Consider the following 230686-nt stretch of genomic DNA (forward strand, 5'->3'; position numbering starts at 1 on the left):
CGGTGTCCGGACGAGTGAAAGATGAATTCGGGTTATGCTAGTACAAACAATTTACAATTCCTATGCTGTCTGCTCAGAATTTGACATCATAAGGATATTAATTACTTAGTCTGCGAAAAAAAGCGCCCGGGCGCTGTTATTTTAATCGCTTAAATTTGCGAAAAGTCACAACCTGTACCGAAAGCGTTCAACTTTCAGCTTATGCGGCATCCTGATCCTATTCGACTGGTATCATGGCCGTGAAATCCCTATAATTGCCGCGTTTGACGCTCCGGCGTCTCCTTCCTTTACATCCAGGTTAATCAGGTCGCTAAATTTATGACTGATAAGTCACATCAGTGCGTCATTATCGGCATCGCCGGCGCATCGGCTTCGGGTAAAAGTCTTATTGCCAGTACGCTTTATCGCGAATTACGCGAGCAGGTTGGTGATGAGCATATCGGTGTTATTCCAGAAGACAGCTACTACAAAGATCAAAGTCATTTGTCGATGGAAGAGCGCGTCAAAACTAACTATGACCATCCGAGTTCTATGGACCATAGTTTGCTGTTTCAGCATCTGCAAATGCTCAAAAGTGGTCAGGACATTGAATTGCCGGTTTACAGCTATGTTGAGCATACCCGCATGCCAGAAACCATCCATATTCAGCCCAAGAAAGTGATCATTCTTGAAGGTATTCTGCTGCTGACGGATGCGCGTCTACGTGATGAGATGAATTTCTCTATTTTTGTTGATACGCCGCTCGATATTTGCCTGATGCGCCGTATTAAGCGTGACGTTAACGAACGTGGACGCTCAATGGACTCGGTGATGGCGCAATACCAGAAAACGGTCCGCCCGATGTTCCTGCAATTTATCGAACCGTCCAAGCAGTACGCCGATATCATTGTTCCGCGTGGGGGTAAAAACCGCATCGCCATTGATATTCTGAAAGCCAAAATCAGCCAGTTTTTTGAATAATACATGATAGGCTGTACCCTTAAGTTAATTTGCTTAGCCCCTGCATTGTCTGGGGCGTAATGCACGAAAGGAGAAAGTGCCATGCGTCTGTGTGACCGCGATATTGAAGCCTGGTTGGATCAGGGCCGTCTGTCGATTCAACCGCGACCCCCTGTCGAGCGCATTAATGGTGCCACGGTGGATGTTCGTCTGGGCAACAAATTTCGCACATTCCGTGGGCACACCGCTGCGTTTATCGACCTGAGTGGTCCGAAAGACGAAGTCAGCGCAGCCCTTGAGCGCGTAATGAGCGATGAAATTGTGCTTCCCGAAGGAGAGGCTTTTTTCCTTCACCCCGGTGAACTGGCGCTGGCGGTGACTTTTGAGTCCGTTACGTTGCCCTCCGATCTGGTTGGTTGGCTTGATGGACGCTCTTCACTGGCGCGTCTGGGGCTGATGGTTCACGTCACCGCACACCGTATTGATCCGGGCTGGTCGGGCCGTATCGTGCTGGAGTTCTATAATTCCGGTAAGCTTCCGCTGGCGCTGCGTCCGGGCATGCTGATTGGCGCGCTGAGTTTCGAACCCCTGTCAGGACCCGCTGAACGTCCTTACAATCGCCGCCAGGACGCAAAATACCGCGATCAGCAAGGCGCTGTTGCCAGTCGTATCGACAAAGACTGAGTGATTCACAACCGCTGAGGCTGCCATGAGAAGAGTATTAACAACGCTGATGATTCTGCTGGTCGTGCTGGTTGCAGGCCTTTCAGCGTTGGTCATAATGGTCAACCCTAACGATTTTCGCGCCTATATGGTGCGTCAGGTGGAGGCGCGCAGCGGGTATCAGTTGCAGCTTGATGGTCCACTGCGTTGGCATGTCTGGCCGCAACTGAGCATTCTCTCCGGCCGTATCACCCTGACGGCACCGGGTGCTGAGCAACCGGTGGTTAAAGCGGACAACATGCGTCTTGACGTGGGTCTGTTACCTCTGCTTTCGCATCAGCTACAGGTCAAACAGGTGATGCTAAAAGGGGCGGTTATTCAGATTACGCCTCTAACACGCGTGCATCAGTGCAAAAAGGTGCGCCGGTCGCACCGAAAGAAAATACGTTGCCGCAAATCGCGGAAGATCGTGGATGGTCCTGGGATATTGCCCGCCTGCAGGTCGCCGATAGCGTGCTGGTTTTACAGCATGAAGGCGATGAGCAAGTGACTGTGCGCGATATTCGTCTGCAGATGGACCAGGATGCTCAACACCAGGCGACGCTCGATTTTTCGGGGCGGGTTAATCGCGATCAGCGGGATCTGAGCCTCGCTCTGAAAGCGAAAGTCGATGCCAGTGATTATCCGCGTAATCTCAATGCCGCCATCAGCGATCTGAAATGGCAACTTCAGGGAGGGGATGTCCCGCCTCAGGGAATCAGTGGCGAGGGCAATCTTACTGCCCAATGGCAGAGTGACCGTCAGCGTGTGACGTTGAGCAATATGCAATTGACGGCCAACGACAGCGCTTTCAGTGGTAAGGGTAGCGTAACGCTGACCGGTAAGCCTGAGTGGGCACTGGATTTGCAGTTTGATGCGCTGAATCTTGATAACCTCCTGGTCCTTGAAGATAACCCGGCGACCAATGAAGGGAGTACTCAGCAGGGGCAGAACCTGCAACCGCGTCTCCCGCGTCCGGTGATTGCCAGCAGTACCGTACAGCCGGAATACACCAGCCTGCGTGATTTTTCTGCCAACGTCTCTCTGACGGCCAAAAGTATTCAGTGGCGCGGTATGCGCTTTGATAATGTGAACGGTCAGTTTACCAATGATGCTGGCCTGCTCAGTATTACCACTCTGCAAGGGAAGATGGGTGAGGGTGATATCTCATTACCTGGCTACGCTGGATGTGCGTACAGACCAGTCGCAAGCTCAGTTCCAGCCGCGTCTGGATAACGTTGAAATTGGCACTATTCTCAAGTCCTTTGATTATCCGATTTCTTTGACGGGCAAGCTGTCGCTGGCTGGGGATTTCTCCGGTAATCGCATTGATGCCGATGATTTTCGCCGTAACTGGCAGGGTGATGCCCATGTCGAGATCAAAGACAGCCGTATGGAAGGGCTTAACTTCCAGCAGCTGATTCAGCAGGCAGTTGCCCGCAGCAGCGATGTCGAAGTGCAGGAAAACTACGATAACGCCACCCGGCTGGACAGCTTCCATACCGAACTGACGCTGAAAGACGGCATGATGACGATGGCCGATATGCAAGGGACGTCGCCGCTTCTGAGCCTCTCCGGCGAAGGCAAATTGGATTTGGTGAAAGAGCAGTGTGATACACGCTTCATGGTCCGTGTTCTTGATGGCTGGAAGGGTGACAGCAAGCTGGTGGAGTATCTGAAAGGAACGGCTATCCCCTTGACGGTCTACGGCGACTGGCAGTCACTAAATTACAGCCTCCAGGTTGACCAGGTCCTGCGCAAACATCTGCAGGACGAAGCGAAGCGCCGACTCAATGAGTGGGCGGATCGCAACAAAGACAGTCAGAACGGCAAAGATGTGAAAAAGCTGATCAATAAGCTTTGAGAATAGAATACGACGCCGGGGTTTCCCCGGCGTCTCTCAGACTTCGTAATCGAGGTCAGTCATCCTGATGCAGGGCAATAATCTGCACTTTCTGTACACGATGGCTCTCGACTTCCAGCGTTTTAAGCAAGTAATTCCCCACCTGCACCTCCTCTCCCTGGTTTTGGGATGCGCTGCATATACTCCATCAATAACCCGGCGATGGTGTGATACTCGCGTTTCTCATCCAGAGGCAGCGGCACAAATTGCACCAGGTCTTCCAGCGGCATATGGCCGTTTGCCGTCCAGCTACCGTCGCTGTTTTTCTGAATATCATGACGGGCGTCGATCTCTTCGACTTCGTTGGGCAAATTACCCGCGATGGTTTCCATCACGTCACTTAAGGTCACAATGCCCTCGACCGAACCAAATTCGTCGACCACAAATGCAAAGTGGGTTCGTGCGCTGCGGAACTGCTCCAGGGCCTGCAACAACGGCAAGCCTTCCGGGAAGACCAGCGGCTGGCGAATCAGTACTTTTAAATCCAACGGTTCACCGCGAAGCGACTGGGCCAGAAGGTCGATAATGTGCACCACGCCTAGCAAATCTTCTTCTTCATCCCGGCTTGTCACAACCATACGGGTATGCTGATTTTTCTCCAGCAAAGCGCGAATTTCCGCTTCCGGTGCGTTGAGGTCGATATGCTCAATATCGTGACGGGAGGTCATGATACTGCTGACCGTTCGCTGGTTAAGATTGAGTACCCGGCCAATCATCCTCCGCTCCTGCGGATTAAAGATTTGGCTGTCATCATGATCAGCGAGCATGGCGGCTGCATTGGCGTCCAGTTCGGCATCCTCTTTGCGTCCGCTCAGCAAGCGCATCACGGTTTCTGTGGTGCGCTGGCGCAGGGTCTGATTTGCCGACAGGAAACGACGACGGTTAAAGTTTGCCAGCTGGTTCAGGGCTTCAATCATCACCGAGAAGCCGATGGCAGCATACAAATAGCCTTTCGGAATGTGGAAGCCAAAGCCATCCGCAATAAGGCTAAAGCCGATCATCAGCAGGAAGCTCAAACAAAGAATAACAATGGTCGGGTGGTTGTTCACAAAGCGGGTGAGGGCCTTGCTGGCGAGCAGCATCAGTGAGATAGCGACGATGACGGCTGCCATCATGACTGCGAGGTGATCGACCATGCCGACTGCGGTGATGACCGAATCCAGCGAGAAAACCGCATCCAGCACCACAATTTGAGCAACCACGCTCCAGAATTTTGCCCCGCGCCTTTGGGTGGGGTTGTCGCTGTCTTTCCCCTCCAGCCGCTCATTGAGTTCAACGGTGGCTTTAAAGAGTAAGAAGAGGCCGCCGACGAGCATAATTAAGTCACGGGCGCTGAAGCTCAGGTCACGGAATGAGAAGAGCGGTTTGGTCAGTGTTACCAGCCATGAAATTGACGCGAGCAGAAGCAGTCGCATCAACATTGCCAGGACGAGTCCCGTCACGCGGGCGCGGTCACGTTGCGCTGGGGGTAATTTCTCCGCAAGTATCGCGATAAAGACCAGGTTATCAATTCCGAGCACCAGCTCGATCACAATCAGCGTGACGAGTCCTGCCCAAATTGAAGGATCGGCAATCCATTCCATCGTTTGCTTAACACCTTATGTAATATGACAATTGTCATAGAGAGATCATGGATAAAGCTGACCTGAATTGCAATGGTAGCCTACGATTTATCTTATAAATTTTCGGTGCAACATAATATATTTAATTTCATTTCCCCTTAATAAAAGTGAGATTATTATTTTTGGATATATTTATTAAAATTCGGATATTTCGCATGCGTAAGTGTAAGTAAGGAATTTGTCAACATCGAGAAATTCCTAAAATTCACGAATATTTGCTCTTAATATTAATCTTAAAAAGCTGTTTACGATCAGGATGTTACCTTGCCTGTAATTCGCTTAGCTGCAACAATTCCTCCAGCTAGTTTTAAATATACCCGTGAAGTTATTTTAAATGCATTTTATCAGCGTTAATTCTTATACCTGCCGAATCTTCCGTAATCAGGGAAATGCGTGAACAGACTGATGTGCGAGAGGTGTGAATCAATAACTTACTGTTTAATCAGTGGATTGGTAGCTGAAAGCCAAGGGCGGTAGCATGCCTGAAAGCGTGTCGAAACGTCTGGATTATTCTGTCAATAGCATGTGGTTGAATAAGCGGATTTTAGGACTGATACCAGTTAATTTAAGTTTCGATTAACTGCATTCTGTTTCCGTAGAGACTCAAACGCTTATTTAAATACACAGGATAATTACTCTGCAAAAGTGATAATTAATCAATGATGAAATCCAAAACGAAATTGATACCATTATTGGTGTCTATGACCTTGATGAGTGGCTGCACCGTACTTCCCGGTAGCAATATGTCTACGATGGGAAAGGATGTGATCAAACAGCAGGACGCTGATTTTGATTTAGACCGCATGGTGAATGTTTATCCACTAACCCCGCGTCTGATTGAACAATTACGTCCGCGACCCAACGTTGCCCAACCAAATATGTCGTTAGACCAGGAAATATCCAACTATGAATACCGAGTTGGACCTGGCGATGTGTTGAGTGTCACTGTCTGGGACCACCCGGAACTGACAACGCCTGCGGGCCAATACCGTAGTTCCAGCGATACGGGTAACTGGGTTCAACCGGATGGCACGATGTTCTACCCCTATATTGGCCGCGTGCGTGTAGTCGGGAAAACACTGGCAGAAATCCGCAGTGATGTTACCAGCCGCTTAGCGACGTACATCGCTGACCCGCAGGTGGACGTTAACATCGCTGCCTTCCGTTCACAAAAAGCCTATGTGTCAGGTCAGGTGGCGAAATCTGGCCAGCAGGCGATCACCAACGTGCCGCTTACCGTGCTCGATGCGGTCAATGCGGCAGGTGGTCTGACCGACACCGCCGACTGGCGCAACGTGGTTCTGACCCATAACGGCAAAGAAGAACGTATTTCACTGCAAGCCCTGATGCAGAATGGCGACCTGAGCCAGAACCGTTTGCTCTATCCGGGCGATATTCTCTTCGTGCCGCGTAATGACGATCTGAAAGTGTTCGTGATGGGCGAAGTGAAGAAACAGAGCACACTTAAAATGGACTTCAGTGGTATGACGCTGACTGAAGCGCTGGGCCAGGCAGAGGGTATCGATCTGACCACGTCCAACGCCAGCGGCATCTTCGTGATTCGTCCGCTGAAAGGTGAGGGCGGTTCGAAAGGCAAAATTGCCAACATCTACCAGCTTGATATGTCCGATGCGACCTCACTGGTCATGGCAACGGAATTCCGTCTCCAGCCGTATGACGTAGTGTATGTCACTACTGCGCCGGTTGCTCGCTGGAATCGTCTCATCAATCAGTTGCTGCCAACCATCAGTGGCGTTCGCTACATGACGGACACGGCACGCGACATTCATACCTGGTGATGCGCGATGTTTAACAAAATTCTGGTGGTGTGTGTGGGGAATATTTGCCGTTCCCCCACGGCAGAGCGGCTGCTGCAAAAATATCAGCCTGCATTAACGGTGGCGTCCGCAGGGTTGGGGGCGCTGGTGGGGAAAAGTGCTGATGCTCAGGCCGCGCGCGTGGCAGAGCAAAATGCCCTCTCACTTGAGGGCCACATCGCCCGGCAAATTTCCGGGAAGATGTGTCGGGACTACGACCTGATTCTGGTCATGGAGAAGCGGCATATCGCCGCACTGTGCGAAATCGCGCCGGAGATGCGTGGCAAAGTGATGCTCTTTGGTCACTGGGATGGAGAACGGGAGATTCCTGACCCTTACCGCAAAAGCCGCGATGCCTTCGAGGCCGTTTACACCTTAATTGATCAGTCTGCCCGTCAGTGGGCGCAGGCGCTTAACGCTCAGCAGGGATAACAATGACCGAGAAAACACACCATTCTGCCGCCCCGGTGGCGGGTAGTGACGAAATCGACATTGGCCGTTTGATCGGTACGGTCGTCGAAGCCCGCTGGTGGGTGCTGGGGATTACCTCCCTTTTTGCCGTGGCGGCCATTATCTATTGCCTGTTTGCCACACCCATTTACAGCGCGGATGCACTGGTACAAATCGAGCAGGATACCGGGAATTCACTGGTACAAAACCTCAACAGCGCGCTTTCCAATAAGCCGCCAGCGTCCGAAGCAGAAATTCAGCTGATTCAGTCCCGTATGGTGCTGGGTAAAACGGTTGACGATCTGGATCTCGACATTGCGGTAACCAAAAATACCTTCCCGGTGTTTGGTTCGGGTTGGGATCGCCTGATGGGACGGCAAAATGAGACCGTAAAAGTCACCCAATTTGTGGTGCCGAAAGGCATGGTGGAGCAAACCTTCACCCTGACGGTGCTCAGCCCAAAACAGTATCAGCTCACCAGTGACGGCGGCTTTAGCGCCAAAGGGGAAGTCGGTCAGACGCTCTCCAAAGACGGCCTGAGTATGATGGTTAGCGGCATTGCGGCGGGAACGGACAGCGAATTTACCGTCACCAAGTTCTCCACACTTGGCATGATCAACAATCTGCAAAACAACCTGAGCGTGACGGAAAACGGTAAAGATACCGGCGTACTGAGCCTGAGCTATACCGGTGAAGACCGTGAACAAATCCGCGCGATCCTCAACAGCATCACGACAAACTACCTTGAGCAGAATATTCAGCGTAAATCGGAAGAGGCGGCGAAAAGCCTCGCCTTCCTCGATAAGCAACTGCCGGAAGTACGCGGCAAGCTGGATATCGCTGAGAACAAACTCAATACCTACCGTCAGGAAAAAGACTCTGTCGACTTACCGCAGGAAGCGAAAGCGGTGCTGGATTCGATGGTTAACATCGACGCGCAGCTCAACGAACTGACCTTTAAAGAAGCGGAAATCTCCAAGCTCTATACCAAAGTCCACCCGGCGTACCGCACCTTGCTGGAAAAACGTCAGGCGCTGGAAGATGAAAAAACCAAGCTCAACAACCGCGTGACGGCGATGCCAAAAACGCAGCAGGAGATTGTCCGACTGACGCGTGACGTGGAATCGGGCCAACAGGTTTATATGCAACTGCTTAACAAACAGCAGGAACTGCGTATTACCGAGGCCAGTACCGTGGGTGATGTGCGCATTGTCGACCCGGCAATTACCCAGCCTGGCGTGCTGAAACCGAAGAAAGCGCTGATTGTTCTGGGCAGCATTATTCTTGGGCTGATCCTCTCCGTGGTGGTGGTTCTGCTCCGCTCACTGTTTAACCGCGGTATCGAAAGCCCGCAGGTGCTGGAAGAACAGGGGATCAGCGTCTACGCCAGCATCCCGCTTTCAGAATGGCAAAAAGCGCGTGACAGCGTCAAAACCGTCAAGGGTGTCAAGCGTTACAAGCAGAGCCAGCTACTGGCGGTGGGTAACCCGGCGGATCTGGCCATTGAAGCGGTACGTAGTCTGCGTACCAGCCTTCACTTCGCGATGATGCAGGCCAACAACAACGTCCTGATGATGACCGGGGTCAGCCCTTCAATTGGTAAAACTTTCGTCTGTGCCAACCTCGCAGCGGTGATCAGTCAGGCCAATAAACGCGTGCTGATGATCGACTGTGATATGCGTAAAGGCTACACCCACGAACTGCTCGGGACCGATAACGTCAACGGCCTGTCGGAAATACTGGTTGGCAAAGGCGCTATCGAAAATTGTGCGAAACACACCTCCATTCCGAATTTCGATTTGGTTCCTCGTGGTCAGGTGCCGCCCAACCCCTCTGAACTGCTGATGAGTGAACGCTTTGCGCAACTGTTGGCCTGGGCGAGCAAAAACTACGACCTGGTACTGATTGATACCCCGCCTATCCTGGCCGTTACTGATGCGGCCATTGTGGGTCGCCATGCTGGCACGACCTTGATGGTCGCCCGTTATGCGGTGAACACGGTGAAAGAGGTGCAGACCAGCCTGAGCCGCTTCGAACAAAACGGCATTCAGGTCAAAGGCGTCATCCTCAACTCTATCTTCCGCCGTGCGACCGGTTATCAGGATTACGGTTACTACGAGTACGAATACAAATCGGATAGTAAATAACGTTTTCCCCTCACCCTAACCCTCTCCCAGTGGGAGAAGGGCCGGGGTGAGGGGGAAATAGACCAATCGGGGAAAAAAATGACCACAGAACGTCCATTAATCTCGATTTATATGCCGACGTGGAACCGTCAGCAGCTGGCTATTCGCGCCATCAAATCGGTGCTGCGCCAGGATTATAGCCACTGGGAAATGGTTATCGTCGATGACTGCTCAACCACCTTCGAGCAGCTGCAGCAGTTTGTGAACGATCTCGGGGACCCGCGCGTACGTTACACCCGCAACCCGTTTAATTCCGGTGCCTGTGCCGTTCGCAATCAGGCCATTATGCAATCGACCGGTCAGTTCATTACCGGTATCGACGACGATGACGAGTGGACACCCGATCGTCTGTCGGTCTTCCTTGAGCATCGTGACCAACTGAAAACGCGGGCGTTTCTCTACGCCAATGACTATGTTTGCCAGGGCGAGGTGTATTCGCAGCCTGCCAGCCTGCCGCTGTACCCGAAATCACCGTTTTCCCGCAAATTATTCTACAAGCGCAACATCGTGGGTAATCAGGTGTTCAGCTGGTCATGGCGCTTTAAAGAGAGCTTGTTTGATACTCAACTGAAAGCAGCTCAGGACTATGACATCTTCCTGCGCATGGTCGAGCAGTACGGGGAACCCTGGAAAATCGAGAAAGCGACGCAGATCCTGCACATCAATCACGGTGAAATGCAGATCACCTCGTCGCCAAAAAAATTCTCCGGTTATTTCCATTTCTACCGTAAGCACAAAGCAAAATTCGACCGGGCCAGCAAGAAGTACCAACTGTTTACGCTCTATCAAATCCGCAATAAGCGGATGAACTGGCGCACCTTACTCACCCTCTTTTCCGTGCGTAACGGCAAACGTCTGGCCGATGGCCTGCGGGGGAAATAATGCGTCTGGAAGATTTTCGCGCCAATCAATGGAGCCTGCGCCCGTGCTGTATGGTCGCGGCTTACCGCATCGCCCATTTCTGCTCGGTGTGGCGTAAAAAAAATGTCCTCAACAACCTGTGGGCGGCCCCCGTGCTGCTGGCCTATCGTTTTATCACGGAATGCCTGTTCGGCTACGAAATCCAGGCAGCGGCGACCATCGGGCGGCGCTTTACCATTCATCATGGCTACGCGGTGGTGATTAACAAGCATGTGGTTGCAGGGGACGATTTCACCATCCGCCATAGTGTCACCATCGGTAACCGTGGTGCCCAAAGCCTGGCCTGTCCGGTGATTGGCAATAACGTCGAACTGGGGGCTAACGTGGTACTGCTGGGCGATATCGTCATCGGTAACAACGTGGTCATCGGGGCAGGCAGCGTGGTGCTGGACAGTGTGCCGGATAACGCGCTGGTGGTGGGTGAAAAAGCACGCGTGAAGGTGAGAACATGAACATTTTACAATTTAACGTTCGCCTCGCTGAAGGCGGTGCCGCTGGCGTGGCGCTGGATTTACACCAACGTGCGTTACAGCAGGGTATGCACTCTCGCTTTGTGTATGGCTATGGCAAAGGCGGCAAAAAAAGCGTGAGCCATGATGCTTATCCGGATGTGATTAAACAGACGCCACGCCTGACCTCTATTGCCAATCTGGCGCTGTTCCGTCTGTTCAATCGCGATGTCTTTGGCAATCTGAATAATCTCTACCGTACCGTGAGCCGCACGCCTGGCCCGGTGGTGCTCCATTTTCACGTTATGCACAGCTACTGGCTGAACCTTGCGGACGTTGTGGCTTTTTGCCAGAAACTAAAGGCCCATAAGCCGGACGTGACCTTCATCTGGACGCTGCACGATCACTGGAGCGTAACCGGACGTTGTGCGTTTACCGACGGCTGTGAAGGCTGGAAAAAAGGCTGCCAGAAATGCCCAACACTGGCGAATTACCCGCCGGTAAAAGTCGACAGGGCGCATCAACTGGTGGATGAAAAACGCCATCTGTTTAACGAAATGATGGCATTGGGTTGCCAGTTTATCTCCCCGAGCCAGCACGTTGCAGATGCCTTTAACAGCCTTTATGGGGCAGGGCGCTGCCGTATTATCAATAACGGCATTGATGTGGCGACCGAGGCTATCCTGGCTGATTTGTCTTTGGTAATGGTAACGCAGGGGCGTCCGAAAATCGCCGTGGTGGCTCATGACCTGCGTTACGACGGAAAAACTAACCAGAAGTTGGTTCGCGACGTGATGGCGTTAGGTGAAAAGGTTGAACTGCACACCTTTGGCAAGTTTTCACCCTTTGAAGGTTCAAACGTGGTTAACCACGGTTTTATGACCGATAAGCGCAAATTAATGAGTGAGCTCAACCAAATGGATGCGCTGCTTTTCACCTCAAGAGTGGATAACTACCCGCTGATCTTATGCGAAGCGTTGTCGATTGGCGTGCCGGTCATTGCAACCCACAGTGACGCAGCGCGTGAAGTGCTGGATAAATCCGGTGGTAAAACCTTCAGTGAAGAAGAGGTTCTCCCGCTGGTGCAGCGCTCAAAAGCGGAGATTGCGGAGGCTGTTTTTGCCACTTCACTGGAGGCGTTCAGCGCCCGCAGCCGCGTGGCCTATAGTGGGAAACAGATGCTGGAGGAATATGTCTCGTTCTATCAGAGTCTGTAGCTATCTCCTGCTGCCGCTGATTTACCTGCTGGTGAACGTCAAAATTCTCCAGCTTGGCGAAAGCTTCCCGATAACCATTGTGACCTTTTTACCGCTGCTGCTGCTCTTGTACGTTGACAAGATCAACCTGAAAAAGTTGATGATTGCACTGGGGGCTGGGGCAGGGCTGACGATTTTCAACTACCTCTTTGGCCAGTCATTGAATGCCGGTAAGTACGTCACCTCCACCATGCTGTTTGTGTATATCGTTATTATTATTGGCATGGTCTGGAGTATTCGCTTTAAGACTATCTCTCCGCATAACTACCGCAAGATACTGCGCTTTTTCTGGCTGGTGGTGGGGGTGATCGTGATGCTGGCCGCGGCAGAAATGGCGCAAATTATCCTCAGCGGCGGCAGTAGCCTGATGGAGATAATTTCGAAATATCTGATTTACAGCAACAGTTACGTGCTGAATTTTATCAAATTTGGCGGTAAGCGAACCACGGCACTTTATTTCGAACCGGCCTTCTTCGCTCTGGCGTTAATCTCAATTTGGCTCAGCATCAAACAGTTTGGTATCAAAACGCCAAAGACAGATGCTATGATTTTGGCAGGGATAGTTCTTTCCGGATCGTTTTCAGGGGTAATGACCTTTATCTTGTTTTATTTGCTGGAGTGGGCTTTCCAGTATCTGAACAAAGACGCGATCCGTAAGAAATTACCTCTGGCTATTATTTCATTGGCCGTATTTGTAGTCGGGGTTGTGTTCGCCTTTCCTTATATTGCGGAACGTCTCGGTGATTTAGGAACGGAAGGCTCATCCTCATATTATCGCATCATCGGTCCGCTTGTTATGGTGGGATATTCTCTAACCAATGTTGACGGCGTCGTAAGATTCGGCTCACTTTACGAATATGTTGCATCATTCGGAATCTTTAACGGTGCAGACGTCGGTAAAACCATAGACAATGGACTGTATCTGTTAATTATTTATTTTTCGTGGTTCGCTGTAATATTAACCGCGTTGTATCTGGTGAAAGTCGCAAGGATGACGGTGAACGCATTTGGTGATAATCAGAATTATCGTGTTCAGCTTTATCTCTTTACTCCTATATCGTTGTTTTTTACGGGGTCGATTTTTAGTCCGGAATACGCTTTCTTAATTGTTTGTCCGTTTATTCTACGCAAGGCGTTGAATATAACGAATTCCTGATGAGGTGTGTCACATGCTGCTAAGTATTATTACCGTTGCATTTCGAAATTACGAAGGCATTGTGAAAACCTGGGCCTCGCTGGCGCATTTGGCTCAGGCACAGGGCATCACCTTTGAGTGGATTGTTGTTGACGGTGGTTCTCAGGATGGCACGGCTGAATTCCTGGAAAACCTCAATGGACAGTACCACTTACGTTACGTCAGTGAGAAAGATAAAGGCATCTATGATGCCATGAACAAAGGGATTGATATGGCAAACGGTCGTTTTGCCCTGTTCCTGAACTCCGGTGATATTCTGCATGAAGACAGTGTTAACGTTATTCAGCAGCTGGCGAAAAAACGTGACAATGCGATGTACATTGCCGATGCGTTATTAGATTTTGGCGACGGTAACAAAATCCGCCGTGGCGCGAAGCATGGCTGGTATATTTACCACAGCCTGCCGGCTAGCCATCAGGCTATATTCTTCCCGATGAATGGTCTGAAAACTTACCCCTACGATTTACAATATAAAGTCTCCTCTGATTACGCACTGGCGGCCAGAATGTTCAAAGGCGGTTTCCCGTTTAAACGTCTGACTGGATTAATCTCCGAGTTCTCTATGGGCGGCGTGTCAACCTCGAATAATCTGGAATTATGTCAGGATGCACGAGATGTCCAACGGAAAATATTACGCGTGCCAGGTTTTTGGGCGCAGCTGTCATATCTTTTACGTTTGAGAACCACCGGCAAAGCGAAAGCCTTATATAACAAAGCTTAGTTAAAAAAGAACATAGCGCACTGATATAAGGAAAACCAATGCAAGAGTTACAAGGATTCTCGGTGCCGAAAGGCTTTCGGGGCGGGAATGCTATTAAGGTTCAGCTGTGGTGGGCTGTACAGGCGACATTATTTGCCTGGTCACCACAAGTTATGTATCGCTGGCGTGCATTTTTGCTCCGTTTATTTGGCGCAAAAATCGGAAAAAACGTAGTCATTCGACCGTCAGTCAAAATTACTTATCCGTGGAAATTAACCCTTGGCGATTACAGCTGGGTGGGTGATGACGCGGTGTTATACACCCTGGGCGATATTTCGATTGGTGCAAATTCGGTGATATCGCAGAAGTGTTATTTGTGTACCGGTAGTCACGATTATATGAGCGCGCATTTTGATATTTATGCGCAGCCGATTGTGATTGGCGACAAATGCTGGCTGGCGACGGATGTATTTGTCGCTCCCGGCGTACGCATCGGCGACGGAACGGTGGTCGGTGCGCGTAGTAGTGTTTTTAAGACGCTTGCGGCAAATATGGTTTGCCGTGGCAATCCCGCAGTGGTGATACGCGAACGCGTAGAAACTGAATAATTTCTGATAAGTACAGAGGAATATAATATGTCTAAAGTCGCTCTCATCACCGGCGTAACCGGGCAAGATGGCTCTTATCTGGCGGAACTGCTTCTGGAAAAGGGTTACGAGGTTCACGGCATTAAACGTCGCGCTTCTTCGTTCAACACCGAGCGTGTGGATCATATTTATCAGGATCCGCACACCAGCAACCCGAAATTCCACCTGCACTACGGTGACCTGACTGACTCCTCCAACCTGACGCGCATCCTGCAGGAAGTGCAGCCGGATGAGGTCTACAACCTGGGGGCGATGAGCCACGTTGCGGTTTCGTTTGAATCTCCGGAATACACCGCCGACGTTGACGGCATGGGTACACTGCGTCTGCTGGAAGCCATTCGTTTCCTCGGCCTTGAGAAGAAAACCCGTTTCTACCAGGCGTCCACCTCTGAGTTGTACGGTCTGGTGCAGGAAACCCCGCAGAAAGAGACCACGCCGTTCTACCCGCGCTCTCCGTATGCTGTAGCGAAACTCTACGCCTACTGGATCACCGTCAACTACCGTGAATCCTACGGCATGTACGCCTGTAACGGCATTCTCTTCAACCACGAATCCCCGCGTCGTGGCGAAACTTTCGTGACCCGCAAAATTACCCGCGCGATTGCCAACATTGCCCAGGGGCTGGAGTCCTGCCTGTACCTCGGCAACATGGATTCGCTGCGTGACTGGGGTCATGCCAAAGACTACGTGAAAATGCAGTGGATGATGCTGCAACAGGAAAAACCAGAAGACTTCGTGATTGCCACCGGCGTGCAGTACTCCGTTCGTCAGTTCGTGGAAATGGCCGCAGCACAGCTGGGTATCAAACTGCGCTTTGAAGGCAAAGGCGTGGAAGAGAAGGGCATCGTGGTCTCGGTGACCGGTCATGACGCGCCGGGCGTGAAACCGGGTGATGTGATGGTGGCTGTTGATCCGCGTTACTTCCGCCCTGCGGAAGTGGAAACCCTGCTGGGTGACCCGACTAAAGCACACGAAAAACTGGGCTGGAAACCGGAAACCACCCTGCAGGAAATGGTCTCCGAGATGGTGGCGCACGATCTGGAAGCAGCGAAAAAACACTCGTTGCTACGTGCCCACGGTTACGAGGTTGCCATCGCGCTGGAGTCCTGAGCATGACCAAAAAACGTATCTTTGTCGCGGGTCACCGCGGCATGGTCGGGTCGGCGATTGTTCGCCAGCTTGAGCAGCGTGAAGATGTGGAGCTGGTGCTTCGCAGTCGCGACGCGCTCGATCTTCTTGACCCTGCCGCTGTTAACGCCTTCTTTGCTGCTGAACACATTGACCAGGTTTACCTGGCGGCAGCCAAAGTGGGCGGTATTGTCGCCAACAACACGTTCCCGGCAGATTTCATCTACGAGAACATGATGATTGAGAGCAACATCATTCACGCGGCGCATACGCATGACGTGAATAAGCTGTTGTTCCTCGGTTCATCCTGTATCTACCCGAAACTGGCGCAGCAGCCGATTGCGGAAAGTGAGCTGCTGCAGGGGACACTGGAAGCGACTAACGAGCCGTATGCGATTGCTAAAATTGCGGGCATCAAACTGTGCGAGTCCTATAACCGCCAGCATGGCCGCGACTATCGCTCGGTAATGCCGACGAACCTGTACGGGCCGAATGACAACTTCCACCCGAGCAATTCCCATGTGATCCCGGCACTGCTGCGCCGCTTCCATGAAGCCGCCATCAGTAATGCGCCGGATGTGGTGGTATGGGGCAGCGGCACGCCAATGCGTGAGTTCCTCCACGTGGATGACATGGCAGCCGCCAGCATTCATGTGATGGAGCTGGACGCAAGCGTGTGGCAGGAAAATACCCAGCCGATGCTGTCGCACATTAACGTCGGTACCGGTGTCGATTGCACCATCCGCGAACTGGCACAGACCCTGGCGCAGGTGGTGGGCTACAAAGGTCGCGTGGTGTTCGATGCCACTAAACCTGACGGTACGCCACGTAAATTGCTGGATGTGAAACGTCTGCATGCGCTGGGTTGGTATCACGAGATTTCACTGGAGCAGGGGCTGGCAAGCACCTACCAGTGGTTCCTTGAAAACCAACAGCGGTTCCGGGGGTAAGCATGTTTTTACGTCCGGAAGATTTTGCCACGGTGGTGCGTTCAACCCCGCTCATCTCCATCGATCTCATCGTGGAGAATGCCAGCGGAGAGTATCTGCTCGGAAAGCGTACCAATCGTCCTGCTCAGGGTTACTGGTTCGTGCCGGGTGGTCGGGTGCAAAAAGATGAGCCGCTGGCTGTCGCTTTTGAACGCCTGACGCTCGCTGAACTGGGTGTGCGTCTGCCGATGTCGGCCGGTGAGTTTTACGGTGTCTGGCAACACTTCTACGACGACAACTTTTCCGGTAGCGACTTCAGCACGCATTACATCGTGCTGGGGTTCCGTCTGCGCCTGGAAAGCGACACGCTGGTGTTGCCGCCGGATCAACATGATGACTACCGTTGGTTGACGCCGGACGTATTAATTGCCGACCCGCTGGTGCACGACAACAGCCGCGCTTACTTTCAGGAAGCGCGTGGAGTGCCTGGACTATGAAAATCCTCGTCTACGGGATCAATTATTCGCCTGAACTGACCGGTATCGGCAAGTACACAGGCGAAATGGTGGAGTGGATGGCGCAACAGGGCCATGAGGTCCGGGTGATTACGGCGCCGCCGTATTACCCGGAATGGAACGTGTCAAAACCTTATTCGCGTTGGCGTTACCGCCGTGAAACAGGGGCGGCAACGGTGTGGCGCTGCCCGTTATATGTGCCGTCGCAGCCTTCAACGATTAAACGCCTGATCCATCTGACCAGTTTTGCCATCAGCAGCTTTTTCCCGCTGATGGCCCAGCGTAGCTGGAAGCCGGATCGCATCATCGGTGTGGTACCGACGCTGTTTTGCACGCCGGGTATGCGTCTGCTGGCGAAACTCACCGGCGCACGTACCTTGCTGCATATTCAGGATTATGAAGTCGACGCCATGCTCGGTTTAGGCATGGCCGGGAAGGGGAAAGGCGGTACGGTGGCGAAGCTTGCCAGTGCGTTTGAGCGCAGCAACCTGCTCAACGTTGATAACGTCTCGACCATCTCCCGCTCAATGATGAACAAAGCGCGGGAAAAAGGGGTGAACGCCGACCGCGTGATCTTCTTCCCTAACTGGTCTGAAGTCGCCCGTTTTCGCGATGTTGATGGCGAAAGTGTGGCGCAGTTAAAGCGTCAGCTTGGCCTGCCGGATGATAAAAAAATCATTCTCTACTCCGGCAACATTGGTGAGAAGCAGGGGCTGGAAAACGTGATTGCGGCTGCCACATCGCTTCGTGAACAGCCGTGGCTGTTCGTGATTGTCGGGCAGGGCGGTGGCAAAGCGCGACTCGAAAAGCAGGTGCAGGAAAACGGGCTGGATAACGTCAAATTTTACCCGTTGCAGCCGTACGATGCGCTGCCTGCGTTATTAAAGATGGCCGATTGTCATCTGGTGATTCAAAAGCGTGGCGCAGCCGATGCAGTACTGCCGTCCAAACTGACCAATATTCTGGCGGTGGGCGGTAATGCGGTGATCACCGCAGAGGCAAGCACCGAACTCGGTGAACTTTGCCAGACCTTCCCCGGTATTGCAGTGTGTGTTGAGCCCGAATCCGTTGCGGCATTAACGATCGGGATAGAACAGGCGTTGTTGATGCCGCATACCAACACGGTGGCACGTGAATATGCCGAAAACGCGCTCGAGAAAGAGAGCGTACTTACCCAGTTTATGACAGATATTTCCCATCGTGATCCGGTGGCCGGCAAGGCGCAGTCTGCGTCTTCGCAAAGCGAAAATCTGAACTACGAAGGAAATGGGGATAAATCATGAGTCAAACACAATTGTACCCGGTCGTGATGGCCGGAGGCTCTGGTAGCCGTCTGTGGCCGTTGTCCCGCGTGCTTTACCCGAAACAGTTCCTGTGCCTGAAAGGCGAACTGACCATGCTGCAAACCACGGTCTGTCGGCTGGATGGTGTGGAGTGCGAAAGCCCGGTGGTTATCTGTAATGAACAGCACCGATTTATCGTCGCTGAGCAGTTACGCCAGCTCAACAAGCTGACGGAAAACATCATTCTTGAACCGGCAGGACGGAACACCGCTCCGGCGATTGCCCTGGCGGCGATGGCGGTGAAACGCCATAACCCGAAGGCCGATCCGCTAATGCTGGTGCTGGCGGCTGACCACGTGATTGCCGATGAAGAGGCGTTTCGTACCTCCGTGCGACAGGCCATTCCCTGGGCCGAAAAAGGCAAACTGGTTACCTTTGGGATCGTGCCGGATATGCCTGAAACCGGTTATGGCTACATCCGTCGCGGAGACGTGGCGCAGGGGCAGGAAGACGCAGTGGCCTTTGATGTGGCGCAGTTCGTCGAAAAACCAAATCTGGAGACCGCGCAGGCATATGTCGCCAGCGGGGAATACTACTGGAACAGCGGCATGTTCCTGTTCCGTGCCGGGCGCTATCTGGAGGAACTGAAAAAGTATCGTCCGGATATCTACAGCGCCTGTGAACAGGCGATGAACGTCACTGACCCGGATCTTGACTTCATTCGTGTGGCGGAAGAACCGTTCCTCGCCTGCCCGGATGAGTCCATCGATTACGCCGTCATGGAAAAAACGGCTGATGCGGTGGTGGTCCCAATGGATGCGGGCTGGAGCGATGTCGGCTCCTGGTCATCACTTTGGGAAATCAGTGCACATACCCCAGAGGGAAACGTGCATCACGGCGACGTTATCAGTCATGAAACGGAAAACAGCTTCGTCTACGCGGAGTCCGGTCTGGTCACCACCGTCGGCGTGAAAGATTTAGTGGTGGTTCAGACCAAGGATGCGGTGCTGATTGCCGACCGTAACCACGTCCAGGACGTGAAAAAAGTGGTTGAGCAGATCAAAGCGGAAGGCCGCCATGAGCACCACATTCACCGCGAAGTGTATCGCCCCTGGGGCAAGTATGACTCCATCGATGCGGGTGACCGTTATCAGGTGAAACGCATCACCGTGAAACCGGGGGAGGGGCTGTCGGTGCAGATGCACCATCACCGCGCCGAACACTGGGTTGTGGTGGCAGGTACCGCGAAGGTGACCATCGATGAAGACGTGAAGCTGCTGGGTGAAAACGAATCTATCTACATCCCACTCGGCGCTCGTCACTGCCTGGAAAATCCAGGAAAAATACCGCTGGATCTGATTGAAGTGCGCTCCGGTTCGTACCTCGAAGAGGACGATATTGTGCGCTTCGAAGACAGATACGGACGCATTTAGCTCTATCCTGGCTGCCGGATAACGCAGGGCGTAACCGGCAGACGAAAGAGCAGAAATAACACTCAACAAAATTTCTCCGCAGCGGAGAGGGCGAACTGTTGCCTGAAAACGAGGTAATGATGGAAAAATTAACCTGTTTTAAAGCTTACGATATTCGCGGCAAGCTGGGTTCAGAACTCAATGAAGATATTGCCTGGCGCATTGGTCGTGCCTATGGCGAATATTTAAAGCCGAAAACTATCGTGCTGGGTGGCGACGTCCGTTTGACCAGCGAAACCTTAAAACTGGCGCTGGCAAAAGGGTTGCAGGATGCAGGCGTTGATGTGCTGGATATCGGACTTTCCGGCACCGAAGAGATTTACTTTGCCACCTTCCACCTTGGTGTGGATGGCGGTATTGAAGTCACCGCCAGCCATAACCCGATGGATTACAACGGCATGAAGCTGGTGCGCAAAGGCGCACGTCCTATCAGTGGCGACACCGGACTGCGTGACGTTCAGCGTCTGGCCGAAGCGAATGACTTCCCGCCAGTGGATGAAGATAACCGCGGCAGCTACGAGAAAATCGATCTGCGCGACGCCTACATTGACCATCTGCTCAATTATGTCGACCTGTCTAACTTCACACCGCTGCGTCTGGTCATTAACTCCGGTAACGGCGCGGCAGGCCCGGTGATTGACGCCCTGGAAGCGCGCTTTATCGAGCGCAATATCCCGGTCACCTTTATAAAAGTCCACAACACGCCGGACGGCAATTTCCCTAACGGTATTCCTAACCCGTTGCTACCTGAGTGCCGCGACGATACCCGTAATGCGGTGATTGAACACCGCGCGGATATGGGGATCGCTTTCGACGGTGACTTTGACCGCTGCTTCTTCTTTGACGGGGGTGGCCAGTTCATCGAGGGTTACTACATTGTCGGCCTGCTGGCACAGGCGTTCCTCGAGAAGAACCCGGGCGGCAAAATCATTCATGACCCGCGTTTGTCCTGGAATACTGTCGATGTGGTCAAGGCCGCCGGTGGTGAGCCGGTGATGTCGAAAACCGGTCATGCCTTTATTAAAGAGCGCATGCGTCAGGAAGATGCCATTTACGGCGGCGAGATGAGTGCGCACCACTACTTCCGTGACTTCGCCTACTGCGACAGCGGCATGATCCCGTGGCTGCTGGTGGCAGAACTGCTCAGCCTGCAGGGTAAAACCCTCGCCGAGATGGTGCAGGACCGCATGCTGGCCTTCCCGGCGAGCGGTGAAATCAACAGCACTCTTGTGAAACCCGCTGAAGCGATTTCCCGGGTGGAGCAACACTTCCATGCCACTGCGCTGAGCGTCGACCACACGGATGGCATCAGCATGACCTTCCCGGACTGGCGCTTCAATTTGCGCTCCTCTAACACCGAGCCGGTGGTGCGCCTCAACGTCGAATCACGTGGCAATGTGGCGCTCATGGAGGCACGAACACAGGACATTCTGGCGCTGTTGAATCAGTAATCCATGTTTCTCCCCTTAACCCGGCTCTCTCCCAACGTGGTGGCGAGGGCGGGGCAAGGGGCAGAACTAATGAACAGGTAAAACGATGACAAATCTAATAAAGCGCGACCGGGCCAGAACGAATGCATCGTTAATCTCCATCGTGCAGCGATTTTCAGACATCACCATTATGTTCGGTGGGTTATATGTGGTCTGCAGGCTGAATACGTTGCCCTTCTTTTATCAGCATCTGCTGATGGCCCTTATCACCCTGGTGGTGTTTCAGATGATCGGCGGCATGACCGATTTTTATCGTTCATGGCGTGGCGTTCGTTTTATGACCGAGCTGGTTTTACTGCTGCAAAACTGGACGTTGAGTTTTGTGTTCAGCGCCGGTCTGGTGGCTTTTCGCAGCGAACTCAACAATACCTTTGCCCTCTATTTCGCGTGGTACATGTTAAGCAGTTCCGGGCTGATTATCTGCCGTGGCGTGATCCGCTTTGCCGCAGGCTGGCTACGTAATCATGGCTATAACACGCGGCGGGTTGCAGTGGTGGGGGATCTTCCTGCCGGGCAAGCCCTGTTAGACAGTTTTCGCAATGAGCCGTGGCTGGGGTATGAAGTCGTCGGTGTTTACCATGACCCGAAACCCGGTGGCGTCAGCAGTGACTGGATGGGTAATTTCGAACAACTGGTGGATGATGCCCGCGCCGGAAAAATGCACAACATCTATATCGCCATGTCGATGAACGATGCGGCCTGCATTAAAAAACTGGTGCGCGATCTCGCCGATACCACCTGCTCAGTGATCCTGATTCCGGATGTTTTCACCTTCAACATTCTCCATTCGCGTATTGAGGAGGTGAACGGTGTGCCGGTGGTACCGCTGTATGACACACCACTCTCCGGTATTAACCGTGTGCTTAAGCGTCTCGAAGATATCGTGCTGGCTTCGCTCATTCTGATGCTCATCTCCCCGGTACTGGTGGGGATCTCTCTGGCAGTGAAATCCACCTCTTCAGGTCCGGTGATTTTCCGCCAGAAACGTTACGGCATGGACGGGAAGCCCATCATGGTGTGGAAGTTCCGCTCCATGAAGGTGATGGAAAACGACAAGGTGGTCACTCAGGCCACGCAGAACGACCCGCGCGTGACCAAAGTAGGGAGCTTCTTGCGCCGCACGTCCCTCGATGAGCTGCCGCAGTTTATCAATGTGCTGACCGGGGGGATGTCGATTGTTGGTCCTCGCCCGCATGCGGTTGCGCACAATGAACAATACCGCCAGTTGATCGAAGGCTACATGCTGCGCCACAAGGTGAAACCGGGCATTACCGGCTGGGCACAAATCAACGGCTGGCGCGGCGAGACCGATACGCTGGAAAAAATGGAAAAACGCATTGAATTCGATCTGGAGTACATCCGCGAGTGGAGCCTCTGGTTCGATATCAAAATTGTTTTTCTGACCATTTTTAAAGGCTTTGTTAATAAAGCGGCGTATTAGGGAGTTTGCCTTGAGCCTGAGAGAAAAAACCATCAGTGGGGCGAAATGGTCGGCGATGGCCACGCTGATCATCATCGGCCTGGGCCTGATACAGATGACGGTGCTGGCGCGAATCATTGATAACCATCAGTTCGGGCTGTTGACCGTTTCTCTGGTGATCATTGCGCTGGCGGATACCTTGTCGGATTTTGGCATTGCCAACTCTATCATCCAGCGCAAGGAGATCAGTCACCTGGAACTGACCACCCTTTACTGGCTAAACGTGGGGCTGGGACTGGTGGTATGCGTCGCCATTTTTACGTTAAGCGACCTGATTGCGGATGTGCTGAATAACCCGGATCTGGCTCCGCTCATCAAGACGCTGTCGCTGGCGTTCGTGGTTATTCCACATGGACAGCAGTTCCGTGCGCTGATGCAAAAGGAGCTTGAGTTCAGCAAAATCGGCAGCATTGAGACGCTGTCGGTGCTGGCGGGCTTCTCCTTTACCGTCATCAGCGCTTTTTATTGGCCGCTGGCAATGACCGCGATTCTGGGGTATCTCGTCAACAGTGCAGTCCGTACGCTGCTGTTTGGCTGGTTTGGCCGTAAGATTTACCGCCCGGGGCTGCACTTTTCTCTGCGCTCGGTCAGTTCCAATCTGAAGTTTGGGGCCTGGCTGACGGCAGACAGCATCATCAATTACGTCAATACCAATCTCTCGACGCTGGTGCTGGCGCGTATTCTTGGCGCGAGTGTTGCCGGGGGTTATAACCTGGCTTATAACGTGGCCGTTGTTCCCCCGATGAAACTCAACCCCATAATCACCCGCGTGCTGTTCCCTGCATTTGCCAAAATCCAGGACGACACGGAGAAGCTGCGTCTTAACTTCTACAAGCTGCTTTCCGTGGTCGGTATTATTAATTTCCCGATCCTGCTGGGCCTGCTGGTGGTCTCCAACAATTTCGTACCGCTGGTGTTTGGCGAGAAATGGAACAGCATCATTCCCATTCTGCAACTGCTGTGTATTGTCGGGCTGCTGCGAGCGGTGGGTAACCCTATCGGCTCACTGCTGATGGCGAAGGCGCGGGTGGATATCAGCTTCAAATTCAACGTGTTTAAAACCTTTCTGTTTATTCCAGCGATCATCATTGGCGGGCATCTGGCCGGGGCGATTGGCGTGACGCTCGGCTTCTTGCTGGTTCAGATTATCAACACCATTCTGAGCTATTTCGTGATGATCAAACCGGTACTCGGTTCAAGCTATCGTCAGTACATCTTAAGCCTGTGGCTGCCGTTCTATCTCTCTTTACCCACCCTTGTGGTGAGCTATGGCCTTAGCCTCGTGCTGGCGGGGAAAATGGCGGTGGCAACATTGCTCGTGCTTCAGGTGGGGGCCGGCGTGTTGGCCTTTGCGCTGATGATTGTGCTGTCGCGCAATGCGCTGGTGGTGGAGATGAAGCGCCAGTTTTGCCGCAATGAAAAAATGAAAACGCTACTGCGTGCAGGTTAATTTTCACCCTCTCCCGCGGGAGAGGGCCGGGGTGAGGGCATCAGGCCGCACCTGTTGAACAAAGAACCCCTTAAGAGGTCAGTATGAAACTATTAATCCTTGGTAATCACACCTGCGGTAACCGTGGCGACAGCGCCATTCTGCGTGGGCTGCTGGACGCGATTGCCCGCATTGAACCCCAGGCCGAAGTGGACGTCATGAGCCGCTACCCGGTCAGTTCTTCCTGGCTCCTTAACCGCCCGGTGATGGGCGATCCTCTCTACAGCCAGATGAAAGCACATAATACTGCCGCCGGGCTGGTGGGACGGGTGAAGAAAATCCTTCGCCGTCGCTATCAGCATCAGGTGCTGCTTTCCCGCGTCACTGACAGTGGCAAACTGCGTAACATCGCTATCGCCCAGGGCTTTACCGACTTTGTCCGTCTGCTGTCGAATTACGATGCCATCGTGCAGGTCGGTGGCTCCTTTTTTGTCGATCTCTATGGCGCGCCGCAGTTTGAGCATGCGCTCTGCACATTTATGGCGAAAAAACCGCTGTATATGATTGGGCACAGCGTCGGGCCGTTCCAGGATCCGCAGTTCAATCAACTGGCGAACTATGCTTTTGGCCACTGCGAAGCGCTGATCCTGCGTGAGAGCGTCAGCCTTGATTTGATGAAACAGAGTGATATCACCACGGCGAAAGTGGAGCAGGGCGTGGATACCGCCTGGCTGGTTGAGGACGACGAAAACTTCGTCCCCAGCTACGCGGTGCGTCACTGGCTGGAAGTGGCGGGCAAGCAGAAAACCGTCGCCATCACCCTGCGTGAACTGGCCCCGTTCGACAAACGTCTGGGCACAACACAGCAGGCGTATGAACAGGCCTTTGCTGACGTGGTGAATCGGGTGATTGACGCGGGCTGGCAGGTCATTGCCCTCTCTACCTGTACCGGCATCGATAGTTACAACAAAGATGACCGTATGGTTGCGCTGAATCTGCGCAAACATATCAGCGACTCGTCGCGCTACCACGTGGTTATGGACGAGCTGAACGATCTCGAAATGGGTAAAATCCTGGCTGCCTGCGACTTGACGGTCGGGACGCGTCTGCACTCCGCCATTATCTCCATGAACTTTGGTACCCCAGCCATTGCCATCAACTATGAACACAAATCGGCAGGGATCATGAAGCAACTTGGCATGCCGGAAATGGCGGTAGACATTCGCCACCTGCTGGATGGATCCCTGGCGTCGATGGCTGCAGATACTCTGGGTCAGCTTCCTGCACTTAACCAGCGACTGGCTACGGCTGTCGCTGAGGAACGAGAAAAAGGCGCGCTGATGGTGAAATCGGTGCTGGACAGAATTCGGGAGGTGAAATGAAAGTCAGTTTCTTCCTGTTGAAGTTTCCGCTTGCCTCAGAGACGTTCGTACTGAACCAGATAGTGGCCTTTATTAATATGGGCTACGAGGTGGAAATCGTTGCCCTGCACAAAGGGGATTTGAGCAACACGCACACAGCCTGGACGGAATACCGACTGGCGGAGAAAACCCATTGGTTACTCGATGAGCCCGAAGGGAAGCTGGCGAAGCTGCGTTACCGTGGGCAGGCTATTTTACGTGGAGCAGGGCGTTCAAGTACCTGGAAAGCACTCAATATGTCGCGTTACGGTGACGAGGCGCGCAACCTGATTCTGGCGGCTATCTGCGGACTGACGCCGCGGGTATTCAGCGCGGATGTGTTTATCGCCCACTTTGGCCCGGCGGGTGTGACGGCCGCCAAACTGCGTGAATTAGGGATGTTGCAGGGCAAGATTGCCACCGTGTTTCATGGCATTGATGTTTCGCACCGGGATGTGCTCAACCATTACACCCCGGAATACCAGCAGCTCTTTCGCCGTGGTGACCTGATGCTGCCCATCAGTGAGCTGTGGGCCTCGCGTTTGCTTGCTATGGGCTGCCCGGCGGAAAAAATTGCCATCTCCCGCATGGGGGTGGATATCAACCGCTTCACCCTGCGTCCGGTAAAAACGCCGGGTACGCCGCTACAGATTGTCTCTGTCGCTCGACTGACGGAGAAAAAAGGGCTGCACGTTGCCATTGAAGCCTGCCGGTTGCTTAAGGCGCAGGGGGTTTCTTTCACGTACCGGATCCTGGGGATAGGTCCCTGGGAAAGACGGTTACGCACGCTTATCGAACAGTTTGAGCTTGAGGACGTGATCAAGATGCCGGGCTTTAAGCCCAGCCACGAGGTCAAGGCGATTCTGGACGATGCCGATGTCTTTCTGCTGCCTTCGGTCACCGGTACTGACGGTGATATGGAGGGGATTCCGGTAGCGCTAATGGAAGCAATGGCCGTGGGGATCCCGGTGGTTTCCACCGTACATAGCGGTATTCCTGAACTGGTGGACGCGGACAAATCCGGCTGGCTGGTGCCTGAGAACGATGCTGTGGCGCTGGCGGAACGGTTGGCTGCCTTTTCTGGCATGCTGAGCCAGGATCTCACCCCCGTGATTACGCTTGCCCGCGAGAAAGTCGAAACTGACTTCAATCAGCAACGTATCAATAAGCACCTTGCCACACTGCTCCAGGCACTATGATTTAGAGGGTTTTATGACTGAACAAAATGCGAAAGCTGCTCTCACACGACGAAAATTTCTCGCCGCTGGTACCGCGTTCGCAGCACTTCCTTTGCTGCATTCTCCGCTGGTACGTGCGGCGACAAACGGCAATTCAGTCGACATTCGTCGTTACCAGACCACTGACTGGCCTGCTGCGCTAAAGCAGGGATTTAGCGAAGCAGAGACGGTCGAGATTCCGGCCGGTCTGGTGTGCGAAAACATGAATACTGGTGTGTTTATTCCGCCGGGTAAAACCCTGCTGGTGCGTGGGGCGATCAAAAGCAATGGCCGGGGGCGGTTAGTTCTTCAGGACGGCAGTAAAGTGATCGGTGAGAAGGGCGGTAGCCTCTATAACCTGACGCTGGACGTCCGTGGCTCTGACTGCGTCATTCAGGGTGTCAGCATGAGTGGCTACGGACCCGTCACACAAATCTACATTGGCGGAAAAGAGCCAAAGGTGATGCGCAATCTGCTGATTGATAACATCACCGTCACCAAAGCTAACTACGCCATTCTGCGCCAGGGTTTTCATAATCAGGTTGCGGGTGCTCGGATTACCAACAGCAAGTTCAGCTACCTGCAGGGCGATGCCATTGAATGGAATGTGGCGATTAATGACCATGACATCCTGATTTCGGATCACGTTATCGACCATATTGACTGTACCAACGGCAAAATAAACTGGGGTATCGGTATTGGCCTGGCTGGAAGCACTTACGATAATGCTTACCCGGAAGACCAGGCGGTGAAAAACTTTGTGGTGGCCAATATAACTGGAAGCCATTGTCGGCAACTTGTACATGTCGAGAACGGTAAACATTTTATTATTCGTAACATTAAGGCAAAAAATATTACCCCGGATTACAGCAAAAAAGCGGGAATTGATAACGCAACGGTCGCTATTTACGGCTGCGATAATTTCGTGATTGATGATGTGAGTATGGAGAACAGTGCCGGGATGTTAATCGGCTATGGGGTTATAAAAGGCGATTATTTATCCATTCCGCAAAACTTTAAGCTCAATGATATCCATCTCGATAACAGCAACAGTGAGTATAAATTGCGCGGAATCCAAATTTCTTCCGGCAATGCTACTTCATTTGTCGCCATAACGAACCTTAATCTTCAGCGCGCCAGTCTCGAGTTTCATAATAAACCTCAGCATCTTTTTATGCGCAATATCAATGTTATGCAGGTGGCAGCTATTGGTCCGGCATTAAAACTGAACTTCGATCTGCGTAAAGATGTCCGGGGTCGCTTCATGGCAAAACAAGATACGCTATTGTCACTGGCAAACATTAAAGCAGTGAATGAAAAAGGTGAAAACTCGGTCGATATTGATCGCATTGACCATGAAACGATCAACGCAGAAAATCTCAACTTCCGGTTGCCGGCAAAACGGTAAGACCTTGAGCCTTTGCGATGAATCCTGGTGACACAAGCGCCTGACTGGGATTACATCTACAGCAATTTTTCGGCAATCGGCGTAACATCTTTCGCTGTTGCTCGCCCTGGACAGACTGGCGAAAAAAAGTTGAAGGTATATAATTTATCAATCATTTACAGGTGGAAGAAATAATGATTAATTTGAAAGCAGTTATTCCGGTAGCCGGATTGGGGATGCATTTGCTTCCCGCCACCAAAGCCATCCCTAAAGAGATGCTACCGATTGTCGACAAGCCTATGATTCAGTATATCGTCGACGAAGTTGTTGCTGCAGGGATCAAAGAAATCGTCCTCGTTACGCACTCTTCCAAGAATGCAGTCGAAAACCATTTTGACACCTCTTATGAACTTGAAGCGTTGCTTGAGCAGCGTGTTAAGCGCCAGTTACTTGCTGAAGTGCAGTCTATCTGCCCGCCAGGCGTGACCATCATGAACGTCCGTCAGGCACAGCCGTTGGGGTTGGGCCACTCAATCCTCTGTGCTCGTCCGATTGTGGGCGATAACCCGTTTGTAGTCGTACTTCCTGATATCGTCCTGGATACTGCTTCTGCCGATCCGCTGCGTTATAACCTGGCCGCCATGGTAGCGCGGTTTAATGAAACGGGACGTAGTCAGGTGCTGGCAAAACGTATGGATGGCGACCTGTCTGAATACTCCGTTATCCAGACCAAAGAACCGCTGGATACGGAAGGTAAAGTCAGCCGTATCGTCGAGTTTATTGAGAAACCCGATCAACCACAGACGCTGGCTTCCGACCTGATGGCCGTAGGGCGCTATGTGTTGTCCGCTGATATCTGGGCTGAACTCGAGAAGACCGAGCCGGGTGCCTGGGGACGTATTCAGTTAACGGATGCGATTGCTGAACTGGCGAACAAACAGTCTGTTGATGCCATGTTGATGACCGGAGACAGCTTCGACTGTGGCAAGAAAATGGGCTACATGCAGGCATTTGTGAGCTATGGTTTGCGCAATTTGAAGGAAGGTCAGAAGTTTCGTGAAAGCGTTAAGAAACTACTGACACAATAAATTGTGATAAAAAAATCTCACAAAATAATTAACTTATAAAAAAGCAGTGGTGAGTGTTAATGAGGTGCTGGTTGCTTCAGAACATTCTCACTGCTTTTTTTTGTTTTTCGCTGTCAAATCAACCGTTAGTGACATCAAATGGTAAGACTTTTCTGATTCGGTGGTTTGAGATTTTTCTTGTTTCCAACATCGTTTAAGCAGAAAATAGTTTTTTTACATTTTGTGCCTGATAACGATAAACATTCGCAACATCAGACATATTTTTCGTTCTAAATTGTCGGTAGTTATACACAGTACACTGGTAGCTGATGAGCCAGGGGCGGTAGCATGTCTGATGCATGGTCAGATTTAGCCCCGGATTTGCTAACCCAGTGATGCAGATCAAAACTGGCAAAAGCAAAGTGGAATCTTCTCGTGAAAATTTTGGTCACTGGTGGGGCAGGTTTTATTGGATCTGCTGTCGTTCGTAATATCATTAATAACACACAGGACAGTGTGGTTAATGTCGATAAATTAACTTACGCAGGGAATCTTGAGTCACTGGCCGAAATTGAAAATAGCGCGCGCTATGTTTTCGAACAGGCCGATATCTGCGATGGTGACGCGATGGCGCGTATTTTTGCGACACATCAGCCAGATGCTGTAATGCATCTGGCTGCTGAAAGCCATGTCGATCGCTCTATTACTGGCCCTGCAGCTTTTATCGAGACCAACATTGTGGGTACCTATGTGTTGCTTGAAGCTGCGCGTAAATACTGGGCCCAGCTGGACGAGTCACGAAAAGGGGCGTTCCGTTTTCATCATATCTCTACCGATGAAGTGTACGGAGATTTACCTCATCCGGATGAAGTCCCTGCTGGTGAGCCTCTGCCTCTCTTTACCGAAACCACACCATACTCCCCAAGCAGCCCATACTCCTCTTCTAAAGCCTCGAGCGATCATTTAGTTCGCGCATGGCGTCGTACGTATGGTTTTCCAACGATAGTGACTAACTGTTCAAATAATTACGGTCCTTATCATTTCCCGGAAAAACTTATTCCTCTGATTATATTAAATGCACTGGCGGGTAAGCCATTGCCGGTTTATGGCAACGGCGAGCAAATTCGCGATTGGCTTTATGTCGAGGATCATGCCCGTGCTTTATATAAAGTCGTGACGGAAGGGGAGGTGGGCGAGACATACAATATTGGTGGCCATAATGAGCGTAAAAATATTGATGTCGTAAAAACCATCTGCGCAATACTGGATGAGGTTGTTGAGAATAAACCAGAGGATATCAGCCAGTTTGCTCAACTTATTACCTATGTAACCGATCGTCCTGGTCACGACCTGCGGTATGCCATTGATGCCGGCAAAATTAAAAACGATCTCGGCTGGGTGCCGCAGGAAACCTTTGAGTCAGGCATCCGGAAAACCGTCAACTGGTATTTGAGCAATCCAGTGTGGTGGCAGCGTGTGATGGATGGATCGTACGCAGGTGAACGCCTGGGTCTTGCAGATTAATTAAAGGATATCATGATGAAAGGCATCGTCTTAGCCGGTGGATCCGGTACCCGTCTTTACCCTATTACTCAGGGTGTGTCTAAACAGTTGCTGCCTGTTTACGACAAACCGATGATTTTTTATCCCATTTCAGTGCTGATGCTGGCCGGTATTCGTGACATTTTGGTTATCACGACACCGGAAGATATGCCGGCATTCAAACGTCTGCTGGGTGACGGCTCGCAATTTGGTATCCGCTTAAGCTATGAAGTGCAACCGTCTCCTGATGGCTTAGCACAGGCGTTCATCATTGGCGAAGAGTTTATTAACAATGAGCCATGTGCACTGGTATTAGGCGATAACATTTATTTCGGCCAAAGTTTCGGTAAGAAGCTTGATGCAGCAGCTCAATTAACCCAGGGCGCAATGGTCTTTGGTTACCAGGTTCAGGACCCGGAACGCTTTGGTGTGGTTGAATTTGATGAAAACTACAAGGCTCTCTCCATCGAAGAAAAACCACTAAAGCCAAAATCCAACTGGGCGGTAACCGGGCTTTATTTCTATGACAATAATGTTGTAGAAATGGCTAAACAAGTTAAGCCCTCTGCACGCGGGGAACTGGAAATCACCACCCTCAACCAGATGTATCTCGAACGCGGCGAATTGCAGGTTGAGCTATTAGGTCGTGGATTTGCCTGGCTCGATACTGGTACTCATGACAGTCTTGTAGAAGCATCGCAGTTTATTCATACCATTGAAAAGCGCCAGGGCATGAAAGTGGCGTGCCTGGAGGAGATTGCTTACCGTAAGGGATGGTTGAGTAAAGAGCAGGTATCAGAGCAGGCGAAAAAAATGTCAAAAAATGACTACGGCCGCTATTTAAGCCTGTTGGTTAACGAAAAACTTAGCTGAAAAAATCTTCTATGAAAATTTTGCTGATTGGAAAGAATGGCCAGGTCGGTTGGGAGCTGCAACGCTCCCTTGCTACATTAGGTGAGTTAACTGCGGTTGATTATTTCGATACTGAATTATGTGGTGATTTGACAAAACCTGACGGTATTGCAGAAACGATTCGCCGTGTTAAGCCTGATGTTGTTGTAAATGCAGCGGCACATACTGCAGTGGATAAAGCTGAGAGTGAAAGAGAGCTTGCCCAGTTATTGAATGCGGATAGCGTTGAAGTCATTGCGCGAGAGACCGCAAAATTAGGTGCGCTGCTGATTCATTATTCCACTGACTACGTTTTCAATGGTGAAGGTGAGCACTATCGCCTTGAAGATGAAGAGCCTGCGCCGTTGAATGTGTATGGAGAAACTAAATTAGCGGGGGAGCTGGCTATCAGCAAAAATAACCCACGCCATTTTATCTTCCGGACGAGTTGGGTTTTTGCGACACGTGGTGCCAATTTTGCCAAGACTATGCTCAGACTTGCAAAAGAAAAAGAAAGTCTGTCCATCATCAACGATCAGCACGGTGCTCCTACCGGGGCTGAATTACTCGCTGATTGTACTGCAATAGCGATTCGAACTGAGCGTGATAATAAGTCGTTGTATGGGACATACCATTTGGTTGCGAGTGGTGAAACGACCTGGCATGACTATGCTAAATATGTGTTTTCAATAGCTCAGCAGTTTGATGAGACTTTGGTGGTGAAAGAAGTTAAGGCTGTTGACACCTCTGCATATCTGACGCCTGCAAAACGGCCACACAATTCCCGTCTTGCAAATTCGAAATTTCAAAATGCTTTTTCCGTGACGTTACCTGACTGGAAAGTTGGTGTACAACGTGTTGTTGTTGAAATACTTGGAAAATAAGCTAGGTAAGCAATCAAATGAATGTAATCAAAACAGCCATTCCAGACGTTCTTATTTTTGAGCCGAAAGTCTTTGGTGACGATCGTGGGTTTTTCTTTGAAAGTTTCAACCATAAAAATTTTGAAGATATCGTCGGTCGCAAAGTTGAGTTTGTGCAGGATAATCATTCTCAGTCGAAAAAGAACATTTTAAGAGGATTACATTATCAGCTAGCACCGCATGCTCAAGGCAAGTTAGTCCGTTGTATTCAAGGTGAAGTATTTGATGTTGCTGTAGATCTTCGTAAATCGTCACCCACTTTTGGTGCATGGGTAGGTATTATGCTGAGTGCCGAGAATAAAAAGCAGCTATGGATACCGGAAGGATTCGCGCATGGGTTTCTGACTTTAAGCGAACAGGCTCAATTTGTGTATAAAACTACGGACTATTATGCACCGGAACAAGAGCGTTGCATTATCTGGAATGATTCGTCATTAAATATTGATTGGCCTGTTACTGAAGAAGTCAAATTATCGGACAAAGACAATAAAGCATTGGATTTTTCCAAGGCTGAATTTTTCTCATGATACAAAATGAGATTCTCCTGAGTTATGACAAGAATCATTTTTTATATTTTAGACTGAAAAGAATATATTATGTTATCAAAATTCGCAGAATTATTTAATGACGTAAAAAAAAACCGTCATCTTCTATATCATCTAACTAAGCGGGATATTACCAGCAAATTTAAAGGAGCCTATGCTGGTCTGATATGGTCCTTTATTAACCCTTTATTGTTGCTTGTTATTTATACATTCGTGTTCAGCGTGATAATGAAAGCAAAATGGGGCTTGAGCAATGAAGGGAATTTTGATTTTGCAGTCGTGTTGTTCACAGGGTTAATTGTTTTCAATATGTATGCTGATGCAACCAACCGAGCAGCAAATATTATACATGATAATAAAAATTACGTTAAAAAAGTTATCTTCCCACTAAATATATTGCCTATTATAGTGGTCAATTCTTCTTTCTTTAATGGGGTTATTAGCTATCTGATTTTATTTACTGTGTTACTGCTTTTTAAAAACACTTTAAATATCCAATGTGTCTTTATTATACTTCTCTTGTTCCCTATTTACCTAATGTCCCTGGGTGTGACTTATTTCGTGTCAGCCATTTCAGCTTTTGCAAGAGATATTGGGCAGGTTATGGGCATTTTTAATATGGCATTTATGTTCTTGAGTCCAATTTTTTTTCCAATGGAACGTATGCCAGAAAAATTTCAATTTATAGCTTCACTTAATCCAATTGCTTTTGTAGTCACTCAGGCGAGAGATACTCTTATTTTTAATAAAGGGTTTAATTGGGATGGGTACGCAGTTTCCCTACTTTGCAGCTCAATTATTTTTGTCGTGGGTTTTATTGTGTTTTCTTCATTGAAAAAAGATTTTGCCGATGTCATATAATCCTGTAATAACAATCGAAGGTCTCTCGAAGGTTTTTTATGTCTATAATAAACCAATTGATAGATTGATTTCTCGCTGGAATAAAAAAAAGAGAAGTGAGTTTTGGGCTTTAAAAAACATTGATATCAGTATCAGCAAGGGTGAAACCATTGCAATTATCGGAAAAAATGGATCTGGCAAATCTACACTGTTGCAAACAATATGCGGCACACTAAGGCCTACAAGTGGCGATGTTAAAATTAGTGGGCGAATTGCAGCATTGCTTGAGCTAGGTGCTGGTTTTGATCTCGAAAGCACTGGGCGAGAAAACGTTTTTATTAACGGCATGTTGTTGGGCATGAGTAAAAATGAAATTAGCCAAAAATTCGCTGCGATAGAAAAATTTGCAGATATCGGCGACTTTATTGATAGACCAGTAAAAACATATTCCTCTGGTATGTTTGTACGTCTTGCCTTTGCTGTTATAGCCAATTCTGAACCAGACATATTAATTATTGATGAAGCATTGGCAGTAGGTGATGTTTTCTTTGTTCAGAAATGTATGAGGTTTATTCGAGATTTCAAGAAAAAAGGAACAATACTTTTTGTCAGTCATGACACTGCTGCTGTAACGAACCTTTGTGATAAAGCTGTCTGGTTATCGAATGGTGAAATCATGCGAATAGGCACCGCGAAGGAAGTTACGGAAGAGTATTTGGCATTCTTTCATGCAAAAGATCGTAAGTCTGAAGATAATATCGATGTCGAGCTTAACTCCACTAAATCAAAAGAAAGTAAAAAAATTAGTACATTAGATGACTATGCAGATTGCAGGCTCGATTTTCTGAATAATAGCAATTTGCGGAATGATATTAAGCTTGTAGAGCTAAATCATGAAAGTAACGATTTTGGTACAGGTAAAGCATTAATTACTAATGTTGATGTATTACAAAATAATAAAAAGTTGTTGATGGTTAATGGCGGGGAGTTCGTAAGGTTAGAAATAACAATAAATATCATTGATGATTTAAAAGATATTATTGCAGGTTTTTATGTCAAAGATAGGTTGGGACAAAAAATATTTGGGGATAATACATTTTTGTCATATCTTGACTCACCGGTTTCAACCCCAGCAGGTACGAAGATCATAGCAAGTTTTGAATTTAGAATGCCATTGCTTCCTGTTGGTGATTATTCGATTGATGTTGCATTCGCAAGTGGCAATCAAGATTCACATACACAGCATCATTGGGTTCATGATGCAGTAGTATTCAAATCTATAGCTAGTGGCATATCAACTGGATTAGTTGGTGTTCCAATGAAAGAAATAAAATTTACGTTGGAGTAATTATGGAATTTACTGGCGAGCGCTTTATCCCGGGTAACGATGTTGATTTATGTTTGACATACGAGCATAAGCATCGATATGAATTTCTTTCCGGGATAGTTAAAGGCAAACAGGTTGTCGATATTGCCTGCGGAGAAGGATATGGTTCCCACATTCTATCTGGAACCGCCGCGAATGTGGTTGGCGTCGATATATCTGACGATGCAGTAAAATTTGCAAAAGAAAAATACTCCGGAGTCAATAATCTGTCCTTTATACAGGGAAGCGTTACAAATATTCCAGTTGAAAGCAAAACTGTTGATATCATGGTGAGCTTTGAAACAATTGAGCATATTCACGAACATGATGAAATGCTTAGCGAAAGTAAAAGAATACTCAAAGATGATGGCCTGTTAATCATTTCTACGCCGGATAAACGTGTTTATACTGACGAAAGTGGTGAAATCAACCAGTACCACGTAAAGGAACTCTACAGACAGGAGTTTGTTGATTTACTGAAAAAATATTATCCACAAGTTGATATATACGGTCAGCGTTTTGTTACCACATCTTCTATTATCCCTGAAGCCAGCGATGGTAAACCATTGCAAATTATGGGCGAAATTGAGGAGAGTGACTCGACCTATCTTATCGCTATCTGCCGCATGGTTCCTCATCAAGAAAGTGGTTTGCCGGGAAGCCTTTATTTTAATAAAAATGAAGACATTTTTGCTCAAAGTAAGAAAAAGATGAGATGGGCAAGCTCAATTCATTCGGAGTTGATGAAGGCGCAAAGTGATTATCAAAAGCTAGAAATGGACTGGAATAAGAAATCTAAAGAGATCGATGACTTAACCAGAGAGTTGAAATTATCGCGTAATGGATTTTTGGGGAAGATTAAATCCTTTTTAAAAAAATAATAATTACTGAAGCTTGTTATATAGTGCTTAGCTACTAACAAAGTACTAAGCATTTATATGATGCTGTTCATTTTTAAACAAGAAATGAAGTCTGCAAATTAAATAGTGTAATCTTATTATGCATAATAATCATACTCTAGTTAAAGCTAAAGAATTTTTAAGATCTTTTATTAAAAAAAATGGCAGGGTGCTTTTTTTAAAAACACCAATTGCATATGACAAAAAAATAAAAATTGTCTTGCTGTGTTACAAATATGCAGGGTTTTTATTTAGAAACCTTCCTCATTATGAAAATTGGAAGAATTCTAAAGACGGAAGATATTTTAACGAAAAAATTGTTAAGTATGTCAATGAAAATAACTATGACTTGGATTTTTTGGTAAAAAATACAAGATTCAATGACTCAAAAAAACCATTGGTCTCAATTGTAATTCCAACGTATGGGAATGCATTGATGACATTACGGTGCTTGTATTCAATTTGCAAACATAGCCCTGAATGTGAGTACGAGGTTATTGTCGTTGAGGACTTTTCGGGTGATACTGAAATTAATATTTTGGAAAATATACCCGGGCTAATTTTCTCAAAAAACTCGAGAAATCTTGGTTTCCTTAAATCTTGCAATGCCGCTGCAGATTTAGCTCGAGGAGAATATTTCTATTTGCTTAATAATGATACGTTAGTGACCGAGGGATGGCTAACTAATTTATTAGATGTGTTCAAAAAGCATAAAATGTGCGGATTAGTGGGTTCAAAGTTAGTTTATCCTGATGGGCGTTTGCAGGAAGCTGGGGGAATCATGTGGAAAGATGGCTCTGCATGGAATTATGGTCGCCTGTCTGATCCTTCGGCTCCTTCATTTAATTACCTTAAAGAGGTTGATTATTGTTCTGGGGCTTCATTCATGGTTCCACTTGCACTATTCAACCAATTAGGGCGCTTTGATGAACTCTATGTCCCAGCGTATTGTGAAGATAGTGATTTTTCATTCTCAGTTCGTAAGGCTGGATACAAAGTAATGTATCAGCCACTTTCAGTGGTGGTTCATTTTGAAGGGATATCTCACGGTACAGACACAGGTTCTGGCATCAAATCGTACCAAATTGAGAATCAGAAAAAATTCAAACAGAAGTGGTCTGATGAATTAGCATCTCACTCTAACAATGCAGAGGACGTATTCTGGGCTAGAGATCGAAGCCATGACAAAAAAACGATTTTAATTGTTGAACACTATGTTCCGCAACCTGACAAAGATGCTGGTTCCAGAACAATGATACACATGATTAAAATATTCCTGGCCCAAGGTCTTAATGTCAAATTCTGGCCGCAGAATTTATGGTACGACCCAATTTATACAACACAACTGCAATCACTAGGTGTCGAAGTTATCTATGGCTCAGACTATGTTGGTTCTTTTGAGCGTTGGTTTAGTGAGCATTCAAAATATATAGATTTTGTGCTTCTTTCTCGTCCATATGTAGCAATTGAATACATAAATACTATCCGCGCTCATTCACGAGCGACACTACTCTATTATGGGCATGACATTCATCATTTGCGAGTTAAAGAACAAATGAAAATAGAAGGTGACTCAACTGCTTTGAATAAAGAGTATGAGACACTGTATAACATGGAAAGAAAAGTATGGTCTTTAGTTGATGTGATTTATTATCCATCTCCATCTGAAACAGATGTTGTACTTGATTTTATTCAACAGAATAATCCATCAGCGAAAGCGCTAACGACGCCAATGAATGCTTTCTCAGATTTCATTCATGATGCTGCTGAAAATTTAACATCACGTAAGAATATTATTTTTGTCGGTGGATTTGGTCATAAACCAAACCAAGATGGTGTCTTTTGGTTTGTTCAGAACGTATGGCCTTTGGTAAAGGCGGTCAATAAAGATATAAAATTATTCTTGGTCGGTTCAAATCCAACAGATAATATTAAACAATTAGCTTCGGATAATATAGTTGTGACAGGTTTTGTTACGGATGAACATTTAGAGTTATTCTATAAAGATGCTCGTCTTGCTATTGCTCCTTTACTCTACGGTGCAGGTGTTAAAGGTAAAGTTGTTGAGTCTATGCGTTTTGGTTTGCCAGTAGTAACAACATCTGTGGGTGCTCAGGGGTTAACTTCAGATCCTAACATTTTGATTGCAGAGGACGAGCCGAGTGAATTTGCGCAGCAAGTAATTGAACTGCTAAATGATGATATGAAATGGCGAAATATCTCATTCAACCAAACTGTATATGTGAAACAGAATTTCTCTGAACAGGCAATGCAGAATGCATTCTCGCAGTTATTCAACAATGGTAAAAACTATGAAGATTAGAACAAGAGCTCCGTTGCGGATAGGTCTGGCAGGTGGAGGAACTGACGTTTCACCTTTTTGTGATTTACATGGCGGTTGCGTATTAAATGCTACAATTAATATGTATGCGTACTGCTCCCTGGAAGAAACAACTAATAACAGCGTTGAGTTTATTTCTAAAGATCTAGACATTGAATACAGAGGTGAACTTGCAGATAACTATGAAATTGACTCTGTTCTTCCACTTCACAAGGCTGTTTACAATCGCATAGTAAGAGATTTCAACCACGGCAAAGGATTACCAGTTAAGGTTACTACATGGACAGATGTTCCAATGGGTAGCGGACTTGGGACTTCATCGACAATAGTTGTATCAATAATTGCAGCATACAGAGAGTATTTGAATCTTCCTTTAGGGGAATACGATGTTGCGCAGTTAGCTTACGATATTGAGCGAATCGATTGTGGTTTTAGTGGTGGAAAACAGGACCAGTATGCTGCTACTTTCGGTGGATTCAATTTCATCGAATTTGCTTCAAACAATAAAGTGATAGTGAATCCACTGCGCATTAAGCAATCTACGATAGATGAGCTTGAATGTCGTATGGTTCTTTATTATACAGGTATTTCTCGTGAATCAGCTAAGATAATCGATGATCAAGTAAAGGCTGTAACAGATACATCCTCAGTGAGTTCACTGAATGCAATGTTCAATTTAAAGAATGCAGCTATCAAAATGAAAGAAGCTCTGTTGCGTTCTGATATCTCAGGTATTGTGGCTTTAATCAGGGAAAGTTGGGAAGCAAAAAAATCAACGTCATCGTCGATAACTAATCCATTCATAAATTCGGTGATAAGTCGACTTGAAGATAATGGAATCCAAGCTCTCAAATTATCAGGTGCTGGGGGGGGGGGGTTTATGCTTCTATTTATTGAACCTGAAGATAGATTTAAATTTGAAAAATGTCTTAGCGATTTTGATGGTAAGTTTTTCCGTTTCCAGTTTAAAAATGAAGGTGAGCGCGCATGGAAAGTATAAATTATATTAAAAATTATATTGAGTCATCGATTGAAACCAAGAAAGTTGTATTGGCCGATGAACAATTGATAGCTAATATTCACAAAGTTGTAGAAATATGCATTGATGCTCTTAATTCTGGTAAAAAGGTACTTTTGGCTGGAAATGGTGGTAGCGCAGCAGATGCTCAGCATATTGCTGCAGAACTTGTTAGTCGCTTTTTTTACGATAGACCGGGTTTGCCAGCGGTTGCTTTGACAACTGATACTTCAATTTTGACAGCGATTGGTAATGACTACGGATATGAACGTGTATTTGCGAGGCAGATTCAATCGTTAGGGAATGCTGGTGATGTCTTTATTGGAATTACTACGTCAGGCAACTCCAAAAACATACTCGCTGCAATTAATGAAGCTAAAGATAAAGGTGTTAACACAGTAGGTTTGTGTGGTAATGCCGGTGCCATACTTGATATTGCCGATATTTGTTTGTCGGTGCCAAGCAATGTCACACCATTTATCCAAGAATCGCACATAATGATTGGACATATCATTTGTGCATTAATTGAAAAAAACATATTTCCTAAATAATTGGTGATAGGTTCAATGTTAACGGAAGCTATTATATTAGCTGGCGGATTAGGCACTCGATTACGAAGTGTTTCGGGTGAGAAACCAAAGCCTATAATCGAGGTCGCTGGGCGGCCATTTATCTATTACATTTTAGATGGGCTCATTTCTCAAAACATCACCAGAGTGGTTATTGCAATCTCATATAAATCAGATGTGTTTATTTCTGAAATAGGAAACTCATATCGGGGTTTAGATATTCAATATTCTATTGAGCATGAAGCGTTAGGCACAGGAGGTGCCATCGCTCAAGCAATGGATCATTGCATTACTGATCATGTTTTAATAACTAATGGTGATACATATTTAGATATAGATTTGTTGAACTACTTTAACTCTCATACATCTTCCGGAAAGAGTATTTCAATGGCTCTAGTACATGTTGAAGATGTTGCCAGGTATGGTAGTGTTACATGTCGCGATAATAAAATTATCAGCTTCAATGAAAAAGGGAATGCTGGTGAAGGATTCATTAATGGCGGGATGTATCTATTTACAAGGAAGGAAGTTCTCTTGCCTGTTGAGAAATTTTCATTTGAAGAGATTGTGCTCAAGCAGCAATATATGGACATTAATCCTTTTGAGTGCAGCGGCTTCTTTATAGATATAGGCATTCCTGATGATTACTACAAAGCGTGTGATGTCTTCAAAAGGTAGCGCAGTCTTCTTGGATCGAGATGGCATAATCAATAGAGAAGTTAGCTACTGTCATCGGAAAGAAGATTTTATTTTTGTTCCAGACGTTCTCAAAGTTATCCGTGCATTGCAAGCACGATTCGACCATATTTTTATTGTTACCAATCAGGCAGGCATCGCGCGTGGTTATTATTCAGAAGAACAATATCTTGAATTGACCTCGTGGATGTTAAAGAAATTAGAGCAAGAGGACATTTTTATATCAAAAATATATCATTGTCCTCATCATCCTTCGGGGGTACCTCCTTTTAATATTGAGTGCGATTGCAGAAAACCCAATCCTGGGATGTTGCTGTCCGCAATAAATGAATTTTCTATTATGCCTGATAAATCTATTTTGTTAGGCGATAAAATTTCCGATATTGAAGCCGCTAAAAATGCAAACTTAGCAAAGGCTTTTATATTCGGGACGGGGCATTCATTATTAAATGAAGATATTTCAAAGTCAGATATGTACTTTAAAAACATGATGGATTTTCTCGTGTATCTTCAGAGTAACTCTCTTTTCATAAATGAATGAGAATTAATTGAAATTCACTTGGTTAAAATTGGAATGAGCAGTGAAAATTATTGCCTCACTTGTGCTGTTTAAACATAGCTATGATGATATAAAAAGTACACTATCTTCGTTACTCAATGAAGATAGTATCGATAAAATTGCCATTGTCGATAATGGTAACCATTGTCAATGGCTTGAGTCCTTTACTCATCCAAAAATTGAAAATATTCATTTGGAATTAAATGAAGGATTCGGAGCAGGTCATAATGTCGTATTTAAAAGGTATGTAAATCGAGCTTCACACTTTCTAATATGCAATCCAGATATTAGTTTTGAAAAAGGGGAGGTCGATAAATTGCTCTCATTCTCAATTGATCATGGTGTAGGATTATCAATTCCAAAGGTTGTTTATCCTGATGGGTCTTTGCAATATGGAAGTAAGTTATTGCCAACACCTTTACAATTATTCGTTCGGCGCTTTTTTCCTTCATATTCTTCATCAATGAATAATAACTATGAGTTGAGGTTGGCTGATTATTCTAAGTCTTTTTTTGCTCCTTCACTTTCTGGTTGTTTCATGTTAATTAGCAATGATGCGATTAATAATGTCGATGGATTTGATACTCGTTTTTTCCTTTATCTTGAAGATGTTGATTTATCACGCAGAGTTTGCCTTTCAAATTTTCTTGTAATGTATTTTTCTGGAGCGAAAGTTGTCCATGAATCGCAAAGAACATCATATGTGAGATTTCGTTTTCTTTGTTATCATGTTATTTCTGCTGTGCGTTACTTTAATAAATGGGGTTGGTTTTTTGATGCCGACAGGAAATTATTGAATACAAAATGTTTGCATGAACTTCCAGTGCAAGAATGACATTGCAATTTAATTTTTCTAACTAACTGTTTTGTTATTATTTATTTTAAGGTTGCATATTTTTTGTTTGTGAAAATAACTATTTATTTAAAATAATATTTATTTGGTTATATTGAGTTTTTATGCGGACTCTTCGGGAGTTATAGCTTGAATGCGGAGGAGTTAATGAAAAGTATTTTTTTCTACACCTGCTCAATACGTAATAGATTCTAATTGGTATATACATTGATACTATATTAAAAGGTGATAAATAAAGGTGAGGCTTTTTATAGAGGATTCAAGAGAAAATTATTTTCTATGATTAAGGCAATTAATTAAAATGAAGTAGTAACTAAGACTAGCAAGCGAGGGTGGGTATTTTCGAGTTCAGTGATTGTCCGAGCGGTCACTTCTGATACCACGACTGTTATAAAGAATCATTTACAAGCTCAAAATGATCGATGGTAATTTAGATTATGAATCATACAAGTTTTCGTCAAGGTTTTACGCGCTTTCTAATTTTTGCTTCAATATCTGGTCTCGGGTGGATATTGGATATAATCACTTTCTCTCTTTTGCTTTTTAATGATGTAGAATCCTATACTGCAAATTTCATCTCTTCCTTCGTTGGAGTGACATTTGTCTGGTTTACTTCGCTAAAGGCAGTGTTTAAATACAATAATAAGACCTTTTCCTGGGGAATACTTTTCTATTGGCTTTTCCAATTTGTTTCTATTTTTATTTATTCATTACTGATTGGATACCTCTCTCTCAAATTGCATTACTGGCAATTCAGTGCATTCATTCTTGATGTGCAACAATTGAGTTTCTTAGCAAAAGTCATTGTTACCCCATTGAATTTATTCACTAATTACTTGTTCATGAAAAAACTTGTAAGCATAATCAGTTCTTTTAAAAAACAAAAAGGTATGTCGATAAAATGAAAACTCTTGTTTTTATTCCAGCTTATCGTTGTGAAACTCAGATCAAGCGAGTAATAAGACAATTCTCTCCGTCCATTCAGGAGAAAATCGACACAGTTATTGTTGTGGATAATATCTCGCCAGATGACACGTTGCAGAGTGCAATTGATGAGGCAAAGCAAGTCTTTACGATTAGTAATTTTATCGCCTGGAAAAATGATAATAACTACGGACTGGGTGGTTCACATAAAGCTGCGATACGATATGCAGTTGATAATAATTTCGATTATATTATTGTGTTACACGGAGACGATCAGGCTGATATTGCTGATATCGAAGCGTATTTGACCTCAGAGTCGTTATCGCGGATTGATTGTTTGCTCGGTGCTCGATTTATGCCTGGCAGCAGATTGAAAGGTTATTCTAAATTCAGAACGTTCGGGAATATTGTATATAATGCACTGTTCTCGATAGTGGCTATGCGGAAAATTTATGATTTAGGCTCGGGTTTGAACTTATATAAAGTATCAACATTACGTGATTTTTATTATAAAAACTTCCCCGATGACCTCACTTTTAATTACATCATGTTGTTGGCCAGTTACAACAAAAAGCAAAAAGTTAAATTCTTCCCGATAAGCTGGCGAGAAGATGATCAAGTTTCAAACGTTAAGCTTTTCCAGCAAGCATTCAAAGTTATTAGGATGCTATTAACATATTTTGTTCAGCGTGGAAGTTTCCTCAAGAAGGAAATGCGCTTGCGCCCTTTTGAACAATATACTGGTGGTATTCAGCACAAAATTGACAACAAAATAGTGGACGTCGATAACAATGCGTAGATTTTCATGGTATGTCGTTTTCTGCCTTATGAGTATAGCCTGGTGGTTATTTGACAATTTTGGAGATATCATCACTGAGCCATTACGAAGCTCATTTTTTGCAGTAATGGCAATTAGCGCGCTGTATTTTTGTTCTCATCTGTTGCGTATGACAAGGCTTGCCCTGCTGACGCTGGATGAGCGTGACAATATATTTCCGCTGCTTACTGCGCATGCAATAACCGCATTTCCCGCATCCCTTTTGCCTTTTAAGTTAGGCGAAATTATCCGCCTGTCATCATTCTATGTTGTTTTTGGCGGCAAGCAGAAGGCTTTTGCAGTCTGGCTAGCAGAGCGCTTTGGTGATGTTTGCGTTTTGATTTTGTTTATTCTGGGATTAAATCTGTTCAATATCCCGGTTTCTGAAAGCATGCGTAACTTCTGTATCGTATTTGTTCTTCTCAGTGTGGCGATCTTTTCAACGTTCTTTGTCATATCCAAAACTGCCGTTTATCTTAATCGCTATCTTGTCCTAACCAGCAAATCTCCACGCGGGTTAATGCTTCTGCGTCTGTTTCATCAAGTCAGAAGTTTTGAATCTTATATACATAAGACAGTGGAAGGTCGTTTTAGTGGTTTGATTTTTACGTCGGTTATGATCTGGGCGGTTGAAATACTATCATTGTCTATTTTCATACATCTTTTTAACCGGCAGGAGAATGACTGGTTATCATTATTTTCTAAGGGATTATTTGCAAGTCTTGCTGGCGATAACAGTGCTACTTATGGATTCGGTCTTTATCAAACGTTCGCGCTCATGTTCCTGGCTTGTTGTTTCGTGATTCCTATTATTGTGATTGGTGCTTTGAAGACTAATAAGGTAAAGTATGATTAACGCCCAAAACTCTATCCTAATTATAATAGATGATCGTGAGTTTACGTCAAATGAAATAGCCCGCGTTGTTGGCAATAGACATTATGGCGAAATTACTTTTAAAAGACAGCAATTATCATCTTATATTATTTCAATTCTCCCAGAGTGGGCTAAAGATCATTTCATAGAAATAAAACACAATGATGATCTCAAAGAAACAAAAGATAAAATAATTAGCGGTGAACGTTATAAATCTGTTTGTGTTATCTCCACGCGTGGTGGTTTTGTTGATTTGCAAGCGTTGAATCAGATCATTGAGCGTCTACCTTATGCGGAAGAAAATTTTGCGGACAGGCAATATAATCCTCTATTCATTTTCTTTAAAAATGCAGTGGATTTGTTGAACATCTGGGAACGGTTCAGCATCTCATCGCTTCCAGACTGGGATGCTTCCCTGGATGTTCAGGTTTTGAAATCTGTGGATGTCCTGGATCTGGCTAATGTGCGCGACTTCCTTAACTTTACCAGTGGTTCAACTGCAACACGGCACTTTAATGAGATTAAAGGTGATGCCTATTTCTATACTAAGAGTTCCACTGATAAAAATAAAATGTTGGCTGAATATTCATTCTACCAACTTGTTCCTGAGAAAATGCGGCCGTGGTTGATCCAGACGTTCGATTTTAATCAAGCAGGGGACACGGCATCTTATAGCATGATGCGCTATTACCTGGCAGATGCAGCATTGCAATGGGTCCATGGGGCATTCTCAGTTCAGAGTTTCAGTGAATTTATTCAACGACTGCTGTTTTTTATTCATACCCGACCTCAGCGCTCTTGTTCTGTATCATCATCTGGTGATGCCGCTAAAAAATTATTTGTGGATAAAGTTACCGAACGTATTGAGAAGTTACTGAGTATGCCAGTTGGTGTCAGTATCAATAATTTGGTTAAAAGCGCCAATCCTGATCTCGATATTACGATTTTGCAACAGCGCTACCTCAGACTCTACCAGCGTTATAGTAAGCAATTCGAATGCGGATATGAGACTGTTGGTCATGGAGACCCTTGTTTCTCAAACGTTCTGTATGATCAGGAGCGTTATTTAATGAAGTTGATTGATCCTAAAGGTGCAACCAGCGAAGAAGGCATCTGGACACATCCTTTTTATGATCTGTGCAAAGTATCGCATAGCGTCATCGGAGACTATGACTTCATTAATAATGGTTTGTATAGCGTCAATTTTACGAATGATAACGATATCAAACTTAATGTTAATTTTACCAATCATCAGACGCTTAAACGCGAGTTTATTCGTCAGCTTGAATCGTTAGGGTATGACGCAAAGATAATCCGGCTTGGCGAGGCATCACTCTTCCTTTCGATGCTACCATTGCATACTGATTACCCAAACAAGGTTATGGGATTCATGTTAGTTGCCAAAAATATATTAGATGAAATTGAGGGTGTAAAAGATGGAAGCCATTGATGGTATGTTGGTTGTGGACATTGATGGAACGCTGTGTTCCATCAAAACCTCCGATCAAAGTTACAGTGATGTCACACCTGACTTGTTAATGATTGATAAATTGCGTGAGTATCAACAACGCGGATATACGATCCTGCTTTATACATCACGTAATATGAAGACGTATGAAGGTAATGTCGGGAAAATTAACCGGTTCACTGCCCCTGTCTTGCTGGAATGGCTTGAGCGCTGGAATGTGCCATTTGATGAAATTATGTTTGGCAAACCATGGCCTCGCAAACATGGTTTCTATATTGATGACCGCGCAATCAGACCGGATGAATTCCTGAATCTTACTGAGAAACAAATCCATAAACTTTTAGGGCACGAGTAATAATGAGTAATAATATTGTTATCACTATGGCTGGACGTGGTTCTCGCTTTTATAAGGCAGGGTATAACCAGCCAAAGTATGAAATTGTGGCACATGGTAAGAGCTTGTTCGAATGGTCAATGTCATCATTGCTCAATTTCATTACCCCTGACAGCAGGATCATCTTCGTTTGTCTGAAAGAAAATGATTCTCGTGCATTCATTGAAGAGAACATGAAGTCGTTCACGCGCGCAGATGTTCATATTCTCGAACTTGATGATATCACCGACGGCCAGGCCACAACAGCCTGGTTATCTAAATCGTTGTGGAAACCTGATGCTGCACTGTTGATCTACAATATTGACACATACGTTGAACCCTATGCATTAACTACCCAGGATATTAAACCAGGTTCCGATGGATGGATCCCCTGTTTTAAGGCGGCAGGCGATCACTGGAGTTTTGCCCGAACCGGTGATAATGGATGGGTTGTCGAAGTTGCAGAAAAACGTCGTGTATCTGACCTTGCCACCATTGGACTGTACTGGTTTAAAAGCGGTGAGCAGTATATCGAATCTTACACTCGATTTTTCAGTAATGACCTTAATCTTGTAAATGGTGAGAGATATATTGCACCGCTTTATGCTGACATGATTACTCATGGTGGGCATATTTCAGTTTCTGATCTGCCCATTAGCGCGGTTCATGTTTTAGGTACTCCTGAAGAATTGAATGTTTTTATCAGCAGCCAGATTTCAAAATAAAATGGAATAAATATCCTCCGGCAACGCCTGAGGATATTTGTTTATTATCTGCTAAAGGAGACAATCAAGATGCCATCTTTTTTATTCATATCCTGAATTGTTCTTTCTTTGACAATACTGAATTGCATTGCCTTTGCAAAAGTCTCGGCATGTTGCATCAGTGATGCTTTATCATCACCATTGATGCCATACCCTAAGACCAGAGTATAATTATTTCTTTTTAGTAGCTCATTATTACTATTCAGCTTTTCAATCATACCCGGGATGTCTTGAGCCTCGAGAACATCATATTTAGGCCCTAGCAGCGTCACCGCCCCCATCCACAATCCCCACTGTGGAAATAGTAATACAGACCCTTCTGGCTCGTCTTTCAACTCCTCTGCCATTGTATTAATAGTGGTGCTGTAGAAAGGCTGTGCACTTTCGGTGCTCAGCCGCCCCATTAGTTGCCATGACCGCACACAGTCAATAATTACGTTCCCAGCCATAATAAGAGCCATAAGGGCTATTGCTGAACGTTTTATTCTATCCTCGGTCATGACTTTCTTGGCAGTAAAGGAAAGTGTGGTCGCAAGACAGGCGGCACTTATTGGGATCAATGGCATGATGTGTTGTAATCCTAGCGATGTGCCAATAACTATTGCAAATAGCATGTGCATAATAATGATGCCTGCAAGTATAGCAGGCAATACGGCATGAGCACCCTTATCATTATCATTTACCCTGGTACACTTCGTGTTTGCGGTTTTGACAACGGTAGCGATGGCAAAGACAGTAAGTACCGGTACGACAAGAAAGACTGAATGTAGCATACGAAGTGTGTCGCTTACGGTATGCTGTTTAAGGATTAATGTCTCAAGACCAGCGGCACCAAACAATGCACCTAGTTTATTTCCCAAATAATCTAGCCGCGACATCTGAAATTGAGGATTTACACTGCCAATCTGATAAATATTCTGTAGGTCTTTGAGTTGAGTTATATAACCATCGAAGCCAATATTTAAGATAATTGATAAGTGTGCATATATATAAGGTGACCAGCCCACTATCGCAAAAATGCTCAGCAGGGTGAAGGTTTTTGCTTTAGAATAATGTATGTTAGGTGAAAATAGTGTGTAGATGACAATTATAGCTGCGGCATAAAAGGCATAGATAAAATAGCAATATGCTGCGAAGCCAAGCAACACACCCGCAATTGCTAGTTTTTTCTTGCAATTGTTTTTTTCACTAAAATAATTCTGCCCTAATAACCCTAATGCGAAGAACAATGAGATGCCTGGTGTTAATTGCAAGTAGAATTGCGTGCGCCAGGAGAAAAAAAAGTTCGGTTCAACGGCGAGGCCAAGCGCACATAACACAATTATCCACACTGGACACTTCCATTTTCTTAGGCACCATACCCAACTGACCAATAATGCTGTACCTATAATCGCATGGAATACGCGTAATTGTTCGAGACCGAATCCAGTTATCCAAAAAAACACCGTAGCTAAATAAGCTGTGGGATTGCCACCATATAATGAATTTAGCAAGGGATACTGATACATACCCGCCAGATAATTATCAGGATAACACCACGCCGGTATTACTTTGCTTCCTTTTAATAGCCAGGCTGATAAATAATCAGGATTTACAGAATCCATGTATATACCAGGGGTGTATGTGTGCTGCAATGACAGTATGAGAAATATTAGCGCAGGTATTGTCAGTATACTTATTAAAAGTTTTTTTTCCGTGCACACAGCTGGAGTACCTCATTCTTCTTTTCGACTAAAAGTTGTATCTGTATGATGTTATGACCTGACGTGAAGGCTTTCTCGCAGTCATGTTTTTGAGTTTTTTTTGACCATGTGATTGTCTCAATTCACTGAACGATGAATAAATTATGTCACAGTTTTTCGTAAGATGTCGTCGAAACAATAAGTTTGGATGATATAAACTATGATCTTAGCCCTGCAGGTACGTACTGTGGGGAATCCACACCTGACAGGAGTATGTAATGTCTAAGCAACAAATCGGCGTTGTTGGTATGGCTGTGATGGGGCGCAACCTGGCGCTTAACATCGAAAGCCGTGGCTATACCGTTTCCGTGTTCAACCGTTCCCGCGATAAGACTGAAGAGGTCATTGCCGAAAACCCTGGCAAGAAGCTGGTTCCTTTCTATACCGTGCAGGAATTTGTTGAATCCTTAGAAACGCCACGTCGCATCCTGTTGATGGTGAAAGCAGGCGCGGGCACAGACGCTGCCATCGACTCCCTGAAACCATACCTCGACAAAGGTGACATCATCATTGATGGTGGTAATACTTTCTACCATGATACTATCCGTCGTAACCGTGAACTGTCTGCTGAAGGCTTTAACTTCATCGGTACCGGTGTTTCCGGTGGTGAAGAGGGTGCGCTTAAAGGCCCATCTATCATGCCTGGTGGTCAGAAAGAAGCTTACGAGCTGGTTGCGCCGATCCTGACTAAAATTGCTGCGATTGCTGAAGATGGCGAACCGTGCGTGACCTATATCGGTGCAGACGGTGCGGGGCATTACGTGAAGATGGTTCACAACGGCATCGAATATGGCGACATGCAGCTCATTGCTGAAGCCTACTCTCTGCTGAAAGGTGGTCTGAACCTGTCCAATGAAGAGCTGGCAGAAACCTTCAGTGAGTGGAACAAAGGCGAGCTGAGCAGCTACCTGATCGACATCACCAAAGATATCTTCACTAAGAAAGATGAAGAAGGTAAATACCTGGTGGATGTGATTCTGGATGAAGCCGCTAACAAAGGTACCGGTAAATGGACCAGCCAGAGCTCTCTGGATCTTGGTGAACCGCTGTCTCTGATCACTGAATCCGTGTTTGCACGTTACATCTCCTCTCTGAAAGAGCAGCGTGTTGCGGCATCTAAAGTACTGAGCGGCCCGCAGGCTAAACCGGCCGGAGATAAAGCTGAGTTTGTTGAGAAAGTGCGTCGCGCACTGTACCTCGGTAAAATCGTCTCCTACGCGCAGGGCTTCTCTCAACTGCGTGCAGCCTCTGACGAAAACAACTGGGATCTGAACTACGGCGAAATCGCGAAGATTTTCCGCGCGGGCTGCATTATTCGTGCTCAGTTCCTGCAGAAAATCACCGATGCGTATGCGCAGACCCCGGCTATCGCTAACCTGCTGTTGGCTCCTTACTTCAAGCAAATCGCTGATGATTACCAGCAAGCGCTGCGTGACGTTGTGGCTTACGCAGTACAAAACGGTATTCCGGTTCCGACCTTTGGTGCGGCAGTGGCTTACTACGACAGCTACCGTGCGGCAGTTCTGCCTGCGAACCTGATTCAGGCGCAGCGTGACTACTTCGGTGCGCATACTTATAAACGCACTGACAAAGACGGCGTATTCCATACGGAATGGCTGGATTAATCTGATATTGCCCGCACTATCAAACGAGGCCCGGTTATTGTAACCGGGCCTTTTTTTCGCCAAATGCGGGCAAGAACAGCGCATTTCCCCACTATCAGTCTTAAGCGTGAAACAATTTGCCAATTAAAGCGTCTGAAATCAGTGAGTGGTTGCCTTGACAGTGCCTCAACAGAAGAGGTAAAAACCCCAACAGTTATTGATTTTAAGCGATGGCAGACACTACCATCATCGTCTCTATAACACTGACATAAGTTGCTTATCGAATGAAAATAACCATCTCCGGAACAGGTTACGTTGGCTTATCAAACGGTATTTTGATTGCGCAGAACCACGAGGTTGTCGCACTGGATATCGTGCAGGCCAAGGTCGACATGCTTAATCAGAAGATTTCCCCGATTGTAGACAAGGAAATCCAGGAGTATTTGCAGAATAAGCCGCTCAACTTCCGTGCAACGACGGACAAACATGACGCTTACCGCAATGCGGATTACGTCATCATTGCGACGCCAACGGACTACGATCCGAAAAACAACTACTTCAACACCTCCAGTGTTGAATCCGTTATCCGCGACGTTCACGAGATCAACCCAAATGCGGTCATGATCATCAAGTCCACGATTCCGGTGGGGTTCACGCAGTCGATCAAAGAAGAGTTAGGCATCGACAACATCATCTTCTCACCGGAATTCCTGCGTGAAGGCCGTGCGTTGTACGACAACTTGCATCCGTCCCGTATCGTGATTGGTGAGCGCTCCGAACGCGCTGAGCGTTTTGCCGGTCTGCTGCAGGAAGGGGCGATTAAAAAAGAGATTGATGTCCTGTTTACCGGCTCTACCGAAGCCGAAGCGATCAAACTCTTCGCTAACACCTATCTCGCACTGCGTGTGGCGTACTTCAATGAGCTGGACAGCTATGCTGAGAGTCTGGGATTGAACTCGCGCGAGATCATCGAAGGCGTATGCCTGGACCCGCGCATCGGTAACCACTATAACAACCCGTCATTTGGTTACGGTGGCTACTGCCTGCCGAAAGATACTAAACAGCTGCTGGCTAACTATGAGTCTGTGCCGAACAATATCATTGGCGCGATTGTTGATGCCAACCGCACACGCAAAGATTTCATCGCGGACTCTATCCTGGCGCGTAAGCCGAAAGTGGTGGGCGTCTATCGTCTGATCATGAAGAGCGGTTCGGACAACTTCCGTGCCTCTTCCATTCAGGGGATCATGAAGCGTATCAAGGCCAAAGGCGTGCAGGTTATCGTGTATGAGCCAGTAATGAAGGAAGATGATTTCTTCCATTCTCGTGTCGTGCGTGACCTGGAAGCATTTAAGCAGGAAGCCGATGTGATTATTTCCAACCGCATGGCGCCAGAGCTGTCAGACGTGGCGGAAAAAGTCTACACGCGAGACCTCTTCGGTAACGACTAAGCTGCTTAACATGCAAATGAAAACGGCCCCTCTGGGCCGTTTTTTTATACGTGGTAGAAGGCGCGATACCAGTCGACAAAGTTCTTCACGCCCACTTTCACGGACGTTTGCGGCTTAAAGCCGATCACACTGTACAGCGCTTTCGTGTCCGCACTGGTTTCCAGCACATCGCCTGGCTGAATCGGCATCATGTTTTTCTGTGCTTCAATACCGACGGCTTCTTCCAGCGCGGTGATGTAATCCATTAACTCTACTGGCGAGCTATTACCGACGTTATAGACGCGATACGGTGCGGAACTGGTGGCAGGGGTGCCATCTTCCACTGTCCAGTTGGCATCAGCCTGCGGAATCACATCCTGCAGTCGAATAATGGCTTCGGCAATGTCATCAATGTAGGTGAAATCACGCTTCATCTTGCCGTAGTTGTACACGTCAATGCTTTTGCCTTCGAGCATGGCTTTGGTGAATTTGAACAGCGCCATATCCGGGCGACCCCACGGACCGTAGACGGTGAAGAAGCGCAGACCGGTGGTCGGCAAACCGTACAGGTGAGAATAAGTGTGGGACATCAGTTCGTTAGCTTTTTTGGTCGCGGCGTAGAGCGACACCGGGTGGTCAACCGAATCGTCTGTCGAGAACGGCATCTTACGGTTGAGGCCATAGACGGAGCTGGAGGATGCGTAAAGCAAGTGACCCACGCGGTTGTGGCGACAACCTTCCAGCACGTTCAAATGACCGATAAGGTTAGCGTCGGCATAAGCAAGTGGGTTTTCCAGAGAGTAGCGCACGCCGGCCTGGGCGGCGAGGTGGATAACGCGGTCAAACTTCTCGTCGGCAAACAGCTTTGCCATGCCTTCACGATCGGCCAGGTCGAGCTTTTTAAAGCTGAAATTTTCCGACGTCAACAGATCCAGACGCGCTTGCTTCAGGCTGACATCATAGTAATCATTAAGATTATCTATCCCTGTGACCTGATGGCCCGCCTGCAGGAGACGCTCGCTGACATGAAAACCAATAAAGCCAGCTGCGCCGGTGACCAGAAATTTCATCTTCAACCTCAATATTTGGTAGTACTTAACATGCAGCGCTTCAGAGCACGCGCTGAACCAGTCGGGCGATCATACCTGCTGCGGCGAAGAAAGATAACTGTTAATTCGGGAAGGAAAGAGGGGAGCGGATGCTCCCCAGGAGAACTTATTTGTGGCGGTTACGCAGATTTTCGATAACGGCAGTCAGGTCGAGATCCTGATCCTGCAGCAGTACCAGCAGATGGTAAATCAGATCTGAGGCTTCATTGGTCAGTTCAAAGCGGTCATTCACCGTGGCAGCCAGTGCGGTTTCCACACCTTCTTCACCGACTTTCTGCGCAATGCGCTTGGTCCCGCTGGCGTACAGCTTAGCGGTATACGAACTTTCCGGGTCGGCGGTTTTGCGCTCGGCCAGTAGCTGCTCAAGCTGATACAGGAAGAGCCACTGATGACTGGTATCGCCAAAGCAGCTTGAGGTGCCCGTGTGGCAGGTTGGCCCAATCGGGTTTGCCAGTACCAGTAGCGTGTCGTTATCACAATCAGGGGCGATACTGACCACATTCAGAAAATGGCCAGAGCTTTCACCCTTGGTCCACAGACGGCCTTTGGTACGCGAAAAGAAGGTCACCTTGCCGGTTTCCTGTGTTTTCGCCAGCGCGGCTTTATCCATATAGCCCAGCATCAACACTTCGCCAGACACTGCGTGCTGCACCACGGCAGGCAGCAGCCCGTCGGTCTTTTCCCAGTCCAGTTGGCTGAGTTGAAGCTCAGTTAACATACCCTTATCTCCACGCCCTGACTTGCCAGGTACACTTTTAATTCACCAATATTGATAATCTGCTTATGGAACACGGAGGCCGCCAGAGCGCCATCCACGTCCGCATCGCGGAAGGCTTCGAGGAAGTGCTCCATGGTGCCCGCACCGCCGGAGGCAATCAACGGCACATGGCAGACGTCGCGCACTTTTTTGAGCTGTGCCAGGTCGTAGCCGTTACGAACACCGTCCTGGTTCATCATGTTGAGCACGATCTCGCCTGCGCCGCGCTTCTGCACTTCCTGCACCCAGTCCAGCGTTTCCCACTGGGTCGCACGGGTACGGCTTTCGTCACCGGTGTACTGGTTAACATGGTACTTGCCAGTAGCGTCGTCAAACCAGGTATCGATACCCACCACAATGCACTGCACGCCGAAACGATCCGCCAGGCGGGTAATCAACTCAGGATCGGCCAGCGCCGGGGAGTTAATCGAGATTTTGTCCGCGCCAAAGGTAAGAATTTTGGACGCATCTTCCGCCGATTTAATACCGCCCGCGACGCAGAAGGGAATATCGATCACTTCGGCTACGCGTGAAACCCAGCTTTTATCAACCACACGGCCATCGCTGGACGCGGTGATATCATAGAATACCAGTTCGTCTGCGCCTTCTTCGGCGTAGCGTTTTGCCAGCGGGACGATGTCACCGATAATTTCGTGATTACGGAACTGCACGCCTTTCACAACCTGACCATCACGTACGTCAAGACAAGGAATTATCCGTTTTGCCAGCATTGGATGGCCTCCGTTACAGTGAATTTACCTTCCAGCAGTGCACGGCCGACAATCACACCTTGCACGCCTGTACCGCGCAGGGCGGCAACATCATTGATATCGCCAATGCCACCTGAAGACTGGAAGGCCACCTGCGGATAGCGCGCACAGACTTCTTCGTACAGCGACACGTTGGAGCCTGCCAGCGTCCCGTCGCGGGAGATGTCAGTGCAAAGTACATGCTTCAGACCCACCGGCAGGTAGGTTTCGACCAGTGCTTCCAGTGAGACACCAGAATCTTCCTGCCAGCCGCTGACCGCCACCTGCTTATTGCCATTGGCATCAATGCGCACGTCAAGCGCCAGCACCAGCGCTTCGGCGCCAAAACGTTCAAACCAGCCTTTTACAATTTCCGGTGATTTCACGGCCGTAGAGCCAACCACCACACGCGCCACGCCTGCGTCGAGCAGGGCTGCCACGTCTTCTTCGGTACGCACGCCACCACCGACCTGAACCGGTACGTTGACGCCTGCGACCAGGGTTTTCAGCAGCGGGATCTGGCGGCGAGCCGGATCTTTGGCACCGGTTAAATCAACCAGGTGCAGGACCTGCGCGCCCTGGGCGGCATAATCCTGCAAACGTGGCAGCGGATCGGTACCGTAATCACGTTGCTGACCGTAGTCACCCTGGTGCAGACGGACGACCGTGCCGTCAATTAAATCTAATGCTGGAATAATCATTACATCTCCAGGAAGTTTTTCAGCAATTGTGCACCTGCGCGACCCGAACGCTCTGGGTGGAATTGCACGCCGTAGAAATTGTCTTTCTGAACGGCAGCGGTAAAGGGCGCGCCGTACTGGCACTGTGCGATGGTGTATTGATTCACTGGCATCGCGTAGCTGTGCACAAAATAGAAATATTCACCGTCGTCGATGCCCTGAAACAGGCGATTACCTGCTTTCGGGTAGACGCGGTTCCAGCCCATATGCGGCAGGGGCAGGCCGACGTCGACCATCTTAGGCACGTCTTCCTCGATGATGCCCAGCAGGTCGACACCGTTGTTCTCTTCACTGAAGCGTCCGAGCAACTGCATTCCAAGGCAGATACCCAGCACCGGTTGGGTACAGGCTTTTACCAGCTCAATAAGTTCACGTTCACGCAACTGATCCATCGCTGCCTGAGCCGTACCGACGCCGGGAAGAAACAGTTTGTCGGCACGCAGCACCACATCCGGGTCGCGGCTGACCAGCGGCTCGTAACCGTGACGTGAAACGGCGGATTTGACCGAGTTGAGGTTGGCGCAACCGGTATCCAGGATCACCACATTCATCACAGCACTCCTTTTGACGAGGGAAGGGTATCGCCCTCCACGCGAATCGCCTGGCGAAGCGTACGGCCAAAGGCTTTGAACAGACTTTCCACACGGTGGTGATCGTTTTTACCTTTGGTTTTCAGGTGCAAGGTAGCGCCCATGGTGTAGGAGAGGGAGCTAAAGAAGTGCTCAACCATCTCGGTGCTCAGATCGCCAACACGCTGATAGGTAAATTCGGCTTTGTACTCCAGGTGCGGACGACCGGAAATATCCAGTGCACAGCGTGCCAGGCATTCATCCATCGGCAGGACAAAACCGAAACGGTTGATGCCACGCTTGTCACCCAGCGCTTTCTTCAGTGCTTCACCCAGCGCCAGACCGGTATCTTCCACGGTGTGGTGATCGTCGATATAAAGATCGCCGTTGACGGTGATGGCCATACGAAAACCACCGTGGGTGGCAATCTGATCCAGCATGTGGTCAAAGAAACCGACGCCGGTTTTGATTTTGCTGCCGCCTTCCCGGTCCAACCACACCTGGACGTCAATCTGCGTCTCTTTAGTGTTACGCAGCACCTGCGCATAACGGTCGCGTTTGGTCAGTTGCTCGGTAATCATGGCCCAGTTCAGCGTGTCGCGGTTATATCGCAGGCCAGTGATGCCCATGTTTTCCGCCAACTCAATGTCGGTCAGTCGGTCACCGATCACATAGCTGTTCTCTTTATCGAGCGCCTGCTCAACCAGCCAGCGCTCGACCAGTTGCACCTTCGGCTTGCGGCAGTCGCAATTGTCGGCAGGCAGGTGCGGACAAATCAACACCTCTTCAAAAACTACGCCCTGGGAGGTGAAAATTTGCATCATCAGGTTGTGCGGACCGTCGAATTCAGCCTGCGGGAAACTCGCGGTCCCCAGACCGTCCTGATTGGTGATCATCACCAGCTTGAAACCGGCTTTTTGCAGTTTCAGCAGTGCGGTGATCGCTTCCGGCTCAAAGGCCAGTTTGTCGAAACGATCGACCTGATAGTCGCTCGGTGGCTCAGAAATCAGGGTTCCATCACGATCAATAAAAAGGTACTTCTGGCTCATACGGACTCCGCACGTAAAGCGTCAATGACGCGCTGGCTCTCTTCGCGGGTGCCGATGGTAATGCGCAGGCAGCCACTTAAGGTGGGTTGTTTGTTTTGGTCACGCAGGATGATGCCCTGATCCCACAGAGATTTAAAGACCGCACTGGAGGCGACGAAACGCACCAGAATGTAGTTGGTGTCCGAGTTGAAGACCGCTTCCACACACGGGATATCGCGCAGTGCACTGACCAGAAATTCACGTTCTTCCACAATCTGCGCGACGCGCTGACGCATAGCCGTGAGGCCAGCCGGGCTCAGAGCCTGGGCGGCGATGTCGGCAACCGGGGTGGAGAGCGGGTAGGGGGCAATCACTTTCATCAGCATCGCAATCACGTCGGCGTTTGCCAGCGTAAAGCCACAGCGCAGGCCGGCAAGGGCGAAAGCTTTAGACAGCGTGCGCAGGATGACGAGGTGAGGGTATTCGCTCAACCAGCCGGTCAGTGTCGCTTCGGGGCAAAACTCAATATAGGCTTCGTCGGCAACGACCAGCGCTTTACCTCGGGTCATCTCCAGCACATCGCGAATATCTTGCGGGTTGATAATCTGCCCGGTCGGGTTGTTCGGGCTGCAAATATAGACCAGTTTTACATTCTCAAGCTGGCTGGAAATACTCTCCAGATCGAGCTGCCAGTCATCCCCAGTCAGCGCAGTGCGGTATTCGACGCCAAAGGTTTCGGCGCTGACGCTGTACATTCCGTAAGTCGGCGGGCAGAACAGAATCGCATCTTTGCCGGGTTCGCAAAATGCGCGGATCAGCAGTTCAATACCTTCGTCTGCGCCACGGCAGACCAGTACCTGCTCCGGTGTCAGACCAGCGTATTGTGCATAGTTCTCAATTACCGCTTTGGGTTGGCCTTCCGGGTAGCGGTTTAGCGTCTGCTGAGACAAGTCGAAATTCACCGCCGTCGGGAATTCATTGGCGTTCAGCCAGACATCGCCCTTGCCGCCAAGACGACGGGCAGACATGTACGGGGTCAGGGCACGAACGTTGGCGCGAGCCAGTTCCTCAATACTCATGCTTGCTCCTTAAGGGCGTTAACACGCAGGGTGACGGCGTTTTTGTGAGCGGTCAGCAGTTCGGCTGCTGCCAGGGTTTCGATGGTAGAGGCGAGGGAGGCAAAGCCTTCGCGCGATAATTCCTGTACGGTCATGCGTTTCTGGAAATCAGCCAGTCCGAGGCTGGAGCAGGTCGAGGTATAACCGTATGTCGGCAGAACGTGGTTGGTACCGGAGGCGTAATCGCCAGCCGATTCCGGTGACCAGTCGCCCAAAAAGACCGAGCCTGCGCTGGTGATATCGTCCACCAGGTCGCGTGCGCGGCGGGTCTGAATGATCAGATGCTCCGGACCATACTGGTTGGAAATCTGCACACATTGCGCCAGGTCTTTAGCGACAATCAGGCGGCTGGCGGAGAGCGCTTTACGTGCAGTTTCTGCGCGAGGCAGGTCAGCCAGTTGGCGTTCTACGGCTTCGGCGACGGCGCTTGCCATGTTTGCATCCGGAGTCAGCAGAATCACCTGAGAATCCGGGCCGTGCTCGGCCTGAGAGAGCAGGTCAGACGCGACGAAATCCGGGGTGGCACCGCTGTCTGCAATCACCAGCACTTCAGACGGACCGGCTGGCATATCAATCGCCGCACCATCCAGACGCTGACTGACCTGGCGTTTGGCTTCGGTCACAAAAGCGTTGCCTGGGCCAAAGATTTTATCGACTTTCGGTACCGATTCCGTACCAAAGGCCAGGGCCGCAATCGCTTGCGCACCTCCGACTTTAAAGACTTCCTGCACACCGCAAAGTTGGGCGGCATACAAAATCTCATCGGCAATCGGCGGTGGGGAACAGAGCACTACTTTTTTGCATCCGGCGATGCGCGCAGGCGTTGCCAGCATCAGTACGGTTGAGAAAAGCGGGGCCGAGCCGCCAGGGATGTACAAGCCAACGGAGGCAATCGGGCGGGTCACTTGCTGACAACGTACGCCGGGCAGGGTTTCGACATCGACCGTCTGCAATTTCTGCGCAACGTGGAAGGTGTCAATATTCTTCACTGCCACGGCCATCGCCTGTTTGATGTCATCACCCAAACGGGCACTGGCATCGGCAATTTCCTGCGCGGTCACTTTCAGGGTAGTGACCTCGGTTTTATCAAATTTAGCGCTGTAATCGCGCAGGGCGTTGTCGCCATTGGCGCGAACGTTGTCCAGAATCTCAACCACGGTGCGGGTAATGCTTTCGGAGGCAGAAATTGCCGGACGCATCAAAAGCTCACGTTGCTGTTCCGGGCTACAGCTGTTCCAGTCGATGAGGGTATTAAAGCTCATAATCGTTTCCTTTATTACACGTGCCTGCTGGCTTACTCACGTTAAGAACCGTTAGCCCGGCGCAGTGTCCACCGGGCACAAAGGCACGTCTTATTCCATCATCTTCTCGATCGGCAGGACCAGAATGGAGCTCGCACCTAATGCTTTGAGTTTTTCCATGGTCTCCCAGAACAGGGTTTCACTGCTCACCATGTGCATGGCAACACGCTGTTGATCGCCCGCCAGCGGCAGAATAGTCGGACGCTCGGCACCCGGCAGCAGGGCAATCACTTCGTCCAGACGTTCGGTCGGCGCGTGCATCATGATGTATTTCGATTCACGGGCCTGAATCACACCCTGGATACGGGTCAGCAGTTTGTTAATCAATTGCTGTTTCGCATCGTCCATCTCACCATCGCGCTGAATCAGGCAAGCTTTCGAGCGATAAATGACTTCGACTTCACGCAGGCCGTTGGCTTCGAGGGTTGCTCCTGTAGAAACGAGGTCGCAGATGGCATCAGCCAGGCCAGCACGTGGAGCTACTTCAACAGAACCGTTCAGCAGGCAGGACTTGAAAGTGACCCCTTTCTGGTCAAGGTAGCGCTTGAGCAAGTGTGGGTACGAGGTGGCGATACGTTTACCGTTCAGAACCGCAGGGCCATCCCAGACTTCATCAACATTGGTGGCCAGAGACAGACGGCAGCCGCCGAAATCGAGACGGCGCAAGGTAAAGTAGCGAGGATCTTCGCCTTGCGCACGGCGGGTTAGCAGCTCTTCTTCAAGCACGTTTTCGCCGATGATGCCCAGGTCAACCACACCGTCCATGACCAGGCCTGGGATGTCGTCGTCACGCACGCGCAGAATATCAATCGGCATATTTTCGGCCAAAGCGATCAGGCGCTGCGTATGCAGGTTGATTTTGATGCCACAACGAGCGAGTAATTCGCGTGAATCCTCACTAAGGCGGCCTGATTTCTGAATAGCTATGCGTAAACGGCTGTTGTCTAACATTCTGTTGTCCTCGTTATCCTGCTGAATTTGGTTCAAAAAAAAGCCCCCGGAAGATGATCTTCCGGGGGCTTTTTTCTGCGTTCATGCACCACTGGAAGATTTGAACGTCTTCCAGCACTCATCGCCTGAAAGACTAGTCAGGATGATGGTGATGATGGTGAAGTTTAATTTGAACGCTTGTCATAAAAATCTCGTTGAATGCTTATTCACATTGATGTCATTTAACGTAAACCACTTTTACCTGCGAAGGCAAGGGCTTTTTTTAATCATTAAATCATTTCATATTCAGGGTATGAATTGTCAGTTTCGCTGCTCTGGCGTAGCCTTAAAATGCATTTAGTGAAAAGTCGGGAGAGACAAATGAAAAAGGTCGCGATTGTCGGTTTAGGATGGCTTGGCATGCCGCTGGCGCTGTCACTCACAGCGCGAGGCTGGCAAGTTGTCGGTAGCAAAACCACCCAGGACGGAGTGGAGGCGGCCCGAATGAGTGGTATCGAGAGCTATCTACTGAAGCTCGAACCAGACCTGGTCTGTGATGCTGACGATCTGGAAGCCCTGATGCAGGTGGATACGCTGGTCATCACGCTGCCTGCACGTCGCAGCGGGCCGGGTGAGGCGTTTTATCTGCAGGCAATGCAGGAAATTGTCGACAGCGCGCTGGCCTATCGCATTCCTCGCATCATTTTTACCAGTTCCACATCGGTGTATGGCGATATCGAGGGCACGGTCAGAGAGACGTCACCACGTAATCCGGTCACCGGCAGCGGGAGAGTGTTGAAAGAACTCGAAGACTGGCTGCACAACCTGCCTGGCACATCAGTGGATATTCTACGTCTGGCAGGTCTGGTTGGACCGGGAAGGCATCCGGGACGCTTCTTTGCTGGAAAAACAGCTCCGGACGGGCAGCACGGCGTTAACCTGGTGCACCTGGACGACGTTATCTCTGCCATTACGCTGCTGCTACAGTCGCCCAAAGGCGGTCATATTTACAATCTTTGTGCACCGCAACATCCTGCTCGCTCGGTATTTTACCCATTGATGGCACGGCAGCTCGGCCTTGCTGCACCACAGTTTCTGGCGGCTACAGACAGCGGCAAAGGCAAAATTGTTGATGGCATTCGTATCTGCAATGAACTGGGCTTTGAGTACGAGCATGCGGACCCTATGACCATGCCAATGGAATAAGGAATTCGGGATTCCGACAACGACAAACATCGATGCCCTGGGCTGGTGCATTTGATCTTTAGCAAAAAATGCTGTTTTTTTGTTCGCCACAGGCGCAGTCATTGCCCTAAGTGTTAAAAATCAACCAATTGACAGAAAATATTGAGTGAGCCGGTTCTCACAGGCTTGTCATCGCGCCTCAGTTTGGTGCAAAATACGCCCCGCAAAAAAGGAATAGCCGACGTGAACACGTCGGTTATTTTTTTGCATTCTTGAAACATCATTCAATACCAAGAGGCCGGGCTTCGTACCGGATAGATATTTACTTAAAAACCGACAGTTGTTGTCGCTGAGGAAACAGAAAAAAATGGGGCAATTTTTTGTATTTGCAATGGTGTCCACCGTTCAGGAGGAATCCCATGTCGCATAACGTTACTCCAAAAACCTCTCGCGTGGAATTGCGTAAAACGCTTACGCTGATTCCGGTTGTCATGATGGGTCTTGCCTATATGCAGCCGATGACGCTGTTCGATACATTCGGCATTGTCTCTGGTTTGACTGATGGTCACGTCGCAACAGCCTATGCTTTTGCGCTGATTGCCATTCTCTTTACTGCGTTGAGCTACGGTAAACTGGTGCGCCGTTTCCCGTCTGCTGGCTCAGCGTATACCTACGCTCAGAAATCCATTAGCCCTACCGTTGGCTTTATGGTGGGCTGGTCATCACTGCTGGACTATCTGTTCATGCCGATGATCAACATTCTTCTGGCGAAAATTTACTTTGAAGCGCTGTTCCCGGGTATTCCTTCCTGGATCTTTGTGGTTGCCCTGGTCGCCTTTATGACCCTCTTCAACCTGCGCAGCATCAAGTCCGTTGCAAACTTCAACACCCTGATTGTGATTTTGCAAATGGGTATCGTTGCCGTCATCGTTGGCCTGATTGTCTACGGTGTTGCCCACGGTGAAGGTGCGGGTACGCTGACCAGCTCGCGTCCGTTCTGGTCTGAAGATGCGCATGTGGTACCGATGATTACCGGTGCAACCATTCTGTGCTTCTCGTTCCTTGGCTTTGATGGCATCTCCTCTCTGTCTGAAGAGACCAAAGATGCCGAGCGCGTGATCCCAAAAGCTATTTTCCTGACGGCGCTGATTGGCGGTCTGGTATTTATCGTTGCCTCTTACTTCCTGCAACTGTACTTCCCGGACATCTCTCGCTTTAAAGATCCGGATGCATCGCAACCAGAAATCATGCTTTACGTTGCGGGTCGTGCCTTCCAGTACGGCGTGCTGATTTTCTCCACCATCACTGTTCTGGCATCCGGTATGGCTGCCCATGCAGGCGTTTCCCGCCTGATGTACGTGATGGGCCGTGATGGTGTGTTCCCGACCCGTTTCTTCGGTTACGTGCACCCGAAATGGCGTACGCCGGCATGGAACGTGTTACTGGTGGGTGCAATTGCACTGTTGGCCATTAAATTCGACCTTGTCACTGCGACTGCGCTGATTAACTTTGGTGCGCTGGTTGCCTTCACCTTCGTCAACCTGTCCGTCATTTCTCAGTTCTGGATCCGTGAGAAGCGTAACAAGACACTGAAAGAACACTTCCAGTATCTGGTGCTGCCGATGTGTGGTGCGCTGACGGTGGGTGCGTTGTGGATTAACCTGGAGCAGAGTTCAATGATTCTGGGGCTTATCTGGGGTGCAATTGGCCTGATCTATCTGGCTTGTGTAACTAAGAGCTTCCGCAATCCGGTTCCGCAGTACGAAGACATTGCACAATAAATTATCACTGCGCAAATGAAGAACCGGAGGCCATGGCCTCCGGTTTTTTATGTCCTAAACACTCTCCTGCGCGTACTGCCACAGGGCATTTAGCAGTGCCACTTTCTCTTTATCGTCCGCATGTTGTGCAAACAGCATCTGTAATTCGTCGGCGTAGGCCTGCAAGAATTCTGGTGTAAATACCTCGCGACGATGTTCCATCCAGCGCTGTTGTTCCGCTTCATCCAGGGTTCCCGGGAAGTTACGTGCGCGGTAGTTGAACAGTAATTTCTCGATGCGTTTATCTGCAAAAGTGATGTCAAGTGCAGGCAGATTACGTGGGTCGGTTTCAAGGACAATACGCATTGCCGCACGGTCGGCATCGCTGAAGAAGCCATTATAGAGCTGGGCATCAACGTTCTCTGAGGGTACAAAGGGCTCGGCTTCAGCAAATATCGCGACTACTTTTTCGCGCACCTGTGGGTTTTCGCGCAGGATCTTCAGGTTATCCAGACAGCGTGTACGGTCGACACCCAGACGTTCAGCGTCTTCAGGGCGCAGCGTCTTAGCCTGAGCCAGTATCGGGCATTTATTCAGGTGCACCAGCTTCACCGGAACCGGGGACTTTCCTGCGAGCGCCGCTTTTGGGGTATACAGTCGCTCACGAAGTTCATCGGCATTGAGTTCCAGCAGAGGTGTCATATCACCCGCCAGGTCGACCATAATCACCGCGTTACGGTTTTCCGGGTGCCAGGCGAGCGGAGCAACCCAACTGGTGTTACTCCGTTCGGCGCCGAACATACCGGAAATGTGCACCAGTGGTGCCATTTGGGGCACATCGATCAGTGTGGCTAGCTTCTGTTTTCCACGGTGGCTGAGCAGGTAGTCAAACAGGCGAGGCTGGTGGGTTTTCACCAGTTTAGCCATTGCGATGGTGGCATAGACGTCAGCCATCGCATCATGCGCATTGCTGTGGTCAATACCATTGGCTTTGGTCAGATGTTCAAGACGGAAACTTGGCAGGCCATCGTCATTTTCTGGCCAGTTAATCCCTTGTGGGCGTAATGCATAGCAAGCGCGCATCACATCAAGTAAATCCCAGCGGGAATTGTTATTCTGCCAGCTCCAGGCATAAGGATCGTAGAAATTACGATAGAAGATATTGCGCGTCACTTCATCATCAAAGCGAACGTTGTTGTAACCCAGCACACAGGTATTTGGCACGGTGAACAGATCGTGAATGCGCTTTGCAAACTCAGCTTCGTTAACGCCGTTAGCTTTTGCCATCTGCGGTGTGATGCCTGTAATCAGCACGGCACCGGGCTGGGGCAGATAGTCATCTGTTGGCTTACAGAAAAACACTTCCGGCTCACCAATGATGTTGAAATCGGCGTCGGTGCGTATGGCGGCGAACTGCGCGGGCCTGTCCAGCGCCGGGTGGGTGCCAAAAGTTTCATAGTCGTGGAAGAGAAATGTCGGCGCTGCCGTAGAATCTGACACTGAGCTTATCCTGTTCATTAATAACATCAGCATGGTAAACCATCGGGCCATTTCTGCCGAAGAAAAACCCCGGCAGGAAGGGCTTTTTTCCGCCAATTGGAGGAGATAAATTCGATGTCGGTCACATTTTTTTTCAATTTGTCCGAGTATCGACACACTAAGTTGCGTAAAAAGAACGGCGAATTTGACGTAAACGAGGATATTCCATTGAAACGCCGTTTGTTTTTTGCCTTTTCACTTCTTTCAGCCACGATCCATTTTGCGCATGCCGAAGATATGCCGCTGGCACCACAGCCTCCAGCCATTCAGGCGGGTGCCTGGGTGTTGATGGATTTCACAACTGGACAGATCTTAACCGCGGGCAATGAACACCAGCAGCGTAACCCGGCAAGCCTCACCAAACTCATGACCGGCTATGTGGTCGACCGTGCCATTGATAGTCACCGCATTACTGCCGACGATGTGGTCACCGTTGGCAAAGATGCCTGGGCGAGAGGAAATCCTGTTTTTGATGGATCGTCACTGATGTTTATTAAGCCCGGCGATCGGGTGACCGTGCGAGACTTGAGCCGCGGGCTGATCGTCGATTCCGGGAACGATGCCTGCGTGGCACTGGCTGACTATGTTGCAGGCGGACAGCCGCAGTTTGTCGCGATGATGAATGACTACGTGAAAAAGCTCAATTTGCAGGATACACATTTTGAGACCGTACATGGCCTGGATGCTCCCGGTCAGCATAGTTCTGCCTACGATCTGGCGGTGCTTTCCCGCGCGATCATTCACGGAGAACCGGCGTTTTATCATATGTACAGCGAAAAAAGTCTTACGTGGAACGGAATAACGCAGCAGAATCGCAATGGCCTGCTCTGGGAGAAATCACTCAATGTTGACGGTCTCAAAACCGGGCATACTTCTGGCGCGGGGTTTAACCTCATCGCTTCAAGTGTGGACGGCCAACGTCGCCTGATTGCCGTGATCATGGGCGCAGACAGCCCGAAAGGGCGCGAAGATCAAGCCAGGAAATTATTGCACTGGGGTCAGGATAATTTCGATACCGTGCAGATCCTGCATAAAGGCAAAAAAGTGGGCAGTGAGCGGATCTGGTACGGCGATAAAGAGAAGATGGATGTCGGCACCGATGAGGATTTCTGGCTGACGCTGCCGAAAGCAGAGTTGCCAAACATCAAGGCGCGCTACGTGATGGATAACAAGAACCTGGAAGCACCTATGGCGGCACACCAGCGGGTAGGTGAGATCCAACTTTATGACCGTGACAAAGTCGTCGCACACTGGCCTCTGGTGACGCTGGACGATGTGGGCAAAGGTGGAATGTTTTCTCGCCTGAGCGACTATTTCCACCATAAAGCGTGATCGCCAGTGGGTTGGCTGGCAAGTGCGCGAGACTGCTCACATAATTGACCCTTATCGGATGCCTGATATCCACAATTTCACTATGCTGTATAAACAAACAGTGTTAATGAGGAGGGTCGCATGGAATACAACGTTAAGCAGGTTGATGAGCGCACTATCGCCGGGTTTCACCTGGTAGGTCCCTGGGATGTCACCGTTAAGCAGGGCTTCGAACAACTGAACATGTGGGTGAAGAACAAACAAATTCAACCTATTGACTGGATTTGTGCCTACTACGACAACCCTGATGAAGTTCCAGCAGAGAAATTACGCAGTGACGTGGTGGTTTCTGTGCCGAACGATTTTGTTATCCCCGAAAACAGCGAAGGGGTGATGAAAACGGAACTTCCCGGCGGACTATATGCGGTAGCGCGCGCTAAAGTGTACAACGAGGAGTTTAAAGAAGCCTGGGAGTCGTTTTTTGATGTGCTTATGGTAGATAAAAGCTATCAAATGGACATGCGTCCTTGCTTTGAGTTGTATCTCAATTGTGCGCAGGACGACGGCTACTGGGAAATTGACATGTACATCCCGGTACAGCCTGCCTCCTGATCGTCTCTACTATTATTGCAATCGTGGTAACGGATGAAAAACGTGTCATCCGTTACTTTTTTTGTCCTGAACAGTGATCTCTGTTATAGAAAAATCGCTACAATTGCGCCTTCGTTTTTTTGACTGGAGAGCGGGTGTGCGCCCCGACAAATCACTCAGTCCTTTTGAAATCCGGCTTTATCGTCACTACCGCGTGGTCCACGGGGTACGTATTGCGCTGGCCTTTGTCCTGACCTTTCTGCTGGTTCGTCTGCTCAACATCCCGGAAGGGACATGGCCTTTGATTACCCTGGTGGTGGTCATGGGGCCTATCTCTTTTTGGGGAAATGTCGTTCCTCGGGCCTTTGATCGTATTGGCGGTACTATCTGTGGCTCAGCCCTGGGTTTGGTTGCCCTGAAGCTTGAACTCATCTCTCTTCCAGTAATGCTGCTGTGGTGCGCAGGGGCGATGTTCCTTTGTGGCTGGCTGGCACTGGGGAAAAAGCCGTATCAGGCATTGCTGATTGGCATCACGCTTTCCGTGGTGGTCGGCGCGCCTGCGGGAGATATGGAAACCGCCCTATGGCGCAGCGGTGACGTGATCTTTGGCTCTTTGCTGGCAATGTTGTTTACCGGCATCTGGCCGCAGCGCGCATTTTTACACTGGCGTATTCAGATGGCTAACTATGTGACGGCGTTTAACCGGGTTTACCAGGCGGGTTTCTCAGTAAACCTGGTGGAGCGCCCGCGTCTGGAAAAACATCTGCAAAAAATCCTCAATGACGTCGTCAAAATGCGCGGGCTGATTACCCCCGCGAGCAAAGAGACCCATATCCAGAAAGCCATTTTTGAAGCGATTCAAACGGTGAGCCGTAATCTGGTGTGCATGCTGGAATTGCAAATCAATGCGCACTGGGCGTCGCGCTCCAGCCACTTTGTGATGCTCAATGCCCGCACACTGCGCGAAACTCAGCACATGACGCAGCAGACGTTGCTGACCATTGCGCATGCGCTGTATGAGGGAAACCCGCAGCCGATACTGGCCAACACCGAAAAACTCAACGAGATTGTGGCGGAACTGCGTGAGTTGCTTCGCGACCATCAGGGCGATGCGCTGGCGGAAAACTCCATTCATGGCTATGTGTGGTTAAGCATGGAACTGGCTCGCCAGCTTGAGTTAATGTCGCATCTGATTTGCCGGGCGTTGCGCAAATAAACTTCACCTAATCCTGAAAAGCGGGCTGCTTGTTTCGATTCAGCCCGTTTTGAGGTTATGATAGGTAAAAGGATAAAACCATTGTCATCAGCAACGGCTAAAAGTAAGGTCTACCCTACAGCGGTTGCTTTAACGAATCCGAATCTCACATTATCAGGGGTGTCAAAATGGAAACAACCAAGCCTTCATTCCAGGACGTTCTGGAGTTTGTTCGTCTTTTCCGTCGTAAGAATAAACTGCAGCGCGAAATCCAGGACGTTGAGAAAAAGATCCGTGATAACCAGAAGCGTGTTCTGCTGCTGGATAACCTGAGCGACTACATCAAACCAGGTATGAGCGTTGACGCTATTCAGGGCATCATCGCCAGCATGAAAAGCGATTACGAAGACCGCGTGGACGACTACATCATCAAAAATGCTGAAATCTCCAAAGAGCGTCGCGAGATCTCCAAGAAACTGAAATCAATGGGTGAGCAAAAACCTGTTGAAGTGAAAGCCGAATAAGGTTTTCCACGGTGAGAGAGCTCCTCTCACCGTTCCTTTTACTTCTCCTTGACGCCACCCTCGACCATTCGTAACAGATGCCGTTTCGGCCAGTGAGCGCGCAACGCGGGTCTGTCCAGATACCAGCACACTTCCTCAATATCATGTTTTTTTCGGTCAAGAAACAACCCAATCACACTGCCACTATGGGCTACGTTTAACCCATAGAGATTACACATTTCCACCAGCGACAATAATTCTCGAAATGCGGGTTTGGGTAACAGCGACTGACTTGCTATCGCGCTTCGGGTCGCCGCCTCGGCAAGCAGGGCGGGGGAGTCGAGTTCGCAGGCCTGCTGTAACTGCTGCCATGCAATGTCCAGTGCCACAGCGTTGGTTTTGAGCATCGGTTCACGCGGCAGACGATGGTAATCTTCCGTGCGTAGGGTTAACGGGCTTTCCAGCAGCAGAATGTCCACTGTGGGAAGACCACTACAGGCAATATGTGTATTGGCGGTGTTGTGATCAAATAAGGTCAGATGGCGAAAAACCGTGCTGTCGGTGGGCTCCAGTGTGACGCACAACCGTGCGAGCGCAGTTTCATCAAGGGTGAAACCAAAGTGACGGGATGTCGCGACGGCGGTGGCAGCAATATCTGCGGTGCTGCTCGCCATCCCCTTTGCGACGGGGATGGTCGAACGGCACTCAATACGAATCTCCTGGCTAAGATGAGCGGGAAGGTGCCAGTATTTCAATACCCGATTTATCATGGCCCGAACTAACGGGCGCTCATCCGGTAATGGCGAACCGGTAGTAATTTCCACTTCGCTGTACCAGTCGACCGGGCAGGAAACCAGCTTCTCACTGCCCTGGATCCACCCCTGAATGATTTCACCGCAGGATGCGGGACACACTGCCAGCGCCACGCTCAACCTCTCATCAAAAAGAATATCGGCCGGATAGTGTCACGCGGATCCGCTAAAGGCCAGAATTTCTCGTAACGACACCACTTCCCCAATGACAATCAGTGCCGGTGCGTGAAACCCTGCCGCTTCACTGTGGGCGGCGAGCTGCGACAAAGGGGCGGTCAGAACTTGCTGCTCAGGCGTACTGGCGCGCATCACTACCGCGGAAGGCGTATCGGGGGATTTACCCGCTTTCACCAGTGCCGAGCAAATGGCGTGAATTTGCGCCATGCCCATCAGGATGACCAGCGTGCCGGATAAGCGCGCCAGCGCGTCCCAGTCCTGAGGTGCCTTGCCATCCTGCAGGTGACCAGTAACCACATGAAAACTGGACGCGCAGTGGCGATGGGTGACAGGAATTCCGGCGGCGGCAAGACCACCAATCGCCGATGTGATGCCAGGGATCACTTCTACCGCCAGTCCTTGCTCGCGCAATGCCTGAGCCTCTTCGCTACCGCGACCGAAAACAAAAGGATCTCCCCCTTTCAACCGCACCACTCTGAGCCCGCGACGGGCGCAATCAATCAGGATTTGGTTGATTTGCGGCTGCGGAATAGGGTGGCAGTTGGCTTCTTTGCCGACATCGTGAAATTCACATCCCGCAGGGGCTTCTTTCAGCAGCAGTGGGTTGACCAGCCTGTCAAACACCACTGCCTGCGCATCGCGCAAGCAGTTTAATCCTTTTACCGTCATCAACCCCGGGTCACCAGGACCGGCACCAACCAGCCAGACTTTTCCGGTCATACCTGCACCTCAGCATGTTCAGGCAGGGCTATACGCATCACATCACGCGCTATCATCAGCTCTTCATTGGTGTTGATCACTGCTACTTTCACCACTGAATGATCCGTCTGTATAAAGGTCGCGTTACGGCTGTTTTTCTCCGTGTCGATATCCAGACCCAGGAAGTGAAGGTCGCGGCAAATCGCTTCTCGCGCACGTGCAGAATTCTCGCCAATTCCGCCGGTGAACAGGAGCACATCCAGCCCCCCCAACTGCATAATGTAGCTACCAATAGTCGCACGAATGCGTTCAGCGAAAAGCGTCAATGCCAGCGCTGCACGTTCGTTTCCATCATTGGTGGCTTTTTCGACATCACGGAAATCATTAGAGATACCGGAAACGCCCAGCAAACCAGACTCATTGTTCAGCAGCGTATTCAACTGCTGCGGTGTCTTGCCTTCACGTTGGGCGACCCACGGCAAAATAGAGGGATCAATGTCTCCGCTGCGTGTCCCCATCATGACACCCGATTGCGGCGTGAAGCCCATGGAGGTGTTAACAGAACGTCCACCTTTGATGGCGCACAGACTGCTGCCATTGCCCAGATGGCAAGTGACAACGCGCAGGGCGCTTAACGGTACACCCAGTTTCTCCGCCATAAGCTGGCTGACGTATTTGTGGCTGGTGCCATGAAATCCGTAGCGGCGAATACCCAGCTCTGCGTAATAACGCCACGGCAACGGGTAGATAAAGGCGCTTTGGTCCAGCGTCTGGTGGAAAGAGGTATCGAAAACGGCCACGGCCGGGGCATGGGGCAGCGCCTGTTTAAAGATGCGGATCCCGGTGGCATTGACCGGATTGTGCAGCGGTGCCAGTTCCGCCAGACGCTCAATTTCGATCAGCGCCTCATCGGTAATCAGCGCCGAATCTTTGAAGGTTTCCCCGCCGTGCGCGACGCGGTGGCCCACACCGTCAATCGCCGTCAGTGACGGAATGATGTGATGAGAAAGCAACTTTTCTAACAGAAGCGTAGCGGCCTCTTTATGATCAAGAATAGCGCGCGTCTCCTGCCATTTTTGTTCGCCCTGTTTAAGGGTGAAAATGGCATCAGACAGGCCAATACGCTCGATCAATCCCTGACACAATAACGTTCCAGCGGGCATAGTGAGCAACTGGAATTTCAGGGAAGAACTACCGGCGTTAACCGCCATTATGGTGCGGGACATGAAGACTCCTGGTGTTGAAGATAGCCAATCACCGCCGCAATGCCCTGGCCGGTATGTGCGCTGGTGATGAAAAGTTTCTGAGCGCCAGATTGCGTCAGCCATTGACCTGTTTTTAAAATTTGCTCGTCCGTCACCAGATCTGCTTTGGTCACAATCCCGATGGTCGGGCGATTCATAGGTAAGGTGAAACCGGGTGAAAAGGGACACCACTGCGCATCGGCATTGAGCACCAGTGCAATGACATCAGCCTCGCAGGCGCTGGTCAGCAGTGCGCTGTACAGGCAGCGGTTCTCCAGGTACTCCCCGGGTGTATCAATCGTTTCCGGAGACCAGACAATGGCCTGGGTTTTCTGATAGCGAACGGCTTCTCCACGCAGACGTTGCGTGAGTGAGGTTTTTCCACACTGGCTTGGGCCAATTAACATCATTCGTTTCATGGCATCAGGTCCGGGTTACCTGGCAGGTGGTGAAATGCAGCATTTCACCCAGCGATCGCGTGACCTGGCGCAGGGCATATTCCACCGAGGAGACATCGCCGGTGAGCACCACGGCACCGGTAAAGCGGTCAATAAAGCCAATCTCGACAGCACCTGATTTGGTCGCAATGTCGCAGGCAATAATCGATGCCTCGCTGGGGGTAATAGTCAAAATCCCGATCGCTGAAGCGGTCTCGCTCAACCCCAGTTTCTTGTAGAGTTCTTTACCTGGGTTAGCGATCAGGTGCGCCAGGGTCACCTGTTTACCTGGCACGTACTCCTGAATCATGCGTTCCGTTGTGTGTTGTGTTTCCATTAGCCCTCCACGATCTGTCGCCACATGTCTTCATGCGGGCGAGGGATAACGGAGCGATAGACTAAAAGCCCTTTCTCACCCGCACTTTCGCTGGCGACAGTGACGGCATTTTCAACGTCAGAAATGTCACCTGCGACCACCATGTAGCATTTACCGCCGATGCCGAACGCCATATGTACACGTACCAGGGTTACGTTTGCGGCTTTCACCGCCCGGTCAGCCGCACTGATGCAGGCTGCAACGCTCCAGGTTTCCACCACACCCACGGCCTGACGGTTTTCAACGGCATTCAGTCCGCTGATGGCGGGTAAGACGGCTGCGTGAATATTGGGAAGCACGATGCTGTCGACCAGCATTTCACCTGCTTTGCTATCGCCTGCGGCAATGGCTTGCTGCACGGCGCCCACGTCCCCGCCAATCATCAGCAGGAATTTGCCGGGGCACAGGGTTTTACTGACCAGCAGCGTGACGTTGGCACTTTTCAGCATGACATCGCCAAGCTCCATGCCCTTCGCAATGCTGGTAAGTTCAAGTATTCCAATAGCTTGTGACATGGTTATCCTCGTACAACGCTAATAGCCTGATCTGTCACCGACGAAATCACGCCGTCGATGCTGGCATGCAGCGGCACACCGAGTGCGCCTTGCGGGACATCGGCAATACACTGACCCCGGATGACACGATCGCCTTGTTTCACTAAGGGCACGGAGGGAGTCCCAATATGCTGACGCAGAGGGAGCACCACCTGAAACGGCTCGACATCAAGTGCTTTCATTGGGGCGTCCTGATACCAGTCGTTTAATCCGAGTTTGGTTATCAGCCGTTTCACCGGAATCAAGCGGTAGCGGGCCATTTCATCCGCCTCGCGCAGGGGGCCTTCGTAGCGTGCACCGCTGGCGCGTAGCTCGGCTTTGAGCAGGCGGTTAACACGCATGGGGGATATGCCCACCGGACAGGCGACGCTTTCGCAGACGTTGCATTCAGAGCAGGTCAGTGCGCTAAGTAACGTCGATGGCGTTGAGACATTCTGATAGTTAACTGCCCGCACCAGCAGATGAGGAGAGAGTTCATGACCAATAATGTGGCGTGGGCAGAGGTCGGTACACAAACGACAGTGTTCGCACACCGTGCGGGCGATTGTCAGTACCGTTTTGTCATCCTGCATACGGCGGGCGATCAACGTATGTGACTTAGGCAGGACCAGCAATCCGCCGGTGGTTTTGGTCACTGGCGAATCCAGCGAGGTGATAAGCCCTCCCATCATCGGGCCGCCATTGATAAAGCCCGGGTCATCAACCGTTGCCCCGCCAGCTAGTGCCAGTACTTCCCGCAGTGACATGCCTAACGGCACGGTGACCGTCAGAGGGTGGCGGACAGCTCCGTTAATCGTCAGCGTACGGCGCGTCACGGGGTAGTTTTGTTCCACGGCGCGCGCGATATTGAGCACCGTCTGAACGTTGTTCACTACCACACCTACGCTGGTGGGCAGCGCTGCTGGTGGCACTCTCCGGCCCGTTGCCAGCCAGATGGTGATCACTTCATCACCTGCTGGGTAGACATCCGGCAAAATATGCAGGCGGATTTGCGGCGGCAATATCGGTGTAAGCGCGTCGATAGCGGCGTGATATTTCTCTTTCAGCGCAATAATGCCCTGAGTAGCACCGGTTGCACGCATGCCATAAAGCACACCGCGCACCATGCGTTCTGCCTGTTGAGGCATCAACTGTTGATCGACCTTCAGCATCGGTTCGCATTCGGCCGCATTGATGAGAAAAATCTCCACCTGAGCCTGGAGTTTGACGTGCGTCGGGAACCCCGCGCCGCCAGCACCCACCACGCCTGCAGTACGGACCCGCTCGCGAATTTCCTCCGCAGAAGCGGAGCTGGCATCACCCCATGCGGGTGAAAGAATAGCGGCTTCACTCACAGTAATTCCTCCAGCAGATGGCGAATGGCGCTGGCATCAGCAGGGCGCGGCGTGGTCTTGATCGTGGCGTCCGCCAGCGCAGCTTCTGCCATGACCGGAATGCGTTCACGAAAACTTTGCGCTGTCGTTTTGAGCGCATTCGAGAACGAAGGAATGTTGCACTGCTTTTTCAGTTGCTCTACCTGGCGCACAAGGGCATTGACTGCCACTTGTTCATTAGCCGTCGACGGGCAAAAGTGACAGGCTTTGGCCAGACGCGCATAGCGGCGCGCTGCACGTTTGTCTTTGGCATTAAAGTGAATGACAGCTGTCAACAGCAGCGCATTGGCCAGACCGTGTGGCAAGTGAAACTGCCCACCAAGCTGGTGGGCAATGGCATGGTTAATCCCCAGACCGGACTGGCTAAATGCCATTCCTGCAAGGGTGGCGGCATTGTGCATCTTGCCGCGCGTCGCCAGACACTCGCCGTTGCTGACTGCTACTGGCAAATACTGAAACACCAGTTGAGCCGCTTTTTCTGCCAGCGCATCGGTAAAATCACTGGCTTTGGGCGACACATATGCTTCAAGTGCATGGGTCAGCACATCAAGCCCGGTGTTTGCCGTAATAGCGGGTGGCACACTGACTACCAGTTCCGGGTCGAGTATGGCGATATCCGGGTACAGCGCGTTATCAAAAAGGGGATATTTAATCCCTTTTTGCGGGTCGCTTATCACACAGGCGCTGGTGACTTCAGACCCGGTTCCACTGGTGGTGGGGATTGCCACACAGGTCTCGATATCAAGACCCAGTTGTTTGCTGAACCAGACAATCGCTTTTGCCGCATCCAGGGCTGAGCCACCACCAAAGCCGATAACGACATTCGGCTTAAGCGTCTGCATTTGCGCTATACCTTCGACAACCGTGGCTATCGTAGGGTCTGGCGTGATATCGCTAAAGATGCTGATGCGGTTATCAGCCGGAATCGCCTGCTTTAACATTTCGATCAACGGCGAATGAGCAAGAAAACCATCGCAAATGACCCAAATGTGCTTATCGCGAAAGCGCTTCAAAGCACTGAGGCTTCCCACTCCGCTGTAGAGCCGCGTTTGTAGCGAGAATCTGTTCATGACAACTCCGTTTAGCGAATCGAAAAGCCGTTTGTCAGGACACAGCGACGTGAACGGGCAAATGTTTTAGCCGATGTGGTACCTTCGCCCGTTGGCGTCGCAATGGTGAAGGTGGTAAAGCCTTCACCACCGACGCCGATACCTGCGTAAGACGGACCGTTTTTCACGAAAATAGAGGTTTGCAGGCTGCGGGCGGTCAGATTCAGGCGCGAGACATTCTGTGAGTGCATGACTGCCGTGTGATGCAGGCCTTCTTCCACAACCAATGCCAGCGCCAGGGCTGCTTCGAAGTCATTCACTCGCACCACGGGAAGGACTGGCATCAGCTGTTCAGCGGTCACCAGCGGATCATCTCCCGCCACTTCAGCGATAAGCAGACGCGGTGCTTTCGGTGGAACGCTCAGTCCGGCTGCTTGCAGGATTGTCGATGGACTTTTCCCAACCAGTTTTTTGTTCGCCACGCCGTCAATAATGCAGGCGGCGCGCAGTTTATCGATGTCGCTACCGGTGACGCGCAGCGCGCCAAAGGCTTGCATTTGCTGCATCAGGCGATCTGCTACGCAATCCACAACAATCAGACTTTTTTCTGCAATACAGGGCAGGTTGTAATCGAAAGAGGCACCGTTAATGATGTCTTCGGCGGCTTTCACCAGATCGGCAGTCTCATCGACGATACACGGAGGGTTTCCAGCCCCTGCACCGACCACTTTTTTACCGCTTTTCAGCCCCATCAAGACAATGCCCGGCCCACCGGTGATCGCCAGCAGGGCAATTTTGGCGTGCGCCATCATCTGTTGTGTTGCTTCAAACGTCGGCTCAGCTACCGTGACCACCAGGTTACGGATCCCCGTATTACGAAACGCGATATCCTCAATCATGCGGATCAGCTTGAGTGATACTTTTTTGGCCCCCGGGTGTGGGCTGAAATAAATCGTATTGCCCGCCGCGAGCATGCTGATGCTGTTATTAATGATGGTTTCAGTCGGATTGGTGCTCGGGGCAACGGAGCCAATCACACCAAAGGGAGAATATTCAAACAGCACCATGCCGCCGTCGCCGGTTAAAGCGGTGGTGGTGAGATCCTCAATGCCCGGGGTGTTTTCCAGCGCCGCTTTATTCTTAAGGAATTTGTCTTCTTTATTGCCCATACCGGTTTCAACAGCGCTCTCTTCAGCAAGCGAGGCCAGATGTGATGCCAGTTCCTCACGTATGCCGCTAATAATGGCGCTGCGGGTTTTTAACGGGCACTGCTGGTAACGTAAAAAGGCCTGGTGCGCGGCATCAATCGCTTGTGCAGGTGTGGCGAATACGCCGTGGGCAGTATTCTCTTTTTTCTCTTCAACCGGTGCGAGTTGTTCGCTCAGAATGGTGCGAATGAGGGTTTCCAGATCTGACGAATTCATTGTTTTTTTCCCATGTCTATCGCCGCAATTGCGGTCTGAGCAATATCCATGTCCTGTTCAACGGAGCCTCCGCTGATACCAAGACCACCAATAATGTTGCCGTCGCGCCAGAGAGGGAACCCGCCTCCAAAGGTGACGACTTTGCCTTCCATGTGAGCTTCTAATCCATACAGTGCACATCCGGGTTGCACTGCGTCTGAGAGTTCGTGTGTCGCTGACTTCATGGCGACGGCCGTCCAGGCTTTTTTTGGCGCCAGATCGCTGCTCACCAGTAGGGCATCCGGCATACGCCAGGTGAGTAGGGCGATGCCGTGAGCGTCAACGACGCTCACGACCACCGGGACACCGATTTCACTGGCACGCGTCAGGGCGGTTTTTGCCAGTTGATGCAATTCATGAAATGACAGAGGCATGGATGCATCCGGAGTCTGATGGGCTTGGGTGGCAGCACGGTATCGGGCCGCCACTTCATGGATGACGTTTTCCTGATGGGCGAGATGATCTTCCAGGCGCGCCAGAGCAAACAGACAATCGGAAAGGCGGTTGATGAAGCGCATCAATACCTGGCGGACGTTAATCTGTTCGTTTAATTCGACCAGCCGCCTTTCCGCTCGCCGGGCGAGAGTTCGAGCGAAGTGCAACCTGGCTGCTGATTCGCATCGTCCGGGAAGAATGAAGCTGTGGACGCTATCCACGGTGGACATGGCCTTGTCGATTGCCAGTTCCAGCGCGTCAATTTCTTCTGTGCTGATGTAGCGCTGCTTTGGCGAGGGAGTCTCGCTTTCGTTGGCAAGCTCAGCGCTGAACCAGAAAATTTGCAGCTCAATCGCTTCCAGCAGCGTGCGGCTCTCTGAAGAGCGGACGGCACAGGCACACAGGCTTAAGGCTGAATTCAGTTCGTCCAGCGTGCCATAGGTCTCGACGCGCGGATGGGTTTTGCTCACGCGTTGACCGCTAAAAAGGGCCGTGGTACCGGCATCGCCTGTACGGGTGTAGATAGCCATCGTTTCTCCTTAACGTGACAGGGTGTCAACAATGCCCACGATGGCCAAATCGATGGCTTCATTGGGGCCAGAAAACACATGTCTCGCACTGGAACCGCTGCTTAAAAGCACCAGTTCGCCAATCCCGGCGCCTACTGAGTCGACGGCTACCTCATCACCTTGTGCAGGATTGAGTGGTAGTTCGCCATCGGCGGTAACCCGGCGCACCAGCAGCAGTTTTTTCCCCACCAGTGACGCTGATTTTTGCGTCGAAACAATGGACCCCGTTACCTTTGCGAGATGCATGATTTACTCCTGCTTCACGAGCCGAATATGCTGTGCTGCCAGCGCTTCGCGTGCCAGTACAGTGATAATGGTTTTGCGTGACGTCACCAGCCATCCGCCTTTCAGTCCCACAATATCCCGGTAGCTGAGTACCTTTTTTTTACAGTGGGTAATGCAATTTCCGTGTTCATCACGCAGTGCCAGCGGCAGCTTCGCGAGATCGTTAAGGGGAAGACAAGGCAATAATCTGCTGTTTATGCTGACGGTCACCTGCATCCCCAGCGCCAGTGCTTCGAACAAATGAGCGACGGCGGTGTTGTCCTGGCCTCCCTCTGCCAGCTGACGTAAAAAACAGATGTCTGTTTGCTGCACATGCAATGTGTCATGAGTAAGAAAATGTGCTATCGCTGAGGCGTGGCGCAGTTCTTCCTGACTTAGGGTCAAGGCATTGTTGTTGCGAGCAAGCAGACGCGCAGCGATGAGTTCGACGATGTGCTGCATCTGTTCGTTATTCATGCGCGAGTCACCAGACGGGCGAAAGCTCCAGGCTCATCGGCACCGGATGCATTGCCTTCATCGGTATCAATGTGCATTTCAAGCAAGAGCCCCGGCGAAACGCGGATAGCGACATCGTCAAAGATGACTCTGCGCCCGGTTCCTTCAATGGCAACACGCACGTTGTCACCGTGAGATACGCGTAAGACCAACGCATCCAGGGGCGACATGTGGATGTGTCGTTGCGCCACAATCACTCCGCTCGGGAGTTCAATTTCGGCATAAGGACTGACCACTTTGATGCCCGGCGTGCCCGTCAGGTTTCCGGACATGCGCAGCAGCGCCGCCATGCCAAGAGCGCGCGCGTCGGTCCGTGAAATTTCAACCTGGCTGGCTCCACGCAGGGGGCCCAGCAGGCGTACATTTTTCAACTGACCTTTCGGACCCACTAACGTCACTGTTTGTTCTGCGGCGAAATAGCCCGGTTGTAACAGCGCTTTTTTTATCGTGACGGATTGACCCGGAAATAAGCGGTCAAAATCTTGTTGTGACAAATGGATATGTCGATTCGATATACCCAGAGGGATGGGGCGTGCCCGCATCTCATCCAGTATCTGGGTGACAACATTTTCAACGACCTGCTTATCCATAGTTATTCCCCTCGCTGTCCGCTATGAATACATAGCGTGCGTGGCTCCCCCTTTTGACGCGGGCAGGCTGGATCCAGACAAAGGTTGCAGGTGACCAGATGGTTTTCTGTCGTATTGGTGCTGGTGGTCGCAGCGGGTTCTTCCGCAACGATTTGCACGTCCTCGACGGTTTCATCTGACATCACTGCAGGTTCTTTACGTGTTTCTGATGGTGCAGGGTCAGTGACGATCGCTTTCGGTACTGCAGCCAACAAGCCCTCTGCTGGCCTTGCAATCACTTTCTGCGCGACCAGCCCGTTTCGCGTCTCGGCAAAATGTGCACCGGTGATGATGGCGGATTGAACGGACGCCACATCACCGGCAACTTTGATGACGGTCCAGCCGGAACCATTGGTTTTTTCCATACCAATCAGCGTGATGGAAGCGGCTTTCGCCATAACATCCGCGCAACTGATGGCCAGTGCCAGACCGCTAACTTCAAGTAATCCCAGTGATTGCTTCACGCTGTGCTCCTGTGGCTGTCAATCAGACTGATTTAGGTAAAATGGCTTCGACGTCGCTATGCGGACGCGGGATCACATGGCAAGATTTCACTTCACCCACCGCACTGGCTGCTGCTGCACCTGCATCAACCGCCGCTTTTACTGCACCAACATCGCCGCGAACCATCACGGTGATGAGGCCTGAGCCAATTTTTTCGTATCCAATTAACTGCACGTTGGCGGATTTCACCATGGCATCGGCGGCTTCGATTGCACCCACCAGACCCTTTGTTTCAACCAGTCCCAATGCGTTGTTCATACTGCGATTCCTCTGTTTATGGATAAATGGAGTTACCTGAACGGTATCCCTTTAACCAGTCTGGCGGCGTTGTTACCCGCGGCTCGCCGGGACTGGAGGTCTTCTTGATACATCAGCGAGAAAAGCGGGGCTGATGCAGGTAAATTTCGATAGTGGATGACCAGTTTTTCACTGTCGCAGGCGACACCAACCAGTAATGCGGATTGGTTCGCCGCCTGCCATGCATGGGCCACTACATCTACGCCGGAGGCTTGCTGCCAGCGCCAGGGAATCCCTTCTTCTTCAATGCCCCACAAGACTTCCTGCCAAAGCAACTGACAGTCTGAGAGAGCCGTGATGACAATCACCGGACTGTCCTGATTAATGTCCATGAGCGAACTCCTTCTGCCAGGAGAGAATCAGGCCTGTGGCTACCGCGTTACGTGGGCCTTCAACGCCGCGGATGTTTCCCCGTCCGGCCACCAGGCGGTAATGAGCGAGGGCGTCTGTCACCAGTTGTGGCACTTCGAAATCAAGCGAGGAGCCGCCAACCAGCACAACGAATGGAATATCGCGAATGTTGCCGGTTGGGCTGACCTGGCGTAATGCACGCAGGGCGTTAGTCACGAAGACGCGCTCTTTTGCACTGCGACGAATCAGGCGAACTTTTTCCAGTGCCAGATCGCCAGGTAACGGCACGAGCTCATCGGGTTTCACTACGCAAACACGCGCGAACACCGAAGGAGGCAGTGGGGTAGGGAAGAACTGCACGCTGCCGTCTTCATGGCGCAGGTGGAACAGACTTTCGACTTTCGCCAGCGGGTATTTTTTGATCTCCTCAGCCAGATAGCGATCGTCGAGGCCCAGCTCGCGGGCGATGATCATAGTGACCATGTCGCCTGCTCCCGCCAGATGGGTGGCGGTAATTTGCCCCTGCGGGTTAATGATCGAGGCATCGGTTGAGCCAGCGCCTAAATCGAGGATCGCAAGGGGACTGGACGTGCCAGGTGTAGTGAGTGCACCAAAAATAGCCGCTTCGGCTTCTGCGCCGCCAACCTGCACACCCACATGCAGTTGTTGTTCAATTTCCCGGGCGATCATCGCCATCTGCAGTCGGTCAGATTTGACCATTGACGCGATGCCGACTGCCTGCTCAAGCGAAAATTCACCGGCCAGGCCGCCGGTCACATTGACGGGCACTGCGGTGTCGACGGCCAGCAGGTCCTGGATAAACACATCGCTGCTTGGTTTGTTAGTCAGTTCCGCCATGGTCTGGCGCACGTGTTCCAGCATGCCGCCGATATTGGTCCCCGGTTCACCAGTAACATTGTCCAGCGCCGGGCACTCATTGACGGCTTTCATGATGGCATCTGCCCCCGCGGCAACATCAACGCGCAGCGTTCTGCCTTTGGCGATCAGCTCAATATTTCCTGCCGGAATGGAGCGGGCTTTTACATCACCGGACGGTGTCTTCACGACCACTGCGGAGCGGTTACCTATCAGCGCCCGTGCGACGGGGACAATATTGCGCGTCTCTTCAGCACTCAGCGAGAAGACGGTGGCGATACCATAGGGGTTAGAGAGGCTTTCAATAACTTTGCCCGGCATGGCGACTTCAATGGCGGCCAGCATGCCGAGCGGAATACGTTCGATGTATAAAACTTCGTCAACGATCGGTACAGGGCGATTAAGGCGATTATTCACCAGCACGCCATCGTCACGTTGCAGAATAACGCCGTTAATCTGATAGCCAACTTTTGTCGCAGCGTTGACCATCTGTGCCACATCGGCAAAATCAAAGTCAGCGGAAACAACCAAAATATAAGGCTGCTCCGCCGGATGCGTCAGCAGTTCTGCCGGTGTGATGGTGATCCCCACCCCCAAACCAATACCGCCTGGGGTTTTGGGGTTATGACCGATCATGGTGGATTCGGTGATGATGGTTTCCGTAATGGTTTCCATCGCCACGTCGCCAATGACCGGCGTTGCTTCGTTAATACGGATAAGCGAAATATCGCTGACAGAGATACCGACGCCTGCAACTACTCTGTTGAGCGCCTCTTTGATGCCAAACACATTACGCAGCGTGCCCTTAATGCCCGTGGTTTCAGCAAGTGAGCTGCTCACAATGTTGAGCGCACCTGCATCATCCATCACAGCAAGCGCCACTTCGGTTGATGAGTTTCCGATATCAATGCCAGCTATATAACGCATAATTCATCCCTGTAATTAATCGTCGCCTTTGAGCTTTTTACGCTCGACATACAGCGCTGCGGCTTCGCGGACGAACGCGGCGCAAATTTTGGCTTTGTAGCGGCTTTCCAGATCTTCGGCGATGTCCAGCAGCTCCTGTTTCGATGAACGGTACGGGCGTAGGGCATTGTAGATTTCGAGGATGCGGTCATCCGGTACGGCGGTTAGTTCTGCTGCACGTTCAAAGTTCATCGCCAGGCGATCGCGACCAGCATCTTTGGCGATCGATGCCTGGATGCGTAGCGTTTCGGGTGTGATACGCATGTCCTGGGCAGTGATCTTGCCGCTTAGTACGTTGTCGAGCGTCAGTTCATCAAGGGTTTTGTTGGTTGATGTTTTAACCCACTCCGGGTGCTTATTCGCCAGTGGGTAATCACTGACTTTTGCCTGATGCACAGCTCCGCCAACTGGAGTTGCTGCCGCTGCAGAAGGGGTTGCCTCTTGCAGACTGTTCATTCGACTAAGCACATCACGAACCATTGATTCAATTGCATCAGCATTCATGGTGTTTTCCTTTTAAAGCGCAACGCGCAGCTCTTGCGGGTTTTTCCCCGTCACGACGTATTTGGTTTCTTTAATGTGCAGAATGGCTGATTTGGCCTGATATTTCGGGCGCGCCATCTGGTCATTAAGTGTTGGGACGGGTTGTGGTGACTCGCGCTTGGCATAACGCGCCGCGTTTTTGCCGATCTGGCGGTATGTTTCCAGCGTCAGCAGTGGTGCCTGTGGGAACAACTCCAGGTTAGAAAGCGGCGGAAGCCCCTGTTGGTGGATGACGGTTGTGCCTTTAGACTGAATGCCAACAGAGATACCAGAGCCGCTCAGTCGGTTGCCTTCGACAGCCACAAACGCCACGTCAGAAGATTTAAAACAGCGAATGACTCGCGCTTTAACACCTTCTTCTTCAATACCTGCGATAACCTCACGCAGAATACTTTTGTGCGACAGGCCAACGATATTCACTGTCTGCGAGAGTCCGAATGCCGGCCCAACAGCGATGATCACTTCATCCTGCAAAGTGCCAGGTTTCGCTTCACCGATTTCGGTCAGAAAGCCATCCTCAGCGTTTGCGGCGGGTTTTGCCGGGCTGGTGGACGCAGCATTAAACGAGACCGGCTTATCGCTGGTTTGCATTTCCGACAGCACGCCTTCGATAATCTGACGTAGCAATTTTTCATTAATTTCCATCGTTCCCCCCTTAGCCCAATTCGTTCGGATCGAGTGCGCCCGGGATGTTCTTAATCTCTTCCCAGCGTTCACCTTGCAGGCGATAACCTGTTGCCGGACCGGCATAGTCGTTCACATCGTTAACAGCTGAGAGCACCAGTCCGTCGCCGACGATAATGGCGGAGGTATGCAGGTAGTCACCGGTCAGCTTGGCTTTCTGGATGTTGAGCATGTCCTGCGCGACATCTTTGTAACCGCCGTCAGCAAGTGCTTTGACTACTTCAAGACCGTTACGGTTTTTATTGATGATTTCCTGCGCGAACTTGATGTCTTCAACGATGTTGCGTTCCGGCATGTCTTTTGAACCGTGGGCGTAGGTTGCGGCTTCCACTTCCTCATCGGTGATAGGCGGTAATCCCATTCCGGCAAAGACAGCCTGAAGTGCACGGGCCGCTTTATTACGGATAGCGATAACGTCTTCTTCGCGCACTGGGCGTAAGCCACCATCGACTTTCAGGTCGCGCTGCAGGACGTTGTAATCATCAAAATCTTCGGCGTCTTCGTTTGAACCGGCAAACATGTTGTCGTAGTTCGGTACTGCGGAATAACCAGAGGAGATGAAGTCGGTACCCGGCAGGAACTGCATCAGCAGGCGAGCGGTACGGCGCATATCAGAGTGAGTGAAGGTCTGGTCGTTACTGGATGCGCACTCCAGATCCAGCGCGGCGCAAATCAGGTTTTCAGCCAGAATGGCGCGGATACCTGATGGCACGGCAGAAGGTACGCCGACACAGCTTACAGAACCGTTTTGCAGGCCCTGAACACCTGCTGCTTTGGTGATGTAAATACAGCGGGCTTCGAGGTAAAGCATGGATTTACCTTCGGCATAACCCATCTGTACTTCAGAGCCGGAGCCGGAAGTGAAGCGCATTTTCAGGCCGCGAGAGGCATAGGAAGAGGCCAGAAAACCCTTCGACCACGGAGTGTCATCACCGTCGGTAAAGACGGGCTCGGTACCGTAAACGGAGATGGTTTCTGCATAACAGGTGTGGCCCAACATACCGAGTTTCAGCTCGGTTGCTTCTTCAAGTGAACACTGCGTGAGTACGCCAGGACGTCCAACCTGAGAACCCACCAGCAGTGCGATAGCGTTGAAAGGGGCATAACGCGCAACGGCGACGGTTGTCTCCTGCTCGTCAAAGCCGCGGTAAGCACCTTCTGCAGCATCGGCGGCGATCTGCACCGGGTTGTCTTTAACGTTGGTGACGTGAGCTTGCTGCGATGGGGTACGACGCGCACGCATTTTTTGCATGGACATCATCATTTCCACCACGTTCATGTGCGAAACCACCTCCACAATCTTCGCGGGAGTCATCGCAGTGGTCAGCGGCACGATATCACTGCGTTTCACGTTCGGATCGCAAAGCATGTTTGCGAGCTTCACGGAGTCCATCTTCATCACTTCTTCTGCGCGCTGCAGGTTAATGCCGTAGCGGGCAATGAAGTGGTCAATCAGGTCAAACTGGCTGACGGGCTTACCGTCTAATTCGGTGACCACGCCGTCGACGATGCGAATAGAGGGCTTAGGATCGTTCGGGCTTTCCATTGCGATAAAGCCTTCTTCAATCCACTCCTTCACAAAACCGTCCTGGTTAACAGGGCGTTTCGCCAGCGCTTCAAATCTTTTCGATCTCATGAAACAGCCTCTCTGTTATCAGATGTAGGACGGGCGGTCGTTTTTCGGCTCTGAGCCCAATGTGCCCAGCACGGTTTTACCGATTTCGCGGGCAGAAATGACGGCCTGACGAACGGCACCAGAGTCACCGGAGATGACCAGAATGGCTTCGTTACTGAAGCTGGTTCCTTTAGCCGGAGAGCTATAAGCCACCACTTCCACGTTTGCCGATTTCAGTGCGGTATCGGCCATCAACACGCCGACGGAGGCCGGTGCGCCGACAATCACGCCGCATGCCCGGCCAACGGGTGCGCCAAAGGCTTTTTCGAGTGCGAAGCTTGCTCGGGCGGTGTACTGCATTTCGATGTGGCCCGCTTCGTTGGCATAGACATCGCCAAATGTGCGGTCAAGTTCTTTCAGCGCGACTTCGATGGCGCGTTTCACGTCAGAAACGTCGTTACCGCCAAACAGGATCAGTGAACCGTGGCCTGCTCCTCCTTTGGTGTCGCGGGGGAGTTCGATGCTGATCACTTCAGTGTTGGTGGCTTTGACGGCTTCATCGGCCGCCATGATGTGTGGGCCTGCACCGGTACGCGCACCCAGAATGCCAATGGACCGATAGCGCTTTTCAAGTTTCATTGCATCAAGAAGTGCGCTGTCGACGTTGGCGATAACCAGACCAACCGTGTCACCGATCGCTGTGCCGACAAATTCCGTTAAACTGCAGCTTTTTTCTGCCATAGCCGTCTCTCGTGTGGGATGGATTACAGTGGGGGAGGCCGATGTTGCTGGTGATGACACTTTGGCAATCACCTTCGCCATGATCTGTTCCACCAGGTCATTGCTACTCATTGGCTAATTCCCTTGGGTAAGATTTTTTCAACATCAGTGTGCGGACGTGGGATGACGTGTACGGCTTTCACTTCACCTACCTGAGCGGCTGCGGCTGCGCCTGCATCCGTCGCCGCTTTCACGGCTCCAACATCGCCGCGAACAATCACTGTTACCAGGCCAGAACCTATTTTCTCGTAGCCCACTAACATGACATTGGCGGATTTCACCATTGCATCGGCCGCTTCAATGGCTGCTGTCAAACCTTTGGTTTCCACCATTCCTAATGCTTCTTGTTGCATAATGACCTCGATAAGGTTGTCCTGATTTTTCGAATATACAAATAAGAGAGGAAAAAGAATGGCTCACTTGAAAATACATTCAGAACTTCCTGGTTTAATTAGGCGAAAAAATTGCGACTTTAAAATCCAATCTATTGATGTATATAGTTTTTATTGTTTTCTAATTATGATAATTTATTGCTATTTCAATATCACATTTATATTTTTGTGCGTGACATGATTAATTCGATGTGTTAATTGCGCGTGCGAAATCGTTTTGTGAGCAAGGCTATAAAACCGGACATCTGAATTCGCAATAATTTGTTATTAACCGATTGCTAATAAATGCGGTGAATAAGCGGTTGGGCGGCATTTTTTCTTATTTAAATAGCAATAAAGTGTTATTGATAAGCGACTTTTTTGGCGTTTAGACGGTGAGGTTGCCAACACTTTTCGGTAATGCATTTCTATAGTGTGCGGCGTTGTACTCTGCTGCCAGCTTCAGGCGTGCTGGTGAGATCGTGACTCTACCTGGAAGGTGACATATGAATGATTCACTCAAGGCGCAATGCATCGCCGAGTTTTTAGGCACAGGGCTCTTTTTGTTTTTTGGTATCGGCTGTTTGTGCGCAATGAAAGTCGCCGGAGCCTCCCTGGGGCTCTGGGAAATCTGCATTATTTGGGGGCTGGGTATTTCACTGGCTGTTTATCTGACGGCAGCCATATCCGGCGCGCATCTGAACCCGGCGATTACCATTGCGCTGTGGTTGTTTGCCTGTTTCCCTGCGCGCAAAGTCGTGCCTTACATTGTTGCACAAGTGGCTGGGGCATTCGGCGGGGCTGCTATCGCCTATCTGCTTTACCACAATTTGTTCCTTGAATACGAAACTGCCCACAACCTGGTGCGGGGCAGTGCGGAAAGCCTGCAACTTGCGGGGCTTTTCAGTACTTACCCAGCGTCGGCACTGAGCGTCTGGGAAGCGGCACTGGTTGAAATCGTCATTACCTCGATTCTGATGTGTATGATCATGGCGTTGACCGATGATGGTAACGGTGTGCCGCGTGGCCCACTGGCACCGCTGTTGATTGGTGTTCTCGTGGCGGTTATTGGCGCATCTATGGGGCCATTAACGGGTTTTGCGATGAACCCTGCGCGTGATTTCGGGCCGAAATTATTCACCTTCTTTGCTGGTTGGGGTGATATCGCCTTTACCGGCGGACGTGATATCCCGTACTTCTTGATCCCTATTATTGCGCCGATCATTGGTGCTTGCGGTGGAGCGGCTTGTTATCGCTATCTGATTGGCAAAAATTTGCCCTGTAACGCGTGTGTGTTAGAGGAAAAAGAGAGTTGATGCCTGTACGAAATATTCTGCGCAAATAGCGCAACGGCAATTATTTATTTCGTGATCTGCTTTCACGAACGGACGAAATCGTCTCCCAGGGATGGGAGACTTTTGTTATCTTGAATTCTGTTTATCATCTCAACTTGCTGTCATTATCACTACAAGATTAATGAGATGTAAACAAATCGGTTTTTTATAACAATAAATTAAAATTAACTGAGAGGTTTTATCATGATTTCTGCGAGTGCCCTTAACTCGGAACTCATTAATAAAATCGCCCAGGATTTTGCACAAGCCACCGGTCTGGCCGTTGTTGTCGTTAATATCCACGGCGAAGAAATTTCCGAGCTTTTTAATTTTACCCCTTTTTGCCAGATGATGCGGCAGAACGCCCAGCATAGCGCTCGTTGTCGTATGAGTGACCGTTGCGGAGGCTTTGAAGCGTCAAAGTCAAACCAGCCCTGTATCTATCGCTGTCATGCTGGGTTGACTGATTTCTCCATTCCATTGGTGATTGCCGGGCATCTGGTCGGGTTTGTCCTTTGCGGGCAAGTGCGTTTGCGCGAAGGTGACAGTGTTGAATTGATTAATATTCTTAATATTGATGACCGTTGGCAGGCCGATCAGAAACTGATGGATGAGTTTCTCAATGTGCCTGAAATGGACTATTCGCGGGTGATTGCATCTGCTGATCTTTTGCAACTCATTGTGGAAAACTGCCTTAAAAAGCAGATCAACTTTGTCGTCATCAAGGACCAACAGCAGCCTCAGGAAGCCAGCAAAACCAGCCGTAATCAGGGGCCGCACGACGCTAAAATGAAAAAAGCGTTACGGTATATTGAAGCACATCTCTCTGACGAACTACGCCTGGAAGATGTAGCTGCACATGTTTATCTTAGCCCGTATTACTTCAGCAAATTGTTTAAAAAATATCAGGGTATTGGTTTTAATGCCTGGGTAAACAGCCAGCGTATGGCCAGTGCGAAAGAAATGCTATGCCATAGCGATTGGAGCATTGCCAGTATTGCGCGCAATTTAGGATTTTCTCAAACCAGCTATTTTTGCAAAGTTTTTCGTCAAACTTATCAGGTGACTCCGCAAGTCTTTCGTTTGCAAAATAATGCAAACTATGACGGCGATTAAATTTCCGATAACAATATTTTGTTATTCGTAAACACAATAAAATCGCCTGAATTGCCGTTTAAATAAGATGTTAGAGAAAATCCCTGGCAATAAATTGTTATAGCGCAACAAATTATTGTCTTCACAAGGATAAACTGAACCAGTTTTTATTTCCCTGATGCGATAGATTGCAGTCAGGGCAAAAATGACCATTTCACCTGAACAGACCTCGTGGTTTTCGGTGAAATGTAAATAATGAAGCCATCAGGTTCGCCGCAAATGTTTTGCGGCAGGGAAGGGGGTGTGAATCCCCCGCAGCCCCCGCTGCTGTGATGCTGACGACCCCGTAAAGCCACTGATCGCAAGGTCGGGAAGGACGGGCGAGGATGACGCTAAGCCAGAAGACCGACCTGAAAGGTGACACTCAACAACTTCGGTGGGAAGTCGGTTGCTCAGAAGCGTACAGTCATTGCACTGGGATTACGCGCATCCTGACACTGCCTTTCCACCCTGAATGGGGCTTTTAGGTATGTCTGACGGACGTTGCGCCTTTATTCTTGCCGGTACGGGAAGTGGCTGTGGGAAAACCACCGTCACGCTCGGTTTGCTGAGTGTGTTACAGCAGCGCGGTATGCGGGTGCAGCCTTTCAAAGTGGGGCCGGATTACCTCGATACTGCCTGGCATACTGCTATTAGCGGAGTGTCTTCCCGCAATCTCGACAGCTTTATGCTCCCTGCTTCCACGCTCAATGCCCTGTTTAATCAGCAGATGCAACATACGGATGTTGCGGTGATTGAAGGTGTCATGGGGCTTTATGACGGCTACGGCACCGACCCAAACTTTTGCAGTAGTGCCGCGTTGGCCAAACAGCTTGGCGTACCGGTTATCCTGCTGGTGGACGGTAAAGCGGTCTCTACCTCGATTGCAGCAACCGTGATGGGATTCCAGCATTTTGACCCGAAATTGCGTATTGCTGGCGTAATCGTTAACCGCGTTAATAGCGACAACCACTACCAGCTCCTCAAACACGCTATTGAGCATTACTGCGGCATCCCTGTATTGGGGTATGTCCCTGTCACTTCAGGAGTTGCGTTACCAGAACGCCACCTTGGTCTGGTCACCGCCCGTGAATCTCTTATCGACTCCCAGCCCTGGCGGGATTTTGCCGTTAGGATTGAACAGACGCTGGATATTGACACGCTCTTGTCCTTAAGCCAGCTTGCGGCGCTGCCGAAAGGGGAATGGCCTTCACTCCCCACACCGAACGCTGGCACAGGGCTGACGCTCGCTCTCGCCGACGATGAGGCTTTCAACTTCTACTACCCGGATAATCTGCAACTGCTGGAAAACGCTGGTGTAAACATTGTCCGCTTTAGCCCGCTGCACGATGATCATTTGCCGGAATGCCAGATGTTGTGGCTCGGTGGCGGCTATCCGGAGCTACACGCCCGCGCGCTTGCCGCCAACACACCCATGCTGAACGCCATCCGGGCTGCGCATCAGCGCGGTGTGGCAATTTACGCAGAATGTGGTGGCCTGATGTACCTGGGTTCCACCTTGCGCGATGGTGAAGGCCATGTGCATACCCTCGTCGGGGTGATCCCCGGACACAGTGAGATGGGTAAGCGCCTGACCCGGTTTGGCTACTGTCAGGCGACAGCGCGACAGCCAACGCTGCTTGCCGATGAAGGTGAAACACTACGTGGGCACGAATTCCATTACTCCGACTTTACCCCTGAGCTGAATGCCGTGATGGACTGCCAGAAAGCGCGGGACGGTAAAGTCCTGTCGCAATGGCAGGGCGGTTGGCAGGTGGGCAACACCTACGCCAGCTATCTGCATATTCATTTCGCCCAGCGGCCGCAGATGCTGAGCCGATGGATTCAGGCTGCGAGGAGTGTGGCATGACAGTCCTTGCCTGGTGCGTAGCCTGGCTGCTTGACCGCTGGCTGGGTGACCCGCCTCACTGGCCGCACCCGGTACGCTGGATCGGCGCACTCATCAGCGTCTCTCAGCGTGCCGTTCGTCGGCTTTGCCATTCCGATACCGCCCTGCGTATCGGCGGCGGCGTGATGTGGCTGGTGGTGGTCGGAGTCACCTGGAGTATGGCATGGGGAGTATTAGCGCTTGCGACGAAGATTCATCCCTGGTTGGGTTGGTGCGTCGAGGTGTGGATGATTTACACCCTGCTGGCCGCCCGCTGCCTGGACGATGCGGCCAGAGAAGTGGAGCGCGCCCTGCGTCACGGCACGCTGGATGAAAGCCGGGAAAAACTCTCCTGGATTGTTGGCCGCGACACCTCACAGCTGCAACCGCCGCAAATTAACCGTGCGGTGGTGGAAACGGTCGCCGAAAACACGGTCGACGGTGTTATTGCCCCCTTGTTCTTCTTGCTGCTCGGTGGTGCACCGCTGGCGATGGCCTACAAAGCGGTCAATACCCTGGATTCGATGGTCGGTTACAAAAACGAAAAATACCGCGCCATCGGCATGGTCAGTGCGCGTCTTGACGACGTCGCCAACTTTATTCCGGCGCGACTGAGCTGGCTGTTACTGAGTCTGGCTGCCGGGGTCTGCCGTCTGAACGCCCGCAATGCGTTGCGGGTCGGCTGGCGCGATCGTCACAACCACAGTAGTCCCAATTGCGCATGGCCGGAAGGCACCGTAGCCGGTGCGCTGGGCGTACGTCTCGGTGGCCCGAATGACTATTTTGGTGAGCGAGTGGAGAAGCCATGGATTGGCGATGAAAAACGCGCCATCTCTGTTGAGGATATTTCGCACACAATCCGGCTGATGTGGGTGGCTTCCACCCTGGCGCTGGGCTTGTTTGCGCTTACGCATGCCATGCTGGCAGGAGCAGCACTCTTATGAAAACGATGGATTATTTACAGCAGCCTCAGGCCATTGAGGACAAAAGTTTTGTCATTATTGGCGACATCATTAGTGAAACGCGGCCTGACTACCGTTTTGCCAGCCCACTGCACGAAGCCATCATTAAACGTGTGATTCATACCACTGCAGATTTCGACTGGCTCGACATTCTGTGGTTCTCCCCGGATGCACTGGAGAGTCTCAGCAGAGCACTGCGCAGTGGTTGCACGCTTTACACCGACACCACAATGGCGCTGTCAGGAATCAACAAAACGCTGCTGGCGAAGTTTGGCGGCGAAGTGAAGTGCTATATCAGCGACCCGCGCGTTGTGCGCACGGCGAAGGAAAACAGTATCACGCGCTCAATGGCAGCCGTCGACCTTGCGTTAAGTGAAGAGGGCGAGAAAGTCTTCGTCTTTGGTAATGCCCCCACTGCGCTGTTCCGCCTGCTCGAACAAAATGCCCAGGTACGCAGTGTGGTTGGTGTGCCGGTCGGCTTTGTTGGCGCGGCTGAATCTAAAGATGCGCTAGTAGAAAGCGGTTTACCTGGTATTGCCGCGCTCGGCCGCAAAGGTGGCAGCAACGTTGCGGCGGCCATCATTAACGCGTTTCTCTATTACATGCGGGAGGCGTAATGAGCGAAGAGGCTTTCGACGCCCCGGTGTGGCACAACGGCAAAGCGCTGCGTAAGGGCTACACCACCGGCTCCTGCGCGACCGCAGCGGCAAAAGTGGCAGCACTGATGGTACTGCGCCAGCACATTATCCACCAGGTATCGATTGTCACTCCGTCTGGCGTCACCCTGCGCCTGAACGTGGAATCTCCGCACATTGAAGGCCAGCAGGCCATTGCCGCAATTCGTAAAGACGGGGGCGATGATGTGGACGCCACCCACGGTATGCTTATTTTTGCCCGTGTCAGTCTGAACGACAGCGGTGAGATTGTGCTCTGCGGCGGTGAAGGTGTGGGAAAAGTGACCCGCAAAGGCATCGGCTTACCTATCGGCAGTGCGGCGATTAACCGCACGCCGCGCCAGACCATTGAAGCCGCAGTGCGTGAAGTCATTGGCCCGTCGCGCGGCGCAGAGGTGGAAATCTTCGCGCCGGAAGGGGACGAGCGGGCGAAAAAAACCTACAACAGTCGACTCGGGATTATCGGTGGGATCTCCATTATTGGCACCACCGGCATTGTCACACCGATGTCTGAAGAGAGCTGGAAACGTTCGCTGTCGCTGGAGATGGAAATCAAACGTGAAGCCGGGCTGGAGCGCGTGGTGCTGGTACCGGGAAATCACGGTGAGCGTTTTGTCCGCGAGCAGATGGGGCTTCCGGGCGACATTGTCGTCACCATGAGCAACTTCGTCGGTTTTATGATCGAAGAGGCGGTGCGCATGGGCTACAAGCAAATTGTGCTCATCGGCCACCCTGGGAAGCTGGTGAAAATCGCAGCGGGCATCTTCCACACCCATAGCCATATTGCCGACGCGCGCATGGAAACGCTGGTCGCGCATCTGGCGCTGCTTGGCGCACCGCATGAACTCTTATTGCTGGTGAGCGAGTGCGACACCACCGAAGCAGCGATGGAACACATCGATGCCGCAGGGTTTAGCCACCTTTATAACCACCTTGCGCAGCGTATCTGCCAGCGCGTCATGCTCAACCTGCGCTTTACCCAAAATCCACCCCAGTGCGATGCCATTATGTTCTCGTTTGATAACCAGATCCTCGGTGCAAGCCGTCCGTTCGAGGCGATTGTGGAGGATCTCCGATGCTGACCGTTGTCGGAATGGGGCCTGCCTCACTGGCATTAATGACCCCGATGGCGCTGGAGGCCGTATCTCACGCCGATGTACTGGTGGGCGGTAAACGCCACCTTGCCCAGTTCCCGGATTTTGCCGGTGAACATCATGCTCTCGACGCGGATATCCCCGGTCTGATGCGCTGGATAGCGGCGCAGGAAGGGCGACGAGTGGTGGTGCTGGCCTCTGGTGATCCGCTCTTTTATGGCATCGGTAAACGACTGGTGGCGGAATTTGGCATCGAAAAGGTGTGCATCATTCCGGGTATTAGCGCCGTGCAGTACCTCTGTTCAAAAACCGGCATCGACATGAACGATATCTGGCTAACCAGCTCCCACGGGAGAGCGGTCGATTTTGACGCGTTGGTTCGTTCCCCAAAAACGGCGATGGTGACCGATGCTCGCTGCGGGCCGCGAGAAATTGCCGCCGCTCTGGTAGCTGGTGGTGTCGGCGAGCGTTGGTTAGTGATTGGTGAAAACCTGGCAATGGAAAACGAACGCATTCACTGGCTCAAAGCTCATGAGGTCAGTGCTCAGTATGAAATGAACGTAGTGGTGATTCTCAATGAAAGATGAACTGTTTTTACGCGGTGAAAGCGTCCCGATGACCAAAGAAGTGGTCCGTGCGCTGGCGCTCTCCCGACTGAACCTGTCCGGTGCCCACCATTTTATCGATATCGGTGCCGGGACTGGCAGTGTCTCCATTGAGGCGGCGGTCTGTCACCCGCAGTTGCAAATAACCGCCATTGAGCGCAACCCGGCGGCCCTCGGTCTACTGGAAGAAAACTGCCAGCATTTTGGTTGTCGCAATATTTCGATTGTGGCAGGCGTGGCCCCGTTGTTTGTCGAACAGCCCGCAGATGCGGTGTTTATGGGGGGGAGCGGCGGCAATCTGACCCAACTCATTGACTGGTCGCTGGCGCAACTGATCCCCGGCGGACGCCTGGTGATGACCTTCATTTTGCAGGAGAACCTCAGTGCGGCGCTGAGCCATCTGTCGGCCTGCAGGGTCGCAGCACTGGACTGCCAGCAGATTCAGGTCTCGCTGCTCAATGCGCTCGGAAGCGGCCACTACTTCAAACCGAATAACCCTGTTTTTGTGATTTCCTGCGAGAAGGAAGAGTCTCATGACTGAACAATTTGATGCACAAACCGTCTGGTTTGTAGGTGCGGGGCCGGGGGATCGGGAACTGATCACCCTCAAAGGCTACCGCTTGCTGCAACAGGCGCAGGTAGTGATCTATGCCGGATCGCTCATTAACACTGAACTGCTCGATTACTGTCCTCCGGGTGCGGAGTGCCACGACAGTGCTGAACTGCATCTGGAGCAGATAATCGACCTGATGGAAGCGGGCGTGAAAGCTGGAAAAGTGGTGGTGCGCCTGCAAACTGGCGACGTCTCTCTTTACGGTTCAGTGCGTGAACAAGGTGAAGTACTGACCGCGCGCGGCATTGACTGGAAGGTGGTTCCTGGCGTGAGTGCGTTCCTCGGCGCGGCGGCGGAACTGGGTGTTGAATATACGGTTCCTGAAGTGTCGCAAAGTCTCATCATCACCCGCCTGGAAGGCCGTACGCCGGTTCCACCACTGGAACAGCTCGAATCCTTTGCCAGCCACCAGACGTCAATGGCGATTTATCTCTCGGTTCAGCGCATCAACCGTGTGGCTGAACGGCTGATCGAAGGCGGTTACCCGGCAACCACGCCCGTTGCGGTTATCTACAAAGCGACCTGGCCGGAAAGCCAGACCGTGCGCGGTACGCTGGCAGATATTGCGGACAAGGTACGCGATGCCGGGATCCGCAAAACAGCCCTGATCCTCGTCGGCGCATTTCTTGGCGAGGAGTACCACTACTCACGTCTTTATGCAGCGGACTTTAGCCATGAATACCGTAAAGCCTGAATCTATCGCCCTGTTTTGCCTGACGCCGGGTGGTGTGGCGCTGGCGAGCCGGCTGAAACTGGCGTTGCCGATGACCTGCTACACCAGTGAAAAATTACTGGAGGAGGGCTTTGTACCCTTCGATGGCGGTTTTGCTCAGACACTGCGCGCGGCCTTTAGCGAGCACTCCGCGCTGGTGTTTATCGGCGCGATCGGTATTGCCGTGCGCGTGCTGGCGCCGCTGGTGAATGACAAATTCAGCGATCCGGCGGTGATTGTCATTGATGAACGTGGTCAGCATGTGATCAGCCTCCTGTCAGGCCATTTTGGCGGCGCCAATGAACTGGCCCGTTATCTGGCCGGCGTATTAGGTGCGGACCCGGTTATCACCACCGCCACGGATGTGAATGAACTGGCGGCCCTGGATACGCTTGCCTGCCAGCTTGATGCGCGCATGGAGGATCTGCGCACCGGGGTAAAGACCATCAACCACTGGCTGGTCAGCGGCAAACGCATCGGCCTGTGGTGTGACAACGCATTGCGCGATGAGGTCGCCCGCTGCGACACGCGCGGATTTATCCCCGTTGAGTCGCTGGACGACTTGCCTGAACTGACCGCGTTGGTGTGCGTCACGGTGCAGGCAACTTTACCTGGGCTTGCTGTACCGGTGTTCAAACTGGTGCCACGGCGGGTGGTTGCGGGGATCGGCTGTCGCCGTGATACCCCGTATTCGGTGGTCTCCGGGCTGCTCAACCAGCAACTGGCGGCGCAATCTTTTGATCCGCTGGCGCTGCGGGCTATCGGCAGCATCACTTTAAAAGAGCATGAAAAAGCGCTCACACAACTGGCACAAAGCCTGCGCGTGCCGTTCGAGATTTTTACCGCTGATGCCTTGCGTCAGCATGAACATCGCTTCCCGGCGTCCGAGTTTGTCCGTCAGACAACCGGCGTGGGCAGCGTCTCCGGACCGGCAGCCTGGCTGATGAGTCACGGACAACTGGTTGGCGAAACCCTGCGGGAGCAAGGTGTCACTATTACTTTGGGAGTTTCACACTGATGTTAAGCGTAATCGGAATTGGCCCCGGCTCACAGGCCATGATGACCATGGAAGCGATCGAAGCCCTACAGGCTGCAGAAATCGTAGTGGGCTACAAAACCTACACCCACCTGGTGAAATCGTTCACTGGCGACAAGCAGGTGATCAAAACCGGCATGTGCAAAGAGATTGAGCGCTGCCAGGCGGCTATTGAACTGGCACAGGCAGGTAAAAACGTTGCGCTGATCAGCAGCGGTGATGCCGGCATTTACGGTATGGCCGGGCTGGTTCTGGAACTGGTAAGCAAGCAAAAGCTCGACGTTGAAGTGCGTCTAATCCCAGGTATGACCGCCAGTATTGCTGCCGCTGCGCTGTTGGGCGCACCGCTGATGCATGACTTCTGCCACATCAGCCTCAGTGATCTGCTAACGCCATGGCCGGTTATCGAGAAACGCATTATCGCCGCTGGTGAAGCTGACTTTGTTATCTGCTTCTACAACCCGCGTAGCCGGGGTCGCGAAGGACATCTCGCCCGCGCTTTTGAACTGCTGGCCGCCAGTAAAAGTGCGGATACGCCGGTTGGCATCGTGAAGTCTGCCGGGCGTAAAAAAGAGGAAAAATGGCTTACCACACTCGGTGCTATGGACTTCGAACCGGTCGACATGACCAGTCTCGTTATCGTGGGTAACAAAACCACCTATGTGGCGGACGGCCTGATGATCACGCCACGGGGCTATGAACTGTGAGTGCAGGGCAGGTGCTGGTCATGGGCGGCACCAGTGATGCACGCCTGATCTGCCAACAACTTGACGCCGCCGGGGTGAATTACACCCTGTCGGTCGCCACCCCCACCGGGCAGCATCTGGCCGGGGACATTCGCGGTGAGGTGCGCTGCGGACGAATGGATTTTGACGCCATGGTGACCTGGCTTACGCAGAACCAGACGCGTTGGGTGGTGGATGCATCGCACCCCTATGCCGAAGTTGTCAGCGATACGCTCACCCGCGCCTGCCAGCAGGCGAAGGTGCTGCTGAGCCGTTACCAGCGCCCGGAGCAGCTTGAGGAGCTTGAACACCCGTTGCTGCACAAAGTACCGAGCCTGGAGGCGGCATGTGAGGTCGCCAGAGCGTTGGGGCAACGCGTGTTGCTCACCACGGGGAGTAAAGATTTGGCTCGCTGGCGTGCCGGGCTGGCGGAGAAAACGCTGCTTGCCCGTGTGCTGCCGGTTGCCGATGTGATGACCCAGTGTGCAGAAAGCGGCTTTGGCGTGACGGAGATTTACGCCATGTGCGGACCCTTTAGCGCGGAGTTTAACGCCGCGTTTTATCGCCAGTGCCGGGCCGATGTGATGATAACCAAAGCCTCCGGTGCCGAAGGCGGATACCAGGAAAAAGTACAACCGTGCCTTGATGCAGGCATTCCCTGCATCGTGATTACCCGCCCGAGAACCTCAGTGTCGGGAGAAGAATTACTGGAAAGTCAGGATGCTTTTTCGCAGCGACTGCGGCGCTGGCTCGTAACTCAGTGAGGATAATAAAATGAAAAAAGCCCTTTTGGTGATCAGTTTTGGCACCAGTTATCACGACACTTGTGAAAAGAATATTGTGGCATGTGAGCGCGATCTGGCGGCGAGTTGCCCGGATCGCATCCTGTTCCGGGCCTTTACCTCCGGGATGATCATTCGCAAGTTGAAGCAACGGGACAACCTGCACATCGACACCCCTTTACAGGCGCTGCAAAAACTGGCCGATCAGGGATACCAGGATGTTGCCATTCAGTCGCTGCACATCATTAATGGCGACGAATACGAAAAAATCGTCCGTGAAGTGCAGACGTTGCGCCATCTCTTCAAACGTATGGTCATCGGTGCGCCACTGCTCAGTAGCCACGATGATTATATGCACCTGATGCAGGCGTTGGCCCGCCAGATGCCTGCGTTGAATGACGGCGAAAAAGTGGTCTTTATGGGCCACGGTGCCAGCCATCATGCTTTTGCTGCCTACGCCTGTCTCGACCATATGATGGCGGTTCACCATTTCCCTGCACGCGTGGGGGCGGTAGAAAGCTACCCGGAAATCGGCGTGGTGATCGACAGTTTGCGCCGTGAAGGCATTAGCGCTGTACATCTGATGCCGCTGATGCTGGTGGCGGGCGATCATGCCATTAACGACATGGCATCTGACGACGAAGAGTCCTGGAAAACCCAATTTGAACATGTCGGTATTGCCGCTACCCCGTGGTTACAGGGGCTGGGTGAGAACAGCGATATTCGCGCCATGTTCGTCGCACATCTGCATCAGGCACTGAGCCAACAAATGGAGGAAGCCGCATGAGTGGCAAGCTTTACGCATTAGGGATTGGTCCGGGAGCCAGCGATTTAATCACCGTTCGCGCAGCGCGCATCCTGGGCAAGCTGGACGTGCTTTATGCGCCTGCGGGGCGCAAAGGCGGCGACAGTCTGTCGCTCTCCATCGTGCGCGAATACCTCGGTGAGCAGACCGAAATCCGTTGTACCCATTTTCCGATGAGCGCAGACAGCGCCGAAAAAGAAGCGGTATGGGATGAAGTCGCGGCAGCGTTAACGGCAGAAGTGCAGGCCGGCAAACAGGTTGGTTTTATCACCCTGGGTGATGCCATGCTGTTCAGTACCTGGGTCTTTTTATTGCAACGCATCGGGCGCCCCGACTGGCTGGAAATTGTTCCTGGCGTCACATCGTTTGCCGCCATTGCTGCCCGCAGCCAGATTCCGCTTGCCATGGAGCAGCAGTCGCTGGCGGTGGTGTCCTGCACTGCTCCGGAAGAGGAAATCAGACAGGCACTGGCTAACCACGAAAGCCTGGTGCTGATGAAAGTGTATGGCCGTTTTGCCCGCATCAAAGCGTTGCTGGCAGAAGCCGGGTTACTGGACAAGGCGCTGATGATGGCAGAAGCCACGTTGCCCGGTGAACAGTGCTGGCAACAGCTTGCTGATGTTAACGACGACCAGCCACTGCCGTATTTTTCGACCATCCTTGTGAATAAACAGTGGGAGAGAGTATGAAACTGGAACAACAGCTCAAACGCTTGTCGTTGAGCGGGCTGGCAGCGGCCTTGTTGCTGCTCGTGGTACCGGAACAGGCGTTTGCCATGCACATCATGGAGGGTTTTTTGCCGCCAATGTGGGCGCTGGCATGGTGGGTGATGTTCTTACCCTGTCTATGGTACGGACTGGTGCGTTTGCGCCAGATTGTGGCTGAGGACAGTAATCAGAAGGTGCTGCTGGCACTTTGCGGTGCGTTTGTGTTCGTCCTGTCGGCGCTGAAAATTCCATCCGTGACCGGTAGTTGTTCGCATCCAACGGGCGTGGGCCTGGCGGTGATCCTGTTTGGGCCAGGCGTGGTGGCTATCCTCGGGGCGATTGTTCTGCTGTTTCAGGCGCTGCTGCTGGCGCACGGTGGCCTGACGACGCTCGGGGCCAACGGCATGTCGATGGCGGTTATCGGGCCGGTTGTAGGTTATATGGTCTGGAAAATGGCCTGCCGCGCCGGGTTGCGTCGTGATGTTTGCGTCTTCTTATGCGCCATGCTGGCGGATCTGGTGACCTACTTTGTGACCTCCGTACAGTTGGGTGTGGCATTCCCGGATCCTGAAGCGGGTGCAACAGGCTCGATCGTGAAATTTATGGGCATTTTCTGTCTGACCCAAATCCCGATTGCCATTGCTGAAGGGTTACTGACGGTGATGATTTACGACCAGCTTACCAAACGGCAACTCATCACGGCACAAGGACATTAAGATGAAAAAGACACTGATACTGCTCGCAATGGTGATCGCGCTGGTGATTCTGCCTTTCTTCATCAATCACGGTGGGGAATACGGCGGATCGGACGGTGAAGCAGAAAGCCAGATTCAGGTGGTTGCACCACATTATCAACCCTGGTTCCAACCGCTGTATGAACCGGCAAGCGGAGAAATTGAAAGTCTGCTCTTTACCCTGCAAGGGTCCATTGGGGCGGCGGTTATTTTCTATATCCTGGGCTATATGAAAGGCAGGCAGCGTGCTGACGAACGGGCTTGACCGACTCAGCTATCAGAGCCGCTGGTTTCACGTTGCGCCGGAACGCAAATTTCTGTTCTGGCTGCTGATGATGGTCCTGGCGTTTTCTCTGCCTCCACTGGGGCAGGGAATTTTGCTGGTAGGGCTGGCGGCGTTCACCTGCTGGCTGCTGCGCATTACTTTCTGGCGCTGGTTACGTTGGATGGCGATTCCGTTGGCATTCTTGCTGGTCGGCGTGCTGACCATCTTGCTGAGTGTGACGACTGAACCTGCCCGTTTGCTTGTTGGCATTCCGCTCGGGTATTACTGGTTTGGCGTGATGCCGGAGGGGTTGGCAATGGCAAATGCGACCTTCTGGCGCAGTCTGGCCGCGCTGGCGGCGACCTTCTGGCTGGTGCTTAATCTGCCTTTTCCGCAGCTGATTGTGCTGTTACGTAAGGGGCGGGTGCCGCGCCTGCTGACTGAGCAAATCCTGCTTACCTGGCGTTTTATTTTTATCCTGCTTGAAGAAGCTATGGCGATCCACAGGGCGCAAACGTTGCGCTTTGGCTATCGTACATTGCCGCAGGGCTACCGGTCACTGGCGATGTTGGTCGGACTGTTATTTACCCGCGTGTTGCTGCGTTATAAAGAGCTGGCAATCACGCTGGATATCAAACTCTATCAGGGTGATTTTCACCTGTAAGGAAAGCAATGCTGGCGACCGAGGGGCTATGGTTCAGTTATCAGGATGAGCCCATCCTGAAAGAGCTCACGCTCGATTTTTCCCGCCAGCCGGTCACCGGGCTGGTGGGGGCCAACGGCTGCGGAAAATCGACGTTGTTTATGAACCTGAGCGGTATTCTGCGCCCGAAGCAGGGGGCGGTTATGTGGCAGGGGAAACCGCTGGATTACAGCAAGCGCGGGCTGCTTGCGTTACGCCAGCAGGTGGCAACCGTTTTTCAGGACCCGGACCAGCAGATTTTCTATACCGATATCGACAGCGACATTGCCTTCGCTCTGCGCAACATCGGTGTGCCGGAAGCGGAGATTGCCCGGCGCACCGACGATGCGTTGACCCTTGTAGATGCGCAATCTTTCCGCCACCAGCCGATCCAGTGCCTGAGCCACGGGCAGAAAAAACGCGTGGCCATTGCGGGGGCGTTAGTGTTGCAGGCGAAATATCTGCTGCTGGATGAGCCCACCGCAGGGCTGGATCCTTCCGGGCGTACTCAGATGATCGCCCTTATTGGGCGCATTGTAGCGCAAGGGAATCATGTGGTGATTTCCAGCCATGACATTGATTTGATTTATGAAGTCTGCGATGCGGTGTATGTTCTACGCCGGGGTGAACTGCTGGCTGAAGGAACACCGGGTGACGTTTTTGCCCAAAAAGCGCAGATTGAGCAAGCCGGGCTGACTCAGCCGTGGCTGGTAAAATTACATACCGAACTGGGTATGCCGCTTTGCAAAAGCGAAGCGGAATTCTATGCCTGTATGCGGACAACAGACATTAAGGAGGCGTCATGACGCTGGCGATTATGCTTCAGGGAACCGCCTCAGATGTAGGCAAAAGCGTGCTGGTGGCGGGGCTGTGCCGCATCCTGTATCAGGATGGACTGAAGACGGCCCCCTTCAAATCGCAAAACATGGCGCTCAACTCCGGTATCACACCGGAGGGCCAGGAGATGGGGCGAGCGCAGATTTTTCAGGCGGAAGCGGCAGGGATTGTGCCAGACGTTCGTATGAACCCGGTCTTGCTTAAACCCACCAGTGACCGCAAGGCACAGGTCGTATTGATGGGTAAGGTGGCGACCGATATGGACGCCGTCAGCTATCACGAATATAAACCGCGCCTGCGCGAGCAGATTATCAGCGTTTATCAGAGTCTCGCGCGTGAGTACGACGCCATTGTGCTCGAAGGGGCGGGGAGCCCGGCAGAAATAAACCTGCGCGATCGCGATATCGTCAACATGGGCATGGCCGAAATGGCGCAGTGTCCGGTTGTGCTGGTGGCGGATATCGATCGTGGCGGTGTGTTTGCGTCGATTTATGGCACTCTGGCCTTGTTGCAGGAGCACGAACGCTGGCGGGTAAAAGGCGTCATCATCAATAAATTCCGTGGTGACGTGGCCCTGTTGACGCCGGGTATTAAGCAGATTGAAGACCTGACCGGCGTGCCTGTACTCGGCGTGATGCCGTGGCTGGAGGTTGATTTAGAAGACGAAGACGGCGTTGCGCTCCAGCGAGGTAAATACCTGCGCACGGGGGAACGGGCGGTGGATATCGCCGTTGTCCAGCTGCCGCACATCTCGAACTTCACTGATTTTAACGCCCTGGCAGCCCAACCGGACGTGCGTGTGCACTACGTTCGCTCGCCAGACGAGTTACGCAATACTGATCTGATTATCTTACCCGGCAGCAAAAACACGCTGGGGGATCTGACCTGGCTACAGGAGAGTGGGCTGGCACAGGCGATATTACAGGCCAGCCGTGATGGTGTGCCAGTACTCGGCGTGTGCGGCGGTTATCAGATGCTGGGTGAAACTATTGTTGACGACGTGGAGTCCGGCCTCGGTACGCGGCCTGGTCTCGGGCTGCTGAATACACTGACCCATTTTGCTGACAGCAAAACGACAACCCTGGCAGGGGCAACGGTGCAAACGGGTTTACCCGGTCTGCTGGCAGATTGCGGAAATCAAGCGCTTAAAGGCTATGAGATCCATATGGGAGAAACCACCTTACAGGCGGGTTGTCGTCCGATGTTGTGGCTGGAGAAAAACGGCGAGCAGATTGCCGATGGAGCTATCAGTGAAAACGGTCTGGTCTTTGGCACATATCTGCACGGCCTTTTCGACAGTGACGAATTTACCCGTACTCTGGTCAATGCCTTGCGTGCGCGCAAAGGGCTTCCGGTTCTGGATATCGCCGTGGATTATGCGCAGTACAAATCGCAACAGTTTGACCTGCTGGCAGATGGCATGCGCAAACATATCGACATCGACAGGATCTATCAGATTATGCAACAACACCAGGAGCAGGCATGTTAACGCTGGTTACCGGCGGGGCGCGTAGCGGAAAAAGCCGCCATGCCGAATCGCTCGTCGCGCAGGCGAAGGACGTTCTCTATATTGCCACCTCGCAGATTTATGACGCGGAAATGGCAGCCCGCATTCAGCACCATCAGGACGGTCGCCCCGTGCACTGGCGTACTGAGGAGCGCTGGCAGGATCTCGCCGGCATCATCACCGCCGATAATTCCCCTGACGAAGCAGTCCTGCTGGAGTGCATTACCACCATGGTGACCAACCTGCTGTTTGAATACGGCGGTGACAGCGATCCGGACGGTTGGGATTACGATGCACTGGAAGTGTGTGTGCATGAAGAGATTGAAAACCTGATTGCCGCCTGTGCGCGCTGCCCCGCACCCGTCGTTCTCTTGACCAACGAAGTGGGGATGGGTATCGTGCCGGAAAATCGTCTGGCCCGGCATTTTCGTGATATCGCCGGGCGCGTGAATCAGCGTCTGGCACAGGTCGCCGATGAGGTCTGGCTGGTGGTGTCGGGGATTGGAGTCAAAATTAAATGACCAGTCTGCTGTGGGCGACCTTCGCCTTTATTACCCGGTTGCCGATACCCGAGCGCTGGACGCACGGGCTGGAAACCAAAGATTACGTTCGTTGCATTGTCAATTTCCCGCTGGTGGGGCTCACACTTGGCGCGTTAAGCGGCGTGGTATGGATGGTGCTCGAACCCTGGTGCGGTGCACCGCTGGCGGCACTGTTTACCGTGCTGGCGCTGGCGCTGCTGACCGGTGGATTTCACCTTGATGGCCTGGCAGATACCTGTGACGGCGTCTTTTCGGCTCGAACCCGCGAACGGATGCTGGAAATTATGCGCGACAGCCGCCTTGGCACCCACGGTGGGTTGGCGCTGGTGTTTGTGCTGGTAGCGAAAATTCTGGTCATCAGCGAACTCTCGTTGCGTGGATTGTCCGTGCCTGCTGCACTGGGGGCTGCCTGTGCCGCTGGGCGCGGCTGTGCGGTAGTGATGATGTACGGTCACCGCTATGCACGTGAAGAGGGGCTCGGCAATCTGTTTATCGGCAAAGTCACCTTCCGACAGGCTCTGATTACGCTGGCGCTGGCGCTGGCGGTTGCTGTTGGCCTTGAGGGTACAAAAGGGTTGATGGCGCTGATTATCACGACGCTGGCGATTTTCCTGCTCGGCCTGATGCTTAAACGCACGTTGGGCGGACAGACGGGCGATACGCTCGGTGCCGCCATTGAAATGGGTGAACTGGTCTTTCTTCTGGCGCTGCTCTGAGCAGCCCGCTAAATCTAATGAGAATACCTATGCAAACACTGACTTCGGTACTGGCAGCAATTCCTGCGCTCGATAAAGGCGCAATGGCACAGGCGCAACAGCATATTGATGGATTACTCAAGCCACCTGGAAGCTTGGGGCGCCTGGAGTCTCTGGCGGTGCAACTTGCAGGAATGCCCGGACTGGGCGGTAAACCGCAATCCGGCGAGAAGGCGATTGTGGTGATGTGCGCCGATCACGGTGTCTGGCACGAAGGGGTAGCGATCTCTCCGCAGATTGTGACGGCAATTCAGGCGGCGAATATGACCCGGGGCACCACCGGAGTATGCGTGCTGGCCGCCCAGGCGGGGGCGAAAGTATATGTGCTGGATGTCGGGATCGACAGCGATCCGATACCTGGGCTTGTGAACATGAAGGTGGCACGCGGCAGCGGCAACATTGCGCAGGGCCCGGCGATGAGTGCAGAGCAGGCACAGGAGCTGCTGCTGGAGACTATCCGCTATACCCGTGAGCTGGCCGCCGGCGGTGTACAACTGTTTGGCGTGGGCGAGCTTGGCATGGCGAACACCACACCGGCCGCGGCGATAGTCAGCGTGCTGACGGGTGAAGCGCCGGAAGATGTTGTCGGGATTGGCGCAAATCTGCCGGAATCGCAACTGGGGCATAAAGCGCAGGTGGTTCGCCGGGCCATTGAGGTTAATCAGCCTGATGCGAAAAATGGTCTGGATGTGCTGACCAAAGTGGGCGGTTTTGATCTGCTGGGAATGACCGGTGTGATGCTGGGGGCGGCGTCCTGCGGCCTGCCAGTCGTGCTGGATGGTTTTCTCTCATACGCCTCCGCGCTTGTCGCCTGCCGCATTGAACCAAAAGTGAAAGATTATCTGATACCGTCGCATCTGTCGGCAGAGAAAGGGGCGCGCATTGCGCTGCAAAATCTCGGTCTGGAGCCGTATCTCAATATGGGGATGCGTCTGGGTGAGGGCAGTGGCGCAGCGCTGGCGATGCAACTGGTCGATGCCGCCTGCGCGATGCACAACAATATGGGCACCCTTGCTAACAGCAATATCGTGTTGCCGGAGACGAAGTAACATACCGCGCGATCGGTCCCCTCACCCCGCCGGGGAGAGGGGAAATAAAGCGTTCTCGATCTTACTTCTCGTCCCGCATCACCTGCAACAACGTATCCAGCAGCCCGGGAAAACGGGCGTCCAAATCTTCACGCCGCAACGAAATCATATTCTCGCGCCCCTGCGGGCGCTGCCAGATAACACCGCTGTCGCGCAACACGCGCCAGTGATGAGTCATGGTGGACTTCGCCACTTCATCCGGGCGAAGCGCATTGCAGCTCAGTTCATTGCCGTCGGCGAGTCGCTTGATCATCGCCAGGCGCAGGGGATTGCCCAGGGCAAAGAGGACGTTTTCCAGCAGTATTTGTTCAGTTTCTGGGTGGTTAGGGATCATTGGACTCCAGGGTGTCATTGGATTGAGCAATATCAACAATCGTTCAATCATAAGAAAATAGTTCGATAATACTCGTACAATAGGACTATTATACTCAACGAACGAACACGCGACCATCCCGGTCGCGATTTAAATTGTCAAACTGACTAAGGACGCATCATGCCCCGACCCATCCCCCTCGAACGTTATCGCAACATCGGTATCTCCGCGCACATCGATGCCGGTAAAACGACAACCACAGAACGCATCCTGTTTTACACCGGGATGAGCCACAAACTGGGTGAAGTACACGATGGCGCGGCAACCACTGACTGGATGGCGCAGGAGCAAGAGCGCGGAATTACCATTACCTCTGCTGCCGTAAGCTGCTTCTGGCCGGGTATGGACGGTGGGTTTGAGCCGCATCGCATCAACATTATCGACACCCCCGGGCACGTGGATTTCACCATTGAGGTGGAACGTTCCATGCGTGTACTGGACGGCGCGGTAATGGTGTATGACTCCGTCGGTGGCGTACAGCCGCAATCGGAAACCGTCTGGCGGCAGGCCAACAAGTATCATGTACCGCGGCTGGCGTTCGTAAACAAAATGGACCGCCCGGGAGCGGATTTCTTCCGCGTGGTGCAGATGATGATTGACCGCCTGAAGGCGAACCCGGTGCCGATTGTTATCCCTATTGGCGCGGAAGAGCACTTCACTGGCGTGGTGGATCTCATCAAAATGCGCGCCATCCTGTGGGACGACGCCACCCAGGGCATGACCTTCAGCTATGCGCCAGTGCCGGATGGCTTACTGGCAACCGCTCAGGAATGGCGGGAGAAAATGGTCTCGGCGGCGGCAGAAGCCAGCGATGCGCTGATGGATAAATATCTGGAAACCGGTGATCTCGACGAAGCGGAGATCATTAGTGGGCTGCGTATTCGCACCGTGGCAGGTGAAATCCAGCCGATGCTGTGCGGCAGTGCCTTTAAAAACAAAGGGGTGCAGCGCATGCTCGATGCAGTGGTGGAACTGATGCCATCACCGTTGGACATCCCGGCAATTCAGGGTGTGGACGAAAAAGGCCAGCCTGCTGAACGTCACCCGAGCGACGACGAACCGTTCTCGGCGCTTGCATTCAAGCTGATGACCGACCCGTACGTGGGTCAGTTGACCTTTATCCGCGTCTATTCCGGCGTGTTGAGAAAAGGCGACGCGGTGTGGAACCCGGTCAAAGGGAAGAAAGAGCGCATTGGCCGTATCGTGCAGATGCATGCCAACGACCGACATGAAGTTGACGAACTGCGCGCTGGCGACATTGCCGCCTGCGTGGGGCTGAAAGATGTGACCACCGGCGACACCCTGAGTGACCCGGATGCGGTGATCACGCTTGAACGCATGGAATTCCCGGAACCGGTGATTTCTCTCGCGATCGAGCCGAAAACCAAAGCCGACCAGGAAAAAATGGGTATTGCGTTGCAACGCCTCGCGTCCGAAGACCCGTCGTTCCGCCTGCATACGGACGAAGAGTCCGGCCAGACCATTATTTCCGGGATGGGTGAGTTGCACCTGGAAATTATTGTCGACCGTATGAAACGTGAGTTTGGCGTGGAAGCCAACATTGGTCGTCCGCAGGTCACCTACCGCGAGACGTTACGTAAAGCGGTGAAAGAGGTAGAGGGCAAGTTTGTCCGCCAGTCCGGTGGTAAAGGGCAGTACGGCCACGTCGTACTGAGCCTTGAACCGCTAACGCCTGGCAGTGGCTTCGTGTTTGAAGATGCCACTAAAGGCGGTGTGGTGCCGCGCGAGTATATTCCGTCAGTGGAAAAAGGCTTGCGTGAAGCCATGAACAGCGGCGTGCTGGCAGGCTACCCGGTGGTGGACGTGAAAGCGACCCTGACCTTTGGTTCGTATCACGATGTCGACTCCTCGGAAATGGCGTTCCGCATGGCGGCGATCTTCGGCTTCAAAGAGGGTGCACGTAGAGCAGATCCGGCGATTCTGGAGCCGGTGATGCATGTGGAAGTGGAAACGCCGGAGGATTACGCCGGGAACATCATGGGCGACCTCTCTTCCCGCCGTGGGATGGTACAAGGTATGGAAGAGCGCTTCGGCAGCCAGATTATTCGGGCTGACGTGCCGCTGGCTGAGATGTTCGGTTACTCGACCACGCTGCGTTCCATGTCGCAGGGCCGTGCCACCTACAGCATGGAGTTCCATCACTACGCGGAAGCGCCGCGCAACGTGGCGGATGCCATCATCGCCAGTCGCGCAAAAGTGTAAGAAACCAAACCCCGCTCCGGCGGGGTTTTTTATGCTCTGGCTCTAATGACCCGTCGCCACATAACCAATACGGTAATTCTCCCGACCTGCTATCGGTACGTCACCCACGTCCACCTGCAAAAATTGCCAGCGGCTGACATCCCAGGCGCAAAGTTGACCTTCTAACACCAGCGCGGACAAATCGACATGGGGCAACATTGGTGTTTTCGCAAGCGACAGCCAGGTCGCCTTTTTCACTACATCCACCTCTGGCACCTGAAGCGTGAGCCAGGTTTCAATCTCCGGCCAGCCAAAATCCTCTGTCAGTTTTTTAAAGCCTGCGCTCTGTAAAAAGCGCGCCATGGCCTGCGCGTTTTGCCACACGTACAGCGGAGCGTAACGGTTCTCTGTGACATGCGCCTCTTCCCGGCGAGAGACGAGATACGTTTTAAACAGCAGGCCGGGAAAACCATCCAGCTTTGCGCCGTTATCTGCGATGCGCTGCTCAATGACTGCCATGTCGTAATCTGCGGGCAGAGTAAAACGGTATTGCATGACGATCATAACGCCTCCTCAGAGAGCATGCGTCCGTGGCTGAAACTCCACTCATCGGCGGTATTAAATTGAATCATCACCATCACATCGTCTGGCTGAATGCCCAGTTGGCTGTTCAGGCGAGTATTCAGTAAACGAAAGAAGTTCTGCTTCTGGGCTTTGGTGCGCGGCTTACCGGCAAAAATATGAAACTGAACGAAATCTTCGCTGCGTCCGCCGCTTTTGTAGTGCTTATCAAACACCCGTTGACGCGCCGGGAGTGTTTCGAAAACCTGAAAACGATCGTCGGGCTGGGACGGCGAATTCCTCCACCAGACACTGGTGCAGCGTGTCGGAAATCAGTGTGAGTTGCGCGTCACTGTAGCCTTCGCGCAGGGTGATTCGGGTGAAGGGCATCAGTTCTGCTCCTCATCCAGACAACCCAGTGCGGACACTGCTGCCGGCCAACCCGCATAAAACGCCAGGTGGGTAAAGACTTCAGCAATCTCTTCCCGGGTCAGTCCGTTTTGTTGCGCAAAGTTGATGTGCCAGGGAATTTGCTGCACGCGCCCCAGGGCGGTGAGTGCGCCAAGGGTAATCAGACTGCGCTCGCGCGGCGAAAGGGTGTCACGCTTCCAGATATCATTAAAAAGCACGTCCTGGCTGAGTTCTGCCAGTTTGGGCGCGACGCGGGATAGCGTATTACTGTCGAGGGATGCGGCCATAATCTTCTCTCCGTGTTGACGTTGAGTCGATTCTGGCGTGATAGTGTCATCCTGAAAATCAAATTATTCGCAACTCATCATCCCGTATTTCAGGACTATTATGGAAAAGCTTCCCTTGACCCTCGATCTTGACGCATTACGCAGTTTCGTGATCGGCATTGAAGCTGGCAGCTTTGCCCTGGCGGCTTCCCGTCTATGCCGTTCCACCTCAGCGGTGAGTGCACAGCTGAAAAAACTGGAGATGCAGTGTGGGGCTGAACTGGTGGTGAAACGTGGTCGCCACCTTGAGCTCACCCACAATGGCGAGATCCTGATGGGCTATGCGCGGCGGTTATTGGCCCTGAACGATGAGGCGCAGCGGGCGCTTCAGGGGGAGTTGCTGCAAGGGGAGATTCGCATCGGGATGCAGGAGGATTTTGGCGAGTCGCTAATGCCCGCTATTCTCGGCGCGTTCAAACGCCACCATCCAGGGTTGCGCATGATTGTCCGCGTGGATCGCAACCAGGCGCTGCTGTCGGCGCTGGCTGACAACGCGCTGGACATGGCGCTGCTCTGGCAACCAGAGCAGGCTTCTCATGCCGGTAAACTGGTTGGACAGTGCGAAATGGCGTGGATCCAGCACCCGGAGCTGGAGATTGCCGCGTTGCTCGCATCAGGCGAACCTCTGCCGTTGGTCATGTTCGAGCAACCCTGTCTGATGCGCAGTCGAGCCATCGCCTGCCTCGATAACGCGGGTATTCCCTGGCACATCGTGTTTGTCAGCCACAGCCTGAGCGGCATCTGGGCAGCGGTGCAGGCAGGATTAGGGATTACTCTACGCACACGGATCGGCATGCCGGGCAACCTACAGGTAGTGGGTTCGATGTTGCCACCTGCGGGCAATCTTGGCATTACGCTTGAGGAACAGCAGGGCAGCGAGACGGTAAAAGGCGCACGAGTGCTGCTGGCAAAACTGATGGAAGAGGCGCTGTTACAGGTGAAGTGATCTCATTGCTGATTTTGCGAGTCGCCTTCCAGAAACTGCCTTGCTGTCAGTGACTTAACGCGGTATCGTTTGCCCGCACTTCTGAATGCAGGAGCTGGGACTGAAACCCTGAAAAACGTTACTTCATTTTTCTTTATGGAGGCTGGTACATGGCGACAACTGTCAACCAGACTTACCCGCACATGACCAATCATTCTCAGGCTCACCCGGAATTTACCGATCTCGCCCGCGACTGCGACGAATTCGCGCTAATGCTTATCGACAACAAAAACGCTGCTGAGAGGCGCGTCATCTGCCAGTTTCTGCAAACCAGCCTGGAGAAACTACGCCCGACCTTGAACGACCCCATTCCTCCGCACCTTATGGATGCCTTCACGGTAGAAACATTGCCTGAGCGAGTTCCCTGCTTTGAGCCGGACACCGATCAGCTCTGCGATTATTGCCTGGCGCTGAGTGAGTTGCTTAATGAAGAAGCACTTCCGTCGGCAATGGAAAAAGCCCTGCGTGGTTTGTTATGTGAATTGGTCTGGTTTTTTGCCGAGGAGCTTAACGCGCCGCGTTGGCTGAAAACGGCAGATGGTATAAAAGCGATAGTGAATTAATTGGGAGAAGTAGCCCGGCGTGTACTCCTCGCCATCATTAACTGAGGTGGGTAACCAACGTCGTACTGAATAAAAATCCGGTAATAAACGATTGAAAAATGCACTCTTCAAAAAGAGAGACGAAAACTATCGATAATATGAAAATATTATTGACGCAACGCATATCCTGACTTATTTCAGATTCAGTATAAAACTCAACTGTCTTTTATTCTTTTTTGAGTGGAGCCTGATTCAGGAATAACGTTAAAATCTCATGGTAAAGAGACGCGTTATTTATATGTACCTGGCAGTGAGAGAGCCCAATGAGTAGGATGTGAAAATTTGAATTAAGTAAACGTGAAAATAAACAAGTCACGTACAACGTTAACTTAAGCTAAATAATTAGCCGTGGGATTTCGTTTGAGTCCTTAACGTTAATGCAAATTTCACTGCTATTCACTTGGTTTACATGCTCGTGGCTTACACATCGGTGATAGCAAAGATTGTCATTATTAATAAAAGGGAAATAAGTATGTTGAGGGGATTTTTGAGTGTGGCTTGTGCTTTTGCTTTAACGGGATGTTCAACCGCTCAGATGTTTATAGACTACAACAAGTCTCTCGTGGATGAGACCGGGAAAGACAGAGTTGCAATGGCTTTTGATATGCAATCACAAACGCGGATTTATCCTGAAACCGGCGAGTGTATAAACTTGTATGCGCCGAAGAATGGTTTCCTGGGGGGAACACAAGATAAAAATCTGCATTTTCCGGTTGTAGAAGGTATGTCTGAAAAACCCAATATCGTTCACTGGGTGAGTAGTCGTAAAAAAATTGTCGTCAGAATTATTTATACCGCTTATCACGATGAAGGCGGGTTAATGAGGTCTGGTAAGAAGGTCTCTGAGAGCGTTTATGCATTCGAACCCGAAGCTGGCGCCTACTACTATGTTAAAGAAGACAAAACGATATATTTGAGATATGGGCGGGAGAACTATCTGCATATCTATAAAATTGTTGATGATGGCAAAGGGAAAAAGGCGCTGGAGGAGGTTGTTAATGTCAGCACTTACAACTGCCCAGGTCAGCAACCCTGGTATCTAAAAAATGGCGCTATTATCTAGTCGCAAGCAAATCAGCATAGCTACCAGCCTGCCTGACGGTGGGCTTTTTCACGTGTGCAGCCAAAGTCTAATGCCCCTTTCGGTTAAGAGTGTCTGCTGCCTCCTCTCCATCAATTAATTTGAATCATTATCGTTAAACAAAGGGTATTTATTCTCATACGGCGAATGCGTAGAGTAGAGGGCATTAAAGGCAGTTAAGCATCGCGGATTCATCGCCGATGCTCAGCTGTCGCCTTGCAGAATATAAGGACCCAAACGCCATGAAAAAGATCGGATTTTTGTCATTTGGTCACTGGACGCCATCACCGCAGTCCGGCACCCGATCCGCCGCTGATGCGCTGCTGCAATCCATCGATCTGGCCGTTGCGGCCGAAGAGCTGGGTGCGGATGGCGCATATTTCAGGGTGCACCACTTTGCCCGTCAGTTGAGCTCTCCGTTCCCGCTGCTGGCGGCTATTGGTGCCAAAACCAGCAACATTGAAATCGGTACCGGCGTTATCGACATGCGCTATGAAAACCCGCTCTATATGGCAGAAGATGCCGGTGCAGCGGATTTGATCTCCGGTGGACGTTTGCAACTGGGCATCAGCCGTGGATCTCCGGAACAGGTTATCGATGGCTGGCGCTACTTTGGCTACCAGCCTGCGGACGGGGAAAGCGAAGCGGATATGGCGCGCCGTCACACCGAAGTGCTGCTGGAGACGCTGCGCGGAGAAGGGTTTGCCAAACCTAACCCGCAGCCGATGTTCCCGAACCCGCCGGGATTGCTGCGTCCGGAGCCGTACTCTGAAGGCTTGCGTGAGCGCATCTGGTGGGGGGCAGGTTCTAACGCCACCGCAGTGTGGGCCGCGAAACTGGGTATGAACCTGCAAAGTTCAACGCTAAAAGATGATGAAACCGGCGAGCCGTTCCACATTCAGCAGGCTAAACAGATTCGCGCGTATCGCGAGGCATGGGCGGAAGCCGGACACGCGCGTACTCCGCGAGTCTCCGTCAGCCGCAGTATTTTCGCATTGATGGATAGCCGTGACCGCGCGTACTTCGGTGGCAGCAGCAACGACAGCGATAAAGTCGGTTTCCTCGATGAGAAAACCCGCGCCATCTTCGGGCGCAGCTATGCTGCCGAGCCGGATAAGCTGATTGAACAGTTGAAGAAAGATGAAGCGATTGCAGAGGCGGATACTCTGCTGTTGACCGTGCCGAACCAGTTGGGCGTGGACTACAACGTGCATGTGATTGACGCCATTCTCAAACACGTGGCCCCGGCAATGGGCTGGCGCGACTGAATTCCTCTGCAATAAACAACGCCCCGTAAGGTTGCTGACTGCGGGGCAGTTTTCTTGAGTACAAAGGTTATTGCGGCTGTAACTGATAAATCCACGCGCTGAACTGCCGGCCTTCTTCGGTGGTGACCACCACTTCAACACGATCGTAGCCATCTTCAAATTCATCCAGCATTGGCCAGTGTGTGCTGAGGTTTGTCGGAGATAAACAGGTAACCATGTACCTGTGGCCCGCTCTCATCCAGCACAATACCGGGAAAACCTTCCGCTGCTCCCCAGCCCCGATCGTAAAAGGTGCCTGTCACATAACCAGGCTGCCATTCACCGCCAATCTCTTCCAGAATATGTGCGTTAGCCTGCCCAGGCTGTAGCGTACCGTAGACAAATAAGCGTTCCATTTTTCCCCTGCAGTCAATGCGTTAAACATATTGGGCAAGAATAACGCGCAAAACCATGGGAATAAAGTCGCTCGTTGTGCGATGTCTCAACCTGGTCCCTCGCTCCCGGCGGCCAGTAGCGGAACCACCACGTCACTAATGGGCGTTGGTAGGTTATGAACTCGACCATAACGCTGCACCACGCCGTTGCGAATGTCCCATTCCAGCGCTCGATTGGCCTGACGATCGGCGAGAATAGAAGTGCCTAAATCTGCAGGTGCTTTATGAAAACCGTCAACGATTTCCTGCGGAACACTGTCGTTCAGTACTGCACCTTCTGCCCGTGCGACCGCCAGACATTCGCGCAAATACGCCAACGCCAGTTCAGTGATATCGCCACGTGAGAACATCCCGGCCCGGCGATTAGACAGGACCATCAGACCCGCAACCGCGTTTTGCAGCAGCTTGCGCCAGGCGATGGAGGCAAAATCTGCTGAGAGTTCGACCGTGCAGCGTGTACCGCTCAGAGCATCCACCACCCGCTTAGCTTGTGGCACATCCGGTAGCGTCAGGCGTGGTTTTGCACGCAGCCAGACGGAAGCATCGGGTTCGCGCTGAGCCGGAAACCAGACCACCGAAGGCAGTATCTGTGCGCCATTTACGTAAGACGCTAGCTGCATTTTTTGCTCAACACCGTTTTGCAGCGCGCAGACAACGGTATTGTCGTCGCATAACGCAGACAACCAGTGGGCGCTGTCAGCAACCTGGGTCGTTTTTACTGCGACAAATACCAGCTTAAACGGATGGCCGTGAGTCTGCGGGGTGGTCAACACCGGACCTGGCACCACCACTTCCCCCTCGTCGTGGCGCAGAATTAAACGCGGATGGGCGGTGCGCCCGCAGAGCAGAGGAGTGCGGTTAACTTCATGCAGTGCGGCGGCAATGGTTGTGCCGATAGCACCCGGGCCAATAAGCGCAATGGTGAGATCTTCAGACATAGGTGTTCTCCTGATGAAAGAGAGGTTGCCAGCGGTTCCGGCATGTTTAACGGAAGTGTTTCTACAATAGCACCGTTGTTTCACCGCTCCTGATATAACACATCTTTTAGCCGCAAATCACACCCAATTGCCAGGCTTCACCTGTGAGCAACGTGAGTCGCTTAATCCTTCAAAATTCGTATCTGCACTTTACAATTCATTTTTGATATTGATAATCGTTATCAAAATGTTTCTTATTGTTGTTATTTGATTTTCTTACGGAATGATCCCCAGGAAAGATGGGGACTAATGATTGAGGGTTGCTTGCATGAGATTTTCCCCTTTATACGGCGCGATGGCACTGCTCTTTGCGTCGCCGCTTTACGCGCAGGATGCGACAAGCAGTGATGATGAACTGATTGTTAGCGCAACGCGTACCGAAGGTTCGCGTAATGATTCTCCCCAGGTCATTAAGGTCATCAGCGAAGAAGAGATTGCCCAACAGCGGCAAATCACCTCGGACACCTCGCAAATCCTGAGTAATTTACTGCCGTCTTTCTCGCCTTCACGGCAGAAAATGTCCGGCAGTGGAGAAACGCTTCGCGGTCGCACACCGCTGGTGATGATTGACGGGATCCCGCAGTCGAACCCGTTGCGTCCGACCGGGCGTGAAATGCACACCATTGATTCGTCGATGATTGAGCGGATTGAAGTGATTAAAGGGGCGAACGCCAGCAACGGCGTCGGGGCAACGGGGGGGGTGATTAACATCATCACCAAACGGGCAAAACCGGGCACCGTAAACCAGCATTTCAGTGTGGAAACGACCACCCCTACGGCGGAGTTTGACCGCGATACGCTGGCTTATAAAACCAACTACAGCATCAACGGCAGCGAAGAGTACTTCGACTACCTGTTCGCCCTGAGCTATGAAGACCAGGGGCTATTTAAAGATGCGGATAATCACGCCATTGGCGTCGATAACACCCAGGGGGATCTGATGGATTCCCGGGCATGGGACATGCTGGCGAAGGTAGGATACTGGCTGGATAACGATCAACGCATTCAGTTGAGCCTCAATCGTTATCGACTGAAAAACAAAGATAATTACGTCAGCGTAACGGGCGATCGCGATGCCGGGGTGCTGACGACCTCGGTGAAAGGCAACCCGGAGGGCACCGCGCCGCACAACGATGTCTGGACGGTAGGCACCACCTACGATAACTACAACCTCGCGGGCATGAAACTGACAGCACTGGCCTACTATCAGCGGTATGAAGCTTTGTTTGGCGCAACCAACTCCTCGTCTTTCCAGGACCCTGCGATTGCGCCGATGGGCACCCTGTACGATCAGAGCCGGGCGTATACCGACAAGTACGGCAGCAAAATCGCCCTGACCAAGGATGATATCTGGGACAACCGCATTAAAGCGACGGTCGGCTTCGATACCCTGTTTGATAACTCGAAGCAGGATTTGTGGTCCACCGGGCGCACCTATGTACCGGAAATTAATTACACCGACCTGTCTCCTTTCCTGCAACTGGAATACGCACCTGTTGAGTCAGTGAAATTAAGCGGTGGCGTGCGTTATGAATATGCGCGACTCAACATTGATAGTTACCAGACGGTATGGGCCAATGACCGCGTGAAAGTGGAGGGCGGCACCCCGTCCTTCGACCAGACGTTATACAACGCAGGTGTGGTCTGGACGCCGATTGAGCCGCTCAGCCTGTTTGCCAGCTACAGTGAAGGCTTTACCGTGCCGGACGTTGGTCGCGTACTGCGCGGTATCGACACACCGGGAGTGAAGCTGAATGACTATAACGGCCTGCAACCGATCGTCACCAAGAACAGTGAAGTTGGCTTCCGTGTCCAGCAAGCGCCGTTTGATTTTGAGGCCAGTTACTACAAATCCACCTCGAAGCTGGGCAGTCGCGTGGAACTGGTTAACGATGCGTTTGTTGCCCGCCGCGAAAAAACGGAAATCGATGGCGTGGAAGTCAGCGCGGGCTACAGCCCTAATGCGGATCATAAACTGACGTTAGCCTGGTCGCACATGCGCGGTCGTTATGACAGTGATGATAACGGCAGCCTGGATGCAAAACTTGATGGCCTGAATATCTCCCCGGATCGCATCATCGCCAGTTGGTCTGCAAACTGGAATGCTGAGTTAAGCACCTTCCTGCAGGCTAACTGGGCGCTCAGCAAAGAGTTTGATGACGAGGAGAAAGACTTTTCCGGCTATGCGCTGGTGGATGCCGCCGTTGGCTACAAACTGCCTTACGGCCAGGTGAAGCTCGGTATCTCTAACCTGCTGAACAAGCAGTATGTTACGTACTATTCCCAGAGTGCATCTGTCGATCCGGACCGCTATTTTGCGGGACGAGGACGTACAGCCACACTTGGCTATAGTGTCGACTTCTGATCGTAACCGCCCCTTCGCAGGGGCGGTCTCTTTGATGATGAAAAACGAACACACATTCTCTCTTGCGCGCCGTCGTTACCTGCAGGCGCTGCTGTTATGCGGCTTTTCGCCCGGATTGTTAGCCCGACAACCCGGCGTGCCGCGTGCCGTTTCACTTTTCCAGGGCGCGACCGACAGCCTGGCCGCGCTGGGTGTGACGCCCGCCGGCATTGTCGAGTCCTGGACCGAAAAACCGGTTTACCGTTATTTGCGCCCACAGCTTTCCGGCGTGCCGCAACTTGGGCTCGAGACGCAGCCCGCGCTGGAAAAAATTGTGTTGCTCAAACCCGACATCATTTTTGCCTCCCGCTTTCGTCACCAGGATATTGCGCCGTTGATGCAAAAAATTGCCCCTGTTGCGCTGCTGGAGGATGTTTTCGAATTCAAGAAAACGCTGACGGTGGTGGCGGAAAATCTGGCGATGCAAAGCACCGCGGCGCAACTGCTTCAGCACTGGGGTACGCGTGTTGCCGCGCTCCGCACGCTGATGCAGACGCGTTTTACAGCGGCAAACCGGCCGCAGGTCTCGGTGATTGAAGTGCGCCCTGATCATATTCGTAGCTACGTCGCACAAAGCTTTCCGGGATCGGTGATGTCTGAGCTTGGCTTCACCTGGAATGCGCAGGCGACACAGGCGAGCAGTGCCTCTCTGCGGTTTTCCAGCATGGAGAACATCCCCTTGCTGGATGCCGATATCTTTTTCATTTTGCTGCGGGCTAACAGTCCGGCAATCGCCCGGCAATATCAAACATTAACGGCACATCCTTTGTGGCAGCAGATGCGGGCGGTCAAAGCCGGGCAGCTGTGGGTCGTGGACAGTGTGCCCTGGAGCTTATCCGGCGGCATTCTTGGCGCGAATCAAATCCTTAATGATGTGGAACAGGCGCTGCTCCGGGGGCGAGTATGAAGGGACGATTTCTGTTCTGTGGCCTGCTGCTGGTGGTGATGGCGGTGGTGAGTATGATGACGGGCACGCGGTTTTATTCCCTCGCCCAACTGGCGAACGCACTGTTTCATGCGGACCCGACCAGTGCGGTGGATACCATCATCCGCAGCTCGCGTTTGCCCCGTACGCTGCTGGCGATGGGGGTAGGGGCCTTTCTTGCCGTAGCGGGCGGGCTGATGCAGGCGTTAACCCGTAACCCGCTGGCCTCGCCAGGGCTGTTTGGCGTGAACGCAGGTGCGGCGTTAATGATTGTGCTGGTGGGCAGTTTGTTCGCGATTGGCTCCCCGTGGGGCACCCTGATGCTGGCGTTTACGGGGGCGTGCGCCACCGGCACGCTGGTCTGGTTTGCCAGCCGTGTCAGCAAAGGGCAACTTAACCCACTGCGTCTGGTGCTGGCCGGTGTTGCCATTACTGCCCTCTGTAATGCCTTTACCCAGGCTGTCCTGGTTATCGACCAGGAGACGCTCGATACCATGCTGTTTTGGCTGGCGGGCAGCCTTGCCGGAAACGATCTGCAGCATCTCTATCCCATGTTGCTCCCCGGTGTGCTGCTAGTGGTGGTGGCCTGCCTGTTTGCCGGGCAGATGAGTGTGCTGAACGCAGGTGAGGACATTGCCCGTGGGCTCGGGCTTAACATCGCCCTGGTGCGACTGCTGGCAAGTATTATGGTGGTCGGGCTGGCGGGTAGTGCCGTGGCGCTGGCGGGTAATATCGGTTTTGTCGGGCTGATAGTGCCGCACATTGCGCGACAGTTATTTGGCAGCGACCTGCGCCAGTCACTCCCGGCCTGCGCTTTGCTCGGTGCCTTGCTGCTGCTGGTGGCGGACATTGCCGCGCGCGTGGTGATTTTGCCGCAGGAAGTGCCGGTCGGGGTGATGACGGCACTGATGGGCGCACCGTTCTTTATTCTGCTGGCGCAGCGCAGGGGGAATCATGCCGGATAGCCACCTTTTCCGTCTGGGACCGCTTTCCCGTCAGTACTCCCGGCGTTTACTGCCGCTTTTACTGGGCTGCATAGTCATCACCTTACTGCTTATGCTTGTGGCACTGAGCACGGGCGATGTGGCGCTCTCGCTGCCGCAGACGTTGCGGTTGCTGTTTCAGCCTGATGCCAGTCCGCAAAGCTTTATTCTGCATGAGTTGCGTTTACCGCGCGTGGTGCTGGCGCTGCTGGCGGGGAGCGGGTTAGGTATGGCCGGACTCATCATGCAAACCCTGGTTCGAAACCCGCTGGCCTCGCCGGATACGCTCGGCGTCACCACCGGGGCAAGTGCCGGTGCGCTGATTTGGCTCTCGTTTTTCAGTCTGCAATACGGCAGTGCGCTGATGCCCTGGGCGGCGATGGCGGGTGCGGCGAGCGCCATTGGGCTGATTTTTCTGCTCTCGTGGCGAAAGGGGCTCACGCCTTTGCGTCTGATCCTGACCGGGGGCGGTGTATCGGCGCTGGCGGGGGCGGTGGTTACGCTGGTGCTGGTATTCAGTCCACTCACCACCACCTTTTCTGCCTGGGTGTGGATGAGCGGCAGCGTCTATGCCGCCACATGGGACAAAGTACAGCGGCTGCTGGCGATTTATCTCTGGGCGCTCCCGCTGATCATTTTTTTGCTGCGCTACCTGAAAACGTTGCAACTGAACGATGAACTGGCGACAGGGCTGGGCGTGCGGGTGCTTCCGTTACGGATGCTGTTGTTGCTCGGGTGTGTGGTGCTCTCCGGCGGGGCCATCGCCGTGGTCGGGGCAATGGCTTTTGTCGGCCTGATTGCCCCACACATTGCCAGACTCGTGGTGCGTAACGGCTTTTTCGGCCAGGCCTTGGTCACCCTTTGCTGCGGTGGCAGCATGGTTGTTATGGCTGATTTGCTTGCCAGAATCTTATTTCGACCCGCCGATCTTCCGGCCGGGATTTTTGTCGCACTGGCCGGAGCGCCGTTCTTTTTATGGCTGCTTATCCGGCAGCGAACGTAACTGATGGGGAAAATGTGTCTCTCTCAACGCAAAAGCTGAGCATCAGCTACCAACAGCGGCAGGTGATCGATTCGCTGGATTTAGCCCTGCCGGCGGCAAAGGTGTCGGTGCTGATTGGCAGTAACGGCTGCGGTAAAAGCACGCTGTTAAAAGCCATGGCGCGTCTGCTGGCGCCACAGTCAGGTACGGTCATTCTTGACGGTACGGATATTCACGCTAGCAACACGGCGCAAATTGCCCGAAAACTGGCTATTTTGCCGCAAACTCCCGTTGCCCCGGAGGGCATCACCGTGCGTCAACTGGTGAGTCTCGGGCGTTTCCCCTATCAGAATTGGCTACGCCAGTGGTCTGAGGAAGATGAACAGCAGGTGGATGATGCACTGCGTTTGACCGGAACGGTGGCTTTGCAGCATCGCCCGGTGGATGCGTTATCCGGCGGGCAGCGCCAGCGGGTGTGGATAGCTATGACCCTGGCCCAGGCGACGCCAACCGTACTGCTGGATGAACCCACCACTTACCTCGACCTGGCGCACCAGATAGAGATCCTCGAACTGTTGCGAGGGCTGAACCGGCAGCAGGGCAAAACCATTGTGATGGTTCTGCACGACCTGAATCTGGCCTGCCGCTACGCCGATCATCTGGTGGCCGTGCGTGAGGGCAGGGTTTATGCGCAGGGCGCACCGCAGGAGGTGATGACCGAAACGCTGGTCAAAGACGTGTTTAACCTGCACTGCCGGATAATAGATGACCCCTTCTTCCATACGCCGCTGTGTATTCCTTTCCCGGGAGAGTTGCATGCTGACGGATGAGGAACGTCTGTATCTGCACAACGCCTTTCGACTGCGTTCACTTTCTGAGGCCGATGTGCGCAGCGTAGCGGGTGGTGACTTGCGGGATGCGCAAGCCTGCCGCGTGTTTCTGGAACGGGTGATGCCACTTACCGGTGCGCCGGATTTGGCCATTGCTGCCTCGCTGTTCGCCAAGAGAGTGGCATTTCTGGCGTCCGGCAATGTGCTTTATGCGATGAGCGTGTTTGATAAAGGTTTGCCGTTATCGCTTAACACAACGCGACTGGAGTATGCGCACGATAACGGTTTGTGGACGTCGTCGCTGCCGGTCGACGTTATCACGACAAGCTACGCCCCCGGCTCGCGCGATGCATGGCGAGAAGGCATCGTCAGTGCGCTATTCAAAGCGTTCTTCGCACCGTTATGGCAAAACCTGTCGCAGGTGAGTGGTTTGCCGGAGCAAATCCTGTGGGAAAACACCGCCGTGCGGGTCTATTCGTTATACCAGGGGCGGATGGAAGGGCTTAACGCGGAGCAGGAGATGCGCCAGCAGGCGGATTTTGACTGGTTGCTTGAAGAGGCCGACCCGGCACTGTTTGGCCTGCCGTGGAACCCGCTCAAGCGCTTTCGTCGACCTCTGCAAAAAGATGCGAAGGGCAAGATGGTGCGCTTTCGTCGCACCTGCTGTTTTTATTACAAAGCGGTGCAGCCCGTGGAGTATTGTCACAATTGCCCGTTGTGCAAGGCGACGTAGTTTTATGCTGGGGCTTTTTTAGCCCCAAAAGCAAAAAGCCTGCTTAAGTTTCCTTAAGCAGGCTTTTCAAATATGGCTCCTCTGACTGGACTCGAACCAGTGACATACGGATTAACAGTCCGCCGTTCTACCGACTGAACTACAGAGGAATCGGTGTGGAGTCGTATCTTAGCGGCGAAAAAACTTTTGTCAAACCTCATTTCCCCGGGAGTTGTGCAACTGCCGCAAATCAAGGCAGTTTGCTGTAATTACCTACAATTTTTTGGAAATGCTTTGCAGGATCAGCTTTTCTCCCCCATCATTTGAAATGAAGTTTCATCTTTCTCTCTCTAAGGTCAATTTTGAACGTCGTCGCCCCTATACGCCAGGCCGTCATGCGCACGCCATGGTACGCCAAACGCAAGAGCTACAAAGTCCTCTTCTGGCGAGAAATCACCCCGCTCGCTGTACCTATCTTCCTTGAAAACACCTGCGTCCTGATGATGGGCGTGCTCAGCACCTTCCTGGTGAGCTGGCTCGGTAAAGAAGCCATGGCCGGGGTGGGGCTGGCAGACAGCTTCAATATGGTGGTGATGTCATTCTTTGCGGCTATCGATCTGGGGACGACCGTCGTGGTGGCCTTCAGCCTCGGCAAGCTTGATAAACGCCGGGCGAGGGCGGCAGCGCGTCAGTCATTGGTGATCATGACGTTGTTTGCCATTTTGCTGGCGGCGGTCATCCACTACTTCGGTTCGCAAATCATCGACTTTATTGCCGGTGCGGCGACACCGGAGGTTAAAGCCCTGGCGTTGACCTACCTCGAACTTACGGTGCTGAGCTACCCGGCGGCCGCTATTACGCTGATTGGCAGTGGTGCGCTGCGTGGTGCAGGGAACACGAAGATCCCGTTGCTGATTAATGGCGGCATGAACATCCTCAACATTATTATCAGTAGCATGCTGATTTATGGGGTCTTCTCCTGGCCGGGAATGGGTTTTGCCGGCGCGGGGCTCGGGCTGACTATCTCCCGTTATATTGGCGCGGTGGCGATTATCTGGGTGCTGATGATTGGCTTTAACCCGGCGCTGCGTATCACCCTGAAAAGTTATTTCCAACCGCTGAACTTCGCGATTATCTGGGAAGTCATGGGGATCGGCATTCCGGCCAGTATCGAATCCGTGCTGTTTAACGGCGGCAAGCTGCTGACGCAGATGTTTGTGGCAGGGATGGGGACTAACGTTATCGCCGGGAATTTTATCGCCTTCTCGATCGCAGCGCTGATCAACCTGCCGGGCAATGCCCTCGGGTCAGCGTCCACCATTATCACCGGCAAGCGGTTGGGCAAGGGGCAGAGGGGGCAGGCCGAACGGCAGTTGCGCCATGTGTTCTGGTTATCGACCATTGTCCTGACGCTCATAGCCTGGAGTACTGCACCCTTTGCCGGGTTGCTGGCCTCGTTTTACACCCATGAAGAAGATGTAAAAGAGGTGGTTAAGACGCTGCTTTGGCTCAATGCTGCGTTTATGCCTATCTGGGCGGCATCCTGGGTGTTGCCAGCGGGCCAGAAAGGTGCACGTGATGCCCGTTTCGCCATGTGGGTGTCGATGCTCGGTATGTGGGGCTGTCGCGTCGTGGCAGGCTACACGCTCGGGATTATGCTCGGGATGGGGGTGGTCGGTGTCTGGCTCGGGATGGTACTCGACTGGGCGGTGCGCGGCGTCCTCTTCTACTGGCGTATGGTCAGCGGCCGTTGGCTGTGGAAATACCCAAAAGTGCGACACGATCAAACGTAACCGCTTCATTTTCCCACAGAGTGGAGAATAAATCGGCAAACGATCGCTTTTGTGAAAACAGCCTTTGACAAGGGCAGGAGGCATCGTTAATATGCGCCTCGTTCACACGATTCCTCTGTAGTTCAGTCGGTAGAACGGCGGACTGTTAATCCGTATGTCACTGGTTCGAGTCCAGTCAGAGGAGCCATATTTGAGAAGCCTGCTTAGGGAAACTTGAGCAGGCTTTTTGCTTTTCAGCGTCCAGCTCAGGCGGTGGATTCGCCGAGTAAGGCCCGTACGCCATCTATCGACACCGCTTTTGAGAAATACCATCCCTGTACGCGCGCGCGCGGAAAGCGCTTTGCAAGCCATGCCAGCTGCGTCTGCGTTTCCACCCCTTCAAAAATGAGTGGATAGGGTGCCTGGTAAAGTGAGTCGCACATCACCCGTGCATCAGTGTTGTCGGTGGCAAACAGATGATGAGTCATAGCCCGGTCGATTTTGACCTCAGAAACCGGCAGGCTGCGTAGTCGCTCGACGTCAGAACAACCTTTACCAAAGTCATCCAGTGCAAGGCGAAAGCCTTTCTCTGCAAGCGTCACTGCACCCTTATTAAGAGCCATAAGATCGTTGCAGGGCATTTCAGTGATTTCCAGCATGATGGAAGAGGGAGAGAGCTGTTGCTGTGCTAGCTCAGTAATGAGCAGGTTCTTAAATGAAACTGAAATAAGATCCGCGGGATTGAGATTGAGACTTAAAAAAAGCGTATGTGCTTTAATTATTTCGCGCATCTCTGAAATTGCCTTTTTAATGACATAGGCTGAAACGGAATGCATTAATCCATTTTTAGTCGCCAAAGCCACTACTGTTTCAGGGCAGACGTGGCCGAAATATGGATCACGCCAGCGCAATAATGTTTCAAACCCTACGATCTTTTCGGTAAGTATAGAATAGACAGGTTGGTATTTAAGATTAATATCATCAGTGTGGAGCGCATGATTGAGTCGACAAAGCATTTCAGACTCCATAATAAGAATCAGTATTTTCTTTTATGGTACTGGGCGATGAAGTCATAGAGTTCCAGTTTATTGTTAAGATTGAATTTATTCATAATGTTCTTTTTATGGCTTACGGCGGTTTTATAGGTGATGCCAATTTGTTCAGCAATATCCTTCATATCGAGGCAGGTGTTAAGACCGTAGGCGACCTTTTCCTGGGTTAAGGAGAGGGCTCTGTAATTACACTTAATGCAGGAGTAAGAATTCTTACTTGCGCTTTTGCAGTTCTCACGGCCAGTCGTATCGCCACGCAATGCCTTGACCAGTGCCTGATAGACGTCATCTGGACTTGCCTTCTGTGAGAAAAAACAGGCATTCTTTATACAGTCCGGCAGGCTACGTTTTTCGGGAAGAGTCTCACTACCCACAAAGATAAATGTCTTAACCGATTTCTTTCTGTTGATTAAATCTTTAAAGCACAGAAGGTACTCTCCCGCGCAGACGGTCATGAAAATAAAATCCGCTTTATGTATATTCTCTGCACTGAAATCAAACGTCACAAAAGGTGAGGGAATATTACACTCTTTAATGGCGCTATGAATTAAACCGACAATACCCTTAGCGAAGAGTGGATTGTTATCAATATTTATAAGAAAATTCATTCCCTTGAAAATCTCTGGGCATCCTGGTATTAGCCCGTTTATTTTATCGATCTGAACAAAACAAAAGCAATAAAACTCTTGCTGGCAGAGTGAAAATAAGAATTAATCAATTTGGCTTAGGAAAAATCCTAATAATATTAGGCTAAAGGCCAAGTATAACGCAAGATAACAATAGCACACGGCGGGTAAGGCTATGTCAAGAAAGGTATTTCATTGCAGATTGTATGAGCGGCAATATTGTCTGGGCCGTGGGGAAATTAAACGGATTTTTGCCAGAATGAGAACGTCTAATTAACCCTGTAGCGCCAGTGCGTTACAGGGTTGTGTCGAGTATTAACCGTTAAAAGGTTCGGTGGCGGCCAGAAGCCAGGTGCGCGCCTCACTCTCTACCAGAGGAAGCAGCGTTTCTCTGACCAGACTGTGATAATCGTTGAGCCACGCGATTTCCTGCGCCGACAGAAGTGAACCATCGACCTGACGTAAATCAATCGGTACCAGCGTTAGTGAGCGGAAACGGCAGAAACCCGGGCGACTTTCCACCACTTCAACCTGGTTTTCGATGCGAATACCATAGTGGTCTGCCAGATAGTATCCCGGCTCGACGGTCATGATATTCCCGGCAACCAGCGGCCACGGGTTCACTTTTTTGGCGATGCGCTGCGGCTGTTCGTGGATCAGCAACTGGTGCCCGACACCGTGCCCGGTACCATGGTCAAAATCAAGCCCCAAATCCCACAGTGCGCGGCGGGCGAAGGCATCAATTTGATGGCCCTGAGTGCCGCTCGGGAACTGTAGGGTCAGCATCGACAAAAAACCCTTCAATACGGCGGTATAGTGCTGTCGGTGGTCGGCAGAGAGTGCCGCAAAAGACAGCGTACGTGTTGCATCGGTCGTACCGTTGCTGATACTGACCACCGGAATCATTCAGGTAAAAATTGGCCTGGGTGATCGCGGTGTTAGTGGCCTCACTGGAGTGATAGTGGCACATCGCGGCATTACTGGAAGAGGCTGAAATCGTACTGAAACTTTGCTGAATAAACCCCGGCTGCAGCTGGCGGAAACTCAGCTGCTTCTCCTGGGCCTCCAGTTCTGTCAATGGCTGGCCTGAAGCCTCGCGGGCCGGCGCTTCGCTGGCAATCCACGCCAGGAAGTTAACCCATGCAGCGCCATCCTGGCGATGACTCTCCCGGTAGCCTTCTAACTCAACCGTCGTTTTTATGCGCTTTGATGAAGGTAATCGGGTCGGCCTGCCAGAGGATTTCCCCGCCATGCTGTTCAATGGCAAATCGCAGCGCGACCGGCGCACCATCGGCATCCAGCAATCACCTTTTTACCCGGCGCAATTTGCTGGCAGTGGGGCAGGAAGTTCTGCCATGTGGACAGGCGCAGCGACGATTTTAGCGTCCCGGAAAGGTTATGGGTTTTCGCGTGATCGACAAACCACTCGATTTCGCCATCGCGGCTCAGCAGGGCAAAAGAGTGTGCGACCGGGTTCATCGCCACGTCCGAACCGCGAATGTTCAGCAGCCATGCGATGTTATCTGGTTGGGTAATTGCCAGCAGATCCGCGCCTTTTTCGGCCAGCACTTTTGCAATGCGCAGACGTTTGTCGGCACTGCTCTCACCGCTGATGTCGATCGGCATTTCGTGAATGGCTCCGCACGGCGGTGCCGGGCGATCCAGCCAGATGGCATTAAAGGGATCTTCACTCAGTGCGACCAGTTCACAGTGGGTGGCATCAAGAGCAGTGAACTGACTGTTGACCATCAGCATTGGTTCGAAAGCAATACGGCTGCCCGCAGGCAGAGAGGCATTAAGCCACTCGGGCAGCGGTTCGTTATGCAAGTGGTGGATTTCAAAATCATTGAGATCCACTTCGTTGCGTACCTGTACCTGATAGCGCCCGTCAACAAACATCAGCGCCCGGTCACGCAGGACCAACGCCATGCCTGCAGAGCCGGTAAAACCAGTCAGCCAGGCAAGTTTGTCATCATGGGGTGCGCAGTCTTCGCTCTGGTAAGCATCCGCACGCGGCACAATCATACCGTCGACATCCAGGGCTGCCAGCAAGGTGCGCAGTGCCGCAAGAGGGGTTGGGTTATGCATAAAAATCCTTCTTTATTTTTATTAGCGGAACGGACGGTTCGTTAAAGGTGCGCAGTTTACGTGAATGCAGTCTGTCACCTTCGGCACGCAACAGGTCAATCGCCCGGATGCCAATTTGCAAATGCTCAGAAATGGCCCCTTCGTAAAAGCGGTTCGCCTGACCAGGCAGTTTAATTTCACCGTGTAGCGGTTTATCGGAAACGCACAGCAACGTGCCGTAAGGTACGCGGAAGCGATACCCTTGTGCGGCGATGGTCGCACTTTCCATATCGATAGCCACCGCACGGCTGAGGTTAAAGCGCAGCGCCGAGGCCGAATAACGTAGCTCCCAGTTACGGTCATCGGTGGTGACAACCGTACCGGTACGCAACCGCTGTTTGACCTCTTCACCCGGCATCCCGCTCACCTCTTTGGTGGCGTCATACAGCGCGCGCTGCACTTCGGCAATGCTCGGGATAGGGATATCCGGCGGCAGTACGGCATCTAACACATGATCATCACGCAGATAAGCGTGAGCCAGCACGTAGTCACCAATTGACTGGCTTTCGCGCAGGCCGCCGCAGTGGCCAATCATCATCCACACGTCCGGGCGCAGCACCGCGAGGTGGTCGCAGATGGTTTTGGCATTGGACGGGCCAACGCCAATGTTGATAAGCGTAATGCCCTGACCGTCGGCAGTGATCAAATGCCAGGCCGGCATCTGGTGCTTTTTCCATGCCAGATCCGAGATGGCCTCTTCCGGCGCATTGGTGTCGGCGGTCACCCAGTGGCCTCCGGCGCAGGAGAGCGCCACATACGGGCTTTCCGGGTCAAGGATCTGGCTGCATCCCCAGCGCACAAACTCATCCACATAGCGGGTGTAGTTGGTGAAGAGGACAAACGGCTGGAAGTGCTCCACCGGGGTGCCGGTGTAGTGACGCAGACGGGCGAGAGAGAAATCCACGCGGCGGGCGTCAAAGTGCGACAGCGGATATAGCTCGGTCGGGTGGAACAGACCATCTGCGGTTTCGTCGCCAATCTGTGCCAGTTCGGTGGTCGGGAAGTGGCGGGTTAATCCGGCGCTCATGGAACGGTCAAGGGTTAACTCTGAGCCGTCAATCACGTACGGATAGGGGATCTCATGGGCTGACGGACGGACTTCAATATGCGCACCGTAGTCCTGGCAGAGCAGGGTGAGCTGTTCATGCAGATAGTTGCGGAATAGCGCCGGGCGGGTGACGGTGGTGGTGTAACAGCCGGAGTGGGTAAAGCGAGCGTAGGCGCGGGTTTTTGGTGGATTTGTCGCGCTGCCGTCCCAGCTTACGGAAAGCTCCGGGTAGACAAACAGGCCCTTAATTCTGGCTTCAGGGGTGGGAAGCGAACCGTTTTCAATATAAGTGCCAATGGCATCGCGCAGGTTGTTAACCGACTGATCGTAGAGCGCTTCCAGTTGCTTCAGCGCCTCGTCAGGGGTCAGATTTGCACCCTTATTATTCATCATTCACTCCTTGTTTCACGGGTGTGCGGTTGTGAGCAACAGTATGTCACAGCTTTGTGAAACAAAAAGATATCAGCGTGTTTTAGGAGTGTACTGAGGAACCGGTATGACGAATGCCATACCGGGATGTCACAGATTAGCCGCTGATTTTCACCAGCGTACGGCCCTGGATTTTATTGCTCAGGAAGTCGGCGGCGAAGGCCGGAGCCTGCTCCAGACCGATCTCGGTGGATGCCTGCTGGTAATAGCTTTCCGGCAGGATGCTGGCCAGGCGTTCCCACACGGCACCACGTTCGGCGGTCGGGACCATCACGGAATCCACACCCTGCAGACGCACGTTACGCAGGATGAACGGCATGACCGTGGTTGGCAGGTCGAAGCCGCCCGCCAGGCCACAAGCTGCCACGCAGCCGCCGTAGTTTGTCTGTGCCAGCACTTTTGCCAGCACTTTGCTGCCGACGGTGTCAACGGCACCGGCCCACAGCTGTTTTTCCAGCGGACGGGTTTCTTCGAATTCACTGCGTGGCAGGATTTCATCTGCACCCAACTGACGCAGGAAGTCGTGGGTGGATTCGCGCCCGGTGACGGCAACCACGGTGTAACCCAGCGCTTTGAGCAGGACAACAGCGGTGCTGCCCACGCCGCCACTGGCACCGGTCACGACAACTTTGCCGCTTTCCGGTTTCACACCCGCATTGACCAACGCATCCACACACAGCATGGCAGTGAAGCCAGCAGTACCGATGATCATCGCATTACGTGCGCTGAGCGTTTGTGGCAGGGAGACCAGCCAGTCGCCTTTAACACAGGCCTGAGCGGCCAGGCCGCCCCAGTGGTTTTCACCCACGCCCCAGCCGGTCAGGATAACGGGCTGACCTGCTTCAAAGCGCGGGTCGCGGCTTTCGCTGACGATACCGGAGAAATCGATACCTGGAACCATCGGGAACTGGCGGATGATTTTGCCTTTGCCGGTAATGGCCAACGCATCTTTGTAGTTAAGGCTGGACCAGTCGATGTCGACCAGCACATCGCCGTCGGCGAGGGCAGGCAGGGCAATCTCTTTTACGGCTGCCAGGGTTTTGTTTTCAATCTGTTCCAGAACTAAAGCTTTCATGACTGAGTTTTCCTCGTCTGACTATGATTTTCGGCGTCGGGGCCGTCCTGTGCAGGTGTTATTTTTTAGTAATACTGTGCAAAAAGAATTCCCAGTACTGGTTGAGCGGATCGGCGGACTGGTAGAGTTTTGCGCGCATGACCGCGCCCTCCCAGCCGGACCAGAACACGCGGGCCAGCTTTTCAGGTGAGGCATCCGCAGGGATAACATTCAGAGCCTGGGCCTCGGTAAAACAGCGGGCGACGCGGGTTTCCCACTCATTGAGAATGGCTTTCAGTTGTACGGGGAATTCCTCGGGCAGAAGCGGCGTTTCCTGGAGCAGGTTGCCGACAAGGCACCCACGGCGGAACTGGTATTTCGCCATCCCCTGACCCGCATGGAGAACGAATGCCGTCATCCTTTCGAGCGGCGGCATGTCACTGTTCAGCAAATGCTTGTCTAACTTATGTGCAAAGTAGGTGCCGTATGCGGCAAGTACCGCCAGGCCAAATTCCTGTTTGCTCTTGAAGCAGTGGTAAAACGACCCTTTTGGCACCGCGATGTTTTTGATCACCGCCTCAATACCGGCAGACAAATAACCCGTTTCCGTCAGCACCTCAAGCCCCGAGCGAATCAGCTCCTGGCGGGTATCGATAAACTCGCGTTCGACCTTTGGAGGTCGTCCACGACGGGGTTTTTGTACTGCGAGCATCTCACTACTCATAATTTAGACCGATCGGTTTTAATTGGCTGCAAGCCTACGCTCAATTGTAAAAGGGCACAAGGGGCGAAGAGTGAGGGTGAATTTGTCGGCCTGTTGCTGCGTGGAAAGAACGCCACCTGAACGGCTTAGCGAGAAAATAAGCAAAAACCGCTATGCTTAGCGTACGCCTGTCGCGTCTGAGGAAAGGAAATCATGCGTCGTATGAAACTGTTTTATGGACTTTTTATTTTGTTTGCCAGCCAGAGTGCGCTGGCCGTGAGCTATCCGTTGCCGCCAGAAGGGAGCCGACTGGTGGGAAGTGCGCAGGTGATTACCGTCCCTGAAGGCAATATTCAACCGCTGGAAGCTTTCGCGGCGCAGTACGGACAGGGCTTGAGCAATATGCTGGAAGCCAACCCAGGCGTAGATCCCTTCCTGCCAAAAGCCGGGACGCAGTTAACGATACCTCAGCAAATCATTCTGCCGCCGACGGTCCGCGAAGGGATCGTGATTAATGTGGCAGAAATGCGTCTCTACTATTACCCGAAAGGCGGGAATACGGTTGAGGTTCTGCCGATTGGCATCGGCCAGGCCGGACGAGAAACCCCGCGTAATTGGGTCACTTCCGTAGAACGTAAGCAGGAGGGACCGACCTGGTCTCCGACACCCAATACGCGCCGTGAATATGCTAAAGAGGGCATCACGCTTCCTGCGATGGTCCCTGCCGGGCCGGATAACCCGATGGGCCTCTATGCCATTTACATCGGCAAGCTGTATGCGATTCATGGCACCAATGCCAACTTTGGTATTGGGCTGCGTGTGAGTCAGGGCTGCATTCGTCTGCGTGCTGACGACATCAAATATCTCTTCGACAATGTGCCGGTGGGTACCCGAGTGCAGATTATCGATCAGCCGGTGAAAGCCACCACTGAGCCTGATGGCAGCCGTTGGGTGGAAGTACACGAACCGCTTTCACGCAATCGCGCCGAGTTTGAATCTGACGATAAAGTGCCGTTGCCGATCACTCCAGTCACTGCGTGCGGTGATTAAAGGTGACGGGGTGGATGCTAACCATGCGAATGAGGTTCTTGAACGTCGTTCTGGCATGCCGGTTAACCTCAGTGCGCCAGTCGCTAACCACTTGCTGTAAATCTAAAAACAAAAAAGCCCGCAGATGGTGCGGGCTTGCTGTCATCTTTTTGCCGGATGGTGCTGGACAACTCACGTTGAACGCCATCGGGCAAACCTGACTAGGCGGTGGTATTGATATTACGACCGATTGCCGGGTTAGAAGGCAACTGTGGGATCTGATTAATCAGATCGGTTGCCGCCGTCTCCTGCGCGTCCAGCGCTTTCCTCAGCACCAGCGTACTGACCTGACTGTTTAGCTGGTATGAACTGAGACTGGTAGATAATGATGCGATTTGCGAGCTATCCATTTCGATCATCCTGTTGTTATGAAACAAAAAATCTAACAGCGTGAGGACGGAGCCTCACTTAAGTATCGGCGATTTTGGCAATAACTTTAAGTAAAGGGTAAGGGCGGTTAATCAGTACCTGGAAAAACACGAACGCAGGAAAGCAAAAAGCCCGCTTAAGTTTCCTTAAGCGGGCTTCTCTAAATATGGCTCCTCTGACTGGACTCGAACCAGTGACATACGGATTAACAGTCCGCCGTTCTACCGACTGAACTACAGAGGAATCGTGTGAACGGGGCGGATATTAGCGATGCATCCTGCCCTTGTCAAAGCCTGCAATGCACCGTAGATGAACTGTTTGCTGACTATTTCAGCAATTCGGCGGCGCGCTAAACAGTTCGCCTGAATTTTGCACGCCGGTGTGCACCACGATGAAGCAGAGGAGTCTCTTATGGGGCAATTAACGAAACCTGCGTTTCAGTAATCATATCCAGCTTAAGGGATTAGAATCTCTTATTATCCAGCCTGTTAGGCATAATTGAATCCCTTATCTAAAACTGGCAAGCATCTTGCAACTCCTCCGACAACATGAATGCCCACGGTGGCACTGGTATCCCGAACAGGAGGCAAAATGAACTTAAGACGCCTGAAATACTTCGTAAAAATCGTTGATATCGGAAGCCTGACTCAGGCTGCTGAAGTTCTTCATATCGCTCAGCCTGCGTTGAGCCAGCAGGTTGCCACACTGGAAGGTGAGCTGGATCAGCAATTGTTAATTCGCACCAAGCGCGGCGTCACGCCGACTGAGGCGGGTAAGATCCTCTACACGCATGCACGCACTATTCTGCGCCAGTGTGAGCAGGCACAGATGGCAGTAAATAATGTCGGTCAGTGCCTGCGCGGACAGGTTTCTATTGGGCTTGCTCCCGGCACTGCCGCGTCATCCGTCACCATGCCGCTATTGCAAGCGGTGCGTAATGAGTTGCCGGAAGTGACCGTCTATTTGCATGAAAACAGCGGTGCGGTTCTCAACGACAAGTTGCTTAACGGTCAACTGGATATGGCGGTGCTCTACGAACGTGCGCCGGGTACAGGCATTACCAGCGTGCCGTTGCTGAAAGAAGATCTCTATCTGGTCGGCACGAGAGACTGCCCGGGGCAAAGCGTTGACCTTACGGCTGTGGCGGAGATGAATCTGTTCCTGCCACGTGATTACAGCGCCGTGCGACTGCGCGTGGATGAGGCATTTTCATTGCGCCGCCTGACGGCCAAAATTATCGGTGAAATCGAATCTATCTCCACGCTGACGGCGGCGATTGCCAGTGGAATGGGGGTCACCGTGTTGCCGGAATCTGCGGCGCGTTCTCTGAGCAGTGCGGCAAACGGCTGGATGGCACGTATCACGACGCCATCAATGAATCTGCCCTTATCACTGAACGTCTCGGCACGCGGGTCGTTGTCGCCACAGGCACAAGCGGTAAAAGAAATTCTTATGTCTCTGGTCAGCCGTCCGGCCATTGATAACCGTGAATTACAGTTGGTAAGTTAATCATTATTCCATAACGGAATAAGATGCTGGTTTTTATTATTTGTTCTCCCAGGCCTCAGACTTTAACAATAGCGTCATGTCTGATGGCCCTGGAGGGAAGGGTGAATTTCCAGCAACTGAAAATTATCCGGGAAGCGGCGCGCCGGGATTACAATTTAACCGAAGTCGCCAACATGCTTTATACATCGCAATCCGGTGTGAGTCGCCATATCCGTGAGCTTGAGGAAGAGCTGGGGATTGAGATTTTCATCCGTCGCGGTAAACGGCTGCTGGGAATGACCGAGCCGGGCAAAGCTCTGCTGGTCATCGCAGAACGTATCCTCAACGAGGCGAGCAATGTGCGTCGCCTTGCTGACCTCTTCACTAACGACACCTCTGGTGTGTTAACCATCGCCACGACCCATACCCAGGCGCGCTATAGCCTGCCGTCGGTGATCAAATCATTCCGGGCACTCTTTCCGGAGGTCCGTCTTGAGCTGATTCAGGGAACGCCTCAGGAGATTGAAGCGTTGCTGCACAATGGTGGGGCGGATATCGGCATTGCCAGTGAACGCTTGAGCAATGACAGTACGCTGGCCGCCTTCCCGTGGTTCCGCTGGCATCACAGCTTGCTGGTGCCGCAGGATCACCCTTTGGCGCAATGTTCACCGTTGACACTGGAAGAGATCAGTCGCTGGCCGCTGATCACCTACCGGCAGGGCATTACCGGGCGTTCGCGCATCGACGAGGCATTTGGTCGTAAAGGGCTGCTGCCGGATGTCGTACTCAGCGCACAGGATTCTGATGTGATCAAAACCTATGTCGAGTTGGGGTTGGGTGTAGGGCTGGTTGCAGAACAGTCGAGCGGTGAAAACGAAGAGGGCAAACTGGTGCGGCTGGACACGCGTCATCTGTTTGATGCCAATACGGTCTGGCTGGGGTTGAAACGCGGTCAGTTGCAACGTAACTACGTCTGGCGTTTTATCGAACTCTGCAATGCGGGACTCTCGGTCGAAGACATCAAGCGCCAGGTGATGGAAGCCGACGAAGAGGCGATTGATTACCAGATTTAAAAAAATCCCCCGCAGCGGATGCCGTTACGGGGGATTTTTTCGTGCCGCTCTGGCTTACTCTGCGAATTTCAGCAGGGCCTCGCCATCCAGGCGATAGCGTACCCATTCGCTCTGCGGCAAAGCGCCGATGCTCAGATAAAAATCAATCGCAGGCTGATTCCAGTCGAGTACGCTCCACTCAAGACGCCCACATTTGCGCTGCACCGCACACTGCGCAATGTGCTTGAGCAGGGCTTTTCCTGCGCCCTGACCGCGGAAATCAGGTGAGATATACAAATCTTCCATATAAATGCCGTTGCGGCCAAGCCAGGTTGAATAGCTGGTAAAGAACACCGCATAGCCCGCAACCTTACCGTCGATTTCACAGATTAACGCTTCTGTTTTGCTGTCTTCAGCAAACAGCGTTGCTTTGATTTCATCCGGCTGTGGTCACCACTTCTTCGGGTGCTTTTTCATACACGGCCAGTTCATAAATCATATCGTAAATGGCTTGTGAGTCGGTCGGGCGGGCCTGGCGAATGGTGGTGCTCATCGTTTTTCCTGTTCTCTTTTCTGTTAGCTCAAAAAATTGATGACGCCAAGCATAAGCGTTATTGTAAAAAGAATTAAGTGCAATGAAATCACTGGTTGATGAATATTATGCATTCTGCTTTGCGGCGCCTGGATTTAAACCTGTTACCGGTCTTCGATGCGATTTATCGCCACCGCTCCGTCAGACTGGCGGCAGAGGAACTGGCAATGAGCACTTCTGCCTTAAGCCATGCGTTGTCGAGACTGCGTGTTACCCTCAACGATCCGCTTTTTTATCGCGAAGGTCACATGATGTGCCCGAGCGTCTATGCGACTTCGCTCGCACCGTCGATTGCCTCATCGCTTAAGTTTCTGAATCAGGAACTGACGCCACACCCCGTGTTTACGCCCTTAACCAGCACGGATTGCCTGCAAATTGCCATCACCGACTTTACCGCATTTTGTATCTTTCCGGCTTTGATGAACCGATTGCAGGAGACGGCACCCGGTCTGCGTTTTGAGCTGCGCTATCTGCCTCACAGTCCGGCGTTGACTGAATTGCTGGCCGGTGAGATTGACCTGGCGCTGGGATTCAGTGCGCACGGCGATGTGCAACAGCCGGAGCTTGATGAGATCAGCTGGTTCGACAGATGAGTATGTGGTCATCAGTCATCTTAACCGCACACGACTGACGCTTGATGACTATCTTGCCGCGCGCCATGTGGTGGTCACACCCTGGAATGAGAAGCAGGGGATTCTGGACGTACAATTGGAAAGCATGGGCTACTCGCGGCAGGTGACGGTAAAAACGCCGTCGATGCTGAGTGCGCCATTTATGGTAGCCGAAAGCGATCTGCTGATGGCCATTCCGCGTTATGCAGCGGAAAGGCTGTCTCTGGCAGCACCGGTCAAAATCTTCCAACTGCCGTTTGCCGTGCCAGCCTTTGATGTGAAGATTTATTCGCATAAACGAAGCGGTAAGCGAGGGGCGACTGACTGGTTGAAAGACGAATTGCTGGCATTGGCATTATGATAAATGCGACTTTGCTCAATATACCGCTCTGGTTAAGGGTACGCGCACTGGATATATTTGGACATATGTTGTAAATAGAGTTGTCTCGCAAGATTTAACTATTCAATCTTATTATGAATATTTTTAATTTTATAGTTTCAGCGAATTGAATTTGTTTATTAGCAAGTGGGTTTATAGCACTAATGTATTGATAATGTTGTATATGAAAATGATCAGTGTGTCGATTTTATTACAATGCAATCCATGAGGGTTATAAAATGGCAACGAAGCAATCGCAATCGTACCATCCAATAATATATGTAAGAGGTTTCGCCGCAACGCAAAGTGAAATAGAAGAGACAGTTGCAGATCCCTACATGGGATTTAATCTGGGCTCGACAAAATCACGTATGGCCTGGACCGGCGATGTTAAGCGCTTTTATTTTGAATCCCCTATTATTCGTCTTATGTCAGAACATGGCTATGCTGATGTATTCAATGAAGGGGAAGATCTTATCGCGTCTGACCGACCTGACACCGTTATTCCCTACAAGAGTATCGTTATCTACCGCTATTACGATGAAGCCAGTGAAGACTTCGGTAGTGGTAAGACACCACCCATTGAGCATTTTGCTACGGGATTAGGTGAGTTAATTTTGCGTCTGCGCGATAAAGTTTGTGCAAATAATGTAATTGATCCTGCTGAATTCAAAGTACATTTAGTCGCGCACTCAATGGGAGGGTTAATTTGCCGCGCTTTTTTGCAGAATTCAAAATTAAGTACCCCCGAAGCGCGTGCATTAGTGGATAAACTTTTTACTTATGCGACGCCGCACAATGGCATTGATATGCGAATTGTACGTAATGTCCCCGGATGGCTTTCCTTTGGTGATGCGAACAATTTCAATCGTGACAGAATGGCCGGTTATCTGGCTTTGCCAAAAAATAGCGACGATGTCTCGCTGGTCAACAATTTCCCGCCTGAGCGTATTTTCAATCTTATTGGGACGGATTCACGTGATTATACGGTAATGAAAGGACTGGCAGCCTGGGGGGCAGGGGAGGCAAGTGATGGTCTGGTACGCATTGATAATGCCACGACTCATGGGCCCGGGCCTGATGGCAAAGATGTGGGATCTCCGCGGGCCTTTGTTCACCGTAGCCACTCAGGTTACTACGGCATTGTGAATTCTGAAGAGGGCTACCAGAATCTTGTGCGCTTCCTGTTTGGGTCATTGCGGGTGGATGGCGTATTGCATATTGACGATATTTCACTTCCGACAGAAGTGATGACCGATCTTAAAGCGGGTAAAAATGTGAATGCTTCTTATCAGTTTGAAGTGGTGGTTAGCGTACGCGGCTGCCAGTGGCAAATGACGCGTCGCGAAACACGTGAAAATTCGGCAATATTCCGTACTTATGACGAGCTTTTTCCGGGAAAACCCGGCACAGTTCGCCCGCCCGATCGTAATCAAAGTCCCTATCTTTTCTCTCTGTTCCTGGATCCTGCGAAAAGCGTTAAAGCCTCCGGCTCAGTCAGCTTTGCCCTCGACCTTAAAGTTCTGGTGCCGGACTATGAGGTTGACGGGATACTCTTCCTGAAAAGGCACTACGAAGGAGGCTACATCATGAGGGAATTAATCCTGGTTGAGGCATTCCCTGATGCCAATGCTCTGGGCGGCTGGCGTATCAAATATGGTTTTCAGGATGATAATCCAGGCAAACCTGGAGTGAGTGCGGAGACAAAAGCACTTGAAAATGGAGAGGGTATGTTCTTCGATATTCCCATCAAACAGAGAACGCGTCCAGGTCTGACGGGTGCTTTGCGTATTGAAGCTCGGCCGGCGAACTAAGCCTGTTCACGTAAAACAGGCGACAAAAAGCCCGCTTAAATTTCTTTAAGCGGGCTTCTCTAAATTTGGCTCCTCTGACTGGACTCGAACCAGTGACATACGGATTAACAGTCCGCCGTTCTACCGACTGAACTACAGAGGAATCGTGTGAACGGGGCGCATATTACTTGCCACGTTCATGTGTGTCAACGCTAAATTTAACCTACTGATTCAATTGATTAATTAAACCGCAGGCTGCCGTTTTAGTGTACGCGGTTCACTTGCTCATCAGACGAAAAAGGCCTGTCGCGCAAGCGGGTTAGCGGGTCCTGGCCATAAAACGCGCAGAAACGCTGCCAGAGTAACGGGAACCGTGGGGCAAACAACTCGGGGGCACTGAAAAAGTACTCCGACAGTACCGCGAAACATTCTGCTGGATCGGTTGCTGCATAGGCGTCAATACTGGCCGCGCTTTCTCCCACCAGATCGATCTCATCCTGGATATTATCCATTGCGGCATGCAGGTCGTGTTCCCAGCCAGCCACTTCACGCAGCGCAATGAGGGGAATACCGTTGGTACGGTCGCCGTTACGTGCATCAAGTTTATGCGCAACTTCATGAATAATGAGATTGAAGCCGGAGGCATCGAACGAATCCTGAATATCGAGCCAGTTCAGCACAATGGGACCTTGCTGCCAACTCTGACCGGATTGCACCATGCGCTGGTTATGCACCAGGCCAATGTCATCTTCCCATTCATCATCAACGATGAAAGGTGCGGGGTAGATGAGCACTTCATGGAAACCGTCGAGCCATTCGAGGCCCAGCGTCAGCACCGGGAGGCAAAAAATCAGCCCAATGCGTGCGCTCTTCAGTGCATCGAGTTCGAAACCTTGCAATGCGACCAACCGTTTTTGCTGTAAAAAACGGTCAGCCAACTGCACCAGTTTCGCTTGTTCTTCTAACGTAAGATTCGCTAACACAGGAATATTTAGCGCATCTTCCCATGGAAATTCATCATCATGGGCGGTGTCTTTCGTTTTCCAGGGCCACTTTATCATCGCTTCGCTCGCAAACTCGCCACTTGAACCCATTTAGTGGGACAGGGTCTGTTAAAATGCCAAATAACCTGGCATGATGGCAACCATCTAAACGGAGAGATGCCGGAGCGGCTGAACGGACTAGTCTCGAAAACTAGAGTAGGGGCAACTCTACCGGGGGTTCAAATCCCCCTCTCTCCGCCACTTCTTGTTGATTTCTTTCCGGAAATCCCTCGTTTGCACAACATGAATGTTACACATCATGGATAATTCTGTCATGTGCACACATCTCATAAACGTAACGCAATCTACGCTTTTCTCATCCGGGCATCTTTGCCCTAACTGAATTCTGTTGTTGCGCGCGTTGTTGTGTGCGGCTTGGTGTCACGCTCGTCAAACTGCAACAGGCGCCCCGTGTTCAATAACACCAGCAGCGTGCTGATGTTGTGCAGGATGGCAGCGATCAACGCACCCGCGACGCCGAGTAATCCCAGAGCCGCGGCGATGACGATAAGAATCGTCCAGCCTAAACCGATAAACACGTTGACCTGAAGCGTGGCCCGGCAACGGCGGCTTAACCGAACGGCGGTGGCCAGGCGGCGTAAATCACTGCCGGTCAGAACGACGTCGGCTGAAGCCAGAGCGATATCCGCCCCGTTGCTGCCCATTGCCACGCCAACGGCGCCTGCTTTTAAGGCCAGCGCGTCATTAATGCCATCGCCGACCACCATCGGCCGCCAGCCCTCATCCACAAGCTGATTCACCTGACGTAATTTTTCTGCCGGGAGCGCCTCGGCCGTGATTTCATCTGTACCGGCCAGTGCCGCAATGCGCTGTGCCGCCGCCAGGCGGTCGCCGGTCAGTAAGTGTTGCCTGTCAATACCGAGGGTTCTCAGCGCCGCCATCGCTTCGGGTGCCTCAGGGCGAAGTGTGTCATCCAGCAGAAACCATCCCAGAAAAACGCCGTCTTCAGATAAGCCAACGACGGGGCCGTCGTGCGCGGGCAGAGGTGAGACCGCAATCTTATGGCGCTCGAACAGTGCGTAGCGCCCCAAAAGAACGTGCCCGGCTTCAGTATTCGCAGCAATGCCAAGCCCCTGGATCTCCTCGACGTTCTCTAACGGGATAGTGCGACTGGCCGGAATTGAATCTGCCAGCGCCCGGCTGACCGGATGATTACTTGTCGCACCGACTGCGCGAGCCAGTTGCAACACGGCGTCCTGAGCACGCCCGGTAGTCAGACTGACACCTGCCAGCCGCAAATGGCCTTCGGTGAGGGTACCGGTCTTATCAATAATGACCGCATCGACATCCGCCAGCTCTTCAAGAAAAGCGGCATTACGGATCAGAATGCCGTGGCGAGCGGCTACCGCGATACCTGCCATCGATGTGGCAGGTGCGGAGAGCACCAGCGCACAGGGGCAGGCTGCGACCAGTACGGCCAGCATGGCCTGACTGTCGTAAGTTAAAAACCATGTTGTGGCCGCAATCAGTAAAACCAGGATCAGATAGTGACCCGCGTAGCGCTCTAGCATCCTCGTGATGGGAGGTTTCGCCTGCTCAGCGTCTTTCATCAACGCAATCACTTTCCCGAGCGTTGACTGTTCACCCGTGTGGGTGACCTCCATGCGCAGCAGACCGTTCAGATTGAGCGTGCCGCCAAAAATGGCCATCCCGGGTGAGACCTCCTGTGGGAGTGACTCGCCGGTTATCGAGGCTACATCAAGGCTGGCATGCCCGGAAAGCACACGACCATCGGCCGGAACCTGGTCGCCCGGACGGATTTCAACAATGTCTCCGGCTTGCAAATGCTGGCTGGTGATGCGCTCAAGCGAACCATCCGCACAAACTCGTCTTGTCTGGCTGTGGGTCAGTTTGCTTAACCCCGCAATCGCCTGACGGGTGCCCATCACGCTGCGTTCTTCAAGAATATGGCCAAAAATCATGATAACAGGCAGCAGCGCAGCGGTGACCAAATCGCCCAGCGACCAGGCGCCCAACATGGCCAGTACGATAAGCAGGTCGGTCACACCATGAAGATCGGGATGCAGCAGGCTGTGCCAGCCCGCGCGAAACACGGGAACGGCGACCAGCAACCAGGCGACACCGGCCAGAATATCGCTAATGGCCGGTTGTTCTGGTGCTACGCTGCGCCAGATAAGGCTCAGCACTAGCAGCCCGATGGTGAGCATGGCGAGCGTGAGTTGACGTGACATCCGTTGCTGCTCTGTCGGGGTTTGCAGCGTCTCACCAAAATGAATATGTCCGTGTCCACATGAATGACTCATGGCTTTTTCTCGCTGGCGACAGAAGGAAGGGGTTGTGAGGTTGGGCCCTGGAGAATCAGGTGACTGTCTTCGCCTGGCGCGACGGTAATGACTTGTCCGGCCTGGGCCAAAATCCGTGACACCCGGTCACGCCAGAGGCGTTGAAGTAACCCGCCATCTTTACCGTCACGCTGAGCCTGCGCGAGTTGCTGAATAGTCTGGGTGTCGATGTTGGCCCTGGCCAGCGTCTCCTCCCGGCTGGCTTGTGCCTGTTGCAGTACCCGATCAACCTGCTGCTGCGCCTGTTGTGCACGCAGTGTCGCGTCGGTATGTGCGGCTGCGATTGCCTGATCGGCCTGCTGACTGGCCGTCAGTACCGCATTGAAGGCAGTGACGGCGTTGTTCGGTAATGAAGAGGCAATATCGATACGCTCAATGGTGATGCCAGGGTCATTACCCTCGGCAGCCATTCTGGCAAGACTCTGCGTCAGGGCTTGTTTGAAATCACTGCGCAAGCGCGAACGTTCTTCTGCGGCGTGCTGATCGTTCTGCAGCATCTCCGGGCGTGCGACGAGAATGGTATCCAGATCGCGCCCTGCACATACTACCGTGGCGGCACGTTCAGCAAGACGATCAATCAGAGGAGCGATATGCGAACGCTGAAGCGCAAAACGAACCGGATCGCTGACCCGCCAGAAGACGCGGACGTCCAGTTGTACCACGCCCGCATCGCCCGTCAGCAGATAACCTGCGCCCGCACCGGCATCGCCACTGCGTTCCCAGTTGTTGACCTGCTCTAACTGGCGGGCGCGTTGCAGTACCAACACATCATGTTCGAGGATCCGTTCTGCGGCAGGGACAAGCTCGACACTGTCTACGGGATGTGGCCAGGCCAACAGCAAACCCGCGTTGACGACGCGCGTTGGATTGCCGAAATGAAAGACCACCGCACGGCTGTCTGCAGTCACCTCATGAACACAGGAAAAGAGCCATGCCAGCGCCGCAAGCAGGGCTGTGCCGTATAAGCCAAAAAAGGCGATACGGTAAGACTGGCCCCAGGGTGTCGGCTTCAACGGAGCGTGTCTCATTGCGGGTTTGCCTCTTTTGCGGGCGTGGGGCCCTGAACCAGAGTGCGGAAAGGTTCTGCATCGGTGCGCAACACGATTCGGGTATTGCCATTCACGATGGTGCTGAGCGTATCCAGTGACCGCAGCAGCTCATACAATTGAGGGTCGCTTGCCCAGGTCTTACCATAGATTGCCGCGGCATCACGCTGTGCTTCGGCGGTAATAGTCGCGGCCTTCACAGAGGCATCTGCCTCCAGAATGCGGGCATCCTTGTCGGCTTTGGCATGGATTTCCGCCGCCTGGCGTTTTCCTTCTGCAGTGCGCTCGGTGGCGATGGTCTCGCGTTCAGCACGCATCCGATCAACGGTGGCATTGAGCGTGACAGCGGGGAGTGTCAGACGCTCAATCCCCGTCTGGATAACATCAATCCCGTAACTGTTCAGAAGCTGTGCCTGAAGCTGGGTCTGAAGCTGTTGTTCAAGCTGGGCAATTTTGATCTGCTTGCTGTCGACATTCACGATATCGGCGAGAAGGTAGTTGCTGGTGGTTGTCTCCAGTGCGGAGCCAATAAAGGTGCGGATCTGTCGGGCGGCTTCATCCGGCTGATTTTGTACCGCACGAATGAAACGCAGGACGTGTGTGTCATCAGGTTTGACTCGCCAGATGACCCAGGCTTGCACCAGCACGCGTAATCCATCGCGGGTGCCCACATCCTGCAGACCACTGGAGGTGGATCGCATCCGCAAATCGACATTCAGCGGTGTTTCAAAAGGAGCCGGAAGGCGCCAGGAAAGGCCCGGATTGAGCAACACTCTGACGGGATCACCAAATCGGGTGACAACCGTTGCCTCGCCAGCGCGCACATCCAGCAACGTGGCGGTCAGGAGCGCAAGCACCACCAGCAGTAATGCAACGCCAATGCGCAGGGCGTGTATGCGACGTTGCGGGGAGGACGGAAGTCTATGTTGTTTGCCCACTTTTGAGGCCGTTGAGGCTGAGGTTATCGTGTGGATCTTCATTTTGTACCGGCCTTTTGCGCTGCGGTGCTGTCAGGTAAGTCGGCATACTGGCGAAAATCCAGTACGGGTTTACTTGTATCCGGAAGGTGGTTATCCAGGATTAAGAGCGGCGCATGCGCCAGCGTCTGGCTGAGAATTTGATAGCGTCTTTCCAGCAGGAAGGCGTTCCCGGCCTGCTGCCATGCCTGATGTTCGGCAGCAAAATGGGTGGATTCAGCTTTGGCCTGAGCGAGATTTTCCGCAGCACGAGCCTCTGCGTCATGGATAAGCGTAAGTGCTTTATTTTGCGCGTCGTTGTTTACTACAGCGGCATAGCCCTTTTCACGGGCAATCACCGCGTTTTCGGAAATTTGTGCGGCCTGGACGCCGTGCCAGGCATCAGCAGCACCCGCGGGGGGGTGGATAGCTTCAATGCGTGTGAAGAGCAGTTCAACGCCGGTATTGAGTGCACTGAGTCGCCGCTGAATTTTCTGATTGAGCACACCCGCTAACGTTGCCTGCTGCCCGGTAAGCAGGTCATCCAGTTGCGCGCTGGCAAACTGTTTCACCAGCACCTGGCGCGCAATGCCACGAATAAGTTCAGGCAGTTGATCGGTCTGATACTGACTGTTGAGTGCATCACTGTCCGTTAAACCCACGCGCCAGATCAAACGAATGTCCATGTTCACTATCTGAAAGTTCTGGCTGCCCGAGGCGGTGCTGGCGATCACCTGCGACTGATCCGCTGCATGGCTGCTATCCCAGAGACGCCAGCTGCTTTGAGGGGCCGGTCCCTCTGCATCACTTTGATCACGAGATGCCTTCGTTTTCTCGGTAAGATCCCCGAGTTGTAATTCGTGCACCGCACCATTTTCAATGGTAATCACCCGGCCAAAAGGCCAGGGCAAACCAGTGTGCAAGCCGGGGGAGAGGACATCAACCGGCCGACCAAATCGTTCATAGATGCCGCGCTGGTGCAGGGGAATTTCTGTGAGGCCACTGAGTAGCCAGCCGAGCATCACCATCAGACAAGTCACGGGTACCAGCCGTCTGCCTATCAGACGAAATGCCTGAATGCGGGCAAGATCGACCCCGAAGCGCGATTTTATGGCCTCGAGGAGTAAATGAAGTGGACGTAATGGCCAGTGATAAAGTGCTGTGAGCATGCTACGGGTAAGAAAGGCGGGTGTGTTATTCAGGGGAGATGGCGTCCCCATGTTTGCCAGTGACCTCAGCAAATACTCCAGCGAGATAAACAGTACAAGTACGCTGCTTAACTTAATGAGCACCAGTGCCAGCAGGGGAAAAACAGCGGTGCTGAGCAGTGACGTGGTCAACAGAACAAGCAGGCTCAGTATCACACGTGCAATGCCAATGTGGTCCCGCTGAAAATGCAGATTGCGCAGTGGCTTAAAACTCAGCAGTCGCTCGATAACCAGCGTGGCAAAGCAGAGTGAGAGGAGCAGGCCGACACCCACCAGATTCAGCGTGCTAATGTCCACGAGCGTTGCGGTATCCGCAATGTTGAGGACAGCGAATACCAGAGCTGCAAGTGAAGCCAGCATGGTAATGAACAGATGTTGCTGCACCCGCATAAGCCAGGCGTCTAAACCCGGTGGCAGGAAACGGCGCCGTAAGGTGGGAGATATTTCTTCGGTGCTGCCGGACGGTTCCAGGGCAATCGTGGCATGACAGCGCAAGGAATTCTCGACAAATGCCAGCAACAGGCAGGCAATGCCAAGCACCGAACGCAGGGCGTACAGCCAGTTATCTGCTCCTGAGAACAGATGTATAAAAAGATAAACGGCCCCGGCAGGTAACAAAACGCAGTAGAGGCAGGTCTGTAAAATCAGCAGACGCGGGTACACAGGATTGGCCTGATGGCGATGCTCAGGCGTGGGTGATTGCGGCCCCATAAACTCTCCAGTTTCTTCGTTTATGTTCATATCAATTCAGCACAGCGTATAAGTCGTGACTAAAACGAAGAACTGACGAATTCTTAATGTTATAAAATAACATTTACAATCTATACAAAGCGTCCATTAATTCGTTTCTGACTGTTTCTTCTCGTAAAAGATTTTCTTCAGATTGGGGGGAGGCTTCGCGCTGAAAAGCCAGGGAGGAGGTGCTCAAACATTCATGACATAAATTTTAAAGTTTAAATTCTGTTACTCTGGGTTATGTTATCTTATAACAAATCAAGGTTGTTCCCCTTCGAGGTTATTAGCTATGCAAGTTACTCAGATTCTGGCTTTTTCGTTAGCGGTGGTTTCCAGCAGTGCGATGGCCTTTCAGGCGAAGACTAACGACGCGAGTACCTTTTCGCGTGAACAGGTTCGCAGTGTGGAATATGCGATTTATGGCCGGGGCGCGGCTATCCCGGCAACAAACCAGAACCGGGGAGTGCCGGGCACCTGTGCGGCAGTGCCAGTAAACGGCTGCGGCTGTCCGTTCTGTACACAACTGCGTAACCAACAGATCTAAGCATTGTTCGCCACTTGCAAACGCCTTTCTCGTTGAACCCCTATTTAGACGTAAACCGGTTAAATAGTATCACCAACGGATTTTTCGAGTGAAAGCGGGGCAGGGATGGAGTGGTTAAACAGTATGCTTACTCATTTTGCGTCACATCCGGCGCAGATGTTCGCTTTACTGTTTATTATTGCATTCGCTAAATCGACGATACTTATTTCAACTTTTCTTCCGCCTGCCTCGGTGATGTTATTAAGCGGGCTTGCTATCAGTCACACCAGTCTGCATCCCGTGGTCGCCTGGTCTGGGGTTATGGCTGGCGCGACTGTGGGCTCGATAGTGAATTTTCAACTCGGACGGGCAATGGCTTGTCGCGCACGTTTTGGACGTATGCGCCATGCCGATAAACTGTTGTTGGTGCAAAATCGACTGCAGCGCAATGCAATATGGGTCATCTTCACCTCGCGTTTCATTGCTCTGTTACGCTATCTGGTGCCATTAGCCGCAGGCACATTGAGCGTGCCTGCATGGCAGGTTTATAGCGCCAGTCTGGCCTCATCCGCTTTATGGGCTGCAATACTAACGGGTGCTGCGCATGGCGTTGGAGTGCTCATTCCGTCTCTCATTTAACGAGAGCATACTGAAGTGAACCATCATTACAAACTCCCGGTCCCGCCATCGACCAGCAATTCCGTCCCTACCGTATAAGTCGACTCGTCAGAGGCAAGATAGAGCGCTGCTTTTGCCAGTTCCGTTACCGTCCCCATCCGTTTGAGTGGTACCAGACTGGCAATGTCACTCTGTAATGCACGCAGTGCATCATCGCTCAGTCCGAGTTTGCCTAACGCCGGTGTTTCAACCGGCCCTGGGCTCAGGCCGTTCACGCGCACACCGAGTGAGATCCATTCAGCTGAGAGCGTGCGGGCCAGCGACAAGAGTCCTGCTTTACTGGCGGCGTAGACGCTGCTGGTGGGCAAACCGATACGTGCACTGACCGACCCACACAAGATGACGGATGAGGGATTATTGAGTAGCGGCAGAAGGGCTTGCAGTAAGAAAAAAGGCCCTTTGAGGTTTGTTTGCATCAAACGGTCCCATTTCGCTTCGTCCCACTCTTCGATAAGCCCGTGTGTGACATCCCCCGCATTAACAAATACGGCGTCCAGGCGTGGCCAGCGCGTAGCAAGCGTTTGTGCCAGTTGCTTCTGCGAGACAATATCTCCAGCATCTGCGGCGATCACCCAGGCATTCTCCCCGAGGATGCGTTGTGCGTCGGCGAGGGTTTCAGGATTACGCCCGGTCACCGCAATCTGAGCGCCCTGAGCAATGAATTCCTGCGCCGTTGCCAGCCCGATGCCGCTGGTCCCGCCGGTAATAAGCGTATATTTGTTTGCTAAACGTCCCATGACGTTCTCCTGAGTTGTGGCTGGAGAAAGCACTATAGAAACGTTACTATCCAAAGGAAACCAGGTACCAAGTGGATACTAATGATGCGAAGGGTGTGCTATGGCTGAATTACTCATATGTGATGATGAAAAAAAATGTGACCACGAAGAGTGCCCCATGACCAGCTTTGTGGGGCTGGTATCGGGAAAATGGGCAATACCGATTCTGTATCGCCTGATTGTGTTAAACACACCGGTGCGATTCGGTGAATTGCTCAGAGCGGCAGCGCCGATCACGCAGAAGGAACTGACAAAACAATTACGCCAGTTTGAACAACGGGGTTTAGTTTCCCGGCAGGTCTATCCGGAAATTCCACCGCGTGTGGAGTATCAGATAACGGAACTGGGCCTGACGCTACAGAGTGCGCTTTCGCCTCTGGCAGAGTGGATGCGTGCTTATGGGCATAAACTCAAGCGCTAAAAAAGCCCGCAGTCTGCGGGCTTGAATGAGGTGGAGAAACAATCAGAACTGGTAAACGATACCCAGAGCGAACTGATCGTCTTTGTTGGTTTTGGTTTCTTTCACGTAATGGGTGTCATCCAGCAGGTTAAACTGATACGCCGCGTATACGTTCATGTTTTTATTGAAGTAGTACCAGGTGCCGACTTCAATGTAGTTCACGCGTGAAGCGTCACCGCCTTTGAAGTTGCCGCGACGGCTCAGGTCTTCCCCTTTTGAGTAAACGTAACCCAGGGATGGACGCAGGCCGAAGTCGAACTGATACTGAATAACGGCTTCAAAGTTCTGAGTTTTATTGGCAAACTGGTCATCTTTTTCAACTGTCATGTTACGGGTTTCGCCGTACATCATCGCAGCGTAGACGTTGTTGGCATCGTATTTCGCCGCGATGGACCAGACTTCGGCATTGTCGCCTTTGCGGTCAAAAGACTGTTCATCGGTACGGTCAGACTTGCCATAGGTAGCGGCAAAACCGAAACCGTCAAATTCATAGGAAGCAGACATGGCATAACCGTCACCATTCTGTTTTGTCACGCCACGTTCGCTGTCATTTTTCCCCTGGTACTGCAATGCCAGATTCAGGCCATCAACTTCACCGAAGAAATCGGTCACGCGATAAGTGGCAACCCCGTTGGTACGGCCGTTCATGTAGTTGTCTTTTGCAGCCCAGGAGTCACCACCCCATTCAACCAGCATATCGGTGTAAGCAGCCACATCGTAAGCCACGCCGTAGTTACGACCGTAATCAAAGGTGCCGTAGTTGGCAAACTTCAGACCGGCAAATGCAAGACGGGTATCTTCATTCTGCCCGCCTTCAGTTTGGCTGGCATCCATATTGTATTCCCACCGACCAAAGCCGATGAGTTCAGAGTTGATTTGGGTTTCACCTTTAATACCAATACGAGCGTATGACGTATCTTTGTTTTCACTGTTGCTGTTGTCGGTATTGCTCCAGATGCGCTCACCGACCACTTTGCCGTAGAAATCTACTTTGTTTCCGTTTTTGTTATAAATTTCTGCTGCATTTACTGAGCCTGCAGCTAATAACGCAGGAACTAAAATCGCCAGTACATTTCTTTTCATAATCTATTCCCTTAAGATCATCATTTATATTTATGCATATAACTTCATCCGAAATTACATGCTGATACTATTCGATTAAGTTCATTTCAATTTACGCCAAAAATGTAAAAAAATTAGTTTAAATATTGCAAAATGTTTCTGAATTAAATTGTATTTATATAGTAAATTCAATGTGTTGATGGTATTCGTTGAGTGAATGATACTGGGTTGATTTGCGTGATAAATAAGGTGTTGATTATTTTATTTATAAATAAAATGCTTTTTATGAATAATTTTTAAAATTATGTTTATTGCATTTATGAATGAGGTAAGAGACAAAAAAAAGCCCGGTGCTTATGCCGGGCGTTCCTGATTAGGGAAAAGAAGAGTGTTAGAAAATTCAGAAGCTATTTGATGAAAGTAGCGGATGGATAATGACATAAATAGGTCTTTAAATATAGTGGGTAAATTAACATCTTTTTTCATTTATATATTGAATGTGGAAATAAGAACCATTCAAGTAGTAAATTGATTGCTTGCGCTATGCTCAATTCAGTTTCAGTTGAGCAAGATCAATTTAACCTGACTTAAGTAAAACGTTCTGATTTAAACCCTTTGAAGGGAAATCAATGGCAGTGTAATGTGATGTAAATCACATTAATTATGAAATTTTGTTGTGTTGTTGCATGTCGAGTGAAAAAAGTTCGAAAAATAGGCAGAGCAAGAAAATGTTGGATCGTAGTTCGGGAGGTAAGCTGGCACTCTGGGTGTTCTGGTCCTTTTGTCTCTGGTTTATCTGTTTCGTTATTCAGTGCATCTGGCGGGTCAGCCAACCCAATTCAACGGCGGTTATTTTCTTTCCCGATAGCGGGGCATCAGCTATCGTGGAATGGTTGTGGCTAATATTAAGCCTTCTTACCGCCTGCATTGTTGGGGTTATCCTGGGGATGATTGCCTGGTACACCCGCCCACCACGCCCGAAGGCGTGAAAGGCCAACATAACCGGCATGTGTACACTTTTCTTTTAACGGACTGATGATGACATTAATGCAGTGGCAGCAGCGATTCGATGCGTGGTTGCATCAACACTATACCCAAGCTGATGCCGCCCACGATGCAACACATTTTCGTCGGGTTTGGCAAACTGCGCAGCATTTACTGGCAGGACAACATGCGGACGAACGGGTGATATTAGCAGCCTGCTATTTCCATGACATTGTCAGCCTGCCGAAAAATCACCCAGAACGCCAGATGGCTTCCCGCATGGCGGCGAAAAAAGCATGTGAAATCCTGGCCACCGATTTTCCCGATTTCCCGGCAGGTTGCTACAACGGCGTCTTGCATGCCATTGAGGCACATAGCTTCAGCGCAGGCATCCTACCGCTGACGCTGGAGGCGAAAATTGTCCAGGATGCGGATCGGCTTGAAGCTCTGGGTGCGATTGGCCTTGCACGTGTCTTTGCCGTCTCTGGTGCATTGGGTGTCGCGCTGTTTGACGGCAACGATCCATTTGCGGATGCGCGCGACCTTAACGATAAACAGTATGCTCTTGACCATTTTCGAACCAAGTTGCTTTCGCTCCCTCAAACCATGCAAACAGAAAAAGGGCGTGAACTTGCCTGTCACAATGCCAATTATCTGGTGCAGTTTATGGCGAAACTGTCGTCTGAACTGAAGGGTGATTTCTATGGCGTTGATGAAAGTGTGGTCCAGCGCTTTGGTCAGTCTTTACCGGACTGAACCCTACCGAGGTGATTAATGGCCGATGTTCATGACAAAGCAACCCGCAGTAAAAATATGCGTGCCATTGCCACCCGGGATACGGCAATCGAAAAACGGCTTGCAGCGTTACTGGGTAGCCTTGGTCTGAGCTACCGTGTCCAGGTGGCTGAACTGGCGGGGCGCCCCGATTTTGTACTGGATGACTATCATTGTGTGATCTTCACTCATGGCTGTTTCTGGCATCAACATCACTGTTATCTGTTCAAAGTCCCAGCGACGCGTACTGAGTTTTGGCTAGAGAAAATTGGGAAAAATGTTGAGCGTGACAAACGTGACATTAGCCAATTGCGCGAACAAGGGTGGCGGGTGCTGGTGGTCTGGGAATGTGCTTTACGCGGGCGTATGAAGCTAACCGACGTGGCATTAAATGAGCGGTTGGAAGAGTGGATCTGCGGGGGTGGAGATGCCGCGCAGATCGACACTCAAGGGATTCACTAAAAGCGTATTACTTTTGCACGTCGCAGGGAGTCACCACGGGACGGGCAGGGAGGAGATATTTCCCCAGTGTCACCAGCACCACCGCCAGAATAATGATACCCAATGCAATCCACTCTGTTGAAGAGAGGTATTCGCCGCCAAAGCCCGTCCCCAGTAACACGGCGACAACAGGGTTAACGTAGGCGTAGCTGGTTGCTACCGCAGGGCTGACGTTACGAATGAGATACATATAGGCATTAATGGCGATAATGGAACCAAAAAGTGCCAGATAACCGACGGCCAAAAAGCCTTCGGTCGTTGGCATGGTGGTCAGGCGTTCACCAGAGAGCAGAGAGGCGATCATCAACACAATACCCGCTGCCAGCATCTCAATTGCACCGGCCATCATCCCGGTGGGCAGTTCGATACGCGAACCGTATACGGAGCCAAACGCCCAGCTCATGGAGCCAATTAAAATCATCAGTGCCCCCCAGGGATTCCCGCTGAGGTTGCCTCCGCTGTTGAGTAAAATGATACCGGCCAGGCCAATCGCGATGCCCATCCACTCGAGCTTGCGCGTTTTAATACCAAAAAAGTGGCTAAAGCAAAGTGTGAACAGCGGGACGGTGGCGACCACAACGGCGGCGATGCCTGAAGGCACATTCTGATGTTCGGCGACGGTCACAAAGCCGTTGCCGACAGCCAGCAGAAGCACGCCGATCAGGGCCGCATTGAGCAGTGGACGCAGAGGAGGCAGTTTATGTCCGGTCAACAGCAAAAAGGCCGTCAGTAAAACGCCGGCTGAAAGAAAACGCGTACCTGCCATTAAAAACGGCGGCCAGCTTTCAACACCAATGCGAATAACGAAATAGGTGGAACCCCAAATAATATAAAGCGCAAAAAGTGCCCCCATTAATGGTAAAACTTGCCTGAAACGCATACTCCCTCACAGTGAAATAAAAAGGAAGCTCATAGTTAACGCCAAAACTATCGGCCTGGCGAGCGGTTAATTGTGTTTTAACTGTTGAATTTATGTTGCTATTGCTCCGGTAATTTTCGTCACCGGTTTTTTACATCATACTGTTAGAGTTTGATGATAATTAAGACTTTCAATAAGGAAGGATATTTTGGCAGGAAGTAGCTTACTAACGCTTCTGGATGACATCGCAACATTATTAGATGACATCTCAGTGATGGGTAAACTGGCGGCAAAAAAAACCGCAGGTGTGCTGGGCGATGATTTATCCCTGAATGCACAGCAGGTCACGGGCGTTCGCGCAAACCGGGAATTGCCGGTGGTCTGGGGCGTGGCCAAAGGCTCGTTACTCAATAAAGTGATTCTGGTTCCACTGGCATTGCTGATCAGTGCTTTTATTCCGTGGGCGGTGACGCCGCTTCTGATGGTCGGTGGGGCATTTTTATGTTTTGAAGGGCTGGAGAAGGTGCTGCACACCCTCCATGCGCGCAAACATCCTGAGAGCGCAGAAGTGCGTCAGCAACGGCTGGAAACTTTGGCATCTCAGGATCCGAAAGCTTTCGAGCGCGATAAAGTCAAAGGCGCAATCCGCACCGATTTTATTCTCTCGGCTGAGATTGTCGCTATTACCCTGGGAATTGTCGCCGAGGCGCCTTTGCTTAATCAGGTACTAATCCTGTCGGGCATTGCGTTGTTGGTAACGGTGGGTGTCTATGGACTGGTTGGCGTCATCGTTAAGCTCGACGATATGGGCTACTGGTTGGTTGAAAAAACCTCCTCACTTGCTCAGGTAGTAGGGAAGGGATTGCTGATTGTCGCTCCGTGGTTAATGAAAGTGCTCTCCGTGGTGGGGACGTTGGCCATGTTCCTGGTGGGCGGTGGCATTGTGGCTCATGGTATCGCGCCGTTGCACCATGCCATTGAGAATGTCGCCGTGGGTGAGTCGTTGATATTGCAGTCCATCCTTCCCATGCTGGCCAATCTGGTGGTCGGTGTAGTGGTTGGTGCCATTGCGCTGTTGGCGGTCAAGGGCGTCTCGCGACTGCGTGGCGCGAAATCATAAAAACTGCGCCCACCGTTATGCAAAGCTCGCCAACTTCGTCTAAGGTGAAATCGTTTCACCCTGATACCGGAGGCAATAATGGTCTTTTTGGTCAGCGATGAAGTTAAAGCGAAAAACGGTGGCCCGTGCATGATTGTAACGGGTTATGCCAGTGGCATGGTGGAGTGCCGTTGGTATGACGGTTATGGCGTTAAGCGTGAAGCTTTCCGGGAAGAAGAGTTAATCCCCGGTAATCGGATTCATGCTTGCGAAGAGGCATAGCCATTTAAGCGCCCGGCACGCCCGGGCGTTTTTTATTTCTTCTTACACCCCGTAGGGCTACGTGGTGTGACATTTCGTTTATTCAGGGAGTCTCCGTGCGACAGGAAAACGTCGTAAAAAGCCCATTGCGGCTGGAAAATGTAAAGAAATGGTTTGATCCCAGTGGGGTAGTCAACCTGTGTTTTGTCATTGTGATGGTCTGCTCAACCCTGTTGACCTGGCGCGAAGTAGTGGTCCTACAGGAGGCCTACATTGCCAGCCAGCGCAATGCTCTGGATAACGTTAGCAATATTCTGGACAGGCAACTGCAGGTGGGCATTGACCGCTTAGTCTTTTTCCGCAACGGAATGCAAGGGGCATTGCAAACCCCGCTCGCTTTTGAAGTGATGCGCAACGTGCAGGGCAAATTTGAACGCCAGCGTATGCTGCCTTACTGGCAGATAGAACTGGATAACCGCCGCACGCTCCCGCTGTATGGTGTTTCCGATTATTTTGTCGAGCAGAGCACACTACTCAGCCGGGAAAATGAACTGTTGCACAATGAGCTCACCGCTGCCCTTGAACTGGGCTATCTGTTCCGTCTGGCTTCTACTGCTGTCATGCGCCCCCGCCAGGCATGGTATGTATCCCGCGCTGGCTTCTACGTTTCCACTAACCCGGTAGAATATCAGCACAATATTGTCGGTGATTACTATCAGCTCCTTACCCGCTCGTGGTTTAGCCAGCAACGCGAACGAGATAACAAACTGCGAGGTGTGCGCTGGTTTACCGATCAGGCGCATAAACCCGGTGACAACGATGCTGTTGTTACTGCCAGTGTGCCGCTGGATTATCAGAATTACTGGTATGGCGTCCTGGCCATGAATTTTTCCATCTCCTCGTTGCGCCAGATTTTAGTGGAAGCGCGTCAAACAGAGAAAGATGGGGAGTACCAACTCTATGATGGTCAATGGTCATTACTGGCCAGTACGATGCCGGGTGACCAGAGCCGCCTGCATTCCTTTAGCAAGGAACAACGTCATGCGTTGAATCAGGCGATGAGTAGTGAGATGACAGGCTGGATGCGGATTGGAACCCGCTTTGTGAGTTGGGAGAAACTTAAACATTTTGATGGCGTGATGCTGCGTATCCACACCTTGCGCGAAGGCCTGCTGGGGGATTTTGGCACAATCAGTATCGCACTGGCGCTCCTCTGGTTGCTGTTTACCGGCATGCTGCTGATTGCATGGGGCGTTATCCGTAAAATGGTCAGCAACATGTATCGGCTACAGCATACGTTGCAGTGGCAGGCCTGGTACGACCCGTTGACCCGATTGTCTAATCGTGGAGCTCTGTTTGAGCGTGCGAAAACGTTATCTGCCGAATGTGCAGCACAGCAGCGGCCTTTCTCTGTTATCCAGATAGACCTCGACCATTTTAAGCGCATCAACGATCAGCATGGTCACCAGGCGGGGGATTTAGTGTTGTCGCACGCAGCCCGTCTCATTGGCAACTCGATACGCGACCCGGACATCGCCGGGCGAGTCGGAGGGGAAGAGTTTTGCGTTTTGCTGCCTGGCAGTACGCTTGAGGATGCCGCACACGTTGCCGAACGCATTCGTGTCCGCATCAGCAGTAAAGAGATTTTGGTGCAGAAGACACAAACTATCCGCATCAGTGCCTCATTAGGAGTGAGCAGTGCGCTGGAAACGGATAACTATGATTTCCAGTATTTGCAGTCCGTTGCCGATAGCCGTCTCTACCTGGCAAAGCGTTCTGGTCGCAATCAGGTGCGGTCAACGGATGAGGACTCTCCTGAGCCGAGCATATAGTCCAGACCTTCACGCCAGCCTGCAGCACCCTCGAGCGTGGTATGAAAAACACGCTCCGGGGTGTCATCACGTAACCGAATACCTTGCCGGTTCAGCCCCTTAACGACAACAGCATAATCGACATTGTCGAGTAATGGAGCATCATTAGGACCATCGCCCAGCCCAACCGTCAGGAAGGACTTTCCATCGTGATGGTGATACTGACGAGTGAGCCAGTTGACGGCCTGATCTTTGCCACCACGTTCATCCAGCACATGCCAGAATCGAGCGCCCTGAACAAAACTCAGACCAAGGTCAGCGAGTTGGCTATTAAACGCATCCATTTGCGCGTCACTGTCACGCCAGATTAATGTTTCCGACGCTTCCTGCAGCCGGGCAAGCGCGGCTTGTGCCGGAGGAAGACCGGTCACTTCAGCCAGAATGCTCTCATCCAGTTCGCTAAACGCCGTGAATTTGAACCCGTAGCGACTGCGCAATTGCTGAAGCACTTTAGCGATTTCGCTATGCGAGGATCCCTGGATGATGCGTGGAAAGTGGGTGTTATCTTTCCAGTGCGCGTCGAGCTGAATAACGGCACCGTTCTCGGCGATAAAAGGCTGGCCCTGCAAGCCGAGCATTCGCTGTATAGCAATCATTTCTGCCGCTGTTTTGCTGCTGCACAGGATAAGCGGAATGGCATGTTGACGCAGACGGGCAAGCCAGGAGGCCGCAGCTTCCCAGTCACCAGTATGGCTGTCGATAAGTGTGCCATCGACATCAGAGAAGACCAGCAACGAGTCGTCAAGTGTGGGCATAAGTAGCTCCTTTACCGACAGGGGGGTAAGACTAATCTCAATTTTCGGCTGCGGGTCCTGGTGAGACACCGCGACGCGTCTTGCCGGAAAGGCCGCCAGCAGCGAGTTTCCGTAATTATGTATCTGAAAAATATTTCAAAATCGAACTATTTGGTACCTAAATATATTCTTGTCATGCAAAATGTTTGCAGATAAAGTTCGGTCTACATCAGATTCCCTGATGTAACGAATTTTTAAGTGCTTCTTGCGAAAGCAAGCTTTATCCCGGTCACCCCATGACCGGGATTTTTTCTTTCAGCGATTCACCTCTGTCACGCTGAAATCATGGACATCCAGTTCAAACGCTTCTGCCAGTTCCCGCCAGGTGTGGTATTCACGTCCATCAACGCTTACCCGTTGGCCTTCGCTGTCTTCCACGCGCTGGATATTGCTTTCACTTATCTCGTTTATTGCAGCCAGCAGGGCGTCCACATCAACATTGACGTCGCGTTTTGCAGTATCGCTGTACTCTTTGGCTGTTTTCATCACTCATACCTCATTGGCCGAACCAGCACTAAGTATAGTCGGTAGAAAAAATAGCCAGCTAAACGTCGGGACGCTGCCAGTTGTTGAGAATTGTTCTACACTGGCACAAATGCGACAGGAGGATAGGTATGAAGGTTAATGAGCGGGTCACGGTCAAAACGGACGGTGGTCCACGCCGCCCGGGAGTGGTGCTGGCAATAGAAGAGTTCAGTGAAGGTACGATGTACCTTGTTTCGCTTGATGATTACCCGCTCGGTATCTGGTTCTTTAATGAAAAAGATAGCCCGGACGGGATTTTTGTTGAAAGGGAAGAATGATTTTATCGCCCTCCTGTCAAGGAGGGTGCTTTAGTCCTTTAACGCATATTCACGAAAATACCACTGGTTACATTGTCCGTCAGACGAACAACATGATAGATCACTTGCTTATTATGCGTTTTAATTTTCCTTTTAATATTCCCCTTATGTGATGATACCGTTTTTGCTTTAATATTCATTTGATCAGATATCTGAATCGTGTCCTGACCTGACATCCACATTTTAAGCATGCTCGATTCGGTGCGGCTCAGTGATAACGTGGGCAAATTAGCAAGGCCGATGTTCTTTTTCTCTTTACCAAGATAATCAGCTAAAAAAACGTCAAGTGATTCAGGTTTGATTGATTTAGAACTGATCAATAAATTTTTTCTGACTAACAAATATTCATCAAAATGGATATTCGCTATCGCCATAAAAACAATAAATAAAGTTCGGGGATGTTGATTAATGATTTGCTTAATGTGTTGACTGCTAACGGGGTCGTGAATAAAGCAGTCCTCATTAATAAACACCACCGTAGGCTGTAGCGCTGTACAAACTGATTCGAGTTCCCCGACAGTAGTTACGTCGTTGATTTCTCGTTTTTTAACCCCCCGACTCGCCAGATAACCCGTTAGTCCCAGGCGGGTATAACTGCATAAATCCATGATAATCGTTGACATGGCATACCCTCACTCAATGCGTAACGATAATTCACCCTCGCCAGAGGTCCCTGAACCACCAGACAAATAAGCAATAACAATGAGCAGGATGTAGACCTCAGGCGAAACCACTATCCCGTAAAGTTACGTATAATTTGCCAGGAATCATCTTAAAGTAAAGTAAATCTTATGTTATGTGAGAGTGATAAAAACAATTAAACCGCGCTGGGTATATCGTGGAGGGTATTAGCTCAAATTAATTTTAGGAATATCCTTAAAAAAACCATTCAAAAATTATGGAATGTTATTTCGTGGTAACTCGCTGACAATATCTGCTAAGAGATTGAATATTTCACCAAATAAACGTTCAGCAAAGGGGGCAATGAGTGGCATCATTGCTGTCATTAACAGCATTCCGACTGTTAATGTAATGGGAAACCCGATGACAAATACGGACAACTGCGGCGCCATACGATTTAATAAGCCCAGTGCAAGGTTCGCCGTCAGCAGCAAGGTAATGACAGGTAGCGCCAGCATCAATCCATTCAGGAATATCATCCCTGCCGCACGCGTCAATGCCATATATGCATTACTGTTTACCGGATCGCCCCCAATGGGCAAAGTATGGAATGTGTCCACCAGAATAGAGATCAACCACAGGTGACCATTAAATGACATGAACAGGAGCAGAACCAGCACGTCGACCAGACGCGCCAGCACCGGCATGTTGAGGTGGTTTGTGGGATCAACAAACGTGGCGAATGAAAGCCCCATCTGCAAACCAATCAGTTCACCTGCGGTACGAATGGCAGCAAAGGCAAACTGCATGGTAAACCCCAGCGCAATACCAATCAGTATCTGCTGCAAGGCCAGCCACAGCGCGCTGGCTGAAAAAATGGTGGTGTCATTGACGGGCAGTGTAGGTGCGACGATAAAGGTTATCATCAGTCCAAGGCCGACTTTAACGCGCCGGGGAATGCTCCGCTCGCTGAGAATAGGCGCTGTCATAATCAGCGCCATAATGCGAATAAATGGCCAGAAGTACATGCTCAACCATGCAAGCCACTGATCGCTGGAGACCTGCAACATAGTGGGCTATCCGATGATGTAGGGCAGGTTGGTGAACAGCGTACGCATATAGTCCAGCAACAGATTAAGCATCCACGGTCCGGCAATAATAATCGCCACAAATACCGCGATAATTTTGGGGATGAAAGACAGTGTCATCTCGTTAATTTGGGTAGCGGCCTGAAGAATACTGATAATCAGACCGGTAACCAACGCAACCAGCAGGAGTGGGGCAGCAAGCGCGAGAGCCACTTTCATTGCTTCAGTGCCCATCATCATGACTGATTCAGGTGTCATCTCTCACTCCTAGCTGTAAAAGCTCTGTGCCAGTGAACCGACAAGCAATTGCCACCCATCTACCAGCACAAACAGCATGAGCTTGAAGGGGAGGGCAATGGTGGCAGGGGGCACCATCATCATACCCAGTGCCATCAGAACACTGGCGATCACCAGGTCGATAATCAGGAACGGGATGAAGATCGTAAAGCCTATCTGGAAAGCGGTTTTCAATTCGCTGGTGACGTAAGCCGGTAACAAAATACGCATTGGTACGGCTTCCGGTCCCTGAATCGGTGGACTGTTTGCCAGACGCGCAAACAGCGCAAGATCGGCTTCACGGGTCTGACGCATCATGAATTCACGCAGCGGTTGCGCACCGCGTTCCAGCGCCACATCGACCGAAATTTTACTCTCGGTGAACGGCTGGTAAGCATCGGTATAAATTTTATCGATGACCGGCGACATAATAAAAAAGGTCAGAAACAGCGCCAGACCCAGTAGCACCTGGTTGGGCGGTGCTGACGGTGTACCCAACGCATTTCGCAGCAATCCAAAGACAATGATGATACGGGTGAAGCTGGTCATCATCAGCAAAATGGCCGGTAAGAAGGTCAGAGAGGTGATAAAGACCAATGTCTGGACCGGTAAAGACCAGGTTTGGCCACCACCAGGCAGCGGCTGACTAACCAGGCCCGGGAGTTGGGCGAATGCGGCAGGGGCAACCAGCCATAATCCGGCCAGCGCAAGAGGTAACAAACGGCGCATCAGGATCTCCCGGAACGCTTGAGCAAATTCTTCATGACGGACTGGAAGTCCGGGGTCTTCTCGTTAACGACGTCGTTGTCGACAGGCGCAGGAGGTAATTTATGCAGCAGATTGATATTTGTGGGTGTGATGCCGAGAACCAGACGCGCATCCTCAACGTCGACAATCACCACCCGCTCACGCGGGCCGACAGAGGTGCTGGCAGTGACTTTCAGTCCACGCGCCCCGGCATTTTTACCTGCAAACCCTGTTCGCTTTGCAACCCATGCCGCAGCGAGGATCAGTGCGATGATCAGAGCAAGTGCGCCACTGATTTGCAGCAGTGGCGAACCGGGGATGGCGGACGGTTGGCTTACCGTGGCCTGCGTTTTCATATCAGAACTTAACGGCTCAGACGGCGCATACGTTCGGTTGGGGTGATGATGTCGGTGATACGCACGCCATATTTGTCGGCGACAACCACAACTTCACCCTGCGCGATAAGATAACCGTTAATCAAAATATCCAGCGGCTCGCCAGCCAGACCGTCAAGGGCTACGACGGAGCCCTGGGTCAGACGCAGCAGCTCTTTAATGGTCATACGGGTGCGGCCCAGTTCAACCGTCAGTTTTACCGGGATATCCATGATCAAATCGATATCCTGCAGGCTACCACTGACATCGCCACCACCGAGTTGCTGGAAAACGGCATCTACCGGGCTTTTATTGCCGCCAGTGGTGGTTTTTTGTTCGTTTAACGCGTCAGCCCACAGATCGTCCATTGCACTGCCGTTGTCATCGGACGGATTGTTCATATCACTCATTTGGGCTGTTCCTCATTCAGCGAATTCAAAATCGGGTTTATCAAGTGCTCGACACGCAGGGCGTACTGACCATTAAGCGTGCCATACTGGCTGGTGAGTACAGGCACTCCGTCCACATGCGCGATGATGCGATCGGGTTTGTCGATCGGCAAGACGTCGCCGGGCTTGAGTTTAAGTATCTGCGACAGTCGCAGTGAAATATCAGCGAAGTTAGCAATCAGTTCCAGTTCGGAGTGCTGTACCTGACGCACAAGATTATCTCGCCAGTTCTGATCTTCAGAACGGGAGTTCTCCAGCGGTGGGTTAACTAACACTTCACGCAATGGCTCTATCATGCTGAACGGCAAGCAAATATTGAATTCACCGGTCAGGTTACCAATTTCCACGTGGAACGGCGTATTCACAACAATATCGTTCGGAGACGTCGTGATATTGGTGAACTTAACCTGCATCTCTGAACGGACATATTCCACGTCCAGAGGGTGAATCGCTTTCCATGCATCACTGTAGCCTTCCAGCGCCAGTTTAAGCATGCGGTTAATGACACGCTGTTCAGTATGCGTGAACTCACGGCCTTCAACCTTGGTGGGAAAACGCCCGTCGCCACCAAACAGGTTGTCCACGGCGATAAACACCAGGCTCGGGGAGAAGACAAACAGTCCCGTACCGCGCAGGGGTTTCAGGTGGATCAAGTTCAGGTTGGTTGGAACGGGTAAATTTCGTGCAAATTCGTGGTACGGCTGAATGCGAATGGCACCGACGGTAATATCCGGGCTACGACGCAACAGGTTAAACAGCCCCATACGGAACTGACGCGCGAAACGTTCGTTGATGATCTCCAGCGCCTGCAGACGCTCACGGACTACGCGACGCTGGGTATTGGGATCGTAGGGGCGAATGTCTGTATCGCCACCTGCACCCGGTTTTGGATCATCACTCTTATCGCTGTCTCCATTGAGCAGCGCATCGATTTCGGCCTGAGAAAGAATGCTATCGCCCATGTCTTTACCGCAAAATGAAAGCTGTATAAAGAACGTCAGTGACTTCCTGCTTCGGTTGTCCCGCCACTAACGGTGATGCGAGCGCTTCTTTAATCGCGGCTGCAAGTTTTTGTTTCCCATCATCAGTCGCAAGCTGTGTGGCGTCCTGGCGGGAGAACAGCAGCAGTAAACGGCTACGAACTTCCGGCAGATACTCACTCAGTCTGGCACGCGTCAGGTCATCTTTCAGACGTAACGTGATACCGATGTACAACACACGATCGGCATCGCCCAGATTGACCGTAAAAGTATCCAGAGCGAAAAAGACCGGTGCTGGCGGCGGAGGTGGCGCTTCGGCTTCCGCTTTAGCATCCGTGGCCGGATGCACCTGCATACGCCAGTAGCTATAGCCAGCTGTGGCACATGCAGCGAGGGTGATTAACACCAAGAGCGGGATCCAGATTGAACGCTTACGTTTTTTGGTTATAGCGGTGTCAGTCATCTGATACGTGCTTCCTGTTAGGTACTGCTAATAGGCTGATTATCCCGTGTCCTGCCCGCGTCAAAGCGCGGAAAAGACGGGGATAATCATGCTACCTCTGGCGTTTAGGCAAAGATATCAACCGCGCCGTTGCCGCGAGCGAGTGATTGCAGGCTTGCTGGTGTAATCACGGCCTCTTCATCTTCGGCGGCAAAACGCTCACCGCTACCGGTACGGGATGACTGCTGCTGCCCGGAAAACGATTGTTGTTGCCCGGCAAAACTTTCGCTGCTGATATTGCTTTGACCCAGTTGAATGCCACTTTCAGCCAGTGAAGTACGCAGGGTAGGTAACGCAGCTTCCAGCGCCTGACGAACATGGCTGTGCGGGGATACCATTTGCAGCTGTGCCATATTGTTATCGTCAATTTTCAGCGAGATTTGAACTTGTCCCAAATCTTCCGGATGCAAGCGAAGCTCAGCGGTCTGCTGACCCTGACGGGTAAACAGGGTCACGTGCTGACTCAGCGTTTGCTGCCACTCATTACTGCCAAGCGGTGCACTTAACACAGCAGCAGAAACCGGTGCGCTGGCCTGAGCTGAAGCCCCATGGCTTACCACAGGAGCGATGCTTGCCGTGGTGTTCACCGTGGCATTGGCATTATCCACCTCTTTTTTCGTCACCAGTGCCGCGGCACTCTGGAAAGCATCATCGCTGGTGGTGACGGCAGGCTGTGGCAGCGTACTATCGGTTTTCGCGCTGGTATGCAGTGTTGACGTGGTCTCACTGTTTTTGCCTGTGAACGGCGTTGCCGCGCCGAGAGTTCGGCTGGCGGCGGTGGTAACATCAACCTGTTGCTCGCTGGTCTGTACCTTCGGCGTCAGTTGCGCCACCTGCTGGTGAGGTAACATCGCCATCAATGCGCTGAGACTGGACAGCTCCTCATCGCTCAAATCTGTTTTGCTGTCATCACTGGTTTTGGTGCCTTTCGTCAATGCTGCCAGCACATCGCTTTTTGCCGTTGGCGTCAGTCCGGATAAAAGATTCTGGACCTGAGTTGTTTCATCAGCGGTCAAGGTTGTGGCGTCAGTGGTTTGGCGTGCAAGCAGGTCGGCCAGTTTTTGTGCCGGCGTTTGGGTGGTGTCAGCCGTGAGCGAGAGCAAATTCTTTGCAGACTTCCCACCTGTTGCTTGCAGAGCCGTCAAAGGAAGGGCGGCATCAGCGTCTTCGCCGACGGGCGTATTACCACCCAACGCACTGGCGAGCAGAGCAAGGAAATCTTGCGCAGAATCGGTCCCCGCCTTGCCTGTTTGTACACCGGCGGTGGTATCCACGTCTGTTGTAAGCAATTTCTGCAGGCTGATCATTCAAATTTCCTCTGTGATGCGCGCTGTGCAAATTCATCCATTTTCTTTTGATCCATCCGGTTTTCGGCCTGGACCAGGGCGGCGGTTTGTCTGTCCTGCAACGTTTGCCACGCCTGCAAACGTTGCTTTTTCTCTCGCCAGCAATCTAATGCAATGTCCACTTTTTGGGACCACTGCGTCAACTGCTGACGGTGTTGTTCAATCGCTTTTTCCAGCGTCAGAATGAATTGCTGGTAGTTTTGCCAACGCTGGGCATCAATCCCCTGACTCATGTCGCTGTTCAGGTTATTGCGATACTCATGCTGATAATCCATCAGCATCTTGAGTTGTTCTTCCGCTTGCTGACAGCCGCGGCGCATTTCGCCAAGCTTCAGGGCCGCGTCGTCGACTTCTTTCTCTGCCAATTCCTTTAGCGTCGTTAACGCACTATTTTGCGCCATGATCGTCGCTCTCCAACTGCATTAGACTGTCGGGAAGATGAGCTCAAGTGCCTGCATCGAATCTTCCCATCCTGCACGTTCGAACATACCTTGCTGCAAAAACGCTTCCAGTTGTGGCCACAATGCAATGGCTTTATCCAGCATCGGGTCGCTGCCTCGGGCATAAGCACCCACGCTGACCAAATCACGGTTACGCTGGAAGCTCGACAACAACTGCTTGAAATTTCTGACTCTTGCGTAATGTTTTTCCGTAATCAGCGCGGTCATGGCGCGGCTGATAGACGCTTCGATGTCAATGGCCGGATAGTGACCGGCTTCCGCAAGACGGCGGGACAACACGATGTGCCCATCAAGGATGGCTCGGGCTGAGTCGGCAATGGGATCCTGTTGGTCATCGCCTTCGGTCAGGACTGTATAAAAGGCGGTAACAGATCCACCACCGCTCACACCGTTACCTGCACGCTCCACCAGCGCCGGTAATTTGGCGAAGACAGAAGGGGGATAACCTTTGGTCGCTGGCGGTTCACCGATGGCGAGCGCAATTTCGCGCTGAGCCATGGCATAACGCGTCAGGGAATCCATAATCAGCAGTACATGCTGACCGCGGTCGCGAAAATCTTCCGCGATGCGCGTGGCGTAGGCAGCGCCCTGCATACGCAATAAAGGAGATACATCCGCCGGTGCGGCAATCACGACCGAACGTGCACGGCCTTCGGTACCAAGGATGTTCTCGATAAAATCTTTCACTTCACGGCCACGTTCGCCAATCAGACCGACGACAATGACATCGGCTTCGGTATAACGTGCCATCATACCCAACAGCACACTCTTACCCACGCCAGAACCGGCAAACAGACCCATACGCTGACCACGACCGACGGTCAGTAAGGCGTTGATAGAGCGTACGCCCGTATCCAGTACATGTTCGATGGCGGTACGCTGCAATGGGTTAACGGGCTGGGTGATGAGCGCACCCGTTTCACTGGTATCAGGGGAGGGCAAACCATCGAGAGGTTTGCCGGCTCCGTCCAGCACACGGCCGAGTAGAGAAGGGCCCAGCGGTAACTGTTTGCCGCTGTGCATGCCGTCGGCTGCAGCGCTACGGGCATAAACGCGAGCGCCAGGTAAAATGCCTTCCACTTCTTCCAGTGGCATCAGGAACAGACGTTGACCATTAAAACCGACCACTTCACTTTCAACTTCGCTCGTCTCTCCGCCGTCATGGCGTTCGATGATGCAGGTCGCACCTAATGGCAACTGCAGGCCGGTTGCTTCCAGAACCAGTCCGGTCGCACGGGTCAGGCGGCCATAACGACGAACGGACGGCAGTTGGGCCATCCGGGCTTCGAAGGTATCAAGCGTGTTCAGCCAACGGTTCAAACGTGTGGTCATTACACCACTCCTGGTGCCGCCAGGCGGCAGAGTTCTTGCCAGCGTGTTGCGACGCTGGCATCAAGATCGCCTTCATCCGCAGAGACTTTACAGCCGCCGGGGTGAAGGGTCGGGTCACCGCGCAAACGCCAGCCGTGCAGGCTGAGCGTCGCGCCGAGCATCTCTTCTACGCGTTGCAAATCATCAGGATGCACGCGCAGTTGCGGTTTGCCGCTAAATAAAGGCTCCTGCTGAAGCAGAAGCTGAATTTGTTTGATCAGTGCCGTGTTATCGACACAAGGCGTCTGACCGATGACCTGCCGTGCGGCTTCGAGCGCCATTTGCATCAGGCGGGAGGCAATGACGCTATCGAGCGCGTCTAATGTGTACTGAAACTCGCTCACCAACTGCTGCATGCGAGCATGCAGAGGGGCTTGCTGCTGACGGGCCTGTTCAAGGCCATTTGCGTGCCCTTGTTCCAGACCTTCCTGATAGCCTTGTTCCTGACCTTTCAGACGCCCTTCAGCCAGACCCGCGTTATAACCGGCTTCATGTGCCTGCATTTGGATCTGTGCCAGTTGCTGCTGGCGTTTTTGTTCGGCAGACAGCTCGTCTTCAACGTTCTCTTCTTCCGGCTCTTCATTGTTGTCGAGGAAGGCCGGTGCAAAAGCAGGCACGGGGATAGCAAGGTCCTCAGGCTTCCAGACCTTCCACGGCAATTCATTAGACATAGGTATCCTCGCCGCTGCCAATTACCATCTCGCCGGTTTCCGCCAGACGACGGACAATGAGCAGGATTGCTTTCTGCTCGTTCTCCACCTGAGACAGTCGTACCGGGCCACGGTTGGCCAGGTCGTCGCGCAGAATATCTGCTGCACGCTGCGACATGTTGCGCAGGAATTTGTCGCGCAATGGTGGCTCGGAACCTTTCAGTGCAACCAGCAGGGATTCGGAATCCACTTCCTGGAGCAGGCGCTGGATGCTGCGGTCGTCCACTTCCACGAGATTTTCGAACAGGAACATCTCGTCGATGATTTTTTGCGCCAGCTCGCCATCGAATTCGCGCACTGCGGTAATAACCGCTTCTTCCTGCTGCGTTTTCATCAGGTTGATAATCTCTGCCGCTGTCCTCACGCCGCCCATTTTGCTGCGTTTGAGGTTCTGACCGTCGAGCAGGTTGTTCAACACTTCGGTCAGTTCTGCCAATGCCGCTGGCTGTACGCCGCCGAAGGTGGCGATACGCAGCATAACGTCATGGCGCAGACGCTCGTCAAACAGGGCAAGAATATCGGCAGCTTGACCACGTTTGAGGTGGACAAGGATGGTGGCGATAATCTGTGGGTGCTCGTCGCGAATAACGTCGGCGGCACTCTGTGGCTCCATAAAGTTGAGCGTTTCGATCCCACTGGTGGTATCGCGGGTTTCGAGAATATCTTCCAGCAGGCTGGCAGCACGCTCTTCCCCCAACGCCTTGACCAGAACGGTGCGAAGGTAGTCGTTGGCGTTAATGTTGAGCGCGGCAAACTGTTCAGCTTCGTTCTCAAACTCTTGCAGCACATCCATCAATTGCTTGTTGGAAATTTGCTTCACGCTGGCCATCGCAGTACTGAGATGCTGGACTTCGCGTTGGGAGAGGTGTTTGAACACCTCTGCTGCGCGATCTTCGCCAATGGTCATCAGCAGGATGACGCTTTTATCCGTCCCGGTCAGGGTGCCTGTATTATTGCTCATGTTCGGTACTCATCCACTGGCGAATGACCAGCGCCACGACGCGCGGATCGTTATCAGACATCTCACGGATGCGCTGGCTCATGACTTCAGCCGTCATGCGCTGATTACTGCGACGCTGCTGGAGTTGCTCATCTTTGCTGAGGCGAACCTCAACCGACTCTTCGATTTCAGCACGAGCACGTTGCTCTTCCTGAATCGCTTTCGCTTCTTCCTGACGGCGTACCAGTTGCGGACGTATCGCTTTGCGCCACAACAGCCAGGCAACGATAAGGACCAGCAGCCAGCGACCAGCGGCCAGCAGTTGATCGATAAACGACTGCTGCTGCCAGAACGGAAGTTGACCACCAACATCGTCTGTCGCATTGAATGGTGAGTTCACCACGTTCAGCGTATCGCCGCGTTTTTCGGTGTAACCCATGGCTTCGCGGGTTAAGTCTTCAATCTGTTTAATCTGGTCAGCGGTCAGTGCTTCTGTTTTACCGTCAGGCAGGGTGCGGTAGTTCACCACTACGGCAACGGACAGGCGCTGAATATCGCCCACATTCATCTTGGTATGACGAATGGTGCGATCCACTTCGTAGTTCGCCGTTTCATTGTGTGTTGTATTGCGCGGCACAGCAGAGTTAGCGGTAGACGCAGTCTGCTGCTGTTGACCATTCGCATTTTGTTGCCCGTTCTGCTGACCGTTTTGTTGCTGATTCTGATTAGCAGGAGGGGTACTGATCGGCGCACTGTTTGCGGGAGCCGGTTGGTTAGAAAGTGCACCCGGAACACCGCCAGGATACTGACCACCAATCTGCTCACTTTCATTGGTCTGACGAGAACGCAGAACGGCTTTAGAGGCATCGCTGTTTGGCTGATACTGCTCTTCTGTCTGTTCTTTATTGTCGAAATCAATTTGTGCCGTAACCTGCGCGTGCACATTCCCGTTGCCCACAATAGGACCGAGGATGGCTTCGATACGACGCTGAACACGACCTTCAACATCCGCAGCGTATTTAAGTTGTGCGTCATTCAGGTCACGACCGGCCGTGTTCGACTGCGTCAGCAGACGTCCTGACTGATCGACCACAGTGACGTTACCCGGTGGCAGGCCTGCGACGGCACTTGAGACCAGGTGAACAACAGCACTGATTTGACCTTCATCCATTGCACGACCCGGCGCAAGATTGACCGTGACGGAGGCAGAAGGGGATTTTTGCTCGCGGACAAACAGTGATGGTTTTGGCATCGCGAGATGAACACGCGCACCTTTAACCGGACCGAGTGTTTCGATAGTGCGGGCCAGTTCACCTTCCAGCGCACGCTGGTAGTTCACCTGCTCGCTGAACTGACTGATACCGAACTTTTCCTGGTCGAGCAATTCGAAACCAACCGCACCGCCTTTCGGCAGACCTTGCTGGGCAAGACGCAAGCGCAGCTCATGCACTTTGTCGGCAGGAACCTCAAGCGCGCCGCCGTTGTCAGCGAAGCGGTAAGGGATATTCATTTGGGTTAGCTGTGTGACAATAGCTCCGCCATCCTGATCGGACAGGTTGCTGTACAGCGTGCGGTAATCAGGGCTTTTTGCCCATAGCACCATCGCAACGACGATGGCAACGGCTGCAGCTCCCGCAACCATTAATGGGATTTTGGGGTTCGCACGTAAGCGGTTGATCCACTCCAGAGATTTATTCTGTGGCGCAGTCGCTGAAGTCGCACTCATTGTGCACCTCGTAACTCAGGGTGGATGTTGTTATTTGAGTAATGCAGCAAAACAGACTCCCGGGTCGGCAAACTCGACATTTATCCATTAACATGGCTGTGCCATTATTTGATGATTCGGAATTTTCTATGCCTCAAATAACCTGGTTTTTTATCGTTATTTACCGCCATTATCGCATTGACAAACTGGTAGTCTTGTCCGGGTATCAAACCATCCGGGGAAAATCCATGGCAATACAGGGTATTGAAAGCGTTGTCAGCCAGCTGCAAGCAACGGCAGGAATCGCTAAAAATCAAAGCGTTGACAGCGTTCAGACGGTCAGTTTTGCCGGTCAATTGCACGCAGCGCTGGACAGAATCAGTGATACGCAGAACGCAGCGCGTACTCAGGCAGAAAAATTCACACTTGGTGAGCCTGGCGTTGCATTAAATGACGTGATGACCGATCTGCAAAAATCGTCCATTTCTCTGCAGATGGGTATCCAGGTGCGCAATAAGTTGGTCTCTGCGTATCAGGAAGTGATGAACATGCAGGTGTAGTTGCAGACGTTGTGCTTTGGCGGAGAGCTTCTGCTAAAGCGCAACGACATGATATTCGGAACTGAATGTGGCTTTGCACTTCAGTTCCGTTTTTACGTTCTTCTCCGTTATCCATCTCCACGCGCTTGATTGATTCCCCTCGCATTCCGCTTTGAAAACCACATTTTCACGCATTGTGTGCCTTGACAATACTTAAACATCACTTTGGTTTTATTTACAAAAATATATTCACGTCTTGTTATTATCGTCACTGGAAATTATGGAGGATACATTGACGATGAATAGGGAATACAGAAACATTGACGCCACTTTATTGGGGCTAAATAAATCTTCGGATGCACATTTTAAATGGCTGGTGAATATCCTTTATTTTGTGGCTAATGAGCATGAAAAATGCCAGGAGATTACCCATCATAGCGCACATGAATTCTGCGAATTTGGTTCGTGGTTAAATCAGAAACTTAGTGAGGAGAGAGATGACAGAAGTTATCTTCTTGACATAAATAATGGACATAAAGAGATACATCAGGCCTGTCGTGAATTAATCAGCGCACTGCATCGTGGCGATAAATCTACAATATATTTTGATGCCTTTGCCTTAGTGCTTCTGGAGTTTAATCAATCGCTGGCAACCTATAAGACGCATTTGCTGCAACGTCGCACAAGCTACGATGCGCTAACCGGACTGCCGTTACGGCGTGTACTTGACGAATCATTTGATAGTACCGTTGCCAGATTTAACAAAAGTGGTCTCTATCTTTTATTACTTGATATCGATCATTTCAAAAAGATAAATGACAACTATGGCCATTTAATTGGTGATGACGTTCTGCGTGATTTCTCCCGTCAATTAGATGCTGCAACACGAAAATCGGAACCTGTTTATCGTTATGGGGGTGAAGAGTTTATTATTTTACTGCATGCGTGCAGCGATCGTGCCGCGTCTTTAATAGCAGAAAGAATTCGCACCAGGGTTGCCGCTACGGATATTCATGCTGCTGAACATGTCATTAATATTACCTTTTCTGCAGGATTGACCCGGGTCGATGAAAATGAAACATTACATGAAGTTCTGGAGCGGGCAGATCGTGCATTGTATAACGGTAAACAGACCGGACGTAACAGGTGCGTTTATGTTGACAGACATTTAAATATGCACCGAATTATCGACGCAGTTATGGCGCATTGAGTTCGCTTTCCCGCGCCTGAGTGTTTTATAAAAAGCCACCGGCACTGGCGGTGGCTTGCGAGTTGAAATGTCCGTGTGAGCATGAAGACTAGCGCTGGATCAAATAGCGTATCGTTGGGCCATCCTGCTGGATGTCCAGCACCGTGTAGCCATGGTTACGGGCATCGACCGGAATGTTATTGATGGATTGTGGACAGTCGCTGACCACTTCCAGAATTTCACCTTTTTTGAGTTGGGGCAGCGCTTCCAGCGTTGCGACAGCCGGGTATGGGCAGGGCTCACCAGTCATGTCCAGGCGGTAATCGGGAACGATGTTCATGCGGTCTCCTTAACGGCACCCGGCGTTGCACGCCGAAAGAAATGTTTTTCCCAGCTTATAACCAGTAATAGTGCGACGATCAGCATGGCATAAGTGACCAGCAAGCCGCCAGGCGGGCCGAAGGATTGCAGTAAATTGATTTTATCCCAGTTAGTGGCCAGCACCGGAGACAGACCATCCCAGTAATACGCCAGCAGCGTAGATCCTATGACGTTACCTAAGCCTACCCACCAGAAGTGTACTTGACCTTCAACCGCGCGGTACATCCAGCCAGTTTCGCAGCCGCCTGCGAGCACAATGCCGAAACCGAACAGCAGGCCGCCCAGCACGGCATTCGGACCAGCCCACATGATTTTGGCTTCCACACCCAACTGGATATAGCTGAAAATACCTATCGCGCTGGCCGCCATGCCAAAGATAATGGCTTTTGCCATCACCGTGCGACCGGTGATCCACATATCGCGGAAGGCGGAGGTAAAACAGATCTGCGCCCGTTCAATCAACAAGCCAAACCCCACGCCAAACAGCATGGCCAGTCCCAGCTTTGGCTGATGCATTGCGGTGAGTCCCCCCCAGCCCAGCATGCCTGCAAAAATGAGCATACCCAGACGGAAGCGTCGGCGTGCCTGGTCAGCATTTTGTGTTAGTGGGGAGGCGGCAGAGACTTTTTGCATTTTGACGGGAATGCGGAAGAACGGCAGCAGCGTGAAGCGAGCGCCAAACCATGAGCCGATCGCAGTGGCAATGGCAAAAAACCAGGCGTGAAGCGAAAACTGAGGAATCCCGGTAAAGAAAGCGGCGAGGTTGCACCCCATTGTCAGGCGCGCACCAAACCCGGCAATAATGCCACCGGCGATAGCCTGCGCAATACGTTTTCGGCTATGTGGGAAGCGCAGTTTCACGTTGTTAGCCCAGAGCGCCGCTGCAAAACAACCGCCAAACATGCCAATGATCATCATCCCGTCGATTCGCGTCAGCGGCGTGCCCTCAAGATGAATCAGTTTGAAGTAGCCCCACTCCTCAGTGTGCACCCCGCCCAGTTGCAGAAGCTGACCGCCCCAACGGGTAAATTCCCCGGTAACAGCCCAGAAGGTACCGGTAATGCCAAAATAATAGGTTGAGAGAATACCAGCGGCAATCACTGCCGGGATGGGCGACCAGAATTTAATCAGAAAGGTCTGCTTAAAGTGTTGCCAGGACATAACGGTGGCCTCTGAACTCAGAAGGATCTATTTATGCAGTCTATAGACCGCGTGAGGAGGGGGATAATACATGTACTCCGCGATACTAACCCCGGTACACATCAAAGAATCAATGGGAAGAAGGGGATTGGCTGGCATGAAAGACTGGTGACAACATCTATTTGATGCCACACTCTTTGGGTTTCTGGAGGCAGGAAAAATGATGAAAAAACGATGGGTTATTGGTGCATTGCTGGTGTTAAGTGGCTGTGCGCAGGTTGAAGATTACGAAGCGGTTATTAAACATCCGGCGCCTGCCGGGCTGGCGGGATACTGGCAGTCTGAAGGGCCTCAGAGTGAGCTGGTCAGCCCGGAGGCGATTGCCAGTTTAATTGTGACGCCAGAAGGGGATACCCTGGATTGTCGACAGTGGCAGCGGGTGATTGCTGTTCCAGGCAAATTGTCACAGCGTGGGGATGAGCTGCGTAACATTACTCAGCAGCAAGACAACTATCGCATCGCGCGCGAGGGGAACCGGCTTGAATATGCAGGTATGACGTTCAAACGTGTTGAAAAACCTACGGCAGAATGTGCCGATGCGTTGACGAAGAAAACAGCGGTAGGGTTAAAACCCTAAGGGTGTGCGCTGAGTGGTAACTGCCACTCAGCGCAGTTTGTTTTATGCGTCGACGATAACCCACACGCTCACGCTGCCGCCCTGGCAGGTAAATGTCCCTTCTCCCTGTTCGTTAGTGGTTACCGTTTCCTCGCGGTTACCCAGAAAATCACGCCATGTTTTCTGCCCGTAGTTATCCCCCAGATGCAGCGTTTTCTCACCGTCATCACCATTGGACATCACCACGACACACCCCGGATCGTCCTCAGTGCCGCTACGGCTAAAGGCGATACAGTTGGGATGATCAAACCACAGGGTCTGCACGCCATGCGCAAACTGCTGGCGGGCAAGAATCAGCTGGTCGAGCTTATCAATAATGGGCATATCAATGTGGTAGGTCTCGCCATCTCCGCCTGTATCGTCATAGCTGGCACCGAACAGATCCGGGTAGAATACCGACGGTACGCCGTTTTCTCGTAGCAGAATCAGTGCATAGGCCAGCGGTTTAAACCAGGATTCCACCGGCGCTTCGAGAGCCTGTAAAGGCTGGGTATCATGGTTGGCGACCAGCGTGACGGCATGAAAAGGATCGGCCTCAACCAATGTACCGGAGAAAATCTGACGCATGTCGTACTCACGGCCTTGCAGTGAGGCTTCGTGAAACTTCATGTGTAGCGGGGCATCGAACAGCATCGTGTTGCCATCCACTTGATCAATATACTGTTGCAGTTTGTCGACCTCATGGGACCAATATTCCGCCACGATGAATAGCGGCTTCGGGGCCACTTCCTGCACATGGCTGATCCACTCTTTGTAGAACCAGGCGGGAATATGTTTAACGGCGTCCAGACGGAATCCGTCGCAGTGGGTCTGCTCCATCATCCAGCGAGCCCAGTACTTGATCTCTTCGGTGACAGCGTGATTGCGAAAATCGATGTTTTCACCCATCAGATAATCGAAGTTGCCCATCTCATCATCGACCTGATCGTTCCAGCCCTCGCCGGTATAATCATTGACGATTTTAAACACGCCATCTTCGTGCGGATTTTCAATATGGTCTATACCGCTAAAGCATTTGAAGTCCCAGATAAAACGTGAATATTGCCCCTGACGGGCAGGGAAGGTGTAGCGTGTCCAGCCCTCACATTCGATGACCTCAGCATCTATCTGAGTGCGATCCTGCTCATTGACTCGGTTAACCCGAATGGCCTCTTTTTCATCAGCACCCATTTTATGGTTGACCACCACATCCATCAGGACGGCGATATCATTGGCATGTAACGCTTCAATGGCGGCGAGAAGTTGGTTCTTATCACCATATTTTGTTGCCACCGATCCCTTTTGATCGAATTCGCCAAGATCGAAAAGGTCATAGCTGTCGTAACCCACCGAGTAACCGCCGGATGCGCCTTTACAGGCTGGGGGCAGCCACACCATGTTGATGCCGAGTGCGTTTAAGTTCGCGGCACGTTCGAGAATTTCCGGCCACAGCTTTCCGCCGTCCGGGTAGTACCAGTGAAAGGCTTGCAATAAGGTGGGATTTTTCATCTTCCGTGCTCCAGGTTGAGGACACACGAAGTATGGCTGAAAGAGAGGAAATGAAGCGGGTGAGGGTGTTAAAAAATCACCCGCCTCATCGAAGCGAGATCAAAGCTCGCTTGGGAACAGAATATTGCCAGAGAGACGTCCATATGCTGAATTCAGGTTATGTTGTCGGGATGATTGTCCAACCAGATTCCGTAATTCTTCCATTCGCTGATGCAGTAGCGCTTTAAGCTCAACTTCGTTGTCGAGAATCTGCTTCAGAAGAGGGCGAATTTGTGCCTGCAGATGGGGTGCAATGTCACTTGCACCCTGAAATTGAGTCAGTTTTTCTACTGCTGTAACGTACGCTAATTCATGTTGAATCAGGTCATCCCAGCGGGCCTCTCTTGCGAGATTAAGCATGGTACAACTGGTTTTGAGCAGTTGTTGGTAGTGGTGGAGCAACCCGAAATTTGCTTCCATTAGTATGTGTCCCGCGCATTTGGATTATTTGGACCAATTTCTTTCCAGGCGTCGGCAATGTTAGTGAGTAACATCGTCACTTCTTCAATGGCGGTAAGGTCATTGTGTAGATTGGCCTGTAAAAGACGCCGTGTCATATAGTCGTAGAGACTATCAAGGTTCGCCGAGAGCTCACCACTGACTTCGTGGTTGAGCCCTGCACGCAGACCATTGCTGATAATATTGATGGCATGTGACAGCGCCTTACCTTTACCGGGAACATCTCCCAGCTCAATCAAGATGGCAGCTTTTTTCATTGCGCTTAACGCGCCATCAAAAAGGAGAACCACAAGTTGATGTGGGCTGGCGCTAAGGACGGCACTCTCAATGCCGACCGTCGCATAGGCCTGGATTCCCGATTTTGTATACATGTCAAACCTCAACCTTTAACTTATGAACTTGAACTCATGGCACTAAACTGCTGCGTCAAATAGCTCGCAGTAGAGTCTAATGAAGAGATCAAGGTACTCAGCGCGGTAAATTGCGTTTTGTAACGTGCCATAGTGGCCGTAATTTGCGTATTCACGCGGTCGTAATCATCAGACAGCTTCTTCAGGGTTTTATTAATACCGTCAGTGGCGTTCTGAAGAGAACCATCGGTGCCTAAAATGCTTTTTAACAAACTGCTGGTCTGCGTGGCGAAGCCCGTCGTTGAGCCATCACCAGACAGGAAAGAAATCACATCAGCTGATTTTTCAGTCAGCGCTTTGTCCAGTTTTGTACTGTCTACTGTCAACTTACCGGTCACGTCCTGAGTGATACCCAACTGAGATAACGTGGTCAGAGACGAGCCACTCTGGTTGGAGGAGAGCATGGAGCGCAGACGTGTTTGAATGTTACGCAGCGTTCCGTCCCCCAGCAGGTCACCGTTGGAGGTGCTTTGACTGGTACTGCCCTGATCGACGGCGGTGTACTTGGTCTGGTTGGCAATCGTGGTTTGCAGTGAGTTGTATGCATCAACAAATGTCTGAATAGCCGTGGTCATTGCGGTATTGTCTTTCGCTACCGTCAATGTTTCCGGGCTGCCAGTGTTGGTTTTATTCAGCGTCAGCGTAACGCCTTCCGGCGCATCGGTGATGGTGTTGCTGCTGCGGGTAATTTCAATGCCATTAATGTTGACTTTCGCATCTGCCGCAGCAACTTTCTGCGTCATGTTGCTGGTACCCGTGCCGGTGGCATCGTAGCTGATGTATTTTGCCAGCTCGGTGTCATCGGTAGAAATTGTCATGGCGTTGGCAGTACCACTGTCTTTAGAGGTCAGCGCCAGATAATAGCTGTTATCGTCTGCTTTAATGATGCTGGCGGTGACACTGCCGCCCTTGGCATTGATGGCATCACGTACATCAGCAAGACTGGTCTTGTCCGCTGCCAGTGTGACGGTCATCGGTGTCGTCTGACCCGGTTGCGCGATAGTAATTGTGCGCGATGCAAGGCTGCTATCACCCAGGTCGGTATCTTTACTGGTGGCTTTTGGGCTAAGCAAAGATTGAGCGGCTGCCAAAGCAGTCACTTCAACAGAATAGGTTCCTGCCGTTGCGCTGTTTGCCAGCGTAGCGGTAAATGCGGTGTTAGTACTGGTGACTTTTGCTGATGCAATCGCGGATGTGTTCTTCAGTGCATCAGACGCGGTCTGCAGTTTATTCAAAGAGGTCTGAATAACGCCCCACGCGGTCAGCTTTGCTTTATAGGAAGTTTGCTGCGCGGTAATCGGTGTCAGTTTGGTCTGTTCCGCTGACTCTAAGCCATCATACAATGTACTCAACGTGGTACTCATACTGGTGCCAGCACCGAGGGAACTAATTGTTGCCATGATAACATCCTTTCATTTGAGACAATCACTGGATGGATTATCGGCAGCGAATACGAAAAGATTAGAGCCTTTTGAAAAAAACAATGGGCAAATAAAGCGCGAGATTCAGGGGCAGTTTGCGCCTTTAAAAAAAAGCATATTTTCTCTAAAGGTTACAGGGACGTGGTCGATAATCAGGTGAACGGTGAGAAAGCCGTAGGCAGATGCCTGAATATGATAACTTTTTAAAGGAATTCCATCATGGCTGTTATTAATACTAACACCCTGTCGCTGACTACTCAGAACAACCTGACTAAATCTCAGTCTTCCCTGGGTACTTCGATTGAGCGCTTGTCTTCAGGCCTGCGTATCAACAGCGCGAAAGACGACGCAGCGGGTCAGGCAATTGCTAACCGCTTCACTTCTAACATCAACGGTCTGACCGTTGCTGCACGTAACGCCAACGATGGTATCTCTCTGGCACAGACCGCTGAAGGCGCTCTGTCAGAAATCAACAACAACTTGCAGCGTATCCGTGACCTGACCGTTCAGGCTCAGAACAGCTCCAACTCTGCATCTGACATCGATTCCATCCAGGCTGAAGTTAACCAGCGTATGGAAGAAGTTAACCGCGTCACCACGCAGACTGACTTCAACGGCATCAAAGTGCTGAACACCGGTTCTGGCTCCAGCAGCTACAGCTTCCAGGTGGGTTCTAAAGATAGCGAAACTATCTCTATCTCCATGAGCTCCAGCGATTCTTACAACCTGTACAGCGCAACCACTAACACTTTCCAGACCACTGGTCAGTCTGTTAACGGTAATGCACGTACTACTGCTTCAGAAGGCTTTGACGTTCTGAGCGGTACTGTGACCACTGGCGGCACTGTTGACGGTTCTCCGCTGGCAGACATCGATGCGGCAATCAAAGCTGTAGACAGCCAGCGTAGCCTGCTGGGTGCGTCTCAGAACCGCTTTGAGTCCACCATCACTAACCTGAACAACACCGTGAGCAACCTGACCGCTGCCCGCAGCCGTATTCAGGACTCCGATTACGCGACCGAAGTATCGAACATGTCGCGCGCGCAGATTCTGCAACAGGCAGGTTCCTCGGTTCTGGCTCAGGCCAACCAGGTTCCGCAGACCATGCTGTCCCTGCTGCGTTAATCGCAAACATCTTTATGATGATGAAAAGCGCCGCTTGCGGCGCTTTTTTTATGTCTGAGATCATGCGGTTAGGTCAATAATAAAATAATCAAAAAAGCGTTAAAGCATTTGTTGATGCCGTCGATAACTATTATGACGGTGATGACGCCACTGGCCTTTACCGGAACTTACATTTACCAATGAAGGAACTACACCATGGCTGTTATCAATACTAACACCCTGTCGTTGACGACTCAGAACAACCTGACTAAATCTCAGTCTTCCCTGGGTACTTCTATTGAGCGTCTGTCTTCTGGTCTGCGTATCAACAGCGCGAAAGACGATGCAGCGGGTCAGGCAATTGCAAACCGCTTCACTTCTAACATCAACGGTCTGACCGTTGCTGCACGTAACGCCAACGACGGTATCTCTCTGGCACAGACCGCTGAAGGCGCTCTGTCAGAAGTGAACAACAACTTGCAGCGTATCCGTGACCTGACCGTTCAGGCTCAGAACAGCTCCAACTCTGCATCTGACATCGATTCCATCCAGGCTGAAGTTAACCAGCGTATGGAAGAAATCAACCGTGTTACCACCCAGACTGACTTCAACGGCATCAAAGTGCTGAACACCGGAACGGGCTCCAGCAGCTACAGCTTCCAGGTAGGTTCTAAAGATAGCGAAACTATCTCTATCTCCATGAGCTCCAGCGATTCTTACAACCTGTTCAGCGTTTCTTCTGCAACTGGCGCAACCGGTGGTTCAGTTAACGGTAACGCACGTGCGACTTCTGCAGAAGGTTTCGACGTTCTGAGCGGTACTGTGACTACTGGTGGTACCACTGATGGTTCTCCTCTGGCAGACATCGATGCAGCAATCAAAGCTGTAGACAGCCAGCGTAGCCTGCTGGGTGCGTCTCAGAACCGCTTTGAGTCCACCATCACTAACCTGAACAACACCGTGAGCAACCTGACCGCTGCACGCAGCCGTATTCAGGACTCCGATTACGCGACCGAAGTATCGAACATGTCGCGAGCGCAGATTCTGCAACAGGCAGGTTCCTCGGTTCTGGCTCAGGCCAACCAGGTTCCGCAGACCATGCTGTCCCTGCTGCGTTAATCGCAAACATCTTTATGATGATGAAAAGCGCCGCTTGCGGCGCTTTTTTTATGTCTGAGATCATGCGGTTAGGTTGATAATAAAATAATCAAAAAAGCGTTAAAGCATTTGTTGATGCCGTCGATAACTATTATGACGGTGATGATGCCGCTGGCCCTTACCGGAACTTACATTCATCAATGAAGGAACTACACCATGGCTGTTATTAATACTAACACCCTGTCGTTGACTACTCAGAACAACCTGACTAAATCTCAGTCTTCCCTGGGTACTTCGATTGAGCGCCTGTCTTCCGGTCTGCGTATCAACAGCGCGAAAGACGACGCAGCGGGTCAGGCAATTGCAAACCGCTTCACTTCTAACATCAACGGTCTGACCGTTGCTGCACGTAACGCCAACGACGGTATCTCTCTGGCACAGACCGCTGAAGGCGCTCTGTCAGAAGTGAACAACAACTTGCAGCGTATCCGTGACCTGACCGTTCAGGCTCAGAACAGCTCCAACTCTGCATCTGACATCGATTCCATCCAGGCTGAAGTTAACCAGCGTATGGAAGAAATCAACCGTGTTACCACGCAGACTGACTTCAACGGCATCAAAGTGCTGAACACCGGTTCTGGCTCCAGCAGCTACAGCTTCCAGGTGGGTTCTAAAGATAGCGAAACTATTTCTATCTCTCTGAGCAAAAGTGACGACTACAACCTGTACAGCGCGACTGGTGCAACCTTCGCGACTACCGGTCAGTCTGTTAACGGCAACGCACGTACTACTTCTGCAGAAGGTTTCGACGTTCTGAGCGGCACCGTAAACTCCACTGGTGGCGTTGACGGTTCTCCGCTGGCAGACATCGATGCGGCAATCAAAGCTGTAGACAGCCAGCGTAGCCTGCTGGGTGCGTCTCAGAACCGCTTTGAGTCCACCATCACTAACCTGAACAACACCGTAACCAACCTGACCGCTGCCCGCAGCCGTATTCAGGACTCCGATTACGCGACCGAAGTATCGAACATGTCGCGAGCGCAGATTCTGCAACAGGCAGGTTCCTCGGTTCTGGCTCAGGCCAACCAGGTTCCGCAGACCATGCTGTCCCTGCTGCGTTAATTGCTTCGGCAAGAGAAAAGGCATCTTCGGATGCCTTTTTTTATGGACAATCGCTGGATATAAGCCCTTTTCTGCAACCTGTTTTCCCTCTCAATATCCCCCTGTTACCGCACAATATCGTATGACTACCGCTGTGCCTTTTTTTCATGCCGCATGATGCAGGCCTGGCACTTCCGACGATGTTGAGGATGACAGATGCGAAGTTTATTAATCAGCGTCGATAAATTAGACGTTTACTCTGCCCACGCGATTGAAGCGCTGGATATTGCCGATTCCTTACTCGCGTCAGGATGGCAGATAGATATCATTACCTCTGTCGCCGGGAGAGTGCTGACCCACGAAATAGAACAACGTGCAGCCACAGGGCGTTTTAACATTATTACAGATAGCAAAGGCGAGCCTGGTTCGCACTATGACGCTATCTGGATCTACCGTGGTTATTTCAGCAACCTTCTGCTGGACGCGTTGAGTGAACAGCGTCTGACCGGGCCCATAATTTTCCGCCACTTCAGTGATTACAACGATCTGTACATTCCATATGGCGTACAACTCGAGAATCAGCTCGCTACGCTGACTCTTGGGCAGTCCACTCGCAGCAATGATATTTTGCTGCATACCGGTATTGAAAGTGCTCAGCTTCAGACGCTTCCCTGGATGATTGCGGATAAGTTTGCAACTTATGTCAGAACGCGCGAATCAAAAGTACTGGAGCGAGTGCTCTATATTGCGCCGAAAATGACGGCTGAGATGTATGAGATCCAACAGCGTGCAGGCAGTGAGGGAATCAAGCTGGAATGGCTCGATCTCTCTCATCAACACACGGGTATTGAACCGCAATGGCTGGAGCAATACGACGTTGTTATCGGCAATGAGGAAAGTGTGCCGAAAGCGTTGTCGCTCGGTATTCCGCTTTTTCTGGCAAACGAAGGGTATGTCGAAGGGTATCTGAATGATGACAACCTGTCCCGCCACGAAAATGAACATTTTTGTGCGCTGACGCTGCGTAACTGTCCGGATGCCGAAGAGTGGCTTGATATGCTCAAAAGCGGTTTTGACAGTGCTGTTGAGTGGACTAACCAACATCGTGTGCAGTTCATCGAAAAATGGCACCTGGGCAGCGCCCTTAAGGCTATTTTTTCTCACCCTCTGGCAGAGAAACCGCTGCAAATTGATGAGAAAGCCCGCTACGCGCTAAGTTTTCATGCTAAAGCCGTTATTGCTCATCTCTCCACCCAATATTCTATGGCCCGGTGGCTCGACGACCGGAAGCTCAGTAGCGCCCGACGTGAAGCGTTATTGTCTTTCGCACAACGCTATCCGGAAAAGGGCAGTATTGGCGTCATCGTTCTGGATCAAACCGGCGATAGCGAGGCCTGTGAACGTACGCTGGCATCGGTGAACGCGCAGTCGCTTGTGCCCGTCAGCGTTGACGTTATCCGTAAGCCGGCAAACGTAGCCGAAGCGATAAATCCTTTGCTGAGTGAACGTAGCGCCGATGCAATGCTGGTGCTTCCGGCCGGGTTTGCCTTGCTGGACGATGCCTTATTGCGTTTTTGCGAGCAGCGACTGCATCAGCAAAATGCCTGGCTGCTTTATTGCGATGAAATGACGCGGGAAGAGAATGGGGACCCGAAGTTAACCATCCGACCGGAAGTGAATATCGACCTGCTGCGCGGCTTCCCTTATGTCGGCGAGGTATTGTTGTTTTCTCGCGATATTGCTTTACAGGCTGGCGGCCTGGATCCCCGTTATCAGCATGCGCCTTTCATCGATTTGCTCTGGCGCTTTGTGGAGGCACAGGGTGCCGGAGCGATAGGGCGAGTGCCAGATGTACTGGTAGAAAGTCCAGGGCTACCTACAGGCTGGTCGACCTCACCTGATGTGCAGGGCGAGTGCCAGGCTATCCTGCTTGCTCACCTGTCACGCCTGGGGATCCGTGCGACCCTCGACGAAGGACTGACTTCAGGTATCAAACGAGTGCGTTACCATTGGGACGCAACACCACTGGTATCGATTATTATTCCGACTCGCGACCGATTTGCACTGCTCAAGCGCTGCATCGAAAGTCTGATGGAAAAGACGCGTTATACCCAGTATGAACTGTTAATTGTCGATAACCAGTCTGTTGAAGAAGACGCCTGCCGTTTCCTTAACGATCTGGCTGCCTCGGGTATCGATCAGGTTCGAGTATTACGTTACGACGCGCCGTTTAACTTTGCTGAAATTAACAATGCCGCTTCCCAACAGGCCCGTGGTGATGTGCTGCTGTTCCTCAACAATGACTGTGAAATCATTGATGGTGACTGGCTTGGGGCAATGGTTGAACACGTACTGCGCCCGGAAGTCGGGGTCGTCGGGGCGCGTCTTGAGTATGGCGATGGGCGTATTCAGCATGGCGGTTATCTGGTTGGTGTTGGGCACGGTGTCGATGTGGTGTTTGACGGCGCAGACGGCAACAGTAACGGTTATCAGTACTACCTGAAAACTCCGCGCAATCTTGCAGCGGTGAGTGCATCGTGCATGATGGTGCGCAAAGAGGTGTTTTTCTCCCTGAATGGCCTTAGTCAGGAGACGCTGCCGCTGTATCTTGCCGACGTCGATTTTGGCCTGCGTGCGCAAAAATCCGGGTACCTTAATGTCTGGACGCCTTATGCTCGTGTGAAGCATATGGGGGGAGCTACCCGCTTAATGGGGCAGCAGTTTAATGTCCAGGAACGTCCACTGCTGCGGGATTACGGTCAGCTGCGGCAAGAGTGGAAGCAGGGGCTGCTGGCTGAACCCTCTTACCATCCACTGATGCAGAAAACCGGCAAATTCTTCACGTTGAACGAGCATACTGCACGTTTTCGTCAGCCTTTGCCGGGGCGTCCGCTTCCCGTGGTGCTGGCACACCATGTGAACTGGCAGGGTAACGGTCATCACCGTGTCATGCAGCCATTCAAAGCAATGGAGCGCCATTTGCACCTTGAAGGTGCCCCCATTGGTGCCATCCCCGGGGTAATGGAAACGGCGGAACTGCAACCGGATGTGGTATTGCTTGAACTGGTTACCGGGAGTCGTTTCCCGGACATCATCAAGCAACTGCGTGAAGTGAACAACGCCAAAATTATCCTCGAATACGATGATAACTTGCTCAATATCCCACTGAAAAATGGCACCCGTCAGCATTTCCCGCAGAAGGCATTAAAGACCTTCCGCAAAGTGATGGATAGCGCTGACTGGTTGGTGGTCTCCACCGAGCCGCTGAAAGAAGCCTACAGCCGTTTCCACTCGGATATCCGTGTGGCATTAAACCGCCTCGCACCAGACCAATGGGGACATCTGCAAAGCCTGCGTGGCGTAGGTGAGAAGCTTCGCATCGGTTGGGCCGGTGGCAGTTCTCATAGAGGTGATCTGGAGATCCTGTTGCCGCTGATCAAAGCGCTTGAAGGGCAGGTTGAATGGGTGTTTATGGGGATGAAACCGCGCAATGTTCGCTGCGAGTTCCACCCCGGTGTGCCCTTCGATATGTACCCGGAGAAGCTGGCGTCGCTGAACCTGGATCTGGCGCTGGTGCCGCTGGAAGTAAACGCGTTCAACGAGTGCAAAAGTAACCTTCGCTTGCTGGAGATTGGTACCTGCGGCGTACCGATCATTGCGACGGATCTGGTTCCTTATCGTTGTGGTTTGCCGGTTACGCTGGTGGAAAACCGATTCAAAGACTGGATGAATGCTATCCAGGCCTTTATTAACGATCCGTTGCTGCGTGAGCGCCAGGGGGATGCATTGCGCGAAGCGATTCATCGCGACTGGTATCTGCGTGATGCCGGGTTAGATGACTGGCGTAAGGCGTGGTTGCCTGACGCGACATAGCAATACAGACAGGCCTGATGGCACTTCGTTTATCAGGTCTGCGGGATTGCGTTATATGAGATGATGGCGGCCGGAACAACCTCTGTTCCGGCCTTTTTTGTTTAGTCGGGTAACCAGCAGCGGGCGTGGGTCAGTAAGTTATCACCTTGTAGCAAGCCGCTTTGTAGCACCTGCGCCTTCAGGGTATCCCCAAGGTTATGCGTTGCCGGGAGATCGTGGAGATGCATTTCAATGGCATCTCGCCAATGGCGGGCACGGTTCTCAACCCGGGTTGCCGTATAGGCGTTACGCATGCTGATGATGTCACTACAAATCACTGGCACACCACAGGCGCCCAACTCGAGCAGTTTCACCGGACTGATATTGCGATTCCATGGCGTATCCGTCAGAGGCAGCAACGCCAGGTCAAGATTGAGGCTGGCCAGCTTGCGCGGGAAGGCAACCGGGTTCACCGCGGCGTGATATTCGGTAACAGCAGGGCGCAATGAAGGCGGGCAGTAACCATAAAAGATCCATTCGACTCGATCGGCGAATTGGCCAATAAGTTTATAAATAATCTCAAGGTCGGCAATATTGCTCGCATCACCTATCCAGCCAATGCGTGGTTTTTTGCCCGTGTCTCGCAGGCTGGAAAGCCCGGCCCACTCAGAGGGGGCAAGCCAGGTTGGCAATACACGAATATCTTTATGCATACCGACGCAGCTTTCGGCCATCACATCACTCGCGACAACCAGCCTGTCCACTTGCGCCACGGTGGTGCGCAGTGCGCCGAGAATATCCTGCGGATAGGTCTCACGTGCCGGGGCGTTCGCAGGCAATGCGGGCAGATAATCATCTAAATCAAACACCGTCATCACCGAGGTGATCTTTTTCGTGCGCTGCAACCACTCTTCCATGAACGGTACAATCTGACGCTGAATGATGAGCGAGTCGGGATTGAACCGGGCAACTTCTCCGTAGTGGCGTGCGCGTTGACTCACGACACCGTCCACAAGGCCTGCGTCACGCATCGCACCGAGGGCAGTGGTAAGGCGTTGGTGGCCACTGGCTTCTTTATCGAGAACAAAAGGCATCACTACGGGCACGGGACGCCAGTGCAGCGGTTGCCAGAGCGTGGGGTCGTCAAGCACCAGTTCAAAACCGGCGTTATCCAGCGACAGGTTCGGATTGTACGCTGGGTCGTTGGCGATAAGCGGAAGCCATTTCTGATACATGACATCCTGCTCAGCCATGAAGCGCTGGCGTTTTTTCTCCTGCGCTGTCTTATCGACTTTTTTCTGGCTCACACTGCCTTCATGCATCACCAGGGAGTGAGGTGTCCAGACAGTCAGGTAGCCGGCCTGGCGTGTTTTAAGGCACAAATCGACGTCGTTATACGAGACGGTGAAATTCACCTCATCCAGACCGCCGACTTCTTCATACAGGGACTTGCGAATAAGCAGACAGGCTGCCGTTACCACATTGTAGTTTTGATCAACCTGCAAACGGTGCATGTAACCCGGTCGGTCACGTTCACTGTCAATGAACGGATGGTCAGCCGGGCCACGTAGCCCAAGCACCACACCCGCATGTTGGACGCGGCTGGTCGGGTAGAGCAGTTTTGCTCCTACGATACCCACCTCCGGCCGTAAACCGTGGTTGAGCAGATGATCCAACCAATCGCTGCTGATAACGGCTGTATCGTTGTTGAGCAGGACGAGATAATCCCCTCTTGCTTCGCGGGCTGCCATATTGTTGATGGCGGAATAGTTAAACGGGTGCGGGTAGCGCAGTACACGAATACGGTTAGGATCAATACCGGAAATACCTTCCAGCCACTGCTGTGCTTCGGGCGTTTCACTGTTGTTATCGACAATCAACAACTCGTAATTTGGATAACGGGTTTTCTCCAGCAAGCTGGTTACACAAGGGATCAGCACAGCGAGCTGATCTTTTGTTGGGATGATGATCGACACCAGTGGTTGCTGTTGGTGGTGATAACGCAGGGCATAAAGACCATGTTGCGGCGCTTCTACCGTGGCATTAGGGTAGCCACGATGACGCAGATGTTGCGTCAGAATGGCAACCTCTTCGGGTTGGGTTGCCATCACCGGTGGGTGTGCACTGACGAAAGGTTCCGGTAAATGACCAGCGAACTGGATCCCTTTGTGTTCGATCAGGCGGGTGATGAACTCAAACTGCCAGGCCTGGGCATACTGCGGGTTAAACCCGCCTAACGCCTGCACGGTATCGGTGCGGAAAATCCAGTGGCGGGCCATTTCCGCCGGGCAGCTCAACAACAGGTCAAGGTTGAAGTCCGGACGTAGTCCGGTACCGACAATCTGTTCCCCTTCCTTGTAGATTTCGTCACCGTAAATCGCGTCGCAACCGGCGGCACTATCAAGCGCAAGGTCGAAGGTCAGCAACCCGCTCTTGATTAGCGTTTCACCTGCCTCAATGAACAGAACCCATTCACCCGGATGCCCGGCAATAAATGCGTTGATAGCGGCAACTCGCTGAGAAGGAGAGGCCATAATGGTCATCTCTCCCTGGGGGGGGTTCTCGCTGCATAACACGACAGGCTGAATTCGCAGGCCAAAGCCGGCATAGGCCCGAAGGCTTGTCAGTGTGACTTCGGTTGCAGAGAGATCGTCTTCATTCTGAAGTACCAGTACATTCAGAGTCTGCTGAGTCCCACGTGCCTGCTGAAATTGTTCGACATGTTGTTGTTCGACAGCCGTGAGGGTATGTGAATCAATCCAGCGCTGGATCTGCCAGGTTTGAAAATCCCGATTGGAACGCTGTAACGATTGTGAAACGCCAGCCAGCAAGTTTTCCGGCTGGAAATCATCAGGGGTTTTCATTGGTGCGACACGGACGAGCTGGTTCTGTTCCTTATCCCCTTTGTACCAGCCGAGCTCACGCAACACGATTGGCATACGCGTATAGGTCGTATTAATCATGTCACGGTATTTTTCAGATCTGGCTAACTGACTGTTTTGAGTATCTGAAATACGGAAGGCCGAGAGTGTATCGGCAACAAAGGCCAGATTCCCAAGATGGAGCAATTTCACGAAAATGGCCATATCAGCCAGGAAAGGCATTGCTTCGCCTTTCACCAGAAACAGATCTTCGCCAAAGGAGACCAGATCGTCGCGGTAGCACAAGACAACGCTGGGCTCACCGATAAAGTTGAAGAGATAGTCTGCAAAGAAGGAGAGGGTATCAGTGCCATTGAGGATCACATCCTGAGCAAAAGGCCATGCGGTGGAGGCCACATCAGGCAGCGGAATACCTTCGGCATCAATTCTGATTCGGCGCGAAGTGGCCAAACGGTTTTGCGGTGATGATTCCAGCGCCGCGACCAGGCGAGTGACACAGTCGTTATAAATAACGTCGTCGTCATACAGAAACTTAACGTATTTCCCCTTTGCCAGATTCACAGCACGGTGCGCGTTACCTTCTTCTTTAAGACGAACGTGGTTTTTATAATAACGAACGGGGATGGTAGTACTGGCGGCGTATTGCTCACAGGTCAGGCGGACCGTATCGTCGAGACTGTCATCACAGATAACAATTTCGATGCTAGGCCAGCTTTGGTTAAGGGCACTCAGCAGAGCTGCCTCAAAAAAGACGGGATTATAGGCCGGTATAACAATACTCACCAAAGCGTGTTCGTTCATCTTTTCTTCCGTTAAGCAATTCCATGCGCGCACGCGCGAAGGGACCGTGAATCGATCAATATCTCAATGTGCCATAACACCGCTTTCTGTCAGCCGTTAAATATCCGGGGTTTTGCTGCTCTGTTCAGGTGATAGCGGTCATTTTCGGACCTCGTGAACTGAGGAATTAACCCCGGAAAAGGCCGCTGTTTTGCCGATAAGTCGCCAGGGGCAACGGTATGATGAAATATCGTCATTACTTGTTCGCGCATGCTTAAGGTCTTATGGGCAAAAATATCTACGTTACCAGTCCACTTATGCCACCTCTGGAAGAGTTTATCCCTTACCTTGAGCAGATCTGGCACAACCGTATCCTGACGAACGGCGGGAACTTCCATCAACTGCTGGAAGAAGAACTGGCCCGTTATTTAGGTGTGAAGCACGTCTGCTTGTTCACCAATGGCACGCTGGCATTGTTGACGGCATTACAGGCGCTGCGCATAACGGGTGAAGTGATTACCACCCCGTACTCTTTTGTCGCGACATCGCACACATTACTCTGGAATGGACTAACGCCCGTATTTGCGGATATTGATCCCGTAACCTGCAATATGGATCCGGAAAAAATTGAAGCACTTATTACCCCGGCGACTACGGCGATTTTACCGGTCCACTGCTATGGCATTCCTTGCGATGTGGACAGAATTCAGACCATCGCCGATGGTTGGGGACTGAAGGTTATCTATGATGCTGCTCATGCATTTGGCGTGAAAAAAGAGGGCGAGAGTGTTCTGAATTTCGGCGACCTGTCTATTTTAAGTTTCCATGCGACAAAAGTTTTCAATACCTTCGAAGGCGGGGCAATTATTTGTCACGATGCCAAAATGAAGCAGCGTATTGATAATCTGAAAAACTTCGGTTTCATTGATGAGACAACAGTAGTCGCGCCGGGCATTAACGCCAAAATGAATGAAGTTCAGGCCGCATTTGGCTTGCTACAAATGAAGCATATTGATGAAGCGTTAAGCCGTCGTACAACCCTCTACGAGCGCTACTGTGAGGCATTAAAAAATGTGCCCGGAATCAGTGTGTTTAGCGCACCTGAAAATGTTGAGTGGAATCATGCCTATTTCCCGATTCTGGTCGATGAAAATTACCCACTAAGTCGTGACGATCTCTATTCCATTTTCAAAACACAGGATATTTATACGCGTCGTTATTTTTATCCCCTGATTAGCTCTTTCTCAATGTATCGCCATCTTGCATCAGCAAAAGTAGAGAACCTGCCCACTGCGGATACCGTGGCGAAAAAAATACTCTGCCTGCCTATCTACCCTGATTTAGCGCCAGAAGAGCAACAACGGGTGATCGATATAATTTGTCATCATGCGAACCTGGCCGTACAAAAAGATAAGCAATGCGTGGCGTAATGCGTGAAGTTTGATGTGAATGACCCATCTTCATAAACGTCGATAGGTCATTTTTGTTTACGGTTTACCTTGCACGCGCCTGTTTCGATTCTTACTTTACATGTCGTTTTTACATGCGTGAGATTTTTCTCGTGAGCAGAGAAATCAGATCGTAACCGTCCCAGTTCAACGTAAAATCAAGTGTGCGACCGAACGGCACAATACGATCGACCCCTTTAGGCCGTGCTCTGCTTAGCCAGGCAGATAATGTGTCTTGCTCAATTCCAAAACTCGCCAGCGTCTGACAACGTTCCCCGCACACGGCATTTATCTCATCCAGACTGTTTGCGACATATTCCATGAAGAATCCGCAGTTACCGCGTAACGCAAGGACAGAGTCATCCAGCACTGGCAACTCAACGCGCACCAGTAAATTGCTCTCGTCAGAGACTTTCTTTACCCCTGGATACTGTGTGCTCAGGACGCAGAGGCGGGCGCGCTTTTCCACAGCCATAACCGGCTCAAGCGGATAACGACGCTCTGCAAGTGTGTGAAAATTCTGCCAGAAAAGCGTACGTGCCGCGGCGGTCTCTTTCCCTGTCCAGACGACCAGAGAAGGAGATGAACAGGCATTTTGGTCGTTGAGCAGAGTATCGTTATAAAAAGCCTGCGCCAGTTGCGTTTTTTCCGGGTGTGCCAGATAGCTGTCTGCATCGATGATGGCAATGGAGTAGCGATCGGAAAACGAGATGTCCAGTGCTCTGGCGTGCAGCGGGGAACGGCGGATCCGGGCGATAGTCTCATCGCCTCCCCAGATGATGCGCGTATCACAAATGGCGGAAAGCGCATCGTTAATCGCCTGCTGGCGATCGTAACGTACCAGGCAAATATAAGGCACCAGCGTGGGTTCACGGCGAAGTGCCTCATCCATTAACCGGAGAATCACCGCAACCTGAGGATGGTCGCGACCCGGTAGTCGGACAATGTTGGCATTCCCGCTGAGTAAACCTGTAAAAAGCGAGTAGGCAAAATTGGCCGCGACGTTACCCGGCGCAATATGGAATGCCACACCACGACCGATGCGGTGGGTGAGTTCACCACTGCCTGCCCGCATTTTTTCTACCGATGCACGGCGACACCAGAAGCCCAGACTGACAACATCAGGCCAGTTTTTGGCCTCTTTATCCTGCATAACCTGGCGTGAGAAGGTATCGAGAAATACCATTACCGGTTCCGAGAACGGAGGCAGCGGTGACAACGCCTGCATGGATGTCAGGGCTGCAACATCGCCCAGCACCACATTCAGTCCATCAAAATTGTACGGCATAAGTATCGCTACATCCCCGCAGTTCGGCTTTTTTCAGGCGTCCAAGGATCCGGAAGTATTTTCCTTTGCGGCCACACGGGCAATCATCTTCACCAAGAAGCACACCCTCATCTTCGGTGAGCAGCGAATGGCCGGGGTAAGATTCAGGTAGCAGTGAAAGCACCTGGATGATACCGCTGGTGCCCGCGGGCGCAGGGGCGAAATCATGTGGCTGGCGAATAATGACATCCGAAAAAATACTCGTATGCAGATGCCCATGTTCGCACTGCATATAAATACAGCCGGTCTGTTCTACCATGCCGTAGTAATCGTGTACGGCGGGTAGTCCACAGACGTTTTTCAGACAGGAGGCAAAGGCTTGTGGCGAAACCGCTTCGCTTTGCAGTTTCTTCCAGCCTCCGCCGTGAATAAGCAGCGCATTGCTGAGATCCAGCGTTTTGCCACTTGCCGCCAGCGCTTTATAGAAATGCTGCCAGACCATAAAAGTAAAACCGAACAGCAGAATGCGTTTACCAGCGTGTTTGGCTAAAAATGTCTCGATGGCGTCGATATCGAGGTTCATCGCGTCATCCAGCGCCCATGCCCGGTCTGAACCAAACAGTGAAAAACCCAGAATGCCAGCCCCTCTGGCAGAAAACTGTAGCCTGTCTTTCAGCACGCTGGGGGTATCCAGAATCAGCAACGGCAGCCTTCCTGCACCGGTAAACTGGCTGACGATTTTGACCAGCGTTTTTTGCTGATGTGCTGCTGTTGCCTTGTCGAGAAAGATGCGTGAAACCTGCTGCCCGGTAGTGCCTGATGAGGTCATGGTTTTAACGACGTCCTCATCCGCTATGCTTTTTAGCGCCAGTGTTTTAAACAGCGAGACGGGCAGAAAAGGGATCGCTTCAATACTGTCGATAGTGTCGGGAATAACAGATTGGGCATCCAGCATGCGGCGGTATGGCTCGCACTGCGCGTAATGCAATACCGTCAGTGCACGTAAACGCTCAAGCAGCAGCGACCTTTTTTCCTCGCGGGCCAGTGAGTAAGGTGGTATCGGGAGGATATCCTCAAACGGACGGGACATAATCTTTTAGCCTTTGATAAAGCGTTTTCCCTGCGGCGTTGACCGGGAGAGCATCCAGCACAATGATGCGAAATGCAGAAGCGTGGAGTTTACTTAATCCGGCTGCGTACTGTTTCACCGTATCGATGAGTGAGCCATCAGTAAGGAAGATGCATAAAAGATCATCCCGACCGTCGCATGCGCAAGTGATGCCAGGAAACGCATTTTTGAGCAGCGATTCCATCTCATCCAGCCCAACGCGGTTGCCAAATATTTTGAGAAAGCGCTTTTTGCGCCCAACGATGCTGTAGAAGCCGTCGGCATCAACGGTGGCGATATCTCCGGTGTGCAATGACCCGGCAAAGAGATCGCCCAGTGCTAAATCTTCCCCTTTTTCTGCATAACCGAGCGCAACATTCGCGCCGCGATAGATCAATTCACCGGCAATGTCTGGTGCGGTGACCGGCTGACCGTCATCACCCAGCAGCATAAACTCACCGCCCGGAATAGGTTTGCCAATAGATCCATAGCGTGTTGCGGCTTCATGAGGCGCAAGCCAGGCCATACGGGAGGTTGCTTCGGCGGCACCATACATCACAATGAACTGCTTACCCGATTGCTCAGCGTATTCGGTGAATTCTTGCTGCAACGTCGCGGAGAGTTTGCCACCGGCCTGCGTCAGCGTGCGCAAATCCGGTAAGTCCATGCGCATAAACCGCAATTTCTTCAGCATCTCGTAAGTGTAGGGAACACCCGCGAAAGAGCTCGCACGCTCATCACGCACAAAGTTCCACAGTTCACGCTGCATCACACTTTTACCGGTAAGAAGCAGGGTCGCGCCGACGCTGAGATGGCTGTTAATGATCGATAAACCATAAACATAGTTGATCGGCAGGCTGACCAGTCCGCGCTCTTCCGCAGTCAGGGACAGATACTGCGCAATACTCGCCGCATTGCTTTCAAGGTTTTGTTTACTCAGACGCACCAGTTTCGGACTGCCGGTGGAGCCCGACGTGGTCATCAGGAGCGCCAGGGAATCATGTAAAGGGCAGGGCGTCAGGCCCGTACTCAGCAACTGGTAGCGCGCATCAACCGGACGCCAGAGCCATGCGGGTTTATACGTCTGAATGAGTTGCTCAGTCAGAGTGGCATCAAGGTTGTCATCAAGCAGAAGCGCAACGGCATCTTTTTGCAGGCAGGCAAGATAGCCGACAACCGCTTCGGCTTGGTTGCGGCAAAAAATAAAGACTAACGTGCGTGCTGATAACCTCTCTGCGAGAGACTGAACCTGCTGAGCCAGCTCATCGTAGCTGAGCGTGGTGCCACCGTCATCGATCAGCGCCACTTGTGAACCCGGTTGTGCTAAAGCATAAAAGGCAGACATCAAAGTTTATCCATGATGCGTGACGTCACCTGCTCGGCTGTCAGACCACTTTGCTCAAGCATCCAGGCATAATCACCTGAGTGCGGGTACCCTTGTGGAATACCGAGACGCAGCTGACGTGGACTGTTTTCCGTCTCTGCGAGATATTCGGCGACAGCGCTGCCCAGACCACCGATCACGCTATGCTCTTCGAGCGTGACGAGAAGTTTTTTATCCAGATGTTGGGCAAGCGTGGCTTCATCCAGCGGTTTAATGGTATGCATATCCACGACGGCGGCATGGATGCCGCGATCGCTGAGCAGGTCGGCTGCGGTTAAGGCGGTATGCACCATACTTCCGGTTGCCACGATAGCGATATCGCTCCCTTCGCGCAGGGTAATCGCTTTGCCGGGGATGAGCTCAAAATCTTCTTTATAGACGATGGGCGCGCGCATGCCCCCCGTCAGACGCAGATAGACTGGGCCATCATGTGCCAGTGCCGCCTGCGTCATTTTCACCGTGGCGGTACAATCCGCCGGTGAGAAAATCGTGATGTTGGAAACCGAACGTAGCAGGGCCAGATCTTCAATACCGTGGTGCGTCGCGCCGAACATGCCGGTCGCGAGCCCGGAAGCAAGCCCTACCAACTTCACGTTCTCCTGCATGTAGCCGAGGTTGAGTCGTACCTGTTCGGCTGCGCGCAAGGTCAGGAAGTTAGGGAATGAGGTGACAAAAGGAATAAAGCCACTGGCAGCAAGACCCGCCGCGGCACCAACCATGTTTTGCTCCGCAATCCCCGCATTAATAAAACGATCCGGGAACGTGGTGCTGAACCGGTCTAACCCAGACGATTTGCACAGGTCACCTGACAGGGCAACAATCTTCTCGTTCTCCTGCGCCAGCTCCAGTAAGGTCATTCCGAACGTGCCACGGGAACCCAGCATGGACCAGGAGCGGATCGTCGCAGGTTTGAATGCGATCATAGTTCGCCTCCGGTAAGCTCGTTTAAGGCGTCTTCAAGTTGCTGAGCGGAAACGCGATTACGATGGAATTCTTTGTTGTTTTCCATAAACGAAACGCCTTTACCTTTGACGGTATTGGCGATAATCACTTTGGGCTTGCCGTCGTGTGGGGCAGCAAATGCCGCCTGCAAGGCATCAAGGTCATGCCCGTCGCAGACCAGCGTTTGCCAGTTGCATGCTCGCCATAACGCTTCCAGATCCATACGTATCACATCCTGGGTAAATCCGTCGGACTGAAGACCGTTTCGGTCAACAATCAGGGTCAGATTGTCCAGTTGCTGGTGCGCGGCTAAAAATGCACTTTCCCAGATAGCACCTTCGTTACACTCGCCGTCACCGACCAGTACATAGGTGTGCCAGGTTTCACCCTTCAGTCGGCGTCCCATCGCCAGGCCCGAGGCAAAAGAGAGACCTTGAGCAAGGCTACCACCGGAAAAATCAATTCCGTATTCCGGATGTTTGGTCGGGTGCACCTGCAGAACGTCACCGTTAATTTCAAACTGGTTTAGCTGTTCTTCAGTAATAATGCCTGACTCACAGAGTGTGGCGTAGAGCCCTAATGCGGCGTGTCCTTTGCTCAAAATAAACACATCGCGCTGACGATCGGTAATCGCTTGCGGGTTGTAGCGCATCACGCGGCCAAACAACACGCTTAACACATCGACCATCGACAGGGCGGGCGAGACGTGAACACCATCACTCGGCGCGTGGTGTGCCACGGTCAGGATGCGCCTGCGAATATGGCGTGCCGATTCGCGTAAACTCTGTGAATTTTGCATCATTTCAAACCACCATCCACACGGATTGTCTGACCAGTGATATAGCTGGAAAGGTCGCTGGCGAGGAAAAGTGCCGCCTGTGCGATTTCCGACGGCTCACCTGCACGTCGTAGGTCGGCACCATTTTTGGCCTCTTCCACGACCTGCGCGGGCATCGTTAACAGCATTTCAGTGTCGGTGATGCCCGGTGCGATACAATTGGCGCGAATCCCTTTCTCTCCAAGTTCAGCAGCAATAGATTTGGTCATCGCAATCAGTGCCGCTTTAGAGGCACCATAGGCCGATTTACCTGGGTTTCCATCTTCACCAGCGGTCGACGCAATGTTGATGATGCTGCCGCGCTGGTTGCGGGTCATCAGTTTGGCGACATATTGTGAGAACAGATAGACCGAGAAGAAGTTGACTTCGAACTGCGCACGCAACTGCGCTTCACTCGTCATCTGGAACAGGCTGTTGAGCGTGATACCTGCATTATTGACCACTGCATCCAGGGGGCGTTTTTCGCTCATCACGCGTTTAACGGCGAGCTTCATCGCATCGTAATCGGTCATGTCAAAACACAGTGGCCAGATCTCGACACCGTGGCGTTGCGCTGTCTCGGCCATGTCACTGACAAACGCGTCATCAGCTTCACGGGCATGAGCATAGATATTGGCCCCGTTCGCGGCGAAAACATCTACCATTGCGCGACCCATTCCACGTCGACAGCCGGTAATCAGAACGGTTTTTCCTTGCATCAACATAGTCTTTACCTCAACCCATCCCGCCATCAATGCGGATAACTTGTCCCGTGACGTAGCTTGAAGCATCAGATGCGAGCCACATTAGCGTGTTGGCAACTTCTTCTGGCTGACCCGGACGCTTTAATTCGCAGTGAGACATTTGACGCGCCATCACCTCTTCAGACAGTGACGCGGTCATGGCCGTGCTGATAACGCCTGGGGCAACGGCATTCACGCGTACACCCTGAGGCCCAAGTTCGGCAGACATCGTTTTTGTTGCTGCGATCCATGCCGCTTTTGCGCTGGCATAGGCCAATTGTCCGGGGTTACCATCCAGCGCTGAGATACTGGAAATGTTGATGATGCTGCCTTTTTTCTGCCGTAACATTAACCGGGCAATATATTGCGTGAAGGCAATCTGCGAGAAAAAGTTGATCGTGAAGGTCTTCTGCAGTTGTTCAAGCGTGACCATCTGGAAATTGGCGTCAAAGTTTGCGCCGGCAATGTTCACAAGAATATCAACGGGTCTTTTACTTTTCTGGATGGACATTGCCGCCTGTTTAATGGCGTCGTTATCCATCAGATCAAAATAAACCGGGATAATATCGACCTGATATTTTGCGCTGAGCTGCTCGACAAACGCCGAAAATTCCGGGTCTTCAGCCTGGCAGCATGCAAAAACATTGGCGCCTGCTTTGGCGAATGTTTCCAGCGTCGCTTTACCGATGCCTTGCAGACAACCGGTGATGACAGCCGTTTTCGCTTTCAGCAACATAATTTAGTCCTGGAGTTCAACGTCGTATTTTTTCAGGATTTCTTTGCCTTTCTCCCAGGAGGCGAACTCGATGATGTCGTCAGTATCCATCATGATGTCAAAGGCATCTTCCAGCGAGGCGATCATGGTCATATGACCGACGGAATCCCAGGACGGCGTATCCTGATATTTATAGCCAGCGAGGATCTCTTCAGAGACGTCGAAGGTTTCAATAAAGATTTGGTTATAAGTTTCCAGATTTGACATCTTTTACTCCAGAGTAGCGTGGAAATTGCGTTAAATTTGCTCTGCACTGCCTCAGACAGGCAATGCAGCGTATCGGGTTGTGATGAAGGCGCTTAACGAAATACTTTCTTATCGTCGTTTTTGCGAATAGCGCGCGCGGGATTGCCCATGGCAATAAGGCCTGGTGCAATATCATTAAAAACGGCAGACCCCATGCTGATAATGGCCTCTTCACCTATCGTGGTTGATTCGCGAACCACGGCATTCATACCAATAAATGCGCGATCGCCCACAATGCAATGGCCCGCCAGATTGGCGTACGAAGAGATAACGCAGTCATTTCCAATCTGGCAATCATGCCCAAGGCTGGTGTTGGGTTGTAAATGAACGTTATCGCCAATCGTGGTATCGCAGGAAATAAAGCTGCCATAACAGATGACACTGCCGACACCTATCTGCACATCATCACTTATATAGGTATCAGGATGAATGAGTTGCGCCAGCGTGAAGCCGGATGCTTGTGCCTTCTGAGCAAGACGATGACGTAGAGAGGGTTCGCCTACGGCAATCACAATCTCGTAAGCCTGGGGGGTGATAGCGGAAAAAGGGAGAACATCCAGTGATTTAATCTGGCGCGATGGGTTGATGTCATCAATAAAACAGAAACCATCCCAGCGAGAGTGGATCCCATTTATTTGCAGGGCGAGTTCCAGAACTTCTCTACCGAGACCACCTGCACCGTAAATTGCCAGTTTCATCCTATCCTCTATTCACTACACCTCTGACGCCCGGCGCTGCAAACAAGTGGCAGCTAAATTGCGTTGTTACTTTACAAGCGAAAAAGGGGGTTCTATCACATATGCGTTAATGTAAAGGATGGCGACAAATTTCCAGACTGCGAATAACCGTCATTTTGGGCCGTTAATTAACAGATAGATGAAAGGCGCAGTTAAGTGTTTGTTAATTGCATAGTTTCAGCCTGCTAAGTATTCCATTCTGATGTTCAGTGTGATGCTGCACTTATCTTTTTGGTTTATAAATCAGCAATAAGACGTACAATGCTATCTAATTAGCTTTTTAATGTGAGAAATTTTCTCCGGAAAACGCTTTTAACACATACATTTCTTTTATCCGTGTAAATAACCCCCCATTTCACCCACTATTCATCCGATTAAAACCCCTACAGAATCGGATAATCATGCCGATAACTCAAACTAACGCAGGGCTGTTTATCGTGAATTCACTGTATACCGCTGAAGGTGTAATGGATAAACACTCGCTGTGGCAGCGTTATGTTCCGCTGGTGCGTCACGAAGCATTGCGCCTGCAGGTGCGTCTGCCGGCGAGTGTGGAACTGGACGATCTGCTACAGGCGGGCGGGATCGGGTTACTGAATGCAGTTGACCGATACGACGCTCTGCAAGGAACGGCATTTACCACTTACGCAGTGCAGCGTATTCGTGGGGCGATGTTGGATGAATTGCGCAGCCGCGATTGGGTGCCGCGCAGCGTCCGGCGTAATGCCCGCGAAGTGGCACAAGCGATGGGGCAACTTGAACAAGAGCTGGGACGTAACGCAACCGAAACTGAAGTGGCGCAACGTCTTGGTATCCCTGTTGAAGAATATCGTCAGATGCTGCTCGATACGAACAACAGTCAGCTTTTCTCCTATGACGAATGGCGGGAAGAGCATGGCGACAGTATCGAAGTTGTGACTGACGATCATAAACAGGAAAACCCGTTATATCAGTTACTGGAAAGTAATTTGCGTCACCGTGTAATGGAAGCGATTGAGTCCTTACCGGAACGCGAACAACTGGTTCTGACGCTTTACTATCAGGAAGAACTTAATCTCAAAGAGATTGGTGCGGTTCTGGAAGTGGGCGAATCTCGGGTAAGTCAGCTCCATAGCCAGGCCATCAAGCGCTTACGTACCAAGCTGGGTAAGTTATAGGGTTGGTTGTCTGTAAACCCTGGTAGATGCCGCATAACGCATTGACAACCAGGAGTTATCATGACGGTGCAGCAACCTAAAAGACGGCCTCTAAGCCGCTACCTTAAAGACTTTAAACACAGCCAAACGCATTGCGCTCATTGTCACAAGCTCCTCGACCGCATCACGCTGGTGCGCCGGGGTGAGATTGTGAACAAAATTGCCATCTCCCGCCTGGATATTCTTCTGGATGAAGCCGCCTGGCAGCAAGAGCAAAAAGAGTGGGTCGCACTTTGCCGTTTTTGTGGCGATCTGCACTGTAAAGAGCAGAGCGACTTTTTCGACATCATCGGATTTAAACAATTCCTCTTTGATCAAACAGAGATGAGCCACGGCACGGTGCGTGAGTACGTTGTACGCCTGCGTCGGCTGGGTAATCATCTGACCGATCTCAATATTTCTCGCGACCTGCTTGATGAAGGGTTCCCGGATGAGAATCTGGAACCCTGGTTACCCGCCACCAGTACCAATAACTACCGCATCGCGCTGCGTAAGTACGCGCAGTTCAAAGCACAATCACACTTTAATGTGGTGCAAAAAATCGCGGTCGGTGCAAGATCTGATATATATTAAAAAAGAATAATATGTAACGGAAGGGTGCTTGTACTTTATGACAAGCACCTTACCCTATGATCAAAATTTATCATTTGGGGTAACTATGAAACTTGCACTTCTGGGCCGTCAGGCTCTGATGGGAGCGATGGCGGTTGCGCTGGTCGCTGGTATGAGCGTCAAAACCTTTGCAGCGGAAAATCTGCTGGCGAAAGTGAAAGAGCGTGGCTCGCTGCTGGTCGGGCTCGAAGGCACTTATCCGCCGTTCAGCTTCCAGGGCGATGACGGAAAACTGACCGGGTTTGAAGTTGAATTTGCGGATGCGCTGGCAAAACACCTTGGCGTGAAAGCGGATCTGAAACCGACGAAATGGGATGGCATGCTGGCGTCGCTGGACTCCAAACGCATCGACGTGGTGATTAACCAGGTCACCATTTCTGAAGAGCGTAAGAAAAAATATGACTTCTCCACGCCGTATACTGTCTCCGGTATCCAGGCGCTGGTGAAAAAAGGCAATGAAAGCGGCATCAAATCCTCTGCGGATTTGAAAGGTAAAAAAGTTGGCGTCGGTTTGGGAACCAACTACGAAGAGTGGTTGCGCCAGAATGTGCAGGGTGTGGATATCCGTACCTATGATGATGACCCGACGAAGTATCAGGATCTGCGCGTCGGTCGAATCGACGCTATCCTGGTTGACCGCCTCGCGGCGCTGGATCTGGTCAAGAAAACCAAAGACACCCTGGCCGTTGCCGGTGATGCCTTCTCGCGTCAGGAAGCTGGCGTTGCGTTGCGTAAAGGCAATGATGACCTCCTGAAAGCCATTGATGCAGCGATTGCTGATATGCAAAAAGATGGCACCATGAAAGCATTGTCTGAGAAATGGTTCGGTGCCGATGTGACGAAATAATCGTCCTGGCATGAAAAAGGCGCTTAATTTAGCGCCTTTTTTATTTACCTGCTGTATACGTGCATAATAAAAAGAAAACATATCCCGCAACAGGAGGACCCATGTCCTTGCACAACCTGACCCGTTTCCCGCGACTGGAGTTAATTGGCGCTCCCACTCCGCTTGAGTATCTTCCGCGTTTCTCTGACTACCTGGGGCGCGATATTTTTATCAAGCGTGATGATGTCACGCCGATGGCGATGGGGGGCAACAAGCTGCGCAAACTGGAGTTTCTTGCCGCCGATGCGCTGCGTGAGGGGGCCGATACACTTGTTACGGCGGGTGCTATTCAGTCCAACCATGTGCGCCAGACGGCAGCAGTGGCGGCCAAACTGGGGCTGAACTGCGTAGCGCTGCTGGAAAACCCGATTGGCACGACGGCGGAAAACTATCTGACTAATGGCAATCGTCTGTTACTGGATCTATTCAACACCCAGATTGAGATGTGTGATGCGCTGACCGATCCCACACGTCAGTTGGATGAGCTGGCGATGCGCATTGAAGCGCAGGGCTATCGTCCGTATGTCATTCCAGTGGGTGGCTCGAATGCTCTGGGGGCGCTGGGGTATGTCGAAAGCGCCCTGGAAATCGCGCAACAATGCGAAGGGGCTGTCGAGCTTTCTTCCGTGGTGGTGGCGTCGGGGAGCGCGGGGACACACGCAGGTCTCGCTGTCGGACTTGAACAGCTTTTGCCGGATGTTGAATTGATTGGTGTGACGGTTTCACGCAGCGTTGCCGATCAGAAACCGAAAGTGGTGACTTTACAACAGGCGATTGCTCAGTCACTCGAGGTCGAGGCGAAGGCCGATATCCTTTTATGGGACGATTACTTCGCACCGGGCTATGGCACACCGAACAGTGAAGGTACAGACGCGGTTAAACTTCTGGCTCGTCTCGAAGGCATCTTGCTCGATCCGGTCTATACCGGTAAAGCCATGGCCGGGCTTATCGACGGTATTAGTCAGAAACGGTTTAAAGATGAAGGGCCGATCCTGTTTGTGCACACAGGTGGCGCGCCGGCGCTTTTTGCCTATCATCCTCATGTTTAATAACAAGGTTTGATAACCAGAATGCAAGAAAGCTTACAGCTGATTTTAGATTCAGCACCGTATTTGCTTAAAGGTGCAGTATTTACGCTGCAGCTCAGTATCGGCGGCATGATTTTTGGCCTGCTGCTGGGTTTTGTGCTGGCGTTGATGCGCATGTCGCCGGTCTGGCCCGTCCGTTGGCTGGCACGCGTTTATATTTCAATCTTTCGCGGCACACCACTTATCGCTCAATTGTTCATGATCTACTACGGCTTGCCGCAGTTTGGCATTGAACTGGACCCGATTCCGGCGGCGATGATTGGTCTGTCTCTTAATACTGCGGCCTATACTTCTGAAACGCTACGTGCGGCGATTTCGTCCATTGATAAAGGGCAGTGGGAAGCGGCAGCGAGTATTGGAATGACGCCGTGGCAAACCTTGCGTCGTGCCATTTTGCCTCAGGCTGCCCGCGTTGCGTTACCGCCGCTGAGTAACAGCTTCATTAGTCTGGTAAAAGACACCTCTCTGGCGGCCACCATTCAGGTGCCGGAGCTGTTCCGCCAGGCGCAGCTCATTACGTCCCGAACGCTGGAAGTGTTTACCATGTATCTGGCGGCTTCCCTGATTTACTGGGTGATGGCGACGGTGTTGTCTGCGTTGCAGAACTACTTTGAAAATCAGCTTAACCGTCAGGAGCGCGATCCGAAATGAGTGCCATTGAAGTTAAGAATCTGGTGAAGAAGTTTCATGGACAGACCGTGCTGCACGGCATCGATCTTGAAGTGGAAGAGGGCGAAGTGGTGGCCATTATCGGCCCGAGCGGTTCCGGCAAAACGACGCTTCTTCGCAGCATAAATCTACTGGAGCAGCCGGAAAATGGCACCATTCGGGTGGGGAATATCACCATCGATACGGCTCGGACGCTGAGCCAGCAAAAAGGGCAGATCCGCCAACTTCGTCAGCATGTCGGCTTCGTCTTCCAGAACTTCAACTTATTCCCGCACCGAACGGTGCTGGAAAATATCATTGAAGGACCGGTGATTGTGAAAGGAGAAGGGAAAGAAGATGCCTCAACGCGTGCGCGTGAGCTGCTGGCAAAAGTGGGGTTGAGCGGTAAAGAGACCAGCTATCCACGACGTTTATCCGGAGGCCAACAGCAGCGCGTTGCAATTGCGCGTGCCCTGGCGATGCGGCCTGATGTGATTCTGTTTGATGAGCCAACCTCTGCACTGGACCCTGAGCTAGTGGGCGAGGTGTTGAACACCATTCGCCAGTTGGCTCAGGAAAAACGCACGATGGTCATTGTGACTCACGAAATGAGTTTTGCCCGCGATGTTGCTGACCGGGCTATATTCATGGATCAAGGGCGTATTGTAGAACAGGGTCCGGCGAAATCGCTTTTTGCCAACCCGCAGCAACCGCGCACGCAGCAGTTCCTCGAAAAATTTCTGATGCAGTAAGGATTTCCGGGTTCTGAACATTGCTGCTCAGCGCCCGGAAATAAGAGACGCTTAAGTAAAATTTATTTCTGCTAATTTATTACAAGCACTTCTATTAAGGATATTTCATTCGAGACGGTCTGCTGCAAAAAGCAATCGCCGGAAACATTGCTTCTTTTCACGTAATTGCCTTACGAAACCGCCAGATTATTTTCCGCTGTAACGATATTTTATACATATAAAAAAGTTTTATGTGTTAATTTAATGTATTCATAATAATGATTATTATTGTCAGAGGTGATATCGGTCAGATGTGGGAGAATGACTTTTTTGCGTGGCGCAGGGAGATGCTGTTACGTTTTCAGGAGATGACAAGTACGGACAATGTATATTCCGAGCTGAAGCGCCAAACGCAGGAGCTGGAATATGACTATTTTTCACTGTGTGTCCGCCATCCGGTCCCTTTTACTCGTCCTAAAATCAATGTTCAGTCGTCTTATCCTGACGTCTGGATGTCGCATTATCAGGCCGAAAATTATTTTGCCATCGATCCGGTGTTGAAAGCGGAAAATTTCCTGCATGGGCATTTGCCGTGGAATGATAAATTATTCCATGAGGCCCCAGTGTTGTGGGATGCTGCCAGGGATCATGGGTTGCGAAAAGGGGTAACACAATGTCTGATGTTGCCGAATCACGCGCTGGGATTTTTATCCGTATCGCGGACCAGCCTGTTGGGCAAAGTGCGTGAAGGTGACGACCTTGAACTGCGTTTGCAATTGCTGGTGCAATTGAGTCTTCTCGCGTTGGTTCGGCTGGGGGATGATATGGTTGCCGCACCGGAAATGAAATTCAGTAAGCGAGAAAAAGAGATTCTGAGATGGACGGCGGAAGGGAAAACTTCAGCAGAAATCGCGATAATCTTATCTATTTCTGAGAATACCGTAAATTTCCATCAAAAGAATATGCAGAAAAAATTTAACGCGCCGAATAAAACGCAAATCGCTTGCTACGCGGCCGCAACGGGCATTATTTGAGGTTTACCAACGTTCTGCGTGCCAGACACAAACCGGCTGCCAGCTTACCAAAGCCACCAGCCGGATTCGCTTACTGGCGGTATGCCTGCTTAATCTGCTTAACAGTGTTAGAGAACACCGCGGCCTGAGATTGATCTTCCAGTCCTGCGATTTGCTTCTCCATTTTAAGGATCACCCGGCCCGCGTCAGCCTGCCCCATCGCCTGCAACATCAGCGTGACCATTGCTTTCAGGCAAGAGACTTCCTGAGCCAGTTCCTGGTTATTTTCAGCGGTGGAGAAATCTGGGGTGCTCATTTAATTACCTCGTTAAGTTACAGTATCTTCGCATGACCATGCATGTCAAAGCGGCGGAGTATACCACAGGTTCCCGGAAAATCAGCAGCGGTTATTTTTTGATCGCTAGCCTCGCGTTTATTAAATTAAACATATTGTCGTTATTCGTTTTTTAATATTGCTCTAAAAATATATGTTTAATTGAGGTATCGCGTCGGTTAATTATTGTTACAACTTTCATTTTAATTTTTTCCCAGGATAACATCTGACTTTCAGGTAACTTTCTGTAACCTGATTTTTGAAACAGGGCATGAGAACTGATGTGACATGTGGAAGTTTCCACACTTTGTACAGGTTAATTTCCAAAAACGAGAGTTAAATTCAAAGCACGGCACTATTTAACTTTCATTACGATGATAAAAACCGTTAATATGTGAGAATTAGTTTGCAGTAGCGTCATCCCTTTTCTGGAGATATTCCTTTGATCAACGTACTTCTTGTTGATGACCACGAACTGGTGCGCGCAGGGATACGACGCATTCTCGAAGATATTAAGGGTATAAAAGTTTCTGGCGAAGTTTGTTGCGGCGAGGATGCCGTTAAATGGTGCCGAAACAATTCCGTCGATGTCATATTGATGGATATGAACATGCCCGGCATCGGTGGCCTTGAAGCAACGCGTAAAATCGTGCGATTAAACGTCGATACAAAAATCATCATGCTGACGATTCATACCGAAAATCCTCTTCCAACGAAAGTGATGCAAGCTGGTGCTGCGGGTTATTTGAGCAAAGGAGCCGCCCCGCAAGAGGTAGTGAATGCCATTCGTTCAGTACATGCAGGCCAACGTTACATCGCTTCTGACATCGCGCAGCAGATGGCACTGAGCCAGATTGAGCCGGAAGCCGAGTCGCCGTTTGAAAGTTTGTCTGAACGCGAATTGCAGATTATGCTGATGATCACAAAAGGTCAGAAGGTCAATGAGATCTCTGAACAACTGAATCTCAGCCCTAAAACGGTGAACAGTTATCGTTATCGCATGTTCAGTAAATTGAACATTCACGGTGATGTTGAACTGACGCACCTGGCAATTCGCCACGGCCTGTGCAATGCGGAGACGTTAGCAAGTCAGTGAATGAAGTTTTCGATTCCAAAGCCTTCCTCAAGACCGTAACCAGCAACCCCGGCGTTTATCGAATGTACGACGCCGGTGGTACTGTTATCTATGTAGGCAAAGCTAAAGATCTCAAGAAGCGCCTCTCCAGCTATTTTCGTAGCAATCTTGCATCGCGAAAAACAGAAGCCCTGGTGGCCCAAATCCAGCAAATTGATGTCACGGTCACCCATACTGAGACAGAAGCACTGCTGCTCGAACATAACTACATCAAGCTTTATCAGCCACGCTACAACGTTTTGCTGCGTGATGATAAGTCTTATCCTTTTATCTTCCTGAGCGCTGACACGCATCCCCGTCTGGCTATGCACCGTGGGGCAAAACACGCGAAAGGTGAGTATTTCGGCCCGTTTCCTAACGGCTACGCTGTGCGTGAAACCCTGGCGCTATTGCAAAAAATCTTCCCGGTGCGTCAGTGTGAAAATAGCGTCTACCGTAACCGCTCACGCCCGTGCCTGCAGTACCAGATTGGCCGCTGTCTGGGGCCTTGCGTTGCGGGTCTGGTGAGCGAAGAAGAGTACGAACAACAGGTCGACTATGTTCGTTTATTTCTCGCCGGTAAAGATGACCAGGTTCTGACTCAACTTATTGCACGCATGGAGAAGGCCAGCCAGTCGCTGGAATTCGAAGAGGCTGCACGTATTCGCGATCAGATCCAGGCTGTCCGCCGGGTGACTGAAAAACAGTTCGTCTCTAATACCGGCGATGATCTGGATGTGATTGGTGTGTCCTTCGATGCCGGTATGGCGTGCGTCCATGTCCTCTTTATTCGTCAGGGCAAAGTACTGGGGAGTCGCAGCTATTTCCCGAAAGTCCCTGGCGGTACGGAGTTGGGTGAAGTCGTCGAAACCTTCGTCGGGCAGTTTTACCTGCAGGGAAGTCAGATGCGTACACTGCCGGGTGAGATCCTGCTGGACTTTACGCTCAGCGACAAAACGCTGCTGGCTGATTCACTTTCAGAAATTGCAGGGCGTAAGGTGAATGTACAGACGAAGCCTCGTGGCGATCGCGCTCGCTATCTGAAACTGGCGCGTACCAATGCGGCCATTGCACTTAGCACCAAACTGGCACAGCAATCGACGGTCAGTCAGCGACTTACTGCACTAGCGACGCTGCTGAAAATGCCGGAAGTCAGGCGTATGGAGTGTTTTGATATCAGCCATACCATGGGCGAGCAAACGGTAGCGTCCTGCGTGGTATTTGATGCGAACGGGCCGCTGCGTGCTGAGTATCGTCGTTACAACATCACTGGCATCACGCCTGGTGATGATTACGCCGCTATGAACCAGGTGTTACGTCGCCGTTATGGTAAAGCCATTGAGGAAAGCAAGATCCCTGACGTGATCCTCATCGACGGGGGTAAAGGACAACTGGGGCAGGCGAAAGCGGTCTTTGCTGAACTGGATGTCCCCTGGGATAAAAACCATCCGCTACTACTGGGCGTGGCCAAAGGTGTGGACCGTAAGGCCGGGCTTGAAACGCTCTTCTTCGAACCAGAAGGCGAAGGCTTCAGTCTGCCGCCGGATTCACCTGCGTTGCATGTTATCCAGCACATCCGTGATGAATCGCACGATCATGCAATCAGTGGTCATCGCAAAAAAAGGGCAAAAGTGAAAAATACCAGCAGCCTGGAAACGATCGAAGGCGTTGGTCCGAAGCGCCGCCAGATGCTGTTGAAGTATATGGGTGGTCTGCAAGGCCTGGTAAATGCCAGTGTCGAAGAAATTGCAAAAGTGCCGGGCATCTCGCAAGGCCTGGCAGAAAAGATCTACTACTCGTTGAAACATTAAGGGCTCTGTAGCAACATAGGGTCAAAATTTACTGACAACAGACAGTTACCGTCACTATGCAATTTAATATTCCGACATTGCTCACCCTGTTCCGCGTCATCCTGATTCCGTTCTTTGTGCTGGCGTTTTATCTGCCTTTTCCGTGGGCCCCTTTCGCATCAGCATTGATTTTTTTGGTTGCTGCGGTAACGGACTGGTTTGACGGTTTCCTGGCTCGCCGCTGGAATCAGAGCACGCGCTTTGGTGCGTTTCTGGATCCGGTGGCCGACAAGGTGCTGGTGGCTATCGCCATGGTGATGGTGGCGGAGCATTACCACAGCTGGTGGGTAACGCTGCCTGCCGCAACCATGATCGCCCGTGAGATCATTATCTCTGCGTTGCGCGAATGGATGGCCGAACTTGGTAAGCGCAACAGTGTGGCCGTTTCCTGGGTAGGCAAAGTGAAAACAACCGCGCAGATGGCAGCATTGACGTGGATGCTATGGCGTCCGAACGAGTGGGTTGAGTGGGCCGGAATTGGCCTGTTTCTTATCGCAGCGGTACTGACACTGTGGTCGATGCTGCAATATTTGAACGCGGCACGGGGCGATTTGCTCGATCAGTGATCGTATCGCGTTAATTTTCAGCAAACGATCCTGGTTTTGAAAAATAACGTTGACTCAGTGCGCCAGGTAAGTAGAATGCATCGCATCAGACGGCAGCGCAGGCTTCCAGAAGATAACAAAATCAAGTGATTGCAACAAAACTTGATATTGCGGGAATAGCTCAGTTGGTAGAGCACGACCTTGCCAAGGTCGGGGTCGCGAGTTCGAGTCTCGTTTCCCGCTCCAGTTTAAAAACATCGGCAAATTTGCGGGTGTTGGGCTGTAAAGCCTGAAGAATCTGGCGCGTTAGCAAAGCGGTTATGTAGCGGATTGCAAATCCGTCTAGTCCGGTTCGACTCCGGAACGCGCCTCCAATTTCTTCCCGAGCCCGGATGGTGGAATCGGTAGACACAAGGGATTTAAAATCCCTCGGCGTTCGCGCTGTGCGAGTTCAAGTCTCGCTCCGGGTACCATGGGAAAGACAAGAATAATCAAAGCAATAAGCAGTGTCGTGAAACCACCTCCGGGTGGTTTTTTTGTGTTTGAAATATCTGTGTTACCCTTCCATTATTTCCCGTTATTTCCTCTCGTGCCCAGGAGCACCTCATATGAGCGAAGGCCCATTAAACGAAAACGAACTACAGTGGCTTGAAGAGACCCTGATGACTTATGCACATGACGATGAATCTATTGTCGATGTCGCCGAGCTGGATGGTCTGCTCACTGCAGTGTTGTCTGGTCCTGTCGTTGTTGAACCTGACAACTGGTTGGTTGCTATCTGGGGCGGACAGAAAAACATTCCGCGCTGGAAAAACGATCGTGAAATGGATCGTTTCATCAACCTCTGTTTCAAGCACATGAACGATATCGCTGAGCGATTGAGTAGCTATCCGGATCAATTTGAGCCGGTGTTTGGTGAGAATGAAGTGGAAGGCAGACATTTCACAGTGGTGGAAGAGTGGTGCTTTGGCTACATGCGTGGTGTGGGGCTGACCGACTGGTCGGCATTGCCGGAAGCGTTAAAAGCCGATCTGGAAACCATTTCGCTGCACGGCACCGAAGAGAATTTCGCGCGTCTGGATGAAATGGACGAAGAGGAATACAACAAAAGTGTCGATGCCATTCGTCCTGCGGCACTGCGTCTTTATGACTACTGGTCGGCTAACCCTCAGCAACCTGAGGTGCAGCAACCGATCGTGAACGGCGTGAAAGTCGGGCGTAACGATCCTTGCCCGTGCGGCAGCGGTAGGAAGTTTAAAAGCTGTTGTTTGCACTAAGATACACAAAAAAAAGGGCTCAGAAGTGAGCCCCTTTTTTTATCCGACTTCCGGGAGTAACCTGGCGACGATGGCGAATTGCACCGCGATGATGCCGATACCGCAGGCAACTATAACGATAAGCGTAAGCTTACCGCCTGCGACACGATAGGGGGCATTCGGATGCGCCTCACGGCTTTTCCACGCCAGTAATGCAGGTAACAGCAGCGCCAGCACGGCCAGTGCGACGGCGGCGTAGCCCAGAGCCATCACAAAACCACGTGGGTAAAATAGCGCGAAAGCCAGCGGCGGCAGGAATGTGATGATCCCTGTTTGCGCGCGGCCGAAAGCGGTATTGCGCCGCTGGAAAAGATCCGCCAGATAATCGAACAATCCGAGTGCAACGCCGAGGAACGAGGTCGCCAGAGCCAGGTCTGCAAAGAGATGCACAGCCAGTTCAACATGCGGGGATGCAACGACTTCGCGTAGCGCCTGCAACAGACCGTTTAAGCCAGCATGGTTCGCCAGCAATCCGGCAAATGTCGAAGACTCGATACTGCCCAGTGTTGCCAGTTGCCAGAAAATATAGGCAATAAGCGGAATGGCACTGCCGGTAATGAAGACCCAGCGCAGCTTACGAATATTGCCGTCCATGTAGCTCACAATACTCGGCACGCTGCCGTGGAAGCCAAATGAAGTGAAAATAACCGGGATAGCTGACAGGGCAAGACCTTTCTCAAGTGGCAACGTCAGCAAGTTCACCTGATGAATATGTGGGACCAGTAAGACCAGCATGATCAGCAGAAAAATAATCTTGGCGCTGAACAGAAAGCGGTTAAACAGATCCACCAGAGACGTACCAATACAAACGACGCCCCCTGCGATCAGCGTAAAGAGCAGCACACCTGAGACCGGTGAAACAGAGATACCGGTCCAGTCGCTGATGCTGGAAGCCAGCAATTCACCTGCGCCACTCATATAGGCTGCTGTCAGGGCATACATCAAGAACATCATGCTGAAACCCGTTACCCACTGACCATAACGGCCCAGATAGCGGCGTGCGACTGAGCCTAGCCCCGTGTCAGCTGGAACGTGCTGATAGACTTCGAGCAACAACAGCGCGGTGTAACACATTACAGCCCACAGCAAAAACAGTAAAACCAGCGTTACACCAAACCCTACTCCAGCAGCGGCCAGCGGCATAGCCAACATACCCGCGCCAATGGTGGTTCCTGCAACGATAAAAACACTACCAAGTGTTCGATTTTTCACTATTTCCTCTACAACTAAACCGTCAGAGCCTACGAATATGCGGCGCAGAGTATGTGAAAAGAGCACATTCGTCAAACCACCCTTACAGAAGGTGTAAAGAAAACGTTGCGATAAGGCGGTTCTGCCTCTCGACTAGTCATTTGCTCATAATATTCAGGCATTTTGCCTGGTTCATAAGGCTCTATGTTTGCGAGAGAATCGAACTTACCTTAAAAAATATTGATAAAGATTAAAAAGAGGTTGAGATGGCTGGGGGGAATCCATTTACCGCGAAATGGACGCGTGGCGGGAATTTACTCTGTCACGGGAACTGGATTTTAACCTGGCAGGAACACCCTGTCTTGTTGCCGGAATCCCGACGTGAAAAAGACATGGGGACCTGGGCAATCTACTCCATTATTGATCCTGATGATGAAACCTTTGCCCAGGGCTTGCAGGAAGATGAATGGATCATTGATAACGTTGACTGGCTGACTGATCTCTTTTTTGATCACCACATCCCACTGGAAAGTGATAATTATCGCTACTTCTATCGGGCCGTAAATAATCAGGACTGGCGGTGTACGAGTTGTGCCGGATGCATGTAAACCTGTCGTAGCGCAAAAACCCTTCACAATATTGCATCTACTATACATCTTTTAATGGAGGGGTTATGGCGTCAATTCACGGTCACGAAGTACTTAACATGATGCTGGAGTCAGCTGAACAGTATTCTGAGAAGAGTCTGGTGGAAGCTATCCATACACGTTTTGGTGGAGAGGCACGTTTTCATACGTGCTCGGCGTCTGAGATGTCAGCTACTGAACTGGTGGCATTTCTGGCAGCCCGCGGGAAATTTATTCCTGCCGAAGAGGGTTTTTCTACTCACGAAAGTAAAATCTGCAATCACTGAAATAATGCGGTAATGAAGATTCATTACCGCACTCGTTATTAATTTGCGGTGTCGAGCGTTGAAAGTTCTTTATCGATGAAATAAAGACCTTCACCGCTTTTACCTGCCAGCGTCAGTTTATCAATGACAGATTTGAAGAGTTTCTCTTCTTCATGCTGCTCAGCAACATACCACTGAAGGAAATTGAAGGTTGGATAATCCTGAGAGGTCATCGCAACATGGGCGAGTTCATTAATTTTCTGCGTGATTAACTGCTCATGTTCGTAAGTCGCACGGAACAACTCATCCAGCGAACCATATTCAGCCTCAGGCATCTTGATCGTGCTGATACGGGGCAGGCTACCTGTGTCGGTCAGGTAATCAAACAGGCGCTGCATGTGCGTCATCTCTTCTTGCGCGTGGCGGCGCAGAAATGCCGCAGCACCTTCAAAACTGTTAAAGCTGCACCAGGCACTCATTTGTTGATAAAGCAGTGAGGAGAAAAGTTCCAGATTCATCTGCTCATTTAGTTTTTCAATCATTTCAGCTTTTAACATGGTGCAGCTCCAGAAAATAATAAAAGAGAGTAAAGAGTCGCCACTATAATTTGTTATTTAATTATTTGCAAAAGGTAAAATAAAAAATCATTTATTAACAATGAGAATGGGAATAACACGCATTGCATTATTAGTGTCGCTGCAAATGATAATTATTCTTTAATTAATTCAGGTGTAATTAATGCCAGCGAATTAACGCTGGCCCAGGAAGTTACCAGGCGCGGGTAGCGGTGGCAGACGTTTGGTTGAAAGCAATCCCTCGGCACTGATACTGAATCGTCACCTTGGTATTCATACAGACTGAACCACTAATTACGCTGCAGGTGGAGATCGGCTGACCATAAGCCACGGCAGTGGCATAGCCCATTTGTTGACACTGTTTATTAGCGGTGCCCTGTGTGGTGTAGCTGTCATAACGTGCCGACTGCAGCATGGCCTCGTTAAAACTGAGACGCACAATACCACTGGTAGTATCGACGCTGCTGACTTGGGGTTCTTTGGTTATGGTGCACCCGGCGAGCAGCAACAATGCGGCGGCAACAACTATTTTGTTCATGAAATCGCTCTGTTTTTTATGGGCATCGTCGCATCTTACACGCGCTATGCTCGCGCAATCGATGGAATAGCCAGCGTAACAGGCCTTTTTATGCACAACGAGATAAGACTCAGTCCGCCAGGTTGTCATAAATGAGGGCAAATTTTTCATGATGCTGGCGAAACAGCGCGACCAGCAGTGGATCGAAATGTGTCCCTGCGCCTTCTGCGATGACCTGAGATGCCTGGAGATGGCTGTAGCTTGGTTTATAAATCCGTTTCTGGCGCAAGGCATCATATACATCAGCCAGTGCAAGAATACGGGCTTCCAGCGGAATTTGTTCGCCACGAAGCCCTTCCGGGTAGCCGCTTCCATCCCATTTTTCATGGTGAAAATGGATCATGTTCTCTGCGACTGGCCCCAGCGATAGCCCCTGAACGATACGCCAGCCTTTCAGAGTGTGCAGTTTCATTTCATCAAATTCTTCGGGGGTGAGAGAGCCTTGTTTACGTAATATTCGATCAGGTACGGCAATTTTTCCGACATCATGCAGTGAAGCAAAATTTTCAATATCTCTGACCGTTTGCCGGGAAAGACGTAATTCTTTTGCCAGAAAACCGCAATATTTTGCCACCCGCTGAATATGGCTGCCCGTCTCATCGTCGTGGGCCCGGCTCACTTTTTCCAGAGCCTGAACGATATTGTGGTTGACCACGCGGTTTTGTTTCATATGCCGCCACATCATGAACAGTAAACAAAGGCTAAAAATAACCGTAATGAGCAACAACACGCTGATGATTTTGAGTGTATTACGGGTTAATTGCGGAAATGTTGAAGGGGGATCGTTTCGCTCCAGTTGTGTACGGTAACTGGAGAGACGGTGCAGTTTGGTGAGCAGACTATGCAATGGGTGATCCATATCAACACGTGGGCCAATGCGGAATTCTGAGCGGGTAATGCCCGCCACTTTCAATACACCACGGAACAGTTCATTGCCTCGTAAAGCGATTTCCATCGTGCTGAGATCGGCAAGTAAGTAATCAATCTTATCGTTTTCAAGACCTGAAATAAGTCCGTCCACGTTTGCATAGGGCACCAGCGTAATATCACTTGCATAACGCTGCTCAAGATAAAACTGCGAGAAACTGCCTTTTATAACGCCGATGCGTTGGTGGCGAATTTGCTCCTCATCCCACAAGAACGGTTGCTCGATACGATTGTAATAAACGTTGTGCCACGCAACAGTGGGGCCAATCATTCCCTGAGGGGGGGCGGGATCGCGGGTATTTACCAGCTCAATCAGTTTTATGGGCCAGTTCTGATTCCGTAGTTCGTAGAAATAGTTGTCAACATAATGCACATCAACATCAATGTGCAGCAGGTCGCGAATGTCATTAATCATATCTATTGCTGAGCCGTGATAACCAAGCCGATCGTGCCAGATTAAGGGGGCAAAATTTTCATTTTTCGGGAGCCACAGCGTCAGGCGGTTTGTCTGTAACCAGGCGCGCTCTTCAGCGCTCATTGTCACTCGACTCAGTAAATATTGACGGTTACTCTCCCTCAGCAGTTCCTGCAACTTGCCACTGCGCCGGCTATCGTTAATAAAGGTATTCATCCGATCGCGAAGGGCGGTGAGTTCAGGGCTAAAACCAAACACACTGGCAATGCGTAGTGCGGGAAACGGGCGCGAGAGTTGATAATAACGGGTCGTGTTTTCCATTTCACTCGCGTCATTGATATAGAAATCCGCCTGATCCTCACTCAGTAACTGGAAAGCCTCTTCACTGCTGGTCACCATACGTACCTGGCGAAATATGAGGTCTGGATAGCTCTGTTTAACACGATCCAATGTGGCATCATTGGCGCGAAACAGAACGCGGGCGGTGGCAAAATCTTCAGGTTTAAAAATGCGTTGATTCAGACTGGCAGCGACTACTTCGTTATCAAAGAGTCCTGTAGAAAGAACATGGGTACGTGCCCGTGCATCGGTACGGATGACACCGGCATACATACCGAAATGGTTATCTTTAAAGTGCTGGCTAATTGTCTCGCCATCCACCGGCTGGATCTGCAGATGGTCGCCATACTTCTCATTGAAAAGGGTAACGAGGGCAGGATAGAGCCCCTGATAGTTGCCCTTGTCATCACGCCAGAATTCGAAGCTTTGTGCATCATAAAGCCAGACAGGCACGGGTTCTACGCCAGAATCGTTGCCTGAAGGTGCCGCCATCGCTGATTCGTTTCCAGGCACCACAAGGATAAGACAAAATAGAGAGATTACGGCGAGCATTATCCGGCAGGCTATTTTCACGTGAGCATTCTCAGTGATGATACGCGGTAGTTTTCCATGCAGCGTTTCCTCTATCTGCATATCCCTTGTGAGTAAAACTGTGAAGATACTTTGGTTTTTTAAAACCTTTTTTCATTAAATTTGAAAGTGTGTTTGTCTGATAGTAAGGTTGACGAACTTTTGCTATCGAACGCATTAATCTGGAGATGAACATGAAAATTGCACTGATGATGGAAAACAGTCAGGCGGGTAAAAACGCCATCATTCTTAATGAGCTTAAAGCTGTTGCCGGTGAAAAAGACTTTCCCGTTTTCAACGTCGGGATGAGTGATGAAAATGACCATCATCTGACTTACATCCATTTAGGTATTATGGCTAGCATTCTGCTGAATGCCAAAGCGGTTGATTTTGTCGTGACCGGGTGCGGTACTGGCCAGGGGGCGTTAATGTCACTGAACATCCACCCGGGTGTCATCTGTGGTTACTGTATCGATCCTGCGGATGCATTCCTGTTTGCCCAGATCAACAACGGCAATGCACTCTCGCTGCCGTTTGCTAAAGGTTTTGGCTGGGGGGCTGAACTGAACGTGCGCTTTATCTTTGAGAAAGCATTTACCGGTCGTAAAGGTGAGGGCTACCCGCCGGAGCGTAAAGAACCTCAGGTACGTAATGCCGGGATCCTCAATCAGGTTAAAGCGGCGGTGGTGAAAGAAAATTATCTGGATACACTGCGTGCTATCGATCCTGAACTGGTGAAAACAGCAGTATCTGGCCCGCGCTTCCAGCAGTGCTTCTTTGAGAACTGCCAGAATAAAGAGATCGAAGCTTTCGTGCGTGAGATTCTCGCCTGATAGTGTAGACGGGCTGGCTTTTGCTGGCCCCTTTCCTCAAATGTTAAATCCTCGTCCCATCCCCCCGGTTTTCCCAAAAAATAGTTTAATAACTTCAAAAATATTTTAGCTTCCTAACCCATAGATTTAACACGTTTTTTTAACAAAGAGCCGGCTTTTTCGATTTTTAAAACGTGATTTCTATCACAAAAGACTTGCGTTTCGTGATGGAGGTCATATTATGTGCACATCAACTGATAACACCTGCATAACAAATCGCCGGAGCAAACCATGAAATTGCGCAAAATCCTGAAAAGCATTTTTGAAACTTACTGCAAGACCTTCAAAGACGTACCCCCTGGTGCTATGTTCTGATAATAAAAAAACCTGCGTTGGCAGGTTTTTTTATGCCTGCAATGTGTGCGCAGGCAATACAGAAAAGCGGCGATTATCGCCGCTTTTCTTGTTTTAGAAGAAGATTGATACGAGCATGTAACTTGCTGCACACGCACAACTTACTCCAATAAGCCCTGGCAGAATAAAGCTGTGGTTGATGATGAATTTGCCAATGCGGGTTGTGCCGGAGCGGTCAAAACCGATACAAGCCAGATCGCTGGGGTAGGTTGGAAGGACGAAGTAGCCGTAAGAAGCCGGGAAGAAAGCGAGTAACATTTTGGGTTCCACACCGAGCATTAAGCCCATTGGCGCCACGGCGGTTAAAGCCGCGGCCTGGCTGTTTACCAGTTTAGAAACCAGGAAAAGCACAATCGCATAGGTCCACGGATGGCTTTTCACCACGCCTTCCAGCGCCATTTTCAGTTCATTCAGGTGTGCCTGAAAGAAGGTATCGCTCATCCACGCCACACCAAATACTGAGAAAATGGCAACCATACCCGCTTTGAACACTGCACCACTCGAAATAGCGGAAGCTTTAACCTTACACACGATCAGCATGATGGCGCCGGCAATCAGCATCATCATCTGAATGACGAGGTTCATCGACAGTGCAGTGAGTTTGCCTTTCACCTCAAAAGCAGGGCGCAGGTCAGGCAAGGCACCGAGAAGCACCACCACCAGAATACCAGTGAAGAAGATCCATGTTGACCAGTACGCCTCTTTAGGAAAACGCTGGTTCATTAAGGTTTCACTGGCTCCGTAAATAAACTCACGCTGCTTAGGATCTTTGAGTTTTTCCTGAAATTCAGGATCGTCAGCGAGATCTTTACCGCGGCGCAAACTCCACAACGCCGCAATGGCGACGCCAAATAATGAGGCCGGTACAGACACTGCCAGAATTTCAAGAATACTCCATGCGTGACCAATACCGTGCTGAGCTGCGAGGATAGAAACCAGAGAGACGACGGCAACGGAAACCGGTGAAGCCGTGATGGCCATCTGCGAGGCGATAGAGGCCACGGCCATAGGGCGTTCCGGGCGGATATTCTTTTTCAGTGCAATGTCAGCAATGATAGGGAACATGGTGTAAACCACATGCCCAGTGCCACAAAGAAAAGTCAGCATCCAGGTGGTGAAAGGTGCCAGCAAGGTAATGTGCTGTGGGTGGCGGCGCAGCAAACGCTCCGCGAACTGCATCATCACATTGAGACCGCCAGCGGTTTGCAACGTTGCCGCACAACCGATGACCGCAAGGATGGTAAGCATCACGTCGACAGGGGGTTTGCCCGGTTCGAGGCCAAACACAAAACTCAATATAAAGAGGCCGATACCACTGATTAAACCCAGCCCCATCCCGCCGTAACGTGTCCCCAGTAATAAGCAGAGAATGATAATAATAAATTCGATGGTAATCATGACTCACCTTGTCGTTGATATAGATAAACCAGGTAAATCATTACATTTTGTAATCCTACTCAATGAGAGCCAGATCGAATTTGAGTAAATTTAATAAAAGCAATAAGTTATATACTTTTTGTTAACATTTTCTTGATGAATACGTAAAGCAATCGTTCACAGAATACTAACCCTTATCCTGTGAACAGGAGAGTAAATGATTAATATGTCTTCAGCATGTTTAAGAAACAGGTACAGATAAATATTCAGCCATCTGCTCAATAATCTCATCGGGAATATCGTTTTGCTCGGCATGAATATCTGCTAATAAAATAAGCGTGGGGTTATCTGTCTCCACACGAGCTTCTTCGGCAAGGTACTCAAGTTCAGAACGGCGTAATAATTGGTTAGCAAGCACCTGCTTTAATAATTCATCAAGAGAATGAATGTTTTTTTGTGAAATACTCACTGACTTGATTATTGGATAGTTACCCGTCTGTTTCATGTACTCAAAAACACGCATCGTATGCGTAATACAGTTTTGCGCTTGTCGACGCAGGTAGAGCGCGGGCCGGAACAGGTTGCGCTCCATACACCAGTTACTCAGCGAGACATAAAGATGTGATGCACTGAATTCAAGATTCATTTGTGCATTTAATTTTTGGGCCATGGAGAGAGTCGTCATCGTTATATCCTTATCTGTAGGGCGGTTTATAAGCATTAAATTATGCGCATTAATTTGTATTTATTAATCCGTACACTGCCTGTGTGAGGTTAGGATAACGAGGAAAGGTGAATAAGAGAATCCTTAAAGATAATAATTTACCCTTCGTTACATCACAGTGACATTAATATGATTCTTTTTTTATTATGAAATAAATTAAAGCATTTATCGTTTCAGCTATGAAAAGTCAGGTGATACAACTGCGCATTTCCTTGTCTGTAATCCAGGATTTTCTGGTGAGTAACAAGAAAAATGCATGTTAAAGAGCAGTTATGTGACCCACTTTAAATTATGAAACAGTGTTTTGAGTAAATATAAATACTCTTTCATCATAAAAATTGAGGAACCTGAGCATGAAAAAAGTGGCGGTGTTGTTGGCGCCTGGTTTCGAAGAAGCGGAAGCCATCATTACCATTGATATACTGCGTCGCTTGAATATTGAGGTTGAAACGCTGGCCTGCGCGGAATCCCGCGCTGTGGTGAGTTACCACAACATTCCCATGGTCGCTGACCATACTCTGCTGGAGCGTAGCGGTGAGCTTTACGATGCTGTGGTTCTTCCCGGTGGACCGCAGGGCAGCATGAATCTTGCTGCCAGCGCGGATGTCGTGGCATTTGTGAAGGCACATGATTCCCAGAACAGGCTGATCTGTCCTATCTGCTCTGCTGCTGCCCGGGTGTTAGGCGGCAATGGCCTGCTTAATGGACGCCGTTATGTCTGCTCCGGCGATCTCTGGGAAGGGGTGAGTGGGGGAGAGTACGTTGATGCGCCCGTGGTAGAAGATGACAATCTGCTCAGTGGTAAAGGACTGGGCCACGCTTTTGATTTTGCTTTCGCTCTTTCAGCCCGTCTTTTAGGTGATGATGCACCGGTCCGGGACCACGCTGATCACATTTATTACGCCTGGTAATTTCACCCCGAGTGCCGCCTGTACTCGGGGACAAGGATAACATAGCTGATGCTATGGATTAATCTGCTAAACCCCTCCTGATTTGTCTGACAAATACCGTGTTTTTTATGTCTAAAACCGCTGAATTTATGTACGTAATTACTGTAATTCTGCGGTGTGATATTGCTCTCCTATGGAGAATCAATTTCCCGCTAAAACTACTGCCAGCACAGGTGTCCAGGGACGTGCGGACTCTAATGCCTTGTTTTATGAACTTTTAAATGAACCGGTAGTACTTTTCCCCTACATAAAAGAATGCCAAAGCTGGAGATAACCATGCACAAATTCACTAAAGCGTTGGCAGCCATTGGTCTGGCTGCCGTTATGTCACAATCCGCTATCGCTGAATCGATGAAACTGGGCTTTTTGGTTAAGCAACCGGAAGAACCCTGGTTCCAGACCGAATGGAAATTCGCGGATAAAGCCGGCAAAGATTTAGGCTTTGAAGTCATAAAAATTGCCGTTCCTGATGGCGAAAAAACCCTGAATGCCATCGACAGTCTTGCTGCAAGCGGTGCTAAAGGTTTCGTCATCTGTACCCCGGACCCGAAACTGGGCGCGGCGATTGTTGCCAAGGCCAAAGGGTATGACATGAAAGTCATCGCCGTGGATGACCAGTTCGTCAACGCCAAGGGTGAGCCAATGACATCAGTGCCGCTGGTGATGATGGCGGCCAGCGAAATCGGTGCTCGCCAGGGTCAGGAACTCTACAAAGAGATGCAGAAACGCGGTTGGGATATCAAAGAAACCGCAGTGATGGCGATTACAGCAAACGAACTCGATACTGCACGTCGCCGTACAACGGGTTCGATGGATGCACTTAAAGCAGCTGGTTTCCCGGAAAAGCAGATTTATCAGGTCCCGACCAAATCTAACGACATCCCGGGCGCATTTGACGCCGGTAACTCCCTGCTGGTTCAGCACCCTGAAGTGAAACATTGGCTGGTGGTCGGTATGAACGACAGCACCGTGTTGGGTGGTGTTCGCGCAACGGAAGGTCAGGGCTTCAAAGCACCTAACGTCATCGGTATCGGTATCAACGGTGTGGATGCGGTGAGCGAACTGTCTAAAGCGCAAGCAACGGGCTTCTATGGCTCTCTGCTGCCAAGCCCGGACGTGCATGGCTATAAAACCAGTGAACTGCTCTATAACTGGGTCACCAAAGGTGTCGAACCTCCTAAATTCACAGCAGTTACCGATGTGGTGCTGATCACCCGCGATAACTTTAAAGAAGAGCTGGCGAAAAAAGGATTAGGCGCGAAATAACGCTCAGATGATTGTGCCCTCCATCATCCGGTGGAGGGCCAGATGTACACTGAAATGATTTACGGAGACGTTATGCAAGACTCTACTCCCTATCTCTCCTTTCGCGGCATTGGGAAGACATTCCCAGGCGTTAAAGCCCTGAGCGATATTAGTTTTGATTGCCATGCAGGGCAGGTGCACGCGCTGATGGGGGAAAACGGTGCCGGTAAGTCGACCCTGTTAAAAGTGCTGAGTGGGAACTACGCACCGACAACCGGTACGCTGGCAATCAAAGGACAGGATGTCAGTTTTAACGACACAACGGCGGCCCTCAACGCGGGTGTGGCGATAATTTACCAGGAGCTGCATCTGGTGCCGGAAATGACGGTTGCGGAAAACATCTACCTCGGCCAACTTCCACATAAGAGCGGATTCGTTAATCGCTCATTGCTGAATTATGAAGCCGGACTGCAGCTTAAGCATCTGGGTCTGGATATCGACCCGCAAACTCCGCTGAAGTACCTCTCCATCGGCCAATGGCAGATGGTAGAAATCGCCAAGGCTCTGGCGCGAAACGCCAAAATCATCGCCTTTGATGAGCCCACCAGCTCCCTTTCCGCCCGTGAAATCGAGAACCTGTTCCGTGTCATTCGGGAACTGCGAAAAGAGGGGCGAGTCATCCTGTATGTCTCGCATCGCATGGAGGAGATTTTTGCGCTGAGCGATGCGATTACCGTCTTTAAAGATGGGCGGTACGTGCGCACCTTCACTGACATGCAGCAGGTCAATCATGATTCTTTGGTGCAGGCGATGGTAGGCAGGGATCTCGGTGATATCTACGGCTGGAAACCTCGTGATTATGGCGAAGAGCGTCTGCGTCTGGAACAGGTTAAAGCACCGGGTGTCCGCACACCGATTAGCCTGACAGTACGCAGCGGCGAAATCGTCGGTCTTTTTGGTCTGGTGGGTGCCGGTCGCAGTGAGCTGATGAAAGGTCTGTTCGGCGGGACGCGTATCACCGAAGGGCAGGTTTTCATTGACGGACAAACGGTCAATATTCAAAAACCCGCCCACGCCATTAGCGCAGGCATGATGCTCTGCCCGGAAGACAGGAAAGCCGATGGCATTATTCCTGTTCACTCGGTGCGTGAAAACATCAACATCAGTGCGCGACGTAAGTACTTGCGTGCTGGCTGCTTAATCAATGACGGCTGGGAAACGGAAAATGCTCAGCACCATATTAACGCCCTCAATATCAAAACCCCCAGTGCCGATCAGCTGATCATGAACCTTTCGGGGGGAAATCAGCAGAAAGCCATTCTCGGCCGCTGGCTCTCGGAAGAGATGAAAGTGATTTTGCTTGATGAGCCGACACGCGGAATCGACGTAGGGGCAAAACATGAGATCTATAACGTAATTTATGCGCTGGCAGCCCGTGGTGTCGCGGTGTTGTTTGCTTCCAGTGACCTGCCAGAAGTGCTCGGAGTCGCCGACCGCATCATTGTGATGCGCGAAGGGGAAATCGCCGGGGAACTGCTTCATGGTCAGGCAGATGAACAGCGAGCGCTTAGCCTCGCAATGCCAAAAGTCAGCCAGGCTGTGGCCTGAGCGAGGAGAATACGATGTCATCTTTAACCTCTTCCGGCGCATCAAAGTCGCCATTTACACTCGGGCGCATTTGGGACCAGTTCGGCATGCTGGTGGTATTCGCCGTGCTGTTCCTTGGCTGCGCGCTCTTTGTACCTAATTTCGCTACCTTTATTAATATGAAAGGGCTGGGGCTGGCTATTTCCATGTCTGGCATGGTGGCCTGCGGCATGCTTTTCTGCCTGGCTTCTGGCGATTTTGATCTGTCAGTCGCCTCGGTTATCGCTTGCGCAGGTGTGACAACGGCTGTCGTCATTAACCTCAGTGAAAGCTTATGGATTGGCGTCTTTGCCGGATTGATGCTGGGCGTCGTCAGCGGCTTTATTAACGGCTTTGTTATTGCACGTCTGAAGATAAACGCTCTGATCACCACGCTGGCCACCATGCAAATCGTGCGCGGCCTGGCCTATATCATTTCAGACGGTAAAGCGGTAGGGATTGAAGATGAAAGCTTCTTTACCCTCGGCTATGCCAACTGGTTAGGCCTGCCTGCGCCTATCTGGCTGACGGTTGCCTGCCTGATTGTCTTTGGTTTCCTGCTGAACCGCACCACCTTTGGCCGTAATACGCTGGCGATAGGCGGTAACGAAGAAGCTGCCCGCCTGGCTGGTGTGCCTGTTGTGCGCACTAAAATCATCATCTTCGTACTTTCGGGACTGGTGTCTGCGGCGGCAGGTATTATCCTCGCCTCGCGTATGACCAGCGGCCAGCCAATGACGTCAATTGGTTATGAGCTGATTGTTATCTCAGCCTGTGTGCTGGGTGGGGTCTCACTGAAAGGGGGGATCGGTAAGATCTCTTATGTGGTTGCCGGGATCCTGATTCTGGGGACGGTAGAGAATGCCATGAATCTGCTGAACATCTCGCCATTTGCACAATATGTAGTACGCGGTTTGATCCTGCTCGCTGCCGTTATCTTTGACCGCTACAAACAGAAAGCTAAACGCACCGTCTGATAATCCTCAGACAGATCTTTAAGTTTACGTTATCAAATCCTCCAGGCGTTAATTCGGCTGGAGGATTCTGCATAAAATGGCGAGCACCGTCACACTGTCTATACTTACATAGCTAATGATAATGAAAGGTTATCGAAATAGACCTTTCTCTCACATTGTAAGGAGGAGTTCAGGGTGGCTGACACGTTATCCATACCGCCTGTATTTTCGGGTAATTTTGCCTTTTTTTTCGACCTCGATGGCACCCTCGCTGATATCCAACCGCATCCGGATCTGGTATTCGTTCCATCTGACGTTCTTGAGCAACTCGCACTGCTTGCAAGACTTAATGATGGGGCGCTGGCGTTGATTTCAGGGCGTTCAATGGCTGAGCTTGACCAGCTTGCTTCCCCTCATCATTTCCCGCTGGCCGGGGTTCATGGGGCAGAGCGCCGCGACATCAACGGTGAAATTCACCGGGTCTCGTTACCACTTAGCGTGGTTCAGCCGCTCGAGCGCGAGCTGGTAGCTGAAATGGCACAGCTTCGTGGTACTGAACTTGAATCTAAGGGGATGGCATTTGCGTTGCACTATCGCCAGGCTTTGCATCATGAGGAAGACATTCGTGCAGTGGCAATGAAAATGATCGCTCGCTACCCGGACTTGTCAATGCAACCAGGCAAATGCGTCATAGAGTTGAAACCTGCCGCTATTGATAAGGGAGCGGCGATTGAAACCTTCCTGAAGGAAGTACCGTTTCACGGACGTACACCGGTCTTTATTGGCGATGACCTGACGGACGAGCATGGCTTTGATGTAGTGAATCGATTGAAGGGGATTTCAATTAAGGTCGGCACAGGGCGCACGCTGGCTTCATACCGGGTTGAGGATGTAAAAGGTGTTCATCAGTGGCTTAATCGTATCACCGACCATCAATTACAAGAACAAAAGGCGCTAACAAACAGGAGAGATGGCTATGAGTCGCTTAGTCGTAGTATCTAATCGAATTGCACCGCCTGATGACAAAAAAACCAGTGCAGGTGGCCTGGCCGTGGGCATTCTTGGTGCCCTCAAGGCGACAGGGGGGTTATGGTTTGGCTGGAGTGGTGAAACGGGGGACGAGGATGCGCCGCTAAAAAAGGTGTCAAGGGGTAATATCACCTGGGCATCGTTCAATTTGAGCGAGGAGAATTACGATCAGTACTATTCACAATTCTCCAACGCGGTGCTGTGGCCTGCTTTCCATTATCGGCTCGATTTAGTTAACTATCAGCGCAATGCCTGGGACGGTTATCAGCGGGTTAATGCATTGCTGGCAGACAAGCTGCTGCCGCTTCTTCAGAAGGATGACATCCTCTGGATCCACGATTATCACCTCCTGCCGTTTGCCAGCGAATTGCGTCGCCGGGGTGTGAACAATCAGATTGGTTTCTTCCTGCATATTCCCTTCCCGACGCCGGAAATTTTCAACGCACTGCCACCTCACGGTGAGCTGCTTGAGGCGCTGTGTGATTACGACCTGATAGGTTTCCAGACTGAGAGCGACAGGCTCGCTTTCCTCGATTCAGTTTCCATTCAGACACGCGTGACGACACGAGGTGGGAAAAACCACACTGCATGGGGAAAAAGCTTCCATACCGAGGTCTATCCCATCGGGATTGAACCTGATGAAATTGCGCAACAGGCCTCAGGACCTATGCCACCAAAACTGGCGCAACTTAAAGCTGAACTGAAGAATGTGAAAAATATCTTTTCCGTTGAGCGTCTGGATTATTCCAAGGGGTTGCCGGAGCGGTTCCTGGCCTATGAAGCCTTGCTGGAAAAATATCCGCAGCACCATGGCAAGATCCGCTATACACAAATTGCGCCAACCTCACGTGGAGAAGTGCAGGCCTATCAGGATATTCGGCACCAACTTGAAACAGAAGCCGGCAGGATCAACGGTAAATATGGCCAGTTAGGCTGGACACCGCTCTATTATCTGAATCAACATTTTGACCGCAAAGTACTGATGAAGGTGTTCCGTTATGCGGAAGTCGGGCTGGTGACGCCCCTGCGCGACGGGATGAATCTGGTGGCTAAAGAGTATGTGGCGGCACAGGATCCGACAAATCCCGGCGTGCTTGTGTTGTCGCAGTTTGCGGGGGCAGCTAATGAGCTTACATCGGCGCTGATTGTGAATCCTTACGACCGTGACGATGTTGCTTCCGCGCTTGACCGCGCGCTTACGATGCCACTGGCTGAACGCATTGCTCGTCATGCCGAGATGCTGGAGGTAATTAAGAAGAATGATATTCATCACTGGCAGGCGAGGTTTATCGACGATTTAAAGGAGATTACGCCACGTAGCGCACAGAGTGTTCTACAGAATAAAGTGGCGGCTTTCCCCAAACTGGCATAACCCATTCACTCCCGCTAAGGCGGGAGTGTCTTATTCCCCCAGCGGCACCAGTAATACGTCTACTCCTGAGCTGCCCACAATTGATTTCGCCGAGCAGGTCGCGCGCGAAAAGAAGCCCTGATTATGATTGCCGTAGATCACCAAATCGACGTCCTGGCTGGCGCAGGTGTGCCGCACATGTTCGCTCAATTCACCAGAGGCGATGATGGTTTGTTCGATGGGATAATCGGCGCGAGACACCAGCTCGTTCATAAATTGCTGTGTCTCTTCCTGAAGAACCCCACGAACATTCTCCATCATGGGAGCAGCAAGGTGATTATACATTTCGGGATCGGACGTAAGGGTGATCAGACTCAGACGGGCCTGGAACGGACGTGCTATTGACACAGCTTTCTCGACTAACGTGTGGCTTTCGGGTGACATCGATACGGCAACCAAAAGGTGGGTATAGCGCATACCACGCTCCTGTATTGAGGGCTCACATAACACCATTACTCTGTTTATGCCACCAGCGCAACGTGTGAACATGACATTCATGTGAAGAATGTCATAAATATTCATTAATTCTTCTTAATAAATAAGTAGGTTAACCTTTGTTCATCTTAACTATTATTAAGCACTTATCCAAAATTATCAGAATTTAAAGTTAAATAGTGAAATTATTAATCGCCATGATTAAGAAGATTGCAATGATCGCATTAGGTAATTATTTAACGAATTTGATCGCATAATAGGCTGTTTTATATAATATTTTATTATCGTATCTTTTTTAGAAACAGACCGGTATTTTTAAATTACTCAAAAAGGCCAGAGATCTGACCAGTTATGTGAATTGAGCAAGTTTTTTGCATGACTATTCGCACAAAAGGAATAGAAAAGAGTGTTGATAGAACAAAAAACACTCAAATCAGAAGCCAGACTGATAGATTTATTGTGTGGAATAGCTTAAATTATGTGACGTAGATCACATAATTTTCAAATTTTCTCCATCGTCACATTGTATGTCTCAGCACCTACGAGTACAGTTGCGTCGAATTAGGAAAAATCTTAGTTCTTTGTAAGAAATGATTAAGAGTGTGGCAAGGCGCTAACATTATACAGACGCCTTTCTCACCTGAACCTAAGTTAGATATGCATTTAGCCTTTCTTTTTTTACCGGGTTTTTCCCGGCGACATCACGGGGTGCGGCTTGACCGCATAAGATACAAGTTGGTTATTCGGGATGGGAAAAATGCATACATCCGAGTTGCTGAAACACATTTATGACATCAATTTGTCATACTTGCTCCTTGCTCAGCGTTTGATTAGTCAGGACAAGCCTTCAGCTATGTTTCGCTTAGGCATCAATGAAGAAATGGCTAATACGCTGGGAGAATTAACTCTTCCACAAATGGTTAAGCTGGCTGAAACAAATCAGGTTATTTGTCAGTTTCGCTTCGACAACCATCAGACTATCACTCGTCTGACTCAGGAATCTCGTGTGGATGATTTGCAACAAATCCACACCGGTATTCTTCTGTCCACTCGTCTGCTTAATGAATCCAGCCAAACTGGCGATGCTGCAGCCCGGAAGAAAAGGGCTTAATTATGAGCGAAAAAAGCATTGTTCAGGAAGCCCGTGATATTCAACTCGCCATGGAGTTGATCACCTTAGGCGCACGTTTACAAATGTTGGAGAGTGAGACCCAACTTAGTCGTGGTCGTCTCATCAAGCTCTACAAAGAGTTACGTGGCAGTCCGCCGCCCAAAGGCATGCTGCCATTCTCCACTGATTGGTTTATGACGTGGGAGCAAAACATCCACGCGTCAATGTTCTGCAATGCCTGGCAGTATCTGCTGAAGACTGGCTTATGTAGCGGCGTTGATGCCGTCATCAAAGCTTATCGACTCTATCTCGAACAGTGTCCTCAACCTGAGGAAGGGCCACTTCTGGCGCTGACACGCGCCTGGACGTTGGTACGTTTCGTGGAAAGCGGAATGCTGGAGTTATCGCGCTGTAATTGTTGCAACGGTAATTTTATTACCCATGCACATCAGCCAGTTGGTAGTTTCGCGTGCAGTTTATGCCAGCCGCCATCCCGAGCGGTAAAAAGACGTAAACTTTCCCGTGATGCTGCCGATATTATTCCACAACTGCTGGATGAACAGATCGATCAGGCTGTTTGACCGAATCAGGTGTGAAGAACTCCAGCAGCGGTGAAGTCGACCGCTGCTTTTTTTTTGCCTGACTATCGCGAAACTCAAACACTGTGATTTGTTTACCCTTGCCATAGTCATTAGCGGAAGGATGATGTCGTGCTTATCGTAATAGGTTACATAGTGGTTGTGGGTGCTGTCTTAGGCGGTTATATGATGACCGGCGGGCACCTTGGCGCACTTTATCAACCGTCGGAGCTTCTCATCATCGGCGGTGCGGGTATCGGTGCGTTCATCGTCGGTAACAACGGCAAAGCCATTAAGGGCACAATCAAGGCGTTGCCTATACTTTTCCGTCGTTCTAAATACACCAAAAGTATGTATATGGACTTGCTGGCGTTGCTGTATCGCCTGATGGCGAAGTCACGCCAGCAGGGGATGTTCTCGCTGGAAAGAGACATCGAGAACCCGAAAGAAAGCGAAATCTTTGCCAGTTACCCGCGCATTCTCGCGGATCAAACGATGCTGGAATTTATCGTGGATTATCTGCGACTTATCATCAGCGGCAACATGAATACGTTCGAAATCGAAGCCTTGATGGATGAAGAGATCGAAACCCATGAAAGTGAAGCAGAAGTACCAGCCAACGCCCTGGCGGCAATCGGTGACTCACTACCTGCTTTTGGTATTGTTGCGGCGGTAATGGGTGTGGTTCATACCCTGGCCTCGGCGGACCGTCCTGCGGCAGAGCTCGGTGCGTTGATTGCCCATGCGATGGTGGGAACCTTCCTGGGGATTTTGCTGGCGTATGGTTTCGTCTCTCCGCTTGCCAGCGTTCTGCGTCAGAAGAGCGCCGAAACCACCAAGATGATGCAGTGCGTAAAAATTACGCTGTTGTCGAATCTCAATGGTTATGCACCGCCTATCGCGGTTGAATTTGGGCGTAAGACACTTTACTCGACCGAACGACCATCGTTCATTGAACTTGATGAGCATGTGCGTGCGGTAAGAAACCCGAACCAACAGACAACGACTGAGGACGCATGAAAAATCAGTCCCATCCTATCGTCGTCGTAAGACGCAAAAAACATAAAGGACATGGCGGAGGAGCACACGGTTCCTGGAAAATTGCCTATGCCGACTTTATGACGGCGATGATGGCCTTCTTCCTGATCATGTGGCTTATCTCGATTTCCAGCCCAAAACAGCTGATTCAGATTGCCGAATATTTTCGTACACCTCTGGCAACAGCGGTGACCGGTGGGCCGCGAATTTCGAACAGCGATAGCCCAATCCCTGGTGGTGGTGATGACTACACACAGCAACAGGGTGAAGTTAAAAAACAGCCGAACATTGATGAATTAAAAAAACGCATGGAGCAGAACCGGCTCAGTAAATTGCGTGGTGAATTGGATCAACTGATTGAGGCCGATCCGAAGCTGCGGGCATTGCGTCCGCATCTGAAAATTGACCTCGTTCAGGAAGGGTTACGTATACAGATTATCGATAGCCAAAACCGCCCGATGTTTAAAACCGGGAGTGCGGAAGTCGAACCTTATATGCGTGACATCCTGCGAGCGATCGCACCAGTATTAAATGAAATACCGAACAAGATTAGCATTTCCGGACACACCGATGACTATCCCTACGCCAACGGTGAGAAAGGATACAGCAACTGGGAACTCTCTGCGGATCGTGCAAACGCATCGCGGCGTGAACTGGTTGCCGGGGGACTCGACGATGGGAAAATGCTTCGGGTGATCGGTATGGCAGCGACGATGCGACTCGCTGCTCGCGGATCAAACGATGCCATTAACCGGCGTATCAGCCTTTTGGTGCTAAACAAACAAGCAGAAGAAGCCATTCTGCACGAAAACGCCGAAAGCCAGAATGTGCCAATAAGCGTCTTAACACAGCCGGAGACTGCAGCGACGACGGAGCCAGCGTCAACGCCAGCGCCAGCGCCTGCGGCGGCAGTTACCACATCGCCACAACCCGACTCGAGGTGATAGCGTGAGCATGGATATTAGCGATTTTTATCAGACGTTCTTTGATGAAGCTGACGAGTTGTTGGCGGATATGGAGCAGCACCTGTTGGATCTGGTGCCGGAAGCGCCAGATTCCGAACAACTCAATGCCATCTTTCGTGCAGCCCACTCCATAAAAGGCGGTGCAGGCACGTTTGGCTTCACCATTTTGCAGGAAACCACGCACTTGATGGAAAACCTGCTTGATGAAGCCCGCCGTGGCGAGATGCAGCTCAACACCGACATTATCAACCTGTTTTTGGAAACCAAAGATATTATGCAGGAACAGCTCGACGCCTATAAAAGCTCCACCGAGCCCGATGCAGCCAGCTTTGAATATATCTGCAATGCGCTGCGTCAGTTAGCGCTGGAAGCCAAAGGTGAAGTTGTACCGGCCGCGACCAGTGGAGCCAAATTGTCGGTCGTGGATTCGGCCACTCCTGATGCGGTTGCGACGACGTCGGGTACAGACGAAAAAGATGGAAAATTGCGTATTGTCTTGTCGAGTCTTAAAGAAGGTGAGGTCGACTTACTTGAAGAAGAACTCGGTAACCTGGCAACCCTGAGTGATGTGGTGAAAGGCACTGATACCCTCAGTGCAACCCTCGACGGTGGTGTCGGACAGGACGATATCATCGCGGTACTTTGCTTCGTGATTGAGCCGGATCAAATTGCATTCGAGACCGCAGCAGCCAGTACTGCAGCCGTTGACGTTGAAGAGGCTGTAGAAGCTGAACCGACGACTGCCGTGCAAGCTACCCCTGTTGCTGCGCAGACGCCTGCGTTGAAAGCGGTGCCTAAAGAACAACCGGCTGGCCGTGCCGAGAAGCCAGCAGCCCGCGCCAGTGAATCAACGAGTATCCGCGTTGCCGTTGAAAAAGTGGATCAACTGATTAACCTGGTGGGTGAACTCGTCATTACCCAGTCTATGTTGGCACAGCGTTCAAATGAGCTGGATCCGGTGAATCACGGTGATCTGATTACCAGTATGACTCAGCTTCAGCGTAACGCCCGTGACCTGCAAGAGTCTGTGATGTCCATCCGTATGATGCCGATGGAATACGTATTCAGTCGATTCCCGCGTCTGGTGCGTGACCTTGCCAGCAAACTGGATAAGCAGGTTGAACTGACCCAGGTCGGTAGCTCTACCGAACTGGATAAGAGCTTGATCGAACGTATTATCGATCCGTTAACGCACCTGGTACGTAACAGCCTTGACCACGGTATCGAAACCCCTGAGAAACGTGTTGAAGCAGGAAAATCCCCGGTGGGTAACCTGACGCTTTCTGCAGAGCATCAGGGCGGCAACATCTGTATTGAAGTAACTGACGATGGTGCGGGTCTTAATCGCGAGCGTATTCTGGCCAAGGCCGTTTCGCAGGGAATGACCGTGCATGAAAACATGTCTGACGAAGATGTCGGCATGCTGATTTTCGCCCCGGGCTTCTCTACTGCTGAACAGGTGACTGACGTTTCAGGCCGTGGTGTGGGCATGGACGTGGTGAAGCGAAACATCCAGGAAATGGGGGGCCACGTTGAGATTAAATCACGCCAGGGCCAGGGCACGACGATCCGCATCCTGCTGCCGTTGACGCTGGCCATCCTTGACGGCATGTCTGTTAAAGTGAACAACGAAGTCTTTATTCTTCCGCTGAATGCGGTGATGGAATCACTGCAGCCGCGTGATGAAGATCTCCATCCGCTGGCAGGGGGCGAGCGCGTACTTGAAGTGCGTGGCGAATACCTGCCGTTGGTGGAATTGTGGAAAGTGTTCGATGTGTCCGGTGCGAAAACAGAAGCAACGCAAGGTATTGTCGTGATTCTGCAAAGCGCAGGTCGCCGCTACGCGCTGCTGGTGGATCAATTGATCGGTCAGCATCAGGTTGTGGTGAAGAACCTTGAAAGCAATTATCGCAAAGTGCCGGGAATTTCCGCGGCAACCATTCTGGGTGATGGTAGTGTTGCGCTGATTGTTGACGTCTCGGCATTGCAGGGACTAAACCGCGAAAAACGTATGGCGCACACAGCCGCCTGATTGAGTTAAAAAGGTAAAAACATGACCGGTATGAGTAATGTAAGAAAACTGGCGGGCGAGCCATCAGGTCAGGAATTCCTGGTGTTTACCCTGGGCGATGAAGAATACGGTATCGATATTCTCAAAGTTCAGGAAATTCGGGGTTATGATCAGGTCACCCGCATTGCCAATACACCTGACTTTATCAAAGGCGTTACCAACCTTCGCGGCGTGATCGTGCCAATTGTCGATCTGCGTGTGAAATTCAGCCAGACCGAAGTTGAATATAACGACAACACCGTCGTTATTGTTCTGAACTTTGGTCAACGCGTGGTGGGTATTGTGGTTGATGGTGTATCCGACGTGCTGTCTCTGGCATCTGACCAGATTCGTCCTGCGCCGGAGTTCGCTGTAACACTTTCCACTGAATACCTGACAGGCCTCGGAGCCATTGGCGATCGCATGTTGATCCTGGTGAACA

225 protein-coding genes, 8 tRNA genes, 9 pseudogenes, 1 riboswitch and 1 other annotated feature (1 of these 244 cut by a window edge) are annotated in these 230686 nt (G+C 51.3%); of the genes and pseudogenes, 140 read left to right on the forward strand and 102 right to left on the reverse strand.

All coding sequences use genetic code 11. The features are described from left to right. The first annotated feature begins 318 nt into the window (after positions 1–318). The 3 genes and pseudogenes from udk (at position 319) to asmA (ending at position 3505) form a co-directional block, all read left to right on the forward strand. Complete coding sequence (udk, locus tag AC5JPW_RS14580; protein WP_494241429.1) at positions 319–960, forward strand: uridine kinase; 642 nt, start codon at positions 319–321, stop codon at positions 958–960. Positions 961–1041: 81 nt separating this feature from the next. Further along, positions 1042–1623 (forward strand): dCTP deaminase, encoded by a 582-nt coding sequence (gene dcd / locus AC5JPW_RS14585; protein ID WP_494241430.1) that lies wholly within the window; start codon positions 1042–1044, stop codon positions 1621–1623. Positions 1624–1648: 25 nt separating this feature from the next. After that, positions 1649–3505 (forward strand): annotated as a pseudogene (gene asmA / locus AC5JPW_RS14590) (outer membrane assembly protein AsmA). 36 nt (positions 3506–3541) lie between these two features. Here asmA and AC5JPW_RS14595 read toward each other — a convergent pair. Then, a pseudogene (locus AC5JPW_RS14595) lies at positions 3542–5127 on the reverse strand (TerC family protein). Positions 5128–5825: 698 nt separating this feature from the next. Between AC5JPW_RS14595 and AC5JPW_RS14600 the strand changes: the two are divergent. The 39 genes from AC5JPW_RS14600 (at position 5826) to AC5JPW_RS14790 (ending at position 47807) form a co-directional block, all read left to right on the forward strand. Continuing rightward, on the forward strand, positions 5826–6965 hold the full coding sequence (locus AC5JPW_RS14600) for a polysaccharide export protein (RefSeq protein ID WP_494241432.1): 1140 nt from the start codon (positions 5826–5828) through the stop codon (positions 6963–6965). Between the two features lie 6 nt (positions 6966–6971). Then, positions 6972–7415 carry a low molecular weight protein-tyrosine-phosphatase Wzb gene (gene wzb, locus AC5JPW_RS14605; protein WP_494241433.1) on the forward strand — a complete coding sequence of 148 codons (444 nt, stop codon included), beginning with the start codon at positions 6972–6974 and terminating at the stop codon, positions 7413–7415. A 2-nt stretch (positions 7416–7417) separates the two neighbouring features. Next, positions 7418–9580 carry a tyrosine-protein kinase Wzc gene (gene wzc / locus AC5JPW_RS14610; protein WP_494241435.1) on the forward strand — a complete coding sequence of 721 codons (2163 nt, stop codon included), beginning with the start codon at positions 7418–7420 and terminating at the stop codon, positions 9578–9580. Positions 9581–9658: 78 nt separating this feature from the next. Further along, positions 9659–10501 (forward strand): colanic acid biosynthesis glycosyltransferase WcaA, encoded by an 843-nt coding sequence (wcaA, locus tag AC5JPW_RS14615; RefSeq protein WP_494241437.1) that lies wholly within the window; start codon positions 9659–9661, stop codon positions 10499–10501. Further along, positions 10501–10992, forward strand: coding sequence for a colanic acid biosynthesis acetyltransferase WcaB (gene wcaB / locus AC5JPW_RS14620; RefSeq protein ID WP_494241438.1), 492 nt, complete (start codon positions 10501–10503; stop codon positions 10990–10992). Before wcaA ends, wcaB begins: the two co-directional genes overlap by 1 nt. Next, positions 10989–12206 (forward strand): colanic acid biosynthesis glycosyltransferase WcaC, encoded by a 1218-nt coding sequence (gene wcaC / locus AC5JPW_RS14625; protein ID WP_494241440.1) that lies wholly within the window; start codon positions 10989–10991, stop codon positions 12204–12206. Before wcaB ends, wcaC begins: the two co-directional genes overlap by 4 nt. Beyond that, complete coding sequence (gene wcaD, locus AC5JPW_RS14630) at positions 12181–13401, forward strand: colanic acid polymerase WcaD (protein WP_494241441.1); 1221 nt, start codon at positions 12181–12183, stop codon at positions 13399–13401. Before wcaC ends, wcaD begins: the two co-directional genes overlap by 26 nt. Before the next feature lie 13 nt (positions 13402–13414). Then, the gene (gene wcaE, locus AC5JPW_RS14635; protein WP_494241443.1) at positions 13415–14161 is read left to right on the forward strand and encodes a colanic acid biosynthesis glycosyltransferase WcaE; all 747 of its coding nucleotides are present in this window, start codon (positions 13415–13417) and stop codon (positions 14159–14161) included. Between the two features lie 38 nt (positions 14162–14199). Further along, complete coding sequence (gene wcaF, locus AC5JPW_RS14640; RefSeq protein WP_494241444.1) at positions 14200–14748, forward strand: colanic acid biosynthesis acetyltransferase WcaF; 549 nt, start codon at positions 14200–14202, stop codon at positions 14746–14748. Positions 14749–14775: 27 nt separating this feature from the next. Further along, on the forward strand, positions 14776–15897 hold the full coding sequence (gene gmd, locus AC5JPW_RS14645) for a GDP-mannose 4,6-dehydratase (RefSeq protein WP_494241446.1): 1122 nt from the start codon (positions 14776–14778) through the stop codon (positions 15895–15897). Positions 15898–15899: 2 nt separating this feature from the next. Then, positions 15900–16865: a GDP-L-fucose synthase gene (gene fcl / locus AC5JPW_RS14650; protein ID WP_494241448.1), complete on the forward strand. Its 966-nt coding sequence runs from the start codon at positions 15900–15902 to the stop codon at positions 16863–16865. 2 nt (positions 16866–16867) lie between these two features. After that, positions 16868–17341 (forward strand): GDP-mannose mannosyl hydrolase, encoded by a 474-nt coding sequence (locus tag AC5JPW_RS14655; RefSeq protein WP_494241450.1) that lies wholly within the window; start codon positions 16868–16870, stop codon positions 17339–17341. Then, positions 17338–18642: a colanic acid biosynthesis fucosyltransferase WcaI gene (gene wcaI / locus AC5JPW_RS14660; RefSeq protein ID WP_494241451.1), complete on the forward strand. Its 1305-nt coding sequence runs from the start codon at positions 17338–17340 to the stop codon at positions 18640–18642. The genes AC5JPW_RS14655 and wcaI overlap by 4 nt, the downstream gene beginning before the upstream one ends. Then, positions 18639–20075: a mannose-1-phosphate guanyltransferase gene (gene cpsB, locus AC5JPW_RS14665; protein ID WP_494241453.1), complete on the forward strand. Its 1437-nt coding sequence runs from the start codon at positions 18639–18641 to the stop codon at positions 20073–20075. The genes wcaI and cpsB overlap by 4 nt, the downstream gene beginning before the upstream one ends. A gap of 119 nt (positions 20076–20194) precedes the next feature. After that, positions 20195–21565: a colanic acid biosynthesis phosphomannomutase CpsG gene (gene cpsG, locus AC5JPW_RS14670; RefSeq protein WP_494242353.1), complete on the forward strand. Its 1371-nt coding sequence runs from the start codon at positions 20195–20197 to the stop codon at positions 21563–21565. An 85-nt stretch (positions 21566–21650) separates the two neighbouring features. Further along, complete coding sequence (gene wcaJ, locus AC5JPW_RS14675) at positions 21651–23045, forward strand: undecaprenyl-phosphate glucose phosphotransferase (protein WP_494241455.1); 1395 nt, start codon at positions 21651–21653, stop codon at positions 23043–23045. Between the two features lie 10 nt (positions 23046–23055). Beyond that, positions 23056–24534: a colanic acid undecaprenyl disphosphate flippase WzxC gene (gene wzxC / locus AC5JPW_RS14680; protein WP_494241457.1), complete on the forward strand. Its 1479-nt coding sequence runs from the start codon at positions 23056–23058 to the stop codon at positions 24532–24534. 83 nt (positions 24535–24617) lie between these two features. Continuing rightward, positions 24618–25895 (forward strand): colanic acid biosynthesis pyruvyl transferase WcaK, encoded by a 1278-nt coding sequence (wcaK, locus tag AC5JPW_RS14685; RefSeq protein ID WP_494241459.1) that lies wholly within the window; start codon positions 24618–24620, stop codon positions 25893–25895. Then, the gene (gene wcaL / locus AC5JPW_RS14690; RefSeq protein ID WP_494241461.1) at positions 25892–27112 is read left to right on the forward strand and encodes a colanic acid biosynthesis glycosyltransferase WcaL; all 1221 of its coding nucleotides are present in this window, start codon (positions 25892–25894) and stop codon (positions 27110–27112) included. The genes wcaK and wcaL overlap by 4 nt, the downstream gene beginning before the upstream one ends. 13 nt (positions 27113–27125) lie before the next feature. Continuing rightward, the gene (gene wcaM / locus AC5JPW_RS14695; RefSeq protein WP_494241463.1) at positions 27126–28538 is read left to right on the forward strand and encodes a colanic acid biosynthesis protein WcaM; all 1413 of its coding nucleotides are present in this window, start codon (positions 27126–27128) and stop codon (positions 28536–28538) included. Between the two features lie 173 nt (positions 28539–28711). Next, positions 28712–29605 (forward strand): GalU regulator GalF, encoded by an 894-nt coding sequence (gene galF, locus AC5JPW_RS14700; RefSeq protein ID WP_494241465.1) that lies wholly within the window; start codon positions 28712–28714, stop codon positions 29603–29605. A 414-nt stretch (positions 29606–30019) separates the two neighbouring features. Beyond that, on the forward strand, positions 30020–31108 hold the full coding sequence (gene rfbB, locus AC5JPW_RS14705; RefSeq protein ID WP_494241466.1) for a dTDP-glucose 4,6-dehydratase: 1089 nt from the start codon (positions 30020–30022) through the stop codon (positions 31106–31108). A gap of 15 nt (positions 31109–31123) precedes the next feature. After that, on the forward strand, positions 31124–31999 hold the full coding sequence (gene rfbA, locus AC5JPW_RS14710; protein ID WP_494242354.1) for a glucose-1-phosphate thymidylyltransferase RfbA: 876 nt from the start codon (positions 31124–31126) through the stop codon (positions 31997–31999). 11 nt (positions 32000–32010) lie between these two features. Next, positions 32011–32901, forward strand: coding sequence for a dTDP-4-dehydrorhamnose reductase (gene rfbD, locus AC5JPW_RS14715; protein ID WP_494241468.1), 891 nt, complete (start codon positions 32011–32013; stop codon positions 32899–32901). 17 nt (positions 32902–32918) lie between these two features. Then, positions 32919–33467, forward strand: coding sequence for a dTDP-4-dehydrorhamnose 3,5-epimerase (gene rfbC / locus AC5JPW_RS14720; RefSeq protein WP_494241469.1), 549 nt, complete (start codon positions 32919–32921; stop codon positions 33465–33467). Between the two features lie 69 nt (positions 33468–33536). After that, positions 33537–34346 carry an ABC transporter permease gene (locus AC5JPW_RS14725; protein ID WP_494241471.1) on the forward strand — a complete coding sequence of 270 codons (810 nt, stop codon included), beginning with the start codon at positions 33537–33539 and terminating at the stop codon, positions 34344–34346. After that, positions 34336–35673 carry an ABC transporter ATP-binding protein gene (locus AC5JPW_RS14730; protein WP_494241473.1) on the forward strand — a complete coding sequence of 446 codons (1338 nt, stop codon included), beginning with the start codon at positions 34336–34338 and terminating at the stop codon, positions 35671–35673. Before AC5JPW_RS14725 ends, AC5JPW_RS14730 begins: the two co-directional genes overlap by 11 nt. A gap of 2 nt (positions 35674–35675) precedes the next feature. Continuing rightward, positions 35676–36572, forward strand: a complete 897-nt coding sequence (locus tag AC5JPW_RS14735) for a class I SAM-dependent methyltransferase (protein ID WP_494241475.1) — start codon at positions 35676–35678, stop codon at positions 36570–36572. 118 nt (positions 36573–36690) lie between these two features. Beyond that, complete coding sequence (locus AC5JPW_RS14740) at positions 36691–38913, forward strand: glycosyltransferase (RefSeq protein ID WP_494241477.1); 2223 nt, start codon at positions 36691–36693, stop codon at positions 38911–38913. Beyond that, on the forward strand, positions 38903–39931 hold the full coding sequence (locus AC5JPW_RS14745; protein WP_494241478.1) for a GHMP family kinase ATP-binding protein: 1029 nt from the start codon (positions 38903–38905) through the stop codon (positions 39929–39931). Before AC5JPW_RS14740 ends, AC5JPW_RS14745 begins: the two co-directional genes overlap by 11 nt. Next, positions 39919–40500, forward strand: coding sequence for a D-sedoheptulose 7-phosphate isomerase (locus tag AC5JPW_RS14750; RefSeq protein ID WP_494241480.1), 582 nt, complete (start codon positions 39919–39921; stop codon positions 40498–40500). The genes AC5JPW_RS14745 and AC5JPW_RS14750 overlap by 13 nt, the downstream gene beginning before the upstream one ends. 15 nt (positions 40501–40515) lie before the next feature. Continuing rightward, a complete protein-coding gene (locus tag AC5JPW_RS14755) occupies positions 40516–41196 on the forward strand; it encodes a nucleotidyltransferase family protein (RefSeq protein ID WP_494241481.1) in 681 nt (226 codons plus the stop codon). Continuing rightward, the gene (locus AC5JPW_RS14760; protein ID WP_494241483.1) at positions 41159–41755 is read left to right on the forward strand and encodes a D-glycero-alpha-D-manno-heptose-1,7-bisphosphate 7-phosphatase; all 597 of its coding nucleotides are present in this window, start codon (positions 41159–41161) and stop codon (positions 41753–41755) included. The genes AC5JPW_RS14755 and AC5JPW_RS14760 overlap by 38 nt, the downstream gene beginning before the upstream one ends. Positions 41756–41795: 40 nt before the next feature. Next, a complete protein-coding gene (locus tag AC5JPW_RS14765) occupies positions 41796–42608 on the forward strand; it encodes a glycosyltransferase family protein (protein ID WP_494241485.1) in 813 nt (270 codons plus the stop codon). Between the two features lie 919 nt (positions 42609–43527). Further along, positions 43528–44349 (forward strand): glycosyltransferase family 2 protein, encoded by an 822-nt coding sequence (locus AC5JPW_RS14770; protein WP_494241487.1) that lies wholly within the window; start codon positions 43528–43530, stop codon positions 44347–44349. Then, a complete protein-coding gene (locus tag AC5JPW_RS14775; RefSeq protein WP_494241489.1) occupies positions 44342–45223 on the forward strand; it encodes a hypothetical protein in 882 nt (293 codons plus the stop codon). Before AC5JPW_RS14770 ends, AC5JPW_RS14775 begins: the two co-directional genes overlap by 8 nt. Next, positions 45216–46691: a hypothetical protein gene (locus AC5JPW_RS14780; RefSeq protein ID WP_494241490.1), complete on the forward strand. Its 1476-nt coding sequence runs from the start codon at positions 45216–45218 to the stop codon at positions 46689–46691. The genes AC5JPW_RS14775 and AC5JPW_RS14780 overlap by 8 nt, the downstream gene beginning before the upstream one ends. After that, on the forward strand, positions 46678–47064 hold the full coding sequence (locus AC5JPW_RS14785) for an HAD family hydrolase (RefSeq protein WP_494241492.1): 387 nt from the start codon (positions 46678–46680) through the stop codon (positions 47062–47064). Before AC5JPW_RS14780 ends, AC5JPW_RS14785 begins: the two co-directional genes overlap by 14 nt. 2 nt (positions 47065–47066) lie before the next feature. After that, positions 47067–47807 (forward strand): glycosyltransferase family 2 protein, encoded by a 741-nt coding sequence (locus AC5JPW_RS14790; protein WP_494241494.1) that lies wholly within the window; start codon positions 47067–47069, stop codon positions 47805–47807. 44 nt (positions 47808–47851) lie between these two features. Here AC5JPW_RS14790 and AC5JPW_RS14795 read toward each other — a convergent pair whose 3' ends face one another. Beyond that, entirely contained in the window at positions 47852–49450 is a 1599-nt protein-coding gene (locus AC5JPW_RS14795; RefSeq protein WP_494241495.1) for a hypothetical protein, read from the reverse strand. A 356-nt stretch (positions 49451–49806) separates the two neighbouring features. On the opposite strand from AC5JPW_RS14795, the gene gnd reads away from it, so the two are divergent. Then, positions 49807–51213, forward strand: a complete 1407-nt coding sequence (gene gnd, locus AC5JPW_RS14800; RefSeq protein WP_181499492.1) for an NADP-dependent phosphogluconate dehydrogenase — start codon at positions 49807–49809, stop codon at positions 51211–51213. Between the two features lie 263 nt (positions 51214–51476). Beyond that, the gene (ugd, locus tag AC5JPW_RS14805) at positions 51477–52643 is read left to right on the forward strand and encodes a UDP-glucose 6-dehydrogenase (RefSeq protein WP_494241497.1); all 1167 of its coding nucleotides are present in this window, start codon (positions 51477–51479) and stop codon (positions 52641–52643) included. A gap of 44 nt (positions 52644–52687) precedes the next feature. Here the strand turns inward: ugd and AC5JPW_RS14810 are convergent, their stop codons facing one another. The 10 genes from AC5JPW_RS14810 to hisL all read right to left on the reverse strand — a co-directional run bounded on the left by AC5JPW_RS14810 (position 52688) and on the right by hisL (position 61128). Next, complete coding sequence (locus AC5JPW_RS14810) at positions 52688–53692, reverse strand: NAD-dependent epimerase (protein ID WP_494241499.1); 1005 nt, start codon at positions 53690–53692, stop codon at positions 52688–52690. 145 nt (positions 53693–53837) lie between these two features. Then, on the reverse strand, positions 53838–54449 hold the full coding sequence (hisIE, locus tag AC5JPW_RS14815) for a bifunctional phosphoribosyl-AMP cyclohydrolase/phosphoribosyl-ATP diphosphatase HisIE (RefSeq protein ID WP_494241500.1): 612 nt from the start codon (positions 54447–54449) through the stop codon (positions 53838–53840). Continuing rightward, on the reverse strand, positions 54443–55219 hold the full coding sequence (hisF, locus tag AC5JPW_RS14820; protein ID WP_494241502.1) for an imidazole glycerol phosphate synthase subunit HisF: 777 nt from the start codon (positions 55217–55219) through the stop codon (positions 54443–54445). Before hisF ends, hisIE begins: the two co-directional genes overlap by 7 nt. Further along, positions 55201–55938: a 1-(5-phosphoribosyl)-5-[(5-phosphoribosylamino)methylideneamino]imidazole-4-carboxamide isomerase gene (gene hisA / locus AC5JPW_RS14825; protein ID WP_494241504.1), complete on the reverse strand. Its 738-nt coding sequence runs from the start codon at positions 55936–55938 to the stop codon at positions 55201–55203. Before hisA ends, hisF begins: the two co-directional genes overlap by 19 nt. Further along, positions 55938–56528, reverse strand: coding sequence for an imidazole glycerol phosphate synthase subunit HisH (hisH, locus tag AC5JPW_RS14830; RefSeq protein ID WP_494241505.1), 591 nt, complete (start codon positions 56526–56528; stop codon positions 55938–55940). Before hisH ends, hisA begins: the two co-directional genes overlap by 1 nt. Next, entirely contained in the window at positions 56528–57595 is a 1068-nt protein-coding gene (hisB, locus tag AC5JPW_RS14835; RefSeq protein ID WP_494241507.1) for a bifunctional histidinol-phosphatase/imidazoleglycerol-phosphate dehydratase HisB, read from the reverse strand. The genes hisH and hisB overlap by 1 nt, the downstream gene beginning before the upstream one ends. After that, positions 57592–58653, reverse strand: a complete 1062-nt coding sequence (gene hisC, locus AC5JPW_RS14840; RefSeq protein ID WP_494241508.1) for a histidinol-phosphate transaminase — start codon at positions 58651–58653, stop codon at positions 57592–57594. Before hisC ends, hisB begins: the two co-directional genes overlap by 4 nt. Beyond that, on the reverse strand, positions 58650–59954 hold the full coding sequence (hisD, locus tag AC5JPW_RS14845; protein WP_494241510.1) for a histidinol dehydrogenase: 1305 nt from the start codon (positions 59952–59954) through the stop codon (positions 58650–58652). The genes hisC and hisD overlap by 4 nt, the downstream gene beginning before the upstream one ends. Positions 59955–60044: 90 nt before the next feature. Further along, positions 60045–60944 (reverse strand): ATP phosphoribosyltransferase, encoded by a 900-nt coding sequence (hisG, locus tag AC5JPW_RS14850; RefSeq protein WP_494241512.1) that lies wholly within the window; start codon positions 60942–60944, stop codon positions 60045–60047. A gap of 34 nt (positions 60945–60978) precedes the next feature. Further along, positions 60979–61102, reverse strand: a sequence feature (His leader region). Continuing rightward, positions 61078–61128, reverse strand: coding sequence for a his operon leader peptide (gene hisL / locus AC5JPW_RS14855; protein WP_437431529.1), 51 nt, complete (start codon positions 61126–61128; stop codon positions 61078–61080). Its footprint overlaps the feature before it by 25 nt. Before the next feature lie 176 nt (positions 61129–61304). Here hisL and AC5JPW_RS14860 point away from each other — a divergent pair, with 176 nt between their 5' ends. Next, positions 61305–62129, forward strand: coding sequence for an SDR family oxidoreductase (locus AC5JPW_RS14860; RefSeq protein WP_494241514.1), 825 nt, complete (start codon positions 61305–61307; stop codon positions 62127–62129). A gap of 398 nt (positions 62130–62527) precedes the next feature. Next, positions 62528–63889, forward strand: a complete 1362-nt coding sequence (locus tag AC5JPW_RS14865) for an APC family permease (RefSeq protein ID WP_494241516.1) — start codon at positions 62528–62530, stop codon at positions 63887–63889. A 54-nt stretch (positions 63890–63943) separates the two neighbouring features. Here the strand turns inward: AC5JPW_RS14865 and sbcB are convergent, their stop codons facing one another. After that, positions 63944–65368 (reverse strand): exodeoxyribonuclease I, encoded by a 1425-nt coding sequence (sbcB, locus tag AC5JPW_RS14870; protein WP_494241517.1) that lies wholly within the window; start codon positions 65366–65368, stop codon positions 63944–63946. 201 nt (positions 65369–65569) lie between these two features. On the opposite strand from sbcB, the gene dacD reads away from it, so the two are divergent. The 4 genes from dacD to AC5JPW_RS14890 all read left to right on the forward strand — a co-directional run bounded on the left by dacD (position 65570) and on the right by AC5JPW_RS14890 (position 69028). Next, entirely contained in the window at positions 65570–66739 is a 1170-nt protein-coding gene (gene dacD / locus AC5JPW_RS14875) for a serine-type D-Ala-D-Ala carboxypeptidase DacD (protein WP_494242356.1), read from the forward strand. Positions 66740–66859: 120 nt separating this feature from the next. Beyond that, on the forward strand, positions 66860–67330 hold the full coding sequence (sbmC, locus tag AC5JPW_RS14880; protein ID WP_494241519.1) for a DNA gyrase inhibitor SbmC: 471 nt from the start codon (positions 66860–66862) through the stop codon (positions 67328–67330). Between the two features lie 136 nt (positions 67331–67466). Next, positions 67467–68525 carry an FUSC family protein gene (locus AC5JPW_RS14885; RefSeq protein WP_494241520.1) on the forward strand — a complete coding sequence of 353 codons (1059 nt, stop codon included), beginning with the start codon at positions 67467–67469 and terminating at the stop codon, positions 68523–68525. Positions 68526–68692: 167 nt separating this feature from the next. Next, positions 68693–69028, forward strand: coding sequence for a DUF496 family protein (locus tag AC5JPW_RS14890; RefSeq protein WP_494241522.1), 336 nt, complete (start codon positions 68693–68695; stop codon positions 69026–69028). 38 nt (positions 69029–69066) lie between these two features. On the opposite strand, the gene AC5JPW_RS14895 is transcribed toward AC5JPW_RS14890, so the two are convergent. From AC5JPW_RS14895 to pduA, 22 genes are read right to left on the reverse strand one after another with little or no spacing between them, the layout of a single operon-like run. Continuing rightward, the gene (locus AC5JPW_RS14895) at positions 69067–69933 is read right to left on the reverse strand and encodes an L-threonine kinase (protein WP_494241524.1); all 867 of its coding nucleotides are present in this window, start codon (positions 69931–69933) and stop codon (positions 69067–69069) included. Between the two features lie 39 nt (positions 69934–69972). Further along, positions 69973–70716, reverse strand: coding sequence for a uroporphyrinogen-III C-methyltransferase (cobA, locus tag AC5JPW_RS14900; RefSeq protein WP_494241525.1), 744 nt, complete (start codon positions 70714–70716; stop codon positions 69973–69975). Then, complete coding sequence (locus AC5JPW_RS14905; protein WP_494241527.1) at positions 70713–71921, reverse strand: acetate/propionate family kinase; 1209 nt, start codon at positions 71919–71921, stop codon at positions 70713–70715. The genes cobA and AC5JPW_RS14905 overlap by 4 nt, the downstream gene beginning before the upstream one ends. Next, positions 71906–72358: a propanediol utilization protein PduV gene (gene pduV / locus AC5JPW_RS14910; RefSeq protein ID WP_494241529.1), complete on the reverse strand. Its 453-nt coding sequence runs from the start codon at positions 72356–72358 to the stop codon at positions 71906–71908. Before pduV ends, AC5JPW_RS14905 begins: the two co-directional genes overlap by 16 nt. A gap of 4 nt (positions 72359–72362) precedes the next feature. Then, complete coding sequence (gene pduU, locus AC5JPW_RS14915) at positions 72363–72713, reverse strand: propanediol utilization microcompartment protein PduU (protein ID WP_458046678.1); 351 nt, start codon at positions 72711–72713, stop codon at positions 72363–72365. Further along, positions 72713–73267, reverse strand: coding sequence for a propanediol utilization microcompartment protein PduT (gene pduT / locus AC5JPW_RS14920; protein ID WP_494241531.1), 555 nt, complete (start codon positions 73265–73267; stop codon positions 72713–72715). The genes pduU and pduT overlap by 1 nt, the downstream gene beginning before the upstream one ends. Before the next feature lie 2 nt (positions 73268–73269). Further along, complete coding sequence (locus AC5JPW_RS14925) at positions 73270–74625, reverse strand: 4Fe-4S dicluster domain-containing protein (RefSeq protein ID WP_494242358.1); 1356 nt, start codon at positions 74623–74625, stop codon at positions 73270–73272. A gap of 11 nt (positions 74626–74636) precedes the next feature. Beyond that, on the reverse strand, positions 74637–75749 hold the full coding sequence (locus AC5JPW_RS14930) for a 1-propanol dehydrogenase PduQ (protein WP_494241533.1): 1113 nt from the start codon (positions 75747–75749) through the stop codon (positions 74637–74639). Between the two features lie 11 nt (positions 75750–75760). After that, on the reverse strand, positions 75761–77152 hold the full coding sequence (gene pduP / locus AC5JPW_RS14935) for a CoA-acylating propionaldehyde dehydrogenase PduP (protein ID WP_494241535.1): 1392 nt from the start codon (positions 77150–77152) through the stop codon (positions 75761–75763). Beyond that, complete coding sequence (gene pduO, locus AC5JPW_RS14940; RefSeq protein ID WP_494241536.1) at positions 77149–78156, reverse strand: two-domain cob(I)yrinic acid a,c-diamide adenosyltransferase PduO; 1008 nt, start codon at positions 78154–78156, stop codon at positions 77149–77151. Before pduO ends, pduP begins: the two co-directional genes overlap by 4 nt. 9 nt (positions 78157–78165) lie before the next feature. Next, entirely contained in the window at positions 78166–78441 is a 276-nt protein-coding gene (locus AC5JPW_RS14945; protein WP_494241538.1) for a EutN/CcmL family microcompartment protein, read from the reverse strand. Between the two features lie 3 nt (positions 78442–78444). After that, complete coding sequence (pduM, locus tag AC5JPW_RS14950) at positions 78445–78936, reverse strand: PduM family microcompartment protein (protein ID WP_494241539.1); 492 nt, start codon at positions 78934–78936, stop codon at positions 78445–78447. Beyond that, positions 78933–79565: a phosphate propanoyltransferase gene (locus tag AC5JPW_RS14955; protein WP_494241541.1), complete on the reverse strand. Its 633-nt coding sequence runs from the start codon at positions 79563–79565 to the stop codon at positions 78933–78935. Before AC5JPW_RS14955 ends, pduM begins: the two co-directional genes overlap by 4 nt. Positions 79566–79567: 2 nt before the next feature. Further along, the gene (locus AC5JPW_RS14960; protein ID WP_494241543.1) at positions 79568–80068 is read right to left on the reverse strand and encodes a BMC domain-containing protein; all 501 of its coding nucleotides are present in this window, start codon (positions 80066–80068) and stop codon (positions 79568–79570) included. A gap of 22 nt (positions 80069–80090) precedes the next feature. Beyond that, positions 80091–80366: a propanediol utilization microcompartment protein PduJ gene (gene pduJ / locus AC5JPW_RS14965; RefSeq protein ID WP_458046686.1), complete on the reverse strand. Its 276-nt coding sequence runs from the start codon at positions 80364–80366 to the stop codon at positions 80091–80093. 32 nt (positions 80367–80398) lie between these two features. Then, positions 80399–80737, reverse strand: coding sequence for a glycerol dehydratase reactivase beta/small subunit family protein (locus tag AC5JPW_RS14970; RefSeq protein WP_494241545.1), 339 nt, complete (start codon positions 80735–80737; stop codon positions 80399–80401). After that, positions 80727–82559, reverse strand: a complete 1833-nt coding sequence (locus AC5JPW_RS14975) for a diol dehydratase reactivase subunit alpha (protein ID WP_494241547.1) — start codon at positions 82557–82559, stop codon at positions 80727–80729. The genes AC5JPW_RS14970 and AC5JPW_RS14975 overlap by 11 nt, the downstream gene beginning before the upstream one ends. A gap of 15 nt (positions 82560–82574) precedes the next feature. Further along, complete coding sequence (gene pduE / locus AC5JPW_RS14980) at positions 82575–83102, reverse strand: propanediol dehydratase small subunit PduE (RefSeq protein WP_494241548.1); 528 nt, start codon at positions 83100–83102, stop codon at positions 82575–82577. Between the two features lie 12 nt (positions 83103–83114). Beyond that, a complete protein-coding gene (gene pduD / locus AC5JPW_RS14985) occupies positions 83115–83786 on the reverse strand; it encodes a propanediol dehydratase medium subunit PduD (protein WP_494241550.1) in 672 nt (223 codons plus the stop codon). A 10-nt stretch (positions 83787–83796) separates the two neighbouring features. Further along, on the reverse strand, positions 83797–85461 hold the full coding sequence (gene pduC / locus AC5JPW_RS14990; RefSeq protein WP_494241552.1) for a propanediol dehydratase large subunit PduC: 1665 nt from the start codon (positions 85459–85461) through the stop codon (positions 83797–83799). Between the two features lie 18 nt (positions 85462–85479). Beyond that, positions 85480–86292 (reverse strand): propanediol utilization microcompartment protein PduB, encoded by an 813-nt coding sequence (gene pduB / locus AC5JPW_RS14995; protein WP_494241553.1) that lies wholly within the window; start codon positions 86290–86292, stop codon positions 85480–85482. Then, positions 86289–86573, reverse strand: coding sequence for a propanediol utilization microcompartment protein PduA (pduA, locus tag AC5JPW_RS15000; RefSeq protein ID WP_041851904.1), 285 nt, complete (start codon positions 86571–86573; stop codon positions 86289–86291). Before pduA ends, pduB begins: the two co-directional genes overlap by 4 nt. 524 nt (positions 86574–87097) lie before the next feature. Here pduA and pduF point away from each other — a divergent pair. From pduF to cobT, 22 genes are all read left to right on the forward strand, one after another. Further along, on the forward strand, positions 87098–87907 hold the full coding sequence (pduF, locus tag AC5JPW_RS15005; RefSeq protein ID WP_494241555.1) for a propanediol diffusion facilitator PduF: 810 nt from the start codon (positions 87098–87100) through the stop codon (positions 87905–87907). A gap of 222 nt (positions 87908–88129) precedes the next feature. Continuing rightward, a complete protein-coding gene (pocR, locus tag AC5JPW_RS15010) occupies positions 88130–89041 on the forward strand; it encodes a transcriptional regulator PocR (protein WP_494241556.1) in 912 nt (303 codons plus the stop codon). A gap of 228 nt (positions 89042–89269) precedes the next feature. Continuing rightward, a riboswitch (cobalamin riboswitch) is annotated at positions 89270–89448 on the forward strand. 101 nt (positions 89449–89549) lie between these two features. Beyond that, complete coding sequence (locus AC5JPW_RS15015; protein WP_494241558.1) at positions 89550–90929, forward strand: cobyrinic acid a,c-diamide synthase CobB; 1380 nt, start codon at positions 89550–89552, stop codon at positions 90927–90929. Continuing rightward, the gene (cbiB, locus tag AC5JPW_RS15020; RefSeq protein ID WP_494241559.1) at positions 90926–91891 is read left to right on the forward strand and encodes an adenosylcobinamide-phosphate synthase CbiB; all 966 of its coding nucleotides are present in this window, start codon (positions 90926–90928) and stop codon (positions 91889–91891) included. The genes AC5JPW_RS15015 and cbiB overlap by 4 nt, the downstream gene beginning before the upstream one ends. 5 nt (positions 91892–91896) lie before the next feature. Further along, a complete protein-coding gene (locus tag AC5JPW_RS15025) occupies positions 91897–92526 on the forward strand; it encodes a cobalt-precorrin-8 methylmutase (RefSeq protein WP_494242360.1) in 630 nt (209 codons plus the stop codon). After that, a complete protein-coding gene (gene cbiD, locus AC5JPW_RS15030) occupies positions 92526–93665 on the forward strand; it encodes a cobalt-precorrin-5B (C(1))-methyltransferase CbiD (RefSeq protein WP_494241560.1) in 1140 nt (379 codons plus the stop codon). Before AC5JPW_RS15025 ends, cbiD begins: the two co-directional genes overlap by 1 nt. Further along, complete coding sequence (gene cbiE / locus AC5JPW_RS15035; RefSeq protein ID WP_494241562.1) at positions 93659–94264, forward strand: precorrin-6y C5,15-methyltransferase (decarboxylating) subunit CbiE; 606 nt, start codon at positions 93659–93661, stop codon at positions 94262–94264. The genes cbiD and cbiE overlap by 7 nt, the downstream gene beginning before the upstream one ends. Continuing rightward, a complete protein-coding gene (locus AC5JPW_RS15040; protein WP_494241564.1) occupies positions 94254–94823 on the forward strand; it encodes a decarboxylating cobalt-precorrin-6B (C(15))-methyltransferase in 570 nt (189 codons plus the stop codon). Before cbiE ends, AC5JPW_RS15040 begins: the two co-directional genes overlap by 11 nt. Beyond that, positions 94816–95589, forward strand: a complete 774-nt coding sequence (locus AC5JPW_RS15045) for a cobalt-precorrin-4 methyltransferase (protein WP_494241567.1) — start codon at positions 94816–94818, stop codon at positions 95587–95589. Before AC5JPW_RS15040 ends, AC5JPW_RS15045 begins: the two co-directional genes overlap by 8 nt. Further along, positions 95570–96625 (forward strand): cobalt-precorrin 5A hydrolase, encoded by a 1056-nt coding sequence (gene cbiG, locus AC5JPW_RS15050; RefSeq protein ID WP_494241568.1) that lies wholly within the window; start codon positions 95570–95572, stop codon positions 96623–96625. The genes AC5JPW_RS15045 and cbiG overlap by 20 nt, the downstream gene beginning before the upstream one ends. Further along, positions 96625–97350 (forward strand): precorrin-3B C(17)-methyltransferase, encoded by a 726-nt coding sequence (locus AC5JPW_RS15055; protein ID WP_494241569.1) that lies wholly within the window; start codon positions 96625–96627, stop codon positions 97348–97350. Before cbiG ends, AC5JPW_RS15055 begins: the two co-directional genes overlap by 1 nt. Continuing rightward, positions 97347–98132 carry a cobalt-precorrin-6A reductase gene (locus AC5JPW_RS15060; protein WP_494241571.1) on the forward strand — a complete coding sequence of 262 codons (786 nt, stop codon included), beginning with the start codon at positions 97347–97349 and terminating at the stop codon, positions 98130–98132. The genes AC5JPW_RS15055 and AC5JPW_RS15060 overlap by 4 nt, the downstream gene beginning before the upstream one ends. Positions 98133–98142: 10 nt before the next feature. Then, positions 98143–98937, forward strand: coding sequence for a sirohydrochlorin cobaltochelatase (cbiK, locus tag AC5JPW_RS15065; protein ID WP_494241573.1), 795 nt, complete (start codon positions 98143–98145; stop codon positions 98935–98937). After that, positions 98934–99644, forward strand: coding sequence for a cobalt-factor II C(20)-methyltransferase (locus AC5JPW_RS15070; RefSeq protein ID WP_494241575.1), 711 nt, complete (start codon positions 98934–98936; stop codon positions 99642–99644). Before cbiK ends, AC5JPW_RS15070 begins: the two co-directional genes overlap by 4 nt. Then, complete coding sequence (gene cbiM, locus AC5JPW_RS15075) at positions 99641–100378, forward strand: cobalt ECF transporter S component CbiM (protein ID WP_494241577.1); 738 nt, start codon at positions 99641–99643, stop codon at positions 100376–100378. Before AC5JPW_RS15070 ends, cbiM begins: the two co-directional genes overlap by 4 nt. A 1-nt stretch (position 100379) precedes the next feature. Next, entirely contained in the window at positions 100380–100661 is a 282-nt protein-coding gene (locus AC5JPW_RS15080) for an energy-coupling factor ABC transporter substrate-binding protein (RefSeq protein ID WP_494241579.1), read from the forward strand. Beyond that, on the forward strand, positions 100645–101325 hold the full coding sequence (locus AC5JPW_RS15085; RefSeq protein WP_494242362.1) for an energy-coupling factor ABC transporter transmembrane protein: 681 nt from the start codon (positions 100645–100647) through the stop codon (positions 101323–101325). Before AC5JPW_RS15080 ends, AC5JPW_RS15085 begins: the two co-directional genes overlap by 17 nt. 8 nt (positions 101326–101333) lie before the next feature. Continuing rightward, positions 101334–102149 carry an energy-coupling factor ABC transporter ATP-binding protein gene (locus AC5JPW_RS15090; protein WP_494241581.1) on the forward strand — a complete coding sequence of 272 codons (816 nt, stop codon included), beginning with the start codon at positions 101334–101336 and terminating at the stop codon, positions 102147–102149. Continuing rightward, a complete protein-coding gene (locus AC5JPW_RS15095; protein WP_494241583.1) occupies positions 102146–103669 on the forward strand; it encodes a cobyric acid synthase in 1524 nt (507 codons plus the stop codon). Before AC5JPW_RS15090 ends, AC5JPW_RS15095 begins: the two co-directional genes overlap by 4 nt. Next, positions 103663–104208, forward strand: a complete 546-nt coding sequence (gene cobU, locus AC5JPW_RS15100; RefSeq protein ID WP_494241584.1) for a bifunctional adenosylcobinamide kinase/adenosylcobinamide-phosphate guanylyltransferase — start codon at positions 103663–103665, stop codon at positions 104206–104208. Before AC5JPW_RS15095 ends, cobU begins: the two co-directional genes overlap by 7 nt. Further along, complete coding sequence (cobS, locus tag AC5JPW_RS15105; protein ID WP_494241586.1) at positions 104205–104945, forward strand: adenosylcobinamide-GDP ribazoletransferase; 741 nt, start codon at positions 104205–104207, stop codon at positions 104943–104945. The genes cobU and cobS overlap by 4 nt, the downstream gene beginning before the upstream one ends. A 29-nt stretch (positions 104946–104974) precedes the next feature. Next, the gene (cobT, locus tag AC5JPW_RS15110) at positions 104975–106033 is read left to right on the forward strand and encodes a nicotinate-nucleotide--dimethylbenzimidazole phosphoribosyltransferase (RefSeq protein ID WP_494241588.1); all 1059 of its coding nucleotides are present in this window, start codon (positions 104975–104977) and stop codon (positions 106031–106033) included. A 61-nt stretch (positions 106034–106094) separates the two neighbouring features. On the opposite strand, the gene AC5JPW_RS15115 is transcribed toward cobT, so the two are convergent. Then, positions 106095–106406, reverse strand: a complete 312-nt coding sequence (locus tag AC5JPW_RS15115; RefSeq protein ID WP_494241590.1) for an ArsR/SmtB family transcription factor — start codon at positions 106404–106406, stop codon at positions 106095–106097. Positions 106407–106565: 159 nt separating this feature from the next. Here AC5JPW_RS15115 and fusA point away from each other — a divergent pair, with 159 nt between their 5' ends. Continuing rightward, complete coding sequence (gene fusA / locus AC5JPW_RS15120; RefSeq protein WP_494241592.1) at positions 106566–108668, forward strand: elongation factor G; 2103 nt, start codon at positions 106566–106568, stop codon at positions 108666–108668. A 42-nt stretch (positions 108669–108710) separates the two neighbouring features. Here fusA and AC5JPW_RS15125 read toward each other — a convergent pair whose 3' ends face one another. The 3 genes and pseudogenes from AC5JPW_RS15125 to AC5JPW_RS15135 all read right to left on the reverse strand — a co-directional run bounded on the left by AC5JPW_RS15125 (position 108711) and on the right by AC5JPW_RS15135 (position 109906). Next, positions 108711–109211, reverse strand: coding sequence for a DUF4865 family protein (locus AC5JPW_RS15125; RefSeq protein ID WP_494241594.1), 501 nt, complete (start codon positions 109209–109211; stop codon positions 108711–108713). Then, positions 109208–109598, reverse strand: a pseudogene (locus AC5JPW_RS15130) (tautomerase family protein). Before AC5JPW_RS15130 ends, AC5JPW_RS15125 begins: the two are co-directional and overlap by 4 nt. After that, positions 109598–109906, reverse strand: a complete 309-nt coding sequence (locus tag AC5JPW_RS15135) for a carboxymuconolactone decarboxylase family protein (RefSeq protein ID WP_494241596.1) — start codon at positions 109904–109906, stop codon at positions 109598–109600. Before AC5JPW_RS15135 ends, AC5JPW_RS15130 begins: the two are co-directional and overlap by 1 nt. Positions 109907–110006: 100 nt before the next feature. Between AC5JPW_RS15135 and AC5JPW_RS15140 the strand changes: the two genes are divergently transcribed. The 4 genes from AC5JPW_RS15140 to AC5JPW_RS15155 all read left to right on the forward strand — a co-directional run bounded on the left by AC5JPW_RS15140 (position 110007) and on the right by AC5JPW_RS15155 (position 113881). Next, a complete protein-coding gene (locus tag AC5JPW_RS15140) occupies positions 110007–110891 on the forward strand; it encodes a LysR substrate-binding domain-containing protein (protein ID WP_494241598.1) in 885 nt (294 codons plus the stop codon). A gap of 149 nt (positions 110892–111040) precedes the next feature. Continuing rightward, positions 111041–111493, forward strand: a complete 453-nt coding sequence (locus tag AC5JPW_RS15145) for a hypothetical protein (RefSeq protein WP_494241600.1) — start codon at positions 111041–111043, stop codon at positions 111491–111493. A 511-nt stretch (positions 111494–112004) separates the two neighbouring features. Beyond that, entirely contained in the window at positions 112005–112595 is a 591-nt protein-coding gene (locus tag AC5JPW_RS15150) for a hypothetical protein (RefSeq protein ID WP_494241602.1), read from the forward strand. A 260-nt stretch (positions 112596–112855) separates the two neighbouring features. Continuing rightward, complete coding sequence (locus AC5JPW_RS15155; RefSeq protein ID WP_494241604.1) at positions 112856–113881, forward strand: LLM class flavin-dependent oxidoreductase; 1026 nt, start codon at positions 112856–112858, stop codon at positions 113879–113881. A gap of 67 nt (positions 113882–113948) precedes the next feature. On the opposite strand, the pseudogene AC5JPW_RS15160 reads toward AC5JPW_RS15155, so the two are convergent. Both AC5JPW_RS15160 and AC5JPW_RS15165 read right to left on the reverse strand, forming a co-directional pair. After that, positions 113949–114276 (reverse strand): annotated as a pseudogene (locus AC5JPW_RS15160) (gamma-glutamylcyclotransferase family protein). A gap of 86 nt (positions 114277–114362) precedes the next feature. Continuing rightward, entirely contained in the window at positions 114363–115253 is an 891-nt protein-coding gene (locus AC5JPW_RS15165; RefSeq protein WP_494241606.1) for an oxidoreductase, read from the reverse strand. A gap of 307 nt (positions 115254–115560) precedes the next feature. Between AC5JPW_RS15165 and AC5JPW_RS15170 the strand changes: the two genes are divergently transcribed. The 6 genes from AC5JPW_RS15170 to AC5JPW_RS15195 are packed head-to-tail and all read left to right on the forward strand — an operon-like array spanning position 115561 to position 122149. Continuing rightward, a complete protein-coding gene (locus AC5JPW_RS15170; protein ID WP_494241608.1) occupies positions 115561–117657 on the forward strand; it encodes a TonB-dependent receptor in 2097 nt (698 codons plus the stop codon). 34 nt (positions 117658–117691) lie between these two features. Further along, positions 117692–118603, forward strand: coding sequence for an ABC transporter substrate-binding protein (locus AC5JPW_RS15175; protein ID WP_494241610.1), 912 nt, complete (start codon positions 117692–117694; stop codon positions 118601–118603). Next, the gene (locus AC5JPW_RS15180; protein WP_494241611.1) at positions 118600–119586 is read left to right on the forward strand and encodes a FecCD family ABC transporter permease; all 987 of its coding nucleotides are present in this window, start codon (positions 118600–118602) and stop codon (positions 119584–119586) included. The genes AC5JPW_RS15175 and AC5JPW_RS15180 overlap by 4 nt, the downstream gene beginning before the upstream one ends. Continuing rightward, the gene (locus AC5JPW_RS15185; protein ID WP_494241613.1) at positions 119576–120607 is read left to right on the forward strand and encodes a FecCD family ABC transporter permease; all 1032 of its coding nucleotides are present in this window, start codon (positions 119576–119578) and stop codon (positions 120605–120607) included. The genes AC5JPW_RS15180 and AC5JPW_RS15185 overlap by 11 nt, the downstream gene beginning before the upstream one ends. A 14-nt stretch (positions 120608–120621) precedes the next feature. Then, positions 120622–121416: an ABC transporter ATP-binding protein gene (locus AC5JPW_RS15190; RefSeq protein WP_494241615.1), complete on the forward strand. Its 795-nt coding sequence runs from the start codon at positions 120622–120624 to the stop codon at positions 121414–121416. After that, a complete protein-coding gene (locus AC5JPW_RS15195) occupies positions 121403–122149 on the forward strand; it encodes an IucA/IucC family C-terminal-domain containing protein (protein WP_494241616.1) in 747 nt (248 codons plus the stop codon). Before AC5JPW_RS15190 ends, AC5JPW_RS15195 begins: the two co-directional genes overlap by 14 nt. A gap of 73 nt (positions 122150–122222) precedes the next feature. Here AC5JPW_RS15195 and AC5JPW_RS15200 read toward each other — a convergent pair. Then, positions 122223–122298: transfer RNA gene (locus AC5JPW_RS15200), tRNA-Asn, on the reverse strand. A gap of 6 nt (positions 122299–122304) precedes the next feature. Here AC5JPW_RS15200 and AC5JPW_RS15205 point away from each other — a divergent pair. The 3 genes from AC5JPW_RS15205 to AC5JPW_RS15215 all read left to right on the forward strand — a co-directional run bounded on the left by AC5JPW_RS15205 (position 122305) and on the right by AC5JPW_RS15215 (position 124108). After that, positions 122305–122397: a DUF5951 family protein gene (locus AC5JPW_RS15205; RefSeq protein ID WP_494241618.1), complete on the forward strand. Its 93-nt coding sequence runs from the start codon at positions 122305–122307 to the stop codon at positions 122395–122397. Between the two features lie 69 nt (positions 122398–122466). Beyond that, on the forward strand, positions 122467–123921 hold the full coding sequence (locus AC5JPW_RS15210) for an EmmdR/YeeO family multidrug/toxin efflux MATE transporter (protein ID WP_494242364.1): 1455 nt from the start codon (positions 122467–122469) through the stop codon (positions 123919–123921). A gap of 111 nt (positions 123922–124032) precedes the next feature. Further along, positions 124033–124108, forward strand: a tRNA-Asn gene (locus tag AC5JPW_RS15215). Positions 124109–124166: 58 nt separating this feature from the next. Here AC5JPW_RS15215 and AC5JPW_RS15220 read toward each other — a convergent pair. The 8 genes and pseudogenes from AC5JPW_RS15220 to acuR form a co-directional block, all read right to left on the reverse strand. Next, positions 124167–124916 carry an EAL domain-containing protein gene (locus AC5JPW_RS15220; RefSeq protein ID WP_494241620.1) on the reverse strand — a complete coding sequence of 250 codons (750 nt, stop codon included), beginning with the start codon at positions 124914–124916 and terminating at the stop codon, positions 124167–124169. A 20-nt stretch (positions 124917–124936) separates the two neighbouring features. Then, positions 124937–125560, reverse strand: a complete 624-nt coding sequence (locus AC5JPW_RS15225) for a LuxR C-terminal-related transcriptional regulator (RefSeq protein WP_494241622.1) — start codon at positions 125558–125560, stop codon at positions 124937–124939. Between the two features lie 333 nt (positions 125561–125893). Then, on the reverse strand, positions 125894–126169 hold the full coding sequence (locus tag AC5JPW_RS15230) for a M24 family metallopeptidase C-terminal domain-containing protein (protein WP_494242365.1): 276 nt from the start codon (positions 126167–126169) through the stop codon (positions 125894–125896). Further along, a pseudogene (locus tag AC5JPW_RS15235) lies at positions 126158–126875 on the reverse strand (M24 family metallopeptidase); the annotation flags it as partial. The pseudogene AC5JPW_RS15235 and the gene AC5JPW_RS15230, both read right to left, overlap by 12 nt. Further along, positions 126836–127666, reverse strand: a complete 831-nt coding sequence (locus tag AC5JPW_RS15240) for an aminopeptidase P family N-terminal domain-containing protein (RefSeq protein ID WP_494241624.1) — start codon at positions 127664–127666, stop codon at positions 126836–126838. The pseudogene AC5JPW_RS15235 and the gene AC5JPW_RS15240, both read right to left, overlap by 40 nt. Next, a complete protein-coding gene (locus AC5JPW_RS15245) occupies positions 127659–129143 on the reverse strand; it encodes an AMP nucleosidase (protein WP_494242367.1) in 1485 nt (494 codons plus the stop codon). Before AC5JPW_RS15245 ends, AC5JPW_RS15240 begins: the two co-directional genes overlap by 8 nt. Before the next feature lie 136 nt (positions 129144–129279). Beyond that, positions 129280–130257, reverse strand: coding sequence for an acrylyl-CoA reductase (NADPH) (gene acuI, locus AC5JPW_RS15250; protein ID WP_494241626.1), 978 nt, complete (start codon positions 130255–130257; stop codon positions 129280–129282). After that, positions 130254–130960 (reverse strand): annotated as a pseudogene (acuR, locus tag AC5JPW_RS15255) (acrylate utilization transcriptional regulator AcuR). Before acuR ends, acuI begins: the two are co-directional and overlap by 4 nt. Positions 130961–131152: 192 nt before the next feature. Here acuR and ldtA point away from each other — a divergent pair. Then, positions 131153–132089 (forward strand): annotated as a pseudogene (gene ldtA / locus AC5JPW_RS15260) (L,D-transpeptidase). Between the two features lie 100 nt (positions 132090–132189). On the opposite strand, the gene AC5JPW_RS15265 reads toward ldtA, so the two are convergent. Both AC5JPW_RS15265 and AC5JPW_RS15270 read right to left on the reverse strand, forming a co-directional pair. After that, entirely contained in the window at positions 132190–132378 is a 189-nt protein-coding gene (locus AC5JPW_RS15265; RefSeq protein WP_494241628.1) for a YjfB family protein, read from the reverse strand. Between the two features lie 186 nt (positions 132379–132564). Continuing rightward, positions 132565–132640: transfer RNA gene (locus AC5JPW_RS15270), tRNA-Asn, on the reverse strand. A 348-nt stretch (positions 132641–132988) separates the two neighbouring features. Here AC5JPW_RS15270 and nac point away from each other — a divergent pair. Both nac and cbl read left to right on the forward strand, forming a co-directional pair. Continuing rightward, on the forward strand, positions 132989–133906 hold the full coding sequence (nac, locus tag AC5JPW_RS15275) for a nitrogen assimilation transcriptional regulator NAC (RefSeq protein WP_494241629.1): 918 nt from the start codon (positions 132989–132991) through the stop codon (positions 133904–133906). A gap of 101 nt (positions 133907–134007) precedes the next feature. Further along, positions 134008–134958, forward strand: a complete 951-nt coding sequence (cbl, locus tag AC5JPW_RS15280; RefSeq protein WP_494241631.1) for an HTH-type transcriptional regulator Cbl — start codon at positions 134008–134010, stop codon at positions 134956–134958. 54 nt (positions 134959–135012) lie between these two features. Here cbl and AC5JPW_RS15285 read toward each other — a convergent pair. Continuing rightward, positions 135013–135490 (reverse strand): annotated as a pseudogene (locus AC5JPW_RS15285) (GNAT family N-acetyltransferase). A gap of 95 nt (positions 135491–135585) precedes the next feature. Between AC5JPW_RS15285 and AC5JPW_RS15290 the strand changes: the two are divergent. Both AC5JPW_RS15290 and AC5JPW_RS15295 read left to right on the forward strand, forming a co-directional pair. Then, positions 135586–136501 (forward strand): annotated as a pseudogene (locus AC5JPW_RS15290) (LysR family transcriptional regulator). Positions 136502–136758: 257 nt separating this feature from the next. Then, positions 136759–138333, forward strand: coding sequence for an esterase/lipase family protein (locus tag AC5JPW_RS15295; protein WP_494241633.1), 1575 nt, complete (start codon positions 136759–136761; stop codon positions 138331–138333). A gap of 66 nt (positions 138334–138399) precedes the next feature. On the opposite strand, the gene AC5JPW_RS15300 is transcribed toward AC5JPW_RS15295, so the two are convergent. Together AC5JPW_RS15300 and mtfA are read right to left on the reverse strand one after the other, a co-directional pair. Beyond that, positions 138400–138475 (reverse strand) — tRNA-Asn (locus AC5JPW_RS15300). Between the two features lie 100 nt (positions 138476–138575). After that, positions 138576–139373 (reverse strand): DgsA anti-repressor MtfA, encoded by a 798-nt coding sequence (gene mtfA / locus AC5JPW_RS15305; protein WP_494241635.1) that lies wholly within the window; start codon positions 139371–139373, stop codon positions 138576–138578. Between the two features lie 93 nt (positions 139374–139466). Between mtfA and AC5JPW_RS15310 the strand changes: the two genes are divergently transcribed. Beyond that, a tRNA-Ser gene (locus tag AC5JPW_RS15310) sits at positions 139467–139556 on the forward strand. Positions 139557–139690: 134 nt separating this feature from the next. On the opposite strand, the gene AC5JPW_RS15315 is transcribed toward AC5JPW_RS15310, so the two are convergent. The 4 genes from AC5JPW_RS15315 to hflK are packed head-to-tail and all read right to left on the reverse strand — an operon-like array spanning position 139691 to position 145600. Beyond that, positions 139691–141640, reverse strand: coding sequence for a heavy metal translocating P-type ATPase (locus AC5JPW_RS15315; protein WP_494241637.1), 1950 nt, complete (start codon positions 141638–141640; stop codon positions 139691–139693). Continuing rightward, positions 141637–142707: an SPFH domain-containing protein gene (locus AC5JPW_RS15320; RefSeq protein WP_494241639.1), complete on the reverse strand. Its 1071-nt coding sequence runs from the start codon at positions 142705–142707 to the stop codon at positions 141637–141639. Before AC5JPW_RS15320 ends, AC5JPW_RS15315 begins: the two co-directional genes overlap by 4 nt. Continuing rightward, positions 142704–143663 (reverse strand): protease modulator HflC, encoded by a 960-nt coding sequence (gene hflC, locus AC5JPW_RS15325; RefSeq protein WP_494241640.1) that lies wholly within the window; start codon positions 143661–143663, stop codon positions 142704–142706. Before hflC ends, AC5JPW_RS15320 begins: the two co-directional genes overlap by 4 nt. Positions 143664–143701: 38 nt before the next feature. Continuing rightward, positions 143702–145600, reverse strand: a complete 1899-nt coding sequence (gene hflK / locus AC5JPW_RS15330; protein WP_494241642.1) for a protease modulator HflK — start codon at positions 145598–145600, stop codon at positions 143702–143704. A gap of 313 nt (positions 145601–145913) precedes the next feature. On the opposite strand from hflK, the gene AC5JPW_RS15335 reads away from it, so the two are divergent. Together AC5JPW_RS15335 and AC5JPW_RS15340 are read left to right on the forward strand one after the other, a co-directional pair. Beyond that, complete coding sequence (locus AC5JPW_RS15335; RefSeq protein WP_494241643.1) at positions 145914–146168, forward strand: hypothetical protein; 255 nt, start codon at positions 145914–145916, stop codon at positions 146166–146168. A 123-nt stretch (positions 146169–146291) separates the two neighbouring features. After that, a complete protein-coding gene (locus AC5JPW_RS15340; RefSeq protein WP_494241645.1) occupies positions 146292–146786 on the forward strand; it encodes a DedA family protein in 495 nt (164 codons plus the stop codon). 26 nt (positions 146787–146812) lie between these two features. On the opposite strand, the gene AC5JPW_RS15345 is transcribed toward AC5JPW_RS15340, so the two are convergent. Then, a complete protein-coding gene (locus AC5JPW_RS15345) occupies positions 146813–147562 on the reverse strand; it encodes an SDR family oxidoreductase (RefSeq protein WP_494241646.1) in 750 nt (249 codons plus the stop codon). Between the two features lie 100 nt (positions 147563–147662). Here AC5JPW_RS15345 and AC5JPW_RS15350 point away from each other — a divergent pair, with 100 nt between their 5' ends. Beyond that, positions 147663–148022 carry a winged helix-turn-helix transcriptional regulator gene (locus AC5JPW_RS15350; protein ID WP_494241648.1) on the forward strand — a complete coding sequence of 120 codons (360 nt, stop codon included), beginning with the start codon at positions 147663–147665 and terminating at the stop codon, positions 148020–148022. Between the two features lie 42 nt (positions 148023–148064). Here the strand turns inward: AC5JPW_RS15350 and AC5JPW_RS15355 are convergent, their stop codons facing one another. After that, on the reverse strand, positions 148065–149144 hold the full coding sequence (locus AC5JPW_RS15355) for a porin (RefSeq protein ID WP_494241649.1): 1080 nt from the start codon (positions 149142–149144) through the stop codon (positions 148065–148067). A 707-nt stretch (positions 149145–149851) separates the two neighbouring features. Between AC5JPW_RS15355 and drpB the strand changes: the two genes are divergently transcribed. From drpB to AC5JPW_RS15370, 3 genes are read left to right on the forward strand one after another with little or no spacing between them, the layout of a single operon-like run. Beyond that, positions 149852–150112, forward strand: coding sequence for a cell division protein DrpB (drpB, locus tag AC5JPW_RS15360; RefSeq protein WP_494241651.1), 261 nt, complete (start codon positions 149852–149854; stop codon positions 150110–150112). Positions 150113–150161: 49 nt separating this feature from the next. After that, entirely contained in the window at positions 150162–150863 is a 702-nt protein-coding gene (locus AC5JPW_RS15365; RefSeq protein WP_494242369.1) for a phosphohydrolase, read from the forward strand. An 18-nt stretch (positions 150864–150881) separates the two neighbouring features. After that, a complete protein-coding gene (locus tag AC5JPW_RS15370; protein ID WP_494241652.1) occupies positions 150882–151343 on the forward strand; it encodes a very short patch repair endonuclease in 462 nt (153 codons plus the stop codon). A 7-nt stretch (positions 151344–151350) separates the two neighbouring features. Here the strand turns inward: AC5JPW_RS15370 and yedA are convergent, their stop codons facing one another. Continuing rightward, entirely contained in the window at positions 151351–152262 is a 912-nt protein-coding gene (yedA, locus tag AC5JPW_RS15375; RefSeq protein WP_494241654.1) for a drug/metabolite exporter YedA, read from the reverse strand. A gap of 187 nt (positions 152263–152449) precedes the next feature. Between yedA and AC5JPW_RS15380 the strand changes: the two genes are divergently transcribed. The 3 genes from AC5JPW_RS15380 to dgcQ all read left to right on the forward strand — a co-directional run bounded on the left by AC5JPW_RS15380 (position 152450) and on the right by dgcQ (position 155433). Beyond that, positions 152450–153361: a DUF808 family protein gene (locus AC5JPW_RS15380; RefSeq protein WP_494241656.1), complete on the forward strand. Its 912-nt coding sequence runs from the start codon at positions 152450–152452 to the stop codon at positions 153359–153361. A gap of 78 nt (positions 153362–153439) precedes the next feature. After that, positions 153440–153622, forward strand: a complete 183-nt coding sequence (locus AC5JPW_RS15385) for a YodC family protein (protein WP_494241658.1) — start codon at positions 153440–153442, stop codon at positions 153620–153622. A 95-nt stretch (positions 153623–153717) separates the two neighbouring features. Further along, positions 153718–155433: a cellulose biosynthesis regulator diguanylate cyclase DgcQ gene (gene dgcQ / locus AC5JPW_RS15390; protein ID WP_494241660.1), complete on the forward strand. Its 1716-nt coding sequence runs from the start codon at positions 153718–153720 to the stop codon at positions 155431–155433. Here dgcQ and AC5JPW_RS15395 read toward each other — a convergent pair. Both AC5JPW_RS15395 and yodD read right to left on the reverse strand, forming a co-directional pair. Further along, positions 155388–156227, reverse strand: coding sequence for a mannosyl-3-phosphoglycerate phosphatase-related protein (locus AC5JPW_RS15395; protein WP_494241661.1), 840 nt, complete (start codon positions 156225–156227; stop codon positions 155388–155390). The two genes, dgcQ and AC5JPW_RS15395, sit on opposite strands and share 46 nt — an antisense overlap. A gap of 294 nt (positions 156228–156521) precedes the next feature. Beyond that, on the reverse strand, positions 156522–156752 hold the full coding sequence (yodD, locus tag AC5JPW_RS15400; RefSeq protein WP_494241663.1) for a YodD family peroxide/acid resistance protein: 231 nt from the start codon (positions 156750–156752) through the stop codon (positions 156522–156524). 128 nt (positions 156753–156880) lie between these two features. Between yodD and dsrB the strand changes: the two genes are divergently transcribed. Next, the gene (gene dsrB, locus AC5JPW_RS15405) at positions 156881–157069 is read left to right on the forward strand and encodes a protein DsrB (RefSeq protein ID WP_494241665.1); all 189 of its coding nucleotides are present in this window, start codon (positions 156881–156883) and stop codon (positions 157067–157069) included. 38 nt (positions 157070–157107) lie between these two features. On the opposite strand, the gene rcsA is transcribed toward dsrB, so the two are convergent. The 14 genes from rcsA to fliF all read right to left on the reverse strand — a co-directional run bounded on the left by rcsA (position 157108) and on the right by fliF (position 168699). Continuing rightward, on the reverse strand, positions 157108–157731 hold the full coding sequence (gene rcsA / locus AC5JPW_RS15410; protein WP_494241667.1) for a transcriptional regulator RcsA: 624 nt from the start codon (positions 157729–157731) through the stop codon (positions 157108–157110). Between the two features lie 273 nt (positions 157732–158004). After that, positions 158005–158799 carry a flagellar biosynthetic protein FliR gene (gene fliR / locus AC5JPW_RS15415; protein ID WP_494241669.1) on the reverse strand — a complete coding sequence of 265 codons (795 nt, stop codon included), beginning with the start codon at positions 158797–158799 and terminating at the stop codon, positions 158005–158007. Positions 158800–158805: 6 nt separating this feature from the next. Then, entirely contained in the window at positions 158806–159075 is a 270-nt protein-coding gene (gene fliQ, locus AC5JPW_RS15420; RefSeq protein ID WP_494241671.1) for a flagellar biosynthesis protein FliQ, read from the reverse strand. A gap of 9 nt (positions 159076–159084) precedes the next feature. After that, positions 159085–159822 carry a flagellar type III secretion system pore protein FliP gene (gene fliP / locus AC5JPW_RS15425; RefSeq protein ID WP_494241673.1) on the reverse strand — a complete coding sequence of 246 codons (738 nt, stop codon included), beginning with the start codon at positions 159820–159822 and terminating at the stop codon, positions 159085–159087. Further along, complete coding sequence (fliO, locus tag AC5JPW_RS15430) at positions 159822–160196, reverse strand: flagellar biosynthetic protein FliO (protein ID WP_494241675.1); 375 nt, start codon at positions 160194–160196, stop codon at positions 159822–159824. Before fliO ends, fliP begins: the two co-directional genes overlap by 1 nt. Positions 160197–160204: 8 nt before the next feature. Continuing rightward, positions 160205–160624, reverse strand: coding sequence for a flagellar motor switch protein FliN (gene fliN / locus AC5JPW_RS15435; protein WP_494241677.1), 420 nt, complete (start codon positions 160622–160624; stop codon positions 160205–160207). After that, positions 160621–161625, reverse strand: coding sequence for a flagellar motor switch protein FliM (fliM, locus tag AC5JPW_RS15440; RefSeq protein WP_494241679.1), 1005 nt, complete (start codon positions 161623–161625; stop codon positions 160621–160623). The genes fliN and fliM overlap by 4 nt, the downstream gene beginning before the upstream one ends. A 4-nt stretch (positions 161626–161629) precedes the next feature. Beyond that, positions 161630–162106 carry a flagellar basal body-associated protein FliL gene (fliL, locus tag AC5JPW_RS15445; protein ID WP_494241680.1) on the reverse strand — a complete coding sequence of 159 codons (477 nt, stop codon included), beginning with the start codon at positions 162104–162106 and terminating at the stop codon, positions 161630–161632. Between the two features lie 104 nt (positions 162107–162210). Further along, complete coding sequence (gene fliK, locus AC5JPW_RS15450) at positions 162211–163452, reverse strand: flagellar hook length control protein FliK (RefSeq protein ID WP_494241682.1); 1242 nt, start codon at positions 163450–163452, stop codon at positions 162211–162213. Then, entirely contained in the window at positions 163449–163892 is a 444-nt protein-coding gene (fliJ, locus tag AC5JPW_RS15455; protein ID WP_494241684.1) for a flagellar export protein FliJ, read from the reverse strand. Before fliJ ends, fliK begins: the two co-directional genes overlap by 4 nt. A 21-nt stretch (positions 163893–163913) precedes the next feature. Then, positions 163914–165284: a flagellar protein export ATPase FliI gene (fliI, locus tag AC5JPW_RS15460; RefSeq protein ID WP_494241685.1), complete on the reverse strand. Its 1371-nt coding sequence runs from the start codon at positions 165282–165284 to the stop codon at positions 163914–163916. Next, a complete protein-coding gene (gene fliH / locus AC5JPW_RS15465) occupies positions 165284–165994 on the reverse strand; it encodes a flagellar assembly protein FliH (RefSeq protein ID WP_494241687.1) in 711 nt (236 codons plus the stop codon). Before fliH ends, fliI begins: the two co-directional genes overlap by 1 nt. After that, on the reverse strand, positions 165987–166994 hold the full coding sequence (gene fliG, locus AC5JPW_RS15470) for a flagellar motor switch protein FliG (protein WP_494241689.1): 1008 nt from the start codon (positions 166992–166994) through the stop codon (positions 165987–165989). Before fliG ends, fliH begins: the two co-directional genes overlap by 8 nt. Beyond that, entirely contained in the window at positions 166984–168699 is a 1716-nt protein-coding gene (gene fliF, locus AC5JPW_RS15475) for a flagellar basal-body MS-ring/collar protein FliF (protein WP_494241691.1), read from the reverse strand. Before fliF ends, fliG begins: the two co-directional genes overlap by 11 nt. A gap of 227 nt (positions 168700–168926) precedes the next feature. On the opposite strand from fliF, the gene fliE reads away from it, so the two are divergent. Both fliE and AC5JPW_RS15485 read left to right on the forward strand, forming a co-directional pair. Then, complete coding sequence (gene fliE, locus AC5JPW_RS15480) at positions 168927–169238, forward strand: flagellar hook-basal body complex protein FliE (RefSeq protein ID WP_437888725.1); 312 nt, start codon at positions 168927–168929, stop codon at positions 169236–169238. Positions 169239–169497: 259 nt separating this feature from the next. Continuing rightward, positions 169498–170427: a diguanylate cyclase gene (locus AC5JPW_RS15485; protein WP_494241693.1), complete on the forward strand. Its 930-nt coding sequence runs from the start codon at positions 169498–169500 to the stop codon at positions 170425–170427. Positions 170428–170515: 88 nt separating this feature from the next. On the opposite strand, the gene yedF is transcribed toward AC5JPW_RS15485, so the two are convergent. Beyond that, the gene (gene yedF, locus AC5JPW_RS15490; protein ID WP_494241695.1) at positions 170516–170746 is read right to left on the reverse strand and encodes a sulfurtransferase-like selenium metabolism protein YedF; all 231 of its coding nucleotides are present in this window, start codon (positions 170744–170746) and stop codon (positions 170516–170518) included. After that, positions 170743–171948 carry a selenium metabolism membrane protein YedE/FdhT gene (gene yedE, locus AC5JPW_RS15495; protein ID WP_494241697.1) on the reverse strand — a complete coding sequence of 402 codons (1206 nt, stop codon included), beginning with the start codon at positions 171946–171948 and terminating at the stop codon, positions 170743–170745. Before yedE ends, yedF begins: the two co-directional genes overlap by 4 nt. A gap of 202 nt (positions 171949–172150) precedes the next feature. On the opposite strand from yedE, the gene yedD reads away from it, so the two are divergent. Continuing rightward, on the forward strand, positions 172151–172564 hold the full coding sequence (gene yedD, locus AC5JPW_RS15500; protein ID WP_494242371.1) for a lipoprotein YedD: 414 nt from the start codon (positions 172151–172153) through the stop codon (positions 172562–172564). Positions 172565–172606: 42 nt separating this feature from the next. Here yedD and amyA read toward each other — a convergent pair whose 3' ends face one another. The 4 genes from amyA to fliD all read right to left on the reverse strand — a co-directional run bounded on the left by amyA (position 172607) and on the right by fliD (position 176399). Then, entirely contained in the window at positions 172607–174091 is a 1485-nt protein-coding gene (gene amyA, locus AC5JPW_RS15505) for an alpha-amylase (protein ID WP_494241699.1), read from the reverse strand. 99 nt (positions 174092–174190) lie between these two features. After that, a complete protein-coding gene (gene fliT / locus AC5JPW_RS15510; protein WP_494241701.1) occupies positions 174191–174550 on the reverse strand; it encodes a flagella biosynthesis regulatory protein FliT in 360 nt (119 codons plus the stop codon). After that, positions 174550–174960 (reverse strand): flagellar export chaperone FliS, encoded by a 411-nt coding sequence (gene fliS / locus AC5JPW_RS15515; protein ID WP_494241702.1) that lies wholly within the window; start codon positions 174958–174960, stop codon positions 174550–174552. The genes fliT and fliS overlap by 1 nt, the downstream gene beginning before the upstream one ends. A 20-nt stretch (positions 174961–174980) precedes the next feature. Next, positions 174981–176399 carry a flagellar filament capping protein FliD gene (fliD, locus tag AC5JPW_RS15520; RefSeq protein ID WP_494241704.1) on the reverse strand — a complete coding sequence of 473 codons (1419 nt, stop codon included), beginning with the start codon at positions 176397–176399 and terminating at the stop codon, positions 174981–174983. Between the two features lie 240 nt (positions 176400–176639). On the opposite strand from fliD, the gene AC5JPW_RS15525 reads away from it, so the two are divergent. The 4 genes from AC5JPW_RS15525 (at position 176640) to AC5JPW_RS15540 (ending at position 183596) form a co-directional block, all read left to right on the forward strand. Beyond that, positions 176640–177545: a flagellin N-terminal helical domain-containing protein gene (locus AC5JPW_RS15525; protein ID WP_494241706.1), complete on the forward strand. Its 906-nt coding sequence runs from the start codon at positions 176640–176642 to the stop codon at positions 177543–177545. 195 nt (positions 177546–177740) lie between these two features. After that, the gene (locus AC5JPW_RS15530) at positions 177741–178643 is read left to right on the forward strand and encodes a flagellin N-terminal helical domain-containing protein (RefSeq protein ID WP_494241707.1); all 903 of its coding nucleotides are present in this window, start codon (positions 177741–177743) and stop codon (positions 178641–178643) included. A 195-nt stretch (positions 178644–178838) separates the two neighbouring features. Next, positions 178839–179744 carry a flagellin N-terminal helical domain-containing protein gene (locus AC5JPW_RS15535; protein WP_494241709.1) on the forward strand — a complete coding sequence of 302 codons (906 nt, stop codon included), beginning with the start codon at positions 178839–178841 and terminating at the stop codon, positions 179742–179744. A gap of 195 nt (positions 179745–179939) precedes the next feature. After that, positions 179940–183596: a glycosyltransferase gene (locus AC5JPW_RS15540; RefSeq protein WP_494241711.1), complete on the forward strand. Its 3657-nt coding sequence runs from the start codon at positions 179940–179942 to the stop codon at positions 183594–183596. Positions 183597–183697: 101 nt separating this feature from the next. Here AC5JPW_RS15540 and AC5JPW_RS15545 read toward each other — a convergent pair whose 3' ends face one another. Beyond that, positions 183698–187258 carry a glycosyltransferase gene (locus tag AC5JPW_RS15545; RefSeq protein ID WP_494241712.1) on the reverse strand — a complete coding sequence of 1187 codons (3561 nt, stop codon included), beginning with the start codon at positions 187256–187258 and terminating at the stop codon, positions 183698–183700. Between the two features lie 263 nt (positions 187259–187521). Between AC5JPW_RS15545 and AC5JPW_RS15550 the strand changes: the two genes are divergently transcribed. Continuing rightward, complete coding sequence (locus AC5JPW_RS15550; RefSeq protein WP_494241713.1) at positions 187522–188667, forward strand: DegT/DnrJ/EryC1/StrS family aminotransferase; 1146 nt, start codon at positions 187522–187524, stop codon at positions 188665–188667. Positions 188668–188776: 109 nt separating this feature from the next. Here AC5JPW_RS15550 and AC5JPW_RS15555 read toward each other — a convergent pair whose 3' ends face one another. The 9 genes from AC5JPW_RS15555 to AC5JPW_RS15595 form a co-directional block, all read right to left on the reverse strand. Next, positions 188777–189973 carry an acyl-CoA reductase gene (locus tag AC5JPW_RS15555; protein WP_494241715.1) on the reverse strand — a complete coding sequence of 399 codons (1197 nt, stop codon included), beginning with the start codon at positions 189971–189973 and terminating at the stop codon, positions 188777–188779. Continuing rightward, the gene (locus tag AC5JPW_RS15560; protein ID WP_494241717.1) at positions 189957–191042 is read right to left on the reverse strand and encodes a LuxE/PaaK family acyltransferase; all 1086 of its coding nucleotides are present in this window, start codon (positions 191040–191042) and stop codon (positions 189957–189959) included. Before AC5JPW_RS15560 ends, AC5JPW_RS15555 begins: the two co-directional genes overlap by 17 nt. Next, positions 191026–192405 (reverse strand): AMP-binding protein, encoded by a 1380-nt coding sequence (locus AC5JPW_RS15565; RefSeq protein WP_494241719.1) that lies wholly within the window; start codon positions 192403–192405, stop codon positions 191026–191028. The genes AC5JPW_RS15560 and AC5JPW_RS15565 overlap by 17 nt, the downstream gene beginning before the upstream one ends. Next, positions 192405–193367, reverse strand: a complete 963-nt coding sequence (locus AC5JPW_RS15570) for a transketolase family protein (protein ID WP_494241721.1) — start codon at positions 193365–193367, stop codon at positions 192405–192407. The genes AC5JPW_RS15565 and AC5JPW_RS15570 overlap by 1 nt, the downstream gene beginning before the upstream one ends. Beyond that, positions 193364–194188: a transketolase gene (locus tag AC5JPW_RS15575; RefSeq protein ID WP_494241722.1), complete on the reverse strand. Its 825-nt coding sequence runs from the start codon at positions 194186–194188 to the stop codon at positions 193364–193366. The genes AC5JPW_RS15570 and AC5JPW_RS15575 overlap by 4 nt, the downstream gene beginning before the upstream one ends. Then, positions 194185–194928 carry an SDR family NAD(P)-dependent oxidoreductase gene (locus tag AC5JPW_RS15580; protein ID WP_494241724.1) on the reverse strand — a complete coding sequence of 248 codons (744 nt, stop codon included), beginning with the start codon at positions 194926–194928 and terminating at the stop codon, positions 194185–194187. The genes AC5JPW_RS15575 and AC5JPW_RS15580 overlap by 4 nt, the downstream gene beginning before the upstream one ends. A 10-nt stretch (positions 194929–194938) precedes the next feature. Further along, a complete protein-coding gene (locus tag AC5JPW_RS15585; RefSeq protein WP_494241726.1) occupies positions 194939–195682 on the reverse strand; it encodes an SDR family NAD(P)-dependent oxidoreductase in 744 nt (247 codons plus the stop codon). A 3-nt stretch (positions 195683–195685) separates the two neighbouring features. Then, complete coding sequence (locus tag AC5JPW_RS15590; RefSeq protein WP_494241728.1) at positions 195686–195928, reverse strand: acyl carrier protein; 243 nt, start codon at positions 195926–195928, stop codon at positions 195686–195688. A gap of 92 nt (positions 195929–196020) precedes the next feature. Continuing rightward, positions 196021–196665: an acetyltransferase gene (locus AC5JPW_RS15595; RefSeq protein ID WP_494241729.1), complete on the reverse strand. Its 645-nt coding sequence runs from the start codon at positions 196663–196665 to the stop codon at positions 196021–196023. Between the two features lie 476 nt (positions 196666–197141). On the opposite strand from AC5JPW_RS15595, the gene AC5JPW_RS15600 reads away from it, so the two are divergent. From AC5JPW_RS15600 to sdiA, 7 genes are all read left to right on the forward strand, one after another. Continuing rightward, positions 197142–197861: an RNA polymerase sigma factor FliA gene (locus AC5JPW_RS15600; protein WP_494242373.1), complete on the forward strand. Its 720-nt coding sequence runs from the start codon at positions 197142–197144 to the stop codon at positions 197859–197861. Positions 197862–197921: 60 nt separating this feature from the next. Continuing rightward, a complete protein-coding gene (gene fliZ, locus AC5JPW_RS15605; protein WP_494241731.1) occupies positions 197922–198473 on the forward strand; it encodes a flagella biosynthesis regulatory protein FliZ in 552 nt (183 codons plus the stop codon). 85 nt (positions 198474–198558) lie between these two features. Further along, positions 198559–199359: a cystine ABC transporter substrate-binding protein gene (gene tcyJ / locus AC5JPW_RS15610; protein ID WP_494241732.1), complete on the forward strand. Its 801-nt coding sequence runs from the start codon at positions 198559–198561 to the stop codon at positions 199357–199359. A 101-nt stretch (positions 199360–199460) separates the two neighbouring features. Further along, positions 199461–200447: a D-cysteine desulfhydrase gene (dcyD, locus tag AC5JPW_RS15615; RefSeq protein WP_494241734.1), complete on the forward strand. Its 987-nt coding sequence runs from the start codon at positions 199461–199463 to the stop codon at positions 200445–200447. A 21-nt stretch (positions 200448–200468) separates the two neighbouring features. Further along, positions 200469–201137, forward strand: coding sequence for a cystine ABC transporter permease (gene tcyL, locus AC5JPW_RS15620; protein WP_494241735.1), 669 nt, complete (start codon positions 200469–200471; stop codon positions 201135–201137). Beyond that, positions 201134–201886: an L-cystine ABC transporter ATP-binding protein TcyN gene (tcyN, locus tag AC5JPW_RS15625; RefSeq protein ID WP_494241737.1), complete on the forward strand. Its 753-nt coding sequence runs from the start codon at positions 201134–201136 to the stop codon at positions 201884–201886. Before tcyL ends, tcyN begins: the two co-directional genes overlap by 4 nt. 290 nt (positions 201887–202176) lie before the next feature. Further along, positions 202177–202899 (forward strand): quorum-sensing transcriptional regulator SdiA, encoded by a 723-nt coding sequence (gene sdiA / locus AC5JPW_RS15630; RefSeq protein WP_494242375.1) that lies wholly within the window; start codon positions 202177–202179, stop codon positions 202897–202899. Between the two features lie 70 nt (positions 202900–202969). On the opposite strand, the gene AC5JPW_RS15635 is transcribed toward sdiA, so the two are convergent. Further along, complete coding sequence (locus AC5JPW_RS15635; protein WP_494241739.1) at positions 202970–203194, reverse strand: DUF2594 family protein; 225 nt, start codon at positions 203192–203194, stop codon at positions 202970–202972. Positions 203195–203654: 460 nt separating this feature from the next. Here AC5JPW_RS15635 and uvrY point away from each other — a divergent pair, with 460 nt between their 5' ends. From uvrY to AC5JPW_RS15670, 7 genes are all read left to right on the forward strand, one after another. Further along, positions 203655–204308, forward strand: a complete 654-nt coding sequence (uvrY, locus tag AC5JPW_RS15640; RefSeq protein WP_494241741.1) for a UvrY/SirA/GacA family response regulator transcription factor — start codon at positions 203655–203657, stop codon at positions 204306–204308. Next, positions 204305–206137, forward strand: a complete 1833-nt coding sequence (gene uvrC, locus AC5JPW_RS15645; protein ID WP_494241743.1) for an excinuclease ABC subunit UvrC — start codon at positions 204305–204307, stop codon at positions 206135–206137. The genes uvrY and uvrC overlap by 4 nt, the downstream gene beginning before the upstream one ends. Positions 206138–206193: 56 nt before the next feature. After that, positions 206194–206742: a CDP-diacylglycerol--glycerol-3-phosphate 3-phosphatidyltransferase gene (gene pgsA, locus AC5JPW_RS15650; RefSeq protein WP_494241745.1), complete on the forward strand. Its 549-nt coding sequence runs from the start codon at positions 206194–206196 to the stop codon at positions 206740–206742. A 149-nt stretch (positions 206743–206891) separates the two neighbouring features. Then, positions 206892–206967, forward strand: a tRNA-Gly gene (locus AC5JPW_RS15655). Between the two features lie 54 nt (positions 206968–207021). Further along, positions 207022–207095: transfer RNA gene (locus AC5JPW_RS15660), tRNA-Cys, on the forward strand. 12 nt (positions 207096–207107) lie between these two features. After that, positions 207108–207194, forward strand: a tRNA-Leu gene (locus tag AC5JPW_RS15665). A 135-nt stretch (positions 207195–207329) separates the two neighbouring features. Then, on the forward strand, positions 207330–207998 hold the full coding sequence (locus AC5JPW_RS15670) for a YecA/YgfB family protein (protein WP_494241746.1): 669 nt from the start codon (positions 207330–207332) through the stop codon (positions 207996–207998). Positions 207999–208037: 39 nt separating this feature from the next. On the opposite strand, the gene tyrP is transcribed toward AC5JPW_RS15670, so the two are convergent. Further along, complete coding sequence (gene tyrP, locus AC5JPW_RS15675; protein ID WP_494241748.1) at positions 208038–209249, reverse strand: tyrosine transporter TyrP; 1212 nt, start codon at positions 209247–209249, stop codon at positions 208038–208040. Between the two features lie 245 nt (positions 209250–209494). Between tyrP and AC5JPW_RS15680 the strand changes: the two genes are divergently transcribed. Together AC5JPW_RS15680 and AC5JPW_RS15685 are read left to right on the forward strand one after the other, a co-directional pair. After that, positions 209495–209836 (forward strand): PM0253 family protein, encoded by a 342-nt coding sequence (locus AC5JPW_RS15680; RefSeq protein ID WP_494241750.1) that lies wholly within the window; start codon positions 209495–209497, stop codon positions 209834–209836. Between the two features lie 65 nt (positions 209837–209901). After that, positions 209902–210141, forward strand: a complete 240-nt coding sequence (locus AC5JPW_RS15685) for a YecH family metal-binding protein (RefSeq protein ID WP_494241752.1) — start codon at positions 209902–209904, stop codon at positions 210139–210141. 38 nt (positions 210142–210179) lie between these two features. Here AC5JPW_RS15685 and ftnA read toward each other — a convergent pair whose 3' ends face one another. From ftnA to AC5JPW_RS15700, 3 genes are all read right to left on the reverse strand, one after another. Further along, entirely contained in the window at positions 210180–210677 is a 498-nt protein-coding gene (gene ftnA, locus AC5JPW_RS15690) for a non-heme ferritin (RefSeq protein WP_494241754.1), read from the reverse strand. A gap of 211 nt (positions 210678–210888) precedes the next feature. Continuing rightward, positions 210889–211233, reverse strand: a complete 345-nt coding sequence (gene yecR, locus AC5JPW_RS15695; RefSeq protein WP_494241755.1) for a YecR family lipoprotein — start codon at positions 211231–211233, stop codon at positions 210889–210891. A gap of 109 nt (positions 211234–211342) precedes the next feature. Continuing rightward, positions 211343–213445, reverse strand: a complete 2103-nt coding sequence (locus AC5JPW_RS15700) for an HD domain-containing phosphohydrolase (protein ID WP_494241757.1) — start codon at positions 213443–213445, stop codon at positions 211343–211345. Between the two features lie 272 nt (positions 213446–213717). Here AC5JPW_RS15700 and AC5JPW_RS15705 point away from each other — a divergent pair, with 272 nt between their 5' ends. Continuing rightward, the gene (locus AC5JPW_RS15705) at positions 213718–214356 is read left to right on the forward strand and encodes an RpiB/LacA/LacB family sugar-phosphate isomerase (protein WP_494241759.1); all 639 of its coding nucleotides are present in this window, start codon (positions 213718–213720) and stop codon (positions 214354–214356) included. A gap of 270 nt (positions 214357–214626) precedes the next feature. Beyond that, entirely contained in the window at positions 214627–214710 is an 84-nt protein-coding gene (azuC, locus tag AC5JPW_RS15710) for a stress response protein AzuC (RefSeq protein WP_088218881.1), read from the forward strand. 93 nt (positions 214711–214803) lie between these two features. Here azuC and AC5JPW_RS15715 read toward each other — a convergent pair whose 3' ends face one another. Together AC5JPW_RS15715 and AC5JPW_RS15720 are read right to left on the reverse strand one after the other, a co-directional pair. After that, positions 214804–216147 (reverse strand): anaerobic C4-dicarboxylate transporter, encoded by a 1344-nt coding sequence (locus AC5JPW_RS15715; RefSeq protein WP_494241760.1) that lies wholly within the window; start codon positions 216145–216147, stop codon positions 214804–214806. 220 nt (positions 216148–216367) lie between these two features. Next, positions 216368–216811 (reverse strand): ferritin-like domain-containing protein, encoded by a 444-nt coding sequence (locus AC5JPW_RS15720; protein WP_494241761.1) that lies wholly within the window; start codon positions 216809–216811, stop codon positions 216368–216370. A 392-nt stretch (positions 216812–217203) separates the two neighbouring features. Here AC5JPW_RS15720 and AC5JPW_RS15725 point away from each other — a divergent pair, with 392 nt between their 5' ends. The 6 genes from AC5JPW_RS15725 (at position 217204) to otsA (ending at position 224028) form a co-directional block, all read left to right on the forward strand. Continuing rightward, positions 217204–217761 (forward strand): DJ-1/PfpI family protein, encoded by a 558-nt coding sequence (locus AC5JPW_RS15725; RefSeq protein ID WP_494241763.1) that lies wholly within the window; start codon positions 217204–217206, stop codon positions 217759–217761. 315 nt (positions 217762–218076) lie between these two features. Then, entirely contained in the window at positions 218077–219066 is a 990-nt protein-coding gene (locus AC5JPW_RS15730) for an arabinose ABC transporter substrate-binding protein (protein WP_494241764.1), read from the forward strand. 72 nt (positions 219067–219138) lie between these two features. Then, positions 219139–220653 carry an L-arabinose ABC transporter ATP-binding protein AraG gene (gene araG / locus AC5JPW_RS15735; RefSeq protein WP_494241766.1) on the forward strand — a complete coding sequence of 505 codons (1515 nt, stop codon included), beginning with the start codon at positions 219139–219141 and terminating at the stop codon, positions 220651–220653. A gap of 14 nt (positions 220654–220667) precedes the next feature. Beyond that, a complete protein-coding gene (gene araH / locus AC5JPW_RS15740; protein WP_494241768.1) occupies positions 220668–221648 on the forward strand; it encodes an L-arabinose ABC transporter permease AraH in 981 nt (326 codons plus the stop codon). A 174-nt stretch (positions 221649–221822) separates the two neighbouring features. Beyond that, positions 221823–222629, forward strand: a complete 807-nt coding sequence (gene otsB / locus AC5JPW_RS15745) for a trehalose-phosphatase (RefSeq protein ID WP_494241770.1) — start codon at positions 221823–221825, stop codon at positions 222627–222629. Next, positions 222604–224028, forward strand: coding sequence for an alpha,alpha-trehalose-phosphate synthase (otsA, locus tag AC5JPW_RS15750; protein WP_494241772.1), 1425 nt, complete (start codon positions 222604–222606; stop codon positions 224026–224028). Before otsB ends, otsA begins: the two co-directional genes overlap by 26 nt. 30 nt (positions 224029–224058) lie before the next feature. Here the strand turns inward: otsA and uspC are convergent, their stop codons facing one another. After that, positions 224059–224484, reverse strand: a complete 426-nt coding sequence (uspC, locus tag AC5JPW_RS15755; protein WP_494241774.1) for a universal stress protein UspC — start codon at positions 224482–224484, stop codon at positions 224059–224061. Between the two features lie 775 nt (positions 224485–225259). Between uspC and flhD the strand changes: the two genes are divergently transcribed. From flhD to cheW, 6 genes are all read left to right on the forward strand, one after another. Continuing rightward, a complete protein-coding gene (gene flhD, locus AC5JPW_RS15760; RefSeq protein ID WP_494241775.1) occupies positions 225260–225613 on the forward strand; it encodes a flagellar transcriptional regulator FlhD in 354 nt (117 codons plus the stop codon). Positions 225614–225615: 2 nt separating this feature from the next. Further along, positions 225616–226194, forward strand: coding sequence for a flagellar transcriptional regulator FlhC (gene flhC, locus AC5JPW_RS15765; RefSeq protein ID WP_494241777.1), 579 nt, complete (start codon positions 225616–225618; stop codon positions 226192–226194). A gap of 129 nt (positions 226195–226323) precedes the next feature. Then, on the forward strand, positions 226324–227211 hold the full coding sequence (gene motA / locus AC5JPW_RS15770; protein WP_494241779.1) for a flagellar motor stator protein MotA: 888 nt from the start codon (positions 226324–226326) through the stop codon (positions 227209–227211). Next, positions 227208–228173, forward strand: a complete 966-nt coding sequence (gene motB, locus AC5JPW_RS15775) for a flagellar motor protein MotB (protein WP_494241781.1) — start codon at positions 227208–227210, stop codon at positions 228171–228173. The genes motA and motB overlap by 4 nt, the downstream gene beginning before the upstream one ends. Before the next feature lie 4 nt (positions 228174–228177). Beyond that, complete coding sequence (gene cheA / locus AC5JPW_RS15780; protein WP_494241783.1) at positions 228178–230226, forward strand: chemotaxis protein CheA; 2049 nt, start codon at positions 228178–228180, stop codon at positions 230224–230226. Between the two features lie 21 nt (positions 230227–230247). Further along, on the forward strand, positions 230248–230686 hold the 5' portion of the coding sequence (cheW, locus tag AC5JPW_RS15785) for a chemotaxis protein CheW (protein WP_494241785.1). Its footprint extends 65 nt past the window's final position; 439 of the gene's 504 nt are visible here — the first part of the coding sequence; the start codon lies at positions 230248–230250; the stop codon falls past the right edge of the window.

Source organism: Phytobacter sp. (assembly GCF_059074235.1).

Coding starts and splice junctions, on each gene's coding strand:
- udk (WP_494241429.1), top strand. CDS start 319: ATGACTGATAAGTCACATCAGTGCGTCATTATCGGCATCGCCGGCGCA.
- dcd (WP_494241430.1), top strand. CDS start 1,042: ATGCGTCTGTGTGACCGCGATATTGAAGCCTGGTTGGATCAGGGCCGT.
- AC5JPW_RS14600 (WP_494241432.1), top strand. CDS start 5,826: ATGATGAAATCCAAAACGAAATTGATACCATTATTGGTGTCTATGACC.
- wzb (WP_494241433.1), top strand. CDS start 6,972: ATGTTTAACAAAATTCTGGTGGTGTGTGTGGGGAATATTTGCCGTTCC.
- wzc (WP_494241435.1), top strand. CDS start 7,418: ATGACCGAGAAAACACACCATTCTGCCGCCCCGGTGGCGGGTAGTGAC.
- wcaA (WP_494241437.1), top strand. CDS start 9,659: ATGACCACAGAACGTCCATTAATCTCGATTTATATGCCGACGTGGAAC.
- wcaB (WP_494241438.1), top strand. CDS start 10,501: ATGCGTCTGGAAGATTTTCGCGCCAATCAATGGAGCCTGCGCCCGTGC.
- wcaC (WP_494241440.1), top strand. CDS start 10,989: ATGAACATTTTACAATTTAACGTTCGCCTCGCTGAAGGCGGTGCCGCT.
- wcaD (WP_494241441.1), top strand. CDS start 12,181: ATGTCTCGTTCTATCAGAGTCTGTAGCTATCTCCTGCTGCCGCTGATT.
- wcaE (WP_494241443.1), top strand. CDS start 13,415: ATGCTGCTAAGTATTATTACCGTTGCATTTCGAAATTACGAAGGCATT.
- wcaF (WP_494241444.1), top strand. CDS start 14,200: ATGCAAGAGTTACAAGGATTCTCGGTGCCGAAAGGCTTTCGGGGCGGG.
- gmd (WP_494241446.1), top strand. CDS start 14,776: ATGTCTAAAGTCGCTCTCATCACCGGCGTAACCGGGCAAGATGGCTCT.
- fcl (WP_494241448.1), top strand. CDS start 15,900: ATGACCAAAAAACGTATCTTTGTCGCGGGTCACCGCGGCATGGTCGGG.
- AC5JPW_RS14655 (WP_494241450.1), top strand. CDS start 16,868: ATGTTTTTACGTCCGGAAGATTTTGCCACGGTGGTGCGTTCAACCCCG.
- wcaI (WP_494241451.1), top strand. CDS start 17,338: ATGAAAATCCTCGTCTACGGGATCAATTATTCGCCTGAACTGACCGGT.
- cpsB (WP_494241453.1), top strand. CDS start 18,639: ATGAGTCAAACACAATTGTACCCGGTCGTGATGGCCGGAGGCTCTGGT.
- cpsG (WP_494242353.1), top strand. CDS start 20,195: ATGGAAAAATTAACCTGTTTTAAAGCTTACGATATTCGCGGCAAGCTG.
- wcaJ (WP_494241455.1), top strand. CDS start 21,651: ATGACAAATCTAATAAAGCGCGACCGGGCCAGAACGAATGCATCGTTA.
- wcaK (WP_494241459.1), top strand. CDS start 24,618: ATGAAACTATTAATCCTTGGTAATCACACCTGCGGTAACCGTGGCGAC.
- wcaL (WP_494241461.1), top strand. CDS start 25,892: ATGAAAGTCAGTTTCTTCCTGTTGAAGTTTCCGCTTGCCTCAGAGACG.
- wcaM (WP_494241463.1), top strand. CDS start 27,126: ATGACTGAACAAAATGCGAAAGCTGCTCTCACACGACGAAAATTTCTC.
- galF (WP_494241465.1), top strand. CDS start 28,712: ATGATTAATTTGAAAGCAGTTATTCCGGTAGCCGGATTGGGGATGCAT.
- rfbA (WP_494242354.1), top strand. CDS start 31,124: ATGAAAGGCATCGTCTTAGCCGGTGGATCCGGTACCCGTCTTTACCCT.
- rfbD (WP_494241468.1), top strand. CDS start 32,011: ATGAAAATTTTGCTGATTGGAAAGAATGGCCAGGTCGGTTGGGAGCTG.
- rfbC (WP_494241469.1), top strand. CDS start 32,919: ATGAATGTAATCAAAACAGCCATTCCAGACGTTCTTATTTTTGAGCCG.
- AC5JPW_RS14725 (WP_494241471.1), top strand. CDS start 33,537: ATGTTATCAAAATTCGCAGAATTATTTAATGACGTAAAAAAAAACCGT.
- AC5JPW_RS14730 (WP_494241473.1), top strand. CDS start 34,336: ATGTCATATAATCCTGTAATAACAATCGAAGGTCTCTCGAAGGTTTTT.
- AC5JPW_RS14735 (WP_494241475.1), top strand. CDS start 35,676: ATGGAATTTACTGGCGAGCGCTTTATCCCGGGTAACGATGTTGATTTA.
- AC5JPW_RS14740 (WP_494241477.1), top strand. CDS start 36,691: ATGCATAATAATCATACTCTAGTTAAAGCTAAAGAATTTTTAAGATCT.
- AC5JPW_RS14745 (WP_494241478.1), top strand. CDS start 38,903: ATGAAGATTAGAACAAGAGCTCCGTTGCGGATAGGTCTGGCAGGTGGA.
- AC5JPW_RS14750 (WP_494241480.1), top strand. CDS start 39,919: ATGGAAAGTATAAATTATATTAAAAATTATATTGAGTCATCGATTGAA.
- AC5JPW_RS14755 (WP_494241481.1), top strand. CDS start 40,516: ATGTTAACGGAAGCTATTATATTAGCTGGCGGATTAGGCACTCGATTA.
- AC5JPW_RS14760 (WP_494241483.1), top strand. CDS start 41,159: ATGATTACTACAAAGCGTGTGATGTCTTCAAAAGGTAGCGCAGTCTTC.
- AC5JPW_RS14770 (WP_494241487.1), top strand. CDS start 43,528: ATGAAAACTCTTGTTTTTATTCCAGCTTATCGTTGTGAAACTCAGATC.
- AC5JPW_RS14775 (WP_494241489.1), top strand. CDS start 44,342: ATGCGTAGATTTTCATGGTATGTCGTTTTCTGCCTTATGAGTATAGCC.
- AC5JPW_RS14780 (WP_494241490.1), top strand. CDS start 45,216: ATGATTAACGCCCAAAACTCTATCCTAATTATAATAGATGATCGTGAG.
- AC5JPW_RS14785 (WP_494241492.1), top strand. CDS start 46,678: ATGGAAGCCATTGATGGTATGTTGGTTGTGGACATTGATGGAACGCTG.
- AC5JPW_RS14790 (WP_494241494.1), top strand. CDS start 47,067: ATGAGTAATAATATTGTTATCACTATGGCTGGACGTGGTTCTCGCTTT.
- AC5JPW_RS14795 (WP_494241495.1), bottom strand. CDS start 49,450: ATGGATTCTGTAAATCCTGATTATTTATCAGCCTGGCTATTAAAAGGA.
- gnd (WP_181499492.1), top strand. CDS start 49,807: ATGTCTAAGCAACAAATCGGCGTTGTTGGTATGGCTGTGATGGGGCGC.
- ugd (WP_494241497.1), top strand. CDS start 51,477: ATGAAAATAACCATCTCCGGAACAGGTTACGTTGGCTTATCAAACGGT.
- AC5JPW_RS14810 (WP_494241499.1), bottom strand. CDS start 53,692: ATGAAATTTCTGGTCACCGGCGCAGCTGGCTTTATTGGTTTTCATGTC.
- hisIE (WP_494241500.1), bottom strand. CDS start 54,449: ATGTTAACTGAGCTTCAACTCAGCCAACTGGACTGGGAAAAGACCGAC.
- hisF (WP_494241502.1), bottom strand. CDS start 55,219: ATGCTGGCAAAACGGATAATTCCTTGTCTTGACGTACGTGATGGTCAG.
- hisA (WP_494241504.1), bottom strand. CDS start 55,938: ATGATTATTCCAGCATTAGATTTAATTGACGGCACGGTCGTCCGTCTG.
- hisH (WP_494241505.1), bottom strand. CDS start 56,528: ATGAATGTGGTGATCCTGGATACCGGTTGCGCCAACCTCAACTCGGTC.
- hisB (WP_494241507.1), bottom strand. CDS start 57,595: ATGAGCCAGAAGTACCTTTTTATTGATCGTGATGGAACCCTGATTTCT.
- hisC (WP_494241508.1), bottom strand. CDS start 58,653: ATGAGTATTGAGGAACTGGCTCGCGCCAACGTTCGTGCCCTGACCCCG.
- hisD (WP_494241510.1), bottom strand. CDS start 59,954: ATGAGCTTTAATACCCTCATCGACTGGAACAGCTGTAGCCCGGAACAG.
- hisG (WP_494241512.1), bottom strand. CDS start 60,944: ATGTTAGACAACAGCCGTTTACGCATAGCTATTCAGAAATCAGGCCGC.
- AC5JPW_RS14860 (WP_494241514.1), top strand. CDS start 61,305: ATGAAAAAGGTCGCGATTGTCGGTTTAGGATGGCTTGGCATGCCGCTG.
- AC5JPW_RS14865 (WP_494241516.1), top strand. CDS start 62,528: ATGTCGCATAACGTTACTCCAAAAACCTCTCGCGTGGAATTGCGTAAA.
- sbmC (WP_494241519.1), top strand. CDS start 66,860: ATGGAATACAACGTTAAGCAGGTTGATGAGCGCACTATCGCCGGGTTT.
- AC5JPW_RS14890 (WP_494241522.1), top strand. CDS start 68,693: ATGGAAACAACCAAGCCTTCATTCCAGGACGTTCTGGAGTTTGTTCGT.
- cobA (WP_494241525.1), bottom strand. CDS start 70,716: ATGACCGGAAAAGTCTGGCTGGTTGGTGCCGGTCCTGGTGACCCGGGG.
- AC5JPW_RS14905 (WP_494241527.1), bottom strand. CDS start 71,921: ATGTCCCGCACCATAATGGCGGTTAACGCCGGTAGTTCTTCCCTGAAA.
- pduV (WP_494241529.1), bottom strand. CDS start 72,358: ATGAAACGAATGATGTTAATTGGCCCAAGCCAGTGTGGAAAAACCTCA.
- pduU (WP_458046678.1), bottom strand. CDS start 72,713: ATGGAAACACAACACACAACGGAACGCATGATTCAGGAGTACGTGCCA.
- pduT (WP_494241531.1), bottom strand. CDS start 73,267: ATGTCACAAGCTATTGGAATACTTGAACTTACCAGCATTGCGAAGGGC.
- AC5JPW_RS14930 (WP_494241533.1), bottom strand. CDS start 75,749: ATGAACAGATTCTCGCTACAAACGCGGCTCTACAGCGGAGTGGGAAGC.
- pduP (WP_494241535.1), bottom strand. CDS start 77,152: ATGAATTCGTCAGATCTGGAAACCCTCATTCGCACCATTCTGAGCGAA.
- pduO (WP_494241536.1), bottom strand. CDS start 78,156: ATGGCTATCTACACCCGTACAGGCGATGCCGGTACCACGGCCCTTTTT.
- AC5JPW_RS14945 (WP_494241538.1), bottom strand. CDS start 78,441: ATGCATCTCGCAAAGGTAACGGGGTCCATTGTTTCGACGCAAAAATCA.
- pduM (WP_494241539.1), bottom strand. CDS start 78,936: ATGAATAACGAACAGATGCAGCACATCGTCGAACTCATCGCTGCGCGT.
- AC5JPW_RS14955 (WP_494241541.1), bottom strand. CDS start 79,565: ATGGATAAGCAGGTCGTTGAAAATGTTGTCACCCAGATACTGGATGAG.
- pduJ (WP_458046686.1), bottom strand. CDS start 80,366: ATGAACAACGCATTGGGACTGGTTGAAACAAAGGGTCTGGTGGGTGCA.
- AC5JPW_RS14970 (WP_494241545.1), bottom strand. CDS start 80,737: ATGGACATTAATCAGGACAGTCCGGTGATTGTCATCACGGCTCTCTCA.
- AC5JPW_RS14975 (WP_494241547.1), bottom strand. CDS start 82,559: ATGCGTTATATAGCTGGCATTGATATCGGAAACTCATCAACCGAAGTG.
- pduE (WP_494241548.1), bottom strand. CDS start 83,102: ATGAATGCTGATGCAATTGAATCAATGGTTCGTGATGTGCTTAGTCGA.
- pduD (WP_494241550.1), bottom strand. CDS start 83,786: ATGGAAATTAATGAAAAATTGCTACGTCAGATTATCGAAGGCGTGCTG.
- pduC (WP_494241552.1), bottom strand. CDS start 85,461: ATGAGATCGAAAAGATTTGAAGCGCTGGCGAAACGCCCTGTTAACCAG.
- pduB (WP_494241553.1), bottom strand. CDS start 86,292: ATGAGTAGCAATGACCTGGTGGAACAGATCATGGCGAAGGTGATTGCC.
- pduA (WP_041851904.1), bottom strand. CDS start 86,573: ATGCAACAAGAAGCATTAGGAATGGTGGAAACCAAAGGTTTGACAGCA.
- pduF (WP_494241555.1), top strand. CDS start 87,098: ATGAATGATTCACTCAAGGCGCAATGCATCGCCGAGTTTTTAGGCACA.
- pocR (WP_494241556.1), top strand. CDS start 88,130: ATGATTTCTGCGAGTGCCCTTAACTCGGAACTCATTAATAAAATCGCC.
- AC5JPW_RS15015 (WP_494241558.1), top strand. CDS start 89,550: ATGTCTGACGGACGTTGCGCCTTTATTCTTGCCGGTACGGGAAGTGGC.
- cbiB (WP_494241559.1), top strand. CDS start 90,926: ATGACAGTCCTTGCCTGGTGCGTAGCCTGGCTGCTTGACCGCTGGCTG.
- AC5JPW_RS15025 (WP_494242360.1), top strand. CDS start 91,897: ATGGATTATTTACAGCAGCCTCAGGCCATTGAGGACAAAAGTTTTGTC.
- cbiD (WP_494241560.1), top strand. CDS start 92,526: ATGAGCGAAGAGGCTTTCGACGCCCCGGTGTGGCACAACGGCAAAGCG.
- cbiE (WP_494241562.1), top strand. CDS start 93,659: ATGCTGACCGTTGTCGGAATGGGGCCTGCCTCACTGGCATTAATGACC.
- AC5JPW_RS15040 (WP_494241564.1), top strand. CDS start 94,254: ATGAAAGATGAACTGTTTTTACGCGGTGAAAGCGTCCCGATGACCAAA.
- AC5JPW_RS15045 (WP_494241567.1), top strand. CDS start 94,816: ATGACTGAACAATTTGATGCACAAACCGTCTGGTTTGTAGGTGCGGGG.
- cbiG (WP_494241568.1), top strand. CDS start 95,570: ATGAATACCGTAAAGCCTGAATCTATCGCCCTGTTTTGCCTGACGCCG.
- AC5JPW_RS15055 (WP_494241569.1), top strand. CDS start 96,625: ATGTTAAGCGTAATCGGAATTGGCCCCGGCTCACAGGCCATGATGACC.
- cbiK (WP_494241573.1), top strand. CDS start 98,143: ATGAAAAAAGCCCTTTTGGTGATCAGTTTTGGCACCAGTTATCACGAC.
- AC5JPW_RS15070 (WP_494241575.1), top strand. CDS start 98,934: ATGAGTGGCAAGCTTTACGCATTAGGGATTGGTCCGGGAGCCAGCGAT.
- cbiM (WP_494241577.1), top strand. CDS start 99,641: ATGAAACTGGAACAACAGCTCAAACGCTTGTCGTTGAGCGGGCTGGCA.
- AC5JPW_RS15080 (WP_494241579.1), top strand. CDS start 100,380: ATGAAAAAGACACTGATACTGCTCGCAATGGTGATCGCGCTGGTGATT.
- AC5JPW_RS15090 (WP_494241581.1), top strand. CDS start 101,334: ATGCTGGCGACCGAGGGGCTATGGTTCAGTTATCAGGATGAGCCCATC.
- AC5JPW_RS15095 (WP_494241583.1), top strand. CDS start 102,146: ATGACGCTGGCGATTATGCTTCAGGGAACCGCCTCAGATGTAGGCAAA.
- cobU (WP_494241584.1), top strand. CDS start 103,663: ATGTTAACGCTGGTTACCGGCGGGGCGCGTAGCGGAAAAAGCCGCCAT.
- cobS (WP_494241586.1), top strand. CDS start 104,205: ATGACCAGTCTGCTGTGGGCGACCTTCGCCTTTATTACCCGGTTGCCG.
- cobT (WP_494241588.1), top strand. CDS start 104,975: ATGCAAACACTGACTTCGGTACTGGCAGCAATTCCTGCGCTCGATAAA.
- AC5JPW_RS15115 (WP_494241590.1), bottom strand. CDS start 106,406: ATGATCCCTAACCACCCAGAAACTGAACAAATACTGCTGGAAAACGTC.
- fusA (WP_494241592.1), top strand. CDS start 106,566: ATGCCCCGACCCATCCCCCTCGAACGTTATCGCAACATCGGTATCTCC.
- AC5JPW_RS15125 (WP_494241594.1), bottom strand. CDS start 109,211: ATGATCGTCATGCAATACCGTTTTACTCTGCCCGCAGATTACGACATG.
- AC5JPW_RS15135 (WP_494241596.1), bottom strand. CDS start 109,906: ATGGCCGCATCCCTCGACAGTAATACGCTATCCCGCGTCGCGCCCAAA.
- AC5JPW_RS15140 (WP_494241598.1), top strand. CDS start 110,007: ATGGAAAAGCTTCCCTTGACCCTCGATCTTGACGCATTACGCAGTTTC.
- AC5JPW_RS15145 (WP_494241600.1), top strand. CDS start 111,041: ATGGCGACAACTGTCAACCAGACTTACCCGCACATGACCAATCATTCT.
- AC5JPW_RS15150 (WP_494241602.1), top strand. CDS start 112,005: ATGTTGAGGGGATTTTTGAGTGTGGCTTGTGCTTTTGCTTTAACGGGA.
- AC5JPW_RS15155 (WP_494241604.1), top strand. CDS start 112,856: ATGAAAAAGATCGGATTTTTGTCATTTGGTCACTGGACGCCATCACCG.
- AC5JPW_RS15165 (WP_494241606.1), bottom strand. CDS start 115,253: ATGTCTGAAGATCTCACCATTGCGCTTATTGGCCCGGGTGCTATCGGC.
- AC5JPW_RS15170 (WP_494241608.1), top strand. CDS start 115,561: ATGAGATTTTCCCCTTTATACGGCGCGATGGCACTGCTCTTTGCGTCG.
- AC5JPW_RS15175 (WP_494241610.1), top strand. CDS start 117,692: ATGATGAAAAACGAACACACATTCTCTCTTGCGCGCCGTCGTTACCTG.
- AC5JPW_RS15180 (WP_494241611.1), top strand. CDS start 118,600: ATGAAGGGACGATTTCTGTTCTGTGGCCTGCTGCTGGTGGTGATGGCG.
- AC5JPW_RS15185 (WP_494241613.1), top strand. CDS start 119,576: ATGCCGGATAGCCACCTTTTCCGTCTGGGACCGCTTTCCCGTCAGTAC.
- AC5JPW_RS15195 (WP_494241616.1), top strand. CDS start 121,403: ATGCTGACGGATGAGGAACGTCTGTATCTGCACAACGCCTTTCGACTG.
- AC5JPW_RS15220 (WP_494241620.1), bottom strand. CDS start 124,916: ATGCTTTGTCGACTCAATCATGCGCTCCACACTGATGATATTAATCTT.
- AC5JPW_RS15225 (WP_494241622.1), bottom strand. CDS start 125,560: ATGAATTTTCTTATAAATATTGATAACAATCCACTCTTCGCTAAGGGT.
- AC5JPW_RS15230 (WP_494242365.1), bottom strand. CDS start 126,169: ATGACCGTCGAGCCGGGATACTATCTGGCAGACCACTATGGTATTCGC.
- AC5JPW_RS15240 (WP_494241624.1), bottom strand. CDS start 127,666: ATGCATAACCCAACCCCTCTTGCGGCACTGCGCACCTTGCTGGCAGCC.
- AC5JPW_RS15245 (WP_494242367.1), bottom strand. CDS start 129,143: ATGAATAATAAGGGTGCAAATCTGACCCCTGACGAGGCGCTGAAGCAA.
- acuI (WP_494241626.1), bottom strand. CDS start 130,257: ATGAAAGCTTTAGTTCTGGAACAGATTGAAAACAAAACCCTGGCAGCC.
- AC5JPW_RS15265 (WP_494241628.1), bottom strand. CDS start 132,378: ATGGATAGCTCGCAAATCGCATCATTATCTACCAGTCTCAGTTCATAC.
- nac (WP_494241629.1), top strand. CDS start 132,989: ATGAACTTAAGACGCCTGAAATACTTCGTAAAAATCGTTGATATCGGA.
- AC5JPW_RS15295 (WP_494241633.1), top strand. CDS start 136,759: ATGGCAACGAAGCAATCGCAATCGTACCATCCAATAATATATGTAAGA.
- mtfA (WP_494241635.1), bottom strand. CDS start 139,373: ATGATAAAGTGGCCCTGGAAAACGAAAGACACCGCCCATGATGATGAA.
- AC5JPW_RS15315 (WP_494241637.1), bottom strand. CDS start 141,640: ATGAGTCATTCATGTGGACACGGACATATTCATTTTGGTGAGACGCTG.
- AC5JPW_RS15320 (WP_494241639.1), bottom strand. CDS start 142,707: ATGAGACACGCTCCGTTGAAGCCGACACCCTGGGGCCAGTCTTACCGT.
- hflK (WP_494241642.1), bottom strand. CDS start 145,600: ATGGGGCCGCAATCACCCACGCCTGAGCATCGCCATCAGGCCAATCCT.
- AC5JPW_RS15335 (WP_494241643.1), top strand. CDS start 145,914: ATGCAAGTTACTCAGATTCTGGCTTTTTCGTTAGCGGTGGTTTCCAGC.
- AC5JPW_RS15340 (WP_494241645.1), top strand. CDS start 146,292: ATGCTTACTCATTTTGCGTCACATCCGGCGCAGATGTTCGCTTTACTG.
- AC5JPW_RS15345 (WP_494241646.1), bottom strand. CDS start 147,562: ATGGGACGTTTAGCAAACAAATATACGCTTATTACCGGCGGGACCAGC.
- AC5JPW_RS15350 (WP_494241648.1), top strand. CDS start 147,663: ATGGCTGAATTACTCATATGTGATGATGAAAAAAAATGTGACCACGAA.
- AC5JPW_RS15355 (WP_494241649.1), bottom strand. CDS start 149,144: ATGAAAAGAAATGTACTGGCGATTTTAGTTCCTGCGTTATTAGCTGCA.
- drpB (WP_494241651.1), top strand. CDS start 149,852: ATGTTGGATCGTAGTTCGGGAGGTAAGCTGGCACTCTGGGTGTTCTGG.
- AC5JPW_RS15365 (WP_494242369.1), top strand. CDS start 150,162: ATGACATTAATGCAGTGGCAGCAGCGATTCGATGCGTGGTTGCATCAA.
- AC5JPW_RS15370 (WP_494241652.1), top strand. CDS start 150,882: ATGGCCGATGTTCATGACAAAGCAACCCGCAGTAAAAATATGCGTGCC.
- yedA (WP_494241654.1), bottom strand. CDS start 152,262: ATGCGTTTCAGGCAAGTTTTACCATTAATGGGGGCACTTTTTGCGCTT.
- AC5JPW_RS15385 (WP_494241658.1), top strand. CDS start 153,440: ATGGTCTTTTTGGTCAGCGATGAAGTTAAAGCGAAAAACGGTGGCCCG.
- AC5JPW_RS15395 (WP_494241661.1), bottom strand. CDS start 156,227: ATGCCCACACTTGACGACTCGTTGCTGGTCTTCTCTGATGTCGATGGC.
- yodD (WP_494241663.1), bottom strand. CDS start 156,752: ATGAAAACAGCCAAAGAGTACAGCGATACTGCAAAACGCGACGTCAAT.
- dsrB (WP_494241665.1), top strand. CDS start 156,881: ATGAAGGTTAATGAGCGGGTCACGGTCAAAACGGACGGTGGTCCACGC.
- rcsA (WP_494241667.1), bottom strand. CDS start 157,731: ATGTCAACGATTATCATGGATTTATGCAGTTATACCCGCCTGGGACTA.
- fliR (WP_494241669.1), bottom strand. CDS start 158,799: ATGTTGCAGGTCTCCAGCGATCAGTGGCTTGCATGGTTGAGCATGTAC.
- fliQ (WP_494241671.1), bottom strand. CDS start 159,075: ATGACACCTGAATCAGTCATGATGATGGGCACTGAAGCAATGAAAGTG.
- fliP (WP_494241673.1), bottom strand. CDS start 159,822: ATGCGCCGTTTGTTACCTCTTGCGCTGGCCGGATTATGGCTGGTTGCC.
- fliO (WP_494241675.1), bottom strand. CDS start 160,196: ATGAAAACGCAGGCCACGGTAAGCCAACCGTCCGCCATCCCCGGTTCG.
- fliN (WP_494241677.1), bottom strand. CDS start 160,624: ATGAGTGATATGAACAATCCGTCCGATGACAACGGCAGTGCAATGGAC.
- fliM (WP_494241679.1), bottom strand. CDS start 161,625: ATGGGCGATAGCATTCTTTCTCAGGCCGAAATCGATGCGCTGCTCAAT.
- fliL (WP_494241680.1), bottom strand. CDS start 162,106: ATGACTGACACCGCTATAACCAAAAAACGTAAGCGTTCAATCTGGATC.
- fliK (WP_494241682.1), bottom strand. CDS start 163,452: ATGATCAGCCTGCAGAAATTGCTTACAACAGACGTGGATACCACCGCC.
- fliJ (WP_494241684.1), bottom strand. CDS start 163,892: ATGGCGCAAAATAGTGCGTTAACGACGCTAAAGGAATTGGCAGAGAAA.
- fliI (WP_494241685.1), bottom strand. CDS start 165,284: ATGACCACACGTTTGAACCGTTGGCTGAACACGCTTGATACCTTCGAA.
- fliH (WP_494241687.1), bottom strand. CDS start 165,994: ATGTCTAATGAATTGCCGTGGAAGGTCTGGAAGCCTGAGGACCTTGCT.
- fliG (WP_494241689.1), bottom strand. CDS start 166,994: ATGAGCAATAATACAGGCACCCTGACCGGGACGGATAAAAGCGTCATC.
- fliF (WP_494241691.1), bottom strand. CDS start 168,699: ATGAGTGCGACTTCAGCGACTGCGCCACAGAATAAATCTCTGGAGTGG.
- fliE (WP_437888725.1), top strand. CDS start 168,927: ATGGCAATACAGGGTATTGAAAGCGTTGTCAGCCAGCTGCAAGCAACG.
- AC5JPW_RS15485 (WP_494241693.1), top strand. CDS start 169,498: ATGGAGGATACATTGACGATGAATAGGGAATACAGAAACATTGACGCC.
- yedF (WP_494241695.1), bottom strand. CDS start 170,746: ATGAACATCGTTCCCGATTACCGCCTGGACATGACTGGTGAGCCCTGC.
- yedE (WP_494241697.1), bottom strand. CDS start 171,948: ATGTCCTGGCAACACTTTAAGCAGACCTTTCTGATTAAATTCTGGTCG.
- yedD (WP_494242371.1), top strand. CDS start 172,151: ATGAAAAAACGATGGGTTATTGGTGCATTGCTGGTGTTAAGTGGCTGT.
- amyA (WP_494241699.1), bottom strand. CDS start 174,091: ATGAAAAATCCCACCTTATTGCAAGCCTTTCACTGGTACTACCCGGAC.
- fliT (WP_494241701.1), bottom strand. CDS start 174,550: ATGGAAGCAAATTTCGGGTTGCTCCACCACTACCAACAACTGCTCAAA.
- fliS (WP_494241702.1), bottom strand. CDS start 174,960: ATGTATACAAAATCGGGAATCCAGGCCTATGCGACGGTCGGCATTGAG.
- fliD (WP_494241704.1), bottom strand. CDS start 176,399: ATGGCAACAATTAGTTCCCTCGGTGCTGGCACCAGTATGAGTACCACG.
- AC5JPW_RS15525 (WP_494241706.1), top strand. CDS start 176,640: ATGGCTGTTATTAATACTAACACCCTGTCGCTGACTACTCAGAACAAC.
- AC5JPW_RS15530 (WP_494241707.1), top strand. CDS start 177,741: ATGGCTGTTATCAATACTAACACCCTGTCGTTGACGACTCAGAACAAC.
- AC5JPW_RS15535 (WP_494241709.1), top strand. CDS start 178,839: ATGGCTGTTATTAATACTAACACCCTGTCGTTGACTACTCAGAACAAC.
- AC5JPW_RS15540 (WP_494241711.1), top strand. CDS start 179,940: ATGCGAAGTTTATTAATCAGCGTCGATAAATTAGACGTTTACTCTGCC.
- AC5JPW_RS15545 (WP_494241712.1), bottom strand. CDS start 187,258: ATGAACGAACACGCTTTGGTGAGTATTGTTATACCGGCCTATAATCCC.
- AC5JPW_RS15550 (WP_494241713.1), top strand. CDS start 187,522: ATGGGCAAAAATATCTACGTTACCAGTCCACTTATGCCACCTCTGGAA.
- AC5JPW_RS15555 (WP_494241715.1), bottom strand. CDS start 189,973: ATGCCGTACAATTTTGATGGACTGAATGTGGTGCTGGGCGATGTTGCA.
- AC5JPW_RS15560 (WP_494241717.1), bottom strand. CDS start 191,042: ATGTCCCGTCCGTTTGAGGATATCCTCCCGATACCACCTTACTCACTG.
- AC5JPW_RS15565 (WP_494241719.1), bottom strand. CDS start 192,405: ATGTCTGCCTTTTATGCTTTAGCACAACCGGGTTCACAAGTGGCGCTG.
- AC5JPW_RS15570 (WP_494241721.1), bottom strand. CDS start 193,367: ATGATCGCATTCAAACCTGCGACGATCCGCTCCTGGTCCATGCTGGGT.
- AC5JPW_RS15575 (WP_494241722.1), bottom strand. CDS start 194,188: ATGATGCAAAATTCACAGAGTTTACGCGAATCGGCACGCCATATTCGC.
- AC5JPW_RS15580 (WP_494241724.1), bottom strand. CDS start 194,928: ATGTTGATGCAAGGAAAAACCGTTCTGATTACCGGCTGTCGACGTGGA.
- AC5JPW_RS15585 (WP_494241726.1), bottom strand. CDS start 195,682: ATGTTGCTGAAAGCGAAAACGGCTGTCATCACCGGTTGTCTGCAAGGC.
- AC5JPW_RS15590 (WP_494241728.1), bottom strand. CDS start 195,928: ATGTCAAATCTGGAAACTTATAACCAAATCTTTATTGAAACCTTCGAC.
- AC5JPW_RS15595 (WP_494241729.1), bottom strand. CDS start 196,665: ATGAAACTGGCAATTTACGGTGCAGGTGGTCTCGGTAGAGAAGTTCTG.
- fliZ (WP_494241731.1), top strand. CDS start 197,922: ATGACGGTGCAGCAACCTAAAAGACGGCCTCTAAGCCGCTACCTTAAA.
- tcyJ (WP_494241732.1), top strand. CDS start 198,559: ATGAAACTTGCACTTCTGGGCCGTCAGGCTCTGATGGGAGCGATGGCG.
- dcyD (WP_494241734.1), top strand. CDS start 199,461: ATGTCCTTGCACAACCTGACCCGTTTCCCGCGACTGGAGTTAATTGGC.
- tcyL (WP_494241735.1), top strand. CDS start 200,469: ATGCAAGAAAGCTTACAGCTGATTTTAGATTCAGCACCGTATTTGCTT.
- tcyN (WP_494241737.1), top strand. CDS start 201,134: ATGAGTGCCATTGAAGTTAAGAATCTGGTGAAGAAGTTTCATGGACAG.
- sdiA (WP_494242375.1), top strand. CDS start 202,177: ATGTGGGAGAATGACTTTTTTGCGTGGCGCAGGGAGATGCTGTTACGT.
- AC5JPW_RS15635 (WP_494241739.1), bottom strand. CDS start 203,194: ATGAGCACCCCAGATTTCTCCACCGCTGAAAATAACCAGGAACTGGCT.
- pgsA (WP_494241745.1), top strand. CDS start 206,194: ATGCAATTTAATATTCCGACATTGCTCACCCTGTTCCGCGTCATCCTG.
- AC5JPW_RS15670 (WP_494241746.1), top strand. CDS start 207,330: ATGAGCGAAGGCCCATTAAACGAAAACGAACTACAGTGGCTTGAAGAG.
- AC5JPW_RS15680 (WP_494241750.1), top strand. CDS start 209,495: ATGGCTGGGGGGAATCCATTTACCGCGAAATGGACGCGTGGCGGGAAT.
- AC5JPW_RS15685 (WP_494241752.1), top strand. CDS start 209,902: ATGGCGTCAATTCACGGTCACGAAGTACTTAACATGATGCTGGAGTCA.
- ftnA (WP_494241754.1), bottom strand. CDS start 210,677: ATGTTAAAAGCTGAAATGATTGAAAAACTAAATGAGCAGATGAATCTG.
- yecR (WP_494241755.1), bottom strand. CDS start 211,233: ATGAACAAAATAGTTGTTGCCGCCGCATTGTTGCTGCTCGCCGGGTGC.
- AC5JPW_RS15700 (WP_494241757.1), bottom strand. CDS start 213,445: ATGGCGGCACCTTCAGGCAACGATTCTGGCGTAGAACCCGTGCCTGTC.
- AC5JPW_RS15705 (WP_494241759.1), top strand. CDS start 213,718: ATGAAAATTGCACTGATGATGGAAAACAGTCAGGCGGGTAAAAACGCC.
- azuC (WP_088218881.1), top strand. CDS start 214,627: ATGAAATTGCGCAAAATCCTGAAAAGCATTTTTGAAACTTACTGCAAG.
- AC5JPW_RS15715 (WP_494241760.1), bottom strand. CDS start 216,147: ATGATTACCATCGAATTTATTATTATCATTCTCTGCTTATTACTGGGG.
- AC5JPW_RS15720 (WP_494241761.1), bottom strand. CDS start 216,811: ATGACGACTCTCTCCATGGCCCAAAAATTAAATGCACAAATGAATCTT.
- AC5JPW_RS15725 (WP_494241763.1), top strand. CDS start 217,204: ATGAAAAAAGTGGCGGTGTTGTTGGCGCCTGGTTTCGAAGAAGCGGAA.
- AC5JPW_RS15730 (WP_494241764.1), top strand. CDS start 218,077: ATGCACAAATTCACTAAAGCGTTGGCAGCCATTGGTCTGGCTGCCGTT.
- araG (WP_494241766.1), top strand. CDS start 219,139: ATGCAAGACTCTACTCCCTATCTCTCCTTTCGCGGCATTGGGAAGACA.
- araH (WP_494241768.1), top strand. CDS start 220,668: ATGTCATCTTTAACCTCTTCCGGCGCATCAAAGTCGCCATTTACACTC.
- otsA (WP_494241772.1), top strand. CDS start 222,604: ATGAGTCGCTTAGTCGTAGTATCTAATCGAATTGCACCGCCTGATGAC.
- uspC (WP_494241774.1), bottom strand. CDS start 224,484: ATGCGCTATACCCACCTTTTGGTTGCCGTATCGATGTCACCCGAAAGC.
- flhD (WP_494241775.1), top strand. CDS start 225,260: ATGCATACATCCGAGTTGCTGAAACACATTTATGACATCAATTTGTCA.
- flhC (WP_494241777.1), top strand. CDS start 225,616: ATGAGCGAAAAAAGCATTGTTCAGGAAGCCCGTGATATTCAACTCGCC.
- motB (WP_494241781.1), top strand. CDS start 227,208: ATGAAAAATCAGTCCCATCCTATCGTCGTCGTAAGACGCAAAAAACAT.